The sequence below is a fragment of the Xylanibacter ruminicola Ga6B6 genome (assembly GCF_000687715.1).
Lineage (GTDB): Bacteria > Bacteroidota > Bacteroidia > Bacteroidales > Bacteroidaceae > Prevotella > Prevotella ruminicola_B.
Map to the genome: position 1 here is coordinate 1 of NZ_JHXD01000003.1, position 230,686 is coordinate 230,686.

Here is a 230,686-nt window from a genome sequence, read left to right on the forward strand (position 1 = left end):
AAGCCAGCCGCAAGATGAGGACTCCATTGAGGGTCGTCATAGACGATGACGTTGATAGGGTGCAGGTGTAAAGACGGTGACGTCAAAGCCGAGCACTACTAATTGCCCGAGATCTTTCGCTTCATGCTGATATTATCAGATGTAGTTGTTTCCAAGAGCAATCTTGAGCTACGTTTCTTGTGTGCAATTGTCAACCTTATACTAGATATTCTAGTTAAGCTAGAAGTTCTAGAACGAACTATTAGGTGGTTATTGCAGTGGGGTCCCACCTCTTCCCATTCCGAACAGAGAAGTTAAGCCCACCTGCGCCGATGGTACTGCAATGCAATGCGGGAGAGTAGGAAGCCGCCGTCTTTTTAAACGAAGTAGGAATCACTTTCGAGTGGTTCCTATTTTTTTTTGTATTTATTATTTGGAATTTTACTCGCTTATTCGTATCTTTGCAGTGATGAATCTATTTAAACGCTGTTTAGTTTGGCTCAGTCGCATTCATCGGTGCCGTGGGTTTGGAATCCAGTCGCCAACCGATTACTCGTTTGTACGCTACGTTATCAACGAGCATTGGCCTTATTATGCTTATGAGCAGCTTCAGGGTGATGACTGGCTTACCAGTAAGCTGGGACGCCTTTATTTCCGCTTAGCCAATTGGCGCCAGCCATCTATGATGATTCCAGATGAATACCAACGCTACTGGCAGGCAGGATGTCAGCAAACAGTTTTTACACCTACTATTAATAAAGTAGAGTTGGCTAGAGTTTCCATTGAGGATAAAGCCGCTTGGGAAGCTTTGCTGTCAAAATGCGATGATCAATCTGTAATGGTGGTCGAGAGTATCTGGCGTGATTTGGAACGTTGGCACGAGATAGAATCCGACACTAGAACCGTGATTACCTATGACCTTTACTATTGCGGTATCGTATGCTTTGATAGAACGAGATATAAACACCACTATAAGATTAACTTCTAACCAATCAATTTATGAAAATAACTAAAGTCTATACCCGAGGTGGCGATATGGGTAAAACATCGCTTGTAGGCGGTCAGCGTGTATCGAAGGCCAGTGAGCGTCTTGAGGCTTATGGCACGGTAGATGAACTGAGCAGTCATTTAGGTCTGTTGGCCTCGTCCTTACCTGATGGTGATGACAAATCGATGATTACGCGCATTCAGAACTGTTTGTTTAATGTGTGTACCAACTTGGCTACCGATCAGGATCAAACAACCTTATCTCCCTCCGCATATCTGCCTGAGGGCGAGATAGAGATGGTAGAGCGTCAGATAGATGTCATTATGAAGTTGTTACCCGAGAAACAGGGCTTTGTGCTGCCTGGTGGAACTCGTGAGGCTTCTCAGGCACATATATGTCGAACGGTGTGTCGTAGGGCCGAACGTCGCATTGTTGCCTTGTCGGAAGTGGCAAAAATTAGCCCTGAAATATTGCAATATGTGAACAGATTGAGCGATTATCTGTTTGTTTTGGCAAAAAAAATAAATTTTAACGCAAATCAGAGTGAAATAGTATGGCAAAATGTTGGTAGATAGAAATTAATTCATTACTTTTGCGGCCGAATAAAAAAATGAATTAGTTAAACTAACAAACTTGTATTATGTATTGGACACTTGAATTAGCTTCGAAATTAGAAGACGCACCTTGGCCCGCTACCAAGGATGAACTCATAGATTATGCCATCCGTTCGGGAGCTCCACTCGAAGTATTGGAGAATCTGCAAGAGATTGAGGATGAAGGTGAGGTGTATGAGAGCATCGAAGACATCTGGCCCGACTATCCTACTAAAGAAGATTTCTTGTTCAACGAGGATGAGTACTAATTGCTGAAAACAAACGAGCTCTAACCTTAGACGTCTTTTAATGAGCAACATGACATAATCTGCGTGATTTGTCATGTTGCTTATTTTATATTTCTGTTATACACACGTGTTGTTTGTTGAATTGTTAACTACTTGATAATCAGTATGTATTTTGTTCGTAAAGGCTTATATTGCCTTATACAAATCTTTTTTATTGGCGAATAATGGATATAAGAGGTTAACTTTGCACCGCAAATCAATCCAAAGCTAACAAATTAACAATTTAACAAAAAATGAAGAAACAACTAACCAAAATTTGTCACTTCTGGTTACCTGCCGGTTCTGTGATGCTTTGCAGCCTGACTATGCTGATGGCTGCTCCGTTGTTGCCTCAGGCTCCTGCGGCTGTGGCGCAAAGCGTACAGACCAACCAGGTAACAGGTCTTGTAACCGATAAGCAGAAAGAACCGCTTATTGGTGTTACCGTAACTTTGGTGGGTACTGAAACTCGTGCCATTACCGATGCTGATGGTATGTTCCGAATTAACGTGCCCGCTAAGAGTGGTACTACGTTAGAGTTTAATTACATTGGTTTTGCTAGCAAACAGGTAAAGGTAAATGGTTCGCGCCTGCTGAATGTGATGCTGGAGGAAGAAACCAATGAGTTTACCGAAGTGGTAGTAACTGGTTATTCCAGTCAGAAGAAAGCATCTATCATTGGTGCTATCGAGACCATCAAGCCTGCTGAGCTGCAGTTCGGTTCTACGCGTACTTTATCTAATAATCTGGCTGGTAAGCTGAGTGGTGTTATTGGTATTCAACGCTCAGGTGAGCCTGGCTATGATGACTCAAACTTCTGGATTCGAGGTATCTCAACCTTCTCTGGTAGCAACAACCCATTGATTCTGGTTGATGGTGTGGAGCGTGACTTGGATAACGTAGATGTTGCTGAAATTGAGTCGTTTTCTATATTGAAAGATGCTTCGGCGTCGGCCATGTATGGTGTCCGAGGTGCTAACGGCGTGATCGTGATTACCACCAAGCGTGGTAAGATAGGAGCACCTCAGGTGAGTTTCCATGTTGAACACGCTATCAATCAGCCCACTCAGTTGCCAAAGTTCCTGAATGCGCCCGACTATATGTCGCTGCTCAACGAGTTGGCTGCTCAGGACAGGGTGGCTCAGCCTTTTACACAGCAGCAGATTGACCGTACCCGCTCTGGCTATGATCCCGACCTTTATCCTGATGTGAACTGGGTAGATGCCATTACAAAGGATTATGCCTATACTACTCGCGGTAATCTAGAAGTAAGCGGTGGTTCAGACTTCCTGCGCTACTCGATTGTGACCTCATATTTTAAGGAGACTGGTTTGTTGGAGCAGGATAAGAGTTTGGTTTTCGATAATGCAACTAACAACCAGCAGTATAACCTGCGCACCAACATTGATATGGACGTGACCAAGACCACCATGCTCCGTGTAAACATTGGTGGTTATCTGAACCGATTCAAGAAGCAGCGTTGCAATACCAATGATGCGTTTGGTGAGGCTTTCCGTACCTTGCCTTTCGTGCATCCAGCCCGTTATAGTGATGGTGCTATCCCTGTGATTTCGTATCGTGCTAACCCCTGGCGTACGGTCACTCAGCAAGGTTACGACTTCATTACTTCAAGTAAAATTCAGACTCTGTTCAGTGTTGAGCAGGATTTGAAGATGATTCTGCCAGGATTGAAGGCTAAGGGTCTGTTTAGTTTCGACCGCTGGAACCGTAGCCGTCGTAGTCGTACGGCTAAACCAAGTACCGTATTCCCCGCTACTGGACGTGATGAAGAGGGTAACCTGATTTACTCGCAGCATGAAGCTGGCGATGAATCGCTGGGCAACGAGCAGGGCAATGAATATGGTAATACCCGCGTGTATTTCGAGACCGACCTGATGTACAACCGTCGTTTCGGTAAGACTGATGTGGATGCCATGTTGCTCTACAATCAGCAGGCCTATGATGATGGTAGTATTCAGGACTACCGTAAGCAGGGTATCGCCGGTCGCTTGTCGGCCACCTATGACAACCGCTATGTGGCTGAGTTCAACTTCGGTTACAACGGTTCTGAGAACTTTGCCAAGGGTAAGCGTTTCGGTTTTTTCCCTTCTTTTGCTATCGGATGGTTGCTCAGTGAGGAGCACTTCATGGAGAAACTGAAACCTATCTTCCATAAGATCAAGTTCCGTGCCAGCATTGGTCAGGCCGGTGATGATAATATTGGTGGTCGCCGTTTTGCCTATCTGGGCACACTTTTCACCAACGAGGAGGGCTATATTTGGGGAACCAATGGTCAGAAAAACTATGATCGCGATGGTGTCAAGGGTATCACCGAAGGTGAGATTGGTGTTGATAACCTGACTTGGGAGACCGTGACCAAGAAGAACCTTGGTATCGAGGTCGGTTTGTGGAATATGCTCGATCTGAATGTGGATTTCTTCAATGAGAAGCGTAAGAATATCTTTATGGAGCGTAGCATCATTCCCACTCAGACTGGTTTTGTGAAGGCTCCTTGGGCTAACTTCGGTCAGGTATCTAACAAAGGTTTTGAGGTGACACTCAATTTCCACAAGCAGTGGAACAAGGACCTGTTCACTTCGGCCTATGGTAACTTTACTTATGCCAAGAACCGTGTAGATGAGAAAGACGAGCCAGAGGCTCTGAAGGGCACTCACCGTTCGGCCACAGGTCGCTCGATGAATGAGTTGTGGGGTTTGGTTGCTGAGCGCTTATTCACCTACGACGACTTTAATGCCGACGGAACCTTAAAGGATGGTATTCCTACACAGGATGGTGTGGGTGCTGCCATTCTGCATCCTGGCGACATTAAGTATGTAGATGTGGATGGTGATGGTGCTATTACTGAGGCCGACGAAGGTTACATTGGTGGTACTGAAGACCCACGCATCGTGTATGGTTTCGGTGGGGTGATTAGCTACAAGAACTTCGATTTCAATTTCTTCTTCCAAGGCACAGGTGATATGTATCGTGTGATTGGTAATCAGCCTTACTTCCTGCCTGGTGGTGGTACTACTACGGAGGGTAACGCCTACAGTTATAATCTCGACGATCGCTGGACAGAGACCAATCAGGATCCATATGCCTTCTGGCCCCGTCTGACCTATGGTCCTAACGTGAACAACTACCGTCGTTCTACCTGGTGGAAGAAAGATATGAGCTTCCTGCGTTGTAAGACTCTTGAGGTTGGTTATACCTTGCCCAAGTCTTGGTTGCAGAGTTTCTATGTGAAGAGTTGTCGTGTGTATGTCAGTGGCAATAACCTGTTCTGCCTCTCGTCGTTCAAGCTGTGGGATCCTGAGTTGGGAACCAACGACGGCTTGAAGTATCCAATGAACCGTTCAGTGATGTTCGGTGTCGACATTAACTTTTAGTTTATCGTATTATTGTTATGAAGAAAAAACTTCTATATATTTTCTGTGCGCTTAGCGCCATTAGCGGCTCGTTAGTGTCGTGCTCCGACTATCTCGACAAGGAGCCCGATACCGAGCTTACCACCGACATGGTGTTCGAGAATCGTGAAAAGGTTTACCAGTGGCTGGCCTATGTATATAATGTGATTCATACGCCTGATAAGTGGGAACTGAAAACCGACGGTTATGAGGTGTTTGCCGATGACATGACTCCTTCAAAGCGTTGGCAGCAGTGGGACTGGAGCAAAGTTATCCCAAAGATTTTCGGCCAGTGGACCATTAACTCACAGTGGGATGCCAATTACTGGCAGATGATGCCCCGTTATATCCGACATGGCTACATTTTTAATAATATGGTGAAGGCCATGCCCGATCACGACCTGCCACAGTCGGAGGTTGACAACATGAAGAACGAGGTGAAGTTCCTTACCGCCTATGGCTGGTGGCAGTTGGCCGAAAACCATGGTGGTATCCCCTTCAAGCCCGATTATATTGCACCCACCGATTTTGATTTGGCAGATTTGATGGTAGGTCAGTCTAAGTTCGACGATGTGGTTGATTACTGTGATAAGCAGATGTTGGAGGCTGCTATGGCACTGCCTGCTGTATATGACGATCCTTCGAAATATGGTCGTATCAACCGCATCATGGCGCTCACCGTTCGTTCGCGCATGTTGCTCTTTGCCGCCAGTCCATTGGTGAATGGTAACCCTTGGTACAAGGATTATGTGAACAACGAAGGTGAACAGATTTTTAATCCTACCTACGATCCACAGAAATGGGTGCGTGCTGTAGAAGCTTTGAAACTCTGTATCGACGAGGCCGAGAAAGCTGGCTATGCTCTCTATACCGAGAAAGGTCCTAATGGTGAGATCGACCCCTTCATGAGTACCTATAACGTGCACATCAAGCGTTGGAGCGAGGGTAACCACGAGATTACCTTCCCTGTAACCAAGAATAATAGTTATAATTTCTTCCTGGTTAAGGTGAGTGTACGTGAGTATGGTGGTGGTTGTGGTCTGGGTGTTTATCAGGGCTTGGTTGATGCCTTCTTCACCAAGAACGGTCTGCCCATCAGCGATCCTAACTCAGGTTATGTAGAGGATGGTATGTCGACCTCTGTTGACGATCGTTCGGATATCACCAACTGGGAGTATGGTACAGGTAAGCCCGGACAGGTTACCGCCCGTGGTACCTATAATATGTACTGCAACCGCGAGCCTCGTTTCTACAATGCTGTATCGTTCCATGGTGCTTGGTTGGCTGTAGGCAATCGTAAGTATGATTTCCTTTATAACGGTCGCGATAATATCCAGACTTCATCACCTCACGATGCCCCACAGAATGGCTATCTGGCTCGTAAGGGCTTGAACGTGCTCGATAATAATCTCACCGGGTCAATCACCCCACGTCAGGGCTTTACCTATCGTCTGGCTTTTACTTATCTCGACTATGCCGAGGCTGTGAACGAGTGCTACGACAATAGTTCTTCGCGTCAGGAGGCGCTGAAGTATCTGAACCGTATCCGTGAGCGTGCCGGCGTGCGCCAGTATACCACTGCTGACGTGAGCCCAATGGACGAGAAGTTCATCCATGTGGATGACACCCAGGCCGAGCTGCGCCGTGTGATTCGTGCCGAGCGCCGTGTGGAGCTGTGCTGCGAGAACAATCGCTGGTACGATATCCGTCGTTGGAAGGAGGCCGAGAACCTGCCCGAGATGTGTGGCGACGACTATGGTATGAACTTCCAGGGTAGCACTCCTGAGGAATTCTTCAAGCGCACTGTGTTCCAGACCCGTATCTGGAAGCGACAGTACTACTGGATGCCTATCTATATCGACGAGTACGAGAAGAACCCCAACTTGCGCGAGGCCCCATTCTGGGTAAACGAAAATGGTAATTAAGCTATAAATGAATACGATTATGAAGAAATATGCAATGATATTCAGTGCCTTGTGCACAGGACTGCTGTTCACATCGTGCAACAAGGACCCAGAGTATTTCACGCTGGAGGAGAACCCCGACGAGATGCACGTGAAGAGCTCGGTTGAGGAGATTACCCTCAGCAAGAGTGCTGCCGACCAGACGGCCGTCACCTTCAGTTGGGATGCGGCCACAAGTGTCGACCCATCAACCGAAGGCATCAGCTACAAGCTATGCCTCTATCCCACAGGTCAGAAGGAGAGTCACTCCGACTATAAGGAGTTGGGCACTAACCTGACTTATTCGATGACCCACGACGAACTGAATAGTCTGCTGAGCCAGTGGGCTCTGCCAGGTCAGGCTGTCAAGGTAACAGCTCAGTTGCTGGCTGTCTTCAGGAACGAGCAGCGCTATATCAAGCCTGAGCTCTCGACTGTCGAGTTCACAGCTACAGGCTACGAGAAATACTCACCCTACCTGTACATGCAGATTACCACCGATGATGGTAAGAAGAGTACCCAGCGTCTGGATCAGCGCCAGTTGGGTACTGGCATCTACGAGGCTACGTTGAACATGAGTGCCTGCAAGTTCCACTTCACCACCACACCAGAGGCTTATCCTGCCTATGGTATGGCCGAAGGCGAGCAGTTGGAGTACTATACAGACGGTGATGTGCGCGATTTCCGTTTCGATGGCAATGGCAAGCGTACGGTTATCGTGGATACCAACGTCGGCTTCAACGACTGTCGTGTACTTGACATCGTTCAGTTGCCCACACCAGGACAGATCTGGATTTGTGGTAACGGCTGTTCGGTAGGTTGGAATACAAACACCTCTAATGGTCGTTTGGAGATGGTAGGTAGCGCACGCGAACCATATTATTATGCTTGGACTGGCGATTTCAATGCTGGTGGTGAGTTTAAAATTGGTGTTGGTAATGGCTGGGGCGATCCCTTCTTCTTCGCGCCTGACTATAATGCCGATCCATTAACCGACCACCGTTTGTCAACCTATCGTTATCAGGACAATGGTGGTGACGTAAAATGGGTGCCTTCTGTGAGCGGGCGTTACACTCTTACGCTCTGTTTGTTGGCTACAGATATGTGGACTAAGTTCGAACCGGCTAATTAGTAAGTAGTAAAGTAATATTTCGGCCGATGGGCAGTTAGTAGCTCTCTGTGAGCTATTAATTGCCTGTTGGTTTTTATGGCGTTAATTATTGTTATATTTTGAATTGAGATGGTGCGTGGTTGGGTTTTTATCTTTAACTTTGGCTGCGATTAACGAAGACTCAAACTAAAATGAAGATTAGGAAACCTATACTAACATGTTTATTGGTATTTTTAATGGTGCCTGTTAAGGCTGCAATTGATAAGAATACTGCCGACTGGTTAAACAAACTGGATGCCAGTCTTGCCAAGCGTGACTATTATGAGAAACAGCGTATCGACCGTATTGAAAGTCTGAAAGAGGGTATGGCTAAAGCCAAGGCCGAAGGTCGCGAATTTACCCAGATGTACGCCCTATACAACGAATACAAAAGCTATCGCTACGACTCAGCCCGTCACTACTCTTATGCTTGTTTGGGATTAGCCACTCGTCTGCAGAATCCACAGTATATCGCCCAGTCGCAAGAGGCTATTGCTTTCTCGTTGATATCGGCTGGTATCTTGAGCGAGGCTCACGATGTGATGCTCTCGATAGATCGTAGTGCGCTTAGCGGAAAACTTCTCGAGGATTATTATGAGATTAAAAGCTTGCTGTGGCGCAATATGGCCGATTACATCAAGGAAGAACCCTTTTATACCAAATATATCAACAGAAGTAATGGGTATCTCGACTCGCTTAAGCAGATTGTGCCGCCCAATTCCTGCATGTGGTGGTCGGTTACTGGTACGCGCCAGTTGCGTGAGCACGAGCATCAGAAAGCACTCGAGTCGCTGCAACATGTACTTGATGGATGTGGTGACGACTTGCACATGCGTGCCAAAGCGATGGCAGAGATGGCATGGGCTCATCTCTTATTGGAGCATGAGGATAAGGCTATAGTATGTTTCGCCCAAGCGGCTATGGCTGATAACGAAACGGCAACACGTGAGATAACCGCTCTTTATCATTTGGCTCGTCTGATTTTTAAGGAGGGTGAGCATGAACGTGCCAGCGTGTATGTGCATCAGGCTTTAGAGGATGTAAACTTCTACGGAACCCGACTCCGTAAGGTGGAAATCAATGATATCCTGCCTATTATCGAGCAAGATCGCTACGATGGTATGCGTGGTCAGCGTAACTGGCTGTTTGTGGCAACGGCCCTGTTCGTTATCCTGTTGTTGGCATGTCTATGGAGCTACTGGACTATCCGCCGTAAGAACCTAAAGCTTACCGAGGCGCGTGAAACCATTGCCGGGCAGTTGGAGCAGCTCAAGCTCACTAATCTGCAGTTGCAGGAGGATGATAAGATCAAGAATGCCTATATCGGTCGTTCATTCTATACCAATGCCGAGTTTATTGCCAAGTTGGAGAAACTTTATCTGGCTATCGATCGTAAGATAGCAGCTCGTCAGTACGAGGATCTCCGCTCGATGATGAAACTCTCAACCCTTAATGCTGAGCGTGAGAATATGTATGAGGCTTTCGATCAGACATTCCTGAAATTGTTCCCCGACTTTGTGGAGCGTTATAATGCGCTGTTCGAGGAGAAAGACCGTAAGCAGCCTGCCAACGAGCAGTCGCTCACATCCGAGATGCGTATCTTTGCCCTTATCCGATTGGGTATCAACGATAGCGAGCGCATTGCCAAGTTCCTGGATTACTCGGTACATACGGTAAATACGTATAAAACCAGAATAAAGAACCGTTCGACGGTGGACAACGAGCAGTTTGAGCACCTGATTATGGAAATCTAGGCGGCTCACTGCTCAATATTTCTGTTATACAAACAACTAACTCGACTTAAGTGAACTTGCTGATTATCAGCATTCTCTTTGATATGTTGCATATTATTCATTATACATTTACTTGCTTCCTTTCGTGTGTGCTTTATTTGCAGTACTTTTGTGCATGAAATAACAAAAACGTATTTTATAAAATGAAACGAATTCTAACTTTATTATTCATTTGTCTGAGTATCAACACCGCGTGGGCACAGGAGTTGAATCCGGTGGCTCATCCCGATGCTGTCGTACGCTCTGGCAAGGCGCGTTTTACTGTATTGACGCCCGAAATGATTCGCATTCAGTACAGCGACCGTTCGCTGTTCGAGGATCGTGCTACGTTTGCTATCGTGAACCGTCGTTTACCCGTACCTGCTTTTACGGCAGTAGAGAAGGATGGCTATCTTGAAATCAAGACGTCGGCCCTTACGCTTAAATATAAGATAGGTGGCGTGATAGATGGGTGCCATCCATCAGCCGAGGTTCTCAGCATCTCGATGACACTTAACGGCCGTCGTGTATTGTGGTATCCTGGCAAGGATGATGCGCTGAACCTGAAGGGAACCACCCGTACTCTCGACGGACAGATTGGTGATAACAAGCGCCAGGAACTGGAGAATGGTTTGCTGTCGCGTGCTGGTTGGAGTATTATCGATGAGTCGCCATTGACCCGTCGTGGCGATGGCTCGAACACATTTGTATTCGACAAGCAGGTGGATGGTATCGACTGGGTAGCTGAGCCCGTTGACAAGCAGGCCATCGACTGGTACTTCTTAGGCTATGGTCATCAGTATAAGAAGGCGTTGGGCGATTACATCAAGGTGGCCGGTCGCCAGCCCATGCCGCCACTCTATGTGCTGGGCTATTGGTATAGCAAATACCAGCGTTACACCTCGGATGAGTTCATGGAGATTGTGAACGATGTAAAGCACTTCAACATCCCGATGGACGTGATGATTTTTGATATGGACTGGCACACCCAGGGGTGGACCGGTTGGACTTGGGACCGTACGGCTATTCCCGATCCCGAAGGTCTTATCGACTGGATGCACCAACACGGTTTGAAGGTATCGCTGAATCTGCACCCAGCTGATGGTGTGGACGATGATGAGGATTTCTTCGATGATCTGCGCGAGGATATGGGACTGGATAAACAGACCAAGCGTGTGCCCTGGAACTTGAGTGATGGCCGCTTTTACCACAATATGTTTAAGCACATTATCCGTGCCCGCGAGCGTCAGGGTGTCGACTTCTGGTGGCTCGACTGGCAGCAGAACCTCACCAGTAAGTATGTTGATGGACTGGGTGAGACATTCTGGTGCAACCATGTGTTCTATAACGATATGCGACTGAATCGTCCTGACCGTCGCCCATTGATTTTCCATCGTTGGGGCGGCCTTGGTAGTCATCGTTATCCTATCGGTTTCTCGGGCGACTCGTTCACTACTTATGGAACCTTGGCCTGGCAGCCTTACTTTACTGCCACTGCCTCGAATGTAGGCTTTGGCTACTGGGGCCACGACCTGGGCGGACACCAACAGACTGGCGGCAACGATCCCGAGATTTATCTGCGCTGGATGCAGTTCGGTGTGTTTACCCCTATCTTCCGCACCCATGCTACTAACTGGGAAGGTATCGAGCGTCGCATCTGGAAGTACTCTAACTTCCCCTCGTTGCTCGAGACGGTTAAGTTGCGCTATGCGCTGATGCCTTATATCTATACCGCAGCCCGCCAGGCTTATGATACGGGCGTTAGTCTGTGCCGTCCGCTCTATTACGAGTGGCCCGAGGCTAACAATGCCTATCTGTTTGAAGATGAGTATATGTTTGGCGACGATATCTTGGTGGCTCCAGTGGTTACCAAACCCGAAAAGGATGGAACTACGGCCCGTCGTACCTGGCTGCCCGAAGGTCGCTGGTTTGATGTGTGCCGCAACAAGGTGGTTGAAGGTAATCGCACCTTTACCGATCGTTATGCCATGGAGGAGATTCCTTACTTCTTCCGTGCTGGTAGCGTGATTGTGAATAATCCACCGATGATGAACCTCAGCACACGTCCCGACCGCTTGATACTGAAGGTTGTGCCTGGTGGTAACGGACAGACCTCGCTTTACGAGGACGAGGGTGATACCGAGGGCTACAAGCAGGGGGCTTATACCACCACTACCATCAGCCACGAGGGTAACACGCTCACCATTCTTCCCCGTGAGGGAAAATTTGCGGGCATGCCTGAGAGTCGTTCGTACACCGTAGAGTTCCTGGCTGTTAATCGTCCTAGCACCGTGGTTATCAACGGTAGTCAGGTGGCTGAAAGCGAATGGAAATACGATGCGCAGCGCCGTTTGCTCACCGTAAATGTGACTCGTACATCGTGTGATAAGAGAACTGTGATAACAATTAAATAAAGTAAGTGTGATGAAAAGATTATATATGATGATGGCTGCACTGGTGGTGTGTATTGCCATGTGTGCCCAGCAGTATCAGGAGCTGTGGATTACGGGTTCCGCTGTGCCTGGTGGCGCCCAGAAGCTCACCAAGGTTAGCGATAACGATTTTAAGTATGCTGGTCGCCTCCTGGCAGGCGAGTTGCGTATCAGTACCGCCAAGAAAGCAGGCAAGGGCACTACTTATCTGGTGGCTAACACCCCCGATGCCAATATCGTTAACAAAGGTATCGACTATACCATCACTACCGATGCCAAGCAGGCTGGCTGGCAGGTGGTGGTAAGCGAGGATCGTTACCGTTTCCATATCGATACCGAGAAGAAACAGTTACGTGGCGAACTGTTCCAGCCTTGGGGCGAGCTGTTCTTAGCTGGCGGTGCCACCGAGGTGGGCTGGAAGTCAGAAGGCCATATGCTGCTGATGAAACAGGACTTGAACAATCCTTGCATCTGGACTTGGGAGGGCGAGCTGAAACGCCATCCCGAGGTTGAGGAGCCTGCCAGCTTTAAGTTCCAGGGACAGGACCGCTGGCATCCCAAATCCATCCATCCTTATGCGACCGATACGGATATCCTGAAAGATCAGCGCTTCCATACCGGTGGTGATGATACCAAGTGGACATTATCAGCCGATGGGCGTTATCGTATCAAGGTAGATTTGTTTAACGAAACCATCCAGGCCGAGTTAGTGAAATGAAATAATAATTGAGTTAATTAATAGTTAGTAATCATGACTGTAAGAATCAGTTTTATCCTTAGTAGTCTGGCCATCGCATCTGTTGCGATGGCTCAGTCTGCATTTATCACCAACGATAGTGTGGCCGTGTTTTACCCTGCCCATTACGATGCCAAGCAGCACCAGCCTTCGCCCATCTTCGAGCAGGAGCCTGCTGCCATTAATCCCTTGGATGCCCAGTGGCCTCTGCGTGTTGTTTTTAGTCAGCAGAATGGTCATAGTATAGCAACCATCCGCGTGACCGACGATGTGGATTTCTATGGCACAGGCGAGGTGACTGGTCCGCTGCGCCGTAACGGTCGCACCATCGAGTTGTGGAATGTTGATACCCCTGCCTATGGTGTTGATGATGGTACCCACCTTTATCAGAGTCATCCTTGGGTGATGGGTCTGCGTAAGGATGGTACAGCCTTTGGTATCATTGCCGACAATACCTGGCGACAGAAGATTACTACCGCCGACCACGAGGTAACCTTTGATAGCGAGGGCCCGGCCTTCCGTGTGTTCATTATCGAGCGCCAGAGTCCACAGGCTCTCATGCAGGCATTGGTGGGTCTCACTGGTACCATGTCGCTACCTCCCCTGTGGTCGTTAGGCTACCACCAGTGTAAGTTTACCTACTATCCCGACAGTAAGGTGATGGAGGTAGCCGATTTGCTGCGTAAACACCGTATCCCATCAGATGTAATCTGGATGGATATCGATTATATGGATGGCTATCGCATTTTTACCTTCGATCCCAAAGGATTCAGCAATCCAAACCGTTTGAACGATTATCTGCATCAGAATAACTTTAAGTCGGTGTATATGATCGACCCCGGTGTGAAGGTAGAGAAAGGCTACTTTGTTGACGATCAGGGTACCGCAGGTGATTATTGGGTGAAAACACGCGATGGCAAGCCTTTCGAGGGCGATGTGTGGCCAGGTGCCTGTCACTTCCCCGATTTTACCCGTCCCGAGGTACGTACCTGGTGGGCCACGCTATATAAGGACTTTATGGCTAAGGGCGTGGATGGTGTTTGGAACGACATGAACGAACCCGCTGTGTTTGGACAGAAAGAGAGCACCATGCCACGTGATAACCAGCACCTGAATGGCGATGGCGGTGCTGCAGGTCCCCACCTGCGTTTCCACAATGTGTTCGGCTTGAACATGGTACGTGCCAGTCGTCAGGGTCTGCTGTTGGCTAACCCGCAGAAACGTCCGTTCATTTTGTCGCGTTCAAACTTCTTGGGTGGTCATCGTTATGCGGCTACCTGGACAGGTGACAATCTCTCATCGCCCGAGCAGATGAAACTCAGCGTGCCCATGACACTTACGTTAGGCTTGAGCGGTCAGCCCTTCAATGGTCCTGATATCGGTGGATTCTGCGAGAATTCTAATGCCGAGCTGGTGGCTCAGTGGACAGCCCTGGGTGTTTATTTCCCCTTTGTGCGCAACCACAATACCAAGGGTACTATCGATCAGGAGCCATGGGCTTTCGACGAAAAGGTGCTCGATGTGTGTCGTACAGCCATCAATCGCCGCTATATGCTCATGCCTTATATCTACACCTGCTTCCGCGAGGCCAGTGTGGATGGTATGCCCGTGATGCGTCCGCTGTTTATGAGTAATCCTAAGGACTTGAGTTTGCGTAACGAGGACCGTGCTTTCCTGTTGGGTGCCGACCTGATGGTTCGTCCACAGTGGGCAACTGATGTGGCTCAGCCCGATGGCGGCAGCTGGCAGAAGTTGACACTCGAGACCAATACCGATAGCTATCAGGCCGAACTGCGCCAGCGCCCTGGATCAATTATCCCTCTGGCTAATCTGGCTCAGAGCACAGCTGAGATGCGTACCGACTCGCTCACTCTGCTGGTATGCGTGGATGCCAACGGACAAGCCAAAGGACAGTTGTATGAGGATGCTGGTGATGGCTTTGACTATCAGAAGGGGCAGTATCGCCTGACTGAAATGAAGGCCGTTAAGCTGAAAAACCAGCTCAAGGTAACCCTCACTCAGAAGGATGGACAACTGGCTCCTGTTCAGCGTCAGTTGCGTATCGGCTACGTAAATGGTGGCAAAGTAAAGTACAGTGCCTGGAAAACAGGCGCAGCAATAACCGTTCCCATCAAATAATTACAAAAAAGGCAGAAACGAGAACATCGATTCCGGCGAAATGGGCTACTTTTGCGGCACCAACCCATTAATTAACATTCTATGATTATGAATTCTAAAAAGTTTTTATCTGTGGCTGTGGCTGCGCTGCTCTCATCGGGAGCTTTGGCGCAGACCGAGAAGAAGGCCTACATGGTTGCCGATGCCCATTTGGACACGCAGTGGAACTGGGACGTGCAAACCACTATTCGCGAGTACATAAAAAGTACGCTCGATCAGAACTTGATGCTCTTGAAGCAGTATCCAAGTTACATTTTTAATTTCGAGGGTGCCGTTAAGTACAGCTGGATGAAGGAGTACTATCCGTTGCAGTTTGCCGAGTTGAAACACTATGTGGCCAATGGCCGCTGGCACCTGACCGGTAGCGGCTGGGATGCCAACGAGGTGATTATCTGCTCGCCCGAATCGTGGTTGCGTAACATCTTGCTGGGTCAGACGTTCTACCGTCAGGAGTTCAATACAGAGAGCACCGATGTGTTCTTGCCCGACTGCTTTGGCTTTGGTTACACGCTGCCCACACTGGCAGCTCACTGCGGCTTGATTGGTTTCTCGTCGCAGAAACTGGTGTGGCGTACCAATCCCTTCTACGAGGGTGGCAAGCGTTATCCTTACACCATTGGCCTGTGGCAGGGTATCGATGGCAGTCGCATCATGATGACCCACGGTTTCAATTACAGCCAGCGTTACAACGACGAAGACCTGTCGCAGAACCAACAGTTGCTGCGCGAGATAGGTGAGAGTCCGCTTGGTCAGGCCTATCATTACTATGGTACTGGCGATATCGGTGGTTCGCCCACCATCGCCTCAGTGCGTGCTATCGAGAAAGGTATCAAAGGTAGCGGCCCGATTAAGATTGTGAGTGCTACCAGCGATCAGATCTACAAAGATTATCTGCCTTACGACAAGCACCCTGAACTGCCAGTATTCAACGGTGAGTTGCCTATGGACGTTCATGGCAACGGCTGCTATACTTCGCAGGCAGTCATGAAACTGTATAACCGTCAGAACGAACACCTGGGTGATGCGGCTGAACGTACAGCAGTGATGGCCGACTGGCTAGGCGCTGCCAGCTATCCAACTGATGTGATGACCGATACGTGGAAGCGCGTCATCTGGCATCAGTTCCACGATGACCTGACTGGTACCAGCATTCCCCGTGCCTACGAGTTCTCGTGGAACGATGAGCTGCTGGCACTCAAGAAGTTCTCGGATGTGCTTACACACAGCGTTTCGGGCATTGCCCGCCTGATGGACACACGCGTTTCGGGGCAGCCTGTTGTGGTTTACAACAATGAAACTACCCCCGTCCGTGCCATCGCACAGGTAGAAGTGAAAGATAACCGCGATTACCGTGTAACCGATGCTAATGGTCGTAGTGTGGCTTCGCAGGTAGTAGAGCGCGATGGTAAGCGCGTGCTGCTGTTCGATGCCGATGTACCTGCTACTGGTATGGCTGTATATGGTGTTAAGGCTGCTGGCAATAAGAAGATGGCTGCCGCCACCGCAGGTCGAACCATCCAGTCGTCGCGTTATCAGCTTACCGTAGATGATTTCGGTGATGTTGTATCTCTCATCGATAAAAAGAATAACCGCCAGCTGGTGGCTAACGGAAAAAGTCTGCGCCTGGTGGTGTTCGACGACTGTCGTTCAGAGAGATGGCCTGCTTGGGAAATCCTGAAGCGCACACTCGATAAGACTCCGTTGCCTGTTCACGATGCTGTAGAGATTTCCATCCAGCCTGGCAGCCTGCGACAGACTTTGGTTATCAAGAAGAAATATGGCGAGAGCGACATCATTCAGCGCATCCATCTGTACGAGGGTGCACAGGCCGATCGTATCGACTTTGAGAACGAGGTCGACTGGCGTTCGCTTAATGCCCTGCTCAAGGCTGAATTCCCACTTAGTGTGGCTAATGCTGAGGCTACCTACGATATTGGTTTGGGTAGCGTACGTCGTGGCAACAACCGTGATAACAGTTTCGAGGTGTATGCCCACGAGTGGACCGACCTGACCGACCGCAAGGGCGACTATGGTGTAACCTTGCTTAACGATTCGCGTTACGGTTGGGATAAACCCGCCGACAACACTCTGCGTTTGTCGCTGCTCTATTCGCCACAGCCAGGTCGTAGCTATACCTATCAGGCCCGTCAGGACTTCGGTCATCATGTGTTCACCTACAGCCTGGTGGGTCACGAGGGCGCACTTAATGCTGTAGAGGCTGTATGTGAGGCCGACCGTTTGAATAGTCCGCTGCGTACGTTCCATGCCGATCGTCATGCAGGTACATTAGGTAAGCAGTTCTCGTTCGTCAGCTCTGATAACAAGAATGTAGTGGTTCGTGCCCTGAAGCGTGCCGAGGTGAGTGATGAGTATGTAATACGTGTGTACGAGATGAGTGGCAAGGGTGCCCAGCAGGCTCGTATCACTTTTGCTGCCCCAGTGGTTAAGGCTGTTGAGGCTGATGGTACCGAGCGCACCATTGGCGAGGCTGCTACCGATGGCGGCTCGCTGGTAGTAGATATCAAGCCTTACAGCGTGAAGACCTACAAGGTGCTGTTGGCTGACACAAAGCAGCAGACTGCTCCCGATGTGCAGCAGCTGGCTCTTGATTTCGATCGCCATTGCTTCAGCTTTAACGAGTTCCGTACCTCGGGCAATTTCGAGGGTGGCTGCAGCTATGCTGCCGAGTTGCTGCCCGACGAGGGTATCACCGTAGGCGATATCCCCTTCACCTTTGGCGAGAAGGATGCTGCTAACGGTGTGACCTGTAAGGGACAGACCATTCAGCTGCCTGCTGATAAGGATTACCGCCACGTATATCTGCTGATGGCATCGGATAAGGACGACCGTCAGGCTGCGTTTACTGTTGGTGGCAAACAGCAGCAGGTGAGTGTACCTTACTATACAGGCTTTATTGGCCAGTGGGGCCACGATGGTCAGACCGTGGGTTACCTCAAGGATGCCCAGGTGGCTTGGGTAGGCAGTCATCGCCACTCTGGTGCCGGCGACGAGCCTTACGAGTTTACCTATATGTTCCGTGTACGTTTGGATATACCGAAAGGTGTACGTCAGATTAAGTTGCCCGAGGATGAGCATGTGGTTATCTTCGCGGCTACAGCCGCCAACGATATCGCTGATGCAACCGTTGCAGCACCATTGTTTAAAACCTCAATCCTGCCCACCACACTAAAGACAGCTGCATCTGCCCAGGCTCAGGTAAACCTGCTGCGCGAGGCTAAGGTTATCGCTGTTTCGGGCGAGGCCAACGACGATGAGCGCGCCACCCTGCTGACTGATGGTGATCCTAACACCAAGTGGTGTGATCCGCAGGCTGCTCCTAATTATGTGGTATTCGATTTTGGTAAACCTACCACTATCACGCGTTGGCGTGTGCTGAGTGCTGCTTGTGAGCAGTCGGCTTATATCACCCGTACCTGTCTGCTTCAGGGGCGTAATAGCGATACCGAAGAGTGGCAAACGCTGGATATGTTCGAAGGCAATCGCAACAACTACACCGATCGCAGCTTCACAGCTACCAGCGTGCGCTATCTGCGACTCTTTGTGATAGCTCCTACACAGGGCCAGGATTCTGCCGCCCGCATCTATGAGTTAGAGGTTTATTAAATACAAAAAAGAGAGCTGATGTTTGTCAGCTCTCTTTTTTCGTTTGTGACCGCAATTATTTCTTTGTATTTGGCAGGTCGGCTGTGCGGGTAAGTTCAAAGTCCATAGCCGAGAACCATTTGGCGTGACAAGTTTCTCCTGTGAATTCTGAATCCGACGATATGCCGTAGGCTATTGAGTCACCTGCTACCACAATGCTATCAATGGTGATGGGCTTCCATCCCATTCCGTTTTCATTCTCGTTAACGGGGATGGGCTGCAACAACTTTTTATTGCCCATGGCATAAACAAAAGTGCCAGGACCCTCGGCTCGGGCATAGCATGTAAGCTCGTAAATACCAGGCTCGACCTTTTCCTTGCGCTCGGCTTGGAATACCTCCTCGCAGCGATTGTTAAACACATCCATAAAACGAACGTTGTCGAACTCCTGACTATCCAGGCCATAATACGTGTAATGATCGCAGTTCTTGGCTTTTATCAGATTCCAGTTACCACGGCGCAGGAAATCGGCATCATTCTCATTCATTTTTATCCCCTGATAGGTGGTGGTTGTATCTATTTGGTAACGATCCTGGTAATAGTCATAATGATAATTGGCAATGGTGATCCCCAAGGGCACTGCAATGCACACGGCGGCAACCCAAAGCACGATGTTTACGATACGCTGAATAACACCCATAGGGCGGATCTTGCCAGTGAGTGAGAGTACCAAGTGGATAATGGCATAGATGGGCAGAAGCAATACCAGGAACAGGGCGATTACAAAGATGATGAGCATCTTGGGGTTACTAACCCATGCGCCTTCTAGTCCCATAGCTCCGAGGCTGAACGGTAGGGTGCTGTTTAATGGCAGCACCATCGCACTAACCGTAGCAATGAGCACGCCGAAGAATCCGAGTGACAGGGCAATGCACACGACGATTGAAATGATAACGACAAAGGCTATAACAATTTTCATAAGGATGATGAACAACAGACGCATAAAGCCGGGACGCTGCACGTGCTGCTTTTCGCCCTCAACCACTACATCTGCCAGGTTCTGCGGCGTAACATCCTTGCCCTCCATCTGCAACAGCTGCTCGGGTGTTCTGGCTTCGGGAATGACGAGTGCCAACACAAGATAGATAAAGATACCCACGCCATAGCAGAAGGTAAACAATATCATCAGGAATCGCCAGATAACAGGGTCGGTATTGGTATATACAGCAATACCAGACATGACACCTGCCAGCATCTTATCCTTGGGGTTGCGATACAGTTTTTTGCCAGCTGTACGTGCGCGTACATTCTCATAAATCTTCTGTCCAGCCGAACGGGCCTGTTCCTCCCAGTTGGTGCCGTTGCTTTCATGTTGCTTCTCGCCATCCTCGCCTGTAAGCTCTTCGGGCTTGCCGATACGGGTGATGATTTCCTTTACATGCTCGATGGTGATGGCCTCGACGCCTTGCTGGCGCAGTTCGTCGAAGAGTTCGGCGATGCGGCTCTCGATGTCGTCCACAATCTCATCGCCCCCCTCCTGTTTGCCAAACGATGAACGGAGCGAGTTAATGTACTGCTGCAGCAGCTCGTAGGCATCCTCGTCTATCTGAAACAGACGTCCACACAGGTTGATGGTAATATTCTTCTTCATTTTGATTCTAATAATTTTGGTGTAACATTCTTTAGATAATTAATGGTGTTAGTGAGTTCCTGCCAGGCTCCATCCAGCCCTTCGAGAAACTTTTCGCCCTCTTTGCTCAAGGCGTAATACTTACGAGGCGGTCCTTGGGTCGACTCCTGCCATTCGTACTGCAGTAAACCATCGTTCTTAAGTCGGGTTAATAGTGGGTAGAGTGTACCCTCCACCACCAGTAGCTCGGCATTTTTCAGTTGTTGGATAATGTCGCTGGCATATGAAGGGCGATGCTTCAAGAGTAGCAGTACACAGTACTCAAGCATGCCTTTACGCATTTGCGACTTTGCATTTTCAATGTTCATATCTTTACCGTTTTAAAAGATTTCTGCGGCAAAGATAAGCAAAAACCTAGTACCTTGTATAACAAAGTACCAAGTTTTTGCAAGGAATTATATCTATTTAACAATTAGGCCGTTATTTGAGAACGAGTAGGGGAGGCTGTTCTCATTAGTGCCTCGCTGCTGGTTGGGCTTCGACGACAAACGATAATCGATACGACCACCCTTCAGCAGGTCGGTGTGTTCCAGGTAGTTCTTGTCATAGGTAGCACCATTCACGCTCATCTCGCTTACGTAGCAGTTCTCTGTACTGTTATTATCGGCATTGATAACCAGTGTATTGCCGTTGGCCAGATGCAGGGTTACTTTATTAAAGTAAGGTGTGCCCAGTGCATACTGCCCTGAACCTGGACAAACAGGATAGAAACCGAGGGCTGAGAACACATACCAGGCCGAAGTCTGTCCGTTGTCCTCATCGCCGCAGTAGCCATCTGGTGCGGCCTGATACATGCGGTCCATCACCTGACGAACCCAGTACTGTGCCTTCCAAGGCTGTCCTGCCCAGTCATACAGATAAATCATGTGTTGGATGGGCTGGTTACCATGGGCATAGTTGCCCATATTCATGATCTGCATCTCGCGAATCTCATGAATCACTGCACGATAATAGCTCTCGTCGAAAACAGGTGGCAGGTTGAACACAGAGTCGAGCATACTCACAAAGTTCTCCTTTCCCCCCATCAGACGAATCAATCCAGCAGGATCGTGGAAAACCGACCAGGTATAGTGCCATGAGTTACCCTCGGTAAAAGCATCGCCCCACTTCAGGGGGTTAAACGGACTCTGGAAGGTGCCGTCCTCATTTCTGCCGCGCATCAAACGGGTTTCCTTGTCGAACACTTTCTGGTAGTTCAAGGCACGCTCCTTATAAGGTCTTAGTTCTTTCTTAGATTTGCCGAGTGCCTGTCCTAAACGATAGATACACCAGTCGTCGTATGCATATTCTAAGGTGCGAGCTACATTTTCCTTGATGCCTACATTATAAGGCACATAGCCCAGTCGGTTATAGTATTCAAATCCCAGTCGGCCTGTGCTTGATACCTGAGGATGGACGGCATTGGCACCGTGCTTTACAGCCTGCCAGAGTGTCTCCACATCGTAGCCACGCATGCCTTTCAGATAGGCGTCGGCCACCACCGAGGCCGAGTTGTTGCCCACCATGCAGCCGCGATGACCAGGACTGGCCCATTCTGGTAGGAATCCACTCTCCTTGTAGGTGTTTACCAGTCCCTCCTGCATCTGCTGACTCATCTCAGGATAAACCAGGTTGAGTAGTGGGAAGAGCGAACGGAAGGTATCCCAGAAACCGGTATCGGTGAACAAACGTCCACTGTGTACCTGTCCGTCGAAAGGACTGTAGTGTACAATCTCGCCCGTCTTGTTTGCCTCGTGGAACATGCGGGGAAAGAGAACCGAACGATACAAGCAAGAATAGAAGGTGCGCAAGTGATCAACATTGTTATCTTCAACCTCCAGACGACTTAGGATAGTGTTCCAACGCTGACGACCATCATTGCAGACGGTATCGAACGAACGCCCGGTGACCTCCTTCAGGTTCTGTCGGGCCTGCTCGGCGCTGATGAACGATGAAGCTACACGTAGGGTCACAGTCTCGCCACGAACTGTCTGGAATCCTACTATTGCACCGGCATGATTACCTTCAAATTCGCGTTTGTCGGTCTGTATCTTGCCATCTGCTACTGTAGAGAAGAATGTGAACGGCTTGTCGCTCTCAATCACAAAGTAGTTCTTAAAGTTCTCAGGTACGCCGCCACTATTCTTGGTGGTATAACCCTCAATGTGGCAATCGTCGATAATGCTTACCATCGAACCTTTATCAAAAGCATCCACTACGATGCGTGACTCTTTGGAGTCGGGGTAAGTGAATCGCATCTCAGCGGCACGTTCAGTGGGTGTTACCTCGGCTGTGATGTCGTAATCAGCCAGATACACCTTATAGTAATACGGACGGGCCGTTTCGGCCTTGTGCGAGAACCAAGAGGCACGCTTGTCTTCATCGAACACGGTGCCAACAGTGGGAAGGATGGCAAACTGTCCGTAGTCGTTTATCCAGGGCGAAGGCTGGTGGGTCTGCTTCAATCCACGAATCTTACTTGCGTCGTAGGTATAAGCCCATCCGTCGCCCATCTTTCCTGTCTGAGGCATCCAGAAATTCATGCCCCAGGGGAGTGCGATGGCAGGGTAGGTGTTGCCAGTTGAGAGTGCGTGGTTTGACTGTGTGCCTACCAGCGTGTTAACATAATCAACAGGCGTAGTGGCTGCTATAGCACTGCCCCCAAGGAGCAGTGCCACAACCAAAAGGCTCTTTCTCAGATTCTTTCTCATACTAACAATATTACTTTACTAACAATCTCATCCAATAACCACCAATAACCGAGCGGGCCTTGAAGCCAACCATCATTCCGGTCTTTGTCTCGTGCCAGTCGCTGATGGGAACACGCGACTGGGTCTCGTCTATATATTTGTAGATAGGTTCCACAAACTTCAGGAAGGTATCCTTATCGTTGGCCATCGCTGCACTCCACATAATCCAGTCGGTCTTGGTATAATCCTTACGGATGTCGAGTGGCAGACCGTAGGTATTCTGCTGCTTCAGGTAGTAGTTTACCTCGCGCTGCATCACCTCATCGCCAAACAGGTTGGTGTTCCACAGCTTGTCCCAGATCATATTGTACTTCTGACTCCAGGTGTTCTGACGGTCGAATGCCAACTTGTAGTGATCGCCCTCGCGAGCATCGGCCTCCCATTTCTTAGCCATCTGGCGGGCGCGGTTCATATAGCGATCGGCAGTAGCGGCATCACCCTTTATGCGGGCCATCAATGCGTAGCCTGCCACGCCCATAATGGCTTTAACCGAGAGGTTACAGTTGTGAGGCCAGTGACCAGCAAAGTCGTCGGTACACAGCTGGTTAGAGGGATCTTGTCCGTTCTCTACCAGATAGTCGGTCCACTGGGTCAGAATGTCCCAATAGGGCTTTACGTAATCGATATTACCGTCCTGGATACAGAGCTGGGCTGCCAGGGTCAGCATATTACCTGCCTCTTCGATTGGCATGTCGCCACCATATACCTGTCCGTTGGCAATGGGGTAGGTACCCAGGTCGTGAGCAGCAAAGGGTTTGGTCCAGCGACCAGAGCGACTATACTCGAAGATACTGGTCATCATGGCCTTCTGCAGGTCAGGGTTGTAAGCCAGGAAGAGTGGGGCCGAAGGATAGGTCAGATCCACGGTGTTCACACAACCGTTAGAGTTATTCTCCTTCGAGAAGTACAGCAGGTGTCCCTCGTTGTCCTCGAACAGCTTGTGTGCTGCCAGCACGTGACGATAAGAGCCTGAGAGAATTTCGGCATAGTGGGCGTTACCCACCTTCAAGGCATCGTCGTAAATCTGTTTATCCATGGCGCGGCAACGCTCCATGATACTCTTGTAATTACGGTTCAGCTTATTGAAAGCGTCGAAGATATCTACCTTGCCACCATGTGCCCAGTAGGCCTTGTAGCGCTGGTACATATACTCGATATCCTCTACCTCGTCGTAGCCTATCAGCGAGAACGATGCCTGTGGCTGCTGGTCAACCTTGCCAAAGTTATGCACATAGGCCAGCACAGGGGTGTCGTTCTGCTTGTACGCACGCACCAGCTGCTGTCCGCAGCTCAGGTCGCCCTTGGTCATGAAGCCATTGATAATGTTGTTGTAGCTGTCGAGCGAAACCTTTCCATTGAAGTCGGCTACATACAGATAGCCCCAGTCGATGCCGATGCCATCGCCTTTCTTGGCGAGGATGGGCTGGTCGATGGTTCCTGTCTTGAGATATTTTACGCCATTCACAGATACCACCGATGACTCTGTGGGCTGATGAGACTTGTTGGTGGCTATTTGTGGACTTGCCAACAATGCAAACTGCACATCATGCTTCTTGCGGTCAAGGCTCTTTACCTGATAAGAAACATACGAAACGGGGGTAGAGAGCAGGTCGAGATCGTCAATCAGCATGGGCGATGTGAACACTACATCCAGTGCTACCGGACCGCAGGTAAATGTGTAGTAGGTTGACGTGGCCATCACGTCGACGCTCTTCTGTACGGCTGTTTTAACCGCGGTGGCCTCGATGCCGATGTTGGCATACAATCCAAAGTCGGCATAGGCACCGCCCGCGTTATTATACACGTGCAGGGCCATCACGTTACGTCCCTCGTGCAGCAGCTGCTTCTGCTGGGCATTCAGACGAACCGACTCATTGAATACGGCGTCCATACGACCTGTTGCCACCTGTGTGCCGTTGATATACAACTCACAGGCATCATCGTGTGAGTACAAGGCATAGAGGTCGCCCTTCAAATCCTCGGCTGTGAGGTTAATCTCACGGCGGATATAGATGTCGCTGTGCTCCTTGCTCCAGCCAGTGCGAATGTTGTCGCCTGCATTACCAAATGCAGCGCGGCCTGTCTGCCAGCCATTGGCCTTAAAGTCGGGCATCTGCCAGCCATCTGCCTGTTTGGCCTCGGTGTACTGGCCCTCCCAGGCAGCCTCATCGCTCATAGGGGCAAGTGCCTTCAGCACCTTATGCTCCTTGTCGCCCATAAAGCGATAGGTGGTGCCATCTACACGAAGGAGACCTTCCAGCGGTTTCTCGTCGCCAGTCCAAAGACGTGTGTTGCCTTCGGTCAACTTGTCGTAGGGCGACCAGATGGAGAAATAGGGATCGTTAACCACAATGGGTACTGCAGGGAGTCGGAGCGCTGTAGCCTTGTAAGGCGTGAAGAGCTCAGATTGGGCAAAGGTGCTGGCTACTGCCAGCGCCATGCCTAATACGGAAAAAACTTTTTTTATCATACTTGTTTAATTATGTGTTATGGAATAATAACTTCCAGTGGTTCGCTGTAGTTCCAGCGACGGGTGCCACTGCCTCGCGGCGTGTCGTAATTGATACGGGCGGCAGCACGCACAAAGACATGATAGCCTGATGGGATGGTCTGTCCGGCAGCCGAGCGGATGGTGATAGGCTTGCCTTCGAACTCATCAAAACTGTCGCCAGTATAGTTGATCTGACTTGACCAGCGCTGGTCGCGAGCACGGTAGCCAACACTCGACGACATCGATACAAACAGCTGAATGTCGGTAACGTTTGTGAAGTCGTTGCTGTAACCGCCCATCGGTTCAACCATATTGCGGAATTCCTCTTTACTAGTAGCACGAGTAACTTTTACCTTGGCTGTTATCTGACCGTTAGATACTGATGGCGTTTCAACGAACTCCACCTTCAGGAAGGGGTGTACCTCGAACTTCACTTTGGTTGTACCTGAAATCTTGCCATACCAAGTATCGTCGGAGATCACTGTTCCATCGTCGGTATCACGGTATATAGGTATAAACGGACCGTCAATGCGAATATTGTATTCTCCATCGAAAATCTTTGTGTTTCTGAAGGTTCCATCGGGACGACAATAGAAATCAGGATTGTGATCTACGTTATCACCATAGCTCAGTTCGGTCAGACGTACGCGGATACCCTCAGAACCTTGATCGGTCAGTACGGGTTCGCCAGTCTTGGCATCTATTACCACACCCTCGATGGTCTCGCCTGGCTCTTCGTAGTTGTCAATCTCGAAGGCATCGCAGGCAGTAAGTGCGAATGCTGCAAACAGCAGGCTCGAAAAATATCTGAATGTTTTCATTGTTTTCTGTTTTTTATCTGTTATTATCATTGTAGATTATCTGTTAGGCTGCTGATCGATGACCGGACTCTTTGATACTTCGCCACCAGGGATAGCAAAATAGTAGTCGATGGCATTGAACTCGCTTTCGTTCTGTCCCAGATACTGGTAGTGGTAATCGAAGAAATACTTACCTGACTGGGCCGACATGTAAGGGAAGAGACCGTGGAAACGGTAGCGGCTGTTGTCGCTGTAGATATCCTTATCGCGTGTGATACCCCAGAATCCGTCGCGGTTGTCGTAATCCTGTACACGCCAGCGGCGCAGGTCGTACTTGGTCTTCTGTTCAAAGGCCAGCTCCTTGCGGCGCTCCTTACGTACGATGTTACGGCTCTTCTCGTTAGATGTCAGATCGGTGCTGATGATGTTGGCACCAGCGCGCTCCTGGATGGCACGGATAGCCTCGGTGGCTTCGGCCAGCATGTTGGTGCCATCGGGTGAGTCTATTCCCTGCAGTGAGAGCTCAACAGCTGCTTCGGCAAAGTTCAGCAGCACCTCGGCATAGCGCATCAGGATAAAATGCTGGTCGCATACACCCTCGCCACTACGGGCATCGCTACCCTGATAGAGCCATTTACGAGAATACATACCGGTAACACCACCCTCGGCCCAGCTGTAGAAAGGACCATCGGCACCTGTAGCCTGTGTTTTTACGCCTTTCACGTCAACAGTCTCTATGGTACCTTGGTTCGGACACATATAGAGTGTCTTGGGCTTGTCGTTGTAGGCCTTCAGAGTCTGGGGCCCCTTGCTGGCATTTCCGTATGAGTAATCAGCACCTGGATCGGTAGAGAACAGAGGCTTGATGGGCTCAGAGCCAGTATAGATACCCTGACGAATCTCGATGACCTTACCACGGAACACATCGCCAGGTACGATAACCTGAGCACGCAAACGTGGTTCGGCATTCTTAAAGAAGTCGAAGGGACTATCGTACAGCACATAGTTGCCCTGTGCGTCGGTGGTCTTGATAGAGCCATCAGCATTTACGGGGATACCATCAAACAGCGAGATGAAGTCGGCTGTAGGACAGGTACCACCCGACAGAGGTGAGTGGATGGTACAGGGTGTGTTATACGAATCGTAAGAGTGAACATAGGTAGGATAACTGTACTCGCGTGTCTGGATGTTCTCTGGACTGTCGGAATCGGATAGCATGTTTACCATCGACTGCATGATAGCATCCTTGTTGCCAGCCTCCCAACCTTTCTTATAAAGGGAGTATCTGCCGCTCTTGATAACCTCATGGGCAGCCAGATAAGCCTCCTTGAACCACTGGTTGGCCAATTTATCAGCCTGAGCATCATCAAACCCCATCACACGTACGCCTGTCTTCTGTCCAACACCTGTCAGATGACCGGTAACCGTTTTGTTATACTTGGCTACACATGCGGCATAGAGGGCTGCTTCCGACTTCCACGAGAGGGCCACATATTTGTTGGCATAACCATCCTTCAGACTGATGGGACCCATCAGCTCTGCAGCCTTGTCGTAGTCGGCCAGAATCTGCTTCCAGGTGTCCTCCTCGCTCGAGCGTGGTACTTCCAATTCATCGCTCTCAGCAGGATAGTCGATAACTTTTGTAACCAAAGGAATACCACCGTAACGACGGGCCAACGCATAGAAAATGGTGGCACGGCAATAGTAAGCATCGCCCAGATACTGGTTGAGTGTGGGCTCAGGCAGACTGCTGGCCTTTGCAGGCAGATCGTTGATAAGCTGATTGATCTGGCGTAGTGTTCTGAAAGCCTGACTCCAGTAGGGATTAGCCTCGCTTCGCCATGCATTCATGAATCCTTCGCGGCCAACGCCCTCGCCGATACCCTCGGTACCAAAGCTAACAAGCCATCCGTTGTTGGTGAAGCCTTCGCTGAAACGGTACTTAAAGTCTTCGAAAGGCATATTACTATAGATGTTGGCAAAGTAAATATCAAGGCCTGACTCATCGCCGAGCAACTGATCTTCGGTTACCACATTATTGGGGGGTACATCAAGACCTACGCATGAGTTAAACAGAAGGGCGATGCCGGCTGCCATGATGAATATAATCTTTTTCATATCTTTTCTTTCTTATTGATTCGACTTAGAATGACAATTGCAGACCAAAGGTATAGGTCTTGTTCAGCGGATACAAACGGCCCAGGTCGCTGTCGGGATGCTCTGGGTCAACAAACTTCACACCTGTGAATGTAAGCAGGTTGTAAGCGTTGGCATAGATGCGGAGCGACATACCGTTTAGTGCTTTCAACTTAGGCAGGGTGTAACCCAGCTCTACGCTCTTCAAACGCAGATAGGCGGTACTTACGCGGTTGAACTCTGAGTTGCCGATAGGATTGTGGTTGGTATAGGCGTAGTAGCCCGATACCCACTCCTGAGTAGGATCCCAAGGATCGGCAGTTGGATTAACCGGGTGCCAGCGATCCCAGAACTGCTCAAGTGTACCACCTGCAGCAGCCTCGTAACCCCAGATGCGGTAGAGTGGCTCTTCGTAGCGCATGCTACCCATAGCCGAGCCCTGGAAGAGAATGTTCAGGTCGAAGTTACGCCAGGTGGCATCGATGTTGAACGAGTAGTTCATCCATGGTGTCTGGTCGTAGGCAAAAGGATGCTCGTCGAGTCCGTTTATCTCGCCATCGCCATTCCAGTCTTCATATTTGTAATCGCCAGGCAGCACGTCGCGTTCGTGGTAGATGTCGTAGTTCCATATATCCTCCCAGCTGGTGAAACGACCTGCTGAAGTGTAACCGAACTGTACACCCTGATAGCGACCGTTCAGATTGTCGTTGCGCCATTTGTCATAGCTGTTGGCGTAGGTGGCATTCTGAACAGCTGTAAGATACTTGTTACGGGTAAGACTGAAGATACCCTTCAGGCCGTAGCTTACCTCGCCGATACGATTGCGATGTGTGATTTCAAGTTCTACACCGGCGTGCTGGTCGCTGTTGGCATTCATCTGTGGAGCATCGGCACCAATCACTGTTGGGAAATCGCCAGGACGCATGTAGAGACCTGTGCGCTTGCGGATAAAGTAGTCGAAGGTAATACCCAACTTGCCATCCCATGCGGTGAAGTCGAAACCGATATTGAAACTCTTTGATTTATACCATGAAATCGACTCGTTAGGCATAGCCTTGGGCGAGGCACCATAGATAAACTGTCCACCAAACATCCAGCCTGGGGCATAGCCGTTATACCAGCCCTTGTTGCCGTCGCCACTGCCGCCTGAGGGGTAAGAGTAGCCTGATACCCAGTCGTACGAAGCGCCTGAGTCGTCACCCATCTCGCCATAGCTGGCACGTACCTTCAGGTTCTGGATAAAATGCAGGGCATTGATGTTCTTGAAGAAAGGCTCTTCGCTGATACGCCAACCGGCACTGGCTGATGGGAAGAAACCCCAGCGGTGACCTTCGGCAAACTGCGAGCTGCCATCGTAACGGAACTGACCCTCCAAAAGGTAACGGTCGGCATAGTTATAGTTCAAACGACCGATGAATGAGTTGTAGTTAGCAGCATGGATATCGCCTGCATTGGCATTACCCACCTGACCATCGTCAACGCCATTAAAAAGGTAAGGACTGTTGAAGGCAAGATTGCGTCGGGCATAGAAGGCGTCGTAAACCTTCTGCTGTGTTTCCAAACCAATCATGGCGCCTATCGTGTGTGAAGATATGGTGCGATTGTAGTTCAGAGTGAACTGCGAAAGCTTCTGCGTGTTGTCATAGTGCTCCTTGCGCAACTGGGCTGGCGAGCTGCCTGCGTAAACCTGCTGGATATAGGTATCTGTTACAGGATCGTAGGCATACTGGTTATACTGGCGACGATAGATCTCGTTTTTGTCCATGTGGAAGTCGTAAGAGTACATGGCTCTTGCGGTCAATCCTTTGAGGACATCTACATACTTTCCAAAGTCGAATGTGATTGTACCCTGAGTCAGCATCTGGTAACGCTTGTACTTTCTGTGTCCGCTGATAGAGCTGGTCATTTCGGCTACAGCGTTCTCGCCCAGATCCAGATTCTGATAGTTCAGCATGGTGTGCTCTGGGTCGGCATAGGCTGCTGCCAGCGGACCTTGGCGCCAGTAGTTGCGGATGATGTCGGTAGTTGATGTGTAAGGTGTGTTGCGGTTGTCGAGCATGCCGTTTATCTGCAGCTCGAAGTTCAATCCCTTCACAATCTCAGCGTTAATCTTCGATGTGATGTTGAACTTGTCGTAGTTCAGGTCGCCGCTCTTCAGAAAACCTTCCTGATAGAGGTAACCCATGCTTACGAAATACTGCATCTTCTCCGAGCCGCCGCTGATGGTCATGTTGTGATTGGTCTCAGGGGCTGTATCGGCAAAAATCAGTTTGTTCCAGTCGGTGCCTTGTTTGGTACCATTACGGTATTCCTCTATAGCCTCTTCGGTAAACATGGGAGCACCTCCGTCGATGTTGTTCTTCTTGAGCTCGTTCATCAGTGTCATAGCACGAACGGGATCGAGCAGCTTAGGCATACTTTTGGGTGCCTGGATAGTGAATGAACCGCTATAGCTGACTTGGGTTTTACCCATACCGCCTTTCTTGGTGGTAACAAGCACTACACCGTTAGCGGCACGCAGACCGTAGATGGCTGCCGAGGCATCTTTCAGCACCGAGATGTCCTCGATGTCATTGGCATTCATGCGTTGGAAATCCTCAACCGAACGGGGCACTCCATCGATAACGATAAGTGGCGCACCAAGTCCGCGTACATCAAAATTATTTTTGTAGGTACCAGGCTCAGCACTCTGCTGCCAAACGCGAACGCCGGCAATACGGCCTGTTAACATATTCTGGGTGTTTTCGTTGTTGGTTTTCAGCATTTCCTTACCACGCAGGGCGCTTACCGAACCTGTTATCGAACCACGTTTCTGTGTGCCGTAACCTACTACAATCACGTCGTTCAGTTCGGATACATCTTCTTTCATGCTGATGTTTATAGTCTGTCGGCCTTGAACATTCTGGCTTACAGCTTTCATGCCAATGTAGGCAAAATCAAGTGTGCCGTTGTCGGCTACTGAGATGGAATAGTTTCCATCGAAATCGGTTACTACGGCCGTCTTTGTGCCACGATGGGTGACTGTAGCGCCTATCACTGGCTCGTTGTTCTGGTCGGTAACAGTTCCTTTTACGGTGATGATACTCTGTGCCTGCACGCTCAGACTGAAAGCTGCCGACAGCAGAAGTAAACATTTCTTGGTTAAAATATTCATACTGTTTTTGTTATATGGTTATTACTGCAAATTAGTTGCTACGAGCATGCCGTATTCCGAGGCGTAGGCGAAAGCGATGATGGCACGTACATCGTTCTGTGCCTGATTATTGCTCCAACCGCCTGTAAGACCGCGTGGCAATGCGTTCTGACGGAGAAAGCTCTCCCACGAATAGTCGAGGTTTGTCTGGAAGGTGGCAACGCCCTCTTTAGCGTCCACTCCAATACTTACTGCATCTATCCAACCGCGCATCAGTACATCGTCGAACCAACGGCTGAAGTCGCTATAGGCATAATCCCATGTGCCTTTCGAGTTCTTCTTGGGGAAGTAGTCGAAGGTAGCTGTGTAAAGCTTGCGTGTATCGTCGAGATAACGACTGTCGTGAGTGAGTGCATACAGGTCGGCACCGCCACTTACCATAGTACCGCTGTTATAGGTGTGCTTGGTGCCACCTGCACCTGTGCCTGGATTAGAGATGCGGTACTGTACGCCATCAAAAACATCGTAGCGGATGTTGTTGCTGGCGCCTACCATATCCAGATATACGCCATCCGATGCACGCAGGTTGTATTGCTGCCACTCGTATATCTTTTTAGCCATCATCAGGTAGTAATCGGCTTTTGTGGCAGTAACATCCTGTCGCTTACCATCATTAGCGATGGTGCGATAGGTTACTTTATCGTTCTTGCCCTGATAGTACTCGGCCAACCACACTAGTGGCGATACGAACGGACCGTTGCTGCAAGCATGTTTGGTGCCGTAGGATGGGCCCCAGGTAATGCCGCCCACCTCATTGCCCCAGGCGTGCTGCTTGTCGTCAAGGCACCAGTCCCAGCCATCCAGTACATAGGCTGTCAGGTATTCTGCCTTATCCAGATATTTCTGTTCGCCAGTGGCTTTCCACGAACGTAGAAGTTCGCGGATAATCCACTGCTGATCGTCGTATACATTCTGGTCGCCATCTACCTTGGCGCCTCCTTTCATACCGCCACGGTGTACACCATAAACGGTCCACTCCTGATTGTTGCGGGTATAGGAGGTGAGCTTAAAGGTGCCTGCATAGTACTCCAGTCCGTCGTACAGTTTTGCAAGCTGCTCCTTATAGGCTGCTGCTGTTCCCTGCTGGGCACTCTTTCCGGCCTTAGTAAGTGCTGCGTAACCCTCAAGGATGCTGTTGCAGGCCTCGATGGCTGCAGTATAGGGCCATACGTCGGCCTCGCCCGATGCTTTGTCGGTATAAGGGTTGTACATGTCGGCCATCTTCATGTCGCCGCTGATGTAGTGCTGCATGGCTGCATCAAACAGGGCGGTGGCTCTGGTGAGATTGCGTACACTCACATCGTTGGTCTCAATAGGCTGGGGCGCAACGGGAGTGGTAGGTTCGTCGGTCTGGAAGTCGTTATTGCTGCCACAGCTGGCTGTGGTAGAGAGCGCGAGGGCCAGACTGACCATAGTTAGAATTTCTTTCTTCATTTTCTTATTCATATCTTTGTTAGTTCAAGTCAATACTGTAGATGGTTACCTTGTTCTCATCGCCGTTTGCCTCGCCTTTGTAAACAGCCAGAACCAATGTTACGTTCTTACCATTATACTGCGACAAGTCGAACACAAATTTTCCATAATTCTCTGGGTGTCCGGTATCACCGTTACTGTGGCGGAACTTGATGGTGCCGTCGGGGCCTTCCTTCAAGTCAGATACCTTCGATTCGCTATTGGGCTGCAGATACTTCACGTTCATTTCGTCAGTAATGGCAATAAGTTTGAAGTAGGTGGCGTTGTCGCCAAAGTTGCGGGCACGCAGGGTGAATTTGTTTCTGTTATTGCTGATGGCGAACTTGCTGTACAGGTAGCTTTCGGCTTTCGTCGTACTTACGCTGCCATCGCCGCCACGGGTCTTGATGGTGTAACCCTCGTTGGTAAATACATCGCAGTCTTTAGTGATTGAGGTCAGTCCCCAATAGGCTGCTACGTGTCCAGTCTTGTTCCAATCGCGGTAAGCCCATACATACTCGTCGCGGTTCTTCTTACCTTCGTAGGTGGTGATACCTGTAAACGAATTCATCTCGTTTGGCATGGTGGCACGTACCATATCCTGGGTAAGGTGCAAATCCTCAAGCTGCTCGTTGATAGGTGTACCAGGCAACCAAGCCAGTCCATTGGTGGCTGATGGAGCGAAACTCAAGCGGCGCAATACTAGCTGAACCCACTCGCCTGAATAGTAAGTGCCAATGGCTATGGCGATATCCTTGCCTACGTAGGCGCTCAGATCGAACGTGAAGTTCTTGTAGTTACCATCCTGGAACGAGATGTTGTCGCCCAGCTTCTTGGCCTGTGGTTTCTGCTCGCTCAGGTCAACCACTACCACATTCCAGATGGCAGGACCTTGGTGGGTGCGGGCAAACACGGTCAGAATCTTATTATCTTCGGTGATGTGCTTTCTACCATATATAAAGGTGTTCAGATGATCGTAGTCGACTCCGCCTTTGCTCTCATCAACACGCATGGTGGTTCCTTCGTTCTGCTCCTCCCAGTTACCCATCATGTCGAGTGTACACATGTAGTTTACACTCCAGTCGAATTGTGGGTAGTTGTCGGCATTACGTCCACCGCGGTATTCGTTGTACATCCAGGGAGTACAGGTTTTCAGATCGCTCAGCGTCAGACCTGGTAAAACCTCATCGCCGCCCATGATGATGTCGGGCAGTTGGGCTACGCCATCCTTAAAGTCGTCGGCTTTCACCTCTTTAGTTACAGGTGCGTAATCGCCGTATGTAAAAGTGATGGTGTAGTTGTCCAAGGGTAGCTGCGATATGGTATACACGCCATCGCTGCCTGTTGTAACAGGTTCGCTACCAACTGTTGCTGTGGCGCCTGCCAGTGGCTGCTTACCGTTTTGGGCATCAAGCAGTCTACCGGTAATCTTCGCTGCGGCATAACGCATGCTGGTGCTGATGTTGGCAGTACCATCGCTCCACTGTTTGGGAGCCACCGTACAGCTCACGGTCTGGTAGTCTTGCTTACTAAATGTAATAATGTGTTTGCCGATGGGTAGCCCTGTCAGGGTGTAGCTACCTGATACATCAGTAGTACTGCTGATGTCTGCATCGTTCACTGTTACACTGACGCCTTGTAGAGGATTGCTTTGGTCGTCGGTAATAATACCGCTTACGTTACCATTGCCCAGGTTTACGTCATTGTTGTTTTCGTCGTTGGTGCAGCTTGTGCTGCCGAGTGCCAAAAAACATACCGTTAAGAGATATGCCGTTAGTTGTTTGGCTTTGGTTTTCTGTCTCATTGATTATACAAGTTTAGTTATTATTAGAAATCGGCTGCAAAAATAGGTGTCAATATCATAAATAACCGGTTAATTAAGGGTTATTTTGTGATTAAAAGTGTTAATCTGCGTAAACTTTGATTATATTCTGCCTTAAAAGCGCTAATTTTGCAACCACAAAACAAAAACTGACATGGACAAAATTTTAAAACTGCTATTGTTACTCTTATTTTCTGTGAGTTACGCCCATTCGCGTGCTCAAGGTTTACGTTTTCTGAATCCTATCGATTCTATTAATGGCCGTACCTCATATTCTGTGTTTGCCGACGATGAAAAGGTGTTTTTTCATCAGTTGGATATCCAGTTCGATATGCTGTTGCCCCGAGTGGGCGAGGTGGGGTATATACTCCATGTGGTTGACGAGGAGAAAGGGGTTAACTTTAATATCTTCTACGATGGACGTGGAAATGATCTTATCGAGCTCAACGAGGAAGGTAAGACTACGCTGATTCGTCGTCGGTTTAATCGCCAGGGGCTGCTCGATAAGGGATGGATATCGTTTAAAGTCTCGTTTAATCTCGATAAGCACGAAATTTACATGAACATTGATGGACAGAAGCAGACAGTTCTCGTTCAATCGCTGCCTGCTTCGTTATCGCCCCGAATCGTGTTTGGTCGCTTTGACTATCTCATCGAGGTTCCCTCTGTTACCATCAGAAACCTGCGCATCAGAAGTGGCGAGGCAAACTATTTTTTCCCTCTTTCGCAGAGTAGTGGCAATGTGGTGTTCGATCATCAGCTTAAAAAGGTGGGGCATGTGGATAACCCCTATTGGAGCATTAACGACTGCTATCACTGGCAGCGACTTAGCGAGATGAAATTCCAGCATAATGCTGGAGCCGCTTTCGATTTCCAGCGCCATTTGTTTTATGGTTATACACGCGATACCTTATTAATATATAATACCGATAATCGTGAAACCACTTGTCGTGTATTCCCCCAAAAATGTCCTGTTGATGTTAATCTGGGTATGAATTTTATCGATCCTCGTAGTAGGAAACTCTATACTTACGAGGTGTACAAGTATGATAACCTGGCCGACCGTCCACAGGATGAGGCCTCGATAGCCAGTCTGGATCTGAATACACTTGAGTGGACACCTGAGTGTTACACCCAGTTGCCCACCCAGCTGCATCATCATGGCTCGTTTGTTGATACTTTACGTAATCGATTCTGTATTTTCGGAGGTTTTGGTAGCATGCTGTATTCCAGGCAGTTACATGTGTACAATCTGGATAACCATCAGTGGCAGCAACCTCAAAACCTCCAGGCTTGTACACCGCGTTATTTTACTTCTATGGGTATCGACTCGTTGTCGCGTTACGCCTATATCTTTGGTGGCATGGGCAATGAGTCGGGTAACCAGTCAATCGGGCGTCACTATCTCTACGATTTATATCGAATCGACCTGGCAAATGATTCGGCTGTGCGTATGTGGACCATCGACTGGGGCAAACGCCAGAATATTGTGCCTGTGCGTAATCTCGTGGTGATGGGCGGTTACTTCTATACGCTGTGCTATCCCGAGGCATTGTCGGACTCGTATCTGCGTTTGTGCCGTTTCTCAATTGCCGATGGTAGTATGGAGATGTTAGGCGATTCTATCCCCATCCACTCCGATAAGATAGCCACCAATGCCAATATCTATTACGACCCAGTGGTAGATAAGTTCTTTGTGTGTGTGCAGGAGTTTACGGATGACATCTCGTCAACCATTTCGTTTTACTCAATTCAGCTGCCTGTGCTGTCGGATGCGCAGTTTGCCGAGGTTTCCAAGTTGCCTGCCGACAGACGTCTTTGCTACCTGGCCGTGGCGCTGCTACTGATAGTAGTGGCTTCTGTGTGGATGCTTTACCATTGTTATCGCAAACGTAAACAGGTTATTGCAAACAATGAGAAAATCGACGTACAACTGCCCGAAACCAAGCCCAATGCTATTTATGTTTTTGGTAGTTTCTGTGCTTTCGACAGAAAGAACCGTGATATATCGTACCTGTTTACCGATAAATTGCGTGAGCTTACCTGTGTGTTGCTTTGGTATCACAAGCAAGGAGGTGTATCGTCAAAGTTACTTGGTACCATGCTGTGGGGCGACAAACCGGCTGATAAGATTAAAAACTCGCGTAGTGTGCTTATTAATCACATGCGTAAGGTGTTGGAGGAGATGGATGGTATCGAGTTGGTTTATACCGATGGCTATTACCATTTTGTTACCAGTCACCCCTTCTATTGCGATTATCTCGATTGCGCCCGTCAGATATTTACCGAGCAATATACCGAGCAGAGTCTGCTGGGCATCTTGTGTCGCGGCAAATTCCTGCTAACTCAGGATGCACCCTCACTCGATCAGTTTAAGTCAGAGACCGAGCGTATTCTTAAACCCGTTATCCTGCGCATGATAAAACATACCTATGCTAGCAACGAACTTAAACTTACACTTTATCTCGTAGAGGCGATGTTACATATCGATCCCTACCATGTCGACTCGTTCTCCTACAAAATCAAATCGCTCAAGCGTCTGGGTAAGGTCTATGAGGCGCAGGATGCCTCGCGTGCCTTCCACGAAGAGTACATTAAAGCCTTCGGCGAAGATTTTGAATTAAAATAAGAACCATCAAAAAGTAAACACAATAAATGGCGAGGAAATACGTTTTATAATATGTGAAACGTTTCATTATCGCGATAGTAGGATTGTGGATTGTGGTCGTAGCGGTGCGGGCGCAATACGATGTTTCCTTTGCTCATTACTGGGCAATGGAGCCGTCGTTTAACCCAGCGACTGTGGGTAAGGAGGCTAAATTGAATGTGACTGGGGCCTATGGGCTGCAGCTGGCAGGCTTTGAGCATAACCCAAAAACCATGTACGCGGCGGCCGACATGCAACTGTATGGCTTGGGTACCTATCACGGTGTGGGTGTGCAGCTGCTGAACGATGATATCGGACTGTTCTCGCACAAGCGCTTGGCTGTGCAGTATGCCTACCAGCGACGGGTTCTGAAGGGCAAGCTGAGCGTAGGTGTGCAGTTGGGTATGCTGGGCGAGACGTTTGATGGTAGTAAGGCCGAAATGCCCGAGGATGGCAGCGACCCCGTATTGTCGAGCTCGTCGATTAACGGATCGGGACTTGATATATCGGCAGGCATCTACTATAAGGCCCGAAAATGGTACATGGGAGCATCGGTTCTGCACCTTAACAACCCCGTGGTAACACTGGGCGAAACCAGCGAACTGAGCATTGGTGCAACATATTATTTTACCGCTGGATACAATATTCAGCTAAATCATCCGTTTTTTAAAATACAGACCTCTGTGTTAGGGCGCACCGATGGCACCGCCTGGCGGGCCGATGTAACAGGGCGCATCAGGTACGAACACGATAAAAAGATGCTGTACGCAGGCCTCTCGTACAGTCATACTAACTCGGTAACGGTGCTGGTAGGTGGCCGATGGCACGGCATACACCTGGGCTATAGCTACGAGTGTTACACCAGTGCCATTAACGTGGGTAACGGCAGTCATGAACTGTTTGTGGGCTACGAGACAGAGCTGAATCTGTATAAAAAAGGCAGGAATCTGCATAAGAGCGTAAGATTACTATAGTAAATAAGATATATATGAAGAAACTGATAGGACTATGCACCGTTGCGGCACTGATGCTTACCAGCTGTTTTGGTGGTAAGCTGATGACGGCTAATGGTGGTGAGGTGACAGGTACCAGTGGCAGGGCTTTTACCGAGCCAACACCCTACGGCATGGTGCTGGTTAAGCGTGGCCATGTGAAAATGGGTATTGAAAACCAGGATTCGCTGTGGGGTAAGAAAACACCCGTACGCGACATCTCGGTAGATGGATTCTGGATGGACGAGACCGAGGTTACCAACTCGAAGTATCGCCAGTTTGTGAATTATGTACGCGACTCGATTCTGCGCGAACGTCTCTCGGAGATTGACGAGACCTACAAAACGGTAAAGACCGACCGTGAGGGTAACGAGATATCGACCGTACTGAACTGGAAGAAACCGCTGCCCCGCCGTCCGAGCGAGGATGAGCAGGAGATTATTGACGCCATGTACGTAACCAACCCAGTTACAGGCGATAAGATGTTGGATTTCCGCCAGCTTAACTACCGTTACGAGGTGTACGACTATACCGCCGCAGCCCTGCGTCGCAACAGATTGAACCCACAAGAGCGCAACCTGAATACCGACCTGACAGTTGATCCCGACGAGCAGGTGTGGATATCGAAAGATACAGCCTATGTGGATGACGAGGGGCGTATTGTTCGCGAGAGCATCAACCGTCCGCTCTCGGGCCCGTGGGATTTCCAGAATACCTATATCGTAAACGTATTCCCCGACACCACGTGCTGGGTAAACGATTTCCCCAATGCTGATAACGAGATGTATCTGCGCTACTATTTCTCGAATCCCGCTTACAACGATTACCCCGTGGTGGGTGTTACCTGGGAGCAGGCCAATGCTTACTGTGCCTGGCGTACTGAGTATCTGCTGAAAGGCTTAGGTCCCGCAGCCCGTTATGTGCAGCGTTACCGTCTGCCAACCGAGGCCGAGTGGGAGTATGCCGCCCGTGGTAAGGATCAGAACGAGTTCCCTTGGGACAACGAGGATGTGGCCAGCGGCAAGGGCTGTTTTTACGCCAACTTTAAGCCCGATAACGGCAACTATACCAAGGATGGTAATCTGATTACCAGTAGGGTGGGCATCTATTCGGCCAACTCGAATGGACTTTACGATATGGCAGGTAATGTGGCCGAGTGGACCAGCACCATCTATACCGAGGCAGGTGTTGAGGCAATGAACGATATCAACCCCACACTGAAGTACAACGCTGCTCAGGAGGATCCCTATCGACTGAAGCGAAAGAGTGTGCGTGGTGGTTCGTGGAAGGATCCCGAGTCGTATATCCGTTCGGCCTGGCGTACAGCAGAGTATCAGAATCAGCCCCGTTCGTACATCGGATTCCGCTGTGTGCGCAGTCTGGCCAACTCAACCAGCGAGCGCGCCAAAAGCACAAAAGGTAAGAGAATGTAAACACTAAATACGCAATAGTTATGACGATATACAGCAAATATAATGTAATTTACCGCTTGCAGAAGTGGATGGACAGTGTGCCAGGACAGACGTTCCTGAACTACGCCTACTCATGGGGCGCATCAATCGTAATCTTAGGTACGTTGTTTAAGCTCACCCACATGGGTGGAGCCGATTATCTGCTGTTCTTTGGATTAGGAACAGAGGTCATTGTGTTCTTCCTTTACGCCTTCGATCGTCCGTTCGACAAGACTACCGATGGTATGGTGCTGGATACCCACGTGAACGTTAATGGTGAAGCGCCCGTTGTTAGTAAAGGTGGTAGCGCAACCGTAGTAGGTGGAAATGGCGGAACCATTATCATTAATGGCAACGGTGGTACCTATACTGGATCATCGACCAATGTACCGTCGACACCCAGCGCCCAGCCGACAGCTGTACAGCATGCAGTCGCTGCCCAGCCCGTATCTGTTTCGGCTCACCCCGAATTGGATGCTGCTACCTCTACCTACGTAGAGGAGCTGAAGCACCTGACAGAAACTCTCTCGAAGGTATCGGCCCAGAACGAGAAGCTGGCTCACGACTCTGAGGAGATGGAGAACCTGAACCGCACGCTTACCGGCATCTGCAAGGTTTACGAGATGCAGTTGAAGAGTGCCAGCGCCCAGATTGGTACGATCGATGATATTAACGATCAGACCAAGAAGATGGCCGCACAGATAGCAGAACTGAATAAGATTTATAGCCGTATGATTGAGGCAATGACGGCTAAGATGAACGCATAACGACTATGGCAATCAAGAAAAGACCCGTTTCTCCACGCCAGAGGATGATTAACTTGATGTACGTTGTCCTGATGGCGATGTTGGCACTTAACGTTTCGAACGAGGTGCTCAACGGTTTTTCGATTGTGGAGGAAAGTCTGAACCGCACTACAGGTAACTCTGCCAAGGAGAACCTGGCCATCTACAAAACCTTTGAGCAGCAGCTGAAGGCTAACCCGCAGAAAACCCGTGAATGGTATGACAAAGCCCAGCAGGTACGCCAGATGAGCGACTCGCTGTATAACTTTGCTGCCAGTCTGAAGCAGGCCATCGTGGTTGAGGCTGATGGCAAGGATGGCGACGTAACCAATATTCGCAATAAGGAGGATCAGGAGCCCGCTAACTATGTGATGCTCTCGCCTACCAACGGACAGGGACAGAAACTGTACAAGGCTATCAACAGTTTCCGCGAGCGTATGCTGACGATGGTAACTGATGAGAAACAGCGACAGATTATAGCCAGCAATCTTACTACCCAGATGCCCAAGCGTGCTATGGGTAAGAACTGGGCCGAATATATGTTTGAGTCGATGCCCGCTGCGGCTGCTGTTACGCTGCTGTCAAAACTGCAGAGTGATGTGCGCTATGCCGAGGGAGAGGTTCTGCATACTCTGGTACAGAACATCGACGTGAAGGATGTTCGTGTAAACCTGTTGGATGCCTTTGTGATTCCCAACTCAAAAACGATTGTTCGTGGCGACCGTTTCTCGGCCCGTATCGTGATGGCTGCTGTTGATACTACTCAGGTACCCGATATCTTTATCGGCGGACAGAAAGTAAATTTGCAGAACGGCTTGTATGAGACCGTATGTGGCAAGACGGGTGACTTTACGCTGAAGGGCTATATGGAGATGGTGAATGGCAATGGCGACCGTATACGCCGTGAGTTTGCACAGGATTACACCGTAGTTGAGCCCAGTGCCACCGTATCGGCCGACCTGATGAATATGCTTTATGCAGGTTATGCCAACCCCATCAGCATTAGTGTGCCAGGTGTGCCCCTGAATAAGATTCAGGCCTCGATGACCAATGGTACTTTACAGAGCGTAGGTCCTGGCAAATATATCGCACGTCCAGCTAAGATAGGTCAGAATGCTGTGATTACCGTTACCAGCATCAATACCGGTCATGCCCAGCAGATGGGACAGTACACCTTCCGTGTAAGGAAATTGCCCGATCCTACACCTTATATAGCGATGAAGGACGAGCATGGCAATCCCGCTCGATACAAGGGTGGTGCCCTGAGCAAGGGACAGCTGGTGGCAGTAGATCATCTGGGTGCTGCTATCGACGATGGCATACTGGATATCGCCTTCCGTGTGCAGAGCTTCGAAACGGTGTTTTTCGATAATATGGGTAACGCCGTGCCGATGGCATCGGATGGTGCGCAGTTCTCGGCCCGCCAGAAAGATACCTTCCGCAAACTGGCCCGTAATCGCCGATTCTATATCTCGAGGGTAACGGTAACCGGTCCCGATGGATTAACCCGTACCCTGACTAACCCCATGGAAGTGATTGTAAAATAAATAAGGTATAAGATAGTATGAAGAGATTATTGTTCATATCAACCCTCGTGCTGATGGTGAGTGTAGCAGTGGCTCAGCCACCACAGCGCCGTGCCGAGCAGCAGGCTCAGCAGCAAGCCAAGCAGAATGCAGCATCTTCGGCTATGTCGATGCGCGCACAGATATCATTCCCCACAGCTGTAGAGATGCCCGAAGAGGTGGTGTGGCGTCGTGATATCTATCGTGAGATATCATTAGAGGATGATGCCAACGGCGGACTTTACTATCCCGTAGAGCCACAGGGCAAACAGTTGAACTTGTTTACCTATATCTTTAAGCTGGCGCTGAACGGCTATATCCCCGTGTACGAGTATCCTACCGATGGCAGCGATGTGTTTACCGATGCTACTAAGGCCGATATGAAGGCCCTGCTGGATAACTACCACATCTATTATGAGGAAAAGGATGGTAAGATACGTGTGGATAACAGTGATATTCCCTCGGCGATGGTGAAGAAGTACTATCTGAAGGAGAGTGCCTATTACGATCAGGCTAACTCGTCGTTCCACATCAAGGTGCAGGCCTTATGTCCCATTATGATGGACGAGTTTGGTGGCGAGGCAACGCAGTACCCCCTGTTCTGGGTGAAATACAGTGACTTGGAACCCTACCTGAACCGTCAGACGGTGATGGCCAGCAGTATGAACAATGCCGCCACCGTATCGATGGACGATTTCTTTACGCTCAACATGTATCGTGGAAAAATCTATAAAACCAACAACGCACAGGGCAAAACATTGCTGCAGTTATGTGGTGGCGATGAGGCTAAGATGACAGCCGAACAGAAGCGTATCGAAGCCGAACTGGAGGGTTTTAAGAAAACGATTTTCGGCGATCCTGCTAAGCGCGACTCGCTTGATAGCATAGCTGCCCTGAAGGATAGCAAGGCCGACAAGAAGGTGAAGGCTGCCAAGAACAAAACCGCCGCAACCAAGGGCGTAAAGGTGACTAAGCAGAAGAGTGCCAAGACCGAGAAATCGAGTGGCAGTAGCAACAGTGGTGCCCGTGTGTCGGTACGTCGACAGCGTCACTAACTAGTCAAAATACAAGGGAATAATCGAAAAAAAACGGTTATTCCCTTTTCGATTCCAACTTTTTTCGTAACTTTGCGCCGTGGAATGATTCAATAACATTAATAATTGGTATAAGTTATGAAGAAATTTTTTACTTTAGTAGTGCTGCTGGCAACAATGGCTGTTGCTGCTCAGGCACAGGTGAAGTTTGGTGTTAAGGGTGGTCTTAACCTGACTAATATGAAGTTCGACAATTCGATCATTGACAAGTCGAATCAGACTGGTTTCTTTATCGGTCCGACTCTTAATTTTACACTCCCAGTGGTAGGTCTTGGTATTGATGCATCGGCCTTGTACGATCAGCGTTCGGCTGAGGTTAATGATGAGAAACTTAAGCAGCAGTCAATTCAGATTCCCATTAACCTTCGTTATGGTTTTGGCTTGGGTAATACTGCAAGCATTTACATCTTTGCTGGTCCTCAATTTGGCTTTAATGTGGGTGATAAAAAGACAAATCTGGTGAATGAGGCACTTGATTGGCGCATGAAGGACTCAAGCTTGAGCGCAAATGTGGGTTTAGGTTTGATGCTCCTTAATCATCTTCAGGTATCTGCTAACTACAACATTGCTATGGGTACAACAGGTGAGTTTGATATACTAAAAGATGTACCCGATGCTGCCTGGAAGCAGGTTACGGGAAAAACTAAGGCTAATTCTTGGCAGCTTTCGGTTGCTTACTTCTTCTAAGGGGTGAGTTACGCGGATATCATATTACCTGTTCCGTTAACAGGACTTTTTACCTACGCCGTGCCCGATGGCATGAGCGTAGGTATTGGTATGCGCGTACTGGTAACCTTCGGACGTAGCAAAACCTACTTGGGTATTGTGGCCCGATTACACAATGAGAAACCAAAAGACTATCAGGTAAAGCCCATCAGTCAGGTGATGGATGCCACACCTATCATTACTGATAACCAATTGAAACTATGGCAGTGGATAGCCGATTACTACATGTCGCCCATTGGCGAGGTGTATAAGGCTGCACTCCCGTCGGGACTGAAAGCCGAGGATGGTTATCGTCCACGTACCGAACTTTACATCCAGCTATCGCCTAAGTTCCGCAGCGAGCAGGCCTTGCATGTGGCTATCGATATGTTGCAGCGTGCTCCTAAGCAGCTCAAGGCTTTCCTGGATTATCTGGAACTCTCGGGTTGGGACCAGTTGGGACAGACCGAGGAACAGTTCGAGATAACCCGCGACGAGTTGATTAACCAGGGACACACCCTACAGTCGGTAAACGCCTTGGTGCAGCGTGGTGTGTTGGAAACCTATGATAAAGAGGTGGGGCGATTGAACTTTGGTGGCGATCCGCATCCTGAACATATCAAACCGCTGAGTGATGTACAGCAGGAAGCGTTTAACCAGATACAGTTCTCGTTTCTGCAGAAGAACGTGACGCTGCTGCATGGCGTGACCTCGAGCGGTAAAACCGAGATTTATATCCACCTGATACAGCAGGCGTTGGATAAGCATCAGCAGGTGCTTTATCTGTTGCCCGAGATTGCCCTTACCGTGCAGATGATGCAACGTCTGCAACGTGTGTTTGGCAATCGCCTGGGCATCTATCATAGCAAATACTCGGATGCTGAGCGTGTGGAAATCTGGCAGAAACAGCTCTCGAAGCATCCCTATGATGTGATTCTGGGTGCGCGCAGTGCCGTGCTACTGCCTTTCCAGAACTTAGGACTGATTATTGTGGATGAGGAGCATGTGACCTCGTATAAACAGCAAGACCCAGCACCGCGTTATCATGCCCGTTCGGCAGCTATCATGCTGGCACAGATGTATGGTGCCAAGACGTTATTGGGTACTGCCACGCCGTCGCTCGAGACCTATCATAATGCCAAAACGGGTAAGTATGGTTTGGTGGAGCTTTTCCAACGTTATAAAGGTATTCAGCTGCCTGATATCCAGGTGGTGGATATCAAGGACCTGCAGCACCGTAAGATGATGAACGGTGCGTTCTCACCTTTGTTGTTGGCGAAGACCCGCGAGGCATTGGAGCGAGGCGAACAGGTGATATACTTCCAGAACCGTCGTGGCTATGCACCCATGATAGAATGCAAGCAATGTGGTTGGGTGCCTCATTGTCAGCATTGCGATGTGTCGCTGACGTTACATCGTAATATGAATCAGCTTACCTGTCACTACTGCGGCTACACCTACCAGGTACCCATCGAGTGCCCTGCCTGTGGTGGACATGATTTGATAACCAAGGGTTACGGCACCGAGAAGATTGAAGACCAGTTGCGTGATATCTTCCCTGAGGCCCGTATTGCCCGTATGGACCTTGATACCACCCGTACCCGTAATGCCTACGAACGTATCATCAGCGATTTCTCGGCAGGGCGTACCAATCTGTTGATAGGTACCCAGATGATATCCAAGGGCTTGGATTTTGATAAGGTATCAGTTGTAGGTATTCTGAATGCCGACAACATGCTGAACTATCCCGATTTCCGTGCTTACGAGCAGGCTTATATGATGATGGCTCAGGTAGCTGGGCGCGCCGGTCGTAAGGGTAAGCAGGGGTTGGTAATCCTACAAACCAAATCGCCAACGCTACCCGTTATCCAGCAGGTTGTGCAGAACGATTATGCCGGATTGTACCGTTCGCTGATAGCCGAGCGCCAGCATTTCCATTATCCGCCTTATTATCGCTTAATCTATGTTTATCTGAAACATCGGTCGGATGCGGTGGTTGAGTCGGCAGGTATTGAGATGGGTAGCAGATTGCGCCAGTGGTTCTCGGCCCGTGTGTTAGGTCCCGACAAACCTGCCATCGCTAAAGTAAAGTCGCTCTCTATTCGTAAGTTGGTGCTTAAGTTAGAACCAGGCATCGGTATGGTCGACGTGCGTAAATATTTAGCGCTTGCCCAGCAGCAGATGCTACAAGACAAGCGCTATTCGTCGCTTCAGATCTACTTTGATGTAGATCCATTATAATCAAATACTTAAAAATTCAGTTCGCAACCAATACCCAGTACGCGGTTGGTACGTGTAAATGAGTCGCTGATCAGTGGCTCGGTTGAAGTAACACGATCGTAGTGACCGTAATTGGTCTGGAAGTAAGCAGCCTTCAGAGTGATGTTGTCGGCAGCCTTGTAGTTAAAGCCGAAACCTAAACTGTAGCTGTTTACTACGAACGACATATCGTTCATATACTCGTCGGTAAGCTGATAACGGGTAATCTGACCACCACCACTGATGGTGAGCTTGTCGGTCAAATCCCACTCTACACCAGCCAGGTACTCGTTAGTACCGCCACCCAGCAGGTCTTGAGTATTGTTATACCACTTTACGTCCTTATCAAAGAAGTGATGATAACCTACGTTCAAACGGAAGTCGTCGCTGATGCTCCACATGGCACCAACTGCCAACTGTGCAGGTGAGTCCTCGTCAATCTTCTCAGAATCGCGGAACTTATTAATAGCGGGAATCTCGCTGGCCTCGTTAACGGTCGACTCGTTCTTCATGTGAATCTCGGTCTTAGCCTCGTACTTAGCAGCGAAGTTGAACTTACCTACGCGCCAGTCGATACCAATAACAGGAGCTACACCTACGCTCGACTGGTTACACAGCAGGTTTACACCCTGTGAGTATTTCTGCAGTGAGTTCAGGCTCTGCTTGGTTCCCTCTAACTGGGCCAACTGAGTTGTGAGCTCGGCAGGAACGTCAACACCTGCTGCCTGATACTGGGCTATACCTGCGTTAACCTTGCTGATACCTGCATCAACGGTAGTTGTTGCACCCTGCAGGAAACTACCGAAGTCCAGGTAACCATTAGCGGTGTTTACCATGATGTTGCTGATCTTTGCCTTGTAGGTAGCTGTACCGTAAAGCACACGCAGACCACCGTAAACCGACAGATCCTTTGTGACCTTGTAGGCAGCACCAAGCTGGAAACCAAAGTAGTACTGACGGCCCTGCATGTAGCCATCCATATCGTAACCGGTAGCGCCCAGAGGCTTCAGCTGGTTGGCAATGCCACCAACAACGCTCTCGAACGAACCCAGTCCGTCCTGGAACTCACAGGCTCCACCACCACCAGGAACTGAGAAGTTGAACTGCAAACTCCAGTTGCCCTTGTTGTAAGCGGCCTGGATTGAGGGGATAAATGGTGCATCGGCAATACCCTCGAAAGTCTTGGTGCTCTGACCGTTGTTCTTCTTACCTAAGGCAAACAGCGGATTGTTGCACTCGATAGTACGGGTCTGGTGAGCATACTGCCAGTTGATACCTAAATAGAAACCTTCGGGCATGAAGGCTACACCGGCGGGGTTACTGTATACTCCATCAAGACCGATGGCTGCATCTCGCGCAGGGTTGCGCAAAAAGTCGATACTCTGATTGGTGTTGGTTAAGATGCCACCTGCTGTGGCTGTTGTTGTAGCTGCTGTCAGCATCAGACTGGCCAGCAAGACATTCATCTTTTTCATAATTTAAACACTTTTTTTCAAAATCGGCTGCAAAGGTATACTGAATGTTTTAAAATCTTATGTTTACGCACACAAAGTTAACGTTGTTTAACGAAAATTGCACACAAACCTGCACAAATGTGCAAAAGTGTGCAGGTTTTTGCACACTTTTGGGTGGTTTTGTGCATAAATGGATTTACTTTTTCAGCTCAGGGTAGCTCAAACGGGTGTGATAGATGGTCTTCAGCTTCTCAATCAGTACGGTTTTGGCATAGGCAATATCACGGAAGGTAATGGGGCACTCCTTAAAGTAACCCTCGGCCACCTGAGCATCAATCAGTCTGTTAACCAGTTCGCGAATCGACTTTTCTGTGTAGTCGGGCAGCGAGCGCGAGGCGGCTTCTACGGTGTCGGCCATCATCAGGATGGCCTGCTCCTTAGTAAACGGATTAGGACCAGGGTAGGTAAACAGCAGGTCGTCGACATCGTCGTTGGGGTGAGCATTCTTATATTGTACGTAGAAGTACTTGGTTTTTCCCTGTCCGTGGTGGGTGGTAATAAATTCCTTGATCACATCGGGCAGGTTGTACTTGTCGGCCAGTTTGGTTCCCTCGGTAACATGACTGATAATCATCTGGGCGCTGTCTATAGGATTCATCTTCTCGTGTGGATTTACACCCGACTGGTTTTCGGTAAAATAGATAGGATTAACAATCTTACCAATATCATGATACAGTGCACCAGTACGCACCAACTGACTCTTGGCACCAATCTTGTTGGCAATCTCGGCAGCCAGGTTTCCTACCTGAATAGAGTGCTGGAAAGTGCCTGGGGCAACCTCGCTCATCTTGCGCAGCACGACCTTGTTCATGTCAGAAAGCTCAATCAGCGTGATATTAGATGTAAAGCCGAAGGCCTTCTCGATGACATAGAGTAGGGGATATGAGCAGAATAGCAATACACCGTTGATAATCAGGTAGTTGTATTCGCTATAACTGATTTTCGAAATGTCGTTGATGCGAATCCAGTCGAGTGCCAGGTTTGTAAGAATTCCTGCCAAGGTTACCGATACGGCTGTCCAGAACAGCTGTGAACGACTTGACAGTTCGCGCAGCGAGAAGATGGCTACCAATCCGGCTACCAGTTCAACGGCTACAAACTCCAGCGGGTACTGCAGGAAGCAGGCGCAGGTAAGAACCATTGTAGAATGGGCCATAAAGGCTGTTCGCGAATCCATGAACACTCGGATGAAGATGGGCACCATCGCAAATGGTACGATATAAACATGTAGTACGCTGTGCTCTACCATCGCCGAGGCAATAATCGTAAACAGCACAATGAGTGCATACAGCATGGTGGTAGATCGTACCTTCTCAAAGTAGTCTTTTCTGAACAGGGTGAGGAAGATGGTAAAGCAGGCAATCAGGATGGCTGTGTACAGCAACTGTCCCATGATGTTCAGGCGAATCTTCTCCTGATCCACATTCTGACGCTCCATCTCCTTCTGGAACGATAGCAGTTTGTTGTAGGTTTTGCCGTCGACGATATCACCACGGTCGATAATCTTCTCGCCTCGCTGTACCAGTCCGCTGGCCAGCGGAATACTGTTTTGCAGGTCGTTCAAACTGGCCTCGCTGCGTTCCTTGTCGTAGGTGAGGTTGGGGGTGATATAGTCATTTAGGTTACATTTCTGCAGTACCTCACGATGCTTGGCAAGTGTCTGATCCTGAAACAGTTGCTCGTAGGCCGATACCACCGAGTATACATGGCTGATTTGTAGGCTGGTGGCGTTCTTACCGCTGACGATACGTACAAATCGAGAGGTGTCCTTGCTGATCTTGGCATAGTCGGAATTGCTCATGATACCCTGCTCGTACAAACGGTGCAGACGGTTTGAGATAATGCTGATGTAATCGTTGTGCAGTCCGGGAATGCCGTTTGAGTAGTCTTTTGAGAACTGGCGCACCTGTTTGCCCACAATCTCGCTGTTCATGATGTAATACGGTTCGTATTGCTTCATGATGCTGTCGCGTTCGGCCTTCACGGCTTCATCACTCTTGTAGATGGGAAAGTCGAATGGCGCTTTCAGGTCGGTATATATCCAGGGTCGGCCTTTTTCGATCTTGAAATTATGCTGACTGCTGCGTGGCATCATCCACACGATGATGGCAACAGTTATGATGATCAGACCCAAACGAATGAGGAAATCACGCCAAGTTAGGTCGTTTTTAATGTTAAAACTACTCATTTCTACGTATTTTATGCAATTATGGTGCAAAAATACGAAAAAACTCTCAATTTTTTTGTAACTTTGCACACAAATTTTAATTGATTATGTCAGAAAGAAGAGTTAGAGTACGTTTTGCACCCAGTCCAACGGGTGCTTTGCACATTGGTGGTGTGCGCACAGCATTGTATAACTATCTGTTTGCCAAGCAGCATGGTGGTGATCTGGTTTTCCGTATCGAGGATACCGATAGTAACCGTTTCGTACCAGGTGCCGAGGAGTATATCATCGAGTCGTTCAAGTGGCTCGGTATCAAGTTTGATGAAGGTGTTAGCTTTGGTGGCGACAAAGGTCCTTATCGCCAGAGCGAACGTCGTGATATTTACAAGAAATATGTTCAGCAGTTGCTGGATGCCGATAAGGCTTATATTGCTTTCGATACCCCAGAGGAGTTGGAGGCTAAGCGTGCTGAGATTCAGAACTTCCAGTACGATTGTCATACCCGCGGTCAGATGCATAACTCGCTGACCATGCCTAAGGAAGAGGTTGAGAAGCTGATTGCCGAGGGTAAACAGTATGTGGTTCGCTTCAAGGTTGAGGCTGGTCAGGAGATCCTGGTTAACGACCTGATTCGTGGCGAGGTACGTGTGAAGAGCGATATCTGTGATGATAAGGTGCTTTATAAGAGTGCCGACCAGCTACCTACCTATCATCTGGCTAACATCGTTGACGACCATCTGATGGAAATCTCGCATGTTATCCGTGGTGAGGAGTGGTTGCCATCTGCTCCATTGCACGTCATGTTGTATCGTGCTTTCGGTTGGGAGGACACCATGCCTCAGTTTGCTCACCTGCCATTGCTGCTCAAGCCCGATGGTAAGGGTAAACTGTCGAAGCGTGACGGCGACCGTCTGGGATTCCCTGTATTCCCACTGCTGTGGAAGGATCCTAAGAGTGGTGAGACTTCTCGCGGTTATCGTGAGGATGGCTACTTCCCAGAGGCTGTTATCAACTTCCTGGCTCTGCTTGGATGGAATCCTGGTACTGAGCAGGAAATCTTCTCACTCGATGAGCTGGTTCCTCTGTTCGATATCTCTAAATGTTCAAAGGCTGGTGCCAAGTTCGCCTTCGAGAAGGCTGTTTGGTTCAACCACGAGTATATTCTGAAGAAGAGCAACGAGGAGATTGCTGCTCTCTTCGAGCCTATCGTGAAAGAGCATTGTCCTAACGAGACTTCAGAGCGTGTTCTCAAGGTTACCGAGATGATGAAGGATCGTGTATCGTTTGTTCACGAGTTGTGGCCACTTTGCTCGTTCTTCTTCGAGGCTCCTACAGCCTACGATGAGAAGACTGCCAAGAAGCGTTGGAAGGAAGATAGTGCTCAGGTGATGACCGAACTGATCGGTGTGCTTGAGGGTATCGACGACTTCTCGCTCGAGAATCAGGAGCAGATTGTACACGCTTGGGTTGAGCAGAAGGAGTATAAGCTGGGTAATGTAATGAACGCATGGCGACTCACTCTCGTTGGCGAGGGTAAGGGTCCTGGCATGTTCGATATCTCTGCCTTCCTGGGTAAGGAGGAGACCATCGCCAGAATGAAACGTGCGATTGAAGTACTGGGCTAATGATTTACAACCTTGTCATATATCTGTATCTTCTTGGAGTGGCTATTTATAGCCGCTTCAATGAGAAGGTACGTAAAATGTGGCGTGGCGAGCGCGAGGCATTCAAGATTCTACGCGAAAAGGTAGATCCGAATGCCAAGTACGTGTGGTTCCATGCTGCCTCGCTGGGTGAGTTTGAGCAGGGACGCCCCTTGATGGAGCAGCTGCGCAAGGATCATCCTGAATACAAGATTCTGCTCACATTCTTCTCGCCCTCAGGTTATGAGGTGCGTAAGAACTACGAGGGTGCTGATATCATCACCTATCTGCCACTCGACACCATCACCAACGCACGTCGTTTCCTGCGTACCGTACGTCCTGTGATGGCTTTCTTCATCAAGTATGAGTTCTGGTACAACTACCTGCATATTCTGAAGCATCGTGGTGTACCTGTCTATAGCGTGTCGAGCATCTTCCGTCCCGAGCAGGTGTTCTTTAAGTGGTATGGCCGCCAGTATGGTCGCGTGCTTAATTGCTTCACTCATTTCTTTGTGCAGAACGAGATCAGCAAGGAACTCTTGGCCAAGATTGGTATCACCGATACTACCGTGGTGGGCGATACCCGCTTCGACCGTGTGCTGCAGATTAAAGAGGCTGCCAAGCAACTGCCTGTTGTTGAGGCATTCGTGAAGGATGCTCCTCTGGTGTTCGTGGCAGGTTCGTCGTGGCCTCCCGATGAAGAGATTTTCATTAAATACTTTAATGAGCATAAGAACTGGAAACTGATTATCGCCCCTCATGTGATTGGCGAGGATCATTTGCAGCAGATAGAAAAACTGCTCGAAGGTCGCAAGGTCATCCGCTATACCACTCTAGATGGGCTAGATAATCTAGAAAATCTAGATAAGCAGGATGTGTTGATTATCAACTGCTTCGGCTTGCTGTCGAGCATCTATCACTATGGCAATGTGGCTTATGTCGGTGGCGGTTTTGGTGTTGGTATCCACAACCTGTTGGAGGCTGCTGTTTGGGATGTGCCCGTATTCTTTGGTCCCAACAACCAGAAGTTCCAGGAGGCTCAGGGACTGAAGACCAGCGGTGGTTTCGAGATTAGCAGCTACGAAGATTTTGCTGCACAGATGGATCGCTTTGCTGCCGATGCTGCCTACCTGCAGGAGCAGGGCCAAAAGGCTGGTCATTTTGTAAAGGGCCAGTCGGGTGCCACACAGAAGGTACTCTCGTCTGTCGCTCTGTAATTTTTTTGTAAAGCATGAAAACTATGTGGATGATACTATTCCTGTTATTACCATTCTTGGCTATCGGCTATCTGGCATGGCACATCTGGGTGATGATGCCCGTGCAGGCTTGGCTCAAAGGGCTTGTTATCGCTGTTGGCGTACTGAGTTTTGTAATGCTGTTCCTGAATTTCCGTCGCGCCTTTGATAGCATGCCTTTGTTTACGGCTCGCTGGGCTTACGAGATTGGTACATCCTCATTGTTTGTTTTGCTTTATCTGGTGATGATTTTCCTGGTACTCGACTTGGGCCGGTTGGTTCGTCTGGTGCCCAAGTCAATTCTTTACCAAAACGGATATACTGCCCTTGGCATCTTGGTGCTGATGGTGGGCGTGTTTGTGTATGGTAATCTGCATTACCATCATAAGGAGCGTGTAGCGCTTGATTTAAAGTCGGCAAAGCCACTTGCGAAGGAATATAAGATAGTGATGGCGAGCGATCTCCATATTGGCTATCACAATCCGCGAAAGGAGCTGGCGCGCTGGGTGGATATGATGAATGCTGAGAATCCCGACTTTATCCTGATAGCAGGTGATATTATCGATGGTAGTATGCGCCCTGTGCAGGAGGAGCAGATGGCTCAGGAGTTTCGTCGCTTGAAAGCCCCCGTGTATGCCTGCTTAGGTAATCATGAGTTTTATTCGGGTGTGCCTGGTGCCAAACAGTTTTATAAGGATGCAGGTATCCACCTGTTGATTGACGAGGCTGCCGTTATTGATAGCAGCATTGTTATCATTGGTCGCGACGATCGTACCAACATGCGCCGCAAACCTATCAAAGAACTAATAACCAACACCCGTCACCTATCACCCAACACCCAACACTACACCATCGTGCTCGATCATCAGCCTTATAATTTGGATCGTGCTGAGGCGGCGGGTGTCGACTTTCAATTAAGTGGCCACACCCATCGTGGACAGGTATGGCCAATTTCTTGGATTACAGATCGTATCTACGAATGCTCTTGGGGTAGCCACCAGCGTGGCAAAACCCAGTTCTATGTCTCGTCGGGCATAGGCATCTGGGGTGGAAAGTTCCGCATTGGAACCCAGAGTGAGTATGTAGTAGCTACGCTGAAGTAAATACTTAGAATTTTGTAGGTTCTGTTTCGCCCTCCTCCAGATAGAATTTGGAGTAGGCTACATAGTGCTTGGCATTATCCGTCTGTCCTGGACGTACGGGCTTGATGTATTTGGCAGGCACGCCGCCCCAGATCTCGCCAGCAGGAATCTTGGTGTTCTGCAGCACCAAGGCGCCAGCAGCTACGATCGAGCCTTCGCCTATCTCACAACCATCCAACAGGGTGCTGCCCATACCAATCAAGGCGTTATCATGAATGGTGCAGGCATGAACGGTTACGTTATGCCCGATGGTGACGTAGTTGCCGATATGTGTAGGACCTGTCTCATGGGTTACATGCACACAACTGCCATCCTGAATGTTCGTGCAGTTGCCAATAGTGATAGGTGCTACATCGCCGCGCACCACCGCATTAAACCACACCGAGCACTCATCGCCCATCGTTACATCGCCCACAATCGTAGCGTTCTCACTAAAATAACAATCTCGCCCCCATTTGGGAGCGAGACCGCGATATGTTTTTATTAGAGCCATACCTGATAATTATCAATTATCAATTGTCAATTATCAATTGTCAACTGATTACAGGTTGGCATTGTCCTTAGCCCAATCCTCAACAGCGGGGATGATACCAAGGCTGATGATCTCGTCGCGCATCTTCTGCAGGTGCTCGTAAGAAGCCTGGAGTGAAGCCATCTCCTCAGCTGTGCCCTCGGGCTCAGTGAAGTGTACACCGTCCTTGTCGATAACAGTAGGCATAGCCATCATAACGTTCTTGAAGCCGTAAGCGTTTACATAGCAACCAGCAGGCCACTTGAAAGGCTCACCGCCCATAGCACCCTCAATCATCTTAACAGCCTGATATGCAGGGCTCTGGAATGAAGAACGGCCACGGAGCTTGATGATGTTGCTACCACCCTGAGTAGTCATGTGCTTGATCTCAGCCCAACGCTCGTCAGAGAGAGAAAGCTCTGAGAGAGGCTTGCCGTCGATGAGAGCCTTGCTGGCAAATACTGCCATCTGCTCACCATGACCACCGTAGGTGTAAGCGTTAGTAACCTTGTCCTGCTGTACGCCGAACTCCTGAGCCAGCTGCTGCTGCAGACGGGTAGAGTCGAGAGCTGCCAGAGAGGTCAGCTGGTTGGGCTTCAAACCTGAGTGAATCAGAGCTGTAAGAGCTGTTACGTCAGCGGGGTTGAAGATAACTACCACGTGCTTAACGTCTGGGCAGTACTTCTTGATGTTCTCACCGAAGTCGGCTGCAATCTGGCAGTTGCCCTTCAGCAGGTCCTCACGGGTCATACCCTCCTTACGTGGAGCACCACCTGAAGAGATGATGTACTTAGCACCAGTGAAAGCCTCCTTAGGATCTACAGTGTAAGAAATGTTTGCACCTGGGAAAGCGCAGTGGCACATCTCATCATATACACCATGAACACCTGGCTCATAGATATCATACAAACAAATGTTGGGAGTCAAGCCCAGCATCAACACACTCTGTACCATGTTAGAGCCAATCATACCACCGGCACCAACAATCACCAATTTCTCGTTAGTTAAAAAAGCCATAATTGTATTTTTATTATTGTTATTTTTAAAGTGCTGCAAAGTTACGAAAAAAGACTCATATATAGCGTTTTTTTATTATTAATCTGTGTTAATCATGTGATTTTCTGCTAGTTATTTTGTACCTTTGTAATCTCGAAATTACAAAACACGATGATGATGACAGTAAATCAACGAATAGAAGCATTGCGCGAGGTGATGAAACGCGAACATCTCGCTGCGTTTATCTTTCCAAGTACCGACCCTCATCAGGGCGAATACGTGCCCGATCATTGGAAAGGGCGCGAGTTTATCAGTGGCTTTAACGGCTCGGCTGGTACGGCTGTGGTTACGATGACTTCGGCTGCCTTGTGGACTGATTCACGCTACTTCATTGCGGCCGAGGAACAGTTGCGTGGCACCGAGTTCCAGTTGATGAAACTGAAGATGCCCGGTACGCCTACCATCCCAGAATGGATTGGTAAGGAGTGTGGCGCTGGTGCCGAAGTGGGCCTGGATGGTATGGTGAACTCTGCTAACGAGGTGAAGGAGTTGATTGCCGAACTTCGCCACCAGGGTGGCATCACGCTGCGTACTAATCTCGATCCGTTGGCACAGATCTGGACCGATCGCCCTGTTATCCCAGAGCATGTTGTCGAGATTTTTCCATTGCAGTATGCCGGTGAGAGCTGTCATGAAAAGATTGCCCGTATCCGCAAGGCCCTGCGCGAAAAACATGCCGATGGTATGCTGATGTCGGCGCTCGACGATATTGCCTGGACGCTGAACCTGCGTGGCACCGATGTGCATTGCAATCCTGTGTTCGTGAGTTACCTGCTTATCTCGTCTACAAATGTTACCTTATATATTAATAAGGTGAAGCTAACGTCCGAGGTTGAAACTTATCTTAAAGCCGAGGGGGTAGAGGTGGCACCTTACGAGGATGTGGCTAAAGGCTTGAAGGCGTATTTCGAGTATAATATCCTGCTCGATCCCAATGAGGTAAACTATACGCTTTACAAACAGGTTACTCGCGAGATTGTTGAGGTGGAATCACCTGTTAAGCGTATGAAGACTGTCAAGAATCCTACAGAGATTGCGGGTTTTAAATCAGCGATGCTGAAAGACGGTATCGCTATGGTGAAATTCTTGTACTGGTTGAAACCTGCCGTTGAAGCAGGTGGACAGACGGAGATATCTATTGACCAGAAGCTCACCTCGCTCCGTGCCGAACAACCGCTCTATCGTGATATCTCGTTCGATACCATCGCTGGTTATCAGGCTCATGGAGCCATTGTGCATTACGAGGCAACCCCAGAGACCGATATCTCCTTGAAGCCCGAGGGCTTCCTGTTGTTGGATAGCGGTGCTCAGTATCTTGATGGTACTACCGATATCACCCGCACCATTGCCCTCGGCCCTTTGACTGAGGAGCAGAAGCGCGTTTATACCTTGGTGCTTAAAGGTCATATCCAGATCGAGCTGTGTAAGTTCCCTAGCGGTGCCAGCGGTACCCAATTGGATGTGCTGGCTCGTGAGGCCATGTGGCGCGAGGGCTTTAACTATCTGCATGGTACAGGTCATGGTGTAGGCACCTATTTGAATGTTCACGAAGGTCCTCATCAGTTCCGTATGGAGTGGAAACCTGCTCCCCTTGTGGCTGGTATGACCATTACCGACGAGCCTGGTATCTATCTCGAGGGTAAGTTTGGTGTTCGCGTAGAGAATACCCTGCTTATTACTCCTTACAAGGAAACCCAGTTCGGTCAGTTCCTGCAGTTCGAGAGTCTCACCCTCTGTCCTATCGACACCACGCCGATTGTGAAAGAGATGATGTTAGACGAAGAGATCGCTTGGCTCAACCAATATCACCAGCATGTTTTAGCCACCCTTTCACCCCATCTCGATGATGAAGAAAAAGAATGGCTAAAAGATGCTTGCAAGGAGATATAATAATTACTTGCAGAACTTTTCCATAGTCTGTTTGAATGCCTCCATGTCGTCAGCGTGGAGCCAATCCAGGTCGTGGATGTTGCCTTGCTTGTCTATGATTTTATAGGTGGGAAAGCCTTGTACGTTCAGGTAACGCTCGATGGCACTCTGCTGCTCTTTGGGCAGATTGTAATGAACGCAGTTGGGACCTGCTAAGTTATACTCCTTGATGACATTCTTCCACGATTCGTCGCTGCTGCCGTTACAGAGATAGAGGTATACAATATCTAAATCCTTGAGTGCCTCCTTCTCCTTCCACGAGTCTTTTAGCCGCTGCTTACATGGTCCGCACCATGTGCCCCACACATCGAGGTAGATAACGCGCCCCTTGTATGGCTCGATAATCTTACGTAGCATCTTCTCGCCATCGGTCATATTCTCCACATCGGTAGATGGACGCAGGCTGGCTGCATTAGCCAAATCTTGATGCTCAAGGGCTATGTACTTGTCGTTTGTTGTCTTCACAATATCGAGTGCAGCAGGCAACTTTATTTCTTGCAGCGCAAAGTTCAGCGCAGCGGTGGCTAATGACTTGCGGAAGCTGTTGAGCGTCCAATAGAATCTGTGAGCCAAGGCCAAGTCTATCAAAGCTGGGTCAGGATTCGTTGATTTTACAGCCTCTAGCTGGTAGTAGATATCAACCAACGTACTCTCTTCATCTATCACAGCCTTTACATCAGGGCGCTCCATAATGGCATGATATTGCTCAGAGTAGCTGTTGCTAATATTGATGTTAAGACTATCTATTTTCTGGTTTTGGGCTTGAGCAGCATACTCCTTACGATATGCTTCTGCATAACGCTCTACAAGGGCTATCTCATCGTCGGTAATCGACACCCTGCCGTCAGCCTTAGCCCGGCGCAGAATGGTGGGATAGGCCCCTTCGGGCAAGGTAATGGTGTAACGATCAATTTTTACGCCATGACGCTCTGTTACCACTTGGTCGAGATAGTCGCGCATAAAGGTTGAGAAGGGCATAAAGAGTGTATAGGGTTTAGGCATTTTCTGCCATAGTTGCGTGGTGACGTAATCCATATACTCCTTTGGCAATTCTTTGCCAGGCACTACGAAACGTGCCTGCATCATCGATTCTCCTTGACCAGCCAAACACAAGCCATTCACGTAGTCGATATAGCGTTGCGAGAGATTGGGGCGCTTTGCAATGTTCTCCTGTATCTCAGCCTTCATCGCCTCACAGATGCCATCCATACGTGTCTTGAACTGCATCGCATCCTCGCCTTGATTGATGCGTCGATAACCCCATGCTGCAGGACAGGCAGCAAGTTCGTTCTGCAAGCGGGCATCATCGCCCATAAACAACTCTTGTCCAGTCTTAAAGTCCTTGAGGAAGAAATAGGTCTTGCCAGGCTCAAGTACTGGTGAAACAGAAGAACGGCGCAGATCAAGGAAGGCGTCTGACGAATTGACCAATGGGAAACGCAGGGTGAAACGCCCCAGCGAGTCGAGTTTTGTGGTATATCTTTCCTGATTGTCGATGATGAGGTGACTGATGATTGCTTCAAACTCTCCACTCTGTTTCCAAGCCTGTTCTGGCATATCTTTCAGCCAGCCAACGATGGTTACGCTGTCGCCTGTACGATAACCGTTGTCTACAAATCCCTTGCGCATATCCTTTGTAGGATAATCGGGCATAGTAGCTGTGGTGATGGGACTACATACGATGCCCTTTTGCTGGTCGATACCGATGGTGCGCTTACCCTTCTTTAACTTTCCTACCTTGATGATTGGCCCATCGGTAAGGGCAATGGTGTAAGCATCCTTATTGTTTGTCAGCGTGGCGATATCCCACACCTTATTATTATATATCACGTGGTTGACAGCAAAACCTATCAGCCAATCGCCTGTAGCATTGTTGCGCCAATAGGTATCAATGATGCCATCAGGAATCTCGCCAGCTCCATGAATGTTCGAGAACGTTAAACCTGCGGGTTCAATCAAATCCATCCGCGTGGTGCCGAGTGGTGCAGGATTAAATATCAGCGAGAAGTCTACCGTATCAGTAGGCATGGTGTAACCCTCGTTGAGTTTGATAACGGTTGCGTTCTTGACGGCGTACTGCTGAGTACCTACTTTCAGATGTGTGCCACTGGTGAATCCAAACTGCTTGCCAGCTCGAAAACTAAGCCGCATGCACACTTCGGTACTATCTGGCGTAAACGTAACTTTGGTTATATCGATAACGGGAATGTTGCAATAACCAGTAATGACATCATCCCACACTTTGGATTTTTGCGCCAACGCAGCCACACAGGTTATAGCCAGCACGATAGTTGATAAAAGTTTCTTCATTTTTAATTATTTTTTCTTAAGTGGATGCAAAGGTAAACGTTTTTGTCCATTCCTCAAAAAATAAATAGAAGAATTATATGTATTTTAAGAACATCTCTGCTTTGGTGATTTTTTCTTGCCACAAAATTGCAAAATTCTCAAAAATTGCTGCTTTCGGATGGAAGAATACCTGCCGTTTTTTCGCATATTTTGTTGTGTTTGCTTGCTAATTTGGAAAAATCATTGTATGTTTGCCCGCAAATAACGGAATTCAGAAATGGATGAGCAGAAAGATAAAAGATGGATTCAGCGATATGCTAACTATCATAAGGCATGTGGCAGACTCGTTGAGGTGACTGAGGCCGACAGGTTCTTGGTCTGTTGAAAAAACTGGATGAAGATTTGAACGTGCTTTCACAAAACGAAGATTATAAACAGACATGAAATTTGGACTAAGCGATACTGTTATTAAGGAACTGCAAGATGTGTTTCGTCGGCATGCGAACATCAAGAAAGTTCTGATTTTCGGCTCTCGGTCGAAAGGAACTTATCGTGAAGGTTCAGATATCGATCTGGCTGTGATTGGCGAAGGTGTTGATTATAATCAGATACTAACCATTCTGTGCGAGATTGATGATTTGGAACTCCTGTACTCCATCGATCTGCTTGATTACAATAAAAAGAAAGGTACACCAATAGGCGACCATATCGATAGAGTAGGGCAGATATTTTACGAAGCAGCATAGATCATAAGCGGCACCTCAATCACTGCGAGGTGCCGCTTTTTTATAAAAAAATAAGGTGGATTGTTGGTAAAATACAATAAAAAAGTGTACCTTTGCAGCAGATACTAAAAAGCTAAAGTATATGCCTAGAAAAGAAAGTGGAATGTGGTATGAGGTTCATCGAACCCCAGTAAAGGGCGAAGATGGACAAAACATAGTATATGTCCGTCCCAAAAGCGGAATGAAGCTGAACATGAAGCAGCTCGAGGACTACTGCGAGCGGATGAACTATCTGCGGTATGGCGAACTAAGTAGGGTGATGGATGCCTTTGTGCGTGCAGCGGGTAGATTCCTGGCCGAGGGCTATCGCATTGATACACCTATAGGTTCGTTTGCGCCAAAGTTGTCGCTGGCTAAACAGTTGACTGATGCCGACCAGGTGAAAGATCGCGATGTAAGGCTTGAGGGCGTGGAGTATAACCCTGGCAAGTTTTGGGAAAGGGAGATTATGAAGTGGCTCGACGGATTTCGTCGCTATCATAACCCTGACACCAAGGAGATACTGGCCGATAAGGATAAACTGGAACAGACGATGCGCGACTGTTTGCAGCGTAACGGCTATATTACTGCTGGCATGTTTGCCCACATTACAGGGCTTACTATCTATTCGGCTCGTAAACAACTGCAGGAGTGGTCCAAGGGCGACAATCCTAAACTGCTGATGACACCACGTGGCAAGGAGCACATCTATACAGAGATATAAATAGATGACGATGGTGCTGGAGTGCGATTGAAATCGGGTATAGTCGAACAGTTGTTTGCGTATAGGCGCACAATCGTTTGAGTATAGGCAAACGATATTTAAACAGGCATTCTGTACCTGTTTGCCTTAGGTTTTGTACTTGCTAGGTTTAATATTCGCACCTTCATCTATTAGTATTCGCAACTGCACTACTTCACGGTGTAATGGTCACGTGGTCACAGCTGTGACCATGTGACCGCAGTGAGGAAGATGTGATGTTTTGTTGTGACTAACTTATTGATAAATAGATAATTACGAATAAAAACAAATAATCAAAAGGATAAAATGGTCACATGGTCACAGCTGTGACCATGTGACCGATAAACATGAAATGAGTATGAAGACCGAAGAAATTAAAAAGATTGTTGACGACGAGCGCACTGAGCAATTAACGGTTCAGGTGTGCCGTCATTGGCAGGTGGCTGCCGACCGGCTTGAGTGCTTGGTACAGGAACTGACTGATGGTATGGATACTTGTGTTGAGGCTGAAGTCTATGCAGCCATCATGCGTATGCAGAGTACGATGACGGCCTTGGTCGAGCTGAATAAGATGCCTTGCGCATTTTTATATTCCGAGTATCTGGATCGCATCGATAAGATGGTGTGCAACAACAGTTTACGCAAATCGGTAATAACGCTTACCAGTAATTATTTGGGCGAGCCATTAGCGCATAAGTCGGTATCGTTTGTGGATCTTTCGCAGCAGATGATGAATCAGTATTTTGCTATGCCACCTCAAGAGGCTAAGAACGCACAGCCTGAAAGTTCGCCATTGCAATACTTTATGTATGTTTGTGCTCAGCATCTTAAGCCAGAAGATTTGATAGTGATGGCCACCATTGTTAATAGTATAAACGAGAAAGATGCATCGCAGGATAAAGATTTGGCAACCACCTATTTTAAAACATTACACCAAGCGATGGATTCGATAGGTACGGGTTTAACCAACAATATGCAGGTTATGGTACTTTGGCTGTTGGTTCTGATGCTATTGCCAGGAATGCTTGTGAGCATTATGAAGAGTAACCGAAGTAAAGGCAAGGCAATGGCCAACCTGCTTGATAAGGAATTGGCACGTGTGCGAAAGAGCAACACCTGGGAGGCCTATTGGAAAGAACATCGTGATACACTCAGGGTGGTAAACGATAGCTGCTCGTGGATGGAAGTGATGGCTGCCGAGCGCAGTAAAGAGCTGCAGGAACTGGCACAGGTACCTGGTGGACTGTTTGCCAAATGGAGTGCCGATCGCGAGGCGTTCGACCGGGATTTTCAGGAGGCACAACTTGGTGATGAGCAAATCCGTTATTTCATTTTCCACCTTGCATCGCTTTGCGAAGTTGCCCGCGAACTGGATCCTACCACCAAGTTCGGACAAGAGCAGCTGGTAAACACCGATGTTCAGCAGATAGGCGAGGCTGTGATAAATGCTGCCAATAAACTTGCCAATCTTCTTGACGAGAAGTGGATGCCCCATTATATAAATATGTGGAGGGAGTTGATAGAGGATGAAAACATATTTGCTCACCTGAAGGTTACTCGTAAAAGTCCGCATAATAATCAGTTTACTGCCCGCTTTTTCTGTCATTTGGTGGGAGAAATGAAAAAAAGTGCAATGTTTGGCGCTCATTCCGACCGCGATTTAGCCCAAAAGCTTACTGAGGTACGATATGTTGACACATTCAGAAAGAATATTCAGGAAGGTTTTAGTAGTGAAGACGAAAAATTGAAAAAAGTTTTTAGTGCTATCTATCAGAAATATAACCAGTTAGCAAACTCTAAGAATAATTGCACTATTAGCTAGAATTATCCCATTTTGAAGGTGCAAAACCCCTTGCGACCTTTGCCGCCGATATGATACAAATGGCATCATCTTTTAGCGGCAAGCCTCGCAAGGCGAGCATGGCTGCTTACCGTCAGCTGCTGGCGGAGAATCACGTAGAGGAAATCCTCACCGACGTGAAGCAGAACAAGAATTTGAGTCGCAAGAAGGAACTGCCTGTATGGCTGCCTCTTGCAGAGTGTTTTACCAACGGAACCCGTAAAGCTGAAGATGCTGTACCTTCGGGACTTTTCTTCCTCGACATCGATGAGAAGGGTCTGACTGAGGAGCTCTGGGGTAAGGTTTGGACGGAGAACCTGATAGACGAATGCCGTATTGCGTATTTTGCCGAGAGTGCCGGAGGTGGTACCCACATCTGGGCTTGGCGTACACCTGGGGCTACCATCGAGGAGGATATCCAGAAACTGGCTGCCCGACTCGGGGTAAGTTACGATTCGCATGTTACCGACCTGGCCCGATGCTGTTTTATGGTTAGTGAGCAGTATGTGAGGTTTCTCGATCCTGCGGTGTTCGAGCCTCTTACCGAGGAGCAGAAGAAGCTGTATGAGGTTGGAAACCATCCAGTTGCTGAGAGTGAAGCTGCACCTGTCGCATCGTCTTCCTCATCTCTTAACTACAAGGGTATTCCTTATGAGAGCATCGTATCGGGATTGCTCCTGAAGTTGGGATATGGCGATGCTCCAGCCGAAGGTGAGCGTAATATGGCACTCTATACAATGAGTCGCTATATGCGTTTCATCTGCGATTTCGACGAGCAGAAGCTTTTCTCAATTCTTCCTCATTGGGGACTGTCTGACCATGAGACTATTTCTACCATCAAAAGCGCTGTGGGCAGTACCCGCCCCTCGGATATGCCTTCGATTATGAAGGATGTGCTGTCCACCTTGGGAGCAGTAGCTGAAGCTGGTCAGGATGGTGATGACGAGACCTTTGTAGCTCCTGTTGATAAGGAATTGCCTGGCATACTTCAGGACCTTTCCGATCATGCTCCTGAAGAATTCCGCGAGGCTACCCTGATGGCCGCCATGCCTATGCTTGGCACATTGGCCACAAGTGTCAGGGCCAAATATCGCGACGGCAAGCTGAATTCACCCAGTTTTATCGTGGATATCGAGGCGCCTCAGGCCACTGGTAAGTCGTTCGTGGATACTGAGTACGAACTGCTGATGGATCCTATCATCAAGCAGGACGAGGTGGAGTGGCAGAAGGAAATCGAGTACTCGCTGGCCAAGAAAAACGGCGAGGAGGTGGAGAATCCCTGCAGTCAGATTCGTATCATCGAACCTAACATCGGTGTGTCGGCATTCCTGGAGCGTGCTCTCTATGCCAAGGGTAAGCATCTGTTTACCTATGCCCCTGAGATTGAGACTGTTCTGAAGAATAACAAGGGAGGTGCGTGGACAGAGAAGAACGACCTGTTCCGCCTGGCTTACGACAACAAACCTTGGGGACAGCACCGCATTTCGAAGGATTCGTTCTCGGGTAAGGTCACCCTCTATTATAATATGGTGATGTGTGGTACACCTAATAAGTGCCGTGCTTTCTTTGCCGATGCCGAGAGTGGTCTGGTTAGCCGAGTAACGCCTGTGCTTCTGCCTGACATGGTAGGTGCCAAGATGCCTAAGTTTAAGACGTGGACCAAGGAAGAGGAGGAAAAGGTGAAACGCCAGTGTCTCTGTTTGATGGATGAGGAGGGTGAGGTAAGTCTGCCTCTTATCAATCAGGCCATCGAAGAGTGGGACGAAGGTAAGCGTCAGGAGTATCTGCAGACACTACGATATTCTATCGATGTGCTTCGTCGTCGTGCTGCACTCAATGGTTTCCGTGCCGGCATCATCGCCTATCTGCTCGAAGGCAGGCAGGAAACTGACCGAGCCATTAAGTTTGCCATCTGGTATGCTGAGCGTTGTTTCTATTATCAGTTGCTGATTTATGGCAATAAGATTGATGCCTTGCGCGATGGCGCTATCAGTGCTCAGGCCTCAAAGGGTAATATTCGCTACCTGGATGCTTTGTCTAAGGAGTTCTCAAAGGAAGATTTGGTAAATCTCCGTTTGGCAAATGGTGAATCGGGTGTGGTAAAGACCATTATTTACCGTTGGGTTAAAGAAGGCAAAATTGTGAAGATTGACACCAACCTCTGGCAGAAATGCTAGAGGTATGGTGTTGAAAATCAAGTATTTTGCGTGTAATTTGATAAAAAATGTGTAAAAACTTGGTAGTTTTGTAAAAAATCAGTAACTTTGCACCCGCTTTTCGAGGCACTGGGCCCGAAAGCATTAAGTTTAACATAAATAATTAAAAGCAAAACAAATGATTATTGTACCAGTAAAGGAAGGCGAGAACATTGAGAAGGCTCTCAAGAAGTTCAAGAGAAAGTTCGAGAAGACAGGTGTTGTAAAGGAGCTGCGTCGTCGTCAGCAGTTTGACAAGCCATCTGTACTGAAGCGCCTGAAGATGGAGCACGCTGTATATGTTCAGCAGCTTCGCGCTAACGAGGAATAAAAAAAGTTCCCCGAAAATTTGGTAGTTTCGAGAAATTTCCGTAAATTCGTACCCAAATACTAAAGGTTGCGATTTTATGATGATTAACCAGTTTCTGGACTACCTGCGCTACGAGCGGAATACATCTCCGCTAACGGTGCAGACATACGAAGAAAGTCTTAGGGACTTTGCATCGTATCTGACTTTTAGGGATAATGATCTCTCTTTAGGTTCGGTTGATGCCGACCTGATCCGTGACTGGATGGAGAGTCTCATGGATAAAGGAAACTCTGCCTCAACAATCAATAAGAAATTGAGCGCACTGCGTTCCTTTTACCGCTTTGCCCTAAAGAGACAACTGGTTAAGGCCGACCCAGCGCATGCTGTTGTAGGTCCAAAGAAATCAAAACCACTGCCGCAGTTCCTTCGCGAAGGAGAAATGGACCGTCTGATAGACGGCGTAGAGTGGGATAGTTCTTTTAATAATGTACGTGCGCGTACCATATTATTACTATTCTACGAAGCCGGTCTTCGACGTGCGGAACTTGTAAGTCTGAACGATAGGGATGTAGACTTTGATGCGGCACAACTGAAAGTAACGGGAAAAAGGAATAAGCAGCGCATAGTGCCCTTCGGTGCTGAGCTGGCCGAGGTGCTCAAGCAGTATCAGTCTGCTCGCAACGAACAATTCGGCGAAACCTGCGGCGCGCTTTTTCTGAGCGACAAAGGGCAGCGGATTACCGACAGTCAGGTTTATCAGATCGTGAAGAAGTATCTTTCGATGGTTACCTCGCTGAAAAAACGTTCGCCACACGTGCTTAGGCACACCTTTGCCACTGCCATGCTGAACAATGGTGCCGGGTTGGAAACAATCAAGAGTTTGTTAGGACACGCCAGTGTTAGTACAACCGAGATTTATACCCACACCACGTTTGAGCAACTAAAGCGAATTTATAAAGAGGCTCATCCTAGAGCCTGAACCTTTTTATTAACAACCTAAAATAGGAGGTAATTATGGAGATTAAGATTAAGTCGATTCACTTCGACGCTACCGAGAAGTTAGAGGCGTTCATCGAAAAGAAGGTCGCCAAGTTAGAAAAATCGTTTGAGGATATACAGAAAGTAGAGGTGCAACTTAAAGTAGTCAAGCCAGCCACGGCTCAAAATAAGGAAGCAAGTCTTGAGGTTTTCGTTCCAGGAACCACTCTCTTCGTAGACAAGACATGTGACACTTTTGAGGAAGGAATTGACCTTTGCGTGGATTCTATGAGGGCTCAATTGACGAAATTTAAGGAAAAATTGAGAAATAGATAAAAAAAACTCGAAAAAGTTTTGGTAATTCAAAAATAAGTCGTAACTTTGCAGCCGTTTTCCGACAGGTCGTAAATCTGAAACAGAGAACGGCTGCTTAGAAAAGCCTCTTTAGCTCAGTTGGCCAGAGCACGTGATTTGTAATCTCGGGGTCGTTGGTTCGAATCCGACAAGAGGCTCAAGAAGGAAGGAGGAGGGTAGGCGAAAGCCAATCCGCTTGGTTCGAAAGAACAAAAGGGAAGGTCGTCCCTCGCTTAATAAGCGGAAATGACATGGGTGTTTTCCAGAGTGGCCAAATGGGGCAGACTGTAAATCTGCTGTCTTTCGACTTCGGTGGTTCGAATCCATCAGCACCCACTTCAAGAGATGTTTGCGGAAATAGCTCAGTTGATAGAGCACTAGCCTTCCAAGCTGGGGGTCGCGGGTTTGAGCCCCGTTTTCCGCTCCAAGAACATGCTGTAATAGCTCAGTGGTAGAGCACTTCCTTGGTAAGGAAGAGGTCCTGAGTTCAACTCTCAGTTACAGCTCTCTTGCGATTAGAAGGAGGAAACTGAAAATTCGTAATAATTAACAAAATTAATAACAAGTAAAATGGCAAAAGAGAATTTTGTGCGCACCAAACCGCACGTAAACATCGGTACTATCGGTCACGTTGACCACGGTAAGACAACTCTGACAGCTGCTATCACAACTGTGCTGGCAAAGGCTGGTCTCTCTGAGGTTAAGTCATTCGATCAGATTGACAACGCTCCCGAGGAGAAGGAGCGTGGTATCACTATTAACACCGCTCACGTTGAGTACGAGACTGCTACTCGTCACTACGCTCACGTTGACTGCCCAGGACACGCTGACTATGTAAAGAACATGGTAACTGGTGCTGCTCAGATGGACGGTGCTATTCTTGTTGTAGCTGCTACTGACGGTCCTATGCCTCAGACTCGTGAGCACGTTCTGCTCGCTCGTCAGGTAAACGTTCCCCGTCTGGTTGTATTCCTGAACAAGTGCGATATGGTTGAGGATGAGGAGATGCTGGAGCTCGTTGAGATGGAGGTTCAGGAGATTCTCGCTCAGTACGAGTTCGAGGAGGATACTCCTATCATTCGTGGTTCTGCCCTTGGTGCACTGAACGGTGTTGCTAAGTGGGAGGAGAAGGTAATGGAGCTCATGAACACTTGTGATACATGGATCCAGGAGCCTCCTCGTGCAACTGACAAGCCATTCTTGATGCCTGTTGAGGATGTATTCTCAATCACAGGTCGTGGTACAGTTGCTACTGGTCGTATCGAGACTGGTGTTATCCACGTTGGTGATGAGGTTGAGCTGCTCGGTCTTGGTGAGGACAAGAAGTCAGTTGTAACTGGCGTTGAGATGTTCCGCAAGATTCTTGATGAGGGTCAGGCTGGTGATAACGTAGGTCTGCTGCTCCGCGGTATCGACAAGAACGAGATCAAGCGTGGTATGGTACTCTGCCACCCAGGTCAGATCAAGCCATTCAAGAAGTTCAAGGCTTCTATCTACGTTCTGAAGAAGGAAGAGGGTGGTCGTCACACTCCATTCGGAAACAAGTATCGTCCTCAGTTCTATCTCCGCACAATGGACTGCACAGGTGAGATTTCACTGCCCGCAGGTGTTGAGATGGTAATGCCTGGTGATAACGTAGAGATCACTGTTGAGCTTATCTACGCTGTAGCTCTGAACCCAGGTCTGCGCTTCGCTATCCGTGAGGGTGGTCGCACAGTAGGTTCTGGTCAGATCACAGAGGTTTACGAGGACTAATCCTCAGTAAGCTCTAGGAAATCTAGAAATTCTAGTTAAAACTAGATATAGCCAAGCCCCCGTTTTTAATGGGCGGGGGCTTACTTACGGGAATAGCTCAGTTGGTAGAGCATCGGTCTCCAAAACCGAGGGTCGTGGGTTCGAGTCCTCCTTCCCGTGCTAAATAAGAAATAATATGTTTAAGAAGTTTATCGATTATTGCAAAGCTTGTTACGACGAGCTCGCACATAAGACAACGTGGCCTTCTCGCAAGGAGTTGACTCATAGCGCAGTAGTGGTGCTTTCAGCATCGCTCATTATTGCTTTGGTGGTATGGGCTATGGACTTTGTGTTCAAGTCGGTAATGAGTATGGTTTATCCCGGTTAATATAACGCAAGAGAAATGGCTCAGTCAGGAATGAAATGGTACGTACTTCGCGCAGTTAGCGGTAAAGAGGCCAAGGTAAAGGAATACCTTGAGGCTCTGATGAAGCGTGACTCTTTCCTTCAGTCAAACGTAGGTCAGGTTTTGCTGCCTACCGAGAAATATGCTCAGTTGCGTAATGGTAAGCGTGTGGTAAAAGAGAAGCTGTTTCTGCCAGGTTATGTGTTGGTAGAGGCCAACCTGCAGGGAGAAATGGCTCACACACTGCGCTTTATGCCTAATGTGTTAGGCTTCTTGGGCGGTTTGGATAATCCAACCCCTGTAAAGCAGAGTGATATTAACAGAATCCTTGGTACTGCCGAGGAGACGGAGATAAAGAGTGAAGAGATTGGTGTACCTTATGCTGTGGATGAAGCAGTTAAGGTAACAGATGGACCTTTCAGCGGATTCAGCGGAATTATCGAAGAGGTGAATGCCGAGAAACACAAGCTGAAAGTTATGGTTAAGATTTTCGGTCGCAAGACTCCTCTGGAGCTTGGATATAATCAGGTAGAAAAGGAATAGGGTGAATGTTACGGTTCGCCTGTTCTCTATATCGGTAGAGGGAGGCTTCCACTCCTGATGCTTATATAACAAAATTCAATTAATAACAAACAGAAATGGCTAAAGAAGTTGCTGGATTAATCAAATTACAGATTAAAGGTGGCGCTGCGAATCCCTCACCTCCAGTAGGACCTGCACTGGGTTCTAAGGGAATTAACATTATGGGATTCTGCAAAGAGTTCAACGCCAGAACCCAGGATAAGGCAGGAAAGATTATTCCTGTTGTTATCACCTACTACACTGACAAGTCATTCTCTTTCGAGCTGAAGACTCCTCCCGCAGCTGTACAGCTGAAGGAAGCTGCTAAGCTGAAGAGCGGTAGTGCTGAGCCAAACCGTAAGAAGGTAGCCAAGGTAACTTGGGATCAGGTTCGCGTTATTGCTGAGGATAAGCTGAAGGACTTGAACTGCTTTACCGTAGAGTCAGCTATGAAGCTGATCGCTGGTACAGCGCGTAGTATGGGTATCACTGTAGAAGGGGAGTTCCCTGGTAAATAATTAATAACTTCAATTAGAGACAATGAGTAAACTGACAAAAAATCAAAAGTTGGTCGCTGAGAAGGTTGAAGCAGGGAAAGCATACTCTTTGAAGGAAGCCGCCGCACTGGTGAAGGAAATTACCACCACTAAGTTCGACGCTTCAGTTGATATCGATGTACGCTTGGGCGTTGATCCACGTAAGGCTAACCAGATGGTTCGTGGCGTTGTATCGCTGCCAAACGGAACTGGTAAGGTTACACGTGTGCTCGCTCTCTGTACTCCTGATCAGGAGGCTGCTGCTAAGGAAGCAGGTGCTGACTACGTAGGTCTTGACGAGTATATCGAGAAGATCAAGGGTGGTTGGACAGACGTTGATGTAATCATCACAATGCCTTCTTGCATGGGTAAGCTCGGTCCTTTGGGCCGTGTGCTCGGTCCCCGCGGACTGATGCCAAACCCCAAGAGTGGTACTGTTACTATGGATGTTGCTAAGGCAGTTAAGGAAGTTAAGCAGGGTAAGATTGACTTTAAGGTTGATAAGGCAGGTATTGTGCATACATCAATCGGTAAGATCAACTTCAGCGCAGATCAGATCTTTGAGAATGCTAAGGAGTTCATCTCTACCATTATCAAGCTGAAGCCCGCCGCTGCTAAGGGTACATACATTAAGAGTATCTTCCTCTCAAGCACTATGAGCATGGGTATCAAGGTAGATCCTAAATCAGTTGAATAACTCGTTAAAAGATTAGACAAATGAAAAAGGAAGTAAAAGATACTATCATTGTAGAACTTGGAGAGAAGCTGAAGGCATATCCTCATTTCTATCTTGTTGACCTGACCGGTCTCGATGCCGCTAAGACATCAGAGCTCCGTGAGAAGTGCTTCAAGAATGAGATTAAGTTGCTGGTGGTGAAGAACACTCTTCTCCAGAAGGCATTCGAGGCTTCAGAGATTGATTTCACTCCACTTTATGAGTGCTTGAAGGGTAACACAGCTGTTATGTTCGCACAGACAGCTAATGTACCTGCTAAGCTGATCAAGGAGTACAAGAAGGAAGGTATCCCCGCCCTGAAGGGTGCATATGCTGAGGAGAGCTTCTTCGTTGGTGCTGACAAGCTTGATGAGCTCGTAGCAATTAAGAGCAAGAACGAACTGATCGCCGAGGTTGTAGCTCTGCTGCAGTCTCCAATCAAGAATGTTGTTTCTGGCTTGAACGCTGGTGGCAAGGTTCACGGTCTGCTTGACGCTATCGCTGAGCGTAACAAATAAGCGAAATAAGTAACATTCAAATTAAAAACAATTAAAATTTTAAATAAAATGGCAGATATTAAAGCTATTGCAGAAGAGTTGGTAAACCTTACTGTAAAAGAAGTTAATGAGTTGGCAACTGTCCTGAAGGACGAGTATGGAATTGAGCCCGCCGCTGCAGCTGTTGCTGTTGCCGCTGGTCCTGCTGCAGCTGGTGCTGCTGAGGCAGCTGAGGAGAAGACTTCATTCGACGTAGTTCTGAAGTCAGCCGGTGCTGCTAAGCTGCAGGTTGTAAAGGCCGTTAAGGAGGCTTGTGGTCTTGGTCTGAAAGAGGCTAAGGATCTCGTAGACGGTGCTCCTGCTACCGTTAAGGAGGGTCTGAGCAAGGAAGAGGCTGAGAACCTGAAGAAGACCATCGAGGCCGCTGGTGCCGAGGTTGAGCTGAAGTAATCAGTTACATACAAATAGCAATCGGTTAGGGACTCCCCAGTCGGGGGTTCCTAGCCTTTTTATTTAAATTATAATTTATGGCTTCAAAAATAATAGATAACAGAGTAAACTTTGGCAGCGTCAAAAATCCGATGCCATTCCCGGATTTCCTTGATGTGCAATTAAAGTCGTTCAAAGACTTCCTGCAGTTGGATACTCCGCCTGAGGAACGCAAGAATGACGGCTTGTATAAGGTGTTCGCTGAGAACTTCCCTATCACCGATACACGTAATAATTTCGTTCTTGAGTTCTTGGATTACTATATCGACCCACCTCGTTACAGCATCGATGAGTGCTTGGAGCGTGGTTTGACTTATAGCGTGCCCCTGAAGGCTAAGCTGAAACTGTATTGTACTGATCCGGATCATGAGGATTTCGGAACTGTGATTCAGGATGTGTTCCTGGGTCCTATCCCTTACATGACCGCCAATGGTACATTCGTTATCAATGGAGCCGAGCGCGTAGTCGTTTCACAGTTGCACCGTTCACCTGGCGTATTCTTCGGCCAGAGCGTACATGCTAACGGTACCCTGCTGTATTCGGCTCGTGTTATCCCATTCAAGGGTTCATGGATCGAGTTTGCTACCGACATTAACAATGTGATGTATGCATACATCGACCGTAAGAAGAAGTTGCCCGTAACAACTCTGCTGCGTGCTATCGGTTTCGAGGCTGATAAGGACATCCTGCAGATCTTCAACCTGGCCGAGGAGGTTAAGGTTAACAAGAAGAGTCTGAAGGCTGTGATTGGCTGCAAGCTGGCTGCCCGCGTACTGAAGAGCTGGAACGAGGACTTCGTTGATGAGGATACTGGTGAGGTAGTATCAATCGAGCGTAACCAGATGATTATGGAGCGTGAGACTGAGATTACCGAGGAGAACATGATGGATATCCTTGAGAGTGGCGCACAGACTATCCTGGTGCACAAGGATGCCTCTGTAGCTTCGGATTACAGCATCATCTTCAACACACTGGCCAAAGACCCATCTAACTCTGAGAAGGAGGCTGTGCTCTACATCTACCGTCAGCTGCGTAATGCTGATCCTGCCGATGATGCCAGCGCACGCGAGGTTATCCAGAACCTGTTCTTCTCTGACAAGCGTTACGATCTGGGTGATGTTGGTCGTTACCGTATCAACAAGAAGCTTGGTTTGAACACTGATATGGATGTTCGCGTTCTGACCAAGGAAGATATTATCGAGATTATCAAGTATCTGATTCAGTTGGTTAACTCTAAGGCTACTGTCGACGATATCGACCACCTGTCGAACCGTCGCGTACGTACCGTAGGCGAGCAGCTGGCTAATCAGTTCTCTATAGGTCTGGCTCGTATGAGCCGTACCATCCGTGAGCGCATGAACGTTCGCGATAACGAGGTGTTCACACCAACCGATCTGATCAACGCCAAGACTATCTCAAGCGTTATCAACTCGTTCTTCGGTACCAACCCTCTGTCGCAGTTCATGGACCAGACCAACCCTCTGGCCGAGGTAACTCACAAGCGTCGTCTCTCTGCCCTGGGTCCTGGTGGTCTGAGCCGTGAGCGCGCCGGATTCGAGGTTCGTGACGTACACTATACACACTATGGTCGTCTGTGTCCTATCGAGAGCCCTGAGGGTCCAAACATCGGTCTGATCTCATCTCTCTGTGTATATGCTAAGATCAACGAGCTTGGCTTTATCCAGACTCCTTACCGTAAGGTAGAGAATGGTGTTGCCGACCTGAGCGAGAATGGTATTGTTTACCTTACCGCTGAGGAGGAGGCTGAGCACATCATCGGTCAGGGTAACGCACCTCTGAACGACGATGGTACATTTATCCGTTCGGTTGTTAAGTGCCGTCAGGATGCCGACTTCCCTGTAGTTCCACCTACAGATGTTGACCTGATGGATGTATCGCCACAGCAGATTGCCTCTATCGCAGCATCTCTGATTCCATTCCTGGAGCACGACGATGCTCACCGTGCGCTGATGGGATCTAACATGATGCGCCAGGCTGTACCTCTGCTGCACAACGAGGCACCTATCGTAGGTACCGGTCTTGAGAAGCAGGTTTGTGAGGATTCACGTACCATGGTAACTGCCGAGGGTGATGGTGTGATTGAGTACGTTGATGCTACAACCATCCGTATTCTGTACGATCGCACTGAGGACGAGGAGTTCGTAAGCTTCGAGCCCGCCCTGAAGGAGTACCGTATCGCTAAGTTCCGTCGTACCAACCAGAATATGACCATCGACCTGCGTCCTATCTGTGAGAAGGGACAGCGCGTAAAGGCCGGTGATATCCTGACTGAGGGTTACGCTACTGAGGACGGTGAGCTGGCTCTGGGCCGCAACCTGCTGGTAGCTTACATGCCTTGGAAGGGTTACAACTATGAGGATGCTATCGTGCTGAACGAGCGTATTGTTCGTGACGACGTACTTACCTCTGTACACGTTGATGAGTACTCACTCGATGTACGTGAGACCAAGCGTGGTGTTGAGGAGTTCACAGCTGATATTCCTAATGTAAGCGAGGAAGCTACCAAGGATCTGGACGACAACGGTGTTATCCGTGTTGGTGCCCGTGTTGAGCCAGGCGATATCATGATTGGTAAGATTTCACCTAAGGGTGAGAGCGATCCTTCGCCTGAGGAGAAGCTGCTCCGTGCCATCTTCGGTGATAAGGCTGGTGATGTGAAGGATTCTTCACTCAAGGCTAACCCATCACTGAGTGGTGTTGTTATTGATAAGAAGATGTTCCAGCGTGCCATCAAGGACCGTAAGTCTAAGCAGCAGGATAAGATCGTGCTTGCTAAGATCGACGAGGAGTACGATGCAAAGGTTGAGGACCTGAAGGATATCCTGATCGACAAGCTCATGGAGCTCACTAAGGGTAAGACCTCACAGGGTGTTAAGGACTACACCGGTGCCGAGATCATCACCAAGGGTAGCAAGTTCACTGCTACAGCCCTGCGCAACCTTGAGTATGGCGACGTACAGATTAGCAACTGGACAACAGATGAGCATAAGAACGAGCTGATTGCCAAGCTGATTATCAACTTCATGAAGAAGTATAAGCTGCTTGATGCTGAGATGAAGCGTAAGAAGTTCGCTATTACCATCGGTGATGAGCTGCCTAACGGCATCCTGCAGATGGCTAAGGTTTACATTGCTAAGAAGCGTAAGATCGGCGTAGGTGATAAGCTGGCCGGACGTCACGGTAACAAGGGTATCGTTTCGAAGATCGTTCGTCAGGAGGATATGCCATTCCTCGAGGATGGTCGTCCAGTCGACCTGGTACTGAACCCTCTGGGTGTGCCTTCTCGAATGAACCTTGGTCAGATTTTCGAGGCTATCCTCGGTGCTGCCGGTAAGAAGCTCGGCGTTAAGTTCGCTACACCTATCTTCGATGGTGCTAAGCTCGACGACCTGGCTGAGTGGACCGACAAGGCAGGTCTGCCACGTCTGTGCTCTACCCACCTGTATGATGGTGAGACCGGTGAGCGTTTCGACCAGCCTGCTACAGTAGGTATCACCTACTTCCTTAAGCTCGGTCACATGGTTGAGGATAAGATGCACGCCCGTTCAATCGGTCCGTACAGCTTGATTACTCAGCAGCCTCTTGGTGGTAAGGCCCAGTTCGGTGGTCAGCGTTTTGGAGAGATGGAGGTTTGGGCCCTCGAGGCCTTCGGCGCCAGCCATGTTCTTCAGGAGATCCTGACAATCAAGTCGGATGATACCGTAGGTCGCTCTAAGGCTTACGAGGCTATCGTTAAGGGCGAGCCAATGCCTACACCAGGTATCCCTGAGTCTCTCAATGTGCTGCTGCACGAGTTGCGTGGTCTTGGTTTGAGTATTACCCTCGACTAAGTGAGTTAAGTAATAAGAGTTAAGAATTAAGAGAAAGATAATATATATGGCTTTCAAGAAGGATTCAAAAATAAAGAATAATTTTACGAAGATTACCATCGGACTTGCTTCTCCTGAAGAGATTCTGGAGAGCAGCTTCGGTGAGGTTACCAAGCCAGAGACCATCAACTATCGTACCTATAAGCCTGAGCGCGATGGTTTGTTCTGCGAGCGCATCTTCGGTCCTACCAAGGATTATGAGTGTGCCTGCGGTAAGTACAAGCGCATCCGTTATAAGGGTATTGTCTGCGACCGTTGTGGTGTAGAGGTAACAGAGAAGAAGGTTCGTCGTGAGCGTTCTGGTCACATCGAGCTGGTTGTGCCCGTAGCACACATCTGGTACTTCCGTAGTCTTCCTAATAAGATAGGTTACCTGCTGGGTCTGCCCACCAAGAAGCTCGATGCAGTTATCTACTACGAGCGCTACGTGGTTATCCAGCCAGGTGTAATGGCAGGCCGTAAGGATGCCGAGGGTAACGATGCCCTGGGTTCTAACAAGTTCGACCTGCTCTCAGAGGATGAGTACTCAGAGATTGTAGAGAATCAGCTTTCACCCGAAAACGAGTATCTCGACGACAGCGATCCTAACAAGTTCATCGCTAAGATGGGTGCCGAGGCTATCTACGACCTCCTGACACGTATCGACCTCGACTCACTGTCGTACGAACTGCGCGACCGTGCTAACAGCGACTCTTCAGTTCAGCGTAAGAACGAGGCTCTGAAGCGTCTGCAGGTAGTAGAGGCATTCCGCTCATCAGTAGAGAAGGGCATCAACCGCCCCGAGTGGATGATCATGAAGATTATCCCTGTTACTCCTCCTGAGCTCCGTCCTCTGGTACCACTGGATGGTGGTCGTTTCGCTACTTCTGACTTGAACGACCTCTATCGTCGTGTGATCATCCGTAACAACCGTCTGAAGCGTCTGATGGAGATCAAAGCTCCTGAGGTCATTCTCCGAAACGAGAAGCGTATGCTGCAGGAGGCTGTGGATTCACTCTTCGACAACAGCCGTAAGTCATCTGCTGTCAAGAGCGATAGCAACCGTCCTCTGAAGTCACTCTCTGACTCACTGAAAGGTAAGCAGGGACGTTTCCGTCAGAACTTGCTGGGTAAGCGTGTTGACTATTCAGCCCGTTCGGTTATCGTTGTAGGTCCTGAGCTGAAGATGGGTGAGTGCGGTCTGCCAAAGCTGATGGCTGCCGAGCTGTACAAGCCATTCATTATCCGTAAGCTCATCGAGCGTGGTATCGTGAAGACTGTAAAGAGCGCTAAGAAGATCGTTGACCGTCGTGAGCCAGTTATCTGGGATATCCTGGAGAACGTGATGAAGGGTCACCCTGTACTGCTGAACCGTGCACCAACACTGCACCGTCTGGGTATCCAGGCCTTCCAGCCTAAGATGATCGAGGGTAAGGCTATCCAGCTGCACCCACTGGCATGTACTGCGTTCAACGCCGACTTCGACGGTGACCAGATGGCTGTACACCTCCCATTGAGTAACGAGGCTATCCTCGAGGCTCAGCTGCTCATGCTGCAGAGCCATAACATTCTGAACCCTGCCAACGGTGCACCTATCACCGTGCCTTCACAGGATATGGTACTTGGTTTGTACTACATTACCAAGATCCGTCCAGGTGCAAAGGGTGAGGGACTTACCTTCTACGGTCCTGAAGAGGCTATCATCGCTCACAACGAGGGTAAGTGCGAACTGCACGCCCAGGTTAAGGTTATCGTTGACGATATCGTTGATGGTAAGCCCGAGCGCCGCATGGTTGAGACTTCAGTAGGTCGTGTGATTGTAAACGGCATCATTCCAAAGGAGGTTGGTTACGTTAACAAGATTATTTCTAAGAAGAGTCTGCGCGACATCATCGCAGCCGTTATTAAGAATGTAGGTTTTGCCGAGGCCTGTGAGTTCCTTGATGGTATCAAGAACCTGGGTTACCGCATGGCTTACGTGGCTGGTCTGTCGTTCAACCTCGATGATATCATTATTCCAAAGGAGAAGGCTGAGCTGATTGCCAAGGGTAATGAGGAGGTACAGCAGATTACTGACAACTATAACATGGGATTCATCACCGACAACGAGCGTTATAATCAGGTTATTGATACCTGGACCCACGTTAACAACGATATCGGTAACATCCTGCTGAAGCAGATGACCGAGGCCGACCAGGGATTCAACGCTGTATTCATGATGCTTGACTCAGGTGCCCGTGGTAGTAAGGACCAGATTAAGCAGCTTTCAGGTATCCGTGGTCTGATGGCTAAGCCTCAGAAGGCCGGTGCCGAGGGTCACCAGATTATTGAAAACCCAATCCTTTCTAACTTTAAGGAGGGTATGTCGGTGCTCGAGTACTTTATCTCTACTCATGGTGCTCGTAAGGGTCTGGCTGATACCGCTATGAAAACAGCCGACGCTGGTTACCTGACACGTCGATTGGTTGACGTATCGCACGATGTGATTATTACCGAGGAGGATTGCGGTACCCTGCGTGGTTTGCAGTGCACAGCTCTGAAGAGCGGCGACGAGATTATCTCAAGCCTGTCGGAGCGTATCCTGGGTCGTGTATCAGTTCACGATGTGATCAATCCTAAGACCGGTGAGGTGATTGTAGCTGCCGGTGAGGAGATCACCGAGAGTGTAGCCGAGGCTATCGAGGCATCTGATATCGAGATGGTCGAGATCCGTTCAGTGCTCACTTGTGAGTCGAAGAAGGGTGTCTGCATGAAGTGTTACGGACGTAACCTCGCTACCCGTCGTATGGTACAGAAGGGTGAGGCAGTTGGTGTGATTGCCGCTCAGGCTATCGGTGAGCCAGGTACACAGCTTACTCTGCGTACGTTCCACGCCGGTGGTGTGGCTGCCAACGCCGCAGCAAATGCAAGCATCGTATGTAAATATGATCGCGCTATGATCGAGTTTGAAGAGGTTCGTACCGTTCCATTCGATGAGGATGGCCGCGACTGTCAGATGGTTGTAAGCCGTTTGGGTGAGATGCGTTTCGTTGATCCTAACACCAAGATCGTTCTCTCTACCGTTAACGTGCCTTACGGTTCGTCACTCTACTTCGGTCACGGCGACGAGGTTGCCAAGGGCGACAAGATTGCTCAGTGGGACCCATTCAACGCCGTTATCGTAACCGAGTACGCTGGTACCCTGAAGTTCAACGACGTCATCGAGGGTGTTACCTTCCGTGCCGAGACCGACGAAACCACTGGTCTGACTGAAAAGATTGTTACCGAGTCGCGCGACCGTACTAAGGTTCCTACCTGTGATATTATCGGCGCCGATGGCGAGGTAATCGGAACATATAGCTTCCCTGTAGGTGGACACGTTGTTGTTGAGGATGGCCAGACAGTTGCAACTGGTGAAACCCTCGTTAAGATTCCACGTGCTGCTGCCAAGGGTGGTGATATCACCGGAGGTCTGCCTCGTGTAACCGAGCTGTTCGAGGCTCGTAACCCATCTAACCCTGCTGTTGTATCTGAGATCGATGGTGAGGTAACCATGGGTAAGGTAAAGCGTGGTAACCGTGAGATTATCGTAACCTCTAAGACTGGTGAGCAGCGTCGTTATCTCGTATCGCTGTCTAAGCAGATCCTGGTACAGGAGCACGATGCCGTACGTGCTGGTACACCACTTTCTGATGGTGTTATCACTCCAGGCGACATCCTGGCCATTAAGGGTCCCACCGCAGTACAGGAGTACATCGTGAACGAGGTTCAGGACGTATACCGTCTGCAGGGTGTAAAGATTAACGATAAGCACTTCGAGATCATCGTACGTCAGATGATGCGTAAGGTACAGATCAACGAACCTGGCGATACCTCATTCCTCGAGCAGGAGATTGTCGACAAGCTCGACTTTGCTGAGGAGAACGATCGCATCTGGGGTAAGAAGGTAGTTACCGATGCCGGTGACTCTGAGAACCTGCAGAAGGGTCAGATTGTTACCGCCCGCAAGCTGCGCGACGAGAACTCTATGCTGAAGCGTCGTGACCTCCGTCTGGTACAGGTTCGTGATGCCGTGCCCGCAACATCTACCCAGATCCTGCAGGGTATCACACGTGCCGCCCTCCAGACCAAGTCGTTCATGTCGGCTGCATCGTTCCAGGAGACAACCAAGGTACTTAACGAGGCTGCCATCCGTGGTAAGGTAGATCACCTGGTAGGTATGAAGGAGAACGTAATCTGCGGACACCTGATTCCTGCTGGTACCGGTCTGCGTGAGTTCGAGAAGATTATCGTTGGTTCAAAGGAGGAGTATGAGCGCATTCAGGCTAATCGCAAGAACGTTCTCGACTTCGCTGATGAGACCATTCTCGAGGAGAAATAAGGCTATCTTTGATTAGCAAAATATGTTAAGAGTGCTGCATGTATGTGCGGCACTCTTTTTTCTTCATTATGGACATAATCTACTATTAATTAATTCAAAAAACGTTATTTCTTGTTAAATCAAGGGTTTAAACTTGCATTTTCTCCATATAAGTTAGGTGGAATCGGAAAATAGTTGTACCTTTGCAGCCCGAAACGCCCCTATTAAGCGAGATAGGGTGTGTAAAGCGCTGATTATAAATAAAATAACATATATATAAATTAAAAATTAAAGTATTATGCCTACAATTTCACAATTGGTAAGAAAAGGCAGAAAGGTAATTGTTGACAAGTCAAAGTCACCTGCTTTGGACAACTGTCCTCAGCGTCGTGGTGTCTGCGTACGTGTGTACACAACAACTCCTAAGAAGCCTAATTCGGCTATGCGTAAGGTAGCCCGTGTTCGTCTGACAAATCAGAAGGAAGTTAACTCTTACATCCCTGGAGAGGGACACAACCTGCAGGAGCACTCAATCGTGCTTGTTCGCGGTGGTCGTGTTAAGGACCTGCCAGGTGTACGTTACCACATCGTTCGCGGTACTCTTGATACTGCTGGTGTAGCTAACCGTACACAGCGCCGTTCTAAGTATGGTGCTAAGCGTCCAAAGGCTAAGAAGTAAAATGACCGGAGATGGTCAGTCAGGCCAAAAAGAAACAAAAAATTTAATCCGTTTTGCTGGAGATAATGTTATAAAGGTTGAGTAAATGTCCGAGCGAAGGACGTTGAAGAACAAGTAAGAACAGCCCTCAAGCAGAATTTTAATTCAAAAACAAAATGAGAAAAGCAAAACCAAAGAAGCGTGTGATCCTGCCAGATCCCGTATTCAACGATCAGAAGGTGTCTAAGTTTGTAAACCACCTGATGTTTGATGGTAAGAAGACTAAGTCTTATGAGATCTTCTACAATGCACTGGAGACAGTGAAGAGCAAAATGAACAACGAGGAGAAGTCTGCCCTGGAGATCTGGAAGCAGGCCCTCGACAACATTACCCCACAGGTTGAGGTAAAGAGCCGCCGTATCGGTGGTGCTACTTTCCAGGTACCTACTGAGATCCGTCCCGACCGTAAGGAGAGTATCTCAATGAAGAACATGATTCAGTTCGCTCGTAAGCGTTCTGGTAAGTCAATGGCTGATAAGCTGGCTGCTGAGATCATGGACGCCTTCAACAATCAGGGTGGTGCCTTCAAGCGTAAGGAGGATATGCATCGCATGGCCGAGGCTAACCGCGCATTTGCTCACTTCCGTTTCTAATAAATAAGGTAAGAAGTTAAAAGGATACAAAACAATGGCAAACCGCGATTTACATTTAACAAGAAATATCGGTATTATGGCTCACATCGATGCCGGTAAGACAACCACTTCTGAGCGTATTCTGTTCTACACAGGTAAGACTCATAAGATTGGTGAGGTACACGATGGAGCTGCTACTATGGACTGGATGGCTCAGGAGCAGGAGCGTGGTATTACTATCACATCTGCTGCTACCACCTGTAACTGGACATGGAATGGTAAGAACTTCAAGATCAACTTGATTGATACTCCGGGACACGTTGACTTTACCGCTGAGGTAGAGCGTTCACTGCGTGTACTGGATGGTGCTGTTGCTACTTACTCAGCTGCCGACGGTGTTCAGCCTCAGTCTGAGACTGTATGGCGCCAGGCCGACAAGTACAACGTACCTCGTATCGGTTACGTTAACAAGATGGACCGTTCAGGTGCTGACTTCTTCGAGACTGTTCAGCAGATGAAGGACATCCTGGGTGCTAACCCTGTTGTTATCCAGGTGCCCATCGGTGCTGAGGAGAACTTCAAGGGTCTGGTTGACCTGATCAAGATGAAGGCTATCCTGTGGCACGATGAGACCATGGGTGCTGAGTACGATGTTGAGGATATCCCCGCCGACATGGAGGCTGAGTGCGACGAGTGGCGTAACAAGCTGCTCGAGGCTGCTGCTGAGTACGACGAGGCTCTGATGGAGAAGTACTTCGACGATCCTAACTCAATCACTGAGGACGAGATCATCGCTGCTATCCGTAAGGGAACCATCTCAATGGCTTGTACTCCTATGCTGCTCGGTTCTTCTTATAAGAACAAGGGTGTGCAGCCTCTGCTCGACTACGTATGTGCATTCCTGCCCGCACCTGTTGACGTAGAGGTTATTAAGGGTACCAACCCTGATACCGATGAGGAAGAGGATCGTAAGCCTTCTGAGGACGAGCCTACATCGGCTCTGGCCTTTAAGATTGCTACCGACCCATACATGGGCCGTCTGGTATTCTTCCGTGTTTACTCTGGTAAGATCACTGCCGGATCATACGTTTACAACCCACGTTCGGGTAAGAAGGAGCGTATCAGCCGTCTGTTCCAGATGAACTCAAACAAGGAAATTCCAATGGAGAGCATCGACGCTGGTGATATCGGCGCAGGTGTAGGTTTCAAGGATATCCGTACTGGTGATACCCTCTGCTCTGAGGATGCACCTATCGTACTGGAGTCAATGAGCTTCCCCGACACTGTGATCTCTATCGCAGTTGAGCCAAAGAGCCAGGCCGACGTTGCTAAGCTCGATAACGGTCTTGCTAAGCTGGCCGAAGAGGACCCAACATTCACCGTTCGTACCGACGAGCAGAGTGGTCAGACCATTATCTCAGGTATGGGTGAGCTTCACCTCGATATCATTATCGACCGTCTGAAGCGTGAGTTCAAGGTTGAGTGTAACCAGGGTAAGCCTCAGGTTAACTACAAGGAGGCCATCACCAAGACTGTTAACCTCCGTGAGGTTTACAAGAAGCAGTCGGGTGGTCGCGGTAAGTTCGCTGATATCATCGTAAACGTTGGTCCTGTTGACGACGATTGGGATATCGCTAAGGACGGCGGTCTGCAGTTCGTTAACGAGGTTAAGGGTGGTAACATTCCTAAGGAGTTCATCCCATCTATCCAGAAGGGATTCGAGAACGCTATGAAGAATGGTATCCTCGGTGGTTACCCAATGGATTCACTGAAGGTAACTGTACTTGACGGTTCATTCCACCCCGTTGACTCTGACCAGCTCTCATTCGAGATCGCTGCTCTGCAGGCATACAAGAACGCATGTGCTCAGGCTAAGCCCGTACTGATGGAGCCTATCATGAAGCTCGAGGTTGTAACACCTGAGGAGAACATGGGTGATGTTATCGGTGACCTGAACAAGCGTCGTGGCCAGGTAGAGGGTATGGAAGAGGCTCGCAGCGGTGCCCGTGTTGTTAAGGCTCAGGTGCCCCTGTCAGAGATGTTCGGTTATGTAACCGCTCTGCGTACCATCACTTCAGGTCGTGCTACCAGCTCTATGGAGTATGATCACCACGCTCCTCTGTCAAGCTCTATCGCTAAGGCAGTTCTGGAGGAGGTTAAGGGCCGTGCCGACCTCGTATAAGGATAACAAATGGGTGCTGCTGAGCAAATGACTCTTTAGCAGCACCCGCTTTAAAATAACAATTAAACAATTAAAACGACAATGAGTCAGAAAATTCGTATTAAGCTGAAGAGCTACGACCACAAACTCGTAGACAAGTCAGCCGAGAAGATTGTGAAGGCTGTTAAGGCCACAGGTGCTATCATCAGCGGTCCTATCCCCCTTCCTACACACAAGCGTATCTACACCGTTAACCGCTCTACCTTCGTAAACAAGAAGGCTCGTGAGCAGTTCCAGCTCTCAGACTACAAGCGTCTGATCGACATCTACAGCTCAACTGCTAAGACTGTTGACGCTCTGATGAAGCTCGAGCTCCCCAGCGGTGTTGAGGTTGAGATCAAGGTATAGTTTTATCTTTATCTGATTATAAAGCAGCGTATCCCCATGGATGCGCTGTTTTTTTTTGTTCTGTAGCCTGAATAATCGTTAAAACCATCCTTAACTAATTAATTTAGTTTAAAAACTATAGCTTTTAGTTGTATGTAACGAAAACTTTTAGTTACTTTGCACTCGGATATTGATTACAACGCGCAATTTGATTACGAAACTTAAAGCAAACTGTAGTAAAATGAAAAAGTTAACAAACAAGGAAAAGGAGATCATGGATTTGTATTGGCAGCACGGTCCGATGTTCGTCAAGGAGCTCTTGGAGTATTACGACGAGCCACGCCCGCACTTCAATACACTGTCTACGATGGTACGCATTCTGGAGAAGGAAGGCTATCTTGATCATAAGCAGTTTGGTAATACCTATCAGTACTACCCCCTCATCACCGAGGCCGAGTACGGACGTAAATCCATTGCCGGTGTGATTAAGAACTACTTCAATAACTCCTATCTCTCAGCAGTGTCTGCTTTCGTTAAGGAAGAGAAGATTTCTGTTGAAGAACTCCGGGAACTTCTTGACCAGATAGAAAAGAAACAATAGTTTGAAATCGTAAATAACTAAATTGTACAATGATAGATTTCCTGACCTACGACCTGAAAGTGGCAGCCATCTTGGCGGTGTTCTACATGTTCTACCGTGTGCTGCTGGCCCGCGAAACGTTCCACCGTGTTAATCGCGTGGTGCTTCTGGCTACAGCTGTGGCATCGTTCGTACTGCCGCTGTGCGTTATCACCCTGCATAAAACCGTTGTGGTGGAGTCGGCCCCCAGTGTGTCGTTTGGCGCCTTCGAGGCTGTGGCCGACGTGTCGTCAGCTACTGCTACGTATTCGGTTGTGCAGGTGGCGCTCATTGCCCTGTTCTTCATCGGCATGGCAGCCACGCTCGGCCATACCCTCTGGTCGTTGTTAGGAATCGTAAATCTCATTAAGCAAAGCCAAAAGTATCCGCAAGCTGATGGTACCGTGATCTGTGTGACCGGTAACCCCGATCTGGCCCCATTCAGTTGGATGCATTATATCGTGATGAACCGCAGCGATTACCTGGCTAACGATGCGGCTATTCTCACGCACGAACGAGGACATATCCGTTACCACCACTCGTGGGACCTGCTCTTCGTTGATACCCTCACCGCCCTCCAGTGGTTTAATCCCGCCATCTGGATGCTGCGCAGCGATCTGCGTGCCATCCACGAATACGAGGCCGATGGTGCAGTACTCTCTCAAGGGATCAATGCGCGTCAATATCAATACCTGTTAATCACAAAAGCCGCGAGCATTGGTGGGTACTCCCTTGCTAACGGTATCTCCCACAGTACCCTCAAAAACCGAATTAATATGATGTTACATACTAAATCCCCCCGTCAGCGCTACCTTAAACTGCTGGCACTCCTGCCTGTCGTAGCTGTAGCGCTCGCTGTAAATGCCGAGACCGAGACCCATTATGTCTACACCCAGCCCCAGCAGCAGACACCTGTTAAGAAAGGTGCAAAGGCTGGCACCATTAAGGTGGGTAACAAGGCTATCAAGGTTGTAAAGTCCAGCGCCCAGTCAAAGACCGATGCTTCAACCGCTCAGACCAGCAAGCCGCGTCCTTTTGATGTGGTAGAGCATATGCCGGAGTATCCTGGTGGCTCAGCAGCACTATTCCAGTTCCTGGCTAGCAACGTTAAGTATCCTGCAGCAGCCGTCAAGGCAGGCACACAGGGTCGTGTGCTCGTAACCTTCATAGTTGAGCAGGATGGCTCTGTTGGCGAACCAACTGTTACTAAGTCGGTTAGTCCCGAACTCGATGCCGAGGCCGTGCGTGTTATCAGCGCCATGCCCAAATGGAAGGCTGGTACGCAGAATGGCAAGCCCGTACGTGTAAAATTCACCGTGCCTATCAATTTTGCGCTCCCAAGTAGTCCTGCACCTGCTCAGCATGCAGCAGCTGACAAGACCGAAGGTGCAAACCAGGTGAGCGAGATGGTGGTTGTAGGCTATGGAAAAGACGAAGCCCAAGCTGCCGAAAAGCATCCGTTGGTGCTGCTTGATGGTAAGGCTATCGATTACGCTCAGTTAAAGACTATCGATCCTAGCACTGTTAGTCACATGGAGATCCTGAAGGATAAGGCTTCCACCGATAAGTTTGGCGATAAGGCCAAGAACGGTGTCATCCTGATTACAACAAAGAAATAAAATCTCTCTCTTAAATTCAATAATGAAAATAGTTCAAACTATTGTTGCCCTCGCCCTTTTGGCGGTTACACCTGCAAAGGGTGAGGGCTTAGATTCTCTTAAAATCTGCCTACAGGCTGGCGACAGTTGTATGCAACAGTATAACACCTTCGAAGCTCTGAAACACTATCAGAAAGCTTATGACTTGGCCAAGAAAAAAAGCCGGGAGAAGGCAGTAGAAAACCTAGCCCTTCCCCTTAAGCAACTGAATAAGTTGCCAAAGGAGAAGCAAAATGAAATCATCGAGCGTCTCAAGCATTCTGCCGAACAGAGTGCGATAGTTGACTGTGCTGTCCAGATGAAACTGGCAGACTGCTACTACAAGCGTGCTAACTATCGCCAGGTAATAGAATTGCTTAAGACGATTCCAGAGGATAGTCTCTCGCACGAGTCTTTCCGCCAGTTGGCTCAGAGCTATAAGAAACAGAGTGATCTGGACTCTTATGTGTTTTGGACAAGTCAGTTGTTGGCGCGTTTCCCTATGGATGGGGAGATGGTGGCAGGACTCACCTTGGCATATGCGCAGTTGGAACAACCACAAAACGGCATCAAGTGCGGACAGCAGTACTTTGCTGTTGACTCTACTAACGTTGAGGTGAATCGTGCCTTGGCCGATGCCTACTTTATGGATCGCCAGTTCGGCAAGTCGTCGCTGATGTATGAACGCCTGTTAGCTCAGGGCGACTCTACCTTCAATACCCTTTATTCGGCAGGCATGAGCTATTCGCGTGTCGACAGTCTTGAGCTGGCCTACAAGTACCTGCAACTGGCTTTTATTGTCAGCGGCATGAAGCATTATGGCTGTGCCTATCGCCTGGGCGTGGTGTGTGTTGATACCCAGCGTTATCCCGAAGGACTGAACTATCTGTCTTTAGCTAAGGAGCTGATGCTTCCCGATACTACCATCATGAAAGCAATTACCTTGTCGGAGGGTGAGGGCTATTATCTTACCCACAAATACCCCGAGGCCATAGCCGCTTGGAAGGAGCACCTATTGTATAATCCCTCATCGGTAGCCACTTACTATAACATCGCTAATGCCTATGCCTATCTGTTAAAGGACGAGGAGCAGGGCAGGGCCTACTATCAGCAGTTTGTTGAGAAGGCTGCCGAAGTCGACAAGCCAACCGACAAGCTCACCGAGATGCTGGAGAAAGCCAAGGAGATGCTGCGTATCTATGACCTACGCGAAAAATTCAGAGCCAAACCCAAAAAATAACTTAAAAACTGAACGATATATTTGCACTTTTTTCCGGATAAAGTTCTGAATATTAACAAAATTTATTACCTTTGCAGCGTAATACCATTAAGAGATTATCCGGAATGTGTGTATCTAGATATTATCAAGTGGCAGAACATCGGTTCTGCGTGCGTGGCGATGAGAGTTGTTTTTCTCTCATGGCCAACTATCAGCCGTTTGCCTGTGCCGATGGCGAGGCATTGTTTTCACTGGCTATCAGCAGCGGCGAAGCGCCCGAATTTACCGAAGAACTGCGACAGGATGATGTTGAGCAGATGATTGTCTGCGGCCATACGGCTGCAGGCGATGCCGTTTTTGGTTTTGTATGGGATGGCGCCACCGCAGGCTGGCTGGTTTGTTCGGCCGATTACCACGCAGGGCGCCTGATAACCACTGGTCAATACACCAAGCTGGCTATCGACAATGCACTGATGATTCTTTTTGCCCTGGCCACCGCCGATAAGCGCACGGCACTGTTCCATGCCGCCGTGGTGAGCCATCAGGGTAGGGGATATATGTTCCTGGGCCCCAGCGGCACAGGTAAGAGTACGCATGCCCGATTGTGGCTGCGGTATATCGAGGGCACCGAGCTGGTAAACGACGATAACCCCGTGGTACGTGTAGGCCAGGATGGCGTGGCTACCGTGTTCGGCTCGCCCTGGAGCGGTAAAACACCCTGCTACCGTAACCTGAGCTATCCCCTGGGTGGCGTTGTGCTGCTCAGTCAGGCACCCTACAATAAGATACAGCGCCTGGGCGCTCTGCAGGCTTATGCCGCACTGGTGCCCAGCATCAGCGGCAAGCGCTGGGATGCGCGCATAGCCGATGGTCTGCATGCCACCGAGAATGCGCTGGCCATGCAGGTGCCCGTATGGCATCTGGAGTGCCTGCCCGACGAGGCTGCCGCCCAACTGTGCAAAGGTGAAATAAATGGTGAAAGATAACTACATCATCGAAGAGGCTGTCCGTCTGGTTCAGGATGGCGTGAGTGTTACGCTGCCCGTGAATGGCCACAGCATGCTGCCGTTTATTATCGGTGGCAAGGAGAGCGTGGTTCTGCAGCAACCTGCCCAACTCAAGGTGGGCGATGTGGTGCTGGCGTGGGCGGATAACTGCCGATACGTGGTGCATAGGATTATCAGTATCAGCGGCGACAGCATTGTGCTGATGGGCGACGGCAACATCAAAGGCACCGAACAGTGCCGGCGCGCCGACGTGAAGGCCGTGGCAACCCACGTGGTTGGGGCCAACGAAAAGGCACACTATCTGTACACCCCGTGGCGCTGCCGAGCTGCCCGGCTCTGGTGGCATCTGCGCCCCGTCCGCCGGTACATATTGGGCGTATATCGGAGAATGTAAAAATGCTAAAATGTAAATATTAAAGAGATGAGAATTAAGAAAGGCTTTGTGCTGCGCGAGGTATGCGGCGAAAACATCATTGTAGGCGAAGGACTTGGCGCCGTGAACTTTGGAAAGATGCTGGCGCTGAACGAGACAGCCGCCTGGTTGTGGACAAAGGCCATGGACCTGGGCGAGTTTACCAGCGACGATCTGGTGGACCAGCTCTGCGACGAATACGAGGTATCGCACGAGGAGGCACGACCAGATGTGACCGCCATCCTCGACGAGTGGCTGAAAGTAGGCGTGATAGAATAAAATATGAAGTACATCGCATGGTTGTGGCGTAACTCGCGCGGCATCCGCCTTAATACGGTGGTGCGTGTCGTAACGGGTATCGGTCAGGTGACACTTGGCCTGCTCATGGTATGGCTCAGCCGCAGGTTTATCGACGATACCATTCGTACCGGCACGGCCGACGATGTGCTGCACATGGTGCTGCTGCTGGTGCTCACCGTTTTAGGCGGTGTGGCCCTCCGTCAGGTGGGCTACTGGCTCACCACCACCGCTGGCGTGCACCAGACCAACGCCCTGCGCCTGCGCATCTTCAGCAGCCTGTTCCGCCGTCAGCTTTATACCGAACAGGAGCTGCACTCGGGCGATGTCACCTCGCGCCTGGTCAAGGATATCGAGACCGTCAGCAGTGTTTGTACCGACACCGTCCCCCAGATAGCCATCACCTTTATTCAGCTGTGTGGCGCGTTTCTGCTCATGCGTTGGTTCGACGCCCGTCTGGCTTGGGCCCTGCTGTTGCTCACGCCTATGGCCATCGTGTTTGGCAAGCTGATATCACGCCGCCTGCGCAAGATGACGCTCGATATCCGCGAGGACGAGAGCCGCATACAGATGCAGGTGCAGGAGAGCATGGAGCACAACGCCGTGCTGCGCTCGCTGGGTTCCGAGCAGTGGGTTACCGACCGCCTCGAGTCGATGCAGCAGCGCCTCAAGGGCAACGTCATGCGCCGTATGCGTTTCACCGTGGCCATGCGTATTGTCATGGGCTGTGTGTTCGGTCTGGGCTATCTGCTGGCCTTCGTATGGGGCGGCATCTGCCTGCGCAACGGCACCATCACCTTTGGTGTCATGACCTCGTTCCTGCAGCTGGTAGGTATGATTCAGCACCCCATACTGCAACTGCTCAACATGGTGCCCACGGTGATACACTGCACAGCCAGCATCGATAGGTTAGAAGAGCTGTCGGCGGCCAAGGAAAACGAAATCCGTGTATCTCCGTGTAAATCCGTGCCTAATAATATGGTTAGGTTTGATGATGTCAGCTTCCGCTATGCCAATGGCGACAGCGAGATATTACAGCACTTCAGCCACGAGTTTGCCCCTGGCAGCAAGACGGCCATCATGGGCCAGACGGGTATCGGCAAGACCACCCTGTTCCGTCTCATCCTCGGCTTTATCCAGCCCACCAGCGGTAGGGTAGAGGTGGGTGGCAACATCTGCTATGTGCCGCAGGGCAACACCTTGATGAGCGGCACCATCCGCTACAACCTGCAGCTGGCCAAGCCCACGGCCACCGACGACGAGCTGCGCCAGGTGCTGCACACCGCCTGTGCCGACTTTGTGTTCGACTTGCCCGACGGTCTTGATACCGAATTGGGCGAGCGCGGTTGCGGCCTGAGCGAGGGTCAGTCGCAGCGCATAGCCATCGCCCGCGGCTTGCTGCATGGCGGCGATATCCTGCTGCTCGACGAGATCAGCAGCTCGCTCGACGAACCCACCGAACGCGAGCTCTACCAGCGCATTTTTACGGCTCACCCCCATAAAACCATGCTATTCATCACCCATCGCCCCACGGTGTGCCAACTGTGCGACGACTCCATCTTAACCCTCAGTTAAACGAACTAACAAAGAAAAAAATGACGATAGAAAACTATTATTACGGATTGGCGGCACTCATGTACCTTACCACCTGCTGGATGTTTGCAGCAGTGCGCTGGTTCCACACTTGTAAACAACCCAAGAGCACCCACCGCTATATCTGGCCCGACCGCAAGCTGCAGTGCCTGCTTTACAGCTGCGCCTCGGTGCTGCTGCCCTACGTTATTAACCCCACCGATGCATCGGCTTGGCTGCTCATCAAGAGCTACTTCCCCGCTACCTACTATTTCTACTGCGGCGTACTGCTGCTGTGCTTTGCCGGCACCGTTAAGCAGTGGAACCAGTGGAAAGGCATCAGTTGGGTGGCCGCCATCATCGTCATAGGCACCATGCTTGTTCCCGTGCTCAATGCATGGCTGCCCACCGGCATTCTCAGTGCCGACGGGTTGCGCATCTGGCAGCATGTAGTGCTGGCCGAGAGTATGGTGATGGTGGGCTATGTGGCACTGGCCATGTGGCAGGTTAAGCACTGGATGGACGAGGCCCGCGATGCCAACTACTCAAACCCCGACGACTTCCCTGCCGACTACGCCAGCCGCGTATTGCTCTATCCTGTATTCCTCACGCCCCTGATATGGCCTGCCTACATACTCGATTCGCCTACAGCCATGGCCATTCAGAATGTGCTGCTGGCCGTGTCAAACGTTAGTCTGCTCATCACCGTCATGCCCGTTTGGCGTCGCAAGGCCCTGCTTGTTACGCCCGAAACCGCCCACATACAAGAGTGCGACGATCATGAGGATGACGATCATGAGGATCTCATCGGCCAGACCGCTATCGAGATCGAGGCATACATCCGCGACCAGCAGGCCTATCTTAATCCTCACTTAAAGATCGACGATGTAGTAGAGCATTGCCAGCTGGGCCGTTCTTACGTGTCGCTCACGTTCAGCCGTCGCTTCACCTCGTTTGCCTACTATGTCAACAGCCTGCGCTTGGCGCACTTCGATCAGTACATGGCCCAGCATCCTGATGAGACCAAGGAATCCGCAGCCCTCGCTTCCGGCTACGCATCCTATAATTCCTATTACCGCGCCAAACAGAAAATGGAGCGCGCGTAACGCATAGAGCATAAAAACAATAAAAAAGTCCGAGTTCATCGGGCTTTTTTTGTGTGGATTCTTGCATGCTATGGACAATTTTCAATGTTTATTGTGCTAAAATGCAATCAATTTGCACCGTATTGCAACATACATGTACAATTTTCAATGCCCCGTTTCATAGAAATGGTGTACCTTTGCGGGCATAAAATTACAAAACTTAAAATAGTTATGAGTCAACTATCATCAATCACTCCTTTGGAGATTATTCTTATTGCCCTCGCAGCTGTGGGCATCTTTTTCTTTTTCCGGGCCTGCTGGCGCAATATCAAGCGCAGCCGGCAGCACCTCAGTGTAGTCCTGCTCACCCTCATGATGTCCCTCACCGCGCAAACGGCGATGGCAGACGGCATCAGCTACTTGGATGCCACTGGCACACAACAGTCATGCACGACCTATACGACTGTAGAGAGCAGCTCAACCTTTTGGAACAGCGGCTGGTTTGTGGTCAATAGCAATACAACCATCTCTGACCGCATCACCGTAAGCGGCACGGTCAACCTGATTCTCACCAACAACGCGACGCTGACGGCCAGCAAGGGAATCACCGTTGGCAGCGACGCTACGCTGAACATCTATGCTCAGACGGACGACGAGGCGACGATGGGAGCACTCGTGGCATCGGGAGCCAACGATAACCGTCAATATAATGCAGGCATTGGCGGTGTGGACAACACGGCTGCCGGAACGATTACCATCAACGGCGGAAAAATCAATGCAACAGGTAAGGTTGGGGCCGGTATAGGCTCTGGCGGTCAATCTGGAGCGACCGTCGGAACCATCACCATCAACGGCGGCATCGTGACGGCACAAGATGGTGATGGCTACGGCGCCGGCATCGGTGGCGGAGGGATACTAGGCAAAGCCAGCACCATCAACCTGAACGGCGGAATCATCAATGCCGCTGGTATCGGTTCCGGCTATTTAGGCGGCGATTGCAGCATTACCGTCAATATCTCCGACGGCATCAGGAAGATTGTTGCCACTCCCGTTCAGGGAGGCGCGTGCATCGGCAAAGGCAAGTCTGCAAGCGGCTCTGTCACCGTGAATTTCATAAGCGGCGGTAACATCGTGACCGGCGATGACAAGGATGCCGTGTTCTACGATACGGACGAGGGCTCGGAACGTCAGATTCGTACCAAGGCATTGAATCACACCGTTTCGATGAGCGATGATCTAAAGGCGCACATCACTGTTTCCACCGAGTTCGCGATTACGGGCGAAACCGTCACCCTGACGCTCGGCACGGCGGTTGATGCTTCGACGCTCAAAGTGAACGACGGCACCAGCGACCTGACGCTGACCGATGCTGGCAACCGCAATTACACATTCACCATGCCCGCTGGCAACGTGACCGTGACGGCATCCACCGCTACCACCTATTCCGTCAATCTGCCTGCCAATATGGAGATTGTAAGCGCAACGAACACAGCAGATGGCAGCGGTAAGTACATTTCGGGAACGGTTGTCACGTTCAAGGCGAGCTTTTCCTATACGGCATCTAATGTGTATGACGGCGCGAACACACTGACGGCTGACGACAGCGGCAACTACAGCGTTACCGTAGGCACGGCCGACATAACCGTGACGGCCACCATCGAACACAGCAGCAACATCGACCTGTCGCAAGCCCCCAGTGACTTCACCGTCGTCGATGGCAATGTGCTGACAGGCTCGACGAGCCACACCGTGACGATAGCCAACGGCGCAAGCATCACGCTCAACGACGCGACCATCACCGGCGGCATCGTCTGTGCAGGTACAGCGGAGATTACCCTTGTCGGCACGAACAGCGTGACGGGTGCAAGCTATAAGGCAGGCATACAGGTCGGCGGTTCAGGCACTACGCTCACCATCAAGGGCAACGGCTCGCTGACAGCAAACGGCGGCGACCAATCCGCAGGCATCGGTCTGAGCCGTGCTTGGAACCCTGCCAATGACGTTATCGGTGGCGATATTATTATCGAGGGCGGAAACATCACGGCAAACGGCAGCGTCAATGATAAGTGGGGTGCAGGCATCGGCACAGGCGTTATTAAAGGCGGGACTGCAATACTTGGCACCATCACCATCAAGGGCGGCTCGGTTAAGGCAACAGGCGGCTCGGAAGCTAACGGAATCGGAACTGGATATACCTACGGCGGCTGCACCAACACCATCGGCACGGTGACCATTTACGATGGCATCGATATGGTTGACGCATCGAGCATCAGCGAGAGCATCGTCTATATGCACGGCGAAACAAACGTGACCGCCAACAAGATAGACTACTTCACCATCATTGAGAACGGCAACCGCCGTGTTATCGCACCAAAGGATGATACCGACTACACCATTACCATTGCCAATGGCATCGAGCACGGTACGTTGACGGGTGCTGCTACGGCTAAGTATATGGAGAAGGTGACGATAACTGCCACACCAGCTCTCGGATACAGATTCAGCCGCCTTGTTGTAAAGGATGCTCAGAACAACGACGTGGCTTCCACGGGCAACAGTTTCTTCATGCCAAAGAGCAATGTAACGGTAAGTGCAGTGTTTGAGCAAGGCACCCACGGCACGACAGAGTTCGCATGGGGCTATATAGGCGATTATTATAATCCTTTTACCCTGGAAGCCACCATCTACGACGGCGTGACCACAGTAAATCTTCAGCAGGGCAAAGAATACAATATTGGTAAAGATTATCATGAAGACGAACCGGGAATGGGGTATTGCGATAATACATTCCGTTTGGATGAAGACCCGTATGCAGAAGGCAGAGACATTCCGTATTCAGGCGGAACGGGTTCATTTATGGAGGGCGGCTACGGCAATTTCAGGCTTAATGGCGATGCTGGCTTCTACGACATTACAATGACCGATGTCGGCAACGGCAAGTGGAATGTATCTATTCTGAAAACCGCCGGTCAGATGGATGTCGTGCCCGACCAGACCTACACAGGCAGTGAAATCAAGCCTGAGCCGCTCGTCATAGCCGGTTCGCTCAGCCTCACCAAAGGCACGGACTATGTATATTCCTACACAAATAATACGAATGTCGGTACGGCTAAGGTGAGAGCCACCTTCCAAGGCACCTATGCATCGCTGGGCTCTGTGGAGAAGGAGTTCGCCATCCTGCCATCGACTGTCATGGTCAATGTGACGGGCAGTGGCACGGTGACATACAACGACAGGAGCGCAACGGACGGCACTTCGTTTGGTGTAATGTCGGAGAAGGGCGCCAGCGTCGTGCTGACTCTTGCACCTACTGACGGTTACGCTGCGAGAAGCGTAGCATACGGATATACTAATAACAGTGGTACGACTGCGAGCGGGATCAAATTGCCCATCAGCGGCACGACCGCCACGCTCACTGTGCCTGATGACCTGAAGGACGGCACGGGCGTAACAGTTACCGTTACCTTTGCCCCTGCCCTCAACGGAGGTGCTGACGAGGCTTCGGCAGTGGCACTGACGGACGCTACGGTGACTGACCTCGGCGGAGGATGGTATAAGGTGGATAGCGACATCTCCTTCGACCACACACTCAACCTCCTTGGCGATACTCATCTCATCATTGCCGACGGCAAGACGATGACCGTCAACACCGCTTCCAATCGTGGTATCTACAGTGATTACACACTCTTCGTCAGCGGCGAGGGAACGCTTAGCGTCGCGACTACTGATATAGCCGCCTGTGTCGGCAACTATGTGCAGACTGGCGCCACGGTCACGGCAAGCGGCTACATCGGTATTCGCTGCAAGGATGATTTCCTAGGCTTCGACTTCGACAATGATTTCACTTTCAGCGGCGGCCAGCTCACAGCGACGGGCTCAGGCGGAGGCATCCGGGCAGATAATGACATCACCCTCAGTTGCACCAATGCCACCGACTTCATCCTGGCCAGCAGTTACAGCTCAGCAAATGGCGCCGTGAAGATAGCCGACGGCAAGGCCCTCACCGACGGCACTGAGGCCAGCAATGGTATGAACGGTTACAGCGGCACGCTGACGAACGAACAAATAACCGCAATCGGCGGCAAAACGCTGCACCGTGCCGTCACCACCTCATATGTCGATGCCAGCGGCACACTGCACGAGAATGTCATTGCCATCCCGCTGGACAACACCATGACAACACTCGCTGCGGGCTGGTATGTGGTTAACAGCGACGTGGCCTATACGGGCACCGTGACACTCAGCGGCAACGTGACGCTGATTCTCGGCGACGGCAAGGCGATGACTGTGACGAACACGGGAACGGCCGTAAATGATCGTGCCATCTATGGTGATGAGAAGACGCTGCATATCTACGGGCAGAGCCAGGGTACGGGCGCGCTGACGGCTACAGCTGTTGGAGGTGAATCTGCAATATTCTTGGAGACATCACATGACAACGCTGGTAGTCTGCTTGGCATCCACGGCGGTGTGGTATCGGCTTCGACAGAGTGCGCCAGTGGCGTCGCCATCTCTGTACAGTGCGCCACTGATGCTGGCGGCATCGTTATCGACGGAGGACAGGTGACGGCCTCAGGCAAAAGCTACGGCATTTTCTGTTTTAGTGGACACTTTGATGTTATTGGAGGACAGGTGACGGCCACGGGCACAAATGGTTACGGATTAGGCATTTGTGATTATGGGACAAATCCTGGCGTGCTGACACTTGGCTACTCAAAGGCAAGCGACTTTGTTAGCACCAACAGTATATACAACTACAGCGGCGAGAGTTCTGCCGGCGAGGTTAAGATTGCCGACGACCAGACGCTGGTTGACGGAAATGGAAACATCTGGAGCGGAACGCTCAGTAATGATGAGATCCAAAGCATCCACAACCAGACGCTGCGACCTGTTACGGGCGTGGCGCTGACGAAGGATGGCAATAACGTCTCCGCCACATTCAACGGCTCATCGGAGACGACGGTGAGCATCCCTGTGGATGTCAATGTAACTAGCGTGACCTACAACCGCGCATTTACCGAGGGCAAGCCATCCACTGTGATGTTGCCGTTCAACAAAGTTGTCAGCGAAATCGGCGGTGGTACGTTCTATACCTTCGGCGGTGTGGAGAAAAAGAACAACAAGTGTGAGGCAACGATGAACGAAGTGACGGGCTCGCTGACTGCCAATACGCCGTATCTGTTTTTGCCAACTGGAACGTCGCTCACCTTCACCGATGGTGCCACGCTGAACACCACCGGCGGCGGCAACTGTCTCGCTTCTGATGCTGAAGGATGGGAGTTCCACGGTACATATAGTAAGAAGTTATGGAATGAGGTTGAGACCCATGACTATGGTTTCGCTGCTACCAGCGGCACCTCTGCTGACGGTCAGAAGGACGTAGAGGCTGGTCAGTTCGTTCGCCTCACTACAGGCGCTTCAGCCAAGCCTATGCGCTGCTACCTGTCGTATGTAGGCGGACCTGCCCAAGCCCGCGCCATGACGCGTGGTGCAGCTGCTACGGACGAGGAACTGCCCAGCAGCATCATCGTGCGCCTGGTAGGAGCCAACGGCCAGACAACAGGCATCGGCACCATCGATACCAAGACGGGCGAGATGACCTTCGACAACGAGGCATGGTACACGCTCGACGGTGTGCGCCTGAGCGGCAAGCCCACCAAGAAGGGACTGTATATTAATAATGGTAAAAAGATTGTAATTAAGTAAAGAGAGGATTCAAGCAATGAAAAAGAAAATATACGAGAAGCCTACGATGCAAGTAGTCATCCTGCAACATCAGGTACGTCTATTGGTTGGTAGTGGTGAAGAACCGACAGATGCCCCTCTGTGGGATGGTGATATTGATTAAAGGAGATTTTTGAGAATGATTCAAATAATAGCTTTAATCGTTCTACTTCAGGCAAGTGGTGAGCAACAACCTGAAAATGTACCAGATTACGATGACTGGTTAGGTTAAAAAGAATCATCTATAGATGCCACTGACATGAACAGCATGGCATAACAGCCAGATAACATTCAATTCTCTTGCAACTTTATAATAGGTTGCAAGAGGATTTTTTGCGCCCAATCTATTAATTTTTTGGTGAACAAAATCGGAACAAAATCGGAACAAAATCGGAACAAAGATTGAACAAAGATGCGATACTCACGTGCGTACCTACTTATATCGCGCGCACGTATTTAGAAATAGATATAGATATAGAAAAAGAATAAAAAAGAAAAAGTGTGCGTGCGTTTTAGTAACACGCACTTTTTTATTGCGAAAAGTTACTTTTTGCAATCCCGATAGTTAGTCCTTGTTTTCAGATGATTAAGAATCGGCAATTCGATTAGTTACTTTTCGTTAGTTGAAAACTAACTTTCTGCTACTTTTTTTAGCGCATTAGTAGCGCATCAATATTTTGGCTAACTACACATGACGGCTTTTCTTGCAATCGGGGTTATTATTATGTACCTTTGCCGGCGAATAATAACATTAATCCGTAAAAAGTATGAAACGTAAAATCTATCGCATTCTAGAAGAGTATCCTTCAGTAGGTGATCTTTTTCAAACTCGAGTTAACTCTCGTAACCGTATTCTGCAGTTTTATCGTATGAATAGCAATACTGTTTGGCTAACAGATGGCAAACGTGTATATGAACGTAAGCCCGAGGAGGTGAAAGCCGTTCGTATAGACAAGAAGCTGCTGCTTAACATTGGGTTTCGTGCTGATGGTGAACGGTACATACTTGATTGTGATAATCTGCACTTCGAGGCCTACAAGTTTGGCCGTGATCTGGTTATTGTGATTACTACCGAAGGTTCGTCGCGCAAAACATATGTTAGTTGTGACTTTCTGCATGAGCTTCAACATCTAAAACGTCTTGAGATTGCCGGAATCAAACTACCTTCGGCGTTTATGATGCCAGGGGACTGCCCCCAGGCAGAGCAAAGAAAAACAAAGGATTATTGAAAATTGGCGGGGGTGGTGCCGGTGACTTGGCGACGAATACGATGATTTCTTTGGCTGATATCAGGTCTTTTGCGAGTGAAAGGTATAAAAATTCTTAAAAGATACTATCAAATACTAACAATATTTGCGTATATTATATATTATTTGTACCTTTGCACCCGCAAAAGTGAGTATTGCGCTGGCCGTGGAGCTAACAATGCCCTGATAAATAGCGACTTAGCCTTCGAAAACGAAGTAGTTGAAGTTCCTTTTTAAGTGGGTAATTTGTGTGCGCGGAAGTTGCGAGAACCACTTAAAAAGGAACATTTATTATATATTTTATAAACATTATTAATTTTTAAACTGAAATGCCAGGATTAATTGGAAGAAAAATCGGAATGACATCCGTTTTCAGTGCCGACGGTAAGAATGTACCGTGCACTGTTATCGAAGCTGGTCCTTGTGTTGTAACTCAGGTTAAGTCTGTAGAGAAGGACGGCTATGAGGCTGTTCAGCTCGCCTTCGGTGAGAAGAAGGAGAAGAATACCACAAAAGCAATGATGGGTATCTTCAAGAAGGCTAACACTACACCAAAGGCCCACTTGGCCGAGTTCAAGTTTGATACCGAGATGAACCTCGGTGACACCGTTACAGTCGACATCTTCGAGGGTGCCGAGTTTGTTGACGTTGTAGGAACTTCAAAAGGTAAAGGTTTTCAGGGCGTTGTGAAGCGTCATGGTTTTGGTGGCGTAGGCCAGGCTACTCACGGTCAGGACGACCGTCTGCGTAAGCCAGGTTCTATCGGTGCCTGTTCTTATCCCGCCAAGGTATTCAAGGGAATGCGCATGGGCGGCCAGATGGGAGGCGATCGAGTTACTACTCAGAACCTCAAAGTGTTAAAGGTAATTCCAGAGCACAATCTTATCCTTGTTAAGGGTAGCTGCGCTGGTTATAATGGTTCAACTGTTTTAATTAACAAGTAAGATGGAAGTTAGCGTATTGAATATCAAAGGTCAGGAGACCGGACGTAAGGTAACTCTGAACGAGGCTATCTTCGGTATTGAACCTAATGACCACGTTCTCTACCTCGACGTAAAGCAGTATCTCGCTAACCAGCGTCAGGGTACAGCTAAGTCAAAGGAGAGAAGCGAGATTTCTGGTTCTACTCGTAAGCTTGGACGTCAGAAGGGTGGCGGCGGTGCCCGTCACGGAGATATCAACTCACCTCTGCTGCGTGGTGGTGGTCGTGTGTTTGGTCCTACACCTCGTGACTATAGCTTCAAGCTGAATAAGAAGGTTAAGGCTCTTGCTCGTAAGTCGGCTCTGTCATACAAGGCACAGGAGAATGCAATCGTTGTTGTTGAGGACTTCACCATGGAGGCTCCTAAGACTAAGGAGTTCATCAACATTGCTAAGAACCTGAAGGTTGACGGCAAGAAGGCTCTCTTCGTAATGTCAGATACTAATAACAATGTATATCTGTCGGCTCGCAATCTGCAGGGCACAGAGGTAATGGAGGCTTCACTGGTTAACACCTACAAGGTGCTGAACGCTGATGTACTCGTTATCACTGAGAAGTCGCTGGAGACAATCGACGGTATCTTAAACAAGTAAAAGGAGGACTAAGGATATGGCATTTATCATTAAACCCCTGGTCACTGAGAAGATGACCAAGATTACAGACAAGTCTTCTGTAGAGAAAACTTATAAGGTAAAGGGCGAGGAGCGTACCAAGAAGGCTGAGGCCAAGTATGGTTTCATCGTTCGTCCTGAGGCTAATAAGCTCGAGATTAAGAATGAGGTTGAGGCTCTGTACAATGTTACAGTAATCGACGTGAACACTGTTCGTTACGCCGGCAAGCGTAGCTCACGCTACACTAAGGCTGGTCTGATCAAGGGTCAGAAGAACGCGTTCAAGAAGGCAATCGTTACCTTGAAAGAGGGCGATGTAATTGATTTTTATAGCAATATTCAGTAATAAAAATGGCAGTACGTAAATTAAAGCCCGTAACTCCGGGTCAAAGACACAAGATTATTGGCACGTTCGAGGATATTACTGCATCCGTGCCAGAGAAGTCTCTCGTTTACGGTAAGCGTTCAACCGGTGGTCGAAACAACACCGGTAAGATGACTGTTCGCTACATGGGCGGTGGTCACAAGAAGAAGTATCGTCTGATCGACTTCAAGCGAGAGAAAGATGGTGTTCCAGCTGTAGTAAAGACAATCGAGTACGATCCTAACCGTTCAGCTCGCATTGCACTCCTTTTCTACGCTGATGGTGAAAAACGTTATATCATTGCTCCTAATGGACTGCAGGTTGGTGCAACTCTGATGTCGGGTGCTGATGCAGTACCCGAGGTTGGTAACGCCCTTCCTTTGGCAAACATCCCTGTAGGTACAGTCATCCACAACATTGAGATGCGTCCTGGTCAGGGTGCCAAGCTGGTTCGTTCGGCTGGTAATTTCGCTCAGTTGACTTCTCGTGAGGGTAGCTATTGCGTTATCAAGCTCCCTTCAGGCGAGACTCGTCAGATTCTCTCAGCTTGTAAAGCAACTGTAGGTAGTGTAGGTAACTCAGATCACGCTCTCGAGGCATCAGGTAAGGCTGGTCGCTCTCGCTGGTTGGGTCAGCGTCCTCACAACCGTGGTGTAGTTATGAACCCACATGATCACCCAATGGGTGGTGGTGAAGGACGTCAGTCTGGAGGTCACCCACGTTCACGTAAGGGCTTGTACGCTAAGGGTCTTAAGACTCGTGCACCTAAGAAGCTTTCAAACAAGTACATTATTGAAAGAGCTAACAAGAAGTAAACAAGTTAATTAGAGTAAATTATGAGTCGTTCATTAAAGAAGGGTCCATACATCAACGTATCACTCGAGAAGAAGATTCTCGCTATGAATGAGAGTGGTAAGAAGAATGTCGTTAAGACATGGGCCAGAGCATCAATGATCTCACCCGATTTCGTGGGACACACTGTTGCAGTTCATAACGGTAACAAATTTATCCCTGTTTACGTTACAGAAAACATGGTTGGTCACAAGCTCGGAGAGTTTGCACCTACACGTCGTTTCGGTGGTCACGCCGGTAACAAGAAGTAATCCCAGGGAGAATTAAGAATTAAAAAATTAAAGAATTAAAATGGGAGCAAGAAAACATATTAAGGCTGAAGAAAGAAAAGCAGCACTTAAGACACAGTATTTTGCCAAGCTCAACGGCTGCCCCTCTTCACCCCGCAAGATGCGCTATGTTGTGGACATGATCCGCGGCATGGAGGTTAATCGCGCTCTGGGTGTACTCCGTTTCTCGAAGAAGGCAGCTGCAGCTAATGTAGAGAAACTCCTCCGTTCGGCCATCGCTAACTGGGAAGCCAAGAACGATCGCAAGGCTGAGGATGGTGAGCTGTTCATCACTCGCGTATTCGTTGACGAGGGTGTTACAATGAAGAGAATGAGACCTGCACCACAGGGTCGCGGCTATCGTATCCGCAAGCGTTCTAATCACGTGACTCTGTTTGTTGATGCTAAAACTAATGATGTAAAAGAATAAGTATGGGACAGAAAGTTAATCCAATTAGCAACCGTCTTGGAATCGTAAGAGGTTGGGATTCAAATTGGTTCGGAGGCAAGGACTTCGGAGATAACCTGGTAGAGGATCAGAAAATCCGTAAGTACCTGAACGAGCGCCTGGCTAAGGCCAGCGTTTCGAAGATTGTCATCGAGCGCACATTGAAGCTGGTTACCATTACTATTTGCACAGCCCGTCCAGGTCTCGTCATTGGTAAAGGTGGACAAGATGTCGACAAACTGAAGGAAGAACTGAAGAAGCTCTATGATAAGGAGATTCAGATTAATATCTTCGAGGTAAAGCGCCCTGAGCTCGATGCCACGATTGTTGCCAACAACATCGCTCGCCAGGTAGAGGGTAAGATCGCTTATCGCCGCGCCATCAAGATGGCTATCCAGAACACTATGCGTGCTGGTGCCGAGGGTATTAAGGTTCAGATTTCAGGTCGTCTTAATGGAGCTGAAATCGCACGTAGCGAGATGCTGAAGGAGGGTCGTACTCCTCTGCACACTTATCGTGCTGACATTGACTACTGCCACGCTGAGGCTCTGACCAAGGTTGGTATTCTGGGTATCAAGGTTTGGATTTGCCGTGGTGAGATCTACGGAAACGTTGACCTCGCACCTAACTTCACTCAGGAGAAATCTAATGGTCGCTCTAACGGCGGTAATGGTCGTGACAGAAAGTTCCGTAATAAGAAGAAGTAATAACGATTTAAAGTAGAAACTTATTATGTTACAGCCCAAAAGAGTAAGATATAGAAGACCTCAGGATGGTCGTGGCAACAAAGGCAACGCCCACAGAGGAACAACACTGGCTTTCGGTAGCTTCGGCATCAAGACTTTGGATGCAAAGTGGATCGACAGCCGCCAGATTGAGGCAGCCCGTGTTGCTATCAATCGTTATATGAACCGTGAAGGTCAGGTATGGATCCGCATCTTCCCTGATAAGCCAATCACTCGCAAGCCTGCTGACGTGCGAATGGGTAAAGGTAAGGGAGATCCCGCAGGATGGGTTGCACCTGTTACACCAGGCCGTATTCTCTTTGAAGTAGAGGGTGTACCTTTCGACATCGCTAAAGAGGCTCTCCGCCTCGGTGCTCAGAAGCTGCCCGTAAAGACTAAGTTTGTTGTAAGACGTGATTTCGATAAAAACGCTTAATTGAGTATGAAGATTAAAGAAGTAAGAGAGCTCGAGACCAAGGATCTGGCAGAGCGCATTGAGGCTGAGGTTGCAAAGTACAACCAGATGAAGTTGAACCACGCAATCACTCCACTTGAGAATCCATCTCAGATTAAGGCCGCTCGTCGCGATATCGCACGAATGAAATCAGAACTTCATCAGAGAGAACTTAATAAATAACAATGGTCCAGATGGAAACAAGAAATTTAAGAAAGACAAGACAGGGTGTCGTTATCAGCAACAAGATGGATAAAACCATTGTTATTGCAGCCAAGTTCAAGGAGAAGCACCCTATGTATGGTAAGTTTGTCCAGAAGACAAAGAAGTATCACGCACACGATGAGAATAACGAGTGCAATGTAGGTGATACAGTGCTCATTATGGAAACCCGTCCTCTGTCAAAGACAAAGAGATGGAGATTAGTTAACATCGTAGAAAAAGCTAAGTAATTATGATACAGACAGAATCAAGACTTACAGTAGCTGACAACAGCGGTGCACGCGAGGCTCTCTGCATCCGTGTACTGGGCGGCACAAAGCGCCGTTATGCCAGCGTAGGTGATATCATCGTTGTGTCTATCAAGAACGCGATCCCTACAAGTGATGTAAAGAAGGGTGCAGTATCAAAGGCTTTGGTTGTTCGCACTAAGAAGGAAATCCGTCGCGCTGATGGTTCTTACATCCGTTTCGACGACAATGCCTGCGTACTGCTGAACAATGCAGGTGAGCTCCGCGGTAGCCGTATCTTCGGTCCCGTTGCTCGTGAGCTCCGTGCCGTGAATATGAAGGTCGTTTCTTTGGCACCTGAGGTACTGTAATAGTTAATAATTAACAGTTAAGAGTTAAGAGAAATGGCAAAGTTCAATATTAAGAAAAACGATACAGTCATCGTTCTGGCCGGTGAGGACAAGGGCAAGACTGGTAAGGTACTGAAGGTTCTGACCGACAAGCAGCGTGCTCTCGTTGAGGGCATCAACATGGTGAACAAGAGTGCCAAGCCAAGTGCCAAGAATCCTCAGGGAGGCTTTGTGAAGATGGAGGCTCCTATTCACATTTCGAATATTAGTTTGATTGATCCGAAGAGTGGCAAGGCTACCCGTGTTGCTATCAAGCGCGAGGGTAAGAATGTCGTTCGTATCGCTAAAAAGTCAGGAGAGGAGATTAAGTAATGGCAAATACAGCACAGTTAAAGAAAGAGTACAAGGAGAAGATTGCTCCTGCTCTTCAGAAGCAGTTCAACTACACTTCTGCAATGCAGATTCCTGTCCTGAAGAAGATCGTAGTAAACCAGGGTCTTGGTGACGCTACTCAGGATAAGAAGATCATCGAGGTTGCTATCAACGAGATTACCGCTATCTGTGGTCAGAAGGCAGTTGCTACATATTCTAAGAAGGATATCGCTAACTTCAAGCTTCGTAAGAAGATGCCTATCGGTGTTATGGTAACTCTGCGTCGTGAGCGCATGTACGAGTTCCTCGAGAAGCTCGTTCGCATCGCTCTCCCTCGTATCCGCGACTTCAAGGGTATCGAGAGCAAGTTCGACGGCCGTGGTAACTACACACTGGGTATCCAGGAGCAGATTATCTTCCCAGAGATCAATATCGATTCAGTTGACCGCATTCAGGGTATGAACATCACCTTCGTTACATCGGCTCAGACCGACGAGGAAGGTTTCGCACTGCTGAAGGCTTTCGGTCTTCCATTCAAGAACGCTAAAAACGATTAAGAGATATGGCAAAAGAATCAATGAAAGCCCGCGAGGTAAAGCGCGCTAAGCTCGTTGCTCGCTACGCTGAGAAACGTGCTGCTCTGAAGAAGGTGATCGCTACAACCGAGGATCCCGCCGAGGCTTATGAGGCAGCTCGCAAGTTGCAGAGCATTCCCAAGAACGCTAATCCTATCCGTCTGCACAACCGTTGCAAGATCACAGGTCGTCCAAAGGGATATATGCGTCAGTTCGGTCTCTCTCGTATCCAGTTCCGTGAGATGGCATCAAACGGTCTGATTCCTGGAGTAAAGAAGGCCAGCTGGTAATTCACCTGATTTAAGCAAAAAGAGATTTTATTTATTTAATATTGTCGGGGTAGTCCCGATTAATTAAAACTTTTATTTTATGACAGATCCAATAGCAGATTATCTGACAAGACTCAGAAACGCCATCATGGCACATCACCGTGTCGTTGAGGTTCCTGCGTCAAACTTGAAGAAAGAGATCACTAAGATCCTCTTCGAGAAGGGTTACATCCTGAACTACAAGTTCATCGAGGATGGTCCTCAGGGTACCATCAAGGTTGCTCTGAAGTACAACCCAGCTACTCGTGAGAACGCTATCAAGTGCTTGAAGCGAGTTTCAACACCAGGTCTTCGCCAGTACACTGGCTACAAAGACATGCCGAGAGTAATTAACGGACTTGGAATCGCCATCCTTTCCACGTCTAAAGGTGTAATGACAGACAAAGAGGCCGCAGCCCTGAAGATCGGTGGTGAGGTTCTTTGCTATGTATATTAATTGGAGGATAGAATATGTCAAGAATAGGAAAATTGCCAATTAGTATCCCTGCAGGCGTTACTGTTGCTCAGGACAAGGACGGTGTTGTTACCGTTAAGGGTCCAAAGGGAGAGCTGACACAGAAGGTTGACCCCTCTATCAAGATGACTATCGAGGACGGTCAGATTAAGTTTGAGATCGACGAGAACAGCCCTGTTAACATCAAGCAGAAGCAGGCTTTCCACGGTCTGTATCGTGCGCTTGTTAACAACATGGTAGTAGGCGTAAGCGAAGGTTATAAGAAGGAGATGGAGCTCGTAGGTGTTGGTTACCGTGTTTCTAACCAGGGTAACATCATCGAGTTCGCTCTGGGTTATACTCACCCCATCTTCATCCAGCTTCCTCAGGAGGTTAAGGTTGAGACCAAGTCTGAGCGTAACCAGAATCCTCAGATTATCCTCGAGTCATGCGACAAGGCACTGCTCGGTCTGATTTGTGCTAAGATTCGTTCTTTCCGTATGCCTGAGCCTTACAAAGGAAAGGGTATTTTGTTCAAGGGTGAGGTTATCCGTCGTAAGTCGGGTAAGTCAGCTTCAGCTAAGTAATCTTGAAAATTAACATCATTAAAAATTGAAGATTATGACAACAAAGAAAGTAGAAAGACGAATTAAGATCAAATATAGAATTCGTAAGAACGTTTTCGGCACAGCCGAGCGTCCTCGTCTGAGCGTTTTCCGCAGCAACAAGCAGATCTATGCTCAGGTGATCAATGATTTGGAAGGTAAAACACTTGCTTCTGCATCTTCACTGGGTCTCGAGGCTATGCCTAAGATCGAGCAGGCTGAGAAGGTAGGTGAGCTGGTAGCCAAGAAGGCTCAGGAGGCTGGCGTTACTGCCGTTGTCTTCGACCGTAACGGTTATCTGTATCACGGCCGTGTAAAGTCGCTTGCAGACGCAGCACGTAAGGGTGGACTTAAATTCTAAACGATTATGGCAATGAACAAAGTTAAAGTAAATAGTGACGTAGAGTTGAAAGACAGACTGGTTGCCATCAACCGTGTTACCAAGGTAACAAAGGGAGGTCGCACCTTTACATTCGCAGCCATTGTTGTTGTCGGCGACGGCAACGGCATCATCGGCTGGGGTCTTGGTAAGGCTGGTGAGGTTACAGCAGCTATCGCCAAGGGTGTTGAGGCAGCTAAGAAGAATCTTGTTAAAGTTCCCGTACTCAAGGGTACCATCCCTCATGAGATGGAGGCTCGCTTCGGCGGTGCTCAGGTATTCCTGAAGCCAGCTGCTGCTGGTACCGGTCTTGTTGCCGGTGGTGCTATGCGTGCCGTACTGGAGAGTGTTGGTATCAAGGATGTGCTCGCTAAGTCTAAGGGCTCATCTAACCCTCACAACCTGGTTAAGGCAACTATCGTAGCTCTGAGTCAGATGCGTGATGCCTATACTGTAGCAGGTACTCGTGGAATCAGTATGGATAAAGTATTTAGAGGTTAAAGGAGATTATAACTATGGCAACAATTAAGGTAAAGCAGATTAAGAGTAAGATCGGTTATCCAGTTGATCAGAAGCGCACTCTCGAGGCTCTCGGCCTGCGCAAGATCTCGCAGGTTGTTGAGGTAGAGGATACTCCTTCAATCCGTGGCATGATCCGTAAGGTACACCACCTGGTAACAGTCGTTGAGTAATTAACATTTTAAAAGTAGATTCGATTATGAAACTGAATAATTTAAAGCCGGCTGAGGGTTCTACCCACTCAAGTCGTCGTATCGGTCGCGGACCTGGTTCAGGTCTGGGTGGTACTTCTACTCGTGGTCACAAGGGTGCCAAGGCTCGTTCTGGTTATAAGAGAAAGATTGGATTCGAAGGTGGTCAGATGCCACTCCAGCGTCGCGTTCCGAAGTCTGGTTTCAAGAACATCAACCACAAGGAGTACTTTGCAGTTAACCTCTCTACACTGCAGAAGCTTGCTGAGGAGAAGAACCTCACCAAGATCGGCATTGAGGAGTTGATCGCTGCTGGTCTTACCAATGGCAAGGTGCTGGTAAAGGTTCTTGGCAACGGTGAGCTCAAGGCTAAGGTTGACGTAGAAGCTAACGCTTTCTCAAAGACTGCTGAAGAGGCAATCAAGGCAGTAGGTGGTAACGCAACAAAAATCTAACATTAAAAATGAAGAAGTTAATAGAGACACTGAAGAACATCTGGAAGATTGAGGACCTGCGCCAGCGCATCCTCATCACTCTCCTGTTCGTAGCAATTTATCGTTTTGGTTCGTTCGTTGTACTTCCTGGTATCAACCCAGCCATGTTAAGCCAATTGCAGTCACAGACTGCCGGTGGTTTGATGTCATTGCTCGACATGTTCTCCGGTGGTGCATTCTCCAACGCATCTATCTTTGCGCTTGGAATCATGCCTTACATCTCTGCTTCTATCGTAATGCAGCTTCTTGCTGTCGCTGTTCCCTACGTGCAGAAAATGCAGCGCGAAGGTGAAAGCGGCCGCAAGAAGATCAGCATGTACACCCGTTGGCTCACCGTAGCCATCCTGATGTTCCAGGCACCGGGTTACCTGATGAACCTGAAGATGACTTCGGGAGCTGCTCTGGCAACAGGCATCTCATGGTCATACTTCATGGTTCCTGCTGTTATCATTCTGGCTGCAGGTAGCATGTTTATCCTGTGGTTGGGTGAACGCATTACGGATAAGGGTATAGGTAATGGTATCTCGCTCATTATTATGATCGGTATTATCGCTCGTCTGCCTCAGGCTTTCATCCAGGAGGTTAGCTCGCGATTCACCGCCATCACCGGTGGTGGACTGGTTATGTTCCTGGTCGAGATCATCATTCTCTATGCAGTTGTTTGCGCATCAATTGTTCTGGTACAGGGTGTTCGCAAAGTGCCCGTTCAGTACGCAAAGCGCCTCGTAGGTAACAAGCAGGTAGGTGGAGCACGTCAGTATATCCCCCTGAAGCTGTTCGCAGCCAACGTAATGCCTATCATCTTTGCTCAGGCTCTGATGTTCATTCCATTGACTATCGTTCAGTATTCAGCTCCTGAGAATGCTAGTTGGTTCGTTCGCACGATGCTCGATCATCACAGCTGGACCTACAACATCATTTTCGCTATACTGATTATCGCTTTCACATACTTCTATACAGCTATCACTCTGAATCCTACTCAGATGGCTGAGGATATGAAGCGTAACAATGGTTTCATCCCCGGTGTTAAGCCCGGTAAGGAGACCGCTGAGTACATCGACACTGTTATGAGTCGCATTACTCTCCCCGGTTCATTGTTCATCGCATTCATCGCTATCATGCCTGCATTGGCTAGCTTGCTGAATGTTCAGGATGCGTTCTCTCAGTTCTTTGGCGGAACATCGTTGCTGATTCTGGTGGGCGTTGTGCTCGACACACTCGCTCAGATCGAGAGTCACCTGCTGATGCGTCATTACGACGGTCTGCTCAGTTCTGGTCGTATTCACGGACGTGGAATGGCCGCATACTAATCTTCTATGAAGATATATCTAAAGACTGAAGATGAGATTGAGCTGATGCGCCAGGCCAACCAACTTGTTGGCAAAACGCTTGGCGAATTGGCTAAACATATTAAGCCTGGTATAACGACCCTCCAGTTGGATAAGATAGCGGATGAGTTCATTAGAGATAATGGTGCTATCCCAACTTTCAAGGGTTTCCCCAATCCATATGGAGGGCCGTTTCCTGCCAGCATCTGCACATCAGTGAACGACGTAGTGGTTCATGGTGTGCCCAACGCTGAGACTGTTCTCAAGGAGGGCGACATCATTTCGATCGACTGCGGCACGCTGTTGAATGGCTTTAATGGCGATTCGTGTTACACATTCTGTGTGGGCGAGGTTTCCGACGAGGTCAAGCAGCTGTTGAAGACTACCAAGGAGTCGCTTTACAAAGGTATCGAAAGTGCCGTTGCAGGCAAACACCTCGGGGATATCAGCGCTGCAGTGCAGGAGCATTGTGAGGCACAGAAGTACGGCATCGTACGTGAGTTGACCGGTCACGGTATCGGTCGCGAGATGCACGAAGACCCACAGGTGCCTAACTATGGTCGACGTGGCAACGGTATCATGCTGAAAGCCGGAATGTGCTTGGCTATCGAGCCTATGGTAACTATGGGTAACCGAGCCATCTGGATGGATGCCGACCGCTGGACCATCCGTACACGCGACGGAAAGCCAGCCGCTCATTTCGAGCATACCATTGCTGTAAGAAAAGGTCAGGCCGAGATCCTGTCTTCTTTTGAAGAAGTTGAATTATTAGAAGGTAAGTTATATTAAACATTAAGTATGGCAAAGCAATCCGCTATTGAGCAGGACGGAACAATTGTAGAATCGCTGTCGAATGCGATGTTTCGTGTAGAACTTGAAAATGGGGTCCAGATTATTGCGCATATCTCTGGTAAGATGAGAATGCACTATATCAAGATCCTCCCCGGTGATAAGGTTAAGGTGGAAATGAGCCCCTACGACCTGACAAAGGGACGAATTGTATTCAGATACAAATAAACAATACGAATTAATATGAAGACAAGAGCATCATTGAAGAAGCGTACCCCAGACTGCAAAATCGTACGTCGTAAGGGCCGCCTGTTCGTTATCAACAAGAAGAACCCAAAGTATAAAATGCGTCAGGGTTAATGTTAAAAATGCATAAAATGGCGGAGAATTGAAAAATTCTTCGTACCTTTGCATGCTTTTTAGCAAGAAATGTAATTTTTAGAGTAATTTATTTTTATCTTTTTAATTAACAATGGCAATAAGAATTGTTGGAGTAGATTTGCCCCAGAATAAGCGTGGCGAAATCGCATTGACCTATATCTATGGTATTGGTCGAAGTAGTTCAGCAAAGATATTGGATAAGGCAGGTGTCAGCCGTGACCTGAAGGTTAACGAGTGGACTGACGACCAGGCAGCCAAAATCCGTGAAATTATCGGCGCTGAATTCAAAGTAGAAGGTGATCTCCGTTCAGAGATCCAGTTGAATATCAAGCGACTGATGGATATTGGTTGCTATCGTGGCGTCCGTCATCGTAACGGTCTTCCCGTTCGCGGTCAGAGCACTAAGAATAATGCTCGTACTCGTAAGGGTAAGAAGAAGACTGTTGCTAACAAGAAGAAGGCTACGAAGTAATTCTAAGTTGAACATTTAAGAAATTAGGAATTATGGCAAAGAAAACAGTCACTTCAAAGAAGAGAAACGTGAGAGTAAACGCTATCGGCCAGCTCCACGTACACAGTTCTTTTAATAATATTATTGTATCGCTGGCTAACGACGAGGGTCAGATCATCTCTTGGTCATCAGCTGGTAAGATGGGCTTCCGTGGCTCTAAGAAGAATACTCCTTATGCTGCCCAGATGGCTGCTGAGGATTGCGCTAAGGTTGCTTACGACCTGGGTCTTCGCAAGGTTAAGGCTTATGTTAAGGGTCCCGGTAACGGTCGTGAGTCAGCTATCCGTGCCATTCATGGTGCTGGTATCGAGGTAATGGAGATTATCGATGTAACTCCACTGCCACACAACGGATGTCGTCCTCCAAAGCGTCGTCGCGTATAATTATTAGAAGGATTATTAAGAAGAAACATATTTTATTATTATGGCAAGATATTTAGGACCGAAATCAAAAATTGCGCGTCGTTTTGGTGAGCCCATCTTCGGCGCAGACAAAGTTTTGTCTAGGAGAAACTTCCCTCCTGGACAGCATGGCAACAACCGTCGTCGTAAGATGTCGGAGTATGCAGTCATGCTGGCAGAGAAGCAGAAAGCCAAGTATACCTATGGTGTACTCGAGCGTCAGTTCCGTAATATGTTTGAGAAGGCAGCTAAGGCTGAGGGTATCACTGGTGAGGTTCTGCTCCAGAACCTCGAGAGTCGTCTCGACAACGTAGTATTCCGTCTTGGTATTGCTCCAACTCGCGCTGCTGCTCGTCAGCTCGTAGGTCACAAGCACATTACAGTTGATGGTCAGGTTGTTAATATTCCTTCTTATGCTGTTAAGCCTGGTCAGGTTGTAGCTGTTCGTGAGAAGTCTAAGTCACTTGAGGTTATTGAGGCTGCTCTTGCAGGTTTCAATCACAGCAAGTATCCTTGGATTGAGTGGGATGAGAATGTGAAGGGCGGTAAGTTCCTGCACAAGCCTGAGCGCGCCGACATCCCCGAGAATATTAAGGAGCAGTTAATCGTTGAGTTGTACTCTAAGAACTAAAATCATTTAAATTAATGGCGATATTAGCATTTCAAAAACCCGATAAAGTCGTAATGTTGGAGGCTAACGACAAGTTCGGCAAGTTCGAATTCCGTCCTTTGGAGCCTGGCTTTGGTGTAACCATTGGTAACGCCCTGCGCCGCATTCTGCTTTCATCACTCGAGGGTTATGCTATCAACACCATCCGCATTGCTGGTGTTGAGCATGAATTCTCATCAGTTCCCGGTGTAAAGGAAGATGTAACCAACATTATCTTGAATCTGAAGCAAGTTCGATTCAAGCAAATAGTAGAAGAATTCGAGAACGAGAAAGTAAGTATCACGGTCGAGAATTCTACCGAATTCAAGGCTGGTGATATCAGCAAGTATCTTTCTGGATTTGAAGTGTTAAATCCCGATTTGGTGATTTGTCATTTAGATTCCAAAGCATCGATGCAGATTGATATTACAATCAACAAGGGCCGCGGATACGTACCCGCCGATGAGAATCGCGAGTTCTGCACCGACGTGAATGTAATTGCAATCGATTCTATTTACACTCCGATCCGTAACGTAAAGTACGCTGTTGAGCCATATCGTGTTGAACAGAAGACCGACTATGACAAGCTCGTACTCGAGGTTACTACGGACGGTTCCATCCACCCAAAGGATGCACTGAAAGAGGCTGCTAAGATCCTCATCTACCACTTCATGCTGTTCTCTGACGAGAAGATCTCTCTCGAGAGTTCTGAGACTGAGAGCAACCAGGAGTTCGACGAGGAGATCCTGCACATGCGCCAGCTGCTTAAGACTCGTCTCGTTGACATGAACCTCTCGGTTCGTGCACTCAACTGCCTCAAGGCCGCTGATGTTGAGACACTTGGCGATCTGGTACAGTACAACAAGACAGACCTCCTGAAGTTCCGTAACTTTGGTAAGAAATCGCTCACTGAGCTTGATGATTTGCTCGAGAGTCTGAATCTGTCGTTTGGAACTGATATTTCAAAATACAAACTGGACAGAGAGTAATCTCTTGCCCAATAAAAGCAAAAAATAATTATGAGACATAATAAGAAATTTAATCATCTCGGTCGTACTGCATCTCACCGCAGTGCCATGCTCGCTAACATGGCTATCTCGCTGATCATGCACAAAAGAATCACTACGACCGTAGCAAAGGCTAAGGCCCTGAAGAAGTATGTAGAGCCCCTGATCACTAAGGCTAAGGAGGATTCTACCAACTCTCGTCGTGTAGTATTCAGCTACCTCCAGAACAAGGAGGCTATCAAGGAGCTCTTCTCTACTGTAAGTGAGAAGGTTGGCGATCGTCCCGGTGGATACACTCGTATCATCAAGCTCGGTACTCGTCAGGGTGACGCTGCTCAGGTTTGCTTCATCGAGCTCGTTGACTTTGATCCAGAGATGGCAAAGGATACTAAGAAGAAGTCAACCCGTCGTTCACGTAAGGCTGCTCCTAAGGCAGAGGCTGCTGAGGCTCCTGTAGCTGAGGCTCCCGCTACCGAGGCTCCTGCTGAAGAGGCTAAGGCTGAGTAATCGTTAGAATTTTATATTCTAATTATAAAGAATAGGGATTCCCCTACCACAGTGTGGGGGAATTCCTTTTCTTTTTTTCGTATATATGCCTATCTTTGCACCGAAATAATTAATTAGTTAGTTAGATAGGTTATGAAGAAGTTGTTTGTTATGTCGCTTGGTGCCATGCTGCTGCTGAGCAGTTGTGGCACCTACACGGAGACAGGGGCTACCACAGGTGCCTGGTTCGGATCTATCATTGGTTCGGCTATCGGTGGCATTTCGGGCGGTCCACGTGGCAGTGATGTCGGTACGCTGATTGGCATGGCCGGCGGTGCAATTGTTGGTGCAGCTGTAGGACAAGCAGCCGATGAAGCACACCAAAAGAAGATGGAGGAGTATCAGCAGCGCCGTATGGAGCGTGGCAGCGTTCAACGCCAGTCGGATTATGATTACCCGGATGACCGTATCTATATCGACCGCACCCCCGAGGTGTTAGAGATTCGCAGACCGATGCTGATCGACAGTAGTCGCGACCAGGTACTGACACGCGGTGAGGAGGCCAGAATCGTGTTCGAGGTTTTCAATACTACGGATAAGATTCTATACCGCGTACGTCCCAATGTAACAGAAATAAGCGGAAATAAGCATATAGAGGTCTCTGACAACGTTATGATAGAGAGTATAGCCCCAGGCAAGGGCATCAGATATACAGCGCTCGTACGGGCTGATAATGGCTTAAGAGACGGCGAGGCTGTTTTCCGTATAGGTGTTTTTCTAGGTCGTAATGAGATTGTTTCCCAGACAAGGGAGTTCAGGATTCAAACAAGTAAGCGATAGGGTTAATCCTATCGCTTCTTTTTTTCTTTATGCTCCTGCTGTTTCTTCAGTTTCATCTGCTGGTTTAGTTCAACCCAGATAGGTGTGGCGGCATCGCCATCGCTGGTACTCAGGTCGAGCTCAGGCTTGCTGAATATCTCGGCCGGTTTGAACGGGATGACCGACTCGCTATACTCCTCGACAATCACAGGAGCTATGCCCTGGGCGATGATACCTAACTCCCTGGCGGCGCGATGCGAGAGGTCGATAACGCGACCTTTAACGTAAGGACCACGATCGATAACCTTTACAATCACATGATTACCATTAGCCGGGTTGGTTACTAAAAGCAGTGTTCCGAAAGGGTAGGTGCGGTGGGCGCATGTGAGACTGTCGTGATGCAGGCGCTCGCCACTGGCCGTTCGGCGTCCGCTGGAGCTTTTAGAATAAAACGAAGCCTTACCGCTCTCGGTTTGCGCCTGAGCGGTAAAGCTTATTATTAGTGTTAGTGTCGTTGCGACTATCTTTATGAATTTGATCATACAATGCCTTCATGCCGAAGCATGGCAGTATAGACCTTGGCTATCGCCGAGCTCTATACGATGCCCTGAGCCAGCATCGCTTTAGCGACCTTCATGAAGCCGGCTACGTTGGCACCCTTTACATAGTTAATGTAGTTGCCTTCCTTACCGTACTTCACGCACTGCTCGTGGATACCACTCATAATCTGGTGCAGACGCTGGTCGACCTCCTCGGCAGTCCAGCTCATGCGCATTGAGTTCTGAGTCATCTCCAAGCCTGATGTGGCTACACCACCGGCGTTAACGGCCTTACCAGGAGCGAACAGCTGACCAGCAGCGATGAACTTGTTGACAGCCTCGGCTGTGCAACCCATGTTAGATACCTCGGCTACGCAGAGTGGCTTGTTGGCCAGGATCATGTCGGCATCGGTACCATTCAACTCGTTCTGAGTAGCACATGGCAGATAGATGTCGGCCTTCTGCTCCCAAGGCTTCTTGCCTGCGAAGAACTTAGAACCCTCGAACTCCTCCTCGTATGGCTGACATACGTCGTTGCCGCTGGCACGGAGCTCCAGCATGTACTCAATCTTCTCGTCGTCGAGACCTGCAGGATCGTAGATGTATCCGTCGGGACCTGAGATGGTGATCACCTTGGCACCCAGCTCGGTAGCCTTCTTGGCGGCACCCCATGCAACGTTACCGAAACCTGACAGAGCTACGGTCTTACCCTTGATGTCGAGTCCGTGAGTCTCCATCATGTGGTGTACAAAGTAGAGTGCACCGTAACCTGTGGCCTCAGGGCGCAGGATAGAGCCGCCCCATTCCATACCCTTACCAGTGAGGGTAGCACCATGGAACTGGCTGGTGAGCTTCTTGTACATTCCGAACAGATAACCAATCTCACGACCACCAACGCCGATATCACCGGCAGGTACGTCCATGTCGGGACCAATCACCTTGTACAGCTCGGTCATGAAGGCCTGGCAGAAACGCATAATCTCGGCATCGCTCTTACCACGGGGAGCAAAGTCAGAACCGCCCTTACCACCACCCATAGGAAGTGTGGTGAGTGCATTCTTGAAGGTCTGCTCGAAACCGAGGAACTTCAGGATACTGAGGTTTACTGATGGGTGGAAACGCAAACCGCCTTTGTAGGGACCGATGGCGCTGTTGAACTGCACACGGTAACCGATGTTTACCTGTACCTCGCCCTTGTCGTCGACCCAGGGCACACGGAAGGTTGTGATACGCTCTGGTTCCACGATGCGCTCTATGATTTTGGCTTTTTCAAACTCGGGGTGCTGGTTGTACACATCCTTAATGCTGTCCAACACCTCTCTTACTGCCTGTAAGTACTCCATTTCGCCTGGATGTTTCTGCTCCAAGGCCTGCATAATTTTCTCAACTTCCATTGTCGTTAAAACGTTTTAAGTTTACATTTTGTTACTAATTGTACTGCAAAAGTAGGAAAATTACCGATACCATCCAAGTAAAAACCCGAAAATTTTTATCGCAAAGTTACATTTTGTTAATTGTGCGCGTTCCCAGGAATTTATGGAAGGCATCTTGGTAGCCATCGGGCACGTGAATAATCTCGTTTCCGATGTAAATACAGTCGTTGCGGTCAACCTTTCTTATTTTGTCAACCGCTATGATATATGATCGGTGTACACGCAGAAATTTTTCGGGGGGTAGCATCTCCTCAACGGCTTTCATCGTGAGGTGGGTGATGAGAGGCTTGCTCTCGCCGTCGAGATAGAACATCACATAATCCTTCATACCATTCACATAGATGATATCGTTGATGGTGATATTACGCAACTCACCATCTACGCGCACGAAGAGGGCGGATGGTTGATGCGTGATGGCTGATGACTGAGGCATGGGCGATTCGCTTTTGGCAAACCACTCCTTGGCCTTCTCTACGGCCACCATGAACTTGTTATAGCGGATGGGCTTGAGCAGGAAATCGAGAGCGCTCACTTCGTAACTCTCAAAGGCATACTCCTTGAAGGCAGTGGTGAACACCACGCGGGTTTCGGCTGGAATCATGTGGGCCAGCTCCATGCCGTTCAGGTCGGGCATCTGTATGTCGAGGAACAGCAGGTTGGGCTTCTGCTCCTTGACGGCGTTGATGGCCTCTACCGAGTCGGTGAAACTACCCAGCAGTTCCAAGTCGGGGGTCTTCGCTACAAACGATTCCATCAGCTTTACGGCCAGTGGCTCATCGTCGACGATAATACAGGTTAATGGCATATCTAATGTTCAATTTTCAATGTTATCTTCACGTGATAGATGTCGCCTTCGAGTGATTGCTCCCAGGTATAATGGCCTTTGTACATCAGGTCGAGGCGGCGACGGGTGTTTTCCAATCCGATACCCGAACCGCTACGGTCGGCATCATCCTTGGGGAAGTTGGTGTTGTCGCAGTTGAATATCAGTTCGTCAGTGTTCTGCAGCAGTCGGATGTCGATCTTCGACGGACGGTTACTGCTCACACCGTGTTTGAATGCATTCTCTACGAGTGATATGAATAGCAAAGGAGCTATCTCCATGTTCTGTTTGATATCGAACGAAGTTGTTACCTCGGTCTTCTCGTTACAGCGCAGTTTCATTAGTTCGATATAGTTACGCATAAACTCCACCTCGCCCTCGATAGGTACCATTTTTTTGTTCGTCTCGTACATGGCGTAGCGCAGCAGGTCGCTCAGCTGTGCGATGGCGTCCTGGGCAGCATCGGCATCAATCTGGCAGAGACTGGAGATGTTGTTGAGTGTATTAAATAAGAAATGTGGGTTTATCTGATTCTTCAACCATGCCAGTTCGGCCTCGGTGTTCTTAGCTTTCTCTTCCTTGAGCTGCTGCTTGATCTGTCGGATACGCATAAAGTGACGGATGCCGATGGCAATAGCGCCCACAAAGCAGTTGAGCAGTATGAACATCAACATGCCAGCAAAGATACCTATCCACATGTTTGGTGTCATCGTTATCTCATGCGGAATGCGGTCACGATGGAACCATAGCATGAAGAACTGACTGTTCATCAGTAGGATAGTGAGCAGGTTGCACAGTGCGAACCACCAGAACCTGCGGCGGAAGAACAGATAGGGCCCGAACAGGTAGAAGTTGATGAAATAGATTACGAAGGGCGAGTGTAGAATGCCCCAAACCACAAAGAACGATGTCTTTGTGGCGTGTAGATCTTGCGTGCTAAGGAATGTGGCCAGTGGCATTGCCAGTATGATGATGGCCCATACGCCAAGCTGTGTCAGTAGTAACCAGATGTCTTTTTTCTCTATCTTCTTCATAACGCTTGCAAATATATGAAATAATTTAGAATAAAGCGCCCTTTTTTGTAAAAAGAACGCTTTATTCCATCTTTTTCTTACATATCGCTGCCGATGCTGTTCAACATCTCACCCTGCGACTGCTGCTCGATGAAGTCGTTCTGTACGCGGCTCTGGTGCTGCTTCTGCGACATTCTTGAGTTACCGAAGGTGTAGCTAACGGTGAAGGTTACGCCGTAGATGGGCACCTTGATGCTGGTGTTGCTGGTGAAGTCCTTACCGCGGCTTGAGGTATTGATATTGATGTTTCCGCCCTTGTTCAGGCCCATCATACCCGATACACTCAGGTTCAGCTTATCCTTGAGCAGCGACTTTGACAGGCTGGCTGTTACCAGATTGAATCCGCCACTGTAGCCCTGCAGTGTGTAGCTCTTGGTAGAGGTGATGGCAAAGGCACTCAGCTTCAGGTTCCAAGGCAGTGTCTGCTGTATGCCGGCCATGATGTTGGCTGTCCATCCGCTGTTCTTGGACGAGCCAAGCGGCGAAGCCGAGCGTTTCTGGTCGAGGGCTGTACTGCGCAGGTCGGTATAGTTCAAACCGCCGTTGAAGAAGATTCGGGTATCCTTAGTAAGCAGGTAGTTAACGTAACCGCTCAAACCGGTCTGATGACTCTTTACTACGTTGCCGTAGGTGGTGTTCAGCAGGTTGTCGTTATCGTAGAAGCTGTACTGCGAGATGGCGTTATCCACAAAGTTATGATGCAGGTTCAGGTTCACCATCAGCTTAGATGTAAAGGCATTGTAAACCAACGATACGTTATGAGCCTTCTCTACATCCAGGTCGGGGTTACCGTAGCTCAGTGCAATGGGGTTGGTCTTATCAACGTATGGGTTCAGGTAAGAGATACCAGGGCGAGAGATGCGCATGTTGTAGGTAAGACCGAGGTTAGAACCCTGCGAGATGGTGTACTGCATGCTGGCTGTTGGAACCAGGCTACCGTAACTGGTACTGAAGTCCTGACCGTTACCCAAGTGGTACTCTACATCCTGCCAAGTGTACTCGTAGCGCAGACCTGCCTTGAGACCGAACTTACCAAAGTTGCCTACATACTCGCCATAACCGGCCAAGATAGAGTTCTTGTACTCGTAGTCGGAGCTTGAATTGGGATCGTAGGTGCCCTTCAGATAGTACTTGGCATCCGATGTGGCATCGTGCAGCTGCAGTTTGCTACCCACACTCAGTGTCTGACCCTGTGCCAGCGGCATGGTGTAGTCGAGCTGGAAGATGTGGTTGGTGGTCTTGTCCTTATTCTCCGAGTAGCGGTTGGTCAGGTCGATGATGCTCGATGTAGTACCAAAGTTGTTGGTCATCTCGGTGGTGGCGGGGCTGTAGTTCAGCTGGTAGGTGAGTGCCAGACTCTGGGTGTGCTCCTTGTTGAAGAAGCGCTGGTAGTCGATGCTTCCGCTGAACGAGGTGCGTGAGTTCTTCATCTCGGTGGTGCTGCCGTAGCTGAATCCATCGCCGTAAGCACTACCGCCCATGATGGTGTTAGAGGTACCTGTACTCTTCATGTTCATAGAGTTTACCTGTGCGGTCAGGTTCAGTACACTCATCGAGTCGAGCTGGTAGCCTAAGGTCAGACTTCCCATGGTGAATGGTGTCTTTACGTTGTTGCTCGACGTCATCAGTTGTGTGGTACCATTATCCTGTATCTGCTCCATTTCGGTGGTGGTGTTACCAGGCTTGTTATAGCTGGTCATCACGTTAGCGCTATAGCTCAGCTTACCCTGCTGCCCGTTCAGGAACAGGCTTCCGCCCAACTGCTTGTTACCTGCCGATGCACGTACTGTTCCGTTATAGCCGTTCATGCTCTGTGCGGCCTGTGGGTTCTGTTTGTTCATCACAATGTTCAGTACACCAGCGGCACCCTCGGCATCGTATTTGGCACCAGGATTGGTCATCACCTCGATGCTTTTAACGGCTGAGGCTGGCATGCTTTTGAATACCATCGATGGATTGCTCGAGAACATCACGTTTGGCATGCCATCTACATATACCTTAAACGATGAGCTACCGTTTACGGTAATGTTATCTTGTCCGTCGACTGTTACCATAGGTACCTTGCGCAGCATGTCGAGTACAGTGTTCGATTTGGAATCCTCGTCCTCGGCTACGTTGTAGCTCATCTTGTCGACCTCCATTTTTACCAATGGTTTCTGGGCAACGATTTCAACGCCCTTCAGCATGGTCTCGTTCTCTTTCATGAAAATGGTGCCCAGATCGAGTGGCGTTTCTTTTCCCAGTTCGATGCTCTGGCGCAACTCTTCCTTACCAACGCTGCTGAATACGATGTCGAACTTACCCTTACCTTTTACCTCCTGCAGGAAATGTCCGTTCTCGTCGGTGATAAACATGGCGATGGGCTTATCGCTCTTGCCTGCTTTAAACACACGTACGGTGGCAAATGGTTCGCCCTCGTTCAGGGTCTTGTCCATCAGCACGCCACTAACGGTAGTTTTCTGTGCCATTACTACTGCTGAGAGTGTCAGCATCATTGTTACCAGGAAAAATCTAATCTGTTTCATACCTTTTTATTTTAATTTTTATTTTTTTTCTGCTGCAAAGGTATAAAGAAAGGGGGCAAACGTGAAATTACTTTCGACGTTTACCCCCATGTGTTTCGACGTTTGCCGTCGGCTTAAATCTTTTCGAGTGCCTGCTTGATGTCGTCCAGGATATCCTCAACATCCTCGATACCTACCGACAAGCGGATCAGGTCGGGTGCTACACCAGCTTCGCGCAGCTGCTCATCGCTGAGCTGACGGTGGGTGTGACTGGCGGGATGCAGCACACAGGTGCGGGCATCGGCCACGTGGGTCACGATGTTGATCATCTCCAGCGAGTCCATCCACTTAATGGCTGTCTCGCGGGTGCCCTTCAGTCCGAAGGCGATTACGCCGCAGCTGCCGTTGGGCAGGTATTTCTGTCCGCGTTCGTAGTTGGCATCGGTGGGCAGTCCGCAGTAGTGTACCCAAGCCACTTTGTCGTTGGCGTTCAGGAACTCGGCCACCTTCTGTGCATTCTTGCAGTGCTGGGCCATGCGCAGATGCAATGTCTGCAAGCCCATGTTCAGCAGGAACGAGTTCTGTGGGGCAGGGATGGAGCCCAGGTCGCGCATCAGCTGGGCTATCAGCTTGGTGGTGTAGCCCATTTTACCGAATGCCTTAACGTAGGTAAGTCCGTGGTAGCTCTCATCGGGTGTACACAGTCCGGGGAACTTCTCAGCATGAGCCAACCAGTCGAAGTTGCCGCTATCTACGACACAACCGCCGACCTGTGTGGCCAATCCGTCCATATACTTGGTGGTACTGTGGGTTACGATGTCGGCCCCCCACTCAAAGGGGCGGCAGTTTACTGGTGTGGCAAAGGTGTTGTCCACAATCAGGGGTACACCGTTCTTATGAGCAATCTTGGCGAATTTCTCGATATCCAATACGGCGCAGCCAGGGTTCGAGATGGTCTCGCCAAACAGCGCCTTGGTGTTGGGACGGAAAGCAGCCTGAATCTCCTCTTCGCTGGCATCAGGACTAACAAAGGTACACTCAATACCGAGTTTTTTCAGCGTTACACCAAACAGGTTAAAGGTGCCACCGTATATCTCGTTCGATGTAACGATGTGGTCGCCAGCCTCGCAGATGTTGAATACAGCGTAGAAGTTAGCAGCCTGACCTGATGAGGTGAGCACAGCGCCTACACCGCCTTCGAGTGTGCATATCTTAGCAGCCACCGCATCGTTAGTGGGATTCTGCAGGCGGGTATAGAAATAACCCTCCTTTTCCAGGTCGAACAACTTCGCCATCTCGTCAGAGTCATCGTACTTAAACGTGGTACTCTGGATGATGGGTAACTCAATTGGTTCTCCGTTCTTGGCCTTATAGCCAGCCTGTACACATAGTGTACCTTGTCTTAGTTTCTTTACCATCTTGATCCTCTTGTTTTACAATTTGCCGGCAAAAGTACAAAAAAGATATCAATATGCCAAATTTTGTGCGTTTTTCTTGCATAAATTGAAAGAATTGTTTATCTTTGCAGCAACAGAACATTTCTATCTATCTATTAATTTTATGGCAAAAACAATTGTACCCCCACCATTTCTAATACCGGGAGATAAGGTCGCATTGGTGTCGCCTGCCTACAGGGTCGACGAGGCTGTTCTTGTCGAGGCCGCAGCTGTTATCGAGAGCTGGGGCTTGCAACCCGTTATCGGGCCTAATACCAGCTGCTTGAATGCAGATGTGTATGCTGGCACAGCCGATGAACGTGCAGCCGATATCATGTGGGCACTGCAGGATGATAGCGTCAAGGCCATTATCTGTAGTCGAGGTGGTTATGGTTCTATCCATCTGCTTAACCGTATCAGCAGGGATAGTTATCGAAAGCACCCTAAGTGGCTGGTAGGTCATGGCGATATTACCACACTGCTTTATGCTGAGGCTGGGGCAGGGGTGATGAGCATGCACGGACCGATGGCATTCCAGTTGGCAGGTAATCTGGAGCCCTGCTCAACGCTGATGCGCAATATGCTGTTTGGTATGGTGCCGCTTTTTAAAGTGCCAGGTAATCCCCATAACCAGTGCGGTCATGGCGAGGGTGTGCTGATAGGTGGAAATCTATCGAGCTATTCGGCCATCGCAGGTTCAAAGTTCAACCTGTCCGATGATCAGGATATTATTTTGTTTCTTGAGGAGATGGAAGAGTCGTTACACGATATCGACCGTTTGTTCTATATGTTGCGTTTGCAGTTAGATTTTTCGCGTGTAAAAGGTATTATCTTCGGAACCTTCAGTTCTATCAGGTTCGATATTCAGTATGATAGCGTAGAGCAGATGCTTATTGCGCATCTTAACGATCTTGATATTCCTATTGCCTGCGGACTGCCCTTTGGTGCTAACAGTTGTATGCCGCTGTATGTAGGAGCTACTTGTACGCTTGATGTAACACCCGATGGAACCACACTTGCCTTTGATGTTGAGGGCGACGTACAGACTGTTGAAGTGGCACCTGCCGCTCAACAACTCATGAAATCACAAAAAGATTAAATTTTTACCACAGGTAGTCTTCAACCTCCCCGTCGTACTTGATGGGGCCTTGCCAGTTGTTGGCACGCATAACCTGTTCTATCACTTTTTGCTGGTCGGGTGTAATCAGGCGTTCGCCTTTACGCATCTGGAAATACTGCTTGCGCCCGAACTTGGCAATCAGCTGTCGGCGTATTTTAAATTCCATGTGCCAAGGCATGTCGTAATACATGTTGGTAAAGCCTTTCTTCTTGATTACACGTATATCCTCGCGATACAACGGACAACTGTCGCTTCCCATCAGCGGGTTATGCGGGTTAACAGACAGGTATGTTTCTCTACTGGTATCGGCATAACGGCCTACCATCCATCTCAAACAGTGCCTGTGCATCGGGCAGCTGTCGATAAAACAAATAGTATAGTGGTCAACTTTATCTTTCATGTGGCAAAGATACGAATTAATATCGAAAATCCAAGCATTATTTGTCATTTTTTTGTATCTTTGCGGCATGATTATGAAAAAGATAACTATAAGCCTAATGGGTTTGCTGTTGTGCGCTATGGCGGCAACGGCGCAAGAGAGTAGTAAACTGGTGGTTAACACCAAGAGTGGTAAGGTGAGCGGCATTGTGCAGGAGGGTACGATGGCGTGGCTGGGTATTCCCTATGCCAAGGTGGAACGACTGATGCCGCCATTGCCTGTGGATAAGTGGAAGGGCATACGTAAGTGCGACCACTGGGGACCGCAGGTGATGCAGCAGACGTGGGGGCAGGAGCTCTCAGAGGATGAGATGTCGGAGAAGAACTCGTGCGTGCTCAACGTGTGGAGCACTGACCTGAACGCCCGCAAGCCTGTGATGCTGTGGCTGCATGGCGGCGGTTTCGATTCGGGTACGTCGGCTTGGAATCCTGGTATGCAGTTGGCAAAGAAGGATGTGGTAGTGGTAAGTATCAACCATCGCCTGAATATCCTGGGTTTCCTTGACCTCTCGGCTGTATCCAAGAAATATGAATTCTCGGGTAATGTAGGCATGCTGGATGTGGTGCAGGCCTTGGAGTGGATTCGTGATAACATCGCTAACTTTGGTGGCGACCCTAAGAACGTAACCGTGTTCGGTGAATCGGGTGGTGGCGGTAAGGTAGGCACGTTGATGTGTATGCCTCAGGCCAAAGGTTTATTCCATAAAGCCATTATTATGAGCGGTACCATCCTGAATGTGAACAACCACGAGATGACACAGACACTGGGCAAGGCTGTGCTGAAGGAACTTGGTATCAGTGAGGCCGAAGTGGAAAAGATAAAAGATGTGCCTTATCAGCAGCTGTACGATGCAGGTCAGCGTGCGATGGCTGCCAGTATCGGTACCCGCAAGCCTGGCACACCTATGATGTGGGGTTTCGGTCCAACACCCGATGGGAAGGTGCTGTTGCAGCAGCCTTTCCAACCCACATTCGCTCAGATATCAGATGACATCCCCGTGATGATTGGCACCACCTTTAACGAGTTGCAGCGTCTGTGTTACGATCAGCCTATGACTGAGAATGAGGCTCGTGAGCAGCTGAAGGCCACCTTTGGCGATGATACCGATGCTTATATCGCTGCCTTTGCCAAAGCCCATCCCGACTATGTACCACAGGATCTGCTTTGTATCGACTGGCTGTTCCGTCCCAAAACGCTGATTACTGCCGACGCCATGACCAAGAGTCGTAAGGCACCAACCTATATGTATATGTTTACCTGGCGCTCGCCTGTTAACAAGGGCTCAGTACATGGTCACGAGTTGAAGTTCTGTTTCAACACCTTGCACCAGTCGCCTAATGAGTTGCCACAGCCATCGGCTCAGGATCTGCAGTTGGCTGATAAGATGAGTAGTGCTTGGGCACAGTTTGCACATACCGGTAATCCAAATATCAAGGGCTTACCAGGCTGGCATCCTTACTCGGCATTGAATGGTGAGCTGATGGTGTTCGATCATCGTTGCTATATCCGCAACAATCCCGACCGCCAGTTGCAGCAAATCATCAACCGCCACTGCTTTAAGCAGTTAGACGCGTTTAAACAGTCGCACTAAGTTATTGCTTAGTATATTCGGATGGTGCCACGCCAACTACTTTCTTGAATACCTTCGAGAAGTAGTTGGGGTCGGCAAAGCCGCAGCTGTAGGCTGTTTCCGAAACATTATGTCCGTCGGTAATCATCTGGCAGGCTTTTTGTATACGTTTGTGGCGGATGTAGTCGCCTGCCGAGGTGTTCATCAGATTCTTCATCTTGGTATGCAACAAACTGCGACTCATACCTAATTCGGTAGTGATATCGGTCACCGAGAAGTTGGCGTTGCCGATGTTACTATCCACCAGTTCCATCAGTCGCTGGATAAAGTCGCGGTCAAGCTGCGTCAGACTGTCGTTCTGTTTCAGTGACTCTTCGCCATCATTGAAAATGGATTGCTGACGGTTCTGTATCAGTTTGAGCAGGTTACTGATCTGTAGCGACAGCGATTCTGGATCGAAGGGCTTCAGCACATAGGCATCGGCACCATTGCGATAACCGTCCTTCACATCCTCGGGGTCGCCCTTGGCTGTGAGCAGAATCACGGGAATATGACTGGTGCTCATGTTGCCCTTTATCATGTTACATAGTTCGGCACCTGTCATCACAGGCATCATCACATCCGATACCACCAGGTCGATATCCGTTCTACTGATAGCGATATCCCATGCCTGTTGTCCGTCGGGTGCCGTTATCACGTTGTAATCGGCTGCAAACAGCTGCTCCAGGAATTTCAGCATATCCTCATTATCCTCAACTACCAGCAAGGTCTGCTTATGAGCTGCTTGGGCCGATGGGGTAGTGGTGGTAGGAATGGCACTACCCGCGATGGTAACGGGTGTGGCATCGAGCTTACTGAGATAGCTGTTTACCGTTGCCTGTTCGCTATCGCCAGCAATCTTGTTCTTATCCGAGAATGCGTTGCCCGAAATGTTCAGCAGTACCGTAAACGTGCTGCCCTTGCCCAGCTCGCTCTCTACCGACACCGAGCCTTTGTGTATCTCAACCAGTCGGCGGATGAGCGCCAAACCGATGCCCCAGCCACTGCTGTTAGTGCTGTAGCCGCGCTTGGTTTGGTAGAAACGCTCAAAAATATTCTTCTGTTCATCTTTGATAATGCCGATACCGGTATCGGTTACCTGCATCTTCAGGAACAGGTCGGGCGAATCCGCCGTCTGTGTAATCTCGGCATGGATAGTGATGGCGCCACCGTTACCTGTGAACTTGATGGCATTCGACATGAGGTTGTTCAGTATGTGCTCGATATATGATGGCGAGAACCAACCGTCTTCGCCGTTATCGATACAATTTACGGTGAGGTGTAAGCCCTTGGCCTGAACGGCCTCGTTAAAGTTATCGGCCACCACACCTACAAACTCCACAGGGTTGCCCTGCTGCACGTAGAATGGGAAATTGTCTGACTCGATCTTGTTGAAGGTTACCAGCTCGTTAATCAGGTGTTCCATCTTCGAGCAGTTACGAATGGCTAGGTTCAGCGATTCGCCCACCTCCTTATCCACCTCGCTGGCGCTGATACTCTTCAGTGGTGCGATAATGAGCGAGAGTGGCGTTTTGAGTTCGTGCGACACCATCGTGAAGAAGTTCGACTTCATGCGGTCGATCTCCTCAACCTTGGCTTTCTCCATGTTGGCATAGCGCACCTTGGCCTGCTCTTTCATACGGATATTGTAGAGCGTGAGTCCGCCCCATACCAGGGCAGCAAAGCATATGAAATATATAATGTACGCGATGGTAGAGAGATAGAACGGTGCCTTGATAACGATGGTAAGCGTGCGTTCAGGACATTTATCCCAATCGCTATCGCAGGTGTTTGCCCTTACGTGTAGTTGGTAAGTGCCCGGACTAAGCAGATAACCATAAAACCGGCGTTCGGCACCCACATTACGCCATTCCTTGTCGATACCATCTACTTTTATCTGATACTGTATGCCCTGTACATTCTCGGGCATGACTACGCCGTATTCGATGTGGAACGAGTGCGACTCTTCGTAGGTGAGTGTGATGCTGTTGGTATAGTCGATCTGCGACCGTACCTGATCGTTTACAAACAGTTTCTTGAAATGCACATACATGTTTTTGGCTTCGGTGTGCATCTGTTTGGGCTGGAAGGCTATCAGTCCGTCGAAGGTACCCATCAGCACGCGTCCGTCGGTGGCCAGATAGGTTGATGTAAAGTTGAACTGGTTGACGGGCAGTTCGGCTCCTGCCGAGAAACAGCGGGTATGACCGTCGCTCAGGCGGTGGCTGTACAAGCCTTGGTCGGTACCAATCCACAAGTTACCCGTTTTATCCTCCACAATGCTGCATACCGTACATTGGCGGGGTATCCATGTGCCTGCCTGTACAATCTTGCCGCTCTTGTTGTCTAACCAGAATAGTCCGTTATTGTTAGTGCCTATCCATAGGCGACCTTTCGAGTCCTCGAATGATGATATGATGTAATTATCGGTCAGTCCGCTGCCGTTATCCCTGCTGTAACTTGTTACCTTGCCGTTGCTGATGCAATACAAGCCACAAGCCACTGTGCTGGCCCATAATTGGTTATGTCGATCTACGAACAGGGAGTAGATGAACGTGCGGTCCAGCAGATCGTCGCCTATTGTACAGAAGGTGTCCGATTGCTCGTCGTAATAGCGCAATCCTTCCATGGTGGCAATCCACAAGCGTCCGTTCTTATCGCGGGTCAGGTAAAAGATACCTTCCGATGTAAGTCCATTGGTACGGTAATACTGGGTGGTTTTGCGGGTTTGCAGGTTGTAGCGGTACAAACCTTTGAATCGCGTACCAATCCAGATGTCGGCAGTCTTGGTATCGTAGTAGATGCTATGCGTGTTCGAGTCAAGTCCTGGAATCTCGGTAAAAGGTGTGAACAGGCCTGTGAAAGAGTTGTAGATGTTTACGCCCTGGTCTTCGCTGGCAATCCAGAAGATGCCTGGTGATGTCTCGGTTATCATGCGTGGTATGCGGGCCTTTAAATCGCCTTTGGCGGCACTGGGCTCAAAATGGTGAAACTGCGGTTTCTGACTCGACAGATAATCTACGCCCCCAAAGTATGAACCTATCCAGATGTTGTTCTGGCGGTCGGCCAGGATGGTGTACACCGCATTGTCCGATAGGCCGTCGCTACCATAGTGTTTCTGTGTAAGTATGCTGCTGCCATCGGGATTCAATGTCAGGATGCCATTCTCGGTACCAAACCAGATACGGTGCTGCTTGTCCTCGATGATCACGCGGATGATGCCGCCTGTTAGTTGGTTGGCGGTATAACGTTGCTGGGCATGACTCTTCAGATTGTAGCAAATGGCACTGCCATCGTTGCAGCCCACCCAGAGGCGCTGTTTGGAATCAACCAACAAGGGGAGGATGGCGTTATGACTTACGGGCTGTCCATCGTTAAGACTGATGTTTAGCGGTAGTATCTTGGTGAGGTTGGCGCTCATCGAGAATATCATCTGACTGGCCGACACATAGATGTTGCCAGCCCGATCCTTAGCTAGCGAGGCGATGGTGCCGGCATTGAGCGATGGGATGACTACAAACGAGTCGGTCTTAGTATCGTAAGCATACAACTGTCCTGAGCCGGTGAGTATCCTGCCATCGTTGGTTTCTACGAAACTGGTGCAGTAGCCCCGTACGTTGAAATAGTTCCGAAAGTCGTCGGTTTCGGGGCGGTACATACTCACACCATTCTCAGTACTGATCCATAGGCGGTGCTTGCTATCCACAAACAATCCATGAACGAAGTTATGCACTAATGAGTGTGTTTGTCCCTCAACATGGTAGTAGGTATCTACATTATATCCATCATATCTGGCCAGTCCGTTACGCGTACCTATCCATATATAGCCGTTGTTATCCTGCACCATGCTCTCAACCTGCTGGTTAGGTAAACCGCAGGAGGTGTTCAGATGCTGGAACTTAAAGTCGGCAGCATTTACCATGATACTGGCAAATATCCAAGTAAGGAGTAACGTTATATATCGCATAGCTTCGTTTTTATCTGTGTGCAAATTTAGCGATTAATTCTGATATTACCCCTATTTTTGTGCAGTAATTCTGTACTTTTGACGATATTACCCGTTTTCAGAACAATATTACCCGTGCCTAATAATCCTTTTTATTACTTTTGCCGCCGAAATCTTTATTACCAACCCAAATGTAACTAAATGTATAAGAAAACCAATTTAAGATTAGCGATGACTCTGATGGCAATGCTTACTGTTTTACCATCATGTAGTTCGAACGACACGGGTAGCGCAGTAGCACCAGTGCCCGAGAAACCATCTGTACCCCAACAGGAAGTGCTGACCGAAGCCGACCCCACTATTTTTGTGGATACCGATGGTACCTATTATTTATATGGTACAGGTAGTAATTCGGATACGGGTTTCTATGTATATCGTTCTGCCGATATGAAAAACTGGCAGGGACCGGTTGGTAAGGCCAATGGGTTCTGCTTAACAGGTGCTACCTCGTATGGTACTACAGGTTTCTGGGCACCACAGGTAGTGAAGCGTGGCGATACCTATTATATGTTCTATACAGCCAACGAGCAGATTGCCGTAGCAACAGCCACCTCGCCTATGGGGCCTTTTACCCAGCAGGAGAAGAAGTGCATTGCTACCCCAGGAAAAGCTATCGATCCTTTTGTGCTGTTTGATACCGATGGCAAGTTTTATCTGTATCATGTACGATTGCAGGAAGGCAACCGTATCTTTGTGGCTGAGATGACCGACGATCTGATGGGTATTAAGGAAGAAACTGCCAAGGAGTGTATTCATGCTTCTGAGCGGTGGGAGAATACGGCGCAAGCCAGCTGGGGTGTGACCGAAGGACCTACCGTACTGCATCTTGGCGATATCTATTATATGTTCTACTCGGCTAACGATTTCCGTAATATCGACTATGCCGTTGGTGTGGCTACGGCCTCATCGCCTTACGGTCCATGGGCCAAATCGCCAGAGCCGGTCATCAATCGTGCAAATATAGGCTATTATGGCACCGGTCATGGCGATATGTTCAAGGATGCTCAGGGCCAGTGGAATTACGTGTTTCATACCCACAACAGCTTTACCGAGGTGAGTCCCCGAAAAACAGCCGTTGTAGGATTAACACAGAACAGCCAAGGTTTTGGAGTTACCAATGGCACGTTCCATTACTTATATAAAGAGTAACCCACGCAAGCAACCAACAAAAACTTTTATTATATGTTCAACAAAACTTTTTTATTAACAGTTTTTGCTGCTTTGACAATGAATGCTTCTGCTATCAACATCCAAACGCAGATCAGTATCAAGCAGCCAGGCAACGAGGCAAAAGTTATCCAACTGCAGGCTGATGGTAATCAGTTAAAGTCGGCCGATGGCAAGACATTGCCTTTGCACATCAGTGCACAGTTAGCAAATGATGGCAACGATCAGGTTTATACCGTTACCATCAAGGCCGATGCCACAACGTATTATAACTTCGGCGCGCAGCTTGCCACAGGCATCAAGTCGGCCGATAGTGAGTTCTATCTGCCAGGTTTCTGGTATCATCGCAACCTGCGTTCGCCTAAGGAGGCACCCGCTTTTCACACATCCAAGAGCTGGAACTTCCGTGAGGACCGTCTGTCGTCGCCCATGACCAGTGTTTATGATGAGGCTAACGGTAAGTCGGTGGCTGTAATCCGTCAGCTTGACACTCCGCAGGAATGTATGACTACCCACCAGGCAGGTGAGATTATCTTGAGTGGCGAAACATCTCTGGGTTATCTGGGCCTTGATTGTGAGCAGCAGGAGGCTAAGCTCACTTTTGGCTATCCTTACATTGAGACGCCTAAGCGCTACATCCGTAAGTTAACCTTGGCAGCCCCAGTGTTTGCTTTCGCCAAGATTGAGAAGGGTGAGACCAAGACTATCCAGTGGCGTATCAGTCAGACTGAGGCCAAGGACTTTGGCGAGCACGTTACACTGATGTGGCAGCGTTGCTTCGATAACCTGAAACCACAGGCATTGAAGCCACTCTTTACCCCTGAGGAGATGAAGAAGGGACTGACCAACTACTTCCGCCAGTCGTATGTAAGTAACTATCCCTTGAAGTACAACTCGGGTCACACCCTGCTTACCAGCGATTGCAAGCCTTTCCCCGAGGCACAGGTAGGTTTCTGTGGTCGTGTGCTGCTGAATGCTTTCAATGCTATCGAGTATGGAGAACAGCATGGTGAGCAGGATCTTGTAACCATGGGTAATGAGATTTTGGAGAGCTATCTGCAGCATGGTTTTACCAGTGCCGGCTACTTCTATGATAACGTGAACTTTACCCGCGGCTTCCCAAGCGATGATAAGGTTGTACACTCTATCCGTCAGCAGTCAGAGGGTGTTTATGCTATTCTGTTGTATCTGAAGTACGAGAAGGCACATGGTCGTCGCCATCCTCAGTGGGAGGCACGTATAAAAGGTATTCTGGATGGATTCCTTAAACTGCAGAAGGCTGATGGCAGCTTTGCCCGTAAGTATCACGACAATGGTACCGATGTGGATGGTACAGGTGGTAGCACACCTTCATCTACCTCAGCTTTGGTGATGGGTTATCGTTACTTCGGTAAGAAGCAGTATCTGGAGGCTGCCCGCCGCACTGTTGACTATCTGGAGCAGAATATCATCTCAAAGAGCGATTACTTCTCATCAACCCTCGATGCAAACTGCGAGGATAAAGAGGCTGCTATTGCTGCTGTTACTGCTACCTATTACCTGGCCGCTGTAACCAAGGGCAAGGAGCGTCAGCGTTATATCGACCTGTGCGAAAAGGCTGCTTACTTTGCTTTGTCATGGTATTACATGTGGGATGTACCCTTTGCACAGGGACAGATGTTAGGCGACTTAGGTCTGAAGACCCGTGGCTGGAGTAACGTATCGGTAGAGAATAACCATATCGATGTGTTTGTATTCGAGTTGCCACACATTGTGAATTGGCTCGGACAGCAGAAGGGAAACCTGCGTTTCCTGCAGATGCACGATGTGATCTTTAACTCGCTCTCACAGCTGATGCCTACACCCGAGCGCCTTTGTGGTATTGCCGTACCTGGTTTCTATCCAGAGGTGGTACAGCACACTACTTGGGATTACGGTATGAATGGCAAGGGATTCTATAACAACCTCTTTGCGCCAGGCTGGACTATCGCCTCGCTCTGGGAGATGTATTCACCAACACGAACTGACGATTTTCTTAAGAAATAAACAAAAACAATTAAACCTAAACATCAAGAAATGGAAAAAAGATTAATTACCTCGTTGGTAGGCGCAGCTATGCTGATGGCAGCTTCGCCAGCTTTAGCCGAACGAAATCTGGCCTTATCGGTTCATTCCAGTACTGTAGCAGCCACTCAGCAGCAACGTACTGTTACTGGTACGGTGGTAGATGCGCAGGGCGAACCCCTGATTGGCGTTACCGTTAAGGAGCAGGGCACGCAGAATGCCGCTGTTACCGATATGGACGGACGTTTTAAACTGCAGCTCAGTAAGAGCGATGCGCAAGTGGTGTTTACCTATATCGGTTACGTAGATGTTACTGCTCGTGCAACCGATAACATGGTAGTAACCATGAAGGAAGACCGCAACGAATTGAACGAAATAGTAGTAGTGGGCTACGGTACCCAGAAGAAGGTGAACCTGACGGGTTCGGTGGTATCGGTAAACCTTGAGAAGGAAGCCAACTCACGTCCTGTTACCACTGTTGCCCAGGCATTGCAGGGCATGGCTGCCGGTCTTGATATTCTGCAGGGCTCAGGTAAGCCCGGCGCCGAGAACTTCTCGGTAAACATCCGTGGTGTGGGAACCATGAACGATGCCAGTCCGCTGGTATTGGTAGATGGTATGGAAATGAGTCTCTCGGATGTGAACCCCATGGATATCGAGAGCATCTCGATCCTGAAGGATGCTGCATCGTGTGCCATCTATGGTAACCGTGGTGCTAACGGTGTTATCCTGGTTACCACTAAGAGTGGTACTGAGGGTAAGGTGAATGTAACCTATACCGGCAGGTTGTCAATCAATAAACCATCGAAGCTGGTTCGCTTTATGTCGAACTATGCCGACTATATGGAGATGGTGAACGAGGCCAGCGAGAATATCGGTACTGCAGGAAAATATCCACAAAGCGTAATTGACCAGTGGCGCCAGGCTGAGGCTAATCCCAATGGCATTGCTGAGTCGGGCTATCCCAACTATGTGGCTTATCCAAATACCGACTGGTATGATGAGATTTACCAGACTAAGGTGATGCAGGAGCATGCCATCTCTCTGTCGGGTAAGGACACCCGCACACGTTATAACCTTGGATTAACCTATCTAGATAACCCTGGTATGATTGTTCGCTCGGGCGAGCAGAAGTACTCTATCAACCTGAAGCTGATTTCGGATGTAACTAACTGGTTGCAGCTGGGTGCTCAGGTATGGGGTACTCACAGCGATCGCGACCGTAACAATGTGGATGCCCTGTCGAGTTGGGAATTCCTGAAGACCGTGCCTGGTATCTATCCTTATTACGATGGTAAGTTCGGTGGTATCGAGACATCGGTTGAGGATGGTGCAGCTCACAACCCCATGCAGTTGCTGAATGGCGATGGCGACAGTTACTATAAGACAACCCACGCTTACAGCACAGCCTATGCTCAGGTGAAATTCCTGAAGGACTTTACCTTCAAGTCAACCTTTGGTTACGACTACTACAATGCCCGTCATAAGTACACCGATGGACAGAACGAGAGCTATAGCTTCAGTCGTAATGAGGTGGTAGCATCGCCTGCTGCACTCGAGGCCCTCTCAAGCTATATGTACTATCACCACTACTATAACTGGAAGATTACCAACACCCTGAACTGGGCCCACACCTTTGCCCAGAAGCACGATGTAGGTGCACTGGTAGGTTTCGAGGAAGGTAAGAACAGCGATGGTAATACCGATGTGAAGAAGATGGGTATGATCGATGCCACACTGACCGACTTGAATACCCTGACATCGGAGGAGTACACACGTGGTAACTTTACCGGTTATACCTATCGTTCTTGGTTCGGTCGTTTGAATTATGCCTTCGATTCGCGTTACCTGTTAGAGGCTAACTTCCGTTATGATGGTTCGTCGCGTTTCTCACCCGATAACCGTTGGGGTTTCTTCCCATCTGCATCTGCAGGCTGGCGTATCAGCGAGGAGGCTTTTGCCAAGAACTCTTTCCTCAGCGTATTCGATAACCTGAAGCTGCGCGCCTCTTATGGTAAGCTGGGTAACTCATCGGTTGATAACTATGCTTATCAGTCGTGGTACGAAACAGGTTACACCACCATGGGTGGCAAGAAGGTGCCTCGTTTCTACCTGAAGAACCTGCCTAACATGAACGTAACTTGGGAGACTACCAAGACCTTCAACCTGGGTCTCGACTTCAGTACCCTCGGTGGTCGTCTGTCGGGTGTTATCGACTACTACGACAAGCAGACCTCTGGTATCCTCTACCGTCCATCTATCGGACTTATCTTCGGTGATAAGGTTGCTCCCCTGCAGAATCTGGCCGGTGTAAGCAACCGCGGTTTGGAGATGACCTTCCGTTGGGAGGATAAGATTGGCGATGTAACCTATGGCGTGGCTGTTAATGGTTCGTTCAATAAGAACAAGGTAACCGATTATAAGGGTGGCATCATCCAGGGATGGGGTGCAGATCCTAACAATCCCGATCCTAACGTGTACTACTCTAACCTTGGTGAGGTTTCGTCGGGTGGTACCCAGCGTCTGGTTGAGGGACACATGATGAACGAGTTCTATGTATATCCTATCTATAGCGGAAACGGAACCTATTACGATGCCAACGGTGTGGTTAACCCCAATGGCGGTCCACGCGATGGTATGATCCGTACTCCTGAGGATCTGAAGTGGGTACAGGACATGATTGCTGCCGGCTACTCGTTCGAGCCACAGCACGCTGTAACCCAGAATGCTATCTGGTATGGTGAGTATATCTATGCCGATACCAATGGCGATAAGGTTTATGGTGGCAGTCACGACCAGCAGTTCATGGGCGAATCGAACGTGCCTAAGTTCACTTTCGGTATGCAGATGCACGCAGAGTGGAAAGGTATCGACCTCTCGATGAACTGGGGTGGAGCCACAGGCTTCTCAACCTACTGGCGTGAGATTGGTCAGAACTCATCTAACGTGGTGTTTGGTTTGAGCATCCCACAGTGGATTGCCGATGATCACTACTTCTATGATCCCAACAACCCCAACGATCCTCGTACCAATATCACTTCAAAGAATCCACGTATGTCGCTCGAGAATCCAAGTATGAGTGATGCCCTCGACAATACATTCCATCTCTATAGTTGTGATTACCTGAAGCTGCGTAACCTTACTATCGGTTACACATTGCCAAAGAACATCAGCAGAAAGATCTATGCCGAGAACCTGCGAGTTTACTTTTCGGGTGAGAACCTGTGGACTATCACCAGCTTCCCCGGACTTGATCCTGAGATGCGCTCTGGTGAGGGTTATGCTACCATGCGTCAGCTCTCATTCGGACTGAATGTAACATTTTAACCATCAACAATGAATAACCAATATGGAAAAGAAAATAATCAATAATATGTGTCGCAGTATTATTCTGGCTGCATCGAGTATCGCTTTCACGGCTTGTAATGCCGACTTCCTGGATACTCAACCTTCCGACCGTGTAGGTACCGACTTGGTATGGAGTACCTATAACATGGCTGATGCTGTGGTGAATGGTGCCTACGAACGTTTCTACTGGGAGCAGCAGGGCGAATGCCCCGACTGGCAGAACTTTGATGCTGCTACCGATGTTTGTGACCTGGATGCTAACTGGGGTGGTTACGATTGGGCCCGTGGCCGTTGTAATGCCGGTTACTGGGGATTCAACGACTGGTGGAAGCGCTTGTATGAGGAAATCTATCGTACCAGCAACGTGATTAACAACCTTGACAGGTGTGAGGCTATGTCGGCTAGCGAGCGTGCCCGCGATATTGCCGAGTGTAAGTTCCTGCGTGCCTGGGCTTACTATCGTGCTAACGTGCTGTGGCGTGGTGTGCCCATCTACACCGAACCCGTAGAGTATGGCGAGGACACCAAGCCCCGTAACACTGCCGATGAGGTTTGGCAGCAGATTATCAAGGATTGCTCTGAGGCTATCAACGAGCCCAGTCTGCCTAACAAGTACGCCACTTCTGATAAGAACTACGGTCGTGTAACCAAGGCTTGTGCTTACTATCTGCGTGGTCAGGTTTACATGTGGCTGAAGGACTGGGATAAGGCCGCTGCCGATTTCACAGCTATCACCACTATGGGCTTCCAGCTGTTCCCTGATTATAAGAATATGTTCAAGGCTGCCAATGAGCGTAACGATGAGTATATCTTCCAGTATCAGTACACCGACGAGGAGGGTATGGGCTCGCTGTTAGGTCGCACACATGGTAACCGTAATACTTATACCGCCGATGGTTTTGGTTGCTGGAACAACCTGATTCCTAATCCTTACTTTGTTGACTCGTACGAGTATGCCGATGGTAGGCCATTTAATATGGACGAGGTATTCCCTGGCTATTCAAAGATGGATCCTAAGGCCCGTTCGGTTTACTTCCTGCGTGATGGTCTTGATCCTAATGCTGCCAGCGATAAGCTGAAGGCTGGCTACCAGCAGATGGTAACCTATGGTGCCGACATGAGTCAGTACGATAAGGATGGCAACGAGGCCCGCATCCTGGCTATTTATCAGAACCGCGACCCACGTATGCTCATGAACTTCATCACTCCGTACTCTACTTATAAGGGTGGCTCGACTGCCGACTGTTGGGATTACACCCTGCGTTGGCCTTACATCGGATCGGACAATGCTGCTCCTTACGACCTGCGTACCGATACCAACGACCGTTTCTACTACCTGTGGCGTAAGTTTGTGCCCGAGGGGCGTGAAACAAAGAATGGCTTGAACAGCGATATCGATACACCTATCTTCCGCTATGCCGGTGCACTCATCTCTTTGGCTGAGGCTCTGAACGAGCAGGGAAAGACCGATGAGGCCGTGAAATACATCAACATGGTTCGTGCCCGTATTCCTGGACTGGCTCTGCTTAATAGCAATGAGTATACCAAGGTTACTGGTCAGGACAATATGCGTGAGCGTATCCGTAACGAGTATGGCTGGGAGCTTTGTGGCGAGGGTCAGCTTTACTGGAAGCAGTTGCGTTGGGATACATGGCTTGATCGTAAGTTGGGCACCAATCGCGCACTGGTTAGCGATCCTTCACAGCTCAATGGTGCTAATGGTATGACAGAAATCTGGGGTACCAAGCGCTACACCAATAACTATATCGGTGAGCACGTGAAGCTGTTTGCTGTGCCACAGGGCGAGCTGGAGCGTAATCCTAATCTCACACAAAATCCTGGTTGGTAATATGTTAGTAATGAATAAAAGAAGTTACATGTTTTCTATAGTTAGTATAATTGTTGGCTTTATGCCTATTCTGGGTTGCTCATCGTCGGACGACGGTGGGCACTCTCAGGATATCAAACCTATCCCTGTTGTTCAGAAGTATCGTAATCCTATTATTGCAACCTCGTTGCCCGATCCTTCTATAGTAAAGTCGCCCGATGGCGTGTTCTATCTCTTTGCTACCGAGGATATCCGCAACCTGCCCATCTATCGTTCTACCGATTTGCTGAAGTGGCAGTATGTGGGTACGGCTTTTACTGATGAGAGTCGCCCCAAGTGGAACCCTGGTGGTGGTATCTGGGCACCCGATATAAATTATGTTGATGGTAAATATATGCTCTATTACTCTAAGTCGACTTGGGGTGGTGAGTGGACTTGCGGTTTAGGTGTCGCTTCGGCCACCAAACCGCAGGGACCTTACACGGATCATGGAGCACTGTTTATCAGCGAGGATATCGGCATACAGAACTGTATCGATCCCTTCTATATCGAGGATGGTGGTAAGAAGTATCTGTTCTGGGGCTCGTTCCATGGTATCTATGGTGTAGAATTGAGTGCCGACGGTCTCACGCTTAAACCAGGTGCCAAGCCCGTTCAGATAGCTGGCAACCAGATGGAGGCTACCTATATCCACCATCGCGATGGCTACTACTATCTGTTTGGCTCAAACGGCTCGTGCTGCGAGGGTAACAACAGTACTTATCAGGTTATCTACGGACGCTCTGAGAATCTGTTCGGACCATATGTTACCAAGGATGGTAAGCGTATGCTCGATGGTGCTTTCGATGTGCTTCTGCATGGCAGTAACAACGTGGCAGGCCCTGGCCATAATGCCGAGTTTGTTACTGATGATGCGGGTCAGGACTGGATGATCTATCATGGTTACATGAAGACTGATCCCGATGCTGGCCGACAAGTATTAATGGATCGTGTTGAATGGGGTAATGGCTGGCCTTTGATATCAGGCAGCCAATCGTCGGTAGAAAGTAGCTTACCGACGTTTGATAGTAAGTAATTGGTTGGATGGGAGACTTTAATCGGTCTCCCATTTTTCATGTATATTTGTGCAAAAATTATAAAAAACCTCAAAATAATACCATACACCCGATAAAAATGCTTATCTTTGCCCGAAATATAACGCAAACAATTATACGATAAAGCATCATGATGAACAACGACAAGCTGATGTTGAATGCCAACCCTATTGTAGAGGCACTTCAGAAACCCTCGGCAGAGTTTACTAAAGCCGACATTATTGATTACATTGTGAACAACGACATCCGTATGGTTAACTTTATGTATCCAGGCGGCGATGGCAGGTTGAAAACACTTAACTTTGTAATTAATGATCTGGCATATCTTGATACCATACTAACTTGTGGCGAGCGTGTGGATGGCAGTAGCTTGTTCTCGTTTATTCAGGCTGGCAGCAGCGATCTGTATGTGTTGCCACGCTACCGTACGGCCTTTGTCGATCCGTTTGCTGAGATTCCAACCGTATCATTGCTCTGCTCGTTCTTCGATAAGGATGGTAATCCGTTGGAGTCATCGCCCGAGCACACACTCCACAAAGCTGCTGAGGCTTTCCATCAGGTAACAGGTATGGAGTTTCAGGCCATGGGCGAGTTAGAGTATTATGTGATTAGCAACGACGAGGGTATGTTCCCTGCTCAGGACCAGCGCGGCTATCACGAGTCGGCACCTTATGCCAAAGCTAATGAGTTCCGCACCCGTTGTATGAAGTATATTGCCCAGGCTGGTGGTCAGATTAAGTATGGACACTCTGAGGTAGGTAACTTCAGCTTGGATGGTAAGAACTACGAGCAGAACGAGATTGAGTTCCTGCCTGTGGCTGTTGAGCAGGCTGCCGACCAACTGATGATTGCCAAGTGGGTCATCCGCAATCTGGCTTATGAGTTGGGCTATGATGTAACCTTTGCTCCTAAGATTACCACAGGTAAGGCTGGCTCTGGTTTGCATATCCACATGCGTATGCTGAAGGATGGCAAGAACCAGATGCTGGAGAATGGTGTACTGAGCGAGGCTGCCCGTAAGATGATTGCTGGTATGATGGTGCTGGCACCTTCGATTACCGCTTTTGGAAATAAGAATCCTACCAGTTATTTCCGTCTGGTTCCCCATCAGGAGGCGCCCACCAATGTTTGTTGGGGCGACAGAAACCGCAGCGTATTGGTACGTGTGCCATTAGGCTGGGCTGCAGATGTGGATATGTGTCATGCTGCGAATCCGTTGGAGCCACAAACTCACTATGATACCAGCATTAAGCAGACCGTTGAGATGCGTTCACCCGATGGCTCTGCCGATCTCTATCAGTTGTTGGCTGGTTTGTGTGTAGCCTGCCGTTATGGCTTTGAGCTGGATGGCGCGCTTAAACTGGCCGAGAAAACATACGTGAATGTAAATATCCACGATGCTGAGAATGCCGACCGACTTGCTAATCTGGCTCAGCTGCCCGACTCATGTGTAGCTTCTGCCGATTGTCTGAACCGTCAGCGTAGGGCCTACGAGGAGTATGGTGTGTTCTCGCCAGCCATGATAGATGGTATCATCGAACAGCTTCGTGCCTTCGACGATAAGAACCTCCGTCATACGATAGAGAATTATCCAGAGGAAATCCAGAAGTTAGTTACCAAGTACTTCCATTGTGGCTGATGCTATGCCACGGGTATCTCGAAGATAAACCGGCTACCCTCATGGTAGGTGGTGTCGAGTATCAGGTTTCCACCCAATGTTTCTGCATGACGTTTAGTAAGGGGCAGGCCCAGGCCTAAGCCCTCGCTAAAGTCGTCTACCTTGGTAAAGAACTTAAAAATGTGCTCACGGTCGGCCTCGGCAATACCCTTACCCGTATCCTGTACTACGAAACGTACAAACTCCTTGTTACGTGTTACGTGCAGCGAGATGTGCTGCTGGTCGGAATAGCGTACGGCATTGCTGAGTAACTCTTCCAGACTGTATTCCAGGTAACGGTAGTTGGTATGGATGCTGAAGTCGTCGGCCAACTCGGTCTTGAACTCAACAGGTACTTCGGGATTGTACTTGGTTGTGAATTTCAGTGCAACCCGGCACACATCGTTGCATGCCACCATCTCGCGTTTATCGCAATTGGCAGTCTCGGCCTTGCCGTTATCAGAGCTGTCGAACAGCATCATCACCATACGTATAAGCAGTCGGCTGTTGTGCGTCATGGTGCTGGCAATACTCTTAATCTCATCCTGTCCTAACTCTTCGCTCAGCGATGTGTCGTCGGTAGGGCAATTCAGTATCTGTGCAAAGCCCATAATGATATTAAGCGGTGTGCGTATCTGGTGCGTAACGTTCTGGATGAAAACAGTTTTCTGGCGTTGGGCCTCTACTGCCAGTTGGGTGGTATGCTCCAACTCACGGTTGTAACGCTTGGTCTGATCGGTAGCGGTACGCACGCTGTTGATATAATAGTTGAGCGACTCCAACATGGTGGCAAAGCTGTTCTGTAATCCGCCTATCACATCTGTTCGCTTGGTATGGGCTATATCCACATCTAAATGGCCGTTGCTAACAGCTTTGGTTTTTTCAAGCAGTTGCTGTAGCGGACTGAGTGAAACGGTTACCGCCTTGTGACAGTTGATAAAGATAAGCAGCAAACCAACAATCAGTAGTGCCACTACAATATAGGTAAGATGGTAGAATCCTCTCAAGATATCGCTATGCGGACAAACAATAGCCAGGCTCCATGGAGTGCCTTCAACGGGCATATAGCATACCAGCGATTTTTTGCCATTGATTTTTACCGACATGCTACCTTTATTACCCTTTGTCATCTCGTAACCTAAGGCTATCAGGTCGGCCTGATGTTGTGGGTCGGCCACGCTGAAGATCGTTTGGTTGAATAGACGGGTAGAATCGGGATGCCCCACATAGCGCCCTTTCTCGTCAATCATCACATAGTATGAGTGCGGATAGGGTCGTACCTCGGCCATAATATTGGAGATGTGCTGCAATGAGAGCCAGATTGAAATAACGCCAACAAACTTACCTTTCTTGTTGAACAAGGGGTGCGTATAGGCGGCTATCGTAGCATCTTCGTCGGTTTCCTGTTTTCTGTTCTTGTCGTTAAAAACCACCCAGGTTGGTTTGCGCTGTGTACGAGGAATACTGTACCAACGTTCCTGGAAGTAGCTGTGGTCGGGCTCAATAAAGGTATTGATGCTGTCTTTGGTATTGAACGAAACCGACATGAATCCGTCGGGATACTGTGGCAATACACCTGGCTCGGTACTGATGGCACAACCATCGGTATAGGGATTGGTGGTTGCTATGCGGTTGGTTATGGCCTGTATCGAGTCGGGGTATAGTGATTGCTCAACTATCCAGGCATTAGTATGACTTGCCGTCTTGGTCGTTATCAGATAACGGTTAATACGGTGCATGGCACAAGCCAGTACATTGCTGGCTTTATCAACAGCTTCGGCACGTATCAGTTTGTGCGACTGCCAGAACAGTACACCTACCGATGCCAGGAAAACTGGTACAGCTAACAGCAGAACCCACATGATGACCTTAGCCGAGAATGAACGACGAATACTTATCATAGCTTACCTCCTTTCTCCTCCAGGTCTTCTTCTTTTTCCGAGAGGTTGATAAGGTTATTCAGTATCTGCGTGATGGTGTCGCCGTTTTGCTGGATGTCCTCCACTAACTGGCTCACCGTCTGGGTGCTTGTTTCTTTATCAAAATGACTTAATGCCGACACATCCTCGTCGATGGCAAACGATGGGGCCAACATCTGGTCGGTCATGTTATGCAGGAAAGCCGTCTTCATTCGGTCGGCCTTCTGGGCTTGCTCGTACGCAATATGCAACTCTTTACTACGTTCCTGTATGGTTTGGGTTAGTTCGTGCAGCTCGTTGATGTTGGCTGCTACCGAGCGTTGCATCTGCTGGAAGTGGCCTTGTAGCATACCTATCTCGTCCTTGTTCCGATGGCGTGAGGGTAGGGGCTCGTTATATTGTCCGTGGGCAATGCGATCCGTCAGCTCAGTAAGCATCCTGAGTGGCTTTAAGCGGTGACGGATAATCAGACGGGTGTGCAGATACATCAGTACCATGCCCACGATGGCAATGATGATTACAAAGTTGAATAGTGCATTGTACTCGCCAAAGATGTCGTTTTCTGAGAATGCTACGCCGATACTCCAGCCAGGATTTGTTATCAAGGTGCGATAGGGCACTTTGGCCATCCTGAAAGGTTGGTAGAACAGATAGAACTTACGTCCGTCGATATCGAATGGCAGGTAACCTTTATTACCCGACATCATCGTTTTTACAGCCTCCTGAACTGAGATGCCTGGCAGGTTGAAAGCCTTGATTTTTGAGAGATAGCCTGCTGTGGGATCAACAATAAACGATCCGTCGTTATCTACCAGCGCGCAATAGGAGTTGGGCGAAGGCCTGGCGGCTGAGATAACGCTTGAAAGCAGTTGTAGTGGCACATGTACGCTGATAACACCTATCGGACTATGATTAGCGTCGAGTATAGGCGCACAGAACGAGGTGAGTGGTTCTATATCCGATTTCATACCAAGTAGCGGGTTCATCCACATGGCTTTGTTCTTACCTATTGGACGATTAAACCAAATCTGTTCGGTATAGGGCTTGGTGCCGAAACTGTTGCTGTGAACAATGTTGGATGTGGAGTGATCCTGGTGTGTACTATCGGTACTGTGTGCATATACCATAAACAGGTCGTGCCCCTTAAAGTATCCGGGCTTAAAGGCGATGACACAGCCCGAGATGTATGGGTTGGTTTCTACAATCTTATGGGCATAGGTGTACATCCGTTCCGGATCATCAAACTTCATGTTGAAGTATATATTGCCAGCCGTTTCCTCTACGCTCAGCAGGATATTATCGATGTTGTTGGTGGCGCGATCGAGTGTATAGGTGGCTCGATTCAGCGCATCATCTTTCATCGAATTGCGCGAATAATGAAGCATGACAAGCAGCGTTACTGTTAACAGCAGTGCCATGGCAAGCACTATCATCAGACTGATGCGTAATGGCAAATCACTTTTAATCTTTGCAGTTAGTTTCGACATACATGCGGTATTGTTAATAGATTGGTATTGCACTCTGTGCAAAGGTATGAAAAATATTATTTCAAACCAAGTTTCCTGTTTATTTTTTTGTTTATTTAGTAAAAAGCCCTGCCGCAATATCGTAATTGCAGCAGGGCCTGTATCTCATCGCAGTACTACGCCAGTTTGTTTCTTACCATCCATCATGATTCTCAGCGGATGGTCGAAGCGCACGTGACGTACGAACTGGGTCTCTTCAACAGCGGGCATCTGGTCGAGCAGTTCCTTCTGGAACACCCCGTCGCCCGTATAGGTGTTGATGGTGAAGTAACCCACACCGAACGAGGTGAGGTTCTGGAAGAAGTGCGTGCCCTGCGAGGGGTCAACACGGTAGTTCTTCAATCCTACCTCAACAATCACCCTTGCTGCTGATATGTGAGGCCATTTTACGGGAATGCCCAGCCAGTAATCGCTCGAACCCCAGCGGCCCGGACCAATCAGCACGTAGTTCTTGTCGGCCTGTAGGAACTTGCGGTTTATCTCCTCAATCTCGCAGGCGATGGTAGGATTGTTTACGGCGGTAAAGTCGTCGTCGGTCTTTACATAAACCACATCCACCACGTCCTCGGAAATACCATGACCCAATGAGTTGTACGAGCGCAGCAAGCAGTCGCTGTCAGGTATCTGTTGCAGGTCTTCATCCAGCACCTGCTTGGCATCTACGATAGGACGAATCTGTAGCAGGTAGAACTCGCCTGTGCGGTCGTCGTTCAGGTTGCAGGCAAACTCAATCTCTACAGGGCGCTTCATCTCGTCGGCACCCAGCTTCTGTGCCATCTGTAGCAGCTCTGGTAATGGGAATACATCGTGCTGCAGCACGCCGCAGAACGAGATTACCTTTCGTCCGCCCTCGTAGATACCATCGCGGATGATGTTATCCGTCGGGTCGTAGGTCGAGGCCAGATAGGTGAGGGCTCCGTCTTCGGCAGCCTGCTTTACACGTACCTTCTTGATATTAAAGCCGTCGTCAACCTTAAAGTCATCGCCTACATGAGCCATGTCCAAGGCGTAGAATCGGGTTTGGGTCTCGCTCAGGGCTGTCTCCATCTCCGAAGTCTGCAGTACCTGCTTGGGGTGATAGGGTGATACGCGTAGGGTTTGACCGCCATCTACGATATATTTTCCTAATCCTACAGCCAGCGATGCAATACCCTCTTCGGCAGTCTCGTCGCCGATAGGGTAGTAGTTCAACGAACGCAGCACACCACTGAAGTTGGGGTAGTACAGGTCGCCATACTGCTTACCCACTACCTCCTGCAGAATCACAGCCATCTTCTCCTGGTCGATCACGTTCTGCGTGGCCAGCATATAGGCCTTCGAGTCCTTATAGTAAACCGAGGCATACACACCCTTGATGGCACAGGCCAGCATGCGTAGCATCTCGTATTTATCATCCAGATAAGGAATCATATAGGTAGAGTAGATACCTGCAAAGGGCTGGTAGTGCGAATCCTCGAGCAACGAACTTGAACGGATGGCGATAGGACTCTTCACTGCATCAAAGAAGGTAAAGAAGTCGGCTATCAGCGAGTCGGGCAACTGGGCACGCATAAAGTGCTGCAGTATCTCCTCGTCGCTGGCATCGCTCAAGGCTATTGTCCACAGGTTGTTCTTCTCCATGAACTCGTCGAAGAAGTCGGTACACAATACTACTGTTTTAGGTATCGATACCTTGGCCTGTTCAAACTGGTTCAGCTCTGGGTGGCGCTTGATGATGTTATCAAGGAATGCCAGACCACGACCTTTACCTCCTAACGAACCTTCACCGATACGGGCAAAGTGGGCATAGCGGTCGAACTTCAGTCGGTCGAACACGGCTACCACACCAATATTCTTCATCCGGCGGTACTGCACAATGGCATCGAAGATAATCTGTCGGTGGGCATCCACATCCTGCAGCTTATGCCAGGTAACATGTTTCAAGAAGGCCGAAACGGGGAAGATGGCACGTGCTGTAAGCCAGCGACTCATGTGGTTACGACTTACGTGGTAGAGCATCGAGTCGTAAGGAATCTTGAAGATGTTGTCCTGCAGTTCCTTCAGCGACGATACACGGAACACCTCTTCCTTGGTTTTTGGATCGCGGAATATAAAGTCGCCAAAACCCATGTGTTCCTCCATCAGGTGGTGCAGGTCCACATTCATCTTGGTCGAGTTCTTATCAATAAAGTGGAATCCCTCGGCTTCGGCTTTGGCTTTGTTGCCAATCTCCGAAGAGTCGAGAATCAGGGGCACGTACTCATCGCGTTTGCGAATCTCCCTCAGCAGTTTCAGTCCTGCCTCTGGGTCGCCTTCCTCTACGTGGCTCAACCGACCCTCGTGTACTTGCATGGGGAATCGGGTATCACTAATCACGCCTAAGGTGTTCTCGTGATACTTCTCGTACAGCTGCATGGCTTCCTCGTAGGTGGTAGCCAGTACCACTTTGGGGCGTCCGCGTTTACGCTGGGCTGCAGCATGCGGGTTCAGCGCCTCGGTCGAGAAACGTTTACTCTGAGCCAGAATATAGTTATAGAGGTTTGGTAGCACGCTCGAGTAGAAGCGGATGTTATCCTCAACCAGCATAATCATCTGTACGCCGGCCTCCTTGATGTCGTGCTCGATGTTCATCTTGTCCTCAATCAGCTTGATGATGCTCATAATGAGGTTGGTGTTACCCAACCAGCAGAACACGTAGTCGAACACCGACATATCCTCGTCCTGAATACGTTTGGTGATACCATGCGAGAAGGGTGTAAGCACCACGCAAGGAATGTTGGGATGCTCGGCCTTGATTTCGCGTGCCACGGTAAAGGCGTCGTTATCCGCATTACCAGGCATACAGATTACCAGGTCGATATCCGTGTTGTGTAGCACTTCGTGTGCTTCTTCGGTGGTCGATACCTGTCGGAACGTGGGTGGGTATCGCATACCCAGCTCCATATACTCGTCGAAGATCTTCTCATCTACACGACCGTCGTCTTCGAGCATGAACGCATCGTAGGGATTGGCCACAATCAGCACATTAAAGATGCGTCGTGTCATCAGGTTCACGAACGACACATCCTTCAAGTAGAATTTATTCCACTCAGATGGTATCTTGCTTACTTCTTCCATATTCGGCGACAAAGATATAAAATTTTCCCCAAAGTTCCCACGTTGGGAAAAAATATTTCCCTAACTGGGGAATAAATTTTCCCTAACTGGGAATATCCTCGAGCTAATAAGTGGCAATCTTACGTACGTCGTCTTCGAAAGTCTCTTTGTTGAGGGCTTTGGCTTTGAGTTTAGAACGGTAGGTGTAGATGGTGGTGATGCTGGAACGGAGAATATCGGCAATCTCTTGATTGTCGGTAATGTCAAGGCGGATAAGAGCCAGAATGCGTAACTCGGTTGTCAAACGCTTGGCTGTAGCCCCGTCGTTGTCGGTAATGAACTGATTCTCAGGTGTAAGTAACTTGTTGACCTCGCTGATAAAGTGGGGGTAGATGTTAAGGAAGGCGGTGTCGAAATGACTATGGAAAGTGCGGATACCTGTGTTTACTGGTTCCTTCGTTTTGAGTTCGGCATATAGTTCCTCCAGTTTTCGTTCTCTAGCTAATCGGTTTAACTGTTTCATGCGTTGCTCGGTGTTTGAAAGCAACATACTGCTGAGTTCCAGAAAACGTCCAATGTATTCCTCTTTAATGCGATTGGCTTCTTTCATCTGCGTGTTAACAGTCTCAATCTCTTCGGTATGCTTAGCCAGAATCTTGTTCATCTCGATAATCTGCAAACCAGCTGCGTGTTTTTTGCGATACAGACGTAGGGTATAGACGATGATACCTGCAAGTACCAGCGAGATAAAGGATATGATGGCCAGCAGTAGGTTGGTGCGCTGCTGGGTCTGAGTGCGCTCGGCATCGTACAGTTGCAGAATCTGCGGCGCCATGCGTCCTACTTGCATCATGCGGATGCGACTACCATAGAAACGGGCCTCGCTGATGGCTTGTAACAGATAACGGTAGGCATCGTCGTTATTACCGCGGTTCATTAGTATCTCTGAAAGTATGCGTAGCGAGTTGTTCTCACGGATGGCGCATCGCTCATCGCTGATGGCGCTGAGCAGAAGATAACGTTCCTGCTGTTGGTGCATCTCCTTGGTTTGGTAGAAGAAAGCCAGCGTGCTGGTAACAATACTGTAAGCACGCGTACCTTCTTCAAGCTTCAGCAGGTAGTCTTCAAGCATCTGTATGGCTTTGTTGGTGTCGCCAGCCTCGCAAATGTAGGTAGCCTGATTAAAGATATAATCGTAACTGTCTTTGGGCGCAATCTGTATCACCAGCTGTCGATAGTATTGTGCTCGTTGTATATAGTCGTAGAAGTATTCGGTGTTCTGAGCCATTTCCGAACGGTACAGGTTCAGCTCACTTTGTTGGTTGTAAAAGGCTATCTTCTGTTGGTCGTTAATCGAGTCAACTGCTACTTCATCCAGCAGTCGGCGGGCACGATCAAAGAGTCCTGTAACAGCCAGAATATGTGCCATACGTACGGCGCTGGCTGCAAAACGATTGTGGTTGCCCGATTTGCGCAAGGCTTTCACATTCTTATCTATATAATAGAAAGCAGAGTCGAACTTATAGGCAACATATTCGTCGTAGAGTCGTTGGTTCAGGTCGTATTGCTGCTCAGCAGTTAAAGTAATACCTTTAACTCCCTCCTTGATGGCTGCCACGCGGCGTTCCTTATCGGCTGTTAACTGGTCGTAGTGTTCTATCAAGCTGTCGAGCGTTTGATAGAGCTGTCGGTTACTTGCTTGTTGAGCCCGACTCTCTGTGGTCAGAACCATCAGAATCAAAATGATGCATTGTCGTATCATAAGTTAGAGTTGTTTGTGTTATGTTGTTGGGCACAAAGATACGATATCTTTCTGAAATAACCAAATAATATAAGCCTATTTATGCCAAATTGCGATTGATTTTCTTTAGATTTTTGTGATGAGTCTAAATTATAACCAGTTTATTTCCAGATGTTTGCGTTTTTGAGAGTTTAGATATTTGTTTGTGGCGCTTGGAGGCGTAGAATGATATCTCTATCTTTGCCGAAAAATTTCAAAATTATGCGATTACTGAGGTTTGTTAGATTTGTTATATTGGTTAGTTTGGTAATGAATGGTGTTACTAAAAGTAATGCCGGAAACGTAAAGGTAACTTCGCCCGACGGTGCCGTGACGGTTACCGTCGGCGTGAAGAATCAACAACCATTTTATATGGTAAACTATGAGGGAAAAGCTGTTGTGGCCCCCTCGCATTTAGGATACCTATTAAATAATGCTGAGTTGGGTGCTAAGACAAAGATGGGCAAGGTAGCTCGCTCGCAGAAGGACGAGATTTGGAATCAGCCTTGGGGCGAAAATGATATCACTCATAATCATTACAATGAACTGATGGTAAATTTCCGCGAACAGTCTGGACAGCCTATGCAAGTGGTGTTCCGTGTGTATAATGATGGCTTCGGTTTCCGTTATATCCTGCCAGATTATAATAAAGGAAAGGAATTCCAGATTATGGACGAGTTGACCGAGATGACTTTGGCACACGATGCCAAAGCCTGGTCGATACCCACTAACCATACCGAGTATTTCGAAGGAATCTACAAGGCCGGAATGCTGAGCCAGAAGGATACTGTATGCACACCACTTACAATAGAGTATGAGAAGGATTTGTATCTGGCCATCCACGAGGCTGCACTCGAGGATTATGCCAGCATCAATCTCACCCCCCGGAGTGCGGATGGTGGCGCTGTTAGATTACTTACCGCCCTTACACCTTGGCGTAGTGGGGTAAAGGTGTATGCCAAGGGGCAGCTTAAGAGTCCCTGGCGTACGATGATTATCAGCAAAACAGCAGGTGGATTGCTCACCTCGAACCTGATGCTGAATCTGAATGAACCATCACAAATTAAAGATACATCGTGGATTGAGCCAGGCCGTTATATCGGCATCTGGTGGAGCATCCACAAAAAACAGAACACTTGGGAGATGGGGCCTACCCATGGTGCTACTACCGAGAACGTGAAACGCTATATGGACTTTGCTGCCCGTCATGGCTTCAGCGGTGTGTTGGCCGAGGGCTGGAATCCTGGTTGGGGACAGGGCGAGAAGATTAGCTATCTGGAGTCGTACCCCGATTTTGATATGCACGAAGTAACCCGGTATGGCTTGCAAAAAGGTGTACGATTTATCGGTCATACCGAAACCTGGGGTAATGCCTCTCTCCTGGAGAGTCAGATGGAACAGGCTTTCAACTGGTTCGAACGATTGGGCATTCGTGCCGTAAAGACGGGATACGTTGGACATTACTTTGATGGTAAGGAGTTAGCTAAGTCGCAGTATGGTATCCGTCATTATCGTAAGGTGATAGAGTGTGCTGCCAAGCATCATATCATGATAGATAATCACGAGCCAGCTATGCCTACTGGCATACAGCGCACTTGGCCAAACCTGATGACCCAGGAAGGTGTGCGTGGTCAGGAATATAATGCCTGGGGTCGTCGTGGTGGTAATCCACCATCTCACACCGTTACGCTGCCGTTTACCCGTGGTTTAGCTGGTCCTACCGATTTTACGCCTGCCATCTTTAATTTCTCGGAGATTGTGCCAGGCACCCATCCGCACTCTACATTGGCCAAGCAGCTGGGTGAGTTTGTCGTCATCTACAGTCCGTTACAGATGGCAGCCGATGCCATCGAGAATTACGAAGGTCAGCCTGCACTCAGCTTTATTGAGAGTTGTCCTACCACATGGAGTCGTACTTTAGTGCCCAACGGTGAGATTGGTAAGTATATCACCATCGCCCGTAAGGAGCGTGGCGGCGACAGCTGGTTTATCGGCAGTATTACTAACGAGGAGGCTCGTAGTCTGGAAGTGTCACTCGATTTCCTTGACGAAGGTGCCACTTATCGTGCTATTATCTACGAGGATGGACCTGAAGCCGACTTTGAGCGTAATCCATACGAGATGACGATACGCCAGATTGCTGTTACTAAAGTCGACACCCTGCACCTGCGTCTGGCTCGTAGTGGTGGCGCTGCCGTCAGGATTGAGAAAGCTAAGCAATAAAAGGCAAGATATTTTCAACTAAAACTTTTTTTATAACTCTAATTTTAACAAAAACCAATGAAGATGAAAAGATCAAAGAATCTTTGTTATCGCCTGCTGATAATGTTGGCGGTGATGTTTTTCGCTTTGGATGTTTCGGCACAGACCACGATTAATGGTCGTGTGAAGGACGAATCGGGCATAGCCGTTATTGGCGCCTCGATCATTGTCAAAGGAACATCGAATGGTACAGTGACTGACTTCGACGGAAACTTCAAGCTGTCATGTAAGCCTGGAGCTACGTTGGTGTTCTCTTACATCGGCTACAATCCACAGGAACTGAAAGCCAAGGACGGCATGGAGGTTGTGCTGAAAGAGGATGTGGCACAGCTGAACGAAGTGGTTGTGGTTGGTTATGGCTCGATGGCTAAGAAAGAAATATCGAGCTCAGTGGTTCAGATTAACAAGGACCAGTTTAACCAAGGTGCAGCCAGCGACCCTATGGCGCTGATTGCTGGTAAGGTGGCTGGTCTGAATGTGGCTGCTACTGCCGATGCCAATCCTAATGCCATGACCGATATCCAGGTGCGTGGTGCTGGTTCGTTGACAGCCAGCAACGGCCCGCTGGTTGTTATCGATGGTATAGCCGGTGGCGATCTGCGTAACATTGCTACCCAGGATGTTGAGTCGATTACCGTACTGAAGGATGCCGGCTCGGCTGCCATCTATGGTACCCGTGGTGCTAATGGTGTTATCCTGGTTACAACTAAGAAAGGCTCGGGCTCGGCTGGTGTTACTAACGTAACCTACGACAGCTATATCGCACTCAATATTCAGAAGCCCCGTGTAGATATTCTCTCTACCGACGAGTTCCGTCGTTCACGTCGCGGTCAGGACTACGGTGCCGATACCGATTGGTGGGGCGAGATTACCCGTCCGGTAAGCTATAGTCTCAACCAGTATATCTCTGTTGATTCATCAACTAAGAATGGTTATTTCGGACTCTCTGTTAATTATAAGAAAGGTAATGGTTTGGATATCGTATCGGGTCGTGAGGAATACGGTGGTCGCTTTGTAGGCGAGCAGCGTGTGCTCAACAACCGTTTGCAGTTCAACTCTTCACTCTCTGCCCGTAAGGTACACGAGAAGTGGGGTAACGACGGCTTGTTTGATACTGCCCTCACCATGAACCCAACCATCCCTGTGAAAAATGCTGATGGCACTTATTATCAGCCCAATTCACCTACAGATATCCACAACCCAGTGAACGATCTGAAAGAGAACGTGAGTCAGGGCGATCGCATCTATTTGTTGGGTAATGCAGATGTAAAACTCAATATCCTGCAGTTAGAGCAGCACAACCTGAATACCTCATTGAGCCATGCCTTGCAGTACAACGACCTGAAGGATAACTTCTATACACCATCAACCTCGAGCGAATCGTTCTGGAATGGTTATGATGGTCGTGCTCGCATCAACTATCAGAAGTGGTGGACCAACCGCTTGGAGTACCTCATCAACTACACCATGACGCTGAAGCAGCACCAGCTTAAGGCTGTGCTTGGCTATTCATGGGAGCGTAGCATGTGGGAGCAGAGTGGTAACGAGAATATGGGCTTTGTTTACGATGCCCTTTCGTATCATGGCATTGGCAACGGTAGCTATCTGCGCGATGGCAAAGCCAACATTTGGGCAGGCTCATCAGAATCTACATTGATAGGTTTCTTCGGTCGATTGAATTACAATTTCAATGATATCATCTACGCTTCGGCCTCTATGCGTCGTGAGGGTAGCACTAAGTTTGGTGCTAACAAAAAGTGGGGTAACTTCCCATCTGCTTCGTTGGCATGGGAAATCATTAATACGCCATTTGCTCAGAGCTTGCAGCATACTTTCCAGAGCCTGAAACCTCGCGTAAGCTATGGTGTAACAGGTCGTTCCGACTTTAATGCTTATCAGAGTATAGCCACCTATAGCACCCGTGGTGCTTATCTTATCGATAACCAGTGGATTAATGGTTATGCACCATCATTGAATGCTAACCCTGATTTGGCTTGGGAAAAGTCGACTGCTTTCAACGTAGGTCTGGATTTTGTTGCATTCAAGAGTCGTTTGCGTGGTAGCGTTGAGTATTTCGACCGTCGTTCGCAGGATCTGCTTTACAACTACACAGCTCCCCAGCCACCATTCATCTACAACACCATTCTGGTGAATGTGGGAACCACCAAGAATACTGGTATCGAGGTCTCGTTGGATTATGACGTGATTGCCAAGAAAGGCTTGAAGTGGACCACCGGTATCAACTGGAGTATGGGCGATACCAAGCTTACAAAACTCTCTAGCGATGCTTACCAGATGGCTTATCTGGATCTGTATCAGAAACCAGGTCCTGGCACCAGCGAGTACTTCTTCCGTGTTGAGGAGGGTGGAAAGATAGGTCAGTTCTATGGCTATGAGCATGCTGGTATCGACGAGAATGGACTGTTGCTCATCTACGATAACAATGGCAATAAGGTGCCCGCTGCACAGGCCGATCCTTCTTACAAGCGTACTATCGGAAATGGCGCACCTAAGCACTTCCTGTCATGGAGCAACTCTATCAGCTACAAGAACTGGGATCTGAGCATGCTCTTCCGTAGTGCCCTGGGCTACGAGATCTTCAACATGCGTAAGTATGGCATGGGCCTCAAGGGATCAGGTACTGATAACGTACTGCGTAGTGCTTATACTGATTATAGTAATGTGGAGTCGAGTGGTGGTATTATCTCAAGTTATTTTCTTGAGAAAGGCGACTATGTAAAACTCGACAACGTGACTTTGGGTTATACCTATACTCCAAAGAACCGTCAATTGGTTGAGAGTCTGCGTGTTTATCTCACAGCCAAGAATGTGTTTACACTCACAGGTTATGAAGGCAACGATCCTTCAATTGTTACCTCAACAGGTATCACTCCTGGTATCGACTCTAATAGCGCCTATCCACAGGCCACTCAGGTAAGTCTGGGTGTGACTCTGCGCTTTCACTAATTATGATTTAAGAATATAGAATTAAGAGATATGAAAACAATCAAATATAGCATCATTGCGATGGCACTGGGTTTAGGGCTTACGGCATGTACTGATCTCGATGAGAAAGTGTACGATCGTATCGACGCCGGTGTATATTATCAGAATGAAGCCAGTGTGAAAGGTGCTGTGGCTGCCATCTACGGCCAGACATCACAGACCTTGGCTGGTGAGAATTTCTTCCACCTTTCAGAATATCCCTCCGACCAGATTACATGGCGTGTGTGGAATGGTGGACTTTGGGGATGGGACGAGGCTATGAAGACCGTGCTCTCTTGGCACAACTGGACTTCAGAATCTACCATCATTAATAATGCCTGGAACGGCGCTTGGACAGCTATCGGACTCTCGAACCTGTTGCTGAGCGATCTCGAGGGGCTGAGTGCTGCCAGTCTTGGTATGACCGATGCTCAGTTGGCACAGTATGTAGCCGAGGTTCGCACCATACGTGCATGGAACTATTACTGTATCTTCGAACTTTGGGGTGGCGCGCTGCCATTGAATACCTCGGCTAGTAGTGAGGTGCCTGGTTCGGCCGATCCTGACTGGGATACATCGTGCAAGAAGATATACGATTTTATTGCTACTGAACTCGACGAGACGGTTGGCGCATTGGCAAAGGAGGACGACAACCACTCGATGGTGAACCGTGCCAACCAGGCCATGAACCGTTTGCTCAAGGCTCGTTTGTTGCTCAATGCCGAGGTGTTTATCGGCGAGAACCACTACGATGAGTGTGAACAGCTTTCGAAAGATATCATTGGTGGTACTTATGGTAATTATGCGATTGATAGCAACTACCGTAACCTGTACTCGATAGATAATGTAAAGAGTCCCGAGGTAATCTTCGCCCTTGCTGCCGAGGATGGTCAGGGTGCTGCTAACGCCATCTCTAACGTACGTACCATGGTCGGTATGTGGTATGGTTATGCCGATTACTTCGGACAGAGCTACGATGGTATCGGTGCCTGGAACTGCGTATGCTTGGTTCCTTCGTTCGATAACTCGGGTACCGTTCAGCCAACAGGTGGTTCAATCGGTGCCAAGAGTTTCTTGGATTATGGCGATAAATTGGGCGCGCCCTATGAGCGCTTCGACGACCGCGATATCCGTAAGCAGAACTATACCTACGATGTAGCCACCAAGACCCATGGCCCGGGTATGTTCCTGAAAGGCTTGGTACGTGCCAATTTTGGTACCGGCGACGTGCTGAAGGCCGATGCCGACCGCGATGGTCAGGATCTGATATTTGTCGATCAGTTGGGCACCTTCCTGAATCAGGGTCGCGACCTTGAAACGGTGATGAGTCCTCGTTGGGGCGAAACCAACTCGGGCGTTCGTCTGGTTAAGTATCCTCTCTATCCAAACGATGAGAATGGCGGTTTCAAGAGCATCGATGATGTACAGTTCCGTCTGGCCGAGGCTTATTATAATGTAGCTGAGTGCGAGATGCGTAAGGGTAATAGTGCCGAGGCAAAGAAGTATGTTGATGCTGTGCGCCAGCGTTACTTCAAGGCATCCGATCGTACTGCCGCTCTGAATGTGCCAGGTCCTGGTTTCGATAATTTTGATATGGACTGGATGCTCTCTGAGTGGGGTAAGGAATACCTGGGTGAGGGTAACCGCCGTCGTACCGACCTGCGTCGTTTTGATAAGTTCACTCAGGGACAGTGGTGGTTCTGGGGACGTGCTACCGAGGATGGTATCAGCCTGCCCGCTAAGCGCGACCGCAAGTACGAGTGGTATCCATTGCCACAAACAGCCATCTCTGTAAATCCCGGCTTGGTTCAGAATCCCAACTATTAAACATAAAACATTAAAGAATATGAGCAAGAAAATATATAGTGCGTTTCTGGTCATGATGGCTTTTGTGAGCTTGATGAGCAGCTGCACAAAAAACGAGGATATCGTGTTTGATCACGAGCGCCAGCAGTTCGATACACGTACCGATCGCATCCTGTTGGAGTTTATTGCTCCCTTTGGCACTACTGCCGACGAGGAGATTTATATCACAGGTGCCTTTAATGGCGACGATGAGGCAATAGGTGATCCACAGTATTTGTTGACCAAAGCGCCAAACAGTAATGTAAAGTGGGGCATCTATCTCGATCCCAACAGCTTTGTAGCAGGTAAGTCGCTGGCCGATGGCTTCAGCTTCTACTCAAAGAATCAGGGAAAGGAGTTTACTACTGCTGGCGAGGCCGCTATGCATACCGACAATCCTGGTATTGGCACCTTTACAAATGTATGGGGACAGCGTTGGGAAAGCTACTACTGGAGTGGCGGCGAGGCACCTGAACCAGAGCACGACGGATTCTGTGTGTATGTCAACGACCAGACTGGTTGGGATGTGCTCACCCTTTATATGTGGGGCGACATCAACAATATGAATGGCGACTGGCCAGGTATGCAGGTTACTGGTACTTGGAATCACGATGGTATCACCTGGAAATACTTTGATATGGGTGCTGCTAACACCGGATTGGTTGAGAACCTGATATTTAATAATGGTGGAAACGGAACACAGTTGGCCGACTTCAACTTTACCATCGATCGTAACATCTATCTGCGTATCACGCCTGATGGTATAGAAGAGATTGGTGCCGAAGCAAAAGTTGAACACGATGGCTTTGCCCTGTTTGTGCTGAACGAGTCGAGTCAGACCGATCTGTCCTTGTATGCCTGGGGCGATGCCGAAGCCTTTGGCGGTTGGCCTGGAATACCCGTTACAGGCACCCAGACCATCGGTGGGGTAGAGTATACCTATTTTGATATGGGTGCAGCCAATACCGGTTTGAATCTTAATCTCATCCCCAATAATAACAATGGTGGTGTGCAGTGGGAAGGTGGCGATCTGAACTTTACGATTGATCACGACATCTATATCCGCATTTTCGATGGTGGTTATGAAGTACTGCAGTAATCTTATCCTCGCCACAGCGCTGATGCTCTCAGCCTGTGGCGGGGCTACCAAAAGTCTTGTTGTTGATAATACCCAGCCTTTAAGCGATGCCAACCGTGTCATCTATCAGATGAACGTGGGCGCCTTTACTGCCGAGGGTACATTCCAGGCTGCAGCACAGCAGTTAGGCAGGCTCGATACATTGGGCATTGATATTATCTGGTTGATGCCCATCTATCCGCGTGGCGCTACTGTGAATAGTCCCTATGCCGCAATGGATTACAAGGCTGTGAACCCCAAATACGGAACGGTTGATGATGTTAAGGCTTTTGTGGCTCGTGCTCATCAGCTGGGCATGAAGGTATGGCTCGACTGGGTTCCTAACCATGTGGCTCAGGAGAATCCTTGGGTACAGTCGCACCCTGATTACTTTACCCGCGACGACAAGGGCCAGATGATTCATCCACATGGCTGGGGCGATGTGTTAGAGTTGAACTATCAGAATCCCGCATTGGTAAACGAGGTAAACTCGGCTTTGAAGTTCTGGATCAACGAATGCGATGTTGATGGCTATCGTTGCGACTATGTGTCGAGTCCCACCATTCCCGTATCTTACTGGCAGGATATCATTGCCCAGCTCAAAACATTTAAACCTGGTAAGAAAATCGAGATGATGAGCGAGACCGACATTACCGACCGTCATAACCAGCGTATCGATTCGTGCGGTTTCGATTACGATTATGCTTGGAGTTTTCAGGGGGCAATGGCGCGTTTGTGCCGTCGTGGCTTTAATACTGATACGCTGAAGCAGATTTGTCAGCGATTCCTCGATAAGTCGGCTAAAGTAAAGAATCGTCGTATGGTTTATCTCACCAATCACGATCAGAACTACAACGATGGTGGTAACACGTTGCGCAAGTTCTATGGCGAACATCGTTATGGCCTTTCCGTTCTTGAGTTTACCCTGCAGGGCATGCCGCTCATCTATAATGGTCAGGAGATTGGCGATCCCGATACACTGAATTATTTTACCGATGCCAAAGTAAAGTGGCAGCGTGTAGATCATAAGATGCTGAACACCATCCGTACCCTCATCGCCTTGCATCACCAGCAACCCTCATTGGCCGAGACTGCTCCAGTGGAGTTTCTCGATACCAACGATAGTAACGTGTTAGCTTGGAAACGTAACAACGTGGTAGTGATGGTAAACTTTGGTGGCTATGATGTTGAGGTTGTAATCCCAGCGCTTGCAGCAGGCTACTATCAGCAGTGGCTTAACAGTCGGACAATCTTAAACGGTCCCAGTATTTCTGATTGCACTCTCTCTGGATCGTCGCCTCTCAAGTTAGAGGCCAACGGTTATGCAGTATACGTTAAACAGTAATCACCTGCTTCATCATAAAACTAAAGGTATTACTGAATTTGAGTACTCATAGGGGCAGGCTGCTCTGTGAAGAACGGTCGCCCCACTTTTTAATTTTGGTTGGTTATGAATAAAATTTTAATTGCACTTCTGTTTACTTTGAATGTTGGTGGCCTGTTTGCTGCCGATTATGTGGATGACATTAACAAATCGGTTGAGATGCGCTCCGATGGGCACCGTGTGGTGTACGAGATGAATGTAGGCTCGTTTACTACCGAGGGAACCTTTTCTGCTGCCCAGGCCCGGTTGTACGAACTCAAAACGTTGGGTGTCGATGTGGTGTGGCTCATGCCCATCTATCCCCGTGGCGGAGGTATCAATAGTCCCTATGCTGCTACCAACTTCCAGCAAACTAATCCTAGTTATGGTTCTATTGCTGACTTGAAGACCTTTGTGGCTCGTGCCCATGAATTAGGAATGGAGGTATGGCTCGATTGGGTGCCTAACCATACGGCCACCAATGCCGACTGGGTAACAACTCATCCTGAATACTACTTAACGAGTGGTGGACAGATGGTTCATCCCAACAACTATGGCGATGTGTGGCAGCTGGATTATGGCAATGCCGACTTAGTTAATGCTATGAACGATTGCCTGAAGTTCTGGATCGATGAGGCTGATATTGATGGCTATCGCTGCGATTATATCAGTAGTCCCCAGATTCCAGCCTCGTATTGGCAAACCACTATCCCGATGATAAAAGCGCTGAAACCAGTAACCTTCCTTGGCGAGGCCGATATCGCATCCGATGCAACCCGGTTAAAGAGTGTTGGCTTTGATTACGATTATGCCTGGCAGTTCCAGTCATCATTGGCCAGCTATGCCAATGGCACGGCAGCGTCGCGATTAAAGGTGTTTGTCAATACGCTGCTACAGAAATCTGCTGATATATCGTTTGGTCGCATGCTCTATGTCACTAATCACGATCAGAATTATAATGAAACCAAGAAAACGCTCACTCAGAAGTATGGCGATAACCGTTATCCCCTCACAGTACTTGCTTATACCGTTTATGGAATGCCACTTGTTTACAATGGTCAGGAAGTTGGCGGAAATCAGGCTCTCGACTATTTCAACGATACCAAGATTGATTGGACAGCAAAAGATGATAAGATGCTGAACACCCTGCGCACGCTGTTTGCATTAAAGCATGCAGTGCCAGCTTTGAGTCATGCCAAACAGACCGCTGATAATCCTGCAACCCAGCTGTTTGATGTACAAGGTAGCACAAGCGTTTTTGCTTATACCCGTACTTTGGGTGATAGTCAGGTGCTAGTAGTTCTTAATATGGGTACTACAGATGCATCGGCTACTATCAACGGACTTACTGAGGGTGATTGGAGCCTTTGGCTTGATAGTAGAACCATTGCCCAGGGCACCAGCAGACAGCAGGTTAAGCTTCATGCCTCACATACGTTTGATATCGAGGCTAAAGGGTATCGCGTTTATGTACGTGGTGTCTATCCTGAACAGCCCGTATCATCTTCCACAGGTATTCGTTCCGTCTCTGCATCGCAAACTGCCAGCCATCAATGGTACAGCCTTAGCGGTCGTGCTATTCACACACCCACTAAGGCTGGTATCTATATCCGTGATGGAAAGAAATACGTAGTTAGATAATCTTCTCGTAAGGCAGACCGAATACATCGGCCACAGCCTTGTAGGTTACCTTTCCTTCTACAATGTTCAGTCCCTTGGCCAGTGCCGGGTCGTCCTTGCATGCCTGCTGCCAGCCCTTATCGGCCAGTGCAATGGCATAACGCAACGTAGCGTTGGTAAGGGCGAGGGTAGAGGTGTTAGGTACAGCACCAGGGATGTTGGCTACGCAGTAGTGTACAATACCCTCCTCGGTATAAACGGGTTCGCTATGTGTGGTGGGGCGCGATGTCTCGAAACAGCCACCCTGGTCGATAGCCACATCAACCAGCACCGTTCCTGGCTCCATCAGTCTCAGCATCTCACGTGTAATCAGGTGTGGTGTCTTATCACCTGGTACTAACACGCTACCTACCACAATGTCAACCGTTGGCAACATCTGTCGGATGTTATGCTCCGACGAATAGAGCGTATGCACGTTGGCTGGTGTCTCAATATCCAACTGGCGCAAACGAGGCAACGAGATATCGGCGATAGTCACGTCGGCCCCCAGTCCTGCGGCCATCAAGGCTGCTGCCTCGCCAACCACACCGCCACCAAGTACCAGAACCTTAGCCGGACTTACACCTGGCACACCACTAATCAGTTTGCCCTTTCCGCCCTTGGTTTTCTGCAGATAATAGGCACCATTCAGTGTGGCCATGCGTCCGGCCACCTCGCTCATAGGCTGCAACAGGGGGAGCGAACCGTTAGGTAGTTGTACTGTTTCGTAAGCCAGACAAACAGCTTTGCTCTTCAGCATCGCCTCTGTAAGCTCCTTTTCGCAGGCAAAGTGGAAATAGGTAAATAGCAACTGTCCCTCGCGAACCAGCTCATACTCGGGCTCAATGGGCTCTTTTACCTTCACAATCATGTCGCATTCACGATACACAGCCTCGATGCTAGGCAGTATGCGCGCACCAGCTTTCACATAGTCGTCGTCGCTGAATCCGCTACCTTCGCCAGCCGTATGCTGCACACTTACCTCATGACCGCGACGTGTGAGTTCGGCCACACCCGCAGGCGTCATACCAACACGGTTCTCATTGTTCTTAATCTCTTTTGGGATTCCTACTTTCATAAGCTCAAGGTTTTTAGTAATACATGTTTTATGGTGCGAATATACGAAAAAATCTGTTTGGTGGTGCAGTCTTTCCAACTTTTTTTGTATTTTTGCAGCCGATATCAATCATGGCAACAATTTAAAAAGCTATAAATTATGAATTCATTGAAACCGTATTATCGTGTGTTAGCCTACGGCTTGGGAGGCTTTGTGTTTATTATGATTCTGTTTACCACCTGTTGTACAGTAGTTGATTCTGGTGAGGTGGGTATCCGTTTCCACAAATGGTCGCTCAACGAGCAGGACTATGGTGGTGTAGAGGGCACTTGTAAAGGTTGGGTGTTCTATAACCCCATCACTACCAACGTGTTTACCTATCCTACATTCACCCAGCGTAAGCAGTACGAAACCTTCTCGGTAAATGCCAAGGATGCTTCGCTCTTCGAGATGGATCCTACCATTGCCTACCGTATCAATCCCGATAAGGCCTGCGATATCTTCACCAAGTATCGTGTGGGCGTTAAGGAACTTGAGGAGGGCTATATCCGTACCTGTATCTACGAGGCCTATCGTACCTGTGCAAACCAATACACATCTGATTCGCTCATGTCGAACCGCGCCAATTTCGAGCGCGATGTGCGTGCCCGTTTGGAGAAGTCGCTCATGAGCGAGGGCTTCTTGGTTGAGGAGTTTACCTCAAAGATTACCCCACCATCATCGCTCCTTTCTATGATCGATGCCAAGAACACCGCCATCCAGAGTGCCTTGAAGGCTGAGAACGAGGTAAAGGAGGCTGAGGCTAATGCCAAGATTGCTGTAGCCAAAGCCGAGGGTAACGCCAAGGCCATGAAGATTAAGGCCGATGCCGAGGCCTACTACAACCGCACCATCGCCGCATCACTCTCGCCCATGATTGTACAGGAAGACATGATTGAGAAGTGGGATGGCAAGATGCCCCAGATCATGACTGGCAACGGCGGCATGATGATGGACATCTCGAAAGTCATTGGTGCCAAGAAATAAATAATGAATATTTAATGCATCACATATTAAGATACTTTACTGGCTTAACATTCTCTGTTATAGCCTGCGCTTCTATGCAGGCGCAAGAAATTCTGCCACTGATACAAACCCAGTGGGGACAGGGCGAACCCTATAACATGTTCTGCCCAAAGTCATCGCTTTCAGGACCAAATAATCCCGCAGGCTGTGGCCCTATTGCCATGGCACAGATTATCCGTTATCTGCAACAGCCTGAGGTTTCGCCTTCAGGCGATAAGTATCAGTGGAACCTCATGACGCAGCGTCCTTCGAACCAGCAAGAGGCACGCGCCATTGCCAAGCTGGTGGCCGACTGTGGTGTAAATGCCTTTACCTCGTATGGCAAAAATATGAGTGGCACAAATACGCTCAACGTGATCAATACGTTAAAGAAGTGTTTTGGCTTTAATCCATACATTTCTATCATCATGCGCGATCAATATCCTGGCGATGAAGGCAAAAGGTTATGGCGAAGGTTGATTATGGACGAATTGCAGGGCGGCCGACCGGTCATGATGATAGGCTCACTTCTGAATGGAGACAAAAATCTAGGCCACATATTTATTATTGATGGAGTGCGCGGCTCGCGCGTACATGTAAATTTTGGCTGGAATGGCAAAGGCGATGGCTACTATACACTCGACGATCTAGGTGGCTACGACTTAAAACAAACGGCGATTATAGGACTAGGCAAGTCCGACTATGTGCCAGACTTCAGAGAAGTGAAAACAGAACATGCAGGCCAATTGGCAGAACTGCTGCCACAGAACGAATGGAAGCAGATTCGACATCTGCGTGTGAGCGGACCACTTGATAAGAGCGACTTCAAGATACTACAGCAAATGTCCAGAGTAGATTGGCTATTCGGCCAGTGTGGCGACCTGCACTCACTCGATCTTAGCCATGCCGAGGTGGCGTATCTGCCAGACTCCGCATTCTTCAATACGCAGACGCTCTTCTATGTCAAACTTCCCAAGGGCCTCAAGCAGATAGGTCTTTATGCATTTTCTTCCAGCGCATTCCTTAATGAAGTCGAAATCCCCTCTTCAGTATGGCGCATACGCAAGGGGGCCTTCTTTAATTGCCCCAATCTGATTAGTATCCACATCCCTGACGGTGTGCGCCATATTCTTAGCGAAACATTTCGCGGATGCAAGAGCCTAACCGAAGTGACATTGCCTGAGTCTATCGACACGCTGGGGAGCATCGTATTTGATGACTGTACCCGTCTGGAACGCCTCTATATTCCAGCTTCTACACATCATATAGGTGCAGATATTGTAAAAAACTGTCCTAACCTCCGCGAGGTGATTATCGCCCCTGCCAACAAGGAGTTTGCCTTTCGCGATGGCAAGATTGTTGGCCTCACCAAGCGTGCTCAGGAGCAGTTAGGCCAGATTGCCCATCCAACTATTGATTCTAAAAACTTCAACCAAATAGGCACCCGCCGCGTACGCAAAGTAAAAGCAGTAAAGCGCAACGGCAAATGGGTAGAAGTGAAATAAATAAACGCTGAACTGATTTGCTAACCCGATTACTTTTGAAAAAGATATAAGGCTAGCCGATAGAGCTATGCTCGCTTTGCTTGCAAAGAATTGTTCCCTCGTGGGGTAGCAATTATTCCCTCGTGGGGGAACAAAAATTCCCTCGTGGGGGAGCAGTAAGCAATCTGTGGGATAGGTTACGGATATTTGGCAGATAGGTTACGGCAATCTCATTAAGAAAGCCCTTCTTCATAAAAATGGAGAAACTGGGAAACTGAGAAACTGGGAATCGGCATGGTTTGAAATCGGAGTAAGCTAATAGATAAGCTATAATAAATTAAAAATGATAATCGTATCATTTATCTAATTATTAGCTTTCCCCGTTCAACACTAAAACCACCCTGTGTCTCAGTTTCCCAGTTTCTCAGTTTCTTGTTATATCAGCATAGGAGACCATTTTCGTGATCTCACGGAAATGGTTTTAATTGGATGCCGGAAAACCTTGATGCTGAAATACAAAACTTGAAGAAATATTCTATACACCTTTTAATATCCATTCCTTGAAGAATGGGTCTTCTATTTCATAACTATCTGAGTAAATTACATAACCATCCTTTTGCAGTCGCTTCAGTGCGCTATAGATTGTACTTGTTGGATATTCGCCTGTTTGAAGCACCCCTTTTTTTGCTAGTCGTTGTAGTATCCACTTACTTGTACGGTTTATGTTCATCCACAAACGTTCATAATCGTGTCCATGGGTTGTTACTATATGTTCGATAGCAGCATGGAAGACGTCCTCTGTTTCTGGTTGAAGTGTGCCAATATTCCATATCGTCGCTGCCAATTGCTGAGAATAGTAGGGGTGATTGTTGGTATAATCCAAAATATAATCAGCAAGTTCATCGCTGCTTGTCTTAAAACAATTCTTTAATCGATCTGAAAGAAAATCGTGGAATATATCACGCGGCAATTTGTTAAGTCGCATCATTTCTCCAAAATGATAGAATGGCGATTTTTTGCGCTCAAAGATTTCTGTCATCATGCTTTCTTGGCTACCCAGCAGAATATAGTTGATATGTTTCTGCTCTTGCATGATAGCTCGCATTTTCTTATCTAATCTTGGAGCCAGGTCCAATATTTCTTGAAACTCATCTAGCACTACGATGATTCGGTCTTCCTCAGAATGACCTTTCTCAATGAGTTCCATTACATCTTCTAGAAGTACAGAGCCATCTACACCTGGTTGAAAACCTACATCTATCGAACCTGTTAGTGGGTTTGTAGATATTGTAGGTATTATGCGGAAGTGTGATATAAGATGCCGCATGCGTTCCATCGGATGAACCTTAAAGAATTCTCGAAGCAATTTAGCTGAAAAATCAGCAACAGATGTCACCTGTTGGAGATTGATAGTAATGCTTTTACGTCCGCTCTGTTTTACGGCCTTTGCCACCACGCTACTTTTTCCAAATCGTCGTGGGCTAATCAATATAAGATGATTTGCACTATTAACAAACTGACTGATATATTTTACCTCATCAATTCTGTCGGTAAAGTAATCAGCGTCGACGATTGTTCCGTATTTAAAGGGATTTTCCATATTACGACTTTTTTCGTTACGACTTTTTTCGTAGTCGCTGCAAATATATGAAATATATTCGAAACTTCCAAGTTTTATGTAGGAAAAATGATAAAAACTTATCAACCTCTCATTGTACCTCTCCCTATACCTCTCACTTTTTATCAGAGATGTACGTATGTTGAAATTAATAATAGGGGGAGGTTGAGTGAGAGGTGGAGAGGTTTTGATGAAAGATGGATTAATTGTAGGTTCAGTACTTATTACTAAATACTGGAGTACTCCCTAGGAAGTATTCCAGTATTTGGGTTAGAGGACTGCAGTCCTTAGGTGAACGGACTGGCTTTACTTTATCTCTACTACCGTGAGTACGTTATCAGCCACCTTGAAACGGATGTCGAACGTGAGGAACGGCATGCCGTAGATGCGGTTGGGATCGTTATGATAGCGTGGACGTGGGTCTTGTTCAAGGGTGGCGATGAGCGACGCTCTCTCTTCTTCAGGAACTTTTGTTGCCAGTTCGGGCGGTAGTTCCACTTTCAAGGGCTCCCACTCGGTGTTGTCCACAAAGCCGCTACGGGCATCGGGATGGGCATCGGCATAGGCCACATAGGGTTTGATGTCGTAGATGGGGGTTTGGTGCATCAGGTCGGCACCTTTTACATAGACGACGGGACCTAATTTGGCATCGTGCTCAATGCGATCGATACGCACACACGACAATCCGAGATTATTAGGACGGAATGGCGAACGGGTGGCAAACACGCCCATACGCTGGTTACCGCCTAAACGGGGTGGACGAACGGTAAGGCTCTTTTCGGCATCGCGATTGGCCGAGAACTCCCAGATAATCCAAAGGTAATCGAACTCCTCAAGTCCGCGAACGGCTTCCATCTGTCGGTACTCGGGTGCAAACACGATACGCCCCGTCAGGTCGGGCACCAACCCGCTCTGACGAGGAATACCAAACTTTGTGGGGAATGGTGATTCAAACCATGCTATGGGCTGTATCTCCATGTATTACTCGGAATATTGAAATGCGAAATCCAATAGGGTGCACAGCGACTTCTGCTTTGTATCAGACTTGAATACAAAGTAAATGGCGTGCTTGCCTGAAAGCTTGGCCAGCTCAGGCAGGTCGAAAACTGCCTCGGTGGCCTCCTGAGGCATGTCGGCCTTGAGCTCGAAGCTGCCAAGGAGTTTGCCACCCTGCGAGGTCCAAGGGCGATCGATCATCAGCTGGATGGTACCATCGATACCTGCAGGGATGAGATTCAGCGACAGCTTGAGATTCTGCTTGCCCTTGCTCTCGTTGAGGTTAAAGTACTTATAGCCTACGATAGAGCCATCGGTATTGTTAACCACACGGTTGGTATTATTGGCCAAGGCATAGGGGGCGTCGAAGTTCTTATCAGTACCATACGATGCCTCGACATACGAACCTGAGAACTTGTTGTTTGGCCACTCGTGAACGGCTGGGGTAGGACCAGTGAGCCAGCAAGCGATACCGGCTGAGTGGCGCTCGAATGGATTCAAACCAGCGAGTGCAAAACCCTCAGAGTTATATTCGCCTTCGGTAATCTCTACCTTGCCGTCTTTTCCTTCCTCAACAGTTACCTTGATGGGAGCCACCATGGCCTGACGTGCATACTCGTTGGTACCCGTCTGACGATGATAGAACACATACCACTGACCGTTGATCTCGCAGATACTGCCGTGGGTGTTGCCATCAACAACTGCCGATGCAATGGTGTCGCCCTTCTCGTTAACCTCGCGACCGCGAGCATCGATAATGGTACCACCATAGGTCCAAGGACCCAATGGCTGATTGCTATAAGCATAAGCCAGGTTGTAGTTGCTGGTGGGCAAACCAAACTCGCCATCCTTGGTAAAGCGACTGTAGATAAACACATATTTATCTTTGATTTTACGGATGCTTGATGCCTCGAAGAAACTGAAGATACCCTCTTCGTTACGGCCAGATACCATGCCATCTACAATCTTTGTACCTGGCTTAACGGTACACATGGTGGCAGGATCAATCTCGGCGGCGTATGAGTGCTCAAAGCCCCAATAGCCATACACACGACCATCATCGTCGACAAACACAGCGGGGTCAAAGCCATAGATACCCTCAACCTGGTTGGGGTTCTGGGCGTTCCAGTTGCATACCTCGAATGGTCCATCGGGGCGGTCGCTCTTGGCAATCAGTGCATTGCGGTAGCCCGTCTGGTCGTTGGGGAACAGGTAATATGTTTTCTTGCCAGCACTATCGGTTACAAAAGTGATGTCGGGTGCATACAGCACATCGGCTGTACCTGCCGAGTCGAAAGTCTCGCCTTGCGCATTCTTGTTGACAGTGAGGATGATGCCATCGTAACGCCAGTGACTCAGATTGTCGGTAGGAGCCGACCACACCACTTGGTCGCGACCGCAATAGGCATCCTTCAGGTTATCGTGCGAACCATAGATGTACACACGCTGCTTACCTGGATTATCGGGATCGTCGAACACATAGGGCTCGCCATCGGGAATATGCTCCCACAAGGGCAGATAGGGGTTGCCAACGGTGTTAAGTGTTGTGAGTTCCTGGCTTTCTACTACCGCTGCCTTTTGGGCGCACGATACAGCCAGACCCATGCCACATACAGCTGCGATGCTGAGTTTAAGAACATTCGTCTTCATCTTCTTTGTATTGTTAGGTTTATTATCAGGTTGCAAAAATACAAAAAAAATCCGAAAGCATGATACTTTCGGACTTTTTTTATAATGTGATGCTAGGATTATCCGAGCTTGCCGTCTGAACCGAGTACGTTCACAATCTTGTGGATGTACATCTTCTTCATGTTCTCACGAGCGGGCTTCAGGTACTGGCGAGGATCGAAGTGATCGGGGTGCTCAGCCAGGTACTTACGGATAGCAGCAGTCATAGCCAGACGAGAGTCAGAGTCGATGTTGATCTTGCAAACAGCGCTCTTAGAAGCCTCGCGGAGCTGCTCCTCGGGGATACCTACAGCGTCGGGCAGGTTACCACCGTACTTGTTGATAGTGTCAACCTCGTCCTGAGGAACTGAAGAAGAACCGTGGAGAACGATGGGGAATCCAGGAAGCTTCTTCTCGATCTCGTGCAGAACGTCGAATGCGAGTGGGGGAGGAACGAGCTTGCCAGTCTTAGGATCGCGTGTGCACTGCTCGGGCTTGAACTTGTAAGCACCGTGAGAAGTACCGATTGAGATAGCCAGTGAGTCGCAACCTGTGCGAGTAGCGAAGTCGATAACCTCCTCAGGCTTTGTGTAGTGGCTCTCCTCAGCTACTACCTCATCCTCAACACCAGCCAGAACGCCGAGCTCAGCCTCTACAGTTACGTCGAACTGATGAGCGTACTCAACAACCTGCTTTGTCAGGGCGATGTTATCCTCGTAAGGCAGTGAAGAACCGTCGATCATTACAGAAGAGAAACCGTTGTCGATACAGTCCTTGCAGAGCTCGAAGCTATCACCGTGGTCGAGGTGAAGAACGATCTCGGGCTTCTCGCAACCCAGCTCCTTAGCATACTCTACAGCACCCTTAGCGAGGTTACGCAGGATGGTACCGTTAGCGTAGTTACGAGCACCCTTTGAAACCTGCATGATAACAGGTGACTTGGTCTCAACAGCAGCCTGTACGATAGCCTGCATCTGCTCCATTGTGTTGAAGTTGAAAGCGGGGATAGCATAGCCACCAGCTACTGCCTTCTTGAACATCTCGCGAGTATTCACGAGTCCTAATTCCTTGTAATTAACCATAATATCTTAAAATTTAAATGAATAATTGTCGCTTTAACGCCTGCAAAGGTACAAAAAAAAGTAAAAAGGAAAAGAAGTAAAAGGGTAAAAGTTATTAATGATTTCTTAATTTATCACTTTTTTACTTTTCTACCCTTTTACTTTTTTACCTTTTGTAAAACGCAGTTTGCAATCTTACACCAGCGTATGCTCGTCGAAGTATCGCTGAACCTCCTCCTTATAGTTGTCGGAGATAGGAATCATCACCTCGTCGAACACGATGCGGAACTTATCAACGAGTGGTGTCTCCTTCATATGTACGATGAATGAACGGTGGGTACGAAGGAACTCTGGCTTGGGCAGATATTCCTCGAGTTTCTTCATCGACATCAGCGACATTACCTTGTCGCCGTTCTTCAGGTAGAAACGTACGTAGTCCTTCAATCCCTCAACATACAGAATATCGTCGAGGTTCACACGCTGCAGCTTGTAGTCGCTCTTTACGAACATAAAGCGGTCGCGGCGGTAAACATCCTGACGCAAGGCAACGGTAAACCACTCAATGGCTTTGTCGGTAGCCTTAATGAAGTCGTCGTACGAAATGGGTTTCAGCAGATAATCCAAACCATTTACCTTAAAGCCCTCGATAGCATACTGAGGGAATGCTGTGGTAAAGATTACCTTTGTATCTTTTGGGAGAATCTTGGCAAACTCGATGCCTGACAGTTCGGGCATCTGAATGTCTAAGAACAACAGCTGTACGGGGTTTTCACGAAGATCCTTCATGGCCTGTACGGCACTGTTGTAAGTTCCCTGCAGACTCAGGTAAGGAGTCTTTTTGGCGTAGCTCTCAAGCAGACCTGCTGCCAGAGGCTCATCGTCGATGATAGCACAAGTAATTGTCATAACTGGATATGTATTGTTGATGTGTAAATATTTCCTTCTTTATTAACGCCCTTTTCCCAGGTGTAACGTCCGGGATAGGACAACTCTAAGCGGCGCTGCACCTGACTGAGACCGATGCCATGACCACTGCGGTCGTCGTGCGACTTGGGGTGGTTTGAGTTCTCAATCTGACAGGTGATGTCGTGTTCTGTGGCGGTAATGCTGATGTGTACAAAGCTGGGCTCAACAGGACTTACGCCATGTTTAAATGCATTCTCGATAAGCGAGATGAAGATAAGCGGTGCTACCTTAATACCAGGCAGAGCCACCTGTCGATGGAACGTAACATCCACGTTCTGCGACAAGCGGATCTTCATCAGCGCAATATAGTTCTCGATAAACTGCATCTCATCCGTGAGCGTTACCTCGCGTTCCTGATTATCGTATAGCAGATGCCGCAGCATTTTTGACAGCTGTTGGATGGCATTCTGGGCGCGTGTCTGGTCGATAGCCGTGAGCGCATAGATGTTATTCAGTGTGTTGAGCAGGAAGTGAGGGTTGATCTGCGATCGCAAGTTTTTCAGCTCGCTCTGGATGCGTGCAGTCTCCGACTCCTGCAGCTTCTGTTCGGCAGTTACCCATTTGCGTGCCAGGGCTAAAGCGGTAGAACCACCTGCGAAAATGCAGAAGTTCAGTCCCTCGCGCAGAATGTTGGTTACGTCGTTAATCGTGTCGTCGAAACGCTGGCGTACACCGAAGAGATCGTTGGTAAAATCGGTCCAGTAGTGAAGGGTGATACTGAATACCGAAATCATTGCCAAGTTGATGAGCAGGTCGTAGCGATGCTTGCCTGCCACGAAGAGCTTGGGAGCCAGATACAGATAGTTGAGGTAGAACACTATCATCAGCATTGCTGGCTGCATGCAGTACATCAGGTACTGCAAAAACTTGATTCCTGTGCCTCTCCAGAATGTAAGAGGCGACAGGAACATAAATGCCCAAAGGGCCACGTGGCATAGGCCTGCTAAATGTTTATTCATGTCTTATAGCTTCTATAGGATCCATATTTGCTGCTTTCTGTGCAGGAATGTAACCGAATAGTACACCGATAAACACGCATACCAGGAACGATACGTAGATACTCCAGGCGGGTACGCTTGATGGCATGCCGAACGATGCTAAGAACGTGCTGGCGCCAACGCCCACTATCACGCCTATCAGTCCGCCTGTAAAGGATATCAGCACACTCTCTATCAGGAACTGTAGCGATATAACGGGACCGGTAGCACCTACCGCCATGCGCAGTCCAATCTCCTTGGTGCGCTCGGTTACACTTACCAGCATAATGTTCATAATACCAATACCAGCTACCAACAGCGAGAAGGCTGCAGCCACTACCAGAATGATGGTAACGGTGTCCATCGTACTCGACATGGTCTCCATCATCTCGGCCTGCGAACGGATGGTAAAGTCGTCGTCGGCATCCTCCTTCAGCTTGTGGTTGTCGCGTAGTATCTGTGTGAGCTCCTCGATGGCAGCATCACTCAGCTCCTCGGTTACAGCCGAGCAGACAATACTTGAGAAATAGGTCTGGGCAGCAATACGCTTCATCACTGTGGTGTAGGGAGCGATAATCACGTTGTCCTGGTCCATACCCCACGAGTTGTAGCCCTTTGATTTCAGTACGCCCACAATACGCATGGGGATACTCTTGAAGCGGATGGTTTTACCGATACATTCGGCACCTTCGCCAAACAGCTCCTTAACGATGGTAGCACCAACCACGCACACCTTCGAGGCTTTTTTGATGTCCTCCTCAGTAAAACATTCGCCTTCTTCGATAGTCCATAGTCGGATGTCCAGATAATCTATCGATTCGCCATACATCGAGGCGTTGGTGTTCTTGCTGCCATAGATGGCCTGACCGCTGGCTGTTACCTCGGGCGATACCTTGGTAACAAAACGCTTCTCACGAACAATACGCTCGTAGTCGGCCATCTTCAGCGTCTGCATGCTCGACGGATCCTGTCGCACACCACCTCGCATATCGGCACCAGGACGGATTGTCAGCAGGTTGGTACCCATTGTCGAGAGTTCGGCACGAATGCTCTCTTTCGAGCCCTGACCGATGCTCATCATAATAATCACCGCTGCCACGCCGATGATGATACCCAGCATCGACAGGAACGAGCGCATCTTATTATTCGCTACGGCCTTCAGACTTACTTTGAACAGATTCAGTATATTCATTAATACTTAATTTTCAATTATCAATTTTCAGTTGTCAATTCTCAATCATCCTGCGGAGCAGGCAACTGTGCCAGTGCCTCGGCTGCCGACTTGATATTGGTATTGATGGTATCCTCGCGAATCTTGCCATCGCGCAGGTTGATATTGCGACTAGCATACTCGGCAATCTCAGGGTTGTGGGTCACAAAGATAATAGTGTGGCCCTGCTTGTAGAGCTCCTGGAACAGTACCAGCATCTCGAACGATGTACGTGTATCAAGGTTACCTGTTGCCTCGTCGGCCAGCAGCACAGCAGGATCGTTAACCAGCGCACGGGCAATGGCTACACGCTGCATCTGACCTCCTGACATCTGATTCGACTTGTGATACATACGGTCTTCAAGTCCTACTGCCTTCAGGGCTTCCATAGCTTTGCGACGACGCTCCGAGGCCGAAATCTCCGAATTGTACATCAGGGGCAGTTCCACATTCTCCAAAGCTGTGGTCTTGGCCAGCAGATTGTAATTCTGGAACACAAAGCCAATCTTGCGGTTGCGCAGCTTGGCACGCTGAATCTTCGACATGGTGCGAACAGCCACGCCATCTAGCAGATATTCGCCGCTAGTAGGGGTGTCGAGACAGCCCAACTGGTTAAGCAGTGTACTTTTACCAGAGCCCGATGTGCCTTGTATGGTAACAAACTCGCCCTCGTAAATCTTGAACGAGACACCTCGCAAGGCCTTCACCGTTTCACTGCCCACCTGGAAGTAGCGCTTTACGTTCTGCAGTTCAATAACTACTTTCTTCTCTTCTTCCATAATGCTTATCTTTGTGGTGCACCACCGCCAGCTTGTCCGCCTTGCTTGTTATTGTTGTTATTTCTGTTTCTACCTGGACGTGGCATGAATGGGTTGCCAGCCTGCTGCTGTTCAGCCTCGGCTGCTCCGCCACTGATGTTAAAGTCGGTTAGGATCTCTGTGCCAACCTTCATGCCGCCAATAATCTCGGTCATGATACCGTTGCTGGTACCAACTTCAACCTTATGAGCCTTGAATACTGTGCCTTCCTTGGTCCACAGCTTGTGGTCGCCTTCGCAATCCTCGATGGTCTCACCCTTCTGCAGTAATGCCTCGTTGGGATGGAATCGCAAAGCCTTAGAAGGAACGGCCAGTACGTCGTTCTTCTCCAAAGTAAAGATGGTTACGTTGGCTGTCAAGCCTGGTTTCAACTTCAGGTCGTTGTTGGGGGCCGAAATCACTACCTCGTAGGTTACCACATTGCTCTCGGTGGTGGCCTGCTGACGAACCTGTGTTACACGACCCTCGAACTGATCGTCGGGGAAAGCATCTACGGTAAAGCTTACACGCTGTCCCTCCTTAACGCCGCCTATGTCGGCCTCGTCGATATCGGCAATCACACGCATGTCGGTCAGGTCCTGAGCAATCACAAACAGCTCTGGGGTGTTGAACGAGGCGGCTACGGTCTGACCCTCTTCAACCGATTTCGACAGGATGACACCATCGATAGGCGATGTGATAGTGGCATAGCCCAGGTTGGTCTGAGCCTTCTGTACGCTCTCCTTCGATGTATTTACCTGCTCCTTTGCCTGCAGATACTGCAAACGGGCGCTTTCATACTCATCGGCGCTTACCAGTCCCTTGTTGTACAGTTCCTTATACCTATTATAATTACTCAGCTGGTAGTTCAGCGAGCTCTGGGCACTGCTCAGGTTAGCCTTGGTGGTGTTAAGTTCGCTAATCAGGTTGGTGCGGTCCAGTTCGGCAATCACCTGTCCCTTCTTTACCACGCTGTTGTAATCTACATACAGATGACTTACAATACCACTCACCTGGGTACCAACGGTTACGCTGGTTACTGGCTCGATGGTTCCAGTAGCTGTAATGCTGGTCTGGATATTTGTTTTCTCTACCTTTGCGGTATCAAAGCTAATCTTCTCTTCTTTCTTGCCGCCTGTGCATTTTACCAGGGCAAAAATTACGATAACGGCTACAACGCCGATACCAATCCATCCTTTCTTACCGATCTTTTTCATATCTCTCAATTATCAATTGTCAATTATCAATTCTTACATCTCTCCCGTTTCGTAGAACTTCAGCATCTGCTGGTTGTAGATGGTCTGATACTTCGACTGCAACTGGTTCTGCTGAGCCGAGAGCAGGTTGTCCTTACCAGTCATCAGTTCCACGATGTTCTTCAGTCCCAGACGGAACTGCTCCTGCAGCAGATCGAAACTCTGCTGCTCGCTCTCAACGGTAGCGCAAGCGGCCTTGTACTTCTGCTGGTTGGTTTGAGCATTCAGCCAGTACTCCTGAATGGTAGAGTAGAGGGTTTTCTGCTGATCCAGCAGGTCGAGCTGTGCCGACAACTGCTGTATCTTGGCCTTGTTTACCGAAGTTTTGGTAGATCTGCCATCAAAGATGGGTACACTTACCGAAACACCTGCCATCGCATCAAAGTTGGTCTTCATCTGTTTGCCCCAGCCGTTCGAACTCAGCGAGTTGGTGCTGGTGCCAAAGCTACCTGTCATGCTAACGGTGGGAAGCCACCCGGCTTTTGCTACCGAGAGGTTTACGTCGCTGCTCTTGATGGCTAACTTAGAGCGCTCAATCTCAGGACGGTTCAGTAGTGCCTGCTCGTAAACACCCTGTAGGGTGGGCACCTCTTTCAGTACCATCGTGTCGGTAATCTCAGGGATAGCCACGTCAAAATCTGTCTCGTCGGTAATCTCCAACAACTGCTTAAGCTGCAGTTTGTAGTTCAATAGCTGACTGCGAGTCTCTACAATGTTATACTCGTCGGTGGCTCGCTGGGCACTCAGCTGGGCCAGGTCGGCCTTGCTCATCTTACCCACGTTTACCATCTCCTGTCCGCGCTCCTCGTTTTTCTTAGCGGTTTCCAGCATCTGCTCGTTCACCTTCACGTTCTCATCCAGATACAGAATCTGGGTGTAAAGCTGGGCAATACGCTCCTGAATGCTGTTGGCCGTTTCCTTGCTTTGCAGTTCGGCTTCGTCTTCGGTTATCTTGCTTAACTTGATGTTATTGGTATTCCGGTTGCCGTTCCAAACCGTCCATTGGGCGTTAACGGCATACGAACCATTATAATACGTCTTGTCAACCTTGGTGTTTACCATGCCATTGGTAACAGTTGATACACCCGAATCCTTCCAGGGCTGGTAACCCACGCTCTGGTTGGTAGATGCGTTCAGAGTAGGCAGTAATGCAGCCTTCGAACCCTTCAGGTCTTCGGTTGCACTCTGCTTCTGCAGTTTTGACTTCTGCAGAGTTATGTTGTTGGCCATGGCATAGTCGATACACTCCTGCATAGTCCATTTCTTCTGAGCTGATATTGTCAGCGTCAGCATCAACATACTTAATACAACTAATCCTTTTTTCATCCCAATCATATTTGATTTCGTCGGCAAAGGTAATAAGTTTATCGATAACTTCCAAATAAAATAGACAAAAAATTGACGGTTAATAGAATTTAGCCGTCAATTAGTGGATTATTTCAATATTTTTATAATATTTTGTTAACTCCAAGATGCTATTGTATGTTACCTAACTGCTTGATACGCCGTTCGAAACTCTCTCGATTGTCTAACGCACCGTTCTTGATACGCGCACGATAATTATATATGGTATTTACGCTGTAATGCAGAAATTCGGCAATCTTCGACGAGTCTTCGATTCCCAGTCGTATCAGGGCGAAAATTCTTATTTCTGTGGTCAGTCGGTTCTCCTCCTTGGGGTGTACCTGCATATCGTCCTGTAGCAGGGCGTTAAAGTCGTTCACGAAATTGGGGAACAGGTGCAGAAATACCGAGTCGAAGTTCTGATACAGCTCTTCCAACTCTTTCTCCTTGAGTTCGGTAGATTTCGACATACGGAACAGATCCTCCAACTCCTTGTTCTTCATCTTCTTGTTCACCATCTTTCGATAGTCGTCCAATTTGTCGATATACTGCGAACACAGACTCATGAATCGTCCGATGTACTCCTCTTTTACGCGGTTACTCTCGGATAATTGAGAGTTGAGAGATGATAATTGAGAGTTAAGTGTTGACAACTCTTCGGTTTGGGTGGCTAACTGACTGTTGGCTGTGGCCAGTTCGTCGTTCTTGCCTTTCAGTGCCATACGGGCAGCGTCCAACTGCAGGTTGCGGCGACGCAGGAAGAACAGTACGCCTAACAGCAGTAAAAGCAACAAGCTGATGGCTACCAACAGCATGCGAAGCTGGTTGGTGGTGTGCTCGCTCTTGGTTTTGTAGTTTTTGGCAATCGTAGTCAGAAGCGGTGCTATCTGCCAGTTGCGTTGGCGCGATCCGTAGCGGTTGGCACAGTCGCTGGTAAAACTGATGTAGCTCGATGCCTTGTCGATATCGCCATTCAGCATCAGCTCGTTGGCCAGTTCCCACATCGATCCCTGGTCCATGGCGGCATTACGTATATCGGCCAATACCGATTCTACCAGCCAGTGCATCATCTGGGGCTTGTCGCCTCTCAATTTATATTCTATATAACGGTATAGAGCCACCATTGCGTAGGGGTGACTGCCTGGCTCAACGGTTTTCAACCATTCGTCGTTTATGCGCATGCCCTTCTCCAGGTCGCCTTCGCCCTGTGCCTCCTGTTCCAGTCGCAAAAAACGGGTTTCGTAGGTTGGTGGCAGTATGGCCATCATCAACTGCTTATAGTAGTCGGCTTTGGCTTGGTAGGTCTGCTTCATGTGTGCCAATCGGGTGTAGTAGGCCAGTTCGCTATATACATTATTATATGCCTCGTAGTAAATGCCCAACGAGAGCGTGTCGATTCCCACGGGATGTATCGAGTCGAGTGTGTTCAGTGCCTCATCGTACATACCGATGTTCGAACATCTGATAGCCATCAGCGCACGGCATTTTACGGCACCCGATGCATCGCCCAACTGGTCGGCCAGTTTAATACACTCCGTCAGGTGGTACATGGCCGAATCACTTACAAAAGCGCGGTACAGCTCGTAAAGCTGAAAGTTTATCTGATATTTGTTCCTGGGTGTTGTTTCGAATGCCAGGGCCCTTTTGGTCTCGCTGATTTTCTTTTCGTGTGCTGCCACATAGTCGGCAGAGTGGGCTATAGCATGGTCAATCTGCTGGCAGTAAGCCTCCAGATCCAGTTTCTCATCGGCCAGCATCGTGTTGGTTATAGCCAGCAATAAGCATAGAAGTAGTTCTTTCCTCATCTTTTAGTTAATTGTTTCGGCTGCAAATATACCTATTTTTATTTTAAAGACCAAGTAATTTGCTAAAAAAGTTTGTTCTTACCTCGCCCGGCTCTTAATCCTCGAGCGCATGCTTCTTACCGATGTACGCTTTACATTCAGGGCATTAGTGATGGCCTCGTCGTCGTAGTGTAGGTCGTCTTGCATAATCAGAAAAATGTATTGTGCTGTCGACAGACTGTTGTATTTGCGTTGCCACTCCTGCCAGCGTTTGGGGCGCAGTTGTGAGAAGTAATCCACCAGGCATTGTTGTTCCTTGGCGGTGGCTTCGGCGATGGACTGGCGTTGTTGTAACTGATTAAACATCTGCGTACCTACCAACAGGGTAGATGAGATATGTTCCATGCGGTTCTCCAGTTCCTCTATCTTTGTGCGATGGTGACTGATGCGCTGTGCATCCTCGTCCTGTTTCTGGCTTAAGCGATGAACCTTTCGGCGATGCCACCACAGACCTACTCCAACGGCGATGGCTACAATAATCATCAATGCTGTGGTCAGCCCCTGCATCCACGATAGGCGATGGTTAAACTCCTTGGTCTGTCTTACCTCGTCGAACTTCTGTTGCCTGTCAATCATCTGCATGGCGCGATTCACATATTTCATGGAGTCGTCGTATGCTTGAATCTGTGACTTCTTAATTCGCGCCAGGGACTGGAATCCACTCTTTCTATAGGCTGTGGCATATATATTTGGCAATAAACTTGAATCAGTTTGTTTTGCTAATTCTATCGTTCTGTTTAAATATGCGTGAGCACTATCCATCTGATTTATATCTGCATAAGCGTTAGCACAGATAAGTAGGTTCTTGAGTATCATCACGCTATCTTTGAGTGCGGTACTGTTGTCTAACCACTTATGGGCATATCTAAGCGTTTGATAATGGTTATGACTGATGATGTTCACATGGTGCAGGATGTCATAAACATGGCTTTTCAGTTCTTTATCATCGGCATGCTCTGCAATGGTCTCTGCCATTTTAAAGTCGATGATGGCATCCAGCATGTTACCATAGCGGTACATTCTCAGCATACCTCTATAATAATAGGCGCGCCCGCGATGCCACTCGTCGCCATGCAGATTGTAATAGGCAATACTGGCAGATATCAACGAGTCGTTATCTGCGATGTTTATACCGTGAATCTTATAGGCTACGATTGTTTTCAGTAAGCCGTACTCAGCTTTTTCTTCATCCGTCAGCGCATCAGTATGTACCTTACTTAATAAGGTATAAGCTTTATTGGGCTTTTCTTCTACCAGTCCCCAAGCCTGTCTTAACAGTGGGTGCTGTTGTCTGGTGCATCCTACCATGATGGTTATGGACATCAGTATGATTATTAGTTTCTTCATAACGATTGTAATTTGTTTGCAAAAATACAGTCTTTTCATTACATAAGCAAGCTTTTTTATTGTTTTTCTTCCTGCTACCCCGTCCCTCTTAGCTACTTTTTTAGCATTCCTGTTTTTGCTATCTGTCATATTATCAGTTATTTATGTTAAAAATGCATGCAACACCCCTTGTCACAATTTCTCGAAAAAATCCTTGCAAGTTTCATGTCTTCATCATAACTTTGCCATCGGATTGATCCAGATAATTCACTAATTATTCACTCAAAAACAAAATGATTATGCGTAAAAAACTTATCATCACCATGATGTTAGCCCTGATTACTTTAACGGGCTGTTCTAACCAGGCAAGTGTACCATTTGATGTGTATCTTGAAGGGCAACTTGTAAACACCGACGCCAATAAAGGCTTATGGTCAAAATGGATGTTTGGCGACCATATCTATGCTTTGGACCATGACTTGAATGTTTATTCTGGTAAACTCACAAAATCGGAATGGCAGAAAGCAGAAAAGATTTTGGTACAAGGACATGGAGAGAATGAGTTCGGCGATATGGTACTTTCTCAAGGCTCTGATGGAACATTGTATGTAGTTGATCATCCTTTTGAAGGTATGATGGGTGAATCGAGCTTGGTCTCGTTGACGAAAATTCTTCATCCAGATGAACTGGGTACATCTAAGGCCCCTGCAAGATGGGAAAAGTATGACCTGACGAAGCTATCTGATTTTAATCAAATTGGTGAATTCGTTGTTATTTCAGACTCTACCTTTCTCACGACAGGCGCACCTGTCAACGATATGTACCATGTGCTCGCTGTCGTCAACTACAAAAAACAGACTGTCACCCCTTTAGATTATTGGCCAAATGATAGTACTCCAGAGGTGCTGACAGATCAGAAACTGATGACATATATTGATGGCTCTGGTGTAGCATGTAATGGCAAGGATCGATACTTGTATTGGGACGATTCGGGTAAACTCGCATTCATCTTTACGATTGATGGTGAAAAAGTGAATATTCTGCATCAGATTTATTCTGACCAACTCCCAATCCCAGGGATTGCTAAAACACCGTCTACCGAACGCATTCATTGCGTTGCAAATAATGACAAGATTTACTTGTTATACAAGCATTCCAATCGTAAGGGCGAAACTATGGAAAAATATGATTTGAAAGAACCTTTCCCATGGGGAAATACCGTTGAGGTGTATGACTGGGACGGTGTTAAGCAACAAGTGATTCATCTTGATAAGTTTGGACAAGAAATCATGTTGTCCGACGATGGCAAGATACTTTACCTCTATTCTGGCTTTATCGATGACCAAACTGCTCCCTATATTTACTCATACGATTTGGATTCCCCATCTACTGTGGTATCCAGTACCCAAACGTTAGAGCAGAAAAATGATGAATCTTTGCATGTTCTGGAAGTGGGTGAAGAAGCTGTTGATGCGGAACTCTACGATTTGCAAGGCAATAAGCATCGCTTGTTTGATGCCTTTGCCGATGGCCGCTATGTATTACTCGACTTCTGGAATCTACACTGTGGCAATTGTCTGAAAGCTGAGCCTGAGTTGCAGGAGGTTTACAAACGCATGCAGGGTAAACTGGAAATTGTTAGCATCAACTTAGATTCAATTCCAGATTGGAAAAACAGCGATTGGAGCAAGAGCATCGTATGGAAAAACTGGAGTGATGGTAAAGGATTTAAAAAAGGCGGCATACAGAGCCATTATTACGATTTCAAAGCTGTACCTTTCTATGTGTTATTATCGCCCGGTGGTCGCATCCTTTGTGAGCTGACAGGATATGGCGCTGGTTTCTTCTTAGGGATGGCTGAGGCTTTGAATGGTCCTAAACAGGACAATTATGATAATCTAAATCTTGCCATCCGGAAAGTCGATGCCAACAATAAAGGTACCACCATCAGTTTTCGCTACTATACCAAGAAAGGCTATTGGTTCAGAATTACCAGTGATTCATACCTTACTGCTGATGGCAAGAAATATAAATTAACCACAACCGATGGCATCAAGCTTAATGAGGATAACTATCCCCAAGTTAAAGCATACACCGCTCAGTCAAAATATGGCGACGACATTTACTATAGCGATTTTACCCTCACTTTCGAGCCGTTTGATACCAAACCTGCTACCTTTGATTTCAGGGAGGGCGATGGCGAGGATGTGTTTGTGATACGAAGTATTAGTCTGTAAAAAAAGAAGCTTGCTCGAGTTAATCGAGCAAGCCTTTTTCTTCGCGGTGGATGGTGAGGCCGAAGCCGTACAGACCAACCACGATATAACAGAGTAGAGGGATGATGAAGGGTACTATCATGTCGGTAGCATCAGCTATGATGCCTACCAACAGGAAACCGCATCCGCCTACAGGGGTCATCATCAGAATGCTGGAGGCACTCTTGGTGAGTGAGCCTAATCCGCGAACTGCGAGTGAGAAGATGGTGGGGAACATTATAGCCTCGAACAGATAGTTGCCTAACAGACCAATCATCGACAGCTTACCGAAATTCATCAGTACCACCATGGTACACAGTACGCAACCGCAACCACAGATAAGCAACATCTGCTCGGCAGGTACCCAGCGCATGATAAAGCTACCACCAAAACGGCCTACCATAAAGAAGGCCAAGGCACCTGTTAGCACCATCGAGGCCGTGCGATCGTCCATCCAGCCCATGCCCGTAACATAGTTGATGAAATAGCTGTTGATGGAAATCTCGGCTACCTCGTAAGAGAACAGGGCGATAAGTCCATACACAAAATATTTGTGGCGCCAGATGCGCTTCAGTGGCTCGCGACCGTACTTGGCTTTCTCCTCCAGTCCGTCGTTATGACGTATCTCTGGCAGATCAACGCGAGCAAAGATGCCTGCTATGATTAATACCACGAATCCTAAGATAACGTAGGGTATTTCTACGTTGCCACCACCATCGCTGAACAGGAACTGTCCTACGGCAAAGGTGGCAAACAGGCAACCCAGACCGTTGAACGACTGTGAGAGGTTTAATCTGCTGGAGGCCGTTTCTTTACCGCCGAGTTCTGTTACATAAGGGTTGGCGGCAGTCTCTAGGAATACCAATCCCACGCTGATGATGAACAGCGCAAACAGGTAGGCATCTAAGGTGCCTGCCTCGGTACAAGGCACAAACAACCATGAGCCCAGACCAAACAGTAGCAATCCGAATACTACGCCACGACGATAGCCGAAGCGATTAATAAACAAACCTGCGGGGATAGCCATCAGGAAGTAGCCCATATAGGTGGTTACCTGGATGAGGCTCGACTGGGTGATGCTGATGTGCATCTCGTTCTGGAAGTGCTTGTTAAGCACATCGAGAATGGCACGGGCAAATCCCCACAAGAAAAAGAGAGTTGTAATCAATACAAACGGCACCAAATAGTTGGCGCCGTTTGCCCTAAAAAGTCCGTTGTTTTGTTTCACTGTAGTTTTTACCTTTTTATATATTTATTTATCTGAATCAATCAGTTTCCAGATACCTGCTGCACATGCACCACCAACAAATGGACCAACGATGAAAATCCAGAGATTAGACAAAGCTGTGCCGCCCTCGAAGATGGCGGGAGCGATAGAACGGGCAGGGTTTACCGATGTGCCTGTATAACGGATGCAAACCAGGTGAACCAGAATAAGCGACAGACCGATAGCCAGTCCGGCGAAGTTGTTGGTAGCACCATTGGTCTTGGCAGTAGCGCCCAGCACTACGAGCACAAATACACAGGTAAAGATAATCTCGGCCAGCAGTCCGCCCAGCACGCTTACGTTAGCCTGCAGATCGTTGGCACCAGTACCCTCCAAACCTGGTACATTCTCGGTAAGTATATACAATAGCAGAGAGCCGATGAAAGCACCAATCACCTGGAACAGCATGTACATGCCACAATCCTTGCCACTGATACGGCCACTGAGGAAGCATCCTAAGGTGATGGCAGGATTAATGTGGCAACCACTGATGCCACCGATGGTATATGCCATAGCCACCACCGATAAGCCAAAGGCAAATGCCGTACCTACCACAGCGGGGATGTTGTTTACTGGGTCGCAACCCAAACTAACTGCTACACCGCAGCCCATCAACACGAGCACCATAGTGCCCACCATTTCTGCTAAATACTTTTTCATAACATAGAAGTTTAAAATGTTGATTGATATGTAGATTTTTGCTTGCAAAGATACAAATTATTTCGTTCCGTGCAAATTTTTTCGCGGTAATTTTGTAATTTTGCACCATGATGGATTTATTTAAAGGTAAAAAAGTAATGTATGTGCATGGCTTTGCTTCATCAGGGCAGAGTGGTACTGTAACCCGTATCCGCGAGGTGTTGACCGAGGCCGAGGTGATTGCTCCTGACCTGCCTATCCACCCCGAGGAGGCGATGGCTCTATTATATAAGATATGTGAAACCGAGAAGCCCGACCTGATTATCGGTACCTCGATGGGTGGTATGTATGCTGAGATGCTGCATGGCTATGACCGCATTTTGGTAAACCCTGCCATGCAGATGGGCGATACGATGAAAGAACACGGTATGATTGGTGCCCAGCACTTTCAGAACCCACGCCAGGATGGTGTGCAGGATTTTATCGTTACCAAGGCTCTTGTAAAGGAGTATAAGGATATCACCGAAAAATGCTTTGCCGATACCAGCGATGCCGAACAGCAACATGTCTGGGGCTTGTTTGGCGACGAGGATACCACTGTGAATACTTACGACCTGTTCCGTGAGCATTACCAGCAGGCCGTTCGCTTTCATGGCGAGCACCGTATGAACGATGGTTCGTTTATGCACTCGGTGGTGCCTGTAATCCGTTGGGTGAACGACAAGCAGGAGGGTAGGGAGCGCCCCATTGTGTATATCAGCACCAACACGCTGATTGATCAGTATGGCAAACCACGCAGTTCGTCGCAAAAAGCCATCCGCCAGTTGCTCGAAACCTATCAGCTCTACTTTGTGGCTCCTGCTACGGTAGATGCCAAGGATTATGCCGATGTGAACGCCTGGCTGTATGAATACATCAACGTACCAGCCTACGGACATACCATTTTTACCAACCAGAAACAACTGCTGTATGGTGATTATCTGATTGATACACAGAAGGTTGATGGCATGGCTACGCTGATAGAGTTTGGAAGCGATACCTTTAAGACGTGGGACGATGTGATACCCTACTTTGAACGTCTGGGCGGACAATAAATAAGATTTAGCATTATTTAGAGGAAAGAATTTGGCGGTTACATAAAATCTTCATATTTTTGCAGAAAGTTTTAATGACTATACTTTACAGATGAAATATATCGCCTTACCTACTAACGAACCCCGTCGCCTAAGTTTCTATCTGGCGATGGAGGAGTATGTGGCGCGAAATCTGAACGAACCCGACTGCTTTTTTATGTGGCAAGTAGAGCCCAGTGTTATCTATGGTCGCAACCAGGTGGTTGAGAACGAGGTAAACTTGGCTTATTGTCGCGAGCATGGCATCCATGTGTATCACCGTAAGAGCGGTGGTGGATGTGTGTATGCCGATATGGACAACCTGATGCTCTCGATGATTACGGATGGCGACAACGTAGGCTTTACCTTTAACCGTTTTGTAACGATGGTGCAACTGGTGCTGCATAAGATGGGTGTCGAAGCCACCAGCACCACGCATAACGATATTATGATAGGTGATAGGAAAGTGTGCGGCACGGCTTTCTATCAGTTGCCCGGGCGCAGCATCGTTCACAGCACCATGCTCTACGATACCAATATGGAGCACATGCTGAATGCCATCACGCCAGGCCCGGAGAAGTTGGAGAAGAAAGGCATACAGAGCGTGCGGCAACGCATCACCTTTTTAAAAGATCACACCACGTTATCGCTCGACGAGATAAAAACACTGATACGGCAAACCCTGTGTGATGACGAGGTGATGCTCACACCCCAACAAATTAAGGACATTGAACAAATAGAATCATTAAAATACAATAATTAAAAATACAATAATCTATGGCAATAAAACAAGAATTAGAAAAGAAAGAAAAGCGTACTTGCTTGTACGACAAGCATCTACAGCTTGGTGCCACCATGGTAACGTTTGGTGGTTTTGATATGCCCTTGCTTTATCAGATGGCTGGTATCGCCCCCGAGCATACGGCCGTTCGCGAGCATGTGGGCTTGTTTGATGTATCGCACATGGGCGAGGTAACCGTAAAAGGTCCTGATGCCGAGCGTTATGTGCAGCATATTTTTACAAACGATATCGCTGGTGCCCCTGTGGGCAAGATCTACTACGGTATGATGTGCTACGAGAATGGTGGTACGGTAGACGACCTGTTGGTGTATAAGATGGGTGAGAACGATTTCTTTCTGGTTATCAATGCCGCTAACATCGATAAGGACTGGGCATGGATGCAACAGAATGCCGAGGGTTTTGATATCGACCTGCAGAACCGTTCCGACTTCTACGGTCAGATAGCTGTTCAGGGACCAGAGAGCGAGCATATCGTTGAAACGGTATTGGGCTTGCCTTGTGCCGAACTGGTATTCTATACCTGTAAGACTATTGGCGACGTTATCATCTCTCGTACAGGTTATACTGGCGAGGATGGCTTTGAGATTTATGCCAACCACGACTATATCCGTGAGTGCTGGGATAAGCTGATTGCAGCAGGTGTTCAGGCATGTGGACTGGGTTGTCGCGATACCCTGCGCTTCGAGGTGGGCTTGCCACTTTATGGCGACGAACTCTCTGAGGAGATTACCCCAATCATGGCAGGCTTGGGCATGTTCGTTAAGTTGGATAAGACCGAGTTTATTGGTAAGGAGGCACTGGCCAAGCAAAAGGCCGAAGGCCCTGCTAAGAAACTGGTGGGTATCGAACTGATGGATAAGGCCATCCCCCGTCATGGTTACACCGTGCTGGACATGGCAGGCGAACCTATCGGTGAGGTGACAACTGGCTATCACACGTTATCTACTGATAAGAGCGTGTGCATGGCACTCATTGATGCCTCATACGCCAAACTGGATACCGAAGTGCAGATTCAGATTCGCAAAAAGGTATTCCCAGGCAAGGTGGTAAAGAAGCAGTTCTATAATAAGAGCTACAAGAAATAACAAAATAAATTGTAATTCCTAAAATTGTAAAAGATATGGCTAAAGTAATTGAAGGACTCTACTACTCAGAGTCTCATGAATTTGTTAGAGTAGAAGGTGATTTTGGTTTTGTAGGTATTACCGACTACGCTCAGAATGCTCTGGGCAATGTGGTTTATGTAGATATGCCTGATGTTGACGACGAGGTTGAAGCAGGTGAGGAGTTTGGCGCCGTTGAGAGCGTAAAGGCTGCATCGGATCTGATCTCGCCCGTTAGTGGCACCGTTGTAGAGGTTAACGAAGCTCTCGACGACCAGCCTGAACTCATCAACCAGGATGCCTTTGAGAACTGGATTATCAAAGTACAGCTCAGCGATCCTTCTGAGGTTGAAAACCTGATGGATGCCAAGGCCTACGCTGCTTTCTGCGAGAAGTAATTCGTGCCCTCCAAACAATAATCTATGGATTACAAATACTTTCCGCATACAAGCGACGACTTGCAGGCGATGATGGAGAAGGTAGGGGTGACAGACTTGGATGGTCTGTATGCCCAGATACCCGATGCCATCCGCTTTAAGGGCGACTACCAGTTGCCCTCGGAGATGAGTGAGTTGGAAGTGCGCCAACTGTTTGATAAGTTGGGCTCGCAGAACCAACAGCTTACCTGCTTTGCTGGCTATGGTGTTTACGATCACTATATGCCATCTGTTATCCCCAGTTTGTTGCAGCGTTCAGAGTTCCTTACTTCGTATACTCCGTACCAGGCTGAGATATCACAGGGCACTTTGCACTATATCTTTGAGTATCAGAGCATGATGGCCGAACTGACAGGTATGGACATCTCTAACGCTTCGATGTACGATGGTACTACCGCTACTGCCGAGGCTATGATGATGGCTGTTGCCGCAGGTAAGAAACAGAACAAGGTGCTGGTATCAGCAGGTCTGAATCCCAAGACCCGCAAGGTGCTCGATACCTATGCCCTGCATCAAGGAATCGAACTCGAAACCATCCCTCTGAAGGATGGTGCTACCGATCTCTCAATGCTCAAATCTCAACTCGCAAATGGTGGTGTGGCTGGTGCTATTGTGCAACAGCCTAACGTGTATGGTATTGTTGAAGACTTTACCGGTTTTGCTGAGGCTTGTCATGAGCAGAAGGCTCTGTTTGTCATGAACAGTGTGATTGCCGACTTGGCTGTGCTGAAGACACCAGGCGAGTGGTGTGCTGATATTGCTGTGGGCGATGGTCAGAGCTTGGGTATCCCCATGCAGTTTGGTGGTCCTTACGTAGGCTATATGTGTTGCACCGAGAAGTTGATTCGTAAGATGCCAGGACGCATTGTGGGTATGACCAAGGATAATCGCGATCAGCGTGCCTTTGTACTCACTCTTCAGGCTCGCGAACAGCATATCCGTCGTCAGAAAGCCACTTCAAATATCTGTTCAAACCAGAGTCTGATGGCGCTCTTTGTTACCATGTATCTGTCGTTGATGGGTAAGCAGGGAGTGAAAGAGGCCGCAGAGCTCTCGTATGCCGGTGCACATTATCTGTGCGACGAACTGGTTAAAACTGGTAAGTTCCATCTGGCTTTCGACAAACCATTCTTTAATGAGTTCTTCGTAAAGTATGATGGCAATGTTGATACTTTCTCTAAGCACTTGCTGGATGCAGGTATATTGGGTGGCGTAAAGCTGGGTGATGGCATTCTGTTTGCCGTTACCGAGAAGCGTACCAAGGAAGAAATTGATAACCTCGTAAACATTGCTGCCCTATGAACAACCGATTATATGGAAATCTGATCTTTGAGCTCTCAAAGGAGGGCCGCAAAGGCTATAGTCTGCCTAAGAATCATTTTGGCAGTTACGAGATACCTGCAGAGATGAAACGTGCCGAAGAGGCTCAGTTGCCTGAGTGCGACGAGCTCACCGTGGTGCGCCATTATACCAACCTCTCTAATAATAACTTTGGTGTTGATACGGGCTTCTATCCGCTGGGTTCATGTACCATGAAGTACAATCCCAAAATCAACGAGGAGATGTCCGCTCTGCCCCAGTTCCAGAATCTGCACCCTGAGCAACCTGTCGAAACGGTACGTGGTGCGCAGGCTTTGGTAACCCTGTTGGAAAAGTCGCTCTGCGCACTCACAGGTCTGGCTCACTTCACCTTTAAGCCCTATGCTGGTGCCCATGGTGAGTTAACGGGACTGATGACTATCGACAACTATCATCGTAGTCGTGGTGATATGGCGCGCAAAAAGGTGATTGTGCCTGACAGTGCCCATGGTACCAATCCTGCCTCGGCCGCAGTGTGTGGCTTGGAGATTGTTGAGGTGAAATCGCTGGCTAATGGTCAGGTTGATTTCGAGGATCTGCAACGCTTGGTAGCTGAGCAGGGAACTGAGATTGCCGCTATGATGATGACCAATCCTAACACCCTCGGACTGTTTGAAACCCGTATTCCTGAGATTGCCCAACTGATTCATGCCTGTGGTGGTTTGATGTATTACGATGGTGCCAACCTGAACCCGATGCTGGGCGCTTGTCGTCCTGGTGATATGGGCTTTGATGTGATGCATATTAACCTGCATAAGACCTTCTCAACGCCTCATGGCGGTGGTGGTCCTGGTGCTGGTCCTGTAGGTGTTCGCGAGGGATTGCAGGATTGCTTCCCCTTTGTGTCGCCCTATCAGGGTAACTATGGTGTGATGATGCGTGCCTATGCTTACATCCTCTCGTTGGGTCGTGAACATGTCAAGGAGGTTGGTCCGTTAGCCACCTTGAATGCCAACTATATCAAGGAGTCGCTCAAGGATGTGTACGAACTGCCTATCGACACCATCTGTTGTCATGAGTTTGTGTTCGACGGACTGAAGGATAAATCGACGGGTGTTACCACGATGGATGTGGCTAAGCGATTGCTCGATTACGGCTATCATGCGCCAACCATCTACTTCCCCTTGTTGTTCCACGAGAGCTTGATGATCGAGCCTACGGAGAACGAGTCGAAGGAAACGCTGGATGGCTTTATTGCCGTGATGCGACAGATTGCCGAGGAGGCTAAGACCGATCCCGAACTGGTGAAGGGCGCTCCACACAATACGCCTATTGGCCGTGTCGACGATGTCCTCGCCGCTAAGCATCCTGTCACAACCTATAAGCAGTTAAAGAATGAACAAAACTGATCTCATTATCATCGGCGCGGGCCCAGGTGGTTACCGCGCCGCTGAATATGCCGCTAAGCAAGGCTTAAAGGTGGTTATCTTCGAAGGCTCAGAGGTGGGGGGGGCCTGTTTGAATGTGGGTTGTATACCCACCAAGACCTATGTGCATAGTGCTACCTTTGCTGAGGCTCGCGAACGCATGGCAACAGTTGTTGGTCAGCTTCGTCAGGGTGTTGAGGGCATCCTTTCGCATCCCAATATCACGTTGGTTCGTGAGAAGGGCGTGTTTACAGATGCTCATACCGTTGGCGATTATACTGCCGACAACATCATCATTGCTACCGGCTCCGAAACCAAATGGCTCCCTATTAAAGGAAAGGAAGACCCTCGTGTGGTAGATTCTACTGGTTTGTTGAGTCTCGAAACCCAGCCCAAGCGCTTGGCAATTATTGGTGCCGGTGTGATAGGTATGGAGTTCGCCTCGGTGTTCAATCGCTTTGGTACTGAGGTAACGGTGATTGAATATCTGAAGGAGTGCTTGCCAGCCCTTGATAGCGATATCGCTAAGCGTCTGCGTAAGTATCTTGAGAAAGGCGGTATTACTTTCAAGATGAAGACTGCTGTAGAAGATATCGCCGATATCGATGCCGATGTTGTCCTGATGGCTACAGGTAGAAAACCTCGTGTGCAGGCTGACTTTGCCAATGCCGGTATTGAGTACGATGAGCGCAAGGGCATTGCCGTAGATGATCACTTCAAGACCACCGTGAATGGCATCTACGCCATTGGCGATGTAAATGGCAAACAGATGCTGGCTCATGCCGCTGAGATGCAGGCCATCCATGTGGTGAATCAGATTATCGGCAAACCCGACAATATCCGTTTTGATATCATGCCTGCGGCCATCTTTACACAGCCCGAAGCCGCTTGTGTGGGTCCAACCGAAGACCAACTTAAGGTCGATGGTATTGCTTACGAATGCAAGAAGTCGTTCTGGCGTGCTAATGGCAAGGCTATGGCGATGGGTGAAACAGAGGGTATGTTGAAGTTGTTTGTATCACCCGAGGATGGCCTAATCTTAGGTTGTCATGCCTATGGTGCCCATTCGGCTGATATTGTACAGGAGGTGAGTGTGCTGATGTGCAAACATACCACTATCGCCGAACTGGCCGATATGGTACATATCCATCCGACACTGTCAGAAATATTAAAGTCCGCTGTAGAGTAACAACGGACTTTATAACTTTACAGCTTGTTTAATACTTCCTCAACAACCTTGGGGAAGTATTTCATTTCCAATAGGTGTTCTTTTTCTGCGATGTCGTCAACGGTGTCTTCGGGCGAGAGGGCCACTTTGTATTGGGCGATAATCTCACCAGAATCGCACACAGGAGTTACCCAGTGTACTGTCATACCCGTCTCGGTTTCGCCAGCCTCTTTCACCGCCTCGTGCACATGGCGCCCCCACATGCCTTTTCCACCATACTTTGGCAAAAGAGCGGGGTGGATGTTGATAATGCGGTGTGGATAAGCGTCGATCAAGAAGGTTGGCACCAGAGGCAGAAAGCCTGCCAATACGATAAAATCAATGTCGTACTTCTTCAGCAGAGGTAGCATTACTTTAGGGTCGTTCAGTTCGGCTTTAGGTGTTACAGCTGTTGGCACATTCAAACGCTCGGCACGAACCAGAGCGTAGGCATCAAACTTATTGCTGACTACGAGCGCGCAATTCACACGCTCGGAGCCAGCAAAATATTTAATCAGGTTTTCGCAGTTGGTACCGCCACCTGATACGAAAATCGCAATGTTCATTTATACCAGATGCTCAATAAGGTCGGCACGGTCACCAGGCAGCATATCAATGACAGGAATCTCTACCATTGTGTAGCATCCGGGTTGCAGACGCATAGAGGCACGAGCAACGTTTACCAGAACCTGACCAGTGAGTGCAGGGTTGTTAATGCTCATGTTGAATTCCAGACGCTGGTTCTGAGTCTTACCGCTCACACCCTTGCGTACCAGATTTACACCATGTCCCATATCGCGAACGTCGTCAACGCTCTCTACCTGGAACACGTGAGTCTCGTCAGAAGCGAAGTATGGATCGGCCTTGATAGCCTTTGTTACCTCTTCGAGCTTAGCGCCCTCTTCCAGCTCTACATATACCATACGGCGGTGGATACCCTCGCCCAAGGGGATAGTCATGCTCAGTGCATTCTTAACACCCTCCTTAGAACGTACGCATACACTGTGGCCCATCGACATACCAGGACCGAAGTTGGTGTAGCTCAGACCCTTTGGAGCCAAGCTCTGCATCAGGGTGCGTACGATTGAATCAGAACCTGGATCCCATCCTGCGGCAATCACACTAACAGTGTTTGTCTCTTTGTTCAACTTCATCAGACGCTCACGATAGCCACGAATCTGTGTGTGGATATCGAAAGAGTCAACAGTGTTGATGCCCAATGGCAGAATCTGGTTAGCATATTCCTCACAGCTACGTGTTGGGGTAGCGAGGATAGCTACGTCTACATCCTTCAGGTCGCGAATATCCTTCACAACCTCATACTGTGCCAGCTCGGCGGGCTTGTTCTCAGCGCCATTACGACGCACGATACCAGCTACTTCAAAGTCGGGAGCGGTCTCGAGAGCCTCAAGCGCATACTTACCGATGTTGCCGTAACCTACTACGGCTGCTCTGATTTTCTTCATGTTTTATTTATTCTTTTGATGATTATTTTCTATGTTTGCGGTTGCAAAAGTAATGCTTTTATCTCGAATTACGTAACTATTTGACGTGAAAATTATCTAAAAACTTTCAATTTGTGACGAATTGAAACTTTCTTGCCTTAAAATACAATAAATTGTAAGGTTTCTACGTTTATTTAGATGTATATATACAAAATAGTAAGTTTATGATTGAATACATTAAGGGAGAACTGACCGAGTTAACCCCTGCTTTAGCAACTGTCGAGGCGTGTGGTGTAGGCTATGGTCTGAACATATCACTGAATACATTCAGTGCGATACAGGGAAAGAAGGAAGTTAAACTCTACGTTTACGAGGCTATTCGCGAGGATGCGCACGTGTTGTTTGGCTTTGTAAACAAGAAGGAGCGCGAGATGTTCCTGTTGTTGATAACTGTGAGTGGCGTGGGTGCCAACACAGCACGTATGATGCTCTCGGGCATGAGTGTGGCCGAGCTTTGTAATGCCATTTCAACGGGTAATGCCAAGTTGATACAAGGCATTAAGGGCATTGGTAAGATGACGGCCCAGCGTATCATCGTTGATCTGAGGGATAAGATAGTAACGTTGGGTATCTCGGACGAGATTCCTGCAGGTGGACAGATAGCGGCACCTGTCAACAATCAGGTAAAGGACGAGGCCATTGCGGCACTCACTATGCTTGGCTTTGCCCCAGCACCCACTCAGAAGGTGGTGCTCCAAATCCTCCAGTCGCAACCCAATGCCCCTGTTGAGGAAGTCGTAAAACTCGCCCTTAAGCAAATCAAGTGATAAATATAGGCACGAATTACACGAATTAACACGAATAATTATATTCGCGACATAAATTCGTGAAATTCGTGTAATTCGTGCCAATTATCTTTGGATATGAAGCGGATTGTAGGATTACTGATGGTGGCTTTGTTCGCGTGCGCGGGAGCGTATGCGCAGACGAAGAACTATCTGAAGATGCCCGACAATATCCGCGAAACGGTGGAGTATAACGATTCGCTGAACGTTTACTACATCGGACAGAAAATGGGTGATTCGTATCTGAATGTGCCCACACTGATGACACCCGAGGAGTATCGTCAGTATGTTGAGAAACGTGCCCTGCACGATTTCTTTCACAAGAAAAACGAAGAGAACACTCAGAATGCCGGTAAGGATAAGTTCGACCTGATGGATATGCATTTCGACCTGGGACCAGCCGAGAAGATTTTTGGTCCTGGTGGTGTGCGTATCAAAACCCAGGGTACCGCCGAACTGAAGATTGGTGGTAACATCAAGAAGATTGATAACCCCTCACTGCCCATCCGTAACCGTAAAACCACCTCGTTTGATTTCGACGAGAAGGTGAATCTGAACCTGAACGGAAAAGTGGGTGATAAGGTGAACATGAACCTGAACTACAATACCGATGCCACGTTTGATTTCGATGCCCAGAACCTGAAGTTGAAGTACGAGGGTAAGGAGGACGAGATTATCAAACTGGTCGAGGCTGGTAACATCACCTTCCCCAGCAACAACTCGTTGGTAAAAGGTGCCAGCAGTTTGTTTGGTGTGCGTACCGATATGCAGTTCGGCCGACTGAAACTCCAGACCGTGCTCTCGCAGAAGAAATCATCATCCAAGAGCGTCTCATCGAAAGGTGGCACACAAACCACTGCTTTCGAACTGGATGTGGCCGATTACGAGGAGAACCGTCATTTCTTCCTGTCGCATTACTTTCGCAACCGTTACGATCAGGCCATGAGCACCCTGCCAAACCTCACTACCGGTATCGAGATAACCCGTGTGGAGATTTGGGTAACCAATAAGACCGGAACCACCTCGAATACCCGTAACATTGTGGCGGTAGCCGACTTGGGTGAGGGTTCGCAGCGTGTGCCTGATAATGCCGCTAACAACTTGTATAATGCCCTGACCACCCAGTATGCCGATGCACGTGATATCGACCAGACCAATAGCGTACTGGCCGGTATGCCTGATTTTGAGAGTGGTCGCGATTACGAGAAACTGGCCAGTGCCCGCTTGCTCACCTCGTCGGAATACTCAGTAAACAAGGCCTTGGGTTATATCTCACTGAAGAGCGGACTCCAGACCGATCAGGTGCTGGCCGTGGCTTACGAGTTCACCTCGGGGGGCGTGACCTATAAGGTGGGCGAGTTTGCCGCAGATATCACTGAGACCTCCAAGGCACTCTTTGTAAAGTCGCTGAAGAATACCTCGAATAATCCTTCGCAATCCAACTGGAAGCTGATGATGAAAAACGTGTATTATCTGGCTTCGAAGGTCGAGAAAACCAAGTTCCGTCTGGATATCAAGTTCCAGAGCGATACCGCAGGTGTGTATCTCACCTATATCCCCGACCAGCGTGTGAAAAACACCACGCTTTTAAAAATGCTGGGTTGCGACCGTCTGGATAATAACAACAAACTGCATTCTAACGGCTACTTCGACTTTGTTGAGGGCTACACCGTAAGCGATGGTCGTGTATTCCTGCCTTCTGCCGAACCTTTCGGTGCCTACCTGCGCCAACAGTTGCAGAAGAACGGTTTGCCAGCATCCGAGGCCGAGAAATATGTGTTCAGCGAACTGTACGACTCAACCAAGACGGTGGCCAAGCTGATAGCCGAGAAGGATAAGTACATGCTGGTGGGCCAGTATAAAGGCTCGTCGGCCAATGTCATTTCGTTGGGTGCCATGAACGTGCCCCATGGTTCGGTGGTGGTAACGGCAGGTGGCGTGGTACTTACCGAAGGCTCCGATTATTCGGTAGATTATTCGGCTGGTGAGGTAACCATCCTGAACCAGAGTATTATCGATGCGGGCACCAACGTGAACGTGTCGCTCGAGTCGGACACCGAATACGGTATGCAGCGCAAAACCATGTTAGGCGTCAACTGGGAGTACGAACTCTCCAAGAGTCTCACTATCGGTGGTACGCTGATGCACCTCAGTGAGCAGGCCCTCACCTCGAAGGTAACCATGGGCGAGGAACCCCTGAGCAACACTATCTGGGGCCTGAGCGTAAACTGGAAACAGGAGAGTCAGTGGCTCACCACCATGCTCAACAAAATACCTTTCCTGCATGTAAAAGAACCCTCGCACATATCGTTTACAGGCGAGTTTGCCCAGTTGATAGCCGGTCGTGCCCGTGGCACACAGGACAACGCCTCGTATGTGGATGATTTCGAGAATACCAAGAGCTATCTGGATATGAGTAACCCCAAGGAGTGGACACTCTCGAGTGTGCCCTCGATGTTCCCCGAGAGTGGCGATAAAACGGGCGTTACCAGTGGCTATAACCGTGCCCTGCTGGCTTGGTATAATGTCGATCCTATCTTCACCCGTCGCAGTTCTACGCTCACCCCTGCCCATATCAAGAGCGACCTGAATCAGCTCTCCAACCACTATGTGCGCGAGGTGTACGTCAAGGAACTCTATCCTAACCGCGACCAGAGCACCTATAATGGCGCCACCTCAACACTGCCTATTCTTAACCTGGCTTACTACCCCCAGGAGCGTGGTCCTTACAACCTCTCGTTGGGCTTGAACAGCGATGGTACCCTGCAACAGCCCGAAACCAAGTGGGGTGGTATGATGCGTAAGATTGATACCAACGACTTTGAGCAGGCCAACATCGAGTATATCGAGTTCTGGTTGCTCGATCCGTTCATCTACACCCGTGAGGAGGGTAGGGCCTCGGATTATGCTGGCGACTTGTATTTTAACCTGGGTGAGATATCCGAGGATATCCTGCGTGATGGCAAGAAATTCTACGAGAGTGGCATGCCCGTGGATGGCAGTAACAATTTTACCACTATCCAGTGGGGAAAGATACCCGTGCAGGCCACCCAGACCTATGCCTTTGCCACCACCACCGGCTCGCGTAAAAAGCAGGATGTGGGTTACAACGGCTTAACGGATGAAGAGGAGCAACAGTATGGTGCCTACCACGATTGGTTGAATGCCGTGGGTGGTATCGTCACCAACGACAGTACTCTGCAAGCCTGGCGACAGGACCCTGCAGGCGACGATTATCACTACTATCGTGGCACCGATTTCGACAACGAGCGCAAGAGCATCCTCGAACGTTACAAGCGAATCAACAACCCACAGGGTAACTCGCCCGAGACTGAGGACCAGACCGAGAGTTATGATACCAGCTATAAGAGTGGCCCCGATGTAGAGGATATCAACCAGGACTACACCCTGAACGAGTACGAGCGCTACTACCAGTACAAGGTGCGCATCAGTCCCGAGATACTCGATGCCTATCGCAATGGTGTACCCCCCGCCGATTGCTTTATTACCGATATGCGTACCAGTAGTGTGAAGTTGCGTAACGGCGATACCACCAGCGTTAACTGGTACCAGTTCCGCATTCCGCTTACCGAGTACGAGCGTAAGGTGGGTAGCATCAGCGATTTTACCAGTGTACGTTTTATGCGTATGTTTATGACGGGGTTCCAGAAACCTATCGTACTGCGATTCGGTTCGCTCGATCTGGTACGTGGCGAGTGGCGTGTGTATAAGCAGAGTTTGGGCACAGGTGCCGAAGGTGGAACCATCGAGGTGAGTGCCGTGAATATCGAGGAGAACAACGATAAAACACCCGTTAACTACGTGTTGCCCCCAGGTATCAGTCGTGTTACCGACCCCTCACAGCCCCAGTTGGTTGAGAACAACGAGCAGTCGCTCGATATGGTGGTGAAGGATTTGCAGCATGGCGAGTCGAAGGCCGTTTACCGTAATATGAACCTCGACCTGCGCCAGTACAAGCACATGCAGATGTTTGTGCATGCCAACCACCTGGTGCCCGATGCCACCCAGTTGCAGAACGGCCAGTTGGCCGTGTTTGTGCGTATGGGTAGCGACTACAAGAATAACTACTACGAATACGAGATTCCCCTCTCGCTCACCCCCGATCGTAGCGATTATAGCAAGTATGCCACGGCCGATCGACGGATGGTGTGGCCCGAAGAGAACATGCTGGATATCAATCTTGATGTGTTCACCAAGCTGAAGAAAGCCCGCAACCAGGCCAAGGCACAGGGCATCGGTAGCTTTAATCAGGTATATTCCGAGCCCGACCCACGAAAACCTAACAACACGGTGCGTGTGCAGGGTAACCCCACCTTGGGCGAGGTGAAGGTGATGATGATTGGTGTGCGTAACATCTCCGACCAGGTGAAGTCGGGCGAGGTATGGGTGAACGAACTCCGCCTGATGGATGCCAACAACAATGGCGGTTGGGCGGCATCGGGCACCATGAACGTGCAACTGTCTGATTTCGGTACCGTGAACCTCTCGGGCCGATATATCAGTGATGGCTTTGGCGGACTGGAGGAGAGTGTGATGCAACGCTCTACCGACACCCAGAAAGAGTACTCGTTTACCGCCCAGTTAGAGTTGGGTAAGTTCTTCCCTGATAAGGCCAAGGTGAGCGCGCCATTGTATTATTCGGTGAGTCACGAGGAGGTGCGCCCACGTTATAACCCGCTCGATTCGGATATGCGCCTGAGTGATGCCTTGGAGAGTGCCGCCAACCAGCACGAGCGTGATAGTATCGAGAGCATTGCCGTTACCAAAACACGTAACACCAACTTCTCGTTGTCGAACCTGCGCTGGGGCTTGAAAACCAAGCGTCACCCCATGCCTTACGACCCCGCCAACTTCTCGTTCTCGTATAGTCATGCTCATCGTAACACCTCGGGTAAGACCACCGTTTACGAGAAGGAAGATCAGTGGCGTGGCGCCCTGAATTACACTTACTCGCCAGTATATAAAACCTGGGAGCCATTTAAGAAGCTCAAGGGTAAGTCGAAGTGGCTCAACTTCCCCAAATCGATAGGCTTGAATTACCTGCCCCAGAGCATCTCGTTCAATACCGAGATGACGCGTAACTACTACGAACTGCAGGAGCGCGATCTGGAGAGTCTGGAGAATCAGAACCTGCCACTTACATTCTCCGAGCAGTTCCTGTGGAACCGTGATTTCTCCCTGCGATGGGACTTTACCAAGAACCTGCATTTTACCTTCCAGTCGGCCACCCGTGCCGAGATCGAAGAGCCCTATACGCCGATTAACAAGGACTTGTATCCCGATCAGTATGTGGCCTGGAAGGACTCGGTGAAACAGAGCATCCGCAACTGGGGTACACCGCTCGATTACCAGCAACAGGTAACCGCCTCGTACCAGTTCCCGCTCAACAAACTGCCCATCTTCGATTGGGTAAATGCCGATGCCTCGTATAGCGGTCGCTATACCTGGGTGCGTGGTACCGAGTTAGAGGATGGTACCAGCCTTGGTAACACCATCACCAGCAACCGTCAGGTAAACATGAATGTGGCGCTTAATTTCGTCACCCTCTATAACCACATCCCCGCTCTGCAAAAGGCCAACAAGAGCAACAAAGGCCCCCTGCGTGTGCTTATGATGCTACGTAGTATGAACATCAGCTATCGCACTCAGTATTCGATGCTGTTGCCAGGCTTTATGCCCAATGTGGGCGATATGTTGGGTCAGAACCGTACCGATGGATTGCTGACACCAGGACTGGATTTTGCCTTTGGACTGATGGGCGATGGCTATATCGATAAAGCTCTCGGTCGTAACTGGCTGTTGCAGATTGATAGCGTATCCACCCCTGCCAATATCAACACCAGTAAGGATCTGCAGATAAAGGCGGTACTCGAGCCTATCCGCGACCTGAAGATCGACCTCACGGCCTCGCGTACCGATACCCGTGCCAAGAGTGTGCAGTACATGTACGATGGCATGCCCACCACCTTGAGTGGTACGTTTAATATCACCACCATTTCGTTGCGAGGGGCACTGGCAGGCATGGGCAATGCCAACAACGGCTATCGTTCGGCCGCTTTCGAGCATTTCCGCGAGCTCATTCCTGAGTTCCAGCAAAGGGTAGGCGAGGAGTATTCGCCCCAGGTGCTTATCCCGGCTTTCCTGTCGTCCTATACCTCGGGTGCAGGCAAGTCGTTGGCCATCTTCCCGTCGCTCGCTCGCTTGTTACCCAACTGGAGTGTGCGTTATGGCGGACTGTCGAAACTGGCCTGGGTAAAGGAGCACCTGAAGAGTCTGAACCTGAACCATGCGTATAAGAGCGTGTACAGTGTGGGTAGCTACGTCAACACCAGCTATTCTACCGTGAGCATCAACGAGGCCTTCTCGCCCCTGTTGGGTGTTGATGCCACCTTCCAGAACGACCTCACGGCAAAGCTGGAGTACCGCACCACCCGTGTGCTCAACCTCTCGATGACCAGCATTCAGCTCAACGAGTCGCTCAGTAAGGACTGGGTGGTTGGTCTGGCTTATAAAATTCGCGACTTTAACTTGTTTGGCGCCAAGGGTAACCGCACCATCAGCAAAGCCCAGAACCCAAGAAAGTCGAATAATTCTAGTAGCTCTAGCCAGACTAGAACTTCTAGTTCCTCTAGGAAAACCGGTGTAAACCACGACCTGAACCTGCGCCTCGATATCTCGTTGCGCAAGCAGGCGGCTATCACCCGCGATATCGCCTCGGGTGTGTCGTCGGCATCCAGTGGTAACTCTGCCTTCAAACTCTCGTTTATGGCCGATTACACACTCTCGCGCTTGCTCACCCTCACGGCTTATTACGATACACAAACAAATACGCCGTTGTTGTCAAGCAATAGCTATCCCACAACGACGCACGATTTTGGCTTATCGATGAAGTTCTCGTTAACCCGATAAACTTTTACGGTTTCATAAATACAAAGTACACCGCCATCACCAGACAGAGTGCCGCGGCGGCGTGGTTCCAGTGCAGTTGCTCGTGCTGGAAAAAGAAGTTGGCAATCACGGCAAACACTACCAGCGATATGCACTCCTGGATTACCTTCAGTTGTACCAGGTTGAACGGACCGCCATTGTCAATAAATCCGATGCGGTTGGCAGGTACCTGACAGCAGTACTCAAAGAAAGCTATCGCCCACGAAAAGGCAATCACTAAGTACAGTGGCCAGTTGCTCGAAATGCCCGACTGTTGCAGGCGCAGATGACCATACCAGGCGAAGGTCATAAACACATTGCTCAGAATGAGCAGTACGATGGTATATATTCCGTTTGTCATAATGTTTTTAGAATGCTTTTAACGTAAATCCAAATACAAAATAGGCGTGCTCGCTGGCTGGATTGCCTGTAATCTGGGCAAACACGGGCAGACTGAAGTGGTCGGTAATCTTGATGTCGCGATCGGCACGCAGTGTCACATTATTTATAATAAATCCCTCGGCATCGTAAAAGGTGGTGTAGAAGGGCACGGCACCTACTGTGGCCTGCCAGTCGCAACCACCCAGCTTAAAGGGAGCCGTAGCCTCTATGTAACTGCTGTAGGCGCGATGATCGCAGCAGGTAAAGCCATCGTTACCCGCAATGTTGGTGTACCACTGCAATGCCAACGGACCGAAGTCGTAACCTATGTTGGCCTCGAACACATGATTGGTTGAGTGTGCATTGTAACGGAAATAGCGGTTCTGCGGGTCAAGACCCTCGTTAAACCAATAGTCGCCAATGCCGAAATTAAATCCGCCGGTGGTGTATTTCAAGGTCACGTCAAACTCGCGTGTGTCGTTACTATCGGTCAGTCCTACGCTGCCCCATGCTTCGAGTGTTAATCCCTTGTAACTCACGGCCAGTGTGGGCTGTAACGATACATGTCCCAAGTCCATACCACGCCAGATATACTGACTTACCACGTCGGCCTCTACTGTTGTTTCTACCTTGTCCTGCGCTTGGATGGTAACGGTGCCAAAAAGGCACGCAAAAGCAATAAATATGTACTTTTTCATCTCAATATTCATTTTTCGGCTGCAAAATTACAACATTTTGGCATAATTAAGCAAACTTTCGTACTTATTTAATTGCACAAATTGCTCGATTTGTGCACATTCGGCGTATTTTTGTGCATTTTATTTGGCTGTATGCTCAAAAAAGTGTATTTTTGCAGCCGATTTTGAAATTTCATTCACATTATTAATAAATATGGCTTTAAAGATTGTTGTGCTGGCCAAGCAAGTGCCAGACACCCGTAACGTGGGTAAGGATGCAATGACTGCCGAAGGCACCGTAAACCGTGCAGCCCTTCCCGCCATCTTCAATCCAGAAGATTTGAATGCCCTGGAGCAGGCCCTTCGCTTGAAGGAGCAGAACCCAGGCTCAACAGTAGGAATCCTCACGATGGGTCCTCCACGTGCAGGTGAGATTATCCGTCAGGGATTATATCGTGGCGCTGATACTGGTTGGTTGCTTACCGACCGTCTCTTCGCTGGTGCTGATACCCTCGCTACTTCTTATGCGTTGGCTACTGCCATCAAGAAGATTGGCGATGTCGACATCGTAATCGGTGGCCGTCAGGCTATCGACGGTGATACCGCTCAGGTAGGTCCTCAGGTGGCTCAGAAGCTGGGTCTCAACCAGGTAACTTACGCTGAGGAGGTTCTCTCAGTAAAGGATGGTAAGGCAACCATCAAGCGTGTGATCGACGGTGGTGTTGAGACCGTAGAGGCTCCTCTGCCTGTTGTTATCACAGTTAACGGAAGCGCTGCTCCTTGTCGCCCCCAGAATTCTAAGCTGGTGATGAAGTACAAGCGCGCTACCTGTCCTATGGAGCGTCCTGCCGAGGGTACTGCCTACGACTATCTGTACGAGCAGCGCCCTGAGCTCACACTCAACCAGTGGAGCGTGGCCGACGTGGATGGCGATGTAAACCAGTGCGGTTTGAGTGGCTCACCTACCAAGGTTAAGGCCATCAAGAACATCGTGTTCCAGGCTAAGGAGTCGAAGACTTTGACGGCTTCTGATGCTGATATCGAGGGAATGATCAAAGAATTGTTGGATGAGAAGATTATTGGCTAAAAAAGAGATATGAACAACGTATTTGTATATTGCGAAATTGAAGGTACTCAGGTACAGGAAGTATCTCAGGAGCTGTTGACCAAGGGTCGCAAGCTCGCCAATGAACTCAAGGTTGAGCTCCACGCCATTGTTGCTGGTACTGGCATCAAGGGTAAGGTCGAGGATCAGATTCTGCCTTACGGTGTTGACAAGCTGTTTGTTTTCGACGCTAAGGACCTGTTCCCTTACACCTCAGCTCCCCACACTGATATTCTGGTTAACCTCTTCAAGGAGGAGCAGCCTCAGATCTGCCTGATGGGTGCTACCGTTATCGGTCGCGACCTCGGTCCACGTGTATCGTCATCTCTGACCTCTGGTCTGACTGCCGACTGCACAGAGCTGGAGATTGGTCCTTTCGAGGATAAGAAGAACAACAAGACATACGAGAATCTGCTTTATCAGATTCGTCCTGCTTTCGGTGGTAACATCGTAGCTACCATCGTTAACCCCGACCACCGTCCACAGATGGCTACTGTACGCTCTGGCGTTATGCAGAAGGCCCTGTACGATGGCGAGTGCCGCAAGGAGGTTGTTTATCCTGAGGTAAGCAAGTATGTAAGCCCTGAGGCTTTCGTAGTAAAGGTTCTCGATCACCATGTTGAGGCTGCTAAGCACAACCTGAAGGGTGCACCTATCGTTGTAGCCGGTGGTTATGGTATGGGTAGCAAGGAAAACTTCGACCAGCTGTTCGAGTTGGCTAAGGTGCTGCATGGTGAGGTTGGTGGTTCTCGTGCCGCTGTTGACGCTGGCTGGTTGGATCACGACCGTCAGATTGGTCAGACAGGTGTTACCGTTCACCCCAAGGTGTACATCGCCTGTGGTATCTCTGGACAGATTCAGCACATCGCTGGTATGCAGGATTCTGGTATCATTATCTCTGTAAACAGCGATCCCGATGCTCCTATCAACAAGATTGCCGACTACGTGATTGTTGGTACCGTTGAGGAGGTTGTTCCAAAGTTGATCAAGTATTACAAGCAGAACTCAAAGTAAGATGAAAGCTTTAGATTATTTCCTCATTCTCTGTACCATCATACTGCTCGGTATATCCTATTACATGATGACGATAGACCAGAATGAAGTTGCTGCACTGGTAAACCTCTGTGCTTATGCTTGCGGCATCCCTGTTGGTGTAAGAATAGGAGGTAGAATATATAAGAAGAATCAAGAAAACAAAGAATAATTATGGCAAACTATTATAGCGATCATCCTGAGATCGGGTTCTACTTGAACCACCCCCTGATGGCTCGTATCGTTGAGCTGAAGGAAAAAGGCTTTGCTGATGCAAAGGAATATGACTATGCTCCCGTTGACTTGGGCGATGCCATCGAGAACTACAAGCAGATTCTCGACATCACTGGCGACGTGGCTGCCAATATCATCGAGCCAAACTCTGAGAGCGTCGACCTCGAAGGTCCACACCTCGAGAACGGTCGTATGATCTACGCCTCTAAGACTTACGAGAACCTCGACGCCACCCGTAAGGCTGGTCTGTGGGGTGTATCAATGCCTCGCCGTTACGGCGGTCTGAACCTGCCTAACGCAGTATTCTCAATGCTCTCTGAGATGATTTCTGCTGCTGATGCCGGTTTCCAGAACATCTGGAGCCTGCAGAGCTGTATCGACACTCTGTACGAGTTCGGTTCAGAGGAGCAGCGCCAGAAGTACATCCCACGCGTTTGCGCTGGTGAGGGTATGAGTATGGACCTGACCGAGCCTGATGCTGGTTCCGACCTGCAGCGCGTGATGCTGAAGGCCACCTTCGACGAGAAGGAGAACTGCTGGCGCCTGAACGGTGTTAAGCGCTTCATCACCAACGGTGATAGCGACATCCACCTCGTGCTGGCCCGTTCTGAGGAGGGCACTAAGGACGGACGTGGTCTGTCAATGTTCATCTACGACAAGCGCCAGGGCGGTGTTGATGTTCGTCACATCGAGCACAAGCTGGGTATCCACGGCTCACCTACCTGTGAGCTCACCTATAAGAACGCTAAGGCCGAGCTCTGCGGTAGCACACGTCTGGGTCTGATCAAGTACGTGATGGCTCTGATGAACGGTGCCCGTCTGGGTATCGCCGCACAGAGTGTAGGTGTTGAGCAGGAGGCTTACAACGAGGGCTTGGCTTACGCTAAGGAGCGTCAGCAGTTCGGTGACAAGATCATCAACTTCCCCGCTGTTTACGATATGCTCTCTCGCATGAAGGCTAAGCTCGATGCTGGTCGTTCACTGCTGTATGAGACAGCCGCTTACGTTGATATCTACAAGTGCTTGGAGGATATCGAGCGCGACCGCAAGCTCACTCCCGAGGAGAAGCAGGAGCTGAAGAAGTACCAGCGCCTGGCCGATGCATTCACACCACTGGCCAAGGGTATGAACTCAGAGTACGCTAACCAGAACGCTTACGATGCTATCAGCATCCACGGTGGTTCAGGTTTCATCATGGAGTACAAGAGCCAGCGCCTGTTCCGCGACGCACGTATCTTCTCTATCTACGAGGGTACCACTCAGTTGCAGGTTGTAGCTGCTATCCGCTACATCACCAACGGCACTATGCTCAACAACATCAAGGACATGCTGGCTGCACTGCCTGCTGAGGCTAACGCTGCTCTCAAGGCACGTGTTGAGAAGCTCATCCCCGTTTACGAGGAGGCTCTCGCCGCTGTTAAGGCTCTCGACAATCAGGATGCTCACGACTTCCTGGCTCGCCGTCTCTACGACATGACAGCCGAGCTCGTGATGTGTCTGCTCATCCTTCGCGATGCTGCTAAGGCTCCTGAGCTGTTCGCAAAGAGCGCTAACGTATATGTTCGCATGGCCGAGGAGGATATCCTTGGTAAGGCCGCTTACATCAAGGCTTTCCAGGTTGAGGACCTCGAGAACTTCCGTGCTAACGACGAGGAGACTGCTGAGTAAGCAATCCCCCCAACGCTATTATAAATAGAGCATCCTGCATAAGGGTGCTCTTTTTTATTTGTTAATCTTCATTAACTATCGCTCGCCGCATTTTACTTTTTGCCCTCTCGGGTGTCAAACAAGTAACATAATAAACCTAACAATTGTTATAAACTTATGAAGAAAACTCTTTTATTAATGGCAGCTTTTGTGGCTGTATCGGCAAGTGCCCAAGTAACTGAAGACTTTAAGCCTGCAAGTACTAATCAGGAGGGAAAACAGTATCCCATGGTAAATTCACAGCGCATGGTTCGCGCTCAGATTTCGGCCCCCGAGGCTAACAGCGTTAAGCTCGACATCGGTGGTGTGAAGTACGAGATGAAGAAGGATGCTAACGGTGTGTGGACTGGTGAGTCGGCTCCACAGGACGAGGGCTTCCACTACTATCAGCTCAACATCGATGGTGCCTCAGTACCCGATCCAGGCAGCAAATACTATTACGGAGCCAGCCGTTGGGGTAGTGGTATCGATATCCCTGCCGCCGACGAGGATTTCTATACCGTCAAGAACGTGCCTCAGGGCTCTGTTAACGAGGTTTACTACTATTCATCAGTAACCCAGCAGATGCGTCACGGCTATATCTATCTGCCCGCCGAGTATTATGCCAACCCCACTAAGATGTTCCCAGTACTCTATCTGCAGCATGGTATGGGCGAGAACGAGACCGGTTGGGGTGCTCAGGGTAAGACAGGTATCATTATGGATAACCTCATTGCCGCCGGCAAGGCCGTGCCTTTCATCATCTTCATGGACAATGGTTTGAACGCCCGCAAGCCAGGCGAGCAGCCTCAGGGCTTTGGTGGCTTCCGTCCACAGGGTCCACGCCCAGCAGGCGGTCAGCGTCCACAGGGTGGAGCACGTCCAGCAGGCGGTCAGCGCCCCCGCATGAGCGGTGCCGACTTTGCTAAGATGGCCCGCCGCATGGGTGGTGCTTTCGAAGAGGTGCTCATTAAGGATATCATCCCTATGGTTGAGAAGAACTACCGTGTGATTGCCGATGCCGATCATCGCGCCATGGCAGGTTTGTCGATGGGTGGTATGCAGACCCACGGCATCACCCTCAACAATCCTAAGACCTTTGCTTACGTAGGTATCTTTAGTGGTGGTACCATTGGTGCCGACGAGCTCACCGACGTACCCGATTTCAAGGCAACCAACAAGGTGCTGTTTATGAGTGCCGGTGGTAAGGAGAAGGGTATGGCCGAAGGCGAGGGTAGCGTGATTAACGCCGCTGAGGGCCTGAAGAAGATTGGTATCAACGCCCACTCATACATCTCACCCGAGACCGCTCACGAGTGGCAGACTTGGCGCCGCAGCCTCTACCAGTTCGCCCAGTTGCTGTTTAAGTAATCCCCATAAAAAGTCGCAACAGATAAAAATTCTGTTGCGATTTTTTTTTATGTTACTGTGATACTGCGATTAACACATGGCACCAACCTTCCTGTAGATGGCTTTTGTGGTACCGTTGTCAACAAACTCATCTGTCTTTTCAATCAGATGGTCTTTCATCAGTCGGCTGATTTTTACACGGGCTACCGTGGGGTTCGAGATGGCAAAGCAAGTCATCACGTCGTCAACCGCAAACTCCTCGGGCAAACGGTTAAAACCGTCGTAGGTTTTCTGTCTTCTATGCGTGGTAGTTAAGGCATCACGCATCTGGTCGTCGAAATACTTCTCAGCCAAAGCCAGGAAGTAGTGCCGCTGACAGGCGTACTGTATGTTGACGATTAGCTCAGCCAACTTCCAATCTACCTCGTCGGTCTCAAACTCGCCGCAGTAGTAGGCACCATCCTGATGCATCTGCTCCCAGTGGCGTATCACGATGAATGGGGCGGCAAAGTTCAGTCCGTGGTAGGCACAACGCTTCAGCAGCATCTCCTCGGCTTTGCTGTTGTTCTCCTTGGCATCGGCCATGCGACGTGCCGTCCAGTCATACAGCTCATCCACAATCTTCTCTACACTCAGCACACCCTTCGTACGGTCCAGCTTCTCACCCCATTCCTTCAGGCGATGGTCGCTCTCACAGTCAACCACGCTTTCACGAGTCATCATTTCAAAGTTAGTGGGCGGCAATGGGATGCAGGTTAATCGTGTGGCCAGTCCGCTACCGAAGTTTCGCTCGTTAATCTTTGCTTTCAATGCCAGGGGCGTGCCAGTGTATATAAAGTTCCAGGTTACGGAGAAGTTCTCAATCACCGAGTCCATGTTCGAGTAAGCCTGGCCATCCTCCTCATTGTGGAAAGCTTTCAGCTCCAACGATTGCTTATCAATCCACGAGCCACCTTTCTGTATGCTCAGGGTGTTGTCCAACTCGGTGTCGAAGGTAAACATATGCAACTGCATGGGTTCGCCATCCACCTCTTCTACAGCGTTCACCATGTCCTGAATAAACTGGGCGTTACTGGTGCGGGCTGGGTGCACACGTACCACCACTTTAGGCTTCTTAGGCTTTTCCTTGTTGGCGCCTTTGGTTTTCATCTGTTCGCGATAGGCGTTGATGGCATCCTTGCCTATGCGATCGGCGGCGATAATCGGGGCTATCAGCAGTTTATACAAGCGCGTGGCAAAACTCTTACCGCTGGCAGGATCGCCAATCACCATCACCTCGCAGTTCAGGCGTCGCAGTTCTTCTGGTCGATGATAAAAGCGGTAGCGGCATCGCGTCATCAGTGTCATCATAAAACCGCCACTCACAAACAAGGCCGAGGCATACTGGTTGCGCTTCAATCCCTTGCAAATGTCGCGCAGTATCGGGAAGTCGTCAAACAGCCCCTCAATCTGCTCGCCCCAATCCCACAGCCATTGGTCGATATCGTGTTCAGATTGTTCAGACGGATTCTTATTACCCTCCAGCACACTCCTCATGGCTTTTGACAGACCTTTTGGTGTCTCCTTGCAGGCGCTCTCCACAATACTGCGCACCTCCTCTTCGCTTAGTCCCAGGCGTGGCATAATCTCCATCAGCAACTGTCGGTTGTTGTCGCAAATGGCCCTCAAACTCACCGCCAACTGGTACAGTTTCACATTCCTCTCGCCCTCCTGTGGCAGTCCTCCATTCTGCCGCCACCACTCATCAATAATCTCCGAATACGCAACCCCTTTGAATTGTTTTTGGCACGAATTACACGAATTATCACGAATTTTATTTTCTTCGCGTAAATTCGCGTAATTCGTGCCTAATTCATCCTCTCTCGTAGCCTGGCTACGACCGTCTCGATATAGAGCAGTATATCGCTCAGCAAATTCCTTGTTCTCATAGGTAAAAAGTTCTTTATCCAAATACAAAATGTCAGATTCTTTACAAATAAAACTCATTCTGCTAGCGTCCTTGCAACTCTCGTCAACCTCCACCCCAAGCACCTTGGCCATGGCATGCTGGTTGTCAATCAGGTTGCCTACTGCCACATCAGCTTTAAACACAACTTTCAGCCCTTTCCCGCTAGGCGTTATATACACCAAAAGTATTCTCCCAGCCGCGTCTTTATTTATAAAGCCGTGTTCATCCGTGCCTAATCTCCATTGGTCGAATACCTCACGAGGTTTTTCGACATGGTCGATGTCCATCACCACCAATCCCGTTAATTGCGTGGCACTCTGTTTGCGCCAGGCACCAGTTTTGCCCGCTTTCGATGTGGTTTCGCAAAACATAGCCTGGAAGATAAAGGCAGGCAACTTGCGTTTCAAGGCTGCATCGCCAGTTTCGCGGTACTTGTCAATGTTCTCGTTCCATCGGGTCGCCTTGACGAGGGCCCAAAACTGGGCCTCGTCTACAGGCAACGTAGGATTACTAAAGTTTTTCTGATAACAAAATCCCATAATTAGCAAAATTCTTTAAGTTCCAAATCAATCAGCGCATCGTTGGCCTCGGCTACATGCTGGTTAAAGATGGCTATGGTTTGCGCTGTTCCCAGATCCTGTGGTACGCTCACTCGCAGAATGTTGTTGCGAATACTCTGTTTAAGCGCTCCCCATGGTAGTTTCTTAATCAGCATGGGCTTAGTGCGCTGGTAGTAGCCGGGGTGATACTTGGCCAGGTTGTAGGGTTTGAACGTCAGTTGGTGCGTGTTCTTGTCGATAAACATGACGCCCTCAATGGTAAGGCCTCTCGATGCGCGGTTCATGACTGCAGTGATGTCCTGAATGTTGATAAATTTCTTTTTCATAAGTTAGTTAAAAATCAATATTATAAGTTTTATGTTCTTTTAGATAGTTCTTTCGCATCTCTTCGATCGGGGTGAGGGTGATGTTGTAACCTTGGGCTATCCACTTTTGTTCGTCCTGTGCTATCTCCATGGCATAGCGCAGATAGGGTTTGGTATGGATGTTGCCATATGGTGTTCCTGCGAACCTTAGAGCTTTGCTCATGCGCCATTTGTTGCAGTAGCCTTTCTCGTTGTTTCGGAACAGGGTACAGATGCGGTTGCCCTCACCATCGTACATTTTCCACTTACATGAGATACAGCCCTTCTTGACTGTTATTCCCCTTTTGTTCTTCTTTGCTTTCATGCAGCGCGTTCTTTAAATTAAACACTTGTGATTTCAGTTCGTTTACCTCTTTCTGCAGCTTGCGCTCCAGACTTCCATCGCCCATGGCCTTCAGTATCGCATCGCGTCCATACTTGGTGGTTGGACTCTTACGTCCCAATCCTACGTGAATGCAAACACCCTTAACCAGATCCAACGTGTTAAAGTATAAATACTCTTTCTCGTTTACTGTCAACGCATAGCCGTTGGGCTTGGTTTCAATCGTGATTTTTTCTTCAATCTTTCTCATACTTGTTCGTATTAATTTCTTTTTGACGATGCAAAGATAGATAGAAGTAAATACGTAGGGCGGCTGATGCGTCAGTGCGTCAGAATCGCGTCGAAAAATGCGTCGATGGGCGATAAATGGCGTCAGTTCTGCGTCAGAATCTGTTGCATCAGTATGTTCCAATAGGTGTCGCAAAGCTCGCTCCAAGGGTTCTGCTCCATATCGTAGTAGGCTTCCAGTCGGTCTTCGTAGGGCACGCATCGGCCAAAGTTGCTCAGTGTGCGTTCGCCAATCTGCAGTTCTTGGGGCCACCAGTCGCGGGTTAGATCCATCATCAGCTTGGTGAATCGGGTTTTGCTAATTCTGCCATTCACCCTGTCCTTGATTACCAGGTAGATGCCTATCCAGTCATTTTTCGAGTTGAATAGGTTGCGGCAATGGGATAGTAGTAAGTTCAGGCTGTTGGTTACCACCTGTTTCCGGCAGTCCAGGTTCATGGCTTTGTAGCGCTTTCTTGCCAGATCGGTGGGGCTGCTTTGGTTGCAGGTGGCGTTTTGTGCCATCTCTTTGGCTATGGGTATAGGCATCACGTGGTAAAAATCGCGTATCTCGTTTACCTTATATATATAATCGCCGATACCGTTGTTAAGGCCGTGAGCCATCAGCGAAAACAGATAGCCTTTAGCCGATTCGTAACTGCCTGCATTCTTAGCCATGCTAATCAGCAGGTTTTCGGGGATGGTAGCCCCGTCGTGCCAGATGTACTGCACTTCATTGTTGTTCTGTTTCATTGTTGTTAAAGTTTAAGAAACAGAATGGGCCCATGCCTGTCTCAGGTTTTTAATTATTGTTTTGCAATGCGGTCGCAAAAATATAGCATTCGGTCGATATGCGCAAATAAAATAACTGGTCATTTCAGCCCAGTGCCGATTTGACCAGAATAGTTGTGATAAATTCAAAAAAGTTAAGTGTTTTGGGACGTTTAAATGACTACTTCCTTAATCTGTTTGAATCTGATGTAGGCGTTTTTGTAGAGTTCGTATTTCTTGTATCCGTTATAGTTTGGGTTGGTATAAGTGCTATACTGCTCTTTTGATATCAGATTGCCACAGTTAAACACCGTTATAAAATCGTTGTAGCTTGGTTTTACAATCACCCCCGCATCCATCGCCGCCCGCAGTCCGCACATCAGCGCTTTCCTATCCTTTCTGCCTTTGGTAAGTTCGTAGAGCAACGATATAACCATACTGGCTTTACGTTGGTCGGTTAGTGCGCTGGTAAACAGTTGTGCTGCTAATATGGCATTTTCGTCGTAATCATGTTTCATCGCGTCGCATGTACCAAACTGCAGGTTGAGCGATTCTTCAAGTTGCTGGTTGATGATGGCACAAGCCGACATCAGGGCGAAGTTATCGGTTTGCTTGATGAGGTTGTAATCGGAGCCTATAAATAGTTGATGGCTCGACAGAGTTTGGTTAAGCCCCCTGCACAGTATCTTTACCACGTCTTCAACCCTATCAAATGCACGTTCGTTATCCTCAACATAGAAACAAGTACCTTCCTTTCTACTGACTATGACGATAACTGTAAATAGCCGGTCTTCCCAAGGCCGTTTCTTCCAGAATTCTTCGTCATCACTATCTACGTACCTATTTGCTAGTTTAAGCACGGCTATGCCATCCTTTGGCAGGTATATGTATTTGTGCGAATAGATGTGGTTGCCACTTTTGTCAGTGAATAGTAATTTCTTGGTTTGTCGTAGGAAGTCATCTCGCGTCACTGTCGCCAGGACTTCCTGTGGTTGAAACCCATCGGGCTGGGTGTACCATTTCTCGCTGCTTGCTATCCTGAATGGGCATATGTAATATTCCATATTGCAAAGGTATTGCAAAATTCTTAAATATACAAGATTTATGCGCAATTTTTGTTCTTATGTATCTGTTTCCACGCAGTATCACAGTAACATAAGGATACTGCGAGTAGGTTAGGCGGCGATAGGTGGTAATATATATAATTATAGTATTATAAATATTATATATATTTAATATATATAATATTCAATATAGCTAGTTTTTCTGCAGAATACGCAATTAGGTTATGTTACTGTGATACTGCGTGTCCGGAACGAGGCGGCACTTATCGTGTCGATTTCCGTTAGATCGTAAATCATGAAGTTACGGATGGTGTGGCACGAAGTGGTAGGTGATTTCTGTTAACACTGTTTAACTAAGTGGAGGCCTAAAAAGTTTGTAGATTACATTCTATAGTAGTACCTTTGCATCGTAAAACTTAATAATTAACCCATTTAAAACCTTTTACACATTATGGCAAAGATCTTTTATCTGTTAAAGCAAAACAACATCAAGAATTCGAAGATTTTCGGTAAGTGGTTTGCCCACAGCAAGACCGTCGAGACCCTGAACACTCGTAAGATGGCCAACCACATTGCCGAGCACGGCAGTATCTACACTCCCGACGTGGTGTTCGGAGTGCTGGAGAAGTTCCGTAGCTGTCTGTTGGAGATGCTCCTGAACTCTAAGCGCGTCAAGATCGATGGTCTGGGCATCTTCTTTACCACCTTGGAGAACGAGAAGGGTGGCGCCCAGAAGAAGGAGGAGTTCTTGCCCCAGAAGAACCTGAAGGCCCTCCACATCCGATTCCTGCCCGATCAGGAGGCCGAGACCAACATCTCCAGTCGTGAGTTTATCAAGAAGGCCGAGTTTGTAAATGCCGAGGTGTTGGCCGGTCAGTTGACCGAGGAGGATAAGCCTGGTACTACGGGTGGTAATACCGGTGGTGGCGGCTCGAGCAGTCAGGGCGGCAACACCGGCGGTAACACCGGTGGAGGTAACAATCCCGGAAGCGGAGGAAGCGACATGAATTAGTGGTTAGGGGCTACGGCCCCACCACTTTACCATGAAACACAAAGTATTAACCATATAACCTAAAACCATTATGAGTAAGAAAGAAACACTGAAGTTCATCGTCCAGATGATTGCATCCATCGCCACAGCCATCGTCACCGCCCTCGGCGCCACCAGCTGTGTTGCATCGTAGAGAACTCAACCCCCAAGTAACGAATCGCAATAGGCCAAAAACCTGTTGCGATTTTTTTGTGCTTTTTTGTTTATATTCCAGAAAAAGTTGTATCTTTGCAGCGATGTTTGAAGATGAAATAAAAGAATACGAGAGCATCCGAAAGGAGTATCAACAGAAGATTGCCGACAGGATGGGCAAGAAGCAGTGGATGGAATATAACGAGATTCTGTTCTCTGCGCATTCATGTGCTATCGAGGGAAACTCGTTTACGGTTGATGATACTCGTATTCTGCGTGAACAGGGCATGGCCATGATTCCTGTTGGTCGTTCATTGTTAGAGTGTACCGAAATGGCCGACCATTTCCGTGCATTCGACTATATGGTTGAAACCCTGGAGCATCCCTTTGATGAGACTCTACTGAAGGAGGTTAACCGTTTGGTAACCGAGCACACCATTGCTTATCGTGCTCAGGGTGCCATTGCAGGCGAATATACTACTGAGGATATGGCGGCAGGCGACACGGTATTTGGCGACCACGAAACGCTGATAGCACGTGTGCCTAGTTTGATGGAATCTACCCAAAAGGCTATCAACAATAATCAGCATCCGATGATAGTTGCAGCGAAGTTTCATGGCTATTACGAATATCTGCATCCTTTCCGTGATGGCAATGGACGTACAGGACGTTTGCTGTCGAACTTCATCTTGCTTCGTGCCGGTCATCCTTTGTTGATTGTGAAGCTTGAGGATCGTTCGGCCTACATCTCTGCATTAAAGAAAATCCGTACAGAGGGTACTGACGAGTTTTTGGTGTCGTTCTTTTTCCAGACCGCTATCAAGCGTATGAAAGACGAACTTGCCCAAAAACGCAAAAATAGCATCCCAACCATGTTTTTCTAAAAAGAATAAGGCTTATGGAACAGAAAAAAGTGACGCCGGAGCGGATAACGGAGCTTGGTGAGAACGAGGTGTTTGTGTTTGGTAGTAACCTGGCTGGGGCGCATGGTGGCGGGGCCGCCTTGTTGGCCTACCGTAAGTTTGGTGCTATCTGGGGGCAGGGCGTTGGTCTGCAAGGACAGAGCTACGGCATTCCCACCATGCACGGGGGCGTAGATGCCATCAAACCCTATGTGGATGAGTTCATTGAGTTTGCTAAAACCCGACCTGACCTGACGTTCCTGGTAACTCGTGTAGGTTGCGGTATCGCAGGTTTTACCAACGAGGAGATATCGCCCTTGTTTGCCAAAGCTCACGAAGTGGAGAACATCGTGCTGCCATCAGGGTGGTAGGACGTTTTATATAATAAAGGAGGAAAAGCTATGAACAGCGTGAAAGGACATATTGTTGACGTGGTGCGACGCGAGATTTTCGACGGCGAACTGGTTATCAATAACGGCATAATAGCTGAAGTGAAACGCTGCACACTGCCTGAACAGGAGAAGCCTTGGGGATACGTGATGCCGGGCTTTATAGATAGTCACGTGCATATTGAGAGTAGCATGATGGTGCCTCATAAGTTTGCGCGCATAGCGGTGAGTCATGGTACGATAGGTGTTGTGGCCGATCCGCATGAGATAGGCAACGTGCTGGGCATAAAAGGCATAGACTATATGATTCGCTCGGGAAAGGAGGCACGGTTCAACTTCTTGTTCGGTGCACCCAGTTGTGTGCCTGCCGTGGGTGGCGACATAGAAACGAGTGGTGCTGTGATAGATGCAAAGGATATCGAGGTGCTGATGGCCCGCGAGGATATAGGTTTTCTGGCGGAGATGATGAACTATCTAGGTGTGCTGGCGGGTGAAAAGGAGGTGATGCAGAAGATAGATGCAGCACGACGCCATGGCAAGCCTGTGGACGGACATGCACCTGGATTGACCGGTAGCCAGCGCAAGCAGTATGCCGATGCGGGTATTAGCACCGACCACGAGTGCTCTACGCTGGACGAGGGGCGTGCCTGCATAGATGCGGGTATGAAGGTGATTATACGCGAGGGTAGTGCCGCCAAGGATTATCAGGCTTTGAGCAAGTTGATAGCTGAGAGGCCAGATATGGTGATGTTGTGTACGGATGATTGTCACCCTGATGATTTTGTGCGTGGACATATCAACCAGATAGTGAAACGTGCCTTGGTAGATGGCTACGACTTGTGGGATGTGCTACAGGTGGCCTGCGTGAATGCCCAGAAGCATTACAACGTGAACTGGGGATTGCTACAGGTGGGCGATCCTGCCACGTTTATCACCATCGATAGATTGACACCTCACTTCCGCGTGGAGAGTACGGTGATACGCGGTGTAGAGGCGTTTAACTATAATGCCTGTCTGCTATCCAATCACAGCGATCTGGACGAACATATCCTGGATTTCGAATTTCCTAATGACTTCGTGGCTATGCCCATCACAGCCGAGGATATCGACATCGTCCTGAAGCCTGGCGATAATGTTCACATCATCCATACCTCGGATGGCAGTCTGCTAACGGAGCACGAGGAGGTGAAGTTGACGGGTAACCCGCTGTTTGACTCGCATTATCCTTGGACCGAGGTGCAGAAGATTGTGGTGTACAACCGTTATGTGCCTGGTGCCAAACCCATAGTAGGACTGGTGCGCGGTTTTGATGTTAAGGAGGGTGCCATAGCCAGTTCGGTGGCTCACGACTGTCATAACATCGTGGCTATCGGTTCGAGCGATGAGTACATCGTGCAGGCCGTTAACCGTATTGTAGAGATGCAGGGCGGACAGGTGGTGGTAAGCGCAGATGAGATGATGGACATACCTCTGCCTATAGCCGGCCTGATGGCACCGATGGGTGGACATGAGATAGCCTTCCGTACGCTGTGCATACAGGAGATGGTGAAGAAGATTGGATGCCAGATGAAGTCGCCATTTATCACGATGGCATTTATGTGTTTGCCTGTTATCCCCGACATCAAGATGACCGACAAGCACCTGATGGATACAAAGAATTTTAAAGCAATATATTAATGATGACAGATAAGGAATTAGACGAGAGAGTTAATCGTGCAGTAGATAATTTTATGCAAGGGTATGGCTGTTGCCAGAGTGTGGTGGCGGCATTTGCCGACCTGTATGGGCTTGACGATACCTTGGCAAAGAAGATTGCCGCTGGATTTGGCGGTGGCGTGGGACGCCTACGTATGATGTGCGGTGCCGTATCGGGAATTGTGATGCTGGTGGGGCTGGACTGTGGACAGACCGAAGGTAGCGACCGCGAGGGCAAATCGGCCTGCTATAAGGTGGTGCAGGATTTGCTGGCCAAATCGAAGGAGGAGAATGGAAGCTTGATTTGTGCGGAGATTCTCGGACTGAAAGGCTATGAGAAGGCGAACTCGAGTTATGTGGCTTCTGCCCGTACTGCCGAGTATTATAAGACCCGCCCATGCGCAGCTAAGGTGGAGAGTGCAGCAAGGATATTTGCTAATTATCTGAAGGCAAAAGGCTGCTGAGCAGTTTCTCAATAAGTCGGGGCTTGGCGTAATCGTCGAGCTCCGATTCTTTTATCCATATATAATCAGCAGGTAGCTTCGGGCGCTCATCTACTTCTAAAAGATAGAAGTCGGCATAGAGCACTCGGTGGGTAAGCACATGCTTCACATTCTTACGCAGTATCACAGTATCATGAGGGATTTGGGTTGGTGATTCTACCAGCCAGGGTTCCCACAACCCTTGCCAGATGTCGCCGGGACCACGGCGATGGATGGCGGTTTGACCATTGCACCGGATATAGACATAGGCCAGATGACGCTCGGTAACTTTGAGCGTTTTGAGTTTTACAGGGAGTTCGGCAACCGTACCTGAACGGAAGGCAACACACGACTCTACGAGCGGACAAAACATGCAGTTGGGCGATGCGGGGGTACACTGGATGGCACCGAAGTCCATGATGGCCTGATTGTATGCAGAGGCAGAGGCGGGGAGAAGCTCCTGGGCCAGCGCTGCAAACACCTTTTTGCCCTCGGTGGTGTTGATGGGAGTGTCGATGCCGAAGTGACGTGCGAGTACACGATAAACGTTGCCATCGACCACTGCGGCAGGGATGCCAAAGGCAAAGCTGGCAATGGCCGCGGCAGTGTAATCACCCACGCCTTTCAGCTTCTTGATATCCTCTAACGTATCGGGAAAATGCCCCATGGCCACAATCTGCTTGGCGGCAAAATGCAGGTTGCGGGCACGACTGTAGTAGCCCAGGCCCTGCCACTCGCGCAGCACCTCATCCTCGGTAGCCGACGCTAGCGCCTCTACAGTGGGCCAGCGGTGCATAAAGCGGGTCCAGTAATCCCAGCCCTGCTTTACCTGCGTTTGCTGTAGGATGATTTCGGAGAGCCATATGGCGTATGGATCGTGAGTTTGCCGCCAGGGCAAATCACGACCATATTCCTTGTACCAATTAAGTAGTGTAGTAGAAAAATCCGCGTTCATTTACATCACACCTTGGTCGCCAAGATACGAATCCTTGAATCCTAAGAAGTAGAGTACGCCATCAAGACCGATGGTGTTAATGCTCTGTTCGGCATTGGCCACCACACGGGGCTTGGCGTGGAAAGCGATACCCAGACCGGCCTCTGAGATCATAGGCAGGTCGTTGGCACCATCGCCCACGGCAATGGTCTGTGCCAGGTTCACCTTCTCAACCTGGGCAATCAACTTCAGCAGTTCGGCCTTACGATGACCGTCTACTATCTCGCCCACATAACGACCTGTGAGCTTGCCATCGGGGCCAATCTCCAGTTCGTTGGCATATACATAATCGATGCCATAACGGCGCTGTAAGTATTCGCCAAAGTAAGTGAATCCTCCGGATAGGATGGCAATCTTATAACCATAACGCTTCAGGGTGGTCATCAGGCGATCTACACCCTCGGTGATAGGCAGTTTCTCGGCTATCTCCTGCATCACGCTCACATCAAGCCCCTTGAGCAGACTGACACGACGGGTGAAACTCTCCTTAAAGTCGATCTCGCCACGCATGGCGCTCTCGGTGATGGCGCGTACCTGGGCACCAACGCCATTGCGCTCGGCCAGCTCGTCGATACACTCGGTCTGAATCAGCGTAGAGTCCATATCGAAACAAATCAGACGGCGCATGCGGCGGAACATATCATCGAGCTGGAACGAGAAGTCGATCTCCATCTCGCTCGACAGTTTCATCAGTTTCGACTGCATTTCCTGACGGTCCTTGGGCTCGCCACGTAGCGAGAACTCGATACAGGCACGGGTGTGCTTGGCGGGGTTCTTGATGCTCTTACGACCGGTAAGACGGATAATTGAGTCGATATTCAATCCCTGCTCGGCAATCACCGAGGTAGCGGCCTCAATCTGACGTGCCTCTAACTGGCGACCCATCACGGTGAGAATATAACGGTTCTTACCCTGATGGCCAACCCAGTCCTCATACTCATTGTCGCCAATGGGTGAGAAACCTATCTGCACACCCAGCTCGGTGGCCTTGAAGAGCAACTCCTTCATTACCTGACCTGAGTTGGTCTCGTCCATACGGATGAGGATACCCAGCGACAGGGTAGAGTGGATATCGGCCTGGCCGATGTCGAGAATCTGTGCATCGTATTTTGCGAGGATGCCCATTACTGAGGCGGTAAGGCCTGGGCGATCCTGACCTGTAATTCTAACTAGTATCTGTTCCTTCTTCATGATAATCGTTAATCTTTTAATGTTTAATCTTTAATCTTTAATGTTTAATCACTTGCACATCGCTGTGCATACTTTATCCTGAAAGTAACGTCCTTGATCGTTCTTCATGACTCCTTGATTAATGATGGCAAATGCCAACACATGGTTGTTGGTGGCTACGGCATAGCCAGCCAACGACGATATACCGGTGAGGGTACCCGTTTTGGCACGCACACTGATTTGTGCAGGGGTATCCTTCATGCGTTTCTTCAGTGTGCCATCCTCGCCCGCTACTGGTAGCGACACGTACAGGTAGCGATAGATGCTGGGGTGGCGATAGGCATAAACCAGCAGTTTGGTGAGCAACTCGGGGGTTACATAGTTGTAAAGCGAGAGTCCGCTACCATCGGCTATCTTATAGTGTGAACCTGTGATGCCGGCCTTATGCAGGGTGCGCTTGATGGCATTGCGGGCGTGCGACGACTTGGCTGGGCGCGCACCTGTGGCGGCACCAATCTGATAGAATACCGACTCGGCATAAAGGTTGTTGCTATCCTTCATCATCGGTATGAGCACATCCTCTAATGAGTGACTACGCTGGCACAGCAGAACGGCATCCTTGGGCAGGGCTGCATATTCGGCGGGACCATCGGGGAAAATACTGTCCTTATCGAGCTGTTGAGCCAGTTGACTGATGAAATCGTCCTTGCCATTGATGAGCAGCGAGGTGAGCGATGGATTGTCATCATCCCAGCACCATCCTTCGCCAAGCAGGTCCTCGTCCTTAAAGGTATTTACTGCTACCAGTTTGCCTTTCAATGTATGGATGCCTAATGCCTTAACGCTGGCCGAAAAGGCCTGCATATCAGTTGAGTCGAACAGAGGATCCATACTGCCTACACAATACAGATCGCCTACCAGCACACTGTCGACCACCTCGCCTGTGTAATAAAGTGAGGTGCGAAACTTGTGCTTGATGCCTAACTGATCGAGTGCGGTAATGGCCGTGAGCAGCTTCATGGTTGAGGCTGGGCGCAGTATCTGTTTGGCACCGTAGGTGTAAAGGGTTGAATCGGCAGTGATATCGTACACCATCAGGCCCAGTTGGGTATAGTCGAACATGCGGTCGCTGGTAAGCGTGTCTAGCCGGGCCTGCAGGTTCTGTGGCCAGGGCAGTTCAACGATGGTATCTGTGGCACAGGTATCTACTACGAGTGTGTCGGCCGTCTGCGCCTGCAAACTGCCTACCGTACCTGCCAATAAGAGTGAAAAAATCCAATTCCTTATATTCTGCTTCATTTTAAATTTCTACCTAATCAATTGCGCTGGTATGTTGATACCAGTTTGCGTATCGCTTTATCCAGCGATTCAGAGGGTTCTATAATATTGTAGTTGCTCCAGTATTCTGGATCCATAAAGTATTCTACCTTGTCGTAATAGGCATCGTGCGAGTCGAACGAGTTGCGACTGACGATGGGCTGTACACCTTCGGACTGGCTATCGGTAACGGCCATCTCGCAGGTGGCGGTAAACGATGTGCTGAACAGACGTTTCTTCCAGTCGCAGTTAAACTTAAAGGTGTTACGCAGATAGCTGATGCGTGTAACACCGTCGGTATAGCGATAATCGACTACACACGACAGCTCGCGTGGCTTGAATTTTACACCGAACGGCTTGCGTACCAGCATGGTACGGGTGGCTTTCTCCTTATCGCTCATGTCGAGACTGAGCTCGATGCGGGTAAATGCCAGGCGCTCGTTGTCGATATACAGTTTGCCGTGATACAGCGCATACTCCCTGCTGAAGAGAGGCTCAATCAGAACCACCATCTGCAGGCGGTCGTTAATCATCTCGGGTGTGCCCCAACTGTAGCTGTAGGCATCCATCTCCTCCTGGTTGAGCAGTAACTCGGTGTTTTTAACTACATCGAGCTGTACTGGCAGTACCGGTCCGCCCATAACCTTTAGGCCCAGGGTGTCGCCCTGTTTCTGACTGAGCAGTCGGCGACCTTTGATGATAGCCACTCTGTCGCGACCTACACCGCGTGTGTAGCTGGTTTTGTACATGTCCTCCACACCTTCGGCCACATAGATGAAGTGCTTGCGCTTCATGGCTGTTTCGCGATAGAACGCCTTGAGCAGCTCGGGCTGGCGACTGTAGTTCTCGGGAATCTTCTTGATGGCGATCTCTACAATGTCGCGTGGATTACCAGTACGTATCACCACCTCGCGCAGTTGTATGGTGGTGGGTTGAAGTTTTATCTTCAGGTTCTCGGTCTCGCCTGTGCGCAATGTCACCTTCTTGGTTTTGTAACCTAAGTGCGATACCGTGATGTTTGCGGGCTTATCGCCCAGTTTTAGAAGGAAGGCACCATCCTCGTTTGTGACCACAGAGATGCGGCCTGCTGAAACACTCACCTGAGGCAATGGGCGCCCCGATTTCTCGTCGATAACGGTTCCACCTACGGTAGTCTGTTGTGCCAGTGCCACCATCGGAACCATCAGCATGATTATAAGCGCTAGTTGTTTCATTGTTGTAAATATTGAGGATTATACTGCGCAAAGTTACAAAAAAATTGATAAGATGCAAAGAATATTGGAAATTTTAAGTAATTTTGCAGCAGATTTGTGACAAAATATAACATCAGCACATGGTATACAAATATGATTTCCTGGTGATAGGAGCTGGCGTGGCCGGTATGAGCTACGCACTGAAGGTGGCTCGCGCCAACAAGGGTAGGGTGTGTATGATATGCAAGACCTCGTTGGACGAGGCCAACACATCGTTTGCCCAGGGGGGCGTGGCATCGGTTACCAATCTCGAACTGGATAACTTCGAGAAACACATAGAAGACACGATGATTGCGGGCGACTATATCAGCGACCCCAAAGCCGTAGAACAAGTAGTAAGAATGGCGCCCGAACAGATTAAAGAACTGGTTAACTGGGGCGTGAACTTTGATAAGAACCACGATGGCAAATTTGATTTGCATCGCGAGGGCGGACACTCTGAGTTCCGTATTCTGCACCACAAGGACGACACGGGTGCCGAGATACAGCGCGGACTGATGGAGGCTGTGCGCAACAATCCCAATATCGACATCAAGGAGAACCACTTTGCGGTGGAGATTATCACCCAGCACCACTTAGGTGCCAGAATTACACGTCGTTCGCCATACATTAACTGCTATGGTGCCTACGTGCTGAATCCTGATACCCAGAAGGTGGATACCTATCTGGCAAAGATGACCGTGATGTGTACCGGTGGTTGCGGTGCTGTGTATCTGACCACATCGAACCCCGTGATTGCTACTGGCGACGGTATCGCGATGGTGTATCGTGCCAAGGGTACGGTGGCCGATATGGAGTTTGTACAGTTCCACCCCACGGTGCTGCATAACCCTAACGAAACGCACCCCGCCTTCTTGATTACCGAGGCAATGCGTGGTTATGGTGGCATACTGAAGTTGCCCAATGGCGAGACGTTTATGGAGAAGTACGACGAGCGTCTGTCGTTGGCACCACGTGATATCGTGGCACGTGCTATCGATAAGGAGATGAAGATTCACGGCTTGGATCACGTATGTCTGGATGTAACCCATAAGGATCCCGCCGAGACACGCAAGCACTTCCCCAATATCTACCAGAAGTGCCTGTCGATGGGTATCGATATCACTACTGATTATATCCCCGTTCGTCCTGCCGCCCACTATATGTGCGGTGGTATCAAGGTGGACCTGAACGGACAGACCAGCATAGAACAGCTTTATGCCCTTGGTGAGTGCTCGTGCACTGGTTTGCACGGTGGTAACCGCCTGGCCAGCAACTCGCTGATTGAGGCTGTGGTTTATGCAGAGACGGCCGCTAAGCACTCGCTGGAGCATGTGGATTTCTACGACTTCAACGAGAAGGTGCCTGAGTGGAACGACGAGGGTACGCTGACCAACGAGGAGAAGGTGCTGATTACCCAGAGCGTAAAGGAGGTGAACCTGATTATGTCGAACTACGTAGGTATTGTGCGTAGCGACCTGCGCTTGCACCGTGCCTGGGACCGTCTGGATATGCTTTACGAGGAGACCGAGCGCTTGTTTAAGCGTGTAAAGGCCTCGAAGGATATCTGCGAATTGCGTAACATGATTAACGTGGGCTATCTGATTACCCGTTGGGCATTGGAGCGCAAGGAGTGTCGCGGTTTGCACTATACTACTGATTATCCTGTTCACGCTTACGATAAGTAGGATGATTGACAGACAAACGATAGACAAGATACTTGATGCCACGAACATCGTTGACGTGGTGGGCGAGTTTGTAACGCTGCGAAAATCGGGCGTTAACTATAAAGGCTTGTGCCCGTTCCACGACGATAAAACGCCATCGTTCATGGTGTCGCCAACCAAGCAGATATGCAAGTGCTTCTCGTGTGGTGAGGGCGGAACGGCCATCAACTTCCTGATGAAGCACGAGCAGATTACCTATCCCGAGGCCCTGCGATGGCTGGCCAAGAAATACAATATCGAGATACAGGAAAAAGAACTGACTGAGGAGGAGAAACGTGAGCAGAGCGACCGCGAGTCGATGTTCATCGTTAACGAGTGGGCCATGAACTACTTTAAGGATGTGCTGAACAACGATCCCGACGGTGTGGCCATTGGGCGTCAGTACTTCCGTAGTCGTGGTATCCGCGATGATATTGTGGAGAAGTTCAACCTGGGTTTCTCGCTCTCAAAGCGCGATGCCCTTGATATAGCCGCTAAGAAAGCGGGGTATCAGGAGGAGTTCCTGATTAAGACGGGCTTGTGTATCAAAGGCGAGAAGGGTGTGTACGATCGCTATGCGGGTCGTGTTATCTTCCCCTGGTTCAACGTAAGTGGAAAGGTGGTGGCCTTTGGTGGGCGACTGTTGGATGCGCGTACCAAGGGGGTGCAACAGAAATATGTGAACTCGCCTGACTCGGAAATCTACCATAAGGAGCGCGAGCTGTATGGCCTGTACCAAGGTAAGAAAGCCATTGCCAAGGAAGACTGTGTGTATATGGTTGAAGGCTATACCGATGTGATTGCCATGCACCAGTGCGGACTGGAGAATGTTGTGGCCAACAGTGGTACGGCTCTCTCGAAATATCAGATAAAACTACTGCGACGATTTACGCCTAACATCATCCTGCTGTATGATGGCGACGAGGCCGGTATCCATGCCGCCATGCGAGGAACAGATATGCTGTTGGCCGAAGGCATGAAAGTAAAAGTGCTGTTACTGCCCGATGGCGACGACCCGGATTCGTTCTCACGTAAGCATACCGCCCAGGAGTTCAAGGCGTATATCGAAGAGCATGCCGAGGACTTTATCTCGTTCAAAACCAAACTGACGGTAGAGAACGTGAGCGACCCCGTGAAGCGTTCGGAGGCTATCGGTGGTATCGTGAAGAGTATCTCGGTGGTAGATGATAACCTGTTGCGCGATGAGTATCTGACCCAGTTGTCGCGCCGTTTGGGCATCAAGGAGGAAACCCTGCTCCAATCGATGAACGGCATGATTAGTCGCGACCGCGAGGAGAAGGAAAAGGAATACAATCGCGAGCAGGCACAGAACGCCATCCAGCAGGAACGCGAGGCGCAGGGCAAGCCCATGGCTATCGGTCTGCATACCATCAGCGATCAGATTCAGCAGGTAGAGGACCTGCTGATCAAAACCATTGTTCGCGATGGCGAGAAGATTATCTACGAAAACCTTCAGACCGAAGACGGGCAAACCATCAACCTCTCGGTAGCACAGTTTATCAGCTACGATATGGGGGAGGATGGCCTGAGTTTCAGTAAGCCTGTATATAACAAGATTCTGCAAGAGGTGGTGGCCCATTGTGGCGAAGAAGGTTTTAAGGCCGAGGAATACCTGACGCGCCATACCGATTACGAAATCAGTTCGATTGCGGCCAGCATGGCTGTGGATTCATATCAACTGGGTAAGGGATTCCAACTGAAAGAACGTGAGGGTGGCTTGCGGTCGCACGTGGAGCATATAGTGCTTGACTTCCGTTATTACTGCCTGGGTGCCAAGGTGAAGGAACTGTTGGCCTCTATCAAGAAAGGCGAGGGCGATGTGATGGCAACGCTGGCCGAGTATCAACATGTTGACTTGATATATAAGGAAGTGGCAAAGAAATTAGGACGATGAGTTGGCTGAATATCATATTCATAGTGTACCAGATCATTGCTATCATGGCGGTGGTACACGTGATTATGGACAACCGTCAACCTGCTAAGACGATGGCTTGGGCGCTGGTGATTTATTTTGTGCCAGTGGTGGGCATCGTCTTTTATTTGTTTTTTGGCATAAACCATCGCAAGGAGCGCTATGTGAGCGAACGTTCGATGAACCAGCTTACCAAGCGTTCGATGCTGGAGTTTGCCGAGCAACAGAACCTGCGACTGCCCGAGCGCCACAAACCATTGATCGATTTGTTTATTAACCAGAACCTGTCGCTACCTTTTAAGGATAACCTGGTGGATATCTGTACCGATGGCTATCAGTTTATAGCCGAATTGATGGAAGATATCGGCAAGGCCAAGGATCACATACATCTGGATATGTATATTTTTGCCGACGATGCCTTAGGCATGTTGGTGGCCGATGCCTTGATTGACAAGGCCCGCGAGGGTGTTGAGGTAAAGGTGATTTACGATGATGTGGGGTGTTGGAATGTGCACCATCGCTTTTTTGAACGGATGCGCGAGGCGGGTATCGAGGTGCGCTCGTTTATGCCTGTGCGATTCCCGTCGTTTACCAGTAAGGTGAACTATCGCAACCACCGCAAGATTATTGTGATTGATGGTCTGGTGGGCTATATCGGTGGTATGAATATTGCCCAGCGCTACGTAAAAGGTACTGGCGATATGCCTTGGCGCGACACCATGCTGAGGGTAAGCGGAGGTGGTGTGCATGCCTTACAGCGTGCGTTCCTGGTTGACTGGTATTTTGTGGATCGTACCTTGTTGTCGGATAAAAAGTACTATCCACGATGCGAGGATATCAACAATAACTGTCTGGCACAGGTGGTTACCAGCGGTCCTACCACACCTTACCCTGAGATTATGCAGGGTTATGTGCGCATTATCTTAGGTGCCAAGCGTTATCTGTATCTCGAAACACCTTATTTCCTGCCTAACGATTCGGTGCTGTTTGCCCTGAAAACAGCCGCTTTGGGTGGTGTGGATGTGCGAGTGATTTGTCCGTTACGCAGTGATGCCAAGTTTGTGGAGTGGGCCAGCAGGAGCTATCTGCGCGAGGTGCTTGAGGCAGGTGTACAGGTTAGCTTGTACGAGGCTGGTTTCCTGCATTCAAAAATGCTGGTGTGCGATGATGCTATCACCACCTGTGGTTCGACCAATCTCGATTTCCGTAGTTTCGAGAATAACTTCGAAGCCAACATCTTCTTCTTCGACGAAGGTGTGGCTATGCGAATGAAAACCATTTTCTTACGCGACCTTGAGCAGAGTGTACTGCTGAAGGACTTGAAGAAACGCATGCGTAACAATTTCCTGGTACGCCTGTGGGAGAGTGTTACAAGGATGCTGTCGCCTCTTTTCTGAAAATCGAAAAGTTTACGCTACCATAGCTGCGATGCTCTACAAAGTGTGGGGCATCCGAGAAGTCGTTCTCCTTACCATGCTCGAACACCAGGATTCCGCCATCCTTCAACAAGTTCTTCTCGAAAATCAGTCCAGGGATGGTGGGCAGTTCCTTGAGGGCGTAAGGGGGATCGGCAAAAATAAAGTCGAACTGCTGTTTGCACGATTTGATATAGCGGAACACATCGCCGCGCAAGGGCAGGCATACATCGGTATTAAGCTTTTTCAGGCATTCGGTAATAAACTTGTGGTGGTCGCGGTCCATCTCAACGCTTACCACATGTTCGCAACCACGCGATACCAGTTCGAGCGAGATACTACCAGTACCCGAAAACAGGTCGAGGGCGTTGATACCTTCGAAATCGATATAGCTGTTCAGTACATTAAAAATGTTCTCCTTGGCAAAATCGGTGGTAGGGCGTGCCTTGAACGAGCGGGGAATATCAAAATGTCGCCCCTTATAGATACCTGTAATAATTCTCATCGTCCGCGTGATATAAAGGTTATTAAATCGTAGGGCATACCCTTGATGCTGGTAGCAGGCGAATCGGGAAATTCGGCCGTAGCATTAATCAGGTAGGCGTTGTGCAGGAATCGCTTTAACTCCTGCAGCAACCACTCTTCTTCGGGTATGTTGCCTAGGATATGCAGTTCGTCGTGCTCTGGCTCCAGTCGCAATTGCTTCCACACATACATCAGATAGTAAAGAGCATCGTGTGCATGGGCAGCATCAAACGTGTTGCAGAACTTAAAGCGGTTCTGCTGGAAACTGAAGATGTGAAGCTTCTTGCTGTTGAAGTAGCCATACAGCTTGTTGCGATGACCTGTAAAGCTACGCTGATGCAGTTGGCGCCAGACTGGTGTAAGGGCATGCACAAAGTTATAGCCACTCTCAAAACGGTCCTTGATAACCGTATCCAGATTCTTGTTGATGGCGAAGACGCAAACGGCCTTCAGGTCGGGCAATACATTGTACAGTATCACACGCTTTTCCTGACCAGGAGGGTACGAATACGAAAAGAGCGCTTCCATGTCGTTCTCGTCGAACTGTTCGATGGGTACCAGCAACGAAGGGGTATCTACCATGATAAAAACCTTGGCAGTATCCTCGTCTACATAGTCGCCTGTCTTGAATGCCTCGCGCAGATTGGCCGACATCGAGATACCGCCACGAACCACGTACGGACGATAGTCGATGGGGTGCACGGTGTTGGCAACATCGAGTGCGGTGAATGAGAGCGTGTTGCGCCCTATGCGTATGATTGTTGTCTTCGCGTCCATCTACTTCACGTTCATCACACTGGCCACGCACAGCGCAAGCAAGCACGCAGCTATCACAGCCAGCACAATATTCACTAATTTGTTGTTGATATGCATATCTGGGTGCAAAATTAATAAAAATTCGTGTAATTCGTGTAATTCGTGCCTAAAAAAGTGTAACTTTGTGGCCGAAATGATTAGCGACGAGTTTAAATTCCGCATTCGGGAGGCTATGGGCATGGTGCCTACGGCCGAACAAGAGCACGCCATCGACGTGTTCTCGCTCTTTATGACCGACCGCGACGACCATGTGGTGATGATTCTGCGTGGTTCGGCAGGTACGGGTAAAACCACCTTGGCGGGTGCCATCGTAAGGGCGATGAATGTGTTGAAACAGAAGATGATTCTGCTGGCCCCGACAGGTCGTGCAGCAAAGGTGTTTGCACTCAATGCTGGTCATCCGGCTTACACCATCCATCGTCGCATATACAGGCAGAAGTCGGCCGGTGATATCTCTAGCTTTAATCTGAACTATAACAATAACCGCGATACCTTGTTTATGATAGATGAGGCATCGATGATTGCCAATCAGGGCTATGGCGAGAGCGCGTTTGGTAGCGGTTGCCTGCTTGACGACCTGATGCAGTTTGTGTATAGTGGACAGAATTGTCGTATGGTGTTGGTGGGCGATAAGGCTCAGTTGCCACCTGTGGGCGAGGATGAGAGTCCGGCGCTGATGAGCGATGTGCTACGTGCCTACGGTATGAAAGTGTACGAGTGCGACCTGAATCAGGTGCTGCGCCAGAGTGAGGACTCGGGTATCTTGTGGAATGCTACCCGCATCAGAACGCTGATTGACGATTGGGTTCTGCCAAAAATCCGATTCCAGGGATTTGCTGATATTGTGCGTGTGCCAGGCGATGAGCTGATAGAATCGTTGGCCACCAGCTACAGTAGGGTGGGGATGGACGAGACGATGGTGATTACCCGTAGTAACAAGCGCGCTAACATCTACAATCAGGGTATCCGCAATACGGTGTTGGATCGCGAAGACGAACTCTGTCGTGGCGACCAACTGATGATTGTGAAGAATAACTATTACTGGACTGAACAATCCAAGGAAATTTCGTTCCTGGCCAACGGCGATATCGCTGTGGTGCAGCGTGTACGCAATGTACAAGAACTGTTCGGGTTCCGCTTTGCTGATGTGACGATGACGCTACCCGATTACGATAGCTACGAACTCACGGCTACCGTGATTCTCGATTCGCTGACTACCGAATCGCCTGCTCTGTCGCGCGAACAACAGGAACAACTGTATAATGCGGTAATGGAGGATTATGCCGATATCCCCCTGAAGGCCGACCGCATTAAGCAACTGAAGAAAGATAAATACTTTAATGCCTTGCAGATAAAGTTTGCCTATGCCGTTACCTGTCACAAGGCGCAGGGCGGACAGTGGGCGCACGTGTATATCGACCAAGGTTATATGACGGACGATATGTTGACGCCCGACTATATCCACTGGCTTTACACCGCTTTTACACGTGCTACCGAAAAACTGTTTTTGGTAAACTGGCCTACCACTCAGATAGAGGAGAGTACAAACGTAACATGACAACCTGGGAGATTCTTTTCTGCCAGATCCAGCATGCCACCTTGTTGTATCATCATTCGTCGGCTTAACGACAAGCCGATACCGCTACCTGTGCGCTTGGTGGTAAAGAAAGGCACAAACAGCGACTGGCGGTTTTCGGCTGGGATAGGACTGCCATCGTTGCCGATAAGAATGGTCTTGGGGGATGGGGCCTGGGTGTTGGTGAGTTCGATGATGATTTTGGTAGCCTCGGCCTCGATGGCGTTCTTGATAAGGTTCATCAATATCTGGCGCAGCATGCCCTTATCGGCTTTTAAGATGGTATCGGCAGGCACATCAATAGTCCATGCCAATTGCTGATAGGTTTTGCAGAGCTCGTCGAGCATAGGGCGCAGGGGCACTTCGGAAAGGACTGGCTTTTCGAGTTCCGACATCTTACGATAGTTGGTTACAAAATCGCTCAGATGGCGCGAGGTGTCGTAGATGGCTTTGATACCATCTTCGAGGAGTGTGCCCTTTACGTCGGGACGGCTCAGCAACGACTGACTGATGCTGGTGATAGGTGCAGTGGCGTTCATCATCTCGTGGGTAAGCACACGGGTTAATCGCTCCCACGATTCTACCTCGTTCTTGTTCATCTGTTGACGGATATTCTCGCCCAGCTCGTTGAGCGCCTCCTGCATGGCACGCTCGCCAGGTAACAGATTGTTGGTGGGCAGGCGGAACGAGAAATCCTGATTACGAATGGCCTCCTTCATGATGTGGGCACGCAATCGCAACTTGTGCTGGTGGTGCACAATGGCTATCACCAACACTACCAGTACCACACCTATTATAATGAAGAGCCAAGTCATAAGCGTTTCATCTTGTTGTAAAGAGTCTGACGGGTGATACCCAACAATTGGGCGGCTTGAGTGAGATTACCATGACAGTGGTCGATGGTGCGACGGATATGCTCCTGTTCCACTTCGTCGAGACTAACGATTTCGTTCTGCATGTCGAGCACATCCTTCAGTTTGCGTAGCAGTTCGTCGTTATCCCAAGGCTTGGTGATAAAATCGGCGGCACCGTTCTTCAGTCCCTTTACCGCCAGGTTAATGTCGGCATAGGCTGTGAGCAGTACCACAGGTGTTTCGGGGTGCTGTTTGCGGATGGTGCGAAGCCAGAAAAGCCCCTCGTTACCATTGTTTACACCAAGGGTAAAGTTCATGTCGAGTACTACGATGTCGATGGTTTGCTGAGCCATCAGTTTCAGAATGTCATCGGGGTTGGTCGAGGTCAGCACCTGTTCGAAAGTGCCGTCAAGCAGATAACGCATAGCGGTAAGGATGGCCGCGTTATCATCAACGATTAATATGGTTCCGTACTTGTTCATAATGTAATTTTTGTGTGCAAAGATACGAAGAATTGTATAAAAG

At 49.0% G+C, this 230,686-nt stretch carries 183 protein-coding genes, 5 tRNA genes, 2 rRNA genes and 1 pseudogene; 132 read left to right on the top strand and 59 right to left on the bottom strand.

Going from position 1 to position 230,686, the window contains the following annotated elements:
- The 13 genes from T500_RS0102820 to T500_RS0102880 form a co-directional block, all read left to right on the top strand.
- Positions 1-123: ribosomal RNA gene (locus tag T500_RS0102820) — 23S ribosomal RNA — on the top strand; the annotation flags it as partial.
- A gap of 118 nt (positions 124-241) precedes the next feature.
- A 5S ribosomal RNA gene (rrf, locus tag T500_RS0102825) occupies positions 242-354 on the top strand.
- Positions 355-448: 94 nt separating this feature from the next.
- Positions 449-967, top strand: a complete 519-nt coding sequence (locus T500_RS0102830; RefSeq protein WP_036908332.1) for a hypothetical protein — start codon at positions 449-451, stop codon at positions 965-967.
- 11 nt (positions 968-978) lie between these two features.
- Complete coding sequence (locus T500_RS0102835; protein ID WP_028906865.1) at positions 979-1,542, top strand: cob(I)yrinic acid a,c-diamide adenosyltransferase; 564 nt, start codon at positions 979-981, stop codon at positions 1,540-1,542.
- Between the two features lie 65 nt (positions 1,543-1,607).
- Positions 1,608-1,829, top strand: coding sequence for a DUF2795 domain-containing protein (locus tag T500_RS0102840; RefSeq protein ID WP_013063838.1), 222 nt, complete (start codon positions 1,608-1,610; stop codon positions 1,827-1,829).
- A 350-nt stretch (positions 1,830-2,179) separates the two neighbouring features.
- Positions 2,180-5,239: a SusC/RagA family TonB-linked outer membrane protein gene (locus T500_RS0102845; protein WP_410543871.1), complete on the top strand. Its 3,060-nt coding sequence runs from the start codon at positions 2,180-2,182 to the stop codon at positions 5,237-5,239.
- Positions 5,240-5,256: 17 nt separating this feature from the next.
- Entirely contained in the window at positions 5,257-7,182 is a 1,926-nt protein-coding gene (locus T500_RS0102850) for a RagB/SusD family nutrient uptake outer membrane protein (protein ID WP_028906867.1), read from the top strand.
- A gap of 19 nt (positions 7,183-7,201) precedes the next feature.
- The gene (locus tag T500_RS0102855; protein WP_028906868.1) at positions 7,202-8,332 is read left to right on the top strand and encodes a SusE domain-containing protein; all 1,131 of its coding nucleotides are present in this window, start codon (positions 7,202-7,204) and stop codon (positions 8,330-8,332) included.
- A 170-nt stretch (positions 8,333-8,502) separates the two neighbouring features.
- Complete coding sequence (locus T500_RS0102860; RefSeq protein ID WP_028906869.1) at positions 8,503-10,104, top strand: DUF6377 domain-containing protein; 1,602 nt, start codon at positions 8,503-8,505, stop codon at positions 10,102-10,104.
- Between the two features lie 182 nt (positions 10,105-10,286).
- Positions 10,287-12,536 (top strand): glycoside hydrolase family 31 protein, encoded by a 2,250-nt coding sequence (locus tag T500_RS0102865; protein ID WP_028906870.1) that lies wholly within the window; start codon positions 10,287-10,289, stop codon positions 12,534-12,536.
- A 10-nt stretch (positions 12,537-12,546) separates the two neighbouring features.
- Entirely contained in the window at positions 12,547-13,272 is a 726-nt protein-coding gene (locus T500_RS0102870; protein WP_080694772.1) for a SusF/SusE family outer membrane protein, read from the top strand.
- Positions 13,273-13,305: 33 nt separating this feature from the next.
- Positions 13,306-15,429 carry a TIM-barrel domain-containing protein gene (locus tag T500_RS15035; protein WP_036908335.1) on the top strand — a complete coding sequence of 708 codons (2,124 nt, stop codon included), beginning with the start codon at positions 13,306-13,308 and terminating at the stop codon, positions 15,427-15,429.
- An 87-nt stretch (positions 15,430-15,516) separates the two neighbouring features.
- Complete coding sequence (locus tag T500_RS0102880) at positions 15,517-19,092, top strand: glycoside hydrolase family 38 C-terminal domain-containing protein (protein WP_028906872.1); 3,576 nt, start codon at positions 15,517-15,519, stop codon at positions 19,090-19,092.
- A 55-nt stretch (positions 19,093-19,147) separates the two neighbouring features.
- Here the strand turns inward: T500_RS0102880 and T500_RS16270 are convergent, their stop codons facing one another.
- From T500_RS16270 to T500_RS0102925, 9 genes are all read right to left on the bottom strand, one after another.
- Positions 19,148-20,722 (bottom strand): PspC domain-containing protein, encoded by a 1,575-nt coding sequence (locus T500_RS16270; RefSeq protein ID WP_028906873.1) that lies wholly within the window; start codon positions 20,720-20,722, stop codon positions 19,148-19,150.
- A complete protein-coding gene (locus tag T500_RS0102890; RefSeq protein ID WP_028906874.1) occupies positions 20,719-21,069 on the bottom strand; it encodes a PadR family transcriptional regulator in 351 nt (116 codons plus the stop codon). The genes T500_RS16270 and T500_RS0102890 overlap by 4 nt, the downstream gene beginning before the upstream one ends.
- Before the next feature lie 93 nt (positions 21,070-21,162).
- Positions 21,163-23,439, bottom strand: coding sequence for a GH92 family glycosyl hydrolase (locus T500_RS0102895; protein WP_028906875.1), 2,277 nt, complete (start codon positions 23,437-23,439; stop codon positions 21,163-21,165).
- A gap of 22 nt (positions 23,440-23,461) precedes the next feature.
- On the bottom strand, positions 23,462-25,957 hold the full coding sequence (locus T500_RS0102900; RefSeq protein ID WP_028906876.1) for a glutaminase family protein: 2,496 nt from the start codon (positions 25,955-25,957) through the stop codon (positions 23,462-23,464).
- 20 nt (positions 25,958-25,977) lie between these two features.
- On the bottom strand, positions 25,978-26,802 hold the full coding sequence (locus T500_RS0102905; protein ID WP_028906877.1) for a DUF3823 domain-containing protein: 825 nt from the start codon (positions 26,800-26,802) through the stop codon (positions 25,978-25,980).
- A 36-nt stretch (positions 26,803-26,838) separates the two neighbouring features.
- Entirely contained in the window at positions 26,839-28,899 is a 2,061-nt protein-coding gene (locus tag T500_RS0102910) for a RagB/SusD family nutrient uptake outer membrane protein (protein WP_028906878.1), read from the bottom strand.
- A 25-nt stretch (positions 28,900-28,924) separates the two neighbouring features.
- The gene (locus T500_RS0102915; protein WP_028906879.1) at positions 28,925-32,071 is read right to left on the bottom strand and encodes a SusC/RagA family TonB-linked outer membrane protein; all 3,147 of its coding nucleotides are present in this window, start codon (positions 32,069-32,071) and stop codon (positions 28,925-28,927) included.
- Between the two features lie 21 nt (positions 32,072-32,092).
- Positions 32,093-33,544, bottom strand: coding sequence for a glycoside hydrolase family 76 protein (locus T500_RS0102920; RefSeq protein WP_196243459.1), 1,452 nt, complete (start codon positions 33,542-33,544; stop codon positions 32,093-32,095).
- 19 nt (positions 33,545-33,563) lie between these two features.
- Positions 33,564-35,366: a carboxypeptidase-like regulatory domain-containing protein gene (locus T500_RS0102925; RefSeq protein ID WP_028906881.1), complete on the bottom strand. Its 1,803-nt coding sequence runs from the start codon at positions 35,364-35,366 to the stop codon at positions 33,564-33,566.
- A 172-nt stretch (positions 35,367-35,538) separates the two neighbouring features.
- Here T500_RS0102925 and T500_RS15045 point away from each other — a divergent pair, with 172 nt between their 5' ends.
- From T500_RS15045 to priA, 8 genes are all read left to right on the top strand, one after another.
- Positions 35,539-38,013 carry a kelch repeat-containing protein gene (locus T500_RS15045; RefSeq protein WP_051611850.1) on the top strand — a complete coding sequence of 825 codons (2,475 nt, stop codon included), beginning with the start codon at positions 35,539-35,541 and terminating at the stop codon, positions 38,011-38,013.
- Positions 38,014-38,066: 53 nt separating this feature from the next.
- Complete coding sequence (locus tag T500_RS0102935; RefSeq protein WP_028906882.1) at positions 38,067-39,005, top strand: PorP/SprF family type IX secretion system membrane protein; 939 nt, start codon at positions 38,067-38,069, stop codon at positions 39,003-39,005.
- A gap of 14 nt (positions 39,006-39,019) precedes the next feature.
- Positions 39,020-40,456: an SUMF1/EgtB/PvdO family nonheme iron enzyme gene (locus tag T500_RS0102940; RefSeq protein ID WP_028906883.1), complete on the top strand. Its 1,437-nt coding sequence runs from the start codon at positions 39,020-39,022 to the stop codon at positions 40,454-40,456.
- Positions 40,457-40,476: 20 nt separating this feature from the next.
- A complete protein-coding gene (locus T500_RS0102945) occupies positions 40,477-41,241 on the top strand; it encodes a GldL-related protein (RefSeq protein ID WP_028906884.1) in 765 nt (254 codons plus the stop codon).
- 5 nt (positions 41,242-41,246) lie between these two features.
- Complete coding sequence (gldM, locus tag T500_RS0102950; protein ID WP_028906885.1) at positions 41,247-42,806, top strand: gliding motility protein GldM; 1,560 nt, start codon at positions 41,247-41,249, stop codon at positions 42,804-42,806.
- A 17-nt stretch (positions 42,807-42,823) separates the two neighbouring features.
- Positions 42,824-43,879 (top strand): gliding motility protein GldN, encoded by a 1,056-nt coding sequence (gene gldN, locus T500_RS0102955; protein ID WP_028906886.1) that lies wholly within the window; start codon positions 42,824-42,826, stop codon positions 43,877-43,879.
- A 117-nt stretch (positions 43,880-43,996) separates the two neighbouring features.
- A complete protein-coding gene (locus tag T500_RS0102960; RefSeq protein WP_028906887.1) occupies positions 43,997-44,605 on the top strand; it encodes a porin family protein in 609 nt (202 codons plus the stop codon).
- 3 nt (positions 44,606-44,608) lie between these two features.
- Complete coding sequence (gene priA / locus T500_RS0102965) at positions 44,609-46,864, top strand: primosomal protein N' (protein ID WP_028906888.1); 2,256 nt, start codon at positions 44,609-44,611, stop codon at positions 46,862-46,864.
- A gap of 8 nt (positions 46,865-46,872) precedes the next feature.
- On the opposite strand, the gene T500_RS0102970 is transcribed toward priA, so the two are convergent.
- Positions 46,873-48,357: an OmpP1/FadL family transporter gene (locus T500_RS0102970; RefSeq protein ID WP_028906889.1), complete on the bottom strand. Its 1,485-nt coding sequence runs from the start codon at positions 48,355-48,357 to the stop codon at positions 46,873-46,875.
- Between the two features lie 175 nt (positions 48,358-48,532).
- A complete protein-coding gene (locus T500_RS0102975) occupies positions 48,533-50,584 on the bottom strand; it encodes an HD family phosphohydrolase (protein ID WP_028906890.1) in 2,052 nt (683 codons plus the stop codon).
- Between the two features lie 86 nt (positions 50,585-50,670).
- Here T500_RS0102975 and gltX point away from each other — a divergent pair, with 86 nt between their 5' ends.
- Genes gltX through T500_RS0102990 form a run of 3 tightly spaced genes read left to right on the top strand, consistent with a single transcriptional unit; the run spans position 50,671 to position 54,544 of the window.
- A complete protein-coding gene (gltX, locus tag T500_RS0102980) occupies positions 50,671-52,188 on the top strand; it encodes a glutamate--tRNA ligase (RefSeq protein WP_028906891.1) in 1,518 nt (505 codons plus the stop codon).
- A 2-nt stretch (positions 52,189-52,190) separates the two neighbouring features.
- Positions 52,191-53,423 (top strand): 3-deoxy-D-manno-octulosonic acid transferase, encoded by a 1,233-nt coding sequence (locus T500_RS0102985; RefSeq protein ID WP_028906892.1) that lies wholly within the window; start codon positions 52,191-52,193, stop codon positions 53,421-53,423.
- A gap of 14 nt (positions 53,424-53,437) precedes the next feature.
- On the top strand, positions 53,438-54,544 hold the full coding sequence (locus tag T500_RS0102990; protein ID WP_028906893.1) for a metallophosphoesterase: 1,107 nt from the start codon (positions 53,438-53,440) through the stop codon (positions 54,542-54,544).
- A 4-nt stretch (positions 54,545-54,548) separates the two neighbouring features.
- Here the strand turns inward: T500_RS0102990 and T500_RS0102995 are convergent, their stop codons facing one another.
- Both T500_RS0102995 and T500_RS0103000 read right to left on the bottom strand, forming a co-directional pair.
- Positions 54,549-55,076 (bottom strand): gamma carbonic anhydrase family protein, encoded by a 528-nt coding sequence (locus tag T500_RS0102995; protein ID WP_028906894.1) that lies wholly within the window; start codon positions 55,074-55,076, stop codon positions 54,549-54,551.
- 48 nt (positions 55,077-55,124) lie between these two features.
- Positions 55,125-56,111, bottom strand: coding sequence for a malate dehydrogenase (locus T500_RS0103000; protein ID WP_028906895.1), 987 nt, complete (start codon positions 56,109-56,111; stop codon positions 55,125-55,127).
- Between the two features lie 153 nt (positions 56,112-56,264).
- Here T500_RS0103000 and T500_RS0103005 point away from each other — a divergent pair, with 153 nt between their 5' ends.
- The gene (locus T500_RS0103005; protein WP_028906896.1) at positions 56,265-58,040 is read left to right on the top strand and encodes an aminopeptidase P family protein; all 1,776 of its coding nucleotides are present in this window, start codon (positions 56,265-56,267) and stop codon (positions 58,038-58,040) included.
- Positions 58,041-58,043: 3 nt separating this feature from the next.
- On the opposite strand, the gene T500_RS0103010 is transcribed toward T500_RS0103005, so the two are convergent.
- The gene (locus tag T500_RS0103010) at positions 58,044-60,389 is read right to left on the bottom strand and encodes a TlpA family protein disulfide reductase (protein WP_028906897.1); all 2,346 of its coding nucleotides are present in this window, start codon (positions 60,387-60,389) and stop codon (positions 58,044-58,046) included.
- 419 nt (positions 60,390-60,808) lie between these two features.
- On the opposite strand from T500_RS0103010, the gene T500_RS0103015 reads away from it, so the two are divergent.
- From T500_RS0103015 to T500_RS0103340, 67 genes and pseudogenes are all read left to right on the top strand, one after another.
- The gene (locus T500_RS0103015) at positions 60,809-61,114 is read left to right on the top strand and encodes a nucleotidyltransferase domain-containing protein (RefSeq protein WP_013063788.1); all 306 of its coding nucleotides are present in this window, start codon (positions 60,809-60,811) and stop codon (positions 61,112-61,114) included.
- Positions 61,115-61,235: 121 nt separating this feature from the next.
- Complete coding sequence (locus tag T500_RS0103020; protein WP_028906898.1) at positions 61,236-61,856, top strand: hypothetical protein; 621 nt, start codon at positions 61,236-61,238, stop codon at positions 61,854-61,856.
- A 376-nt stretch (positions 61,857-62,232) separates the two neighbouring features.
- On the top strand, positions 62,233-63,696 hold the full coding sequence (locus T500_RS0103025; protein ID WP_155267409.1) for a hypothetical protein: 1,464 nt from the start codon (positions 62,233-62,235) through the stop codon (positions 63,694-63,696).
- A gap of 59 nt (positions 63,697-63,755) precedes the next feature.
- Entirely contained in the window at positions 63,756-65,891 is a 2,136-nt protein-coding gene (locus T500_RS0103030; protein ID WP_028906900.1) for a hypothetical protein, read from the top strand.
- Between the two features lie 157 nt (positions 65,892-66,048).
- A complete protein-coding gene (rpsU, locus tag T500_RS0103035) occupies positions 66,049-66,240 on the top strand; it encodes a 30S ribosomal protein S21 (RefSeq protein ID WP_013065274.1) in 192 nt (63 codons plus the stop codon).
- A gap of 76 nt (positions 66,241-66,316) precedes the next feature.
- Complete coding sequence (xerA, locus tag T500_RS0103040) at positions 66,317-67,198, top strand: site-specific tyrosine recombinase/integron integrase (protein WP_028906901.1); 882 nt, start codon at positions 66,317-66,319, stop codon at positions 67,196-67,198.
- Between the two features lie 35 nt (positions 67,199-67,233).
- The gene (gene hpf / locus T500_RS0103045) at positions 67,234-67,533 is read left to right on the top strand and encodes a ribosome hibernation-promoting factor, HPF/YfiA family (RefSeq protein ID WP_013063088.1); all 300 of its coding nucleotides are present in this window, start codon (positions 67,234-67,236) and stop codon (positions 67,531-67,533) included.
- Positions 67,534-67,635: 102 nt separating this feature from the next.
- Positions 67,636-67,709, top strand: a tRNA-Thr gene (locus T500_RS0103050).
- A 95-nt stretch (positions 67,710-67,804) separates the two neighbouring features.
- Positions 67,805-67,887 (top strand) — tRNA-Tyr (locus T500_RS0103055).
- Positions 67,888-67,902: 15 nt separating this feature from the next.
- A tRNA-Gly gene (locus T500_RS0103060) sits at positions 67,903-67,978 on the top strand.
- Between the two features lie 7 nt (positions 67,979-67,985).
- A tRNA-Thr gene (locus T500_RS0103065) sits at positions 67,986-68,057 on the top strand.
- Positions 68,058-68,121: 64 nt separating this feature from the next.
- The gene (gene tuf, locus T500_RS0103070) at positions 68,122-69,306 is read left to right on the top strand and encodes an elongation factor Tu (protein ID WP_028906902.1); all 1,185 of its coding nucleotides are present in this window, start codon (positions 68,122-68,124) and stop codon (positions 69,304-69,306) included.
- An 86-nt stretch (positions 69,307-69,392) separates the two neighbouring features.
- Positions 69,393-69,465, top strand: a tRNA-Trp gene (locus T500_RS0103075).
- 16 nt (positions 69,466-69,481) lie between these two features.
- Positions 69,482-69,673, top strand: coding sequence for a preprotein translocase subunit SecE (secE, locus tag T500_RS0103080; RefSeq protein ID WP_013063860.1), 192 nt, complete (start codon positions 69,482-69,484; stop codon positions 69,671-69,673).
- Between the two features lie 15 nt (positions 69,674-69,688).
- Complete coding sequence (gene nusG, locus T500_RS0103085) at positions 69,689-70,234, top strand: transcription termination/antitermination protein NusG (RefSeq protein WP_028906903.1); 546 nt, start codon at positions 69,689-69,691, stop codon at positions 70,232-70,234.
- A gap of 95 nt (positions 70,235-70,329) precedes the next feature.
- The gene (rplK, locus tag T500_RS0103090; protein ID WP_013064963.1) at positions 70,330-70,770 is read left to right on the top strand and encodes a 50S ribosomal protein L11; all 441 of its coding nucleotides are present in this window, start codon (positions 70,330-70,332) and stop codon (positions 70,768-70,770) included.
- Positions 70,771-70,792: 22 nt separating this feature from the next.
- Positions 70,793-71,485 carry a 50S ribosomal protein L1 gene (rplA, locus tag T500_RS0103095; protein WP_028906904.1) on the top strand — a complete coding sequence of 231 codons (693 nt, stop codon included), beginning with the start codon at positions 70,793-70,795 and terminating at the stop codon, positions 71,483-71,485.
- A 20-nt stretch (positions 71,486-71,505) separates the two neighbouring features.
- Complete coding sequence (gene rplJ, locus T500_RS0103100) at positions 71,506-72,021, top strand: 50S ribosomal protein L10 (RefSeq protein WP_013064077.1); 516 nt, start codon at positions 71,506-71,508, stop codon at positions 72,019-72,021.
- A 48-nt stretch (positions 72,022-72,069) separates the two neighbouring features.
- Positions 72,070-72,450: a 50S ribosomal protein L7/L12 gene (rplL, locus tag T500_RS0103105; RefSeq protein WP_028906905.1), complete on the top strand. Its 381-nt coding sequence runs from the start codon at positions 72,070-72,072 to the stop codon at positions 72,448-72,450.
- Positions 72,451-72,527: 77 nt separating this feature from the next.
- Positions 72,528-76,340, top strand: a complete 3,813-nt coding sequence (rpoB, locus tag T500_RS0103110) for a DNA-directed RNA polymerase subunit beta (RefSeq protein ID WP_028906906.1) — start codon at positions 72,528-72,530, stop codon at positions 76,338-76,340.
- 46 nt (positions 76,341-76,386) lie between these two features.
- Positions 76,387-80,718, top strand: a complete 4,332-nt coding sequence (gene rpoC / locus T500_RS0103115; RefSeq protein ID WP_028906907.1) for a DNA-directed RNA polymerase subunit beta' — start codon at positions 76,387-76,389, stop codon at positions 80,716-80,718.
- 277 nt (positions 80,719-80,995) lie between these two features.
- Positions 80,996-81,376 (top strand): 30S ribosomal protein S12, encoded by a 381-nt coding sequence (gene rpsL, locus T500_RS0103120; RefSeq protein ID WP_013063973.1) that lies wholly within the window; start codon positions 80,996-80,998, stop codon positions 81,374-81,376.
- A gap of 155 nt (positions 81,377-81,531) precedes the next feature.
- Positions 81,532-82,008, top strand: coding sequence for a 30S ribosomal protein S7 (gene rpsG, locus T500_RS0103125; protein WP_013063135.1), 477 nt, complete (start codon positions 81,532-81,534; stop codon positions 82,006-82,008).
- Between the two features lie 34 nt (positions 82,009-82,042).
- Positions 82,043-84,169, top strand: a complete 2,127-nt coding sequence (gene fusA, locus T500_RS0103130) for an elongation factor G (RefSeq protein WP_028906908.1) — start codon at positions 82,043-82,045, stop codon at positions 84,167-84,169.
- Between the two features lie 81 nt (positions 84,170-84,250).
- Positions 84,251-84,556 carry a 30S ribosomal protein S10 gene (gene rpsJ, locus T500_RS0103135; protein ID WP_013064715.1) on the top strand — a complete coding sequence of 102 codons (306 nt, stop codon included), beginning with the start codon at positions 84,251-84,253 and terminating at the stop codon, positions 84,554-84,556.
- A gap of 220 nt (positions 84,557-84,776) precedes the next feature.
- On the top strand, positions 84,777-85,136 hold the full coding sequence (locus tag T500_RS0103140) for a BlaI/MecI/CopY family transcriptional regulator (protein ID WP_028906909.1): 360 nt from the start codon (positions 84,777-84,779) through the stop codon (positions 85,134-85,136).
- Between the two features lie 29 nt (positions 85,137-85,165).
- Entirely contained in the window at positions 85,166-86,773 is a 1,608-nt protein-coding gene (locus tag T500_RS0103145) for a M56 family metallopeptidase (RefSeq protein WP_028906910.1), read from the top strand.
- Positions 86,774-86,795: 22 nt separating this feature from the next.
- Positions 86,796-88,031, top strand: a complete 1,236-nt coding sequence (locus tag T500_RS0103150; RefSeq protein WP_155267410.1) for a tetratricopeptide repeat protein — start codon at positions 86,796-86,798, stop codon at positions 88,029-88,031.
- A gap of 104 nt (positions 88,032-88,135) precedes the next feature.
- Positions 88,136-88,996 (top strand): hypothetical protein, encoded by an 861-nt coding sequence (locus T500_RS0103155; RefSeq protein ID WP_028906912.1) that lies wholly within the window; start codon positions 88,136-88,138, stop codon positions 88,994-88,996.
- A complete protein-coding gene (locus T500_RS0103160; protein ID WP_028906913.1) occupies positions 88,983-89,411 on the top strand; it encodes a S24/S26 family peptidase in 429 nt (142 codons plus the stop codon). Before T500_RS0103155 ends, T500_RS0103160 begins: the two co-directional genes overlap by 14 nt.
- A gap of 27 nt (positions 89,412-89,438) precedes the next feature.
- Positions 89,439-89,708 carry a PqqD family protein gene (locus tag T500_RS0103165; protein WP_028906914.1) on the top strand — a complete coding sequence of 90 codons (270 nt, stop codon included), beginning with the start codon at positions 89,439-89,441 and terminating at the stop codon, positions 89,706-89,708.
- 3 nt (positions 89,709-89,711) lie between these two features.
- Positions 89,712-91,301 (top strand): ABC transporter ATP-binding protein, encoded by a 1,590-nt coding sequence (locus tag T500_RS0103170; protein WP_028906915.1) that lies wholly within the window; start codon positions 89,712-89,714, stop codon positions 91,299-91,301.
- A gap of 20 nt (positions 91,302-91,321) precedes the next feature.
- Complete coding sequence (locus T500_RS0103175; RefSeq protein WP_230580828.1) at positions 91,322-92,404, top strand: helix-turn-helix domain-containing protein; 1,083 nt, start codon at positions 91,322-91,324, stop codon at positions 92,402-92,404.
- Positions 92,405-93,607: 1,203 nt separating this feature from the next.
- Positions 93,608-93,751 (top strand): annotated as a pseudogene (locus tag T500_RS17460) (hypothetical protein); the annotation flags it as partial.
- A gap of 381 nt (positions 93,752-94,132) precedes the next feature.
- Complete coding sequence (locus tag T500_RS0103180; RefSeq protein WP_155267412.1) at positions 94,133-98,089, top strand: beta strand repeat-containing protein; 3,957 nt, start codon at positions 94,133-94,135, stop codon at positions 98,087-98,089.
- A gap of 16 nt (positions 98,090-98,105) precedes the next feature.
- Positions 98,106-98,231, top strand: coding sequence for a hypothetical protein (locus T500_RS17385; RefSeq protein ID WP_262502930.1), 126 nt, complete (start codon positions 98,106-98,108; stop codon positions 98,229-98,231).
- A 643-nt stretch (positions 98,232-98,874) separates the two neighbouring features.
- On the top strand, positions 98,875-99,336 hold the full coding sequence (locus T500_RS0103190; protein WP_028906918.1) for a hypothetical protein: 462 nt from the start codon (positions 98,875-98,877) through the stop codon (positions 99,334-99,336).
- Between the two features lie 347 nt (positions 99,337-99,683).
- Entirely contained in the window at positions 99,684-100,298 is a 615-nt protein-coding gene (gene rplC / locus T500_RS0103195) for a 50S ribosomal protein L3 (RefSeq protein ID WP_028906919.1), read from the top strand.
- 1 nt (position 100,299) lies between these two features.
- Positions 100,300-100,929: a 50S ribosomal protein L4 gene (rplD, locus tag T500_RS0103200; RefSeq protein WP_028906920.1), complete on the top strand. Its 630-nt coding sequence runs from the start codon at positions 100,300-100,302 to the stop codon at positions 100,927-100,929.
- A 16-nt stretch (positions 100,930-100,945) separates the two neighbouring features.
- Entirely contained in the window at positions 100,946-101,293 is a 348-nt protein-coding gene (rplW, locus tag T500_RS0103205) for a 50S ribosomal protein L23 (RefSeq protein ID WP_013065472.1), read from the top strand.
- Between the two features lie 5 nt (positions 101,294-101,298).
- Entirely contained in the window at positions 101,299-102,126 is an 828-nt protein-coding gene (gene rplB / locus T500_RS0103210) for a 50S ribosomal protein L2 (protein ID WP_013064908.1), read from the top strand.
- 21 nt (positions 102,127-102,147) lie between these two features.
- On the top strand, positions 102,148-102,414 hold the full coding sequence (rpsS, locus tag T500_RS0103215; RefSeq protein ID WP_013065476.1) for a 30S ribosomal protein S19: 267 nt from the start codon (positions 102,148-102,150) through the stop codon (positions 102,412-102,414).
- 40 nt (positions 102,415-102,454) lie between these two features.
- Entirely contained in the window at positions 102,455-102,862 is a 408-nt protein-coding gene (rplV, locus tag T500_RS0103220) for a 50S ribosomal protein L22 (protein WP_013064877.1), read from the top strand.
- A 2-nt stretch (positions 102,863-102,864) separates the two neighbouring features.
- Positions 102,865-103,587, top strand: a complete 723-nt coding sequence (gene rpsC, locus T500_RS0103225; protein ID WP_013064542.1) for a 30S ribosomal protein S3 — start codon at positions 102,865-102,867, stop codon at positions 103,585-103,587.
- Positions 103,588-103,612: 25 nt separating this feature from the next.
- A complete protein-coding gene (gene rplP, locus T500_RS0103230) occupies positions 103,613-104,041 on the top strand; it encodes a 50S ribosomal protein L16 (RefSeq protein ID WP_013065278.1) in 429 nt (142 codons plus the stop codon).
- Positions 104,042-104,047: 6 nt separating this feature from the next.
- A complete protein-coding gene (rpmC, locus tag T500_RS0103235) occupies positions 104,048-104,242 on the top strand; it encodes a 50S ribosomal protein L29 (RefSeq protein WP_013065209.1) in 195 nt (64 codons plus the stop codon).
- A gap of 2 nt (positions 104,243-104,244) precedes the next feature.
- Positions 104,245-104,511: a 30S ribosomal protein S17 gene (gene rpsQ, locus T500_RS0103240; protein ID WP_013063072.1), complete on the top strand. Its 267-nt coding sequence runs from the start codon at positions 104,245-104,247 to the stop codon at positions 104,509-104,511.
- 2 nt (positions 104,512-104,513) lie between these two features.
- A complete protein-coding gene (gene rplN / locus T500_RS0103245) occupies positions 104,514-104,879 on the top strand; it encodes a 50S ribosomal protein L14 (protein ID WP_013065032.1) in 366 nt (121 codons plus the stop codon).
- A 33-nt stretch (positions 104,880-104,912) separates the two neighbouring features.
- Positions 104,913-105,230, top strand: coding sequence for a 50S ribosomal protein L24 (gene rplX / locus T500_RS0103250; protein ID WP_013065652.1), 318 nt, complete (start codon positions 104,913-104,915; stop codon positions 105,228-105,230).
- Complete coding sequence (gene rplE / locus T500_RS0103255) at positions 105,230-105,787, top strand: 50S ribosomal protein L5 (RefSeq protein WP_013065667.1); 558 nt, start codon at positions 105,230-105,232, stop codon at positions 105,785-105,787. Before rplX ends, rplE begins: the two co-directional genes overlap by 1 nt.
- A gap of 5 nt (positions 105,788-105,792) precedes the next feature.
- The gene (gene rpsN / locus T500_RS0103260) at positions 105,793-106,095 is read left to right on the top strand and encodes a 30S ribosomal protein S14 (protein ID WP_028906921.1); all 303 of its coding nucleotides are present in this window, start codon (positions 105,793-105,795) and stop codon (positions 106,093-106,095) included.
- Between the two features lie 79 nt (positions 106,096-106,174).
- Positions 106,175-106,570 (top strand): 30S ribosomal protein S8, encoded by a 396-nt coding sequence (gene rpsH / locus T500_RS0103265; protein ID WP_013064141.1) that lies wholly within the window; start codon positions 106,175-106,177, stop codon positions 106,568-106,570.
- A gap of 14 nt (positions 106,571-106,584) precedes the next feature.
- On the top strand, positions 106,585-107,154 hold the full coding sequence (rplF, locus tag T500_RS0103270) for a 50S ribosomal protein L6 (protein ID WP_028902368.1): 570 nt from the start codon (positions 106,585-106,587) through the stop codon (positions 107,152-107,154).
- Positions 107,155-107,188: 34 nt separating this feature from the next.
- Entirely contained in the window at positions 107,189-107,533 is a 345-nt protein-coding gene (gene rplR, locus T500_RS0103275; RefSeq protein WP_028906922.1) for a 50S ribosomal protein L18, read from the top strand.
- A 6-nt stretch (positions 107,534-107,539) separates the two neighbouring features.
- The gene (gene rpsE / locus T500_RS0103280) at positions 107,540-108,052 is read left to right on the top strand and encodes a 30S ribosomal protein S5 (RefSeq protein WP_028902366.1); all 513 of its coding nucleotides are present in this window, start codon (positions 107,540-107,542) and stop codon (positions 108,050-108,052) included.
- 14 nt (positions 108,053-108,066) lie between these two features.
- The gene (gene rpmD, locus T500_RS0103285) at positions 108,067-108,243 is read left to right on the top strand and encodes a 50S ribosomal protein L30 (RefSeq protein ID WP_013063208.1); all 177 of its coding nucleotides are present in this window, start codon (positions 108,067-108,069) and stop codon (positions 108,241-108,243) included.
- A gap of 26 nt (positions 108,244-108,269) precedes the next feature.
- Positions 108,270-108,716: a 50S ribosomal protein L15 gene (gene rplO, locus T500_RS0103290; protein WP_013064744.1), complete on the top strand. Its 447-nt coding sequence runs from the start codon at positions 108,270-108,272 to the stop codon at positions 108,714-108,716.
- 8 nt (positions 108,717-108,724) lie between these two features.
- Positions 108,725-110,065 carry a preprotein translocase subunit SecY gene (gene secY / locus T500_RS0103295; RefSeq protein ID WP_013063504.1) on the top strand — a complete coding sequence of 447 codons (1,341 nt, stop codon included), beginning with the start codon at positions 108,725-108,727 and terminating at the stop codon, positions 110,063-110,065.
- A gap of 6 nt (positions 110,066-110,071) precedes the next feature.
- Positions 110,072-110,872, top strand: a complete 801-nt coding sequence (gene map / locus T500_RS0103300; RefSeq protein WP_028906923.1) for a type I methionyl aminopeptidase — start codon at positions 110,072-110,074, stop codon at positions 110,870-110,872.
- Positions 110,873-110,881: 9 nt separating this feature from the next.
- Positions 110,882-111,100 (top strand): translation initiation factor IF-1, encoded by a 219-nt coding sequence (gene infA, locus T500_RS0103305; RefSeq protein ID WP_004341775.1) that lies wholly within the window; start codon positions 110,882-110,884, stop codon positions 111,098-111,100.
- Positions 111,101-111,115: 15 nt separating this feature from the next.
- The gene (gene rpmJ, locus T500_RS0103310; RefSeq protein WP_009160995.1) at positions 111,116-111,232 is read left to right on the top strand and encodes a 50S ribosomal protein L36; all 117 of its coding nucleotides are present in this window, start codon (positions 111,116-111,118) and stop codon (positions 111,230-111,232) included.
- Between the two features lie 112 nt (positions 111,233-111,344).
- Positions 111,345-111,725, top strand: coding sequence for a 30S ribosomal protein S13 (gene rpsM / locus T500_RS0103315; protein ID WP_013065210.1), 381 nt, complete (start codon positions 111,345-111,347; stop codon positions 111,723-111,725).
- A 32-nt stretch (positions 111,726-111,757) separates the two neighbouring features.
- Positions 111,758-112,147: a 30S ribosomal protein S11 gene (rpsK, locus tag T500_RS0103320; protein WP_013063216.1), complete on the top strand. Its 390-nt coding sequence runs from the start codon at positions 111,758-111,760 to the stop codon at positions 112,145-112,147.
- A gap of 40 nt (positions 112,148-112,187) precedes the next feature.
- Positions 112,188-112,796 (top strand): 30S ribosomal protein S4, encoded by a 609-nt coding sequence (gene rpsD, locus T500_RS0103325; RefSeq protein WP_013064747.1) that lies wholly within the window; start codon positions 112,188-112,190, stop codon positions 112,794-112,796.
- A gap of 14 nt (positions 112,797-112,810) precedes the next feature.
- On the top strand, positions 112,811-113,803 hold the full coding sequence (locus T500_RS0103330) for a DNA-directed RNA polymerase subunit alpha (protein ID WP_013064365.1): 993 nt from the start codon (positions 112,811-112,813) through the stop codon (positions 113,801-113,803).
- A 30-nt stretch (positions 113,804-113,833) separates the two neighbouring features.
- Positions 113,834-114,328 (top strand): 50S ribosomal protein L17, encoded by a 495-nt coding sequence (rplQ, locus tag T500_RS0103335; RefSeq protein ID WP_013065636.1) that lies wholly within the window; start codon positions 113,834-113,836, stop codon positions 114,326-114,328.
- A gap of 132 nt (positions 114,329-114,460) precedes the next feature.
- Positions 114,461-115,147: a glycine zipper domain-containing protein gene (locus tag T500_RS0103340; RefSeq protein ID WP_028906924.1), complete on the top strand. Its 687-nt coding sequence runs from the start codon at positions 114,461-114,463 to the stop codon at positions 115,145-115,147.
- 8 nt (positions 115,148-115,155) lie between these two features.
- Here T500_RS0103340 and T500_RS0103345 read toward each other — a convergent pair whose 3' ends face one another.
- The 6 genes from T500_RS0103345 to T500_RS0103370 all read right to left on the bottom strand — a co-directional run bounded on the left by T500_RS0103345 (position 115,156) and on the right by T500_RS0103370 (position 122,916).
- Positions 115,156-115,668, bottom strand: coding sequence for a septal ring lytic transglycosylase RlpA family protein (locus T500_RS0103345; protein WP_028906925.1), 513 nt, complete (start codon positions 115,666-115,668; stop codon positions 115,156-115,158).
- Positions 115,669-115,721: 53 nt separating this feature from the next.
- Complete coding sequence (gene gdhA, locus T500_RS0103350) at positions 115,722-117,059, bottom strand: NADP-specific glutamate dehydrogenase (RefSeq protein WP_028906926.1); 1,338 nt, start codon at positions 117,057-117,059, stop codon at positions 115,722-115,724.
- Between the two features lie 106 nt (positions 117,060-117,165).
- Complete coding sequence (locus T500_RS0103355) at positions 117,166-117,903, bottom strand: LytR/AlgR family response regulator transcription factor (RefSeq protein WP_028906927.1); 738 nt, start codon at positions 117,901-117,903, stop codon at positions 117,166-117,168.
- A gap of 2 nt (positions 117,904-117,905) precedes the next feature.
- Positions 117,906-118,955 (bottom strand): sensor histidine kinase, encoded by a 1,050-nt coding sequence (locus tag T500_RS0103360; protein WP_028906928.1) that lies wholly within the window; start codon positions 118,953-118,955, stop codon positions 117,906-117,908.
- Between the two features lie 77 nt (positions 118,956-119,032).
- Entirely contained in the window at positions 119,033-121,519 is a 2,487-nt protein-coding gene (locus tag T500_RS0103365) for a TonB-dependent receptor domain-containing protein (RefSeq protein ID WP_028906929.1), read from the bottom strand.
- 113 nt (positions 121,520-121,632) lie between these two features.
- Positions 121,633-122,916: an O-acetylhomoserine aminocarboxypropyltransferase/cysteine synthase family protein gene (locus T500_RS0103370; protein ID WP_028906930.1), complete on the bottom strand. Its 1,284-nt coding sequence runs from the start codon at positions 122,914-122,916 to the stop codon at positions 121,633-121,635.
- A 142-nt stretch (positions 122,917-123,058) separates the two neighbouring features.
- Between T500_RS0103370 and T500_RS15050 the strand changes: the two genes are divergently transcribed.
- Positions 123,059-124,033 carry an LD-carboxypeptidase gene (locus T500_RS15050; protein WP_051611851.1) on the top strand — a complete coding sequence of 325 codons (975 nt, stop codon included), beginning with the start codon at positions 123,059-123,061 and terminating at the stop codon, positions 124,031-124,033.
- A 4-nt stretch (positions 124,034-124,037) separates the two neighbouring features.
- On the opposite strand, the gene T500_RS0103380 is transcribed toward T500_RS15050, so the two are convergent.
- Positions 124,038-124,454: a DUF6078 family protein gene (locus T500_RS0103380; RefSeq protein WP_155267413.1), complete on the bottom strand. Its 417-nt coding sequence runs from the start codon at positions 124,452-124,454 to the stop codon at positions 124,038-124,040.
- A gap of 73 nt (positions 124,455-124,527) precedes the next feature.
- Between T500_RS0103380 and T500_RS15055 the strand changes: the two genes are divergently transcribed.
- The gene (locus tag T500_RS15055) at positions 124,528-126,084 is read left to right on the top strand and encodes a carboxylesterase/lipase family protein (protein ID WP_196243460.1); all 1,557 of its coding nucleotides are present in this window, start codon (positions 124,528-124,530) and stop codon (positions 126,082-126,084) included.
- A 1-nt stretch (position 126,085) separates the two neighbouring features.
- Here the strand turns inward: T500_RS15055 and T500_RS0103390 are convergent, their stop codons facing one another.
- Entirely contained in the window at positions 126,086-130,069 is a 3,984-nt protein-coding gene (locus T500_RS0103390) for a two-component regulator propeller domain-containing protein (protein ID WP_036908346.1), read from the bottom strand.
- 210 nt (positions 130,070-130,279) lie between these two features.
- On the opposite strand from T500_RS0103390, the gene T500_RS0103395 reads away from it, so the two are divergent.
- The 6 genes from T500_RS0103395 (at position 130,280) to T500_RS0103420 (ending at position 141,227) form a co-directional block, all read left to right on the top strand.
- A complete protein-coding gene (locus T500_RS0103395) occupies positions 130,280-131,257 on the top strand; it encodes a glycoside hydrolase family 43 protein (protein WP_230580829.1) in 978 nt (325 codons plus the stop codon).
- 33 nt (positions 131,258-131,290) lie between these two features.
- Entirely contained in the window at positions 131,291-133,300 is a 2,010-nt protein-coding gene (locus tag T500_RS0103400) for a hypothetical protein (RefSeq protein WP_028906934.1), read from the top strand.
- Between the two features lie 30 nt (positions 133,301-133,330).
- Positions 133,331-136,645, top strand: a complete 3,315-nt coding sequence (locus T500_RS0103405; protein WP_036908348.1) for a SusC/RagA family TonB-linked outer membrane protein — start codon at positions 133,331-133,333, stop codon at positions 136,643-136,645.
- A 22-nt stretch (positions 136,646-136,667) separates the two neighbouring features.
- Complete coding sequence (locus tag T500_RS0103410; protein ID WP_036908350.1) at positions 136,668-138,515, top strand: RagB/SusD family nutrient uptake outer membrane protein; 1,848 nt, start codon at positions 136,668-136,670, stop codon at positions 138,513-138,515.
- A 10-nt stretch (positions 138,516-138,525) separates the two neighbouring features.
- Entirely contained in the window at positions 138,526-139,569 is a 1,044-nt protein-coding gene (locus T500_RS0103415) for a family 43 glycosylhydrolase (protein WP_316930770.1), read from the top strand.
- Between the two features lie 152 nt (positions 139,570-139,721).
- Positions 139,722-141,227 (top strand): glutamine synthetase family protein, encoded by a 1,506-nt coding sequence (locus T500_RS0103420; protein ID WP_028906938.1) that lies wholly within the window; start codon positions 139,722-139,724, stop codon positions 141,225-141,227.
- 2 nt (positions 141,228-141,229) lie between these two features.
- Here T500_RS0103420 and T500_RS0103425 read toward each other — a convergent pair whose 3' ends face one another.
- The 4 genes from T500_RS0103425 to T500_RS15060 form a co-directional block, all read right to left on the bottom strand.
- Positions 141,230-143,146, bottom strand: coding sequence for an ATP-binding protein (locus tag T500_RS0103425; protein WP_230580830.1), 1,917 nt, complete (start codon positions 143,144-143,146; stop codon positions 141,230-141,232).
- Complete coding sequence (locus tag T500_RS0103430) at positions 143,143-144,651, bottom strand: cache domain-containing protein (RefSeq protein WP_080694777.1); 1,509 nt, start codon at positions 144,649-144,651, stop codon at positions 143,143-143,145. The genes T500_RS0103425 and T500_RS0103430 overlap by 4 nt, the downstream gene beginning before the upstream one ends.
- Before the next feature lie 144 nt (positions 144,652-144,795).
- Positions 144,796-147,786, bottom strand: coding sequence for a PEP/pyruvate-binding domain-containing protein (locus T500_RS0103435; RefSeq protein ID WP_028906941.1), 2,991 nt, complete (start codon positions 147,784-147,786; stop codon positions 144,796-144,798).
- 103 nt (positions 147,787-147,889) lie between these two features.
- Positions 147,890-149,527, bottom strand: a complete 1,638-nt coding sequence (locus T500_RS15060) for a DUF6377 domain-containing protein (protein ID WP_051611853.1) — start codon at positions 149,525-149,527, stop codon at positions 147,890-147,892.
- 240 nt (positions 149,528-149,767) lie between these two features.
- On the opposite strand from T500_RS15060, the gene T500_RS0103445 reads away from it, so the two are divergent.
- From T500_RS0103445 to T500_RS0103470, 6 genes are all read left to right on the top strand, one after another.
- Positions 149,768-151,768: a glycoside hydrolase family 97 protein gene (locus T500_RS0103445; RefSeq protein ID WP_028906942.1), complete on the top strand. Its 2,001-nt coding sequence runs from the start codon at positions 149,768-149,770 to the stop codon at positions 151,766-151,768.
- Between the two features lie 57 nt (positions 151,769-151,825).
- A complete protein-coding gene (locus tag T500_RS0103450; protein WP_028906943.1) occupies positions 151,826-154,774 on the top strand; it encodes a SusC/RagA family TonB-linked outer membrane protein in 2,949 nt (982 codons plus the stop codon).
- 30 nt (positions 154,775-154,804) lie between these two features.
- Positions 154,805-156,619, top strand: a complete 1,815-nt coding sequence (locus T500_RS0103455) for a RagB/SusD family nutrient uptake outer membrane protein (RefSeq protein ID WP_028906944.1) — start codon at positions 154,805-154,807, stop codon at positions 156,617-156,619.
- Positions 156,620-156,638: 19 nt separating this feature from the next.
- Positions 156,639-157,736, top strand: a complete 1,098-nt coding sequence (locus T500_RS15065) for a starch-binding protein (protein WP_155267416.1) — start codon at positions 156,639-156,641, stop codon at positions 157,734-157,736.
- Positions 157,720-159,099: an alpha-amylase family glycosyl hydrolase gene (locus T500_RS15070; RefSeq protein ID WP_196243461.1), complete on the top strand. Its 1,380-nt coding sequence runs from the start codon at positions 157,720-157,722 to the stop codon at positions 159,097-159,099. The genes T500_RS15065 and T500_RS15070 overlap by 17 nt, the downstream gene beginning before the upstream one ends.
- Before the next feature lie 105 nt (positions 159,100-159,204).
- Entirely contained in the window at positions 159,205-160,758 is a 1,554-nt protein-coding gene (locus T500_RS0103470) for an alpha-amylase family glycosyl hydrolase (RefSeq protein ID WP_028906945.1), read from the top strand.
- Here the strand turns inward: T500_RS0103470 and ald are convergent.
- Positions 160,751-161,854 carry an alanine dehydrogenase gene (ald, locus tag T500_RS0103475; RefSeq protein WP_028906946.1) on the bottom strand — a complete coding sequence of 368 codons (1,104 nt, stop codon included), beginning with the start codon at positions 161,852-161,854 and terminating at the stop codon, positions 160,751-160,753. The genes T500_RS0103470 and ald overlap by 8 nt on opposite strands.
- Positions 161,855-161,992: 138 nt before the next feature.
- On the opposite strand from ald, the gene T500_RS0103480 reads away from it, so the two are divergent.
- Both T500_RS0103480 and T500_RS0103485 read left to right on the top strand, forming a co-directional pair.
- Positions 161,993-162,859, top strand: a complete 867-nt coding sequence (locus T500_RS0103480; protein WP_230580831.1) for a prohibitin family protein — start codon at positions 161,993-161,995, stop codon at positions 162,857-162,859.
- A 14-nt stretch (positions 162,860-162,873) separates the two neighbouring features.
- On the top strand, positions 162,874-164,382 hold the full coding sequence (locus T500_RS0103485; RefSeq protein ID WP_080694778.1) for a C10 family peptidase: 1,509 nt from the start codon (positions 162,874-162,876) through the stop codon (positions 164,380-164,382).
- A gap of 514 nt (positions 164,383-164,896) precedes the next feature.
- On the opposite strand, the gene T500_RS0103490 is transcribed toward T500_RS0103485, so the two are convergent.
- The 12 genes from T500_RS0103490 to T500_RS0103545 form a co-directional block, all read right to left on the bottom strand.
- Entirely contained in the window at positions 164,897-165,961 is a 1,065-nt protein-coding gene (locus T500_RS0103490) for an AAA family ATPase (protein WP_028906949.1), read from the bottom strand.
- A gap of 324 nt (positions 165,962-166,285) precedes the next feature.
- Entirely contained in the window at positions 166,286-166,957 is a 672-nt protein-coding gene (tsaA, locus tag T500_RS0103495; RefSeq protein WP_028906950.1) for a tRNA (N6-threonylcarbamoyladenosine(37)-N6)-methyltransferase TrmO, read from the bottom strand.
- Positions 166,958-166,960: 3 nt separating this feature from the next.
- Complete coding sequence (locus T500_RS0103500; RefSeq protein ID WP_028906951.1) at positions 166,961-168,625, bottom strand: family 43 glycosylhydrolase; 1,665 nt, start codon at positions 168,623-168,625, stop codon at positions 166,961-166,963.
- Positions 168,626-168,723: 98 nt separating this feature from the next.
- Entirely contained in the window at positions 168,724-169,725 is a 1,002-nt protein-coding gene (locus T500_RS0103505; RefSeq protein WP_028906952.1) for a class II fructose-bisphosphate aldolase, read from the bottom strand.
- 174 nt (positions 169,726-169,899) lie between these two features.
- Entirely contained in the window at positions 169,900-170,610 is a 711-nt protein-coding gene (locus T500_RS0103510) for a LytR/AlgR family response regulator transcription factor (protein ID WP_028906953.1), read from the bottom strand.
- Positions 170,607-171,629, bottom strand: a complete 1,023-nt coding sequence (locus tag T500_RS0103515) for a sensor histidine kinase (protein WP_028906954.1) — start codon at positions 171,627-171,629, stop codon at positions 170,607-170,609. The genes T500_RS0103510 and T500_RS0103515 overlap by 4 nt, the downstream gene beginning before the upstream one ends.
- Positions 171,622-172,839, bottom strand: a complete 1,218-nt coding sequence (locus tag T500_RS0103520) for an ABC transporter permease (RefSeq protein ID WP_013065353.1) — start codon at positions 172,837-172,839, stop codon at positions 171,622-171,624. The genes T500_RS0103515 and T500_RS0103520 overlap by 8 nt, the downstream gene beginning before the upstream one ends.
- A gap of 41 nt (positions 172,840-172,880) precedes the next feature.
- On the bottom strand, positions 172,881-173,636 hold the full coding sequence (locus tag T500_RS0103525) for an ABC transporter ATP-binding protein (protein WP_028906955.1): 756 nt from the start codon (positions 173,634-173,636) through the stop codon (positions 172,881-172,883).
- A 5-nt stretch (positions 173,637-173,641) separates the two neighbouring features.
- Positions 173,642-174,871, bottom strand: coding sequence for an efflux RND transporter periplasmic adaptor subunit (locus T500_RS0103530; RefSeq protein WP_028906956.1), 1,230 nt, complete (start codon positions 174,869-174,871; stop codon positions 173,642-173,644).
- Between the two features lie 33 nt (positions 174,872-174,904).
- On the bottom strand, positions 174,905-176,236 hold the full coding sequence (locus T500_RS0103535) for a TolC family protein (RefSeq protein ID WP_028906957.1): 1,332 nt from the start codon (positions 176,234-176,236) through the stop codon (positions 174,905-174,907).
- 149 nt (positions 176,237-176,385) lie between these two features.
- Positions 176,386-178,059, bottom strand: a complete 1,674-nt coding sequence (locus T500_RS0103540) for a DUF6377 domain-containing protein (RefSeq protein WP_028906958.1) — start codon at positions 178,057-178,059, stop codon at positions 176,386-176,388.
- 78 nt (positions 178,060-178,137) lie between these two features.
- The gene (locus T500_RS0103545; RefSeq protein ID WP_155267417.1) at positions 178,138-179,445 is read right to left on the bottom strand and encodes a hypothetical protein; all 1,308 of its coding nucleotides are present in this window, start codon (positions 179,443-179,445) and stop codon (positions 178,138-178,140) included.
- Positions 179,446-179,723: 278 nt separating this feature from the next.
- On the opposite strand from T500_RS0103545, the gene T500_RS0103550 reads away from it, so the two are divergent.
- Positions 179,724-181,661 carry a TlpA family protein disulfide reductase gene (locus T500_RS0103550; RefSeq protein ID WP_196243462.1) on the top strand — a complete coding sequence of 646 codons (1,938 nt, stop codon included), beginning with the start codon at positions 179,724-179,726 and terminating at the stop codon, positions 181,659-181,661.
- 19 nt (positions 181,662-181,680) lie between these two features.
- Here the strand turns inward: T500_RS0103550 and T500_RS0103555 are convergent, their stop codons facing one another.
- Complete coding sequence (locus T500_RS0103555) at positions 181,681-182,907, bottom strand: sugar MFS transporter (RefSeq protein ID WP_028906961.1); 1,227 nt, start codon at positions 182,905-182,907, stop codon at positions 181,681-181,683.
- 24 nt (positions 182,908-182,931) lie between these two features.
- Positions 182,932-183,606: an MIP/aquaporin family protein gene (locus T500_RS0103560; RefSeq protein WP_013064759.1), complete on the bottom strand. Its 675-nt coding sequence runs from the start codon at positions 183,604-183,606 to the stop codon at positions 182,932-182,934.
- A 110-nt stretch (positions 183,607-183,716) separates the two neighbouring features.
- Between T500_RS0103560 and T500_RS0103565 the strand changes: the two genes are divergently transcribed.
- The 7 genes from T500_RS0103565 to T500_RS0103595 all read left to right on the top strand — a co-directional run bounded on the left by T500_RS0103565 (position 183,717) and on the right by T500_RS0103595 (position 190,954).
- Positions 183,717-184,679 carry a YqiA/YcfP family alpha/beta fold hydrolase gene (locus T500_RS0103565; RefSeq protein WP_230580832.1) on the top strand — a complete coding sequence of 321 codons (963 nt, stop codon included), beginning with the start codon at positions 183,717-183,719 and terminating at the stop codon, positions 184,677-184,679.
- Positions 184,680-184,770: 91 nt separating this feature from the next.
- On the top strand, positions 184,771-185,460 hold the full coding sequence (locus T500_RS0103570; protein WP_028906963.1) for a biotin/lipoate A/B protein ligase family protein: 690 nt from the start codon (positions 184,771-184,773) through the stop codon (positions 185,458-185,460).
- A gap of 14 nt (positions 185,461-185,474) precedes the next feature.
- Positions 185,475-186,584: a glycine cleavage system aminomethyltransferase GcvT gene (gene gcvT / locus T500_RS0103575; RefSeq protein WP_028906964.1), complete on the top strand. Its 1,110-nt coding sequence runs from the start codon at positions 185,475-185,477 to the stop codon at positions 186,582-186,584.
- A gap of 35 nt (positions 186,585-186,619) precedes the next feature.
- Entirely contained in the window at positions 186,620-187,000 is a 381-nt protein-coding gene (gcvH, locus tag T500_RS0103580; RefSeq protein ID WP_013064567.1) for a glycine cleavage system protein GcvH, read from the top strand.
- Between the two features lie 24 nt (positions 187,001-187,024).
- Positions 187,025-188,341, top strand: coding sequence for an aminomethyl-transferring glycine dehydrogenase subunit GcvPA (gene gcvPA / locus T500_RS0103585; RefSeq protein WP_028906965.1), 1,317 nt, complete (start codon positions 187,025-187,027; stop codon positions 188,339-188,341).
- The gene (gene gcvPB / locus T500_RS0103590; protein ID WP_028906966.1) at positions 188,338-189,747 is read left to right on the top strand and encodes an aminomethyl-transferring glycine dehydrogenase subunit GcvPB; all 1,410 of its coding nucleotides are present in this window, start codon (positions 188,338-188,340) and stop codon (positions 189,745-189,747) included. The genes gcvPA and gcvPB overlap by 4 nt, the downstream gene beginning before the upstream one ends.
- Positions 189,734-190,954 (top strand): dihydrolipoyl dehydrogenase family protein, encoded by a 1,221-nt coding sequence (locus T500_RS0103595; protein WP_028906967.1) that lies wholly within the window; start codon positions 189,734-189,736, stop codon positions 190,952-190,954. The genes gcvPB and T500_RS0103595 overlap by 14 nt, the downstream gene beginning before the upstream one ends.
- A gap of 17 nt (positions 190,955-190,971) precedes the next feature.
- Here the strand turns inward: T500_RS0103595 and T500_RS0103600 are convergent, their stop codons facing one another.
- Both T500_RS0103600 and T500_RS0103605 read right to left on the bottom strand, forming a co-directional pair.
- Entirely contained in the window at positions 190,972-191,538 is a 567-nt protein-coding gene (locus tag T500_RS0103600; RefSeq protein WP_028906968.1) for a phosphoribosylglycinamide formyltransferase, read from the bottom strand.
- Positions 191,539-192,438 (bottom strand): diaminopimelate dehydrogenase, encoded by a 900-nt coding sequence (locus T500_RS0103605; RefSeq protein ID WP_013064713.1) that lies wholly within the window; start codon positions 192,436-192,438, stop codon positions 191,539-191,541. It lies immediately after the preceding gene.
- A gap of 203 nt (positions 192,439-192,641) precedes the next feature.
- Here T500_RS0103605 and ruvA point away from each other — a divergent pair, with 203 nt between their 5' ends.
- Together ruvA and sprA are read left to right on the top strand one after the other, a co-directional pair.
- The gene (gene ruvA / locus T500_RS0103610; protein WP_028906969.1) at positions 192,642-193,244 is read left to right on the top strand and encodes a Holliday junction branch migration protein RuvA; all 603 of its coding nucleotides are present in this window, start codon (positions 192,642-192,644) and stop codon (positions 193,242-193,244) included.
- Positions 193,245-193,364: 120 nt separating this feature from the next.
- On the top strand, positions 193,365-200,192 hold the full coding sequence (gene sprA / locus T500_RS0103615; protein ID WP_230580833.1) for a cell surface protein SprA: 6,828 nt from the start codon (positions 193,365-193,367) through the stop codon (positions 200,190-200,192).
- Between the two features lie 4 nt (positions 200,193-200,196).
- Here sprA and T500_RS0103620 read toward each other — a convergent pair whose 3' ends face one another.
- Together T500_RS0103620 and T500_RS0103625 are read right to left on the bottom strand one after the other, a co-directional pair.
- A complete protein-coding gene (locus T500_RS0103620; RefSeq protein WP_028906971.1) occupies positions 200,197-200,571 on the bottom strand; it encodes a DMT family protein in 375 nt (124 codons plus the stop codon).
- A 7-nt stretch (positions 200,572-200,578) separates the two neighbouring features.
- On the bottom strand, positions 200,579-201,301 hold the full coding sequence (locus T500_RS0103625) for a hypothetical protein (protein WP_080694779.1): 723 nt from the start codon (positions 201,299-201,301) through the stop codon (positions 200,579-200,581).
- A 181-nt stretch (positions 201,302-201,482) separates the two neighbouring features.
- On the opposite strand from T500_RS0103625, the gene T500_RS0103630 reads away from it, so the two are divergent.
- The 4 genes from T500_RS0103630 to T500_RS0103650 all read left to right on the top strand — a co-directional run bounded on the left by T500_RS0103630 (position 201,483) and on the right by T500_RS0103650 (position 206,696).
- Positions 201,483-202,355, top strand: coding sequence for an electron transfer flavoprotein subunit beta/FixA family protein (locus T500_RS0103630; protein ID WP_028906973.1), 873 nt, complete (start codon positions 201,483-201,485; stop codon positions 202,353-202,355).
- 9 nt (positions 202,356-202,364) lie between these two features.
- Positions 202,365-203,387 carry an electron transfer flavoprotein subunit alpha/FixB family protein gene (locus T500_RS0103635; protein WP_028906974.1) on the top strand — a complete coding sequence of 341 codons (1,023 nt, stop codon included), beginning with the start codon at positions 202,365-202,367 and terminating at the stop codon, positions 203,385-203,387.
- 192 nt (positions 203,388-203,579) lie between these two features.
- Positions 203,580-205,307 (top strand): acyl-CoA dehydrogenase family protein, encoded by a 1,728-nt coding sequence (locus T500_RS0103645; RefSeq protein WP_028906976.1) that lies wholly within the window; start codon positions 203,580-203,582, stop codon positions 205,305-205,307.
- 156 nt (positions 205,308-205,463) lie between these two features.
- Positions 205,464-206,696: an alpha/beta hydrolase gene (locus T500_RS0103650; protein ID WP_028906977.1), complete on the top strand. Its 1,233-nt coding sequence runs from the start codon at positions 205,464-205,466 to the stop codon at positions 206,694-206,696.
- 69 nt (positions 206,697-206,765) lie between these two features.
- Here the strand turns inward: T500_RS0103650 and T500_RS0103655 are convergent, their stop codons facing one another.
- The 6 genes from T500_RS0103655 to T500_RS0103680 form a co-directional block, all read right to left on the bottom strand.
- Entirely contained in the window at positions 206,766-209,162 is a 2,397-nt protein-coding gene (locus T500_RS0103655) for a BT4734/BF3469 family protein (RefSeq protein ID WP_028906978.1), read from the bottom strand.
- 2 nt (positions 209,163-209,164) lie between these two features.
- A complete protein-coding gene (locus tag T500_RS0103660; RefSeq protein WP_028906979.1) occupies positions 209,165-209,509 on the bottom strand; it encodes a hypothetical protein in 345 nt (114 codons plus the stop codon).
- A 7-nt stretch (positions 209,510-209,516) separates the two neighbouring features.
- Positions 209,517-209,852 carry a hypothetical protein gene (locus tag T500_RS0103665; protein WP_155267418.1) on the bottom strand — a complete coding sequence of 112 codons (336 nt, stop codon included), beginning with the start codon at positions 209,850-209,852 and terminating at the stop codon, positions 209,517-209,519.
- Positions 209,794-210,120: a hypothetical protein gene (locus tag T500_RS0103670; RefSeq protein ID WP_028906981.1), complete on the bottom strand. Its 327-nt coding sequence runs from the start codon at positions 210,118-210,120 to the stop codon at positions 209,794-209,796. Before T500_RS0103670 ends, T500_RS0103665 begins: the two co-directional genes overlap by 59 nt.
- 122 nt (positions 210,121-210,242) lie before the next feature.
- Positions 210,243-210,890 (bottom strand): hypothetical protein, encoded by a 648-nt coding sequence (locus tag T500_RS0103675; protein WP_028906982.1) that lies wholly within the window; start codon positions 210,888-210,890, stop codon positions 210,243-210,245.
- Between the two features lie 191 nt (positions 210,891-211,081).
- The gene (locus T500_RS0103680) at positions 211,082-211,972 is read right to left on the bottom strand and encodes a hypothetical protein (protein WP_028906983.1); all 891 of its coding nucleotides are present in this window, start codon (positions 211,970-211,972) and stop codon (positions 211,082-211,084) included.
- Between the two features lie 451 nt (positions 211,973-212,423).
- Between T500_RS0103680 and T500_RS16275 the strand changes: the two genes are divergently transcribed.
- From T500_RS16275 to T500_RS0103705, 6 genes are all read left to right on the top strand, one after another.
- Positions 212,424-212,984 carry a hypothetical protein gene (locus T500_RS16275; protein ID WP_051611856.1) on the top strand — a complete coding sequence of 187 codons (561 nt, stop codon included), beginning with the start codon at positions 212,424-212,426 and terminating at the stop codon, positions 212,982-212,984.
- Between the two features lie 70 nt (positions 212,985-213,054).
- Complete coding sequence (locus T500_RS16820; protein ID WP_155267419.1) at positions 213,055-213,156, top strand: smalltalk protein; 102 nt, start codon at positions 213,055-213,057, stop codon at positions 213,154-213,156.
- 103 nt (positions 213,157-213,259) lie between these two features.
- Positions 213,260-214,039 carry a Fic family protein gene (locus tag T500_RS0103690; protein ID WP_028906984.1) on the top strand — a complete coding sequence of 260 codons (780 nt, stop codon included), beginning with the start codon at positions 213,260-213,262 and terminating at the stop codon, positions 214,037-214,039.
- Between the two features lie 14 nt (positions 214,040-214,053).
- Positions 214,054-214,428 (top strand): hypothetical protein, encoded by a 375-nt coding sequence (locus T500_RS0103695; protein WP_036908357.1) that lies wholly within the window; start codon positions 214,054-214,056, stop codon positions 214,426-214,428.
- 30 nt (positions 214,429-214,458) lie between these two features.
- Complete coding sequence (gene ade / locus T500_RS0103700; protein WP_028906986.1) at positions 214,459-216,123, top strand: adenine deaminase; 1,665 nt, start codon at positions 214,459-214,461, stop codon at positions 216,121-216,123.
- A 2-nt stretch (positions 216,124-216,125) separates the two neighbouring features.
- Positions 216,126-216,605 carry a C-GCAxxG-C-C family protein gene (locus tag T500_RS0103705; RefSeq protein WP_028906987.1) on the top strand — a complete coding sequence of 160 codons (480 nt, stop codon included), beginning with the start codon at positions 216,126-216,128 and terminating at the stop codon, positions 216,603-216,605.
- On the opposite strand, the gene mutY is transcribed toward T500_RS0103705, so the two are convergent.
- From mutY to T500_RS0103725, 4 genes are read right to left on the bottom strand one after another with little or no spacing between them, the layout of a single operon-like run.
- Positions 216,577-217,578 (bottom strand): A/G-specific adenine glycosylase, encoded by a 1,002-nt coding sequence (gene mutY, locus T500_RS0103710; RefSeq protein ID WP_028906988.1) that lies wholly within the window; start codon positions 217,576-217,578, stop codon positions 216,577-216,579. The two genes, T500_RS0103705 and mutY, sit on opposite strands and share 29 nt — an antisense overlap.
- Entirely contained in the window at positions 217,579-218,808 is a 1,230-nt protein-coding gene (gene serB / locus T500_RS0103715; RefSeq protein ID WP_036908359.1) for a phosphoserine phosphatase SerB, read from the bottom strand.
- Between the two features lie 48 nt (positions 218,809-218,856).
- A complete protein-coding gene (gene dacB, locus T500_RS0103720; protein WP_028906990.1) occupies positions 218,857-220,086 on the bottom strand; it encodes a D-alanyl-D-alanine carboxypeptidase/D-alanyl-D-alanine-endopeptidase in 1,230 nt (409 codons plus the stop codon).
- A 17-nt stretch (positions 220,087-220,103) separates the two neighbouring features.
- A complete protein-coding gene (locus T500_RS0103725; RefSeq protein ID WP_028906991.1) occupies positions 220,104-221,318 on the bottom strand; it encodes a carboxypeptidase-like regulatory domain-containing protein in 1,215 nt (404 codons plus the stop codon).
- A 119-nt stretch (positions 221,319-221,437) separates the two neighbouring features.
- On the opposite strand from T500_RS0103725, the gene nadB reads away from it, so the two are divergent.
- The 3 genes from nadB to cls are packed head-to-tail and all read left to right on the top strand — an operon-like array spanning position 221,438 to position 226,372.
- A complete protein-coding gene (gene nadB / locus T500_RS0103730; RefSeq protein ID WP_013063265.1) occupies positions 221,438-223,024 on the top strand; it encodes an L-aspartate oxidase in 1,587 nt (528 codons plus the stop codon).
- Between the two features lies 1 nt (position 223,025).
- Entirely contained in the window at positions 223,026-224,957 is a 1,932-nt protein-coding gene (dnaG, locus tag T500_RS0103735; protein WP_028906992.1) for a DNA primase, read from the top strand.
- Positions 224,954-226,372 (top strand): cardiolipin synthase, encoded by a 1,419-nt coding sequence (cls, locus tag T500_RS0103740; protein WP_013063048.1) that lies wholly within the window; start codon positions 224,954-224,956, stop codon positions 226,370-226,372. Before dnaG ends, cls begins: the two co-directional genes overlap by 4 nt.
- Here cls and T500_RS0103745 read toward each other — a convergent pair.
- Together T500_RS0103745 and T500_RS0103750 are read right to left on the bottom strand one after the other, a co-directional pair.
- Positions 226,344-226,895, bottom strand: a complete 552-nt coding sequence (locus tag T500_RS0103745) for an RsmD family RNA methyltransferase (protein ID WP_028906993.1) — start codon at positions 226,893-226,895, stop codon at positions 226,344-226,346. The two genes, cls and T500_RS0103745, sit on opposite strands and share 29 nt — an antisense overlap.
- Positions 226,892-227,692, bottom strand: coding sequence for a DUF3822 family protein (locus T500_RS0103750; protein WP_028906994.1), 801 nt, complete (start codon positions 227,690-227,692; stop codon positions 226,892-226,894). Before T500_RS0103750 ends, T500_RS0103745 begins: the two co-directional genes overlap by 4 nt.
- A 172-nt stretch (positions 227,693-227,864) precedes the next feature.
- On the opposite strand from T500_RS0103750, the gene T500_RS0103760 reads away from it, so the two are divergent.
- Complete coding sequence (locus T500_RS0103760; RefSeq protein WP_028906995.1) at positions 227,865-229,289, top strand: ATP-dependent RecD-like DNA helicase; 1,425 nt, start codon at positions 227,865-227,867, stop codon at positions 229,287-229,289.
- Here the strand turns inward: T500_RS0103760 and T500_RS0103765 are convergent.
- Entirely contained in the window at positions 229,259-230,122 is an 864-nt protein-coding gene (locus T500_RS0103765; RefSeq protein ID WP_036908361.1) for a sensor histidine kinase, read from the bottom strand. The genes T500_RS0103760 and T500_RS0103765 overlap by 31 nt on opposite strands.
- The gene (locus T500_RS0103770) at positions 230,119-230,643 is read right to left on the bottom strand and encodes a response regulator transcription factor (protein ID WP_028906997.1); all 525 of its coding nucleotides are present in this window, start codon (positions 230,641-230,643) and stop codon (positions 230,119-230,121) included. The genes T500_RS0103765 and T500_RS0103770 overlap by 4 nt, the downstream gene beginning before the upstream one ends.
- Positions 230,644-230,686 lie beyond the last annotated feature (43 nt).

Excerpts from the sequence above, each read along its gene's own strand:
- T500_RS0102830 (WP_036908332.1), top strand. The coding sequence starts at position 449 with ATGAATCTATTTAAACGCTGTTTAGTTTGGCTCAGTCGCATTCATCGG.
- T500_RS0102835 (WP_028906865.1), top strand. The coding sequence starts at position 979 with ATGAAAATAACTAAAGTCTATACCCGAGGTGGCGATATGGGTAAAACA.
- T500_RS0102840 (WP_013063838.1), top strand. The coding sequence starts at position 1,608 with ATGTATTGGACACTTGAATTAGCTTCGAAATTAGAAGACGCACCTTGG.
- T500_RS0102845 (WP_410543871.1), top strand. The coding sequence starts at position 2,180 with ATGGCTGCTCCGTTGTTGCCTCAGGCTCCTGCGGCTGTGGCGCAAAGC.
- T500_RS0102850 (WP_028906867.1), top strand. The coding sequence starts at position 5,257 with ATGAAGAAAAAACTTCTATATATTTTCTGTGCGCTTAGCGCCATTAGC.
- T500_RS0102855 (WP_028906868.1), top strand. The coding sequence starts at position 7,202 with ATGAAGAAATATGCAATGATATTCAGTGCCTTGTGCACAGGACTGCTG.
- T500_RS0102860 (WP_028906869.1), top strand. The coding sequence starts at position 8,503 with ATGAAGATTAGGAAACCTATACTAACATGTTTATTGGTATTTTTAATG.
- T500_RS0102865 (WP_028906870.1), top strand. The coding sequence starts at position 10,287 with ATGAAACGAATTCTAACTTTATTATTCATTTGTCTGAGTATCAACACC.
- T500_RS0102870 (WP_080694772.1), top strand. The coding sequence starts at position 12,547 with ATGAAAAGATTATATATGATGATGGCTGCACTGGTGGTGTGTATTGCC.
- T500_RS15035 (WP_036908335.1), top strand. The coding sequence starts at position 13,306 with ATGACTGTAAGAATCAGTTTTATCCTTAGTAGTCTGGCCATCGCATCT.
- T500_RS0102880 (WP_028906872.1), top strand. The coding sequence starts at position 15,517 with ATGAATTCTAAAAAGTTTTTATCTGTGGCTGTGGCTGCGCTGCTCTCA.
- T500_RS16270 (WP_028906873.1), bottom strand. The coding sequence starts at position 20,722 with ATGAAGAAGAATATTACCATCAACCTGTGTGGACGTCTGTTTCAGATA.
- T500_RS0102890 (WP_028906874.1), bottom strand. The coding sequence starts at position 21,069 with ATGAACATTGAAAATGCAAAGTCGCAAATGCGTAAAGGCATGCTTGAG.
- T500_RS0102905 (WP_028906877.1), bottom strand. The coding sequence starts at position 26,802 with ATGAAAACATTCAGATATTTTTCGAGCCTGCTGTTTGCAGCATTCGCA.
- T500_RS0102910 (WP_028906878.1), bottom strand. The coding sequence starts at position 28,899 with ATGAAAAAGATTATATTCATCATGGCAGCCGGCATCGCCCTTCTGTTT.
- T500_RS0102915 (WP_028906879.1), bottom strand. The coding sequence starts at position 32,071 with ATGAATATTTTAACCAAGAAATGTTTACTTCTGCTGTCGGCAGCTTTC.
- T500_RS0102920 (WP_196243459.1), bottom strand. The coding sequence starts at position 33,544 with ATGAAGAAAGAAATTCTAACTATGGTCAGTCTGGCCCTCGCGCTCTCT.
- T500_RS0102925 (WP_028906881.1), bottom strand. The coding sequence starts at position 35,366 with ATGAGACAGAAAACCAAAGCCAAACAACTAACGGCATATCTCTTAACG.
- T500_RS15045 (WP_051611850.1), top strand. The coding sequence starts at position 35,539 with ATGGACAAAATTTTAAAACTGCTATTGTTACTCTTATTTTCTGTGAGT.
- T500_RS0102940 (WP_028906883.1), top strand. The coding sequence starts at position 39,020 with ATGAAGAAACTGATAGGACTATGCACCGTTGCGGCACTGATGCTTACC.
- T500_RS0102945 (WP_028906884.1), top strand. The coding sequence starts at position 40,477 with ATGACGATATACAGCAAATATAATGTAATTTACCGCTTGCAGAAGTGG.
- gldM (WP_028906885.1), top strand. The coding sequence starts at position 41,247 with ATGGCAATCAAGAAAAGACCCGTTTCTCCACGCCAGAGGATGATTAAC.
- gldN (WP_028906886.1), top strand. The coding sequence starts at position 42,824 with ATGAAGAGATTATTGTTCATATCAACCCTCGTGCTGATGGTGAGTGTA.
- T500_RS0102960 (WP_028906887.1), top strand. The coding sequence starts at position 43,997 with ATGAAGAAATTTTTTACTTTAGTAGTGCTGCTGGCAACAATGGCTGTT.
- T500_RS0102970 (WP_028906889.1), bottom strand. The coding sequence starts at position 48,357 with ATGAAAAAGATGAATGTCTTGCTGGCCAGTCTGATGCTGACAGCAGCT.
- T500_RS0102975 (WP_028906890.1), bottom strand. The coding sequence starts at position 50,584 with ATGAGTAGTTTTAACATTAAAAACGACCTAACTTGGCGTGATTTCCTC.
- gltX (WP_028906891.1), top strand. The coding sequence starts at position 50,671 with ATGTCAGAAAGAAGAGTTAGAGTACGTTTTGCACCCAGTCCAACGGGT.
- T500_RS0102990 (WP_028906893.1), top strand. The coding sequence starts at position 53,438 with ATGAAAACTATGTGGATGATACTATTCCTGTTATTACCATTCTTGGCT.
- T500_RS0102995 (WP_028906894.1), bottom strand. The coding sequence starts at position 55,076 with ATGGCTCTAATAAAAACATATCGCGGTCTCGCTCCCAAATGGGGGCGA.
- T500_RS0103000 (WP_028906895.1), bottom strand. The coding sequence starts at position 56,111 with ATGGCTTTTTTAACTAACGAGAAATTGGTGATTGTTGGTGCCGGTGGT.
- T500_RS0103005 (WP_028906896.1), top strand. The coding sequence starts at position 56,265 with ATGATGACAGTAAATCAACGAATAGAAGCATTGCGCGAGGTGATGAAA.
- T500_RS0103010 (WP_028906897.1), bottom strand. The coding sequence starts at position 60,389 with ATGAAGAAACTTTTATCAACTATCGTGCTGGCTATAACCTGTGTGGCT.
- T500_RS0103015 (WP_013063788.1), top strand. The coding sequence starts at position 60,809 with ATGAAATTTGGACTAAGCGATACTGTTATTAAGGAACTGCAAGATGTG.
- T500_RS0103020 (WP_028906898.1), top strand. The coding sequence starts at position 61,236 with ATGCCTAGAAAAGAAAGTGGAATGTGGTATGAGGTTCATCGAACCCCA.
- T500_RS0103025 (WP_155267409.1), top strand. The coding sequence starts at position 62,233 with ATGAAGACCGAAGAAATTAAAAAGATTGTTGACGACGAGCGCACTGAG.
- T500_RS0103030 (WP_028906900.1), top strand. The coding sequence starts at position 63,756 with ATGGCATCATCTTTTAGCGGCAAGCCTCGCAAGGCGAGCATGGCTGCT.
- rpsU (WP_013065274.1), top strand. The coding sequence starts at position 66,049 with ATGATTATTGTACCAGTAAAGGAAGGCGAGAACATTGAGAAGGCTCTC.
- xerA (WP_028906901.1), top strand. The coding sequence starts at position 66,317 with ATGATGATTAACCAGTTTCTGGACTACCTGCGCTACGAGCGGAATACA.
- hpf (WP_013063088.1), top strand. The coding sequence starts at position 67,234 with ATGGAGATTAAGATTAAGTCGATTCACTTCGACGCTACCGAGAAGTTA.
- tuf (WP_028906902.1), top strand. The coding sequence starts at position 68,122 with ATGGCAAAAGAGAATTTTGTGCGCACCAAACCGCACGTAAACATCGGT.
- secE (WP_013063860.1), top strand. The coding sequence starts at position 69,482 with ATGTTTAAGAAGTTTATCGATTATTGCAAAGCTTGTTACGACGAGCTC.
- nusG (WP_028906903.1), top strand. The coding sequence starts at position 69,689 with ATGGCTCAGTCAGGAATGAAATGGTACGTACTTCGCGCAGTTAGCGGT.
- rplK (WP_013064963.1), top strand. The coding sequence starts at position 70,330 with ATGGCTAAAGAAGTTGCTGGATTAATCAAATTACAGATTAAAGGTGGC.
- rplA (WP_028906904.1), top strand. The coding sequence starts at position 70,793 with ATGAGTAAACTGACAAAAAATCAAAAGTTGGTCGCTGAGAAGGTTGAA.
- rplJ (WP_013064077.1), top strand. The coding sequence starts at position 71,506 with ATGAAAAAGGAAGTAAAAGATACTATCATTGTAGAACTTGGAGAGAAG.
- rplL (WP_028906905.1), top strand. The coding sequence starts at position 72,070 with ATGGCAGATATTAAAGCTATTGCAGAAGAGTTGGTAAACCTTACTGTA.
- rpoB (WP_028906906.1), top strand. The coding sequence starts at position 72,528 with ATGGCTTCAAAAATAATAGATAACAGAGTAAACTTTGGCAGCGTCAAA.
- rpoC (WP_028906907.1), top strand. The coding sequence starts at position 76,387 with ATGGCTTTCAAGAAGGATTCAAAAATAAAGAATAATTTTACGAAGATT.
- rpsL (WP_013063973.1), top strand. The coding sequence starts at position 80,996 with ATGCCTACAATTTCACAATTGGTAAGAAAAGGCAGAAAGGTAATTGTT.
- rpsG (WP_013063135.1), top strand. The coding sequence starts at position 81,532 with ATGAGAAAAGCAAAACCAAAGAAGCGTGTGATCCTGCCAGATCCCGTA.
- fusA (WP_028906908.1), top strand. The coding sequence starts at position 82,043 with ATGGCAAACCGCGATTTACATTTAACAAGAAATATCGGTATTATGGCT.
- rpsJ (WP_013064715.1), top strand. The coding sequence starts at position 84,251 with ATGAGTCAGAAAATTCGTATTAAGCTGAAGAGCTACGACCACAAACTC.
- T500_RS0103140 (WP_028906909.1), top strand. The coding sequence starts at position 84,777 with ATGAAAAAGTTAACAAACAAGGAAAAGGAGATCATGGATTTGTATTGG.
- T500_RS0103145 (WP_028906910.1), top strand. The coding sequence starts at position 85,166 with ATGATAGATTTCCTGACCTACGACCTGAAAGTGGCAGCCATCTTGGCG.
- T500_RS0103150 (WP_155267410.1), top strand. The coding sequence starts at position 86,796 with ATGAAAATAGTTCAAACTATTGTTGCCCTCGCCCTTTTGGCGGTTACA.
- T500_RS0103155 (WP_028906912.1), top strand. The coding sequence starts at position 88,136 with ATGTGTGTATCTAGATATTATCAAGTGGCAGAACATCGGTTCTGCGTG.
- T500_RS0103160 (WP_028906913.1), top strand. The coding sequence starts at position 88,983 with ATGGTGAAAGATAACTACATCATCGAAGAGGCTGTCCGTCTGGTTCAG.
- T500_RS0103165 (WP_028906914.1), top strand. The coding sequence starts at position 89,439 with ATGAGAATTAAGAAAGGCTTTGTGCTGCGCGAGGTATGCGGCGAAAAC.
- T500_RS0103170 (WP_028906915.1), top strand. The coding sequence starts at position 89,712 with ATGAAGTACATCGCATGGTTGTGGCGTAACTCGCGCGGCATCCGCCTT.
- T500_RS0103175 (WP_230580828.1), top strand. The coding sequence starts at position 91,322 with ATGACGATAGAAAACTATTATTACGGATTGGCGGCACTCATGTACCTT.
- T500_RS17385 (WP_262502930.1), top strand. The coding sequence starts at position 98,106 with ATGAAAAAGAAAATATACGAGAAGCCTACGATGCAAGTAGTCATCCTG.
- T500_RS0103190 (WP_028906918.1), top strand. The coding sequence starts at position 98,875 with ATGAAACGTAAAATCTATCGCATTCTAGAAGAGTATCCTTCAGTAGGT.
- rplC (WP_028906919.1), top strand. The coding sequence starts at position 99,684 with ATGCCAGGATTAATTGGAAGAAAAATCGGAATGACATCCGTTTTCAGT.
- rplD (WP_028906920.1), top strand. The coding sequence starts at position 100,300 with ATGGAAGTTAGCGTATTGAATATCAAAGGTCAGGAGACCGGACGTAAG.
- rplW (WP_013065472.1), top strand. The coding sequence starts at position 100,946 with ATGGCATTTATCATTAAACCCCTGGTCACTGAGAAGATGACCAAGATT.
- rplB (WP_013064908.1), top strand. The coding sequence starts at position 101,299 with ATGGCAGTACGTAAATTAAAGCCCGTAACTCCGGGTCAAAGACACAAG.
- rpsS (WP_013065476.1), top strand. The coding sequence starts at position 102,148 with ATGAGTCGTTCATTAAAGAAGGGTCCATACATCAACGTATCACTCGAG.
- rplV (WP_013064877.1), top strand. The coding sequence starts at position 102,455 with ATGGGAGCAAGAAAACATATTAAGGCTGAAGAAAGAAAAGCAGCACTT.
- rpsC (WP_013064542.1), top strand. The coding sequence starts at position 102,865 with ATGGGACAGAAAGTTAATCCAATTAGCAACCGTCTTGGAATCGTAAGA.
- rplP (WP_013065278.1), top strand. The coding sequence starts at position 103,613 with ATGTTACAGCCCAAAAGAGTAAGATATAGAAGACCTCAGGATGGTCGT.
- rpmC (WP_013065209.1), top strand. The coding sequence starts at position 104,048 with ATGAAGATTAAAGAAGTAAGAGAGCTCGAGACCAAGGATCTGGCAGAG.
- rpsQ (WP_013063072.1), top strand. The coding sequence starts at position 104,245 with ATGGTCCAGATGGAAACAAGAAATTTAAGAAAGACAAGACAGGGTGTC.
- rplN (WP_013065032.1), top strand. The coding sequence starts at position 104,514 with ATGATACAGACAGAATCAAGACTTACAGTAGCTGACAACAGCGGTGCA.
- rplX (WP_013065652.1), top strand. The coding sequence starts at position 104,913 with ATGGCAAAGTTCAATATTAAGAAAAACGATACAGTCATCGTTCTGGCC.
- rplE (WP_013065667.1), top strand. The coding sequence starts at position 105,230 with ATGGCAAATACAGCACAGTTAAAGAAAGAGTACAAGGAGAAGATTGCT.
- rpsN (WP_028906921.1), top strand. The coding sequence starts at position 105,793 with ATGGCAAAAGAATCAATGAAAGCCCGCGAGGTAAAGCGCGCTAAGCTC.
- rpsH (WP_013064141.1), top strand. The coding sequence starts at position 106,175 with ATGACAGATCCAATAGCAGATTATCTGACAAGACTCAGAAACGCCATC.
- rplF (WP_028902368.1), top strand. The coding sequence starts at position 106,585 with ATGTCAAGAATAGGAAAATTGCCAATTAGTATCCCTGCAGGCGTTACT.
- rplR (WP_028906922.1), top strand. The coding sequence starts at position 107,189 with ATGACAACAAAGAAAGTAGAAAGACGAATTAAGATCAAATATAGAATT.
- rpsE (WP_028902366.1), top strand. The coding sequence starts at position 107,540 with ATGGCAATGAACAAAGTTAAAGTAAATAGTGACGTAGAGTTGAAAGAC.
- rpmD (WP_013063208.1), top strand. The coding sequence starts at position 108,067 with ATGGCAACAATTAAGGTAAAGCAGATTAAGAGTAAGATCGGTTATCCA.
- rplO (WP_013064744.1), top strand. The coding sequence starts at position 108,270 with ATGAAACTGAATAATTTAAAGCCGGCTGAGGGTTCTACCCACTCAAGT.
- secY (WP_013063504.1), top strand. The coding sequence starts at position 108,725 with ATGAAGAAGTTAATAGAGACACTGAAGAACATCTGGAAGATTGAGGAC.
- map (WP_028906923.1), top strand. The coding sequence starts at position 110,072 with ATGAAGATATATCTAAAGACTGAAGATGAGATTGAGCTGATGCGCCAG.
- infA (WP_004341775.1), top strand. The coding sequence starts at position 110,882 with ATGGCAAAGCAATCCGCTATTGAGCAGGACGGAACAATTGTAGAATCG.
- rpmJ (WP_009160995.1), top strand. The coding sequence starts at position 111,116 with ATGAAGACAAGAGCATCATTGAAGAAGCGTACCCCAGACTGCAAAATC.
- rpsM (WP_013065210.1), top strand. The coding sequence starts at position 111,345 with ATGGCAATAAGAATTGTTGGAGTAGATTTGCCCCAGAATAAGCGTGGC.
- rpsK (WP_013063216.1), top strand. The coding sequence starts at position 111,758 with ATGGCAAAGAAAACAGTCACTTCAAAGAAGAGAAACGTGAGAGTAAAC.
- rpsD (WP_013064747.1), top strand. The coding sequence starts at position 112,188 with ATGGCAAGATATTTAGGACCGAAATCAAAAATTGCGCGTCGTTTTGGT.
- T500_RS0103330 (WP_013064365.1), top strand. The coding sequence starts at position 112,811 with ATGGCGATATTAGCATTTCAAAAACCCGATAAAGTCGTAATGTTGGAG.
- rplQ (WP_013065636.1), top strand. The coding sequence starts at position 113,834 with ATGAGACATAATAAGAAATTTAATCATCTCGGTCGTACTGCATCTCAC.
- T500_RS0103340 (WP_028906924.1), top strand. The coding sequence starts at position 114,461 with ATGAAGAAGTTGTTTGTTATGTCGCTTGGTGCCATGCTGCTGCTGAGC.
- T500_RS0103345 (WP_028906925.1), bottom strand. The coding sequence starts at position 115,668 with ATGATCAAATTCATAAAGATAGTCGCAACGACACTAACACTAATAATA.
- gdhA (WP_028906926.1), bottom strand. The coding sequence starts at position 117,059 with ATGGAAGTTGAGAAAATTATGCAGGCCTTGGAGCAGAAACATCCAGGC.
- T500_RS0103355 (WP_028906927.1), bottom strand. The coding sequence starts at position 117,903 with ATGCCATTAACCTGTATTATCGTCGACGATGAGCCACTGGCCGTAAAG.
- T500_RS0103360 (WP_028906928.1), bottom strand. The coding sequence starts at position 118,955 with ATGAAGAAGATAGAGAAAAAAGACATCTGGTTACTACTGACACAGCTT.
- T500_RS0103365 (WP_028906929.1), bottom strand. The coding sequence starts at position 121,519 with ATGAAACAGATTAGATTTTTCCTGGTAACAATGATGCTGACACTCTCA.
- T500_RS0103370 (WP_028906930.1), bottom strand. The coding sequence starts at position 122,916 with ATGGTAAAGAAACTAAGACAAGGTACACTATGTGTACAGGCTGGCTAT.
- T500_RS15050 (WP_051611851.1), top strand. The coding sequence starts at position 123,059 with ATGGCAAAAACAATTGTACCCCCACCATTTCTAATACCGGGAGATAAG.
- T500_RS0103380 (WP_155267413.1), bottom strand. The coding sequence starts at position 124,454 with ATGAAAGATAAAGTTGACCACTATACTATTTGTTTTATCGACAGCTGC.
- T500_RS15055 (WP_196243460.1), top strand. The coding sequence starts at position 124,528 with ATGAAAAAGATAACTATAAGCCTAATGGGTTTGCTGTTGTGCGCTATG.
- T500_RS0103390 (WP_036908346.1), bottom strand. The coding sequence starts at position 130,069 with ATGCGATATATAACGTTACTCCTTACTTGGATATTTGCCAGTATCATG.
- T500_RS0103395 (WP_230580829.1), top strand. The coding sequence starts at position 130,280 with ATGACTCTGATGGCAATGCTTACTGTTTTACCATCATGTAGTTCGAAC.
- T500_RS0103400 (WP_028906934.1), top strand. The coding sequence starts at position 131,291 with ATGTTCAACAAAACTTTTTTATTAACAGTTTTTGCTGCTTTGACAATG.
- T500_RS0103405 (WP_036908348.1), top strand. The coding sequence starts at position 133,331 with ATGGAAAAAAGATTAATTACCTCGTTGGTAGGCGCAGCTATGCTGATG.
- T500_RS0103410 (WP_036908350.1), top strand. The coding sequence starts at position 136,668 with ATGGAAAAGAAAATAATCAATAATATGTGTCGCAGTATTATTCTGGCT.
- T500_RS0103415 (WP_316930770.1), top strand. The coding sequence starts at position 138,526 with ATGAATAAAAGAAGTTACATGTTTTCTATAGTTAGTATAATTGTTGGC.
- T500_RS0103420 (WP_028906938.1), top strand. The coding sequence starts at position 139,722 with ATGAACAACGACAAGCTGATGTTGAATGCCAACCCTATTGTAGAGGCA.
- T500_RS0103425 (WP_230580830.1), bottom strand. The coding sequence starts at position 143,146 with ATGATAAGTATTCGTCGTTCATTCTCGGCTAAGGTCATCATGTGGGTT.
- T500_RS0103430 (WP_080694777.1), bottom strand. The coding sequence starts at position 144,651 with ATGTCGAAACTAACTGCAAAGATTAAAAGTGATTTGCCATTACGCATC.
- T500_RS0103435 (WP_028906941.1), bottom strand. The coding sequence starts at position 147,786 with ATGGAAGAAGTAAGCAAGATACCATCTGAGTGGAATAAATTCTACTTG.
- T500_RS15060 (WP_051611853.1), bottom strand. The coding sequence starts at position 149,527 with ATGATACGACAATGCATCATTTTGATTCTGATGGTTCTGACCACAGAG.
- T500_RS0103445 (WP_028906942.1), top strand. The coding sequence starts at position 149,768 with ATGCGATTACTGAGGTTTGTTAGATTTGTTATATTGGTTAGTTTGGTA.
- T500_RS0103450 (WP_028906943.1), top strand. The coding sequence starts at position 151,826 with ATGAAGATGAAAAGATCAAAGAATCTTTGTTATCGCCTGCTGATAATG.
- T500_RS0103455 (WP_028906944.1), top strand. The coding sequence starts at position 154,805 with ATGAAAACAATCAAATATAGCATCATTGCGATGGCACTGGGTTTAGGG.
- T500_RS15065 (WP_155267416.1), top strand. The coding sequence starts at position 156,639 with ATGAGCAAGAAAATATATAGTGCGTTTCTGGTCATGATGGCTTTTGTG.
- T500_RS15070 (WP_196243461.1), top strand. The coding sequence starts at position 157,720 with ATGAAGTACTGCAGTAATCTTATCCTCGCCACAGCGCTGATGCTCTCA.
- T500_RS0103470 (WP_028906945.1), top strand. The coding sequence starts at position 159,205 with ATGAATAAAATTTTAATTGCACTTCTGTTTACTTTGAATGTTGGTGGC.
- ald (WP_028906946.1), bottom strand. The coding sequence starts at position 161,854 with ATGAAAGTAGGAATCCCAAAAGAGATTAAGAACAATGAGAACCGTGTT.
- T500_RS0103480 (WP_230580831.1), top strand. The coding sequence starts at position 161,993 with ATGAATTCATTGAAACCGTATTATCGTGTGTTAGCCTACGGCTTGGGA.
- T500_RS0103485 (WP_080694778.1), top strand. The coding sequence starts at position 162,874 with ATGCATCACATATTAAGATACTTTACTGGCTTAACATTCTCTGTTATA.
- T500_RS0103490 (WP_028906949.1), bottom strand. The coding sequence starts at position 165,961 with ATGGAAAATCCCTTTAAATACGGAACAATCGTCGACGCTGATTACTTT.
- tsaA (WP_028906950.1), bottom strand. The coding sequence starts at position 166,957 with ATGGAGATACAGCCCATAGCATGGTTTGAATCACCATTCCCCACAAAG.
- T500_RS0103500 (WP_028906951.1), bottom strand. The coding sequence starts at position 168,625 with ATGAAGACGAATGTTCTTAAACTCAGCATCGCAGCTGTATGTGGCATG.
- T500_RS0103505 (WP_028906952.1), bottom strand. The coding sequence starts at position 169,725 with ATGGTTAATTACAAGGAATTAGGACTCGTGAATACTCGCGAGATGTTC.
- T500_RS0103510 (WP_028906953.1), bottom strand. The coding sequence starts at position 170,610 with ATGACAATTACTTGTGCTATCATCGACGATGAGCCTCTGGCAGCAGGT.
- T500_RS0103515 (WP_028906954.1), bottom strand. The coding sequence starts at position 171,629 with ATGAATAAACATTTAGCAGGCCTATGCCACGTGGCCCTTTGGGCATTT.
- T500_RS0103520 (WP_013065353.1), bottom strand. The coding sequence starts at position 172,839 with ATGAATATACTGAATCTGTTCAAAGTAAGTCTGAAGGCCGTAGCGAAT.
- T500_RS0103525 (WP_028906955.1), bottom strand. The coding sequence starts at position 173,636 with ATGGAAGAAGAGAAGAAAGTAGTTATTGAACTGCAGAACGTAAAGCGC.
- T500_RS0103530 (WP_028906956.1), bottom strand. The coding sequence starts at position 174,871 with ATGAAAAAGATCGGTAAGAAAGGATGGATTGGTATCGGCGTTGTAGCC.
- T500_RS0103535 (WP_028906957.1), bottom strand. The coding sequence starts at position 176,236 with ATGAAAAAAGGATTAGTTGTATTAAGTATGTTGATGCTGACGCTGACA.
- T500_RS0103540 (WP_028906958.1), bottom strand. The coding sequence starts at position 178,059 with ATGAGGAAAGAACTACTTCTATGCTTATTGCTGGCTATAACCAACACG.
- T500_RS0103545 (WP_155267417.1), bottom strand. The coding sequence starts at position 179,445 with ATGAAGAAACTAATAATCATACTGATGTCCATAACCATCATGGTAGGA.
- T500_RS0103550 (WP_196243462.1), top strand. The coding sequence starts at position 179,724 with ATGCGTAAAAAACTTATCATCACCATGATGTTAGCCCTGATTACTTTA.
- T500_RS0103560 (WP_013064759.1), bottom strand. The coding sequence starts at position 183,606 with ATGAAAAAGTATTTAGCAGAAATGGTGGGCACTATGGTGCTCGTGTTG.
- T500_RS0103565 (WP_230580832.1), top strand. The coding sequence starts at position 183,717 with ATGGATTTATTTAAAGGTAAAAAAGTAATGTATGTGCATGGCTTTGCT.
- T500_RS0103570 (WP_028906963.1), top strand. The coding sequence starts at position 184,771 with ATGAAATATATCGCCTTACCTACTAACGAACCCCGTCGCCTAAGTTTC.
- gcvT (WP_028906964.1), top strand. The coding sequence starts at position 185,475 with ATGGCAATAAAACAAGAATTAGAAAAGAAAGAAAAGCGTACTTGCTTG.
- gcvH (WP_013064567.1), top strand. The coding sequence starts at position 186,620 with ATGGCTAAAGTAATTGAAGGACTCTACTACTCAGAGTCTCATGAATTT.
- gcvPA (WP_028906965.1), top strand. The coding sequence starts at position 187,025 with ATGGATTACAAATACTTTCCGCATACAAGCGACGACTTGCAGGCGATG.
- gcvPB (WP_028906966.1), top strand. The coding sequence starts at position 188,338 with ATGAACAACCGATTATATGGAAATCTGATCTTTGAGCTCTCAAAGGAG.
- T500_RS0103595 (WP_028906967.1), top strand. The coding sequence starts at position 189,734 with ATGAACAAAACTGATCTCATTATCATCGGCGCGGGCCCAGGTGGTTAC.
- T500_RS0103600 (WP_028906968.1), bottom strand. The coding sequence starts at position 191,538 with ATGAACATTGCGATTTTCGTATCAGGTGGCGGTACCAACTGCGAAAAC.
- T500_RS0103605 (WP_013064713.1), bottom strand. The coding sequence starts at position 192,438 with ATGAAGAAAATCAGAGCAGCCGTAGTAGGTTACGGCAACATCGGTAAG.
- ruvA (WP_028906969.1), top strand. The coding sequence starts at position 192,642 with ATGATTGAATACATTAAGGGAGAACTGACCGAGTTAACCCCTGCTTTA.
- sprA (WP_230580833.1), top strand. The coding sequence starts at position 193,365 with ATGGTGGCTTTGTTCGCGTGCGCGGGAGCGTATGCGCAGACGAAGAAC.
- T500_RS0103620 (WP_028906971.1), bottom strand. The coding sequence starts at position 200,571 with ATGACAAACGGAATATATACCATCGTACTGCTCATTCTGAGCAATGTG.
- T500_RS0103625 (WP_080694779.1), bottom strand. The coding sequence starts at position 201,301 with ATGAATATTGAGATGAAAAAGTACATATTTATTGCTTTTGCGTGCCTT.
- T500_RS0103630 (WP_028906973.1), top strand. The coding sequence starts at position 201,483 with ATGGCTTTAAAGATTGTTGTGCTGGCCAAGCAAGTGCCAGACACCCGT.
- T500_RS0103635 (WP_028906974.1), top strand. The coding sequence starts at position 202,365 with ATGAACAACGTATTTGTATATTGCGAAATTGAAGGTACTCAGGTACAG.
- T500_RS0103645 (WP_028906976.1), top strand. The coding sequence starts at position 203,580 with ATGGCAAACTATTATAGCGATCATCCTGAGATCGGGTTCTACTTGAAC.
- T500_RS0103650 (WP_028906977.1), top strand. The coding sequence starts at position 205,464 with ATGAAGAAAACTCTTTTATTAATGGCAGCTTTTGTGGCTGTATCGGCA.
- T500_RS0103655 (WP_028906978.1), bottom strand. The coding sequence starts at position 209,162 with ATGGGATTTTGTTATCAGAAAAACTTTAGTAATCCTACGTTGCCTGTA.
- T500_RS0103660 (WP_028906979.1), bottom strand. The coding sequence starts at position 209,509 with ATGAAAAAGAAATTTATCAACATTCAGGACATCACTGCAGTCATGAAC.
- T500_RS0103665 (WP_155267418.1), bottom strand. The coding sequence starts at position 209,852 with ATGAAAGCAAAGAAGAACAAAAGGGGAATAACAGTCAAGAAGGGCTGT.
- T500_RS0103670 (WP_028906981.1), bottom strand. The coding sequence starts at position 210,120 with ATGAGAAAGATTGAAGAAAAAATCACGATTGAAACCAAGCCCAACGGC.
- T500_RS0103675 (WP_028906982.1), bottom strand. The coding sequence starts at position 210,890 with ATGAAACAGAACAACAATGAAGTGCAGTACATCTGGCACGACGGGGCT.
- T500_RS0103680 (WP_028906983.1), bottom strand. The coding sequence starts at position 211,972 with ATGGAATATTACATATGCCCATTCAGGATAGCAAGCAGCGAGAAATGG.
- T500_RS16275 (WP_051611856.1), top strand. The coding sequence starts at position 212,424 with ATGGCAAAGATCTTTTATCTGTTAAAGCAAAACAACATCAAGAATTCG.
- T500_RS16820 (WP_155267419.1), top strand. The coding sequence starts at position 213,055 with ATGAGTAAGAAAGAAACACTGAAGTTCATCGTCCAGATGATTGCATCC.
- T500_RS0103690 (WP_028906984.1), top strand. The coding sequence starts at position 213,260 with ATGTTTGAAGATGAAATAAAAGAATACGAGAGCATCCGAAAGGAGTAT.
- T500_RS0103695 (WP_036908357.1), top strand. The coding sequence starts at position 214,054 with ATGGAACAGAAAAAAGTGACGCCGGAGCGGATAACGGAGCTTGGTGAG.
- ade (WP_028906986.1), top strand. The coding sequence starts at position 214,459 with ATGAACAGCGTGAAAGGACATATTGTTGACGTGGTGCGACGCGAGATT.
- T500_RS0103705 (WP_028906987.1), top strand. The coding sequence starts at position 216,126 with ATGACAGATAAGGAATTAGACGAGAGAGTTAATCGTGCAGTAGATAAT.
- mutY (WP_028906988.1), bottom strand. The coding sequence starts at position 217,578 with ATGAACGCGGATTTTTCTACTACACTACTTAATTGGTACAAGGAATAT.
- serB (WP_036908359.1), bottom strand. The coding sequence starts at position 218,808 with ATGAAGAAGGAACAGATACTAGTTAGAATTACAGGTCAGGATCGCCCA.
- dacB (WP_028906990.1), bottom strand. The coding sequence starts at position 220,086 with ATGAAGCAGAATATAAGGAATTGGATTTTTTCACTCTTATTGGCAGGT.
- T500_RS0103725 (WP_028906991.1), bottom strand. The coding sequence starts at position 221,318 with ATGAAACAACTAGCGCTTATAATCATGCTGATGGTTCCGATGGTGGCA.
- nadB (WP_013063265.1), top strand. The coding sequence starts at position 221,438 with ATGGTATACAAATATGATTTCCTGGTGATAGGAGCTGGCGTGGCCGGT.
- dnaG (WP_028906992.1), top strand. The coding sequence starts at position 223,026 with ATGATTGACAGACAAACGATAGACAAGATACTTGATGCCACGAACATC.
- cls (WP_013063048.1), top strand. The coding sequence starts at position 224,954 with ATGAGTTGGCTGAATATCATATTCATAGTGTACCAGATCATTGCTATC.
- T500_RS0103745 (WP_028906993.1), bottom strand. The coding sequence starts at position 226,895 with ATGAGAATTATTACAGGTATCTATAAGGGGCGACATTTTGATATTCCC.
- T500_RS0103750 (WP_028906994.1), bottom strand. The coding sequence starts at position 227,692 with ATGGACGCGAAGACAACAATCATACGCATAGGGCGCAACACGCTCTCA.
- T500_RS0103760 (WP_028906995.1), top strand. The coding sequence starts at position 227,865 with ATGATTAGCGACGAGTTTAAATTCCGCATTCGGGAGGCTATGGGCATG.
- T500_RS0103765 (WP_036908361.1), bottom strand. The coding sequence starts at position 230,122 with ATGACTTGGCTCTTCATTATAATAGGTGTGGTACTGGTAGTGTTGGTG.
- T500_RS0103770 (WP_028906997.1), bottom strand. The coding sequence starts at position 230,643 with ATGAACAAGTACGGAACCATATTAATCGTTGATGATAACGCGGCCATC.